The organism is Aquabacterium sp. (genome assembly GCF_034003525.1).
In the GTDB taxonomy this organism is placed as follows: Bacteria; Pseudomonadota; Gammaproteobacteria; order Burkholderiales; family Burkholderiaceae_C; genus Aquabacterium.
This window is the reverse complement of record NZ_JAVEYN010000001.1, coordinates 54,434-285,119: the sequence shown is the minus strand read 5'-3', so window position 1 is coordinate 285,119 and position 230,686 is coordinate 54,434. Positions and strand designations below refer to the sequence as shown.

The 230,686-nt window shown below is 64.5% G+C and carries 191 protein-coding genes, 2 tRNA genes, 2 pseudogenes and 2 riboswitches (2 of these 197 cut by a window edge); of the genes and pseudogenes, 105 read left to right on the top strand and 90 right to left on the bottom strand.

What is annotated here, in order from left to right; translation table 11 throughout:
- The 13 genes from RBT42_RS01265 to trxC all read left to right on the top strand — a co-directional run.
- Positions 1–445, top strand: the final stretch of a protein-coding gene (locus RBT42_RS01265) for a phosphatidate cytidylyltransferase (protein ID WP_320361832.1). 482 nt of this gene lie to the left of the window's left edge; the window shows 445 of its 927 coding nt (coding positions 483–927); the start codon falls outside the window, past its left edge; its stop codon occupies positions 443–445.
- On the top strand, positions 438–1,646 hold the full coding sequence (ispC, locus tag RBT42_RS01260; protein ID WP_320361831.1) for a 1-deoxy-D-xylulose-5-phosphate reductoisomerase: 1,209 nt from the start codon (positions 438–440) through the stop codon (positions 1,644–1,646). The genes RBT42_RS01265 and ispC overlap by 8 nt, the downstream gene beginning before the upstream one ends.
- Positions 1,647–1,695: 49 nt before the next feature.
- Positions 1,696–3,096: an RIP metalloprotease RseP gene (rseP, locus tag RBT42_RS01255; RefSeq protein WP_320361901.1), complete on the top strand. Its 1,401-nt coding sequence runs from the start codon at positions 1,696–1,698 to the stop codon at positions 3,094–3,096.
- A 25-nt stretch (positions 3,097–3,121) separates the two neighbouring features.
- Positions 3,122–5,410, top strand: coding sequence for an outer membrane protein assembly factor BamA (bamA, locus tag RBT42_RS01250; RefSeq protein WP_320361830.1), 2,289 nt, complete (start codon positions 3,122–3,124; stop codon positions 5,408–5,410).
- Between the two features lie 2 nt (positions 5,411–5,412).
- Positions 5,413–5,925 (top strand): OmpH family outer membrane protein, encoded by a 513-nt coding sequence (locus RBT42_RS01245; RefSeq protein ID WP_320361829.1) that lies wholly within the window; start codon positions 5,413–5,415, stop codon positions 5,923–5,925.
- Between the two features lie 11 nt (positions 5,926–5,936).
- Entirely contained in the window at positions 5,937–6,965 is a 1,029-nt protein-coding gene (gene lpxD, locus RBT42_RS01240; RefSeq protein WP_320361900.1) for a UDP-3-O-(3-hydroxymyristoyl)glucosamine N-acyltransferase, read from the top strand.
- Positions 6,962–7,402, top strand: coding sequence for a 3-hydroxyacyl-ACP dehydratase FabZ (gene fabZ / locus RBT42_RS01235; protein WP_320361899.1), 441 nt, complete (start codon positions 6,962–6,964; stop codon positions 7,400–7,402). Before lpxD ends, fabZ begins: the two co-directional genes overlap by 4 nt.
- A 7-nt stretch (positions 7,403–7,409) precedes the next feature.
- Positions 7,410–8,198, top strand: coding sequence for an acyl-ACP--UDP-N-acetylglucosamine O-acyltransferase (gene lpxA, locus RBT42_RS01230; RefSeq protein WP_320361828.1), 789 nt, complete (start codon positions 7,410–7,412; stop codon positions 8,196–8,198).
- Between the two features lie 3 nt (positions 8,199–8,201).
- A complete protein-coding gene (lpxB, locus tag RBT42_RS01225; RefSeq protein ID WP_320361827.1) occupies positions 8,202–9,353 on the top strand; it encodes a lipid-A-disaccharide synthase in 1,152 nt (383 codons plus the stop codon).
- Positions 9,354–9,420: 67 nt separating this feature from the next.
- Positions 9,421–10,008, top strand: coding sequence for a ribonuclease HII (gene rnhB, locus RBT42_RS01220; protein WP_320361896.1), 588 nt, complete (start codon positions 9,421–9,423; stop codon positions 10,006–10,008).
- A gap of 17 nt (positions 10,009–10,025) precedes the next feature.
- Positions 10,026–10,880, top strand: coding sequence for an RNA methyltransferase (locus tag RBT42_RS01215; RefSeq protein WP_320361825.1), 855 nt, complete (start codon positions 10,026–10,028; stop codon positions 10,878–10,880).
- Positions 10,881–11,044: 164 nt separating this feature from the next.
- Entirely contained in the window at positions 11,045–11,740 is a 696-nt protein-coding gene (locus RBT42_RS01210; RefSeq protein WP_320361824.1) for a Bax inhibitor-1/YccA family protein, read from the top strand.
- A gap of 107 nt (positions 11,741–11,847) precedes the next feature.
- Entirely contained in the window at positions 11,848–12,285 is a 438-nt protein-coding gene (gene trxC / locus RBT42_RS01205) for a thioredoxin TrxC (protein WP_320361822.1), read from the top strand.
- 49 nt (positions 12,286–12,334) lie between these two features.
- On the opposite strand, the gene dnaB is transcribed toward trxC, so the two are convergent.
- From dnaB to ppsA, 6 genes are all read right to left on the bottom strand, one after another.
- Positions 12,335–13,771 (bottom strand): replicative DNA helicase, encoded by a 1,437-nt coding sequence (dnaB, locus tag RBT42_RS01200; protein WP_320361821.1) that lies wholly within the window; start codon positions 13,769–13,771, stop codon positions 12,335–12,337.
- Between the two features lie 188 nt (positions 13,772–13,959).
- Positions 13,960–14,412: a 50S ribosomal protein L9 gene (rplI, locus tag RBT42_RS01195; protein ID WP_320361820.1), complete on the bottom strand. Its 453-nt coding sequence runs from the start codon at positions 14,410–14,412 to the stop codon at positions 13,960–13,962.
- 12 nt (positions 14,413–14,424) lie between these two features.
- Positions 14,425–14,718: a 30S ribosomal protein S18 gene (rpsR, locus tag RBT42_RS01190; protein WP_035034561.1), complete on the bottom strand. Its 294-nt coding sequence runs from the start codon at positions 14,716–14,718 to the stop codon at positions 14,425–14,427.
- Between the two features lie 30 nt (positions 14,719–14,748).
- Complete coding sequence (gene priB, locus RBT42_RS01185; protein WP_320361816.1) at positions 14,749–15,039, bottom strand: primosomal replication protein N; 291 nt, start codon at positions 15,037–15,039, stop codon at positions 14,749–14,751.
- Between the two features lie 53 nt (positions 15,040–15,092).
- Positions 15,093–15,458 carry a 30S ribosomal protein S6 gene (gene rpsF / locus RBT42_RS01180; protein WP_320361814.1) on the bottom strand — a complete coding sequence of 122 codons (366 nt, stop codon included), beginning with the start codon at positions 15,456–15,458 and terminating at the stop codon, positions 15,093–15,095.
- A gap of 172 nt (positions 15,459–15,630) precedes the next feature.
- Positions 15,631–18,036: a phosphoenolpyruvate synthase gene (gene ppsA, locus RBT42_RS01175; protein ID WP_320361813.1), complete on the bottom strand. Its 2,406-nt coding sequence runs from the start codon at positions 18,034–18,036 to the stop codon at positions 15,631–15,633.
- Between the two features lie 237 nt (positions 18,037–18,273).
- On the opposite strand from ppsA, the gene RBT42_RS01170 reads away from it, so the two are divergent.
- The 6 genes from RBT42_RS01170 to RBT42_RS01145 all read left to right on the top strand — a co-directional run bounded on the left by RBT42_RS01170 (position 18,274) and on the right by RBT42_RS01145 (position 24,305).
- Complete coding sequence (locus RBT42_RS01170; RefSeq protein ID WP_320361812.1) at positions 18,274–19,092, top strand: pyruvate, water dikinase regulatory protein; 819 nt, start codon at positions 18,274–18,276, stop codon at positions 19,090–19,092.
- Complete coding sequence (locus RBT42_RS01165) at positions 19,092–20,003, top strand: fused MFS/spermidine synthase (protein WP_320361811.1); 912 nt, start codon at positions 19,092–19,094, stop codon at positions 20,001–20,003. The genes RBT42_RS01170 and RBT42_RS01165 overlap by 1 nt, the downstream gene beginning before the upstream one ends.
- Positions 20,004–20,253: 250 nt before the next feature.
- Entirely contained in the window at positions 20,254–20,910 is a 657-nt protein-coding gene (locus RBT42_RS01160; protein WP_320361809.1) for a GNAT family N-acetyltransferase, read from the top strand.
- Positions 20,911–21,118: 208 nt separating this feature from the next.
- Positions 21,119–21,829: a PEP-CTERM/exosortase system-associated acyltransferase gene (locus tag RBT42_RS01155; RefSeq protein WP_320361808.1), complete on the top strand. Its 711-nt coding sequence runs from the start codon at positions 21,119–21,121 to the stop codon at positions 21,827–21,829.
- A 3-nt stretch (positions 21,830–21,832) separates the two neighbouring features.
- Positions 21,833–23,278 carry a hypothetical protein gene (locus RBT42_RS01150; protein WP_320361807.1) on the top strand — a complete coding sequence of 482 codons (1,446 nt, stop codon included), beginning with the start codon at positions 21,833–21,835 and terminating at the stop codon, positions 23,276–23,278.
- Between the two features lie 160 nt (positions 23,279–23,438).
- Positions 23,439–24,305, top strand: coding sequence for a PEP-CTERM sorting domain-containing protein (locus RBT42_RS01145; RefSeq protein WP_320361806.1), 867 nt, complete (start codon positions 23,439–23,441; stop codon positions 24,303–24,305).
- Positions 24,306–24,408: 103 nt separating this feature from the next.
- Here the strand turns inward: RBT42_RS01145 and gcvP are convergent, their stop codons facing one another.
- The 3 genes from gcvP to gcvT all read right to left on the bottom strand — a co-directional run bounded on the left by gcvP (position 24,409) and on the right by gcvT (position 29,004).
- Positions 24,409–27,312, bottom strand: coding sequence for an aminomethyl-transferring glycine dehydrogenase (gene gcvP, locus RBT42_RS01140; protein WP_320361805.1), 2,904 nt, complete (start codon positions 27,310–27,312; stop codon positions 24,409–24,411).
- A 92-nt stretch (positions 27,313–27,404) separates the two neighbouring features.
- Positions 27,405–27,779: a glycine cleavage system protein GcvH gene (gene gcvH, locus RBT42_RS01135; RefSeq protein WP_320361804.1), complete on the bottom strand. Its 375-nt coding sequence runs from the start codon at positions 27,777–27,779 to the stop codon at positions 27,405–27,407.
- Between the two features lie 109 nt (positions 27,780–27,888).
- Complete coding sequence (gcvT, locus tag RBT42_RS01130; protein WP_320361802.1) at positions 27,889–29,004, bottom strand: glycine cleavage system aminomethyltransferase GcvT; 1,116 nt, start codon at positions 29,002–29,004, stop codon at positions 27,889–27,891.
- Positions 29,005–29,093: 89 nt separating this feature from the next.
- A riboswitch (glycine riboswitch) is annotated at positions 29,094–29,231 on the bottom strand.
- Between the two features lie 16 nt (positions 29,232–29,247).
- A riboswitch (glycine riboswitch) is annotated at positions 29,248–29,357 on the bottom strand.
- A 187-nt stretch (positions 29,358–29,544) separates the two neighbouring features.
- Here gcvT and RBT42_RS01125 point away from each other — a divergent pair.
- The 7 genes from RBT42_RS01125 (at position 29,545) to pbpC (ending at position 43,829) form a co-directional block, all read left to right on the top strand.
- Positions 29,545–30,294 (top strand): hypothetical protein, encoded by a 750-nt coding sequence (locus RBT42_RS01125; protein WP_320361800.1) that lies wholly within the window; start codon positions 29,545–29,547, stop codon positions 30,292–30,294.
- Between the two features lie 14 nt (positions 30,295–30,308).
- Positions 30,309–31,994 carry a M48 family metalloprotease gene (locus RBT42_RS01120; protein WP_320361798.1) on the top strand — a complete coding sequence of 562 codons (1,686 nt, stop codon included), beginning with the start codon at positions 30,309–30,311 and terminating at the stop codon, positions 31,992–31,994.
- Entirely contained in the window at positions 31,991–32,647 is a 657-nt protein-coding gene (locus RBT42_RS01115) for a hypothetical protein (RefSeq protein ID WP_320361796.1), read from the top strand. The genes RBT42_RS01120 and RBT42_RS01115 overlap by 4 nt, the downstream gene beginning before the upstream one ends.
- A gap of 79 nt (positions 32,648–32,726) precedes the next feature.
- Positions 32,727–34,136, top strand: coding sequence for a 30S ribosomal protein S12 methylthiotransferase RimO (gene rimO, locus RBT42_RS01110; RefSeq protein ID WP_320361795.1), 1,410 nt, complete (start codon positions 32,727–32,729; stop codon positions 34,134–34,136).
- 121 nt (positions 34,137–34,257) lie between these two features.
- Positions 34,258–35,472, top strand: coding sequence for a PLP-dependent transferase (locus tag RBT42_RS01105; protein WP_320361895.1), 1,215 nt, complete (start codon positions 34,258–34,260; stop codon positions 35,470–35,472).
- A 114-nt stretch (positions 35,473–35,586) separates the two neighbouring features.
- Complete coding sequence (locus tag RBT42_RS01100) at positions 35,587–41,604, top strand: alpha-2-macroglobulin family protein (RefSeq protein ID WP_320361794.1); 6,018 nt, start codon at positions 35,587–35,589, stop codon at positions 41,602–41,604.
- Complete coding sequence (gene pbpC / locus RBT42_RS01095) at positions 41,601–43,829, top strand: penicillin-binding protein 1C (protein WP_320361793.1); 2,229 nt, start codon at positions 41,601–41,603, stop codon at positions 43,827–43,829. The genes RBT42_RS01100 and pbpC overlap by 4 nt, the downstream gene beginning before the upstream one ends.
- 11 nt (positions 43,830–43,840) lie before the next feature.
- Here the strand turns inward: pbpC and smpB are convergent, their stop codons facing one another.
- The gene (gene smpB / locus RBT42_RS01090) at positions 43,841–44,305 is read right to left on the bottom strand and encodes an SsrA-binding protein SmpB (RefSeq protein ID WP_320361792.1); all 465 of its coding nucleotides are present in this window, start codon (positions 44,303–44,305) and stop codon (positions 43,841–43,843) included.
- A 46-nt stretch (positions 44,306–44,351) separates the two neighbouring features.
- Here smpB and RBT42_RS01085 point away from each other — a divergent pair, with 46 nt between their 5' ends.
- On the top strand, positions 44,352–44,831 hold the full coding sequence (locus RBT42_RS01085) for a type II toxin-antitoxin system RatA family toxin (protein ID WP_320361790.1): 480 nt from the start codon (positions 44,352–44,354) through the stop codon (positions 44,829–44,831).
- A gap of 52 nt (positions 44,832–44,883) precedes the next feature.
- Positions 44,884–45,237, top strand: coding sequence for an RnfH family protein (locus RBT42_RS01080; RefSeq protein WP_320361788.1), 354 nt, complete (start codon positions 44,884–44,886; stop codon positions 45,235–45,237).
- Between the two features lie 24 nt (positions 45,238–45,261).
- On the opposite strand, the gene RBT42_RS01075 is transcribed toward RBT42_RS01080, so the two are convergent.
- Positions 45,262–45,789: a DUF4124 domain-containing protein gene (locus RBT42_RS01075; RefSeq protein ID WP_320361786.1), complete on the bottom strand. Its 528-nt coding sequence runs from the start codon at positions 45,787–45,789 to the stop codon at positions 45,262–45,264.
- Between the two features lie 126 nt (positions 45,790–45,915).
- Between RBT42_RS01075 and guaB the strand changes: the two genes are divergently transcribed.
- The 3 genes from guaB to guaA all read left to right on the top strand — a co-directional run bounded on the left by guaB (position 45,916) and on the right by guaA (position 50,335).
- Positions 45,916–47,388: an IMP dehydrogenase gene (gene guaB / locus RBT42_RS01070; protein ID WP_320361783.1), complete on the top strand. Its 1,473-nt coding sequence runs from the start codon at positions 45,916–45,918 to the stop codon at positions 47,386–47,388.
- A gap of 50 nt (positions 47,389–47,438) precedes the next feature.
- Positions 47,439–48,692: an MFS transporter gene (locus RBT42_RS01065; RefSeq protein WP_320361782.1), complete on the top strand. Its 1,254-nt coding sequence runs from the start codon at positions 47,439–47,441 to the stop codon at positions 48,690–48,692.
- Positions 48,693–48,754: 62 nt separating this feature from the next.
- Complete coding sequence (gene guaA, locus RBT42_RS01060) at positions 48,755–50,335, top strand: glutamine-hydrolyzing GMP synthase (RefSeq protein WP_320361781.1); 1,581 nt, start codon at positions 48,755–48,757, stop codon at positions 50,333–50,335.
- 387 nt (positions 50,336–50,722) lie between these two features.
- Here the strand turns inward: guaA and RBT42_RS01055 are convergent, their stop codons facing one another.
- The gene (locus RBT42_RS01055) at positions 50,723–51,097 is read right to left on the bottom strand and encodes a hypothetical protein (protein ID WP_320361779.1); all 375 of its coding nucleotides are present in this window, start codon (positions 51,095–51,097) and stop codon (positions 50,723–50,725) included.
- On the opposite strand from RBT42_RS01055, the gene RBT42_RS01050 reads away from it, so the two are divergent.
- Together RBT42_RS01050 and RBT42_RS01045 are read left to right on the top strand one after the other, a co-directional pair.
- Positions 51,096–51,290, top strand: a complete 195-nt coding sequence (locus RBT42_RS01050) for a hypothetical protein (RefSeq protein WP_320361778.1) — start codon at positions 51,096–51,098, stop codon at positions 51,288–51,290. The genes RBT42_RS01055 and RBT42_RS01050 overlap by 2 nt on opposite strands.
- A 57-nt stretch (positions 51,291–51,347) precedes the next feature.
- Positions 51,348–52,268 carry a DMT family transporter gene (locus RBT42_RS01045; protein WP_320361777.1) on the top strand — a complete coding sequence of 307 codons (921 nt, stop codon included), beginning with the start codon at positions 51,348–51,350 and terminating at the stop codon, positions 52,266–52,268.
- A gap of 15 nt (positions 52,269–52,283) precedes the next feature.
- On the opposite strand, the gene cutA is transcribed toward RBT42_RS01045, so the two are convergent.
- The 4 genes from cutA to RBT42_RS01025 all read right to left on the bottom strand — a co-directional run bounded on the left by cutA (position 52,284) and on the right by RBT42_RS01025 (position 54,014).
- Entirely contained in the window at positions 52,284–52,598 is a 315-nt protein-coding gene (gene cutA, locus RBT42_RS01040) for a divalent-cation tolerance protein CutA (protein ID WP_320361776.1), read from the bottom strand.
- Positions 52,595–52,903 carry a cupin domain-containing protein gene (locus tag RBT42_RS01035; protein ID WP_320361775.1) on the bottom strand — a complete coding sequence of 103 codons (309 nt, stop codon included), beginning with the start codon at positions 52,901–52,903 and terminating at the stop codon, positions 52,595–52,597. The genes cutA and RBT42_RS01035 overlap by 4 nt, the downstream gene beginning before the upstream one ends.
- A gap of 53 nt (positions 52,904–52,956) precedes the next feature.
- The gene (locus RBT42_RS01030; RefSeq protein ID WP_320361774.1) at positions 52,957–53,421 is read right to left on the bottom strand and encodes a hypothetical protein; all 465 of its coding nucleotides are present in this window, start codon (positions 53,419–53,421) and stop codon (positions 52,957–52,959) included.
- Positions 53,422–53,540: 119 nt separating this feature from the next.
- Entirely contained in the window at positions 53,541–54,014 is a 474-nt protein-coding gene (locus tag RBT42_RS01025; RefSeq protein WP_320361773.1) for a ribonuclease HI family protein, read from the bottom strand.
- Between the two features lie 97 nt (positions 54,015–54,111).
- Between RBT42_RS01025 and RBT42_RS01020 the strand changes: the two genes are divergently transcribed.
- Together RBT42_RS01020 and tadA are read left to right on the top strand one after the other, a co-directional pair.
- Positions 54,112–54,363 carry a hypothetical protein gene (locus RBT42_RS01020; RefSeq protein WP_320361771.1) on the top strand — a complete coding sequence of 84 codons (252 nt, stop codon included), beginning with the start codon at positions 54,112–54,114 and terminating at the stop codon, positions 54,361–54,363.
- 72 nt (positions 54,364–54,435) lie between these two features.
- On the top strand, positions 54,436–55,041 hold the full coding sequence (gene tadA / locus RBT42_RS01015; protein ID WP_320361769.1) for a tRNA adenosine(34) deaminase TadA: 606 nt from the start codon (positions 54,436–54,438) through the stop codon (positions 55,039–55,041).
- Positions 55,042–55,077: 36 nt separating this feature from the next.
- On the opposite strand, the gene RBT42_RS01010 is transcribed toward tadA, so the two are convergent.
- The 3 genes from RBT42_RS01010 to RBT42_RS01000 form a co-directional block, all read right to left on the bottom strand.
- On the bottom strand, positions 55,078–55,653 hold the full coding sequence (locus tag RBT42_RS01010; RefSeq protein WP_320361768.1) for an NAD(P)H-dependent oxidoreductase: 576 nt from the start codon (positions 55,651–55,653) through the stop codon (positions 55,078–55,080).
- 54 nt (positions 55,654–55,707) lie between these two features.
- Entirely contained in the window at positions 55,708–56,124 is a 417-nt protein-coding gene (locus tag RBT42_RS01005; RefSeq protein WP_320361766.1) for a MerR family transcriptional regulator, read from the bottom strand.
- A 70-nt stretch (positions 56,125–56,194) separates the two neighbouring features.
- Positions 56,195–57,880 carry an electron transfer flavoprotein-ubiquinone oxidoreductase gene (locus RBT42_RS01000; RefSeq protein WP_320361764.1) on the bottom strand — a complete coding sequence of 562 codons (1,686 nt, stop codon included), beginning with the start codon at positions 57,878–57,880 and terminating at the stop codon, positions 56,195–56,197.
- Positions 57,881–58,108: 228 nt separating this feature from the next.
- Between RBT42_RS01000 and RBT42_RS00995 the strand changes: the two genes are divergently transcribed.
- The 5 genes and pseudogenes from RBT42_RS00995 to rmuC all read left to right on the top strand — a co-directional run bounded on the left by RBT42_RS00995 (position 58,109) and on the right by rmuC (position 62,513).
- Positions 58,109–58,894, top strand: a complete 786-nt coding sequence (locus RBT42_RS00995) for an SDR family oxidoreductase (protein ID WP_320361762.1) — start codon at positions 58,109–58,111, stop codon at positions 58,892–58,894.
- 86 nt (positions 58,895–58,980) lie between these two features.
- Complete coding sequence (locus tag RBT42_RS00990; RefSeq protein WP_320361760.1) at positions 58,981–59,451, top strand: thioesterase family protein; 471 nt, start codon at positions 58,981–58,983, stop codon at positions 59,449–59,451.
- A gap of 118 nt (positions 59,452–59,569) precedes the next feature.
- A pseudogene (locus RBT42_RS00985) lies at positions 59,570–60,277 on the top strand (CoA transferase subunit A).
- A gap of 2 nt (positions 60,278–60,279) precedes the next feature.
- Positions 60,280–60,924 carry a CoA transferase subunit B gene (locus RBT42_RS00980; protein ID WP_320361758.1) on the top strand — a complete coding sequence of 215 codons (645 nt, stop codon included), beginning with the start codon at positions 60,280–60,282 and terminating at the stop codon, positions 60,922–60,924.
- 101 nt (positions 60,925–61,025) lie between these two features.
- Positions 61,026–62,513, top strand: a complete 1,488-nt coding sequence (gene rmuC, locus RBT42_RS00975; protein WP_320361757.1) for a DNA recombination protein RmuC — start codon at positions 61,026–61,028, stop codon at positions 62,511–62,513.
- A gap of 26 nt (positions 62,514–62,539) precedes the next feature.
- On the opposite strand, the gene hemH is transcribed toward rmuC, so the two are convergent.
- The 11 genes from hemH to RBT42_RS00920 all read right to left on the bottom strand — a co-directional run bounded on the left by hemH (position 62,540) and on the right by RBT42_RS00920 (position 75,847).
- Entirely contained in the window at positions 62,540–63,646 is a 1,107-nt protein-coding gene (gene hemH, locus RBT42_RS00970) for a ferrochelatase (RefSeq protein WP_320361756.1), read from the bottom strand.
- Positions 63,643–66,126, bottom strand: a complete 2,484-nt coding sequence (locus RBT42_RS00965) for an ATP-binding protein (RefSeq protein WP_320361755.1) — start codon at positions 66,124–66,126, stop codon at positions 63,643–63,645. Before RBT42_RS00965 ends, hemH begins: the two co-directional genes overlap by 4 nt.
- Before the next feature lie 58 nt (positions 66,127–66,184).
- The gene (locus tag RBT42_RS00960) at positions 66,185–67,120 is read right to left on the bottom strand and encodes an adenylate/guanylate cyclase domain-containing protein (RefSeq protein WP_320361753.1); all 936 of its coding nucleotides are present in this window, start codon (positions 67,118–67,120) and stop codon (positions 66,185–66,187) included.
- A 141-nt stretch (positions 67,121–67,261) separates the two neighbouring features.
- Positions 67,262–69,514, bottom strand: a complete 2,253-nt coding sequence (gene rpoD, locus RBT42_RS00955) for an RNA polymerase sigma factor RpoD (RefSeq protein WP_320361752.1) — start codon at positions 69,512–69,514, stop codon at positions 67,262–67,264.
- A gap of 117 nt (positions 69,515–69,631) precedes the next feature.
- A complete protein-coding gene (gene dnaG / locus RBT42_RS00950) occupies positions 69,632–71,740 on the bottom strand; it encodes a DNA primase (protein WP_320361751.1) in 2,109 nt (702 codons plus the stop codon).
- A gap of 104 nt (positions 71,741–71,844) precedes the next feature.
- A complete protein-coding gene (gene adk, locus RBT42_RS00945) occupies positions 71,845–72,501 on the bottom strand; it encodes an adenylate kinase (protein ID WP_320361749.1) in 657 nt (218 codons plus the stop codon).
- Positions 72,502–72,631: 130 nt separating this feature from the next.
- Entirely contained in the window at positions 72,632–73,387 is a 756-nt protein-coding gene (kdsB, locus tag RBT42_RS00940; RefSeq protein ID WP_320361747.1) for a 3-deoxy-manno-octulosonate cytidylyltransferase, read from the bottom strand.
- A gap of 2 nt (positions 73,388–73,389) precedes the next feature.
- A complete protein-coding gene (locus RBT42_RS00935) occupies positions 73,390–73,596 on the bottom strand; it encodes a Trm112 family protein (protein WP_320361746.1) in 207 nt (68 codons plus the stop codon).
- A gap of 7 nt (positions 73,597–73,603) precedes the next feature.
- Positions 73,604–74,713: a tetraacyldisaccharide 4'-kinase gene (lpxK, locus tag RBT42_RS00930; RefSeq protein WP_320361745.1), complete on the bottom strand. Its 1,110-nt coding sequence runs from the start codon at positions 74,711–74,713 to the stop codon at positions 73,604–73,606.
- A gap of 33 nt (positions 74,714–74,746) precedes the next feature.
- The gene (locus tag RBT42_RS00925) at positions 74,747–75,187 is read right to left on the bottom strand and encodes a biopolymer transporter ExbD (RefSeq protein ID WP_320361894.1); all 441 of its coding nucleotides are present in this window, start codon (positions 75,185–75,187) and stop codon (positions 74,747–74,749) included.
- 18 nt (positions 75,188–75,205) lie between these two features.
- Complete coding sequence (locus RBT42_RS00920; protein ID WP_320361744.1) at positions 75,206–75,847, bottom strand: MotA/TolQ/ExbB proton channel family protein; 642 nt, start codon at positions 75,845–75,847, stop codon at positions 75,206–75,208.
- Positions 75,848–76,209: 362 nt separating this feature from the next.
- Between RBT42_RS00920 and xseA the strand changes: the two genes are divergently transcribed.
- The 7 genes from xseA (at position 76,210) to zapE (ending at position 85,811) form a co-directional block, all read left to right on the top strand.
- Positions 76,210–77,568: an exodeoxyribonuclease VII large subunit gene (gene xseA, locus RBT42_RS00915; RefSeq protein ID WP_413785825.1), complete on the top strand. Its 1,359-nt coding sequence runs from the start codon at positions 76,210–76,212 to the stop codon at positions 77,566–77,568.
- An 89-nt stretch (positions 77,569–77,657) separates the two neighbouring features.
- Complete coding sequence (locus RBT42_RS00910) at positions 77,658–78,239, top strand: superoxide dismutase (RefSeq protein ID WP_320361741.1); 582 nt, start codon at positions 77,658–77,660, stop codon at positions 78,237–78,239.
- A gap of 295 nt (positions 78,240–78,534) precedes the next feature.
- On the top strand, positions 78,535–81,390 hold the full coding sequence (locus RBT42_RS00905) for a 2-oxoglutarate dehydrogenase E1 component (protein ID WP_320361893.1): 2,856 nt from the start codon (positions 78,535–78,537) through the stop codon (positions 81,388–81,390).
- A gap of 108 nt (positions 81,391–81,498) precedes the next feature.
- Entirely contained in the window at positions 81,499–82,770 is a 1,272-nt protein-coding gene (gene odhB / locus RBT42_RS00900) for a 2-oxoglutarate dehydrogenase complex dihydrolipoyllysine-residue succinyltransferase (RefSeq protein WP_320361739.1), read from the top strand.
- A 77-nt stretch (positions 82,771–82,847) separates the two neighbouring features.
- Positions 82,848–83,168: a PspC domain-containing protein gene (locus RBT42_RS00895; RefSeq protein ID WP_320361738.1), complete on the top strand. Its 321-nt coding sequence runs from the start codon at positions 82,848–82,850 to the stop codon at positions 83,166–83,168.
- A 31-nt stretch (positions 83,169–83,199) separates the two neighbouring features.
- Positions 83,200–84,627 (top strand): dihydrolipoyl dehydrogenase, encoded by a 1,428-nt coding sequence (gene lpdA, locus RBT42_RS00890; RefSeq protein WP_320361736.1) that lies wholly within the window; start codon positions 83,200–83,202, stop codon positions 84,625–84,627.
- A 71-nt stretch (positions 84,628–84,698) separates the two neighbouring features.
- Entirely contained in the window at positions 84,699–85,811 is a 1,113-nt protein-coding gene (zapE, locus tag RBT42_RS00885; RefSeq protein WP_320361735.1) for a cell division protein ZapE, read from the top strand.
- A gap of 36 nt (positions 85,812–85,847) precedes the next feature.
- On the opposite strand, the gene RBT42_RS00880 is transcribed toward zapE, so the two are convergent.
- A complete protein-coding gene (locus RBT42_RS00880) occupies positions 85,848–86,609 on the bottom strand; it encodes a PP2C family protein-serine/threonine phosphatase (RefSeq protein ID WP_320361734.1) in 762 nt (253 codons plus the stop codon).
- A 97-nt stretch (positions 86,610–86,706) separates the two neighbouring features.
- On the opposite strand from RBT42_RS00880, the gene RBT42_RS00875 reads away from it, so the two are divergent.
- Positions 86,707–86,910: a YdcH family protein gene (locus RBT42_RS00875; protein ID WP_320361732.1), complete on the top strand. Its 204-nt coding sequence runs from the start codon at positions 86,707–86,709 to the stop codon at positions 86,908–86,910.
- Between the two features lie 13 nt (positions 86,911–86,923).
- On the opposite strand, the gene RBT42_RS00870 is transcribed toward RBT42_RS00875, so the two are convergent.
- Both RBT42_RS00870 and map read right to left on the bottom strand, forming a co-directional pair.
- Entirely contained in the window at positions 86,924–89,515 is a 2,592-nt protein-coding gene (locus RBT42_RS00870) for a [protein-PII] uridylyltransferase (protein WP_320361731.1), read from the bottom strand.
- 85 nt (positions 89,516–89,600) lie between these two features.
- Positions 89,601–90,443, bottom strand: a complete 843-nt coding sequence (gene map / locus RBT42_RS00865; RefSeq protein WP_320361729.1) for a type I methionyl aminopeptidase — start codon at positions 90,441–90,443, stop codon at positions 89,601–89,603.
- A gap of 187 nt (positions 90,444–90,630) precedes the next feature.
- Here map and purL point away from each other — a divergent pair, with 187 nt between their 5' ends.
- Together purL and RBT42_RS00855 are read left to right on the top strand one after the other, a co-directional pair.
- Positions 90,631–94,653 carry a phosphoribosylformylglycinamidine synthase gene (gene purL / locus RBT42_RS00860; RefSeq protein WP_320361892.1) on the top strand — a complete coding sequence of 1,341 codons (4,023 nt, stop codon included), beginning with the start codon at positions 90,631–90,633 and terminating at the stop codon, positions 94,651–94,653.
- A gap of 69 nt (positions 94,654–94,722) precedes the next feature.
- Positions 94,723–95,808, top strand: coding sequence for a calcium/sodium antiporter (locus RBT42_RS00855; RefSeq protein ID WP_320361727.1), 1,086 nt, complete (start codon positions 94,723–94,725; stop codon positions 95,806–95,808).
- Positions 95,809–95,874: 66 nt separating this feature from the next.
- Here RBT42_RS00855 and RBT42_RS00850 read toward each other — a convergent pair whose 3' ends face one another.
- Entirely contained in the window at positions 95,875–97,389 is a 1,515-nt protein-coding gene (locus RBT42_RS00850) for an alpha/beta hydrolase domain-containing protein (protein ID WP_320361725.1), read from the bottom strand.
- Between the two features lie 156 nt (positions 97,390–97,545).
- Here RBT42_RS00850 and RBT42_RS00845 point away from each other — a divergent pair, with 156 nt between their 5' ends.
- Positions 97,546–98,679 carry a DUF898 family protein gene (locus RBT42_RS00845; protein WP_320361724.1) on the top strand — a complete coding sequence of 378 codons (1,134 nt, stop codon included), beginning with the start codon at positions 97,546–97,548 and terminating at the stop codon, positions 98,677–98,679.
- 51 nt (positions 98,680–98,730) lie between these two features.
- Here RBT42_RS00845 and RBT42_RS00840 read toward each other — a convergent pair whose 3' ends face one another.
- The 5 genes from RBT42_RS00840 to RBT42_RS00820 all read right to left on the bottom strand — a co-directional run bounded on the left by RBT42_RS00840 (position 98,731) and on the right by RBT42_RS00820 (position 104,715).
- Entirely contained in the window at positions 98,731–99,639 is a 909-nt protein-coding gene (locus tag RBT42_RS00840) for a ribose-phosphate pyrophosphokinase (RefSeq protein ID WP_320361722.1), read from the bottom strand.
- On the bottom strand, positions 99,639–101,255 hold the full coding sequence (locus RBT42_RS00835; protein ID WP_320361721.1) for a thymidine phosphorylase family protein: 1,617 nt from the start codon (positions 101,253–101,255) through the stop codon (positions 99,639–99,641). The genes RBT42_RS00840 and RBT42_RS00835 overlap by 1 nt, the downstream gene beginning before the upstream one ends.
- A 51-nt stretch (positions 101,256–101,306) precedes the next feature.
- The gene (locus RBT42_RS00830; protein WP_320361718.1) at positions 101,307–101,621 is read right to left on the bottom strand and encodes a DUF2322 family protein; all 315 of its coding nucleotides are present in this window, start codon (positions 101,619–101,621) and stop codon (positions 101,307–101,309) included.
- A 51-nt stretch (positions 101,622–101,672) separates the two neighbouring features.
- On the bottom strand, positions 101,673–102,542 hold the full coding sequence (locus tag RBT42_RS00825) for a UDP-2,3-diacylglucosamine diphosphatase (RefSeq protein WP_320361889.1): 870 nt from the start codon (positions 102,540–102,542) through the stop codon (positions 101,673–101,675).
- A 196-nt stretch (positions 102,543–102,738) separates the two neighbouring features.
- On the bottom strand, positions 102,739–104,715 hold the full coding sequence (locus RBT42_RS00820; RefSeq protein WP_320361717.1) for a U32 family peptidase: 1,977 nt from the start codon (positions 104,713–104,715) through the stop codon (positions 102,739–102,741).
- A 68-nt stretch (positions 104,716–104,783) separates the two neighbouring features.
- On the opposite strand from RBT42_RS00820, the gene RBT42_RS00815 reads away from it, so the two are divergent.
- From RBT42_RS00815 to RBT42_RS00805, 3 genes are all read left to right on the top strand, one after another.
- Entirely contained in the window at positions 104,784–105,590 is an 807-nt protein-coding gene (locus tag RBT42_RS00815; RefSeq protein ID WP_320361715.1) for a heparan-alpha-glucosaminide N-acetyltransferase, read from the top strand.
- An 80-nt stretch (positions 105,591–105,670) separates the two neighbouring features.
- Positions 105,671–106,342, top strand: coding sequence for a ribose-5-phosphate isomerase RpiA (gene rpiA / locus RBT42_RS00810; protein WP_320361713.1), 672 nt, complete (start codon positions 105,671–105,673; stop codon positions 106,340–106,342).
- A gap of 45 nt (positions 106,343–106,387) precedes the next feature.
- Entirely contained in the window at positions 106,388–106,996 is a 609-nt protein-coding gene (locus RBT42_RS00805; RefSeq protein WP_320361711.1) for a rhomboid family intramembrane serine protease, read from the top strand.
- A 9-nt stretch (positions 106,997–107,005) separates the two neighbouring features.
- Here the strand turns inward: RBT42_RS00805 and RBT42_RS00800 are convergent, their stop codons facing one another.
- From RBT42_RS00800 to RBT42_RS00775, 6 genes are all read right to left on the bottom strand, one after another.
- Positions 107,006–108,292, bottom strand: coding sequence for a TIGR03862 family flavoprotein (locus RBT42_RS00800; protein ID WP_320361709.1), 1,287 nt, complete (start codon positions 108,290–108,292; stop codon positions 107,006–107,008).
- A gap of 3 nt (positions 108,293–108,295) precedes the next feature.
- Complete coding sequence (locus RBT42_RS00795) at positions 108,296–108,916, bottom strand: glutaredoxin family protein (protein WP_320361708.1); 621 nt, start codon at positions 108,914–108,916, stop codon at positions 108,296–108,298.
- Between the two features lie 28 nt (positions 108,917–108,944).
- Positions 108,945–110,996, bottom strand: a complete 2,052-nt coding sequence (locus RBT42_RS00790) for a M3 family metallopeptidase (protein WP_320361706.1) — start codon at positions 110,994–110,996, stop codon at positions 108,945–108,947.
- Positions 110,997–111,118: 122 nt separating this feature from the next.
- Positions 111,119–111,979 carry a bifunctional methylenetetrahydrofolate dehydrogenase/methenyltetrahydrofolate cyclohydrolase FolD gene (gene folD, locus RBT42_RS00785; RefSeq protein ID WP_320361705.1) on the bottom strand — a complete coding sequence of 287 codons (861 nt, stop codon included), beginning with the start codon at positions 111,977–111,979 and terminating at the stop codon, positions 111,119–111,121.
- A gap of 111 nt (positions 111,980–112,090) precedes the next feature.
- Complete coding sequence (locus tag RBT42_RS00780; protein ID WP_320361703.1) at positions 112,091–112,732, bottom strand: response regulator transcription factor; 642 nt, start codon at positions 112,730–112,732, stop codon at positions 112,091–112,093.
- A complete protein-coding gene (locus RBT42_RS00775; RefSeq protein ID WP_320361701.1) occupies positions 112,729–115,311 on the bottom strand; it encodes a PAS domain S-box protein in 2,583 nt (860 codons plus the stop codon). The genes RBT42_RS00780 and RBT42_RS00775 overlap by 4 nt, the downstream gene beginning before the upstream one ends.
- A 196-nt stretch (positions 115,312–115,507) precedes the next feature.
- Here RBT42_RS00775 and aceE point away from each other — a divergent pair, with 196 nt between their 5' ends.
- The 3 genes from aceE to lpdA (RBT42_RS00760) all read left to right on the top strand — a co-directional run bounded on the left by aceE (position 115,508) and on the right by lpdA (RBT42_RS00760) (position 121,839).
- Positions 115,508–118,207 (top strand): pyruvate dehydrogenase (acetyl-transferring), homodimeric type, encoded by a 2,700-nt coding sequence (aceE, locus tag RBT42_RS00770; protein WP_320361699.1) that lies wholly within the window; start codon positions 115,508–115,510, stop codon positions 118,205–118,207.
- Between the two features lie 103 nt (positions 118,208–118,310).
- A complete protein-coding gene (aceF, locus tag RBT42_RS00765) occupies positions 118,311–119,996 on the top strand; it encodes a dihydrolipoyllysine-residue acetyltransferase (protein ID WP_320361697.1) in 1,686 nt (561 codons plus the stop codon).
- A gap of 13 nt (positions 119,997–120,009) precedes the next feature.
- Positions 120,010–121,839 (top strand): dihydrolipoyl dehydrogenase, encoded by a 1,830-nt coding sequence (gene lpdA, locus RBT42_RS00760; RefSeq protein ID WP_320361695.1) that lies wholly within the window; start codon positions 120,010–120,012, stop codon positions 121,837–121,839.
- Positions 121,840–121,863: 24 nt separating this feature from the next.
- Here lpdA (RBT42_RS00760) and RBT42_RS00755 read toward each other — a convergent pair whose 3' ends face one another.
- The 6 genes from RBT42_RS00755 to RBT42_RS00730 form a co-directional block, all read right to left on the bottom strand.
- Positions 121,864–125,016 (bottom strand): error-prone DNA polymerase, encoded by a 3,153-nt coding sequence (locus tag RBT42_RS00755; protein ID WP_320361693.1) that lies wholly within the window; start codon positions 125,014–125,016, stop codon positions 121,864–121,866.
- Positions 125,017–125,034: 18 nt separating this feature from the next.
- A complete protein-coding gene (locus tag RBT42_RS00750; RefSeq protein WP_320361691.1) occupies positions 125,035–126,465 on the bottom strand; it encodes a DNA polymerase Y family protein in 1,431 nt (476 codons plus the stop codon).
- The gene (imuA, locus tag RBT42_RS00745) at positions 126,425–127,270 is read right to left on the bottom strand and encodes a translesion DNA synthesis-associated protein ImuA (RefSeq protein WP_320361690.1); all 846 of its coding nucleotides are present in this window, start codon (positions 127,268–127,270) and stop codon (positions 126,425–126,427) included. Before imuA ends, RBT42_RS00750 begins: the two co-directional genes overlap by 41 nt.
- A 124-nt stretch (positions 127,271–127,394) precedes the next feature.
- Positions 127,395–127,790: a DUF2237 domain-containing protein gene (locus RBT42_RS00740; protein WP_320361688.1), complete on the bottom strand. Its 396-nt coding sequence runs from the start codon at positions 127,788–127,790 to the stop codon at positions 127,395–127,397.
- Positions 127,791–127,817: 27 nt separating this feature from the next.
- Positions 127,818–128,729 (bottom strand): stomatin-like protein, encoded by a 912-nt coding sequence (locus RBT42_RS00735; RefSeq protein WP_320361686.1) that lies wholly within the window; start codon positions 128,727–128,729, stop codon positions 127,818–127,820.
- Between the two features lie 4 nt (positions 128,730–128,733).
- Complete coding sequence (locus tag RBT42_RS00730; RefSeq protein ID WP_320361685.1) at positions 128,734–129,180, bottom strand: NfeD family protein; 447 nt, start codon at positions 129,178–129,180, stop codon at positions 128,734–128,736.
- A 145-nt stretch (positions 129,181–129,325) separates the two neighbouring features.
- Between RBT42_RS00730 and RBT42_RS00725 the strand changes: the two genes are divergently transcribed.
- Positions 129,326–131,590, top strand: coding sequence for an arginine/lysine/ornithine decarboxylase (locus RBT42_RS00725; RefSeq protein WP_320361683.1), 2,265 nt, complete (start codon positions 129,326–129,328; stop codon positions 131,588–131,590).
- Here RBT42_RS00725 and RBT42_RS00720 read toward each other — a convergent pair whose 3' ends face one another.
- The 7 genes and pseudogenes from RBT42_RS00720 to RBT42_RS00690 form a co-directional block, all read right to left on the bottom strand.
- Positions 131,591–133,261, bottom strand: a complete 1,671-nt coding sequence (locus RBT42_RS00720) for a response regulator (RefSeq protein ID WP_320361682.1) — start codon at positions 133,259–133,261, stop codon at positions 131,591–131,593.
- Positions 133,262–133,411: 150 nt separating this feature from the next.
- Entirely contained in the window at positions 133,412–134,548 is a 1,137-nt protein-coding gene (dnaJ, locus tag RBT42_RS00715; RefSeq protein ID WP_320361680.1) for a molecular chaperone DnaJ, read from the bottom strand.
- A gap of 115 nt (positions 134,549–134,663) precedes the next feature.
- Entirely contained in the window at positions 134,664–136,595 is a 1,932-nt protein-coding gene (gene dnaK / locus RBT42_RS00710; RefSeq protein ID WP_320361679.1) for a molecular chaperone DnaK, read from the bottom strand.
- A 138-nt stretch (positions 136,596–136,733) separates the two neighbouring features.
- Positions 136,734–137,291, bottom strand: a pseudogene (gene grpE, locus RBT42_RS00705) (nucleotide exchange factor GrpE); the annotation flags it as partial.
- Positions 137,292–137,372: 81 nt separating this feature from the next.
- Complete coding sequence (locus RBT42_RS00700; protein ID WP_320361677.1) at positions 137,373–137,804, bottom strand: RNA-binding S4 domain-containing protein; 432 nt, start codon at positions 137,802–137,804, stop codon at positions 137,373–137,375.
- Between the two features lie 3 nt (positions 137,805–137,807).
- On the bottom strand, positions 137,808–139,886 hold the full coding sequence (gene mnmC, locus RBT42_RS00695) for an FAD-dependent 5-carboxymethylaminomethyl-2-thiouridine(34) oxidoreductase MnmC (RefSeq protein WP_320361675.1): 2,079 nt from the start codon (positions 139,884–139,886) through the stop codon (positions 137,808–137,810).
- A 2-nt stretch (positions 139,887–139,888) separates the two neighbouring features.
- On the bottom strand, positions 139,889–140,671 hold the full coding sequence (locus RBT42_RS00690; RefSeq protein ID WP_320361674.1) for a 3-hydroxybutyrate dehydrogenase: 783 nt from the start codon (positions 140,669–140,671) through the stop codon (positions 139,889–139,891).
- Positions 140,672–140,740: 69 nt separating this feature from the next.
- Here RBT42_RS00690 and RBT42_RS00685 point away from each other — a divergent pair, with 69 nt between their 5' ends.
- The 5 genes from RBT42_RS00685 to phaR all read left to right on the top strand — a co-directional run bounded on the left by RBT42_RS00685 (position 140,741) and on the right by phaR (position 144,918).
- A complete protein-coding gene (locus RBT42_RS00685; protein ID WP_320361672.1) occupies positions 140,741–141,682 on the top strand; it encodes an alpha/beta hydrolase in 942 nt (313 codons plus the stop codon).
- Positions 141,679–143,949, top strand: a complete 2,271-nt coding sequence (locus tag RBT42_RS00680; protein ID WP_413785823.1) for a RelA/SpoT family protein — start codon at positions 141,679–141,681, stop codon at positions 143,947–143,949. Before RBT42_RS00685 ends, RBT42_RS00680 begins: the two co-directional genes overlap by 4 nt.
- Before the next feature lie 26 nt (positions 143,950–143,975).
- Positions 143,976–144,052, top strand: a tRNA-Val gene (locus tag RBT42_RS00675).
- Between the two features lie 41 nt (positions 144,053–144,093).
- Positions 144,094–144,170, top strand: a tRNA-Val gene (locus RBT42_RS00670).
- Between the two features lie 163 nt (positions 144,171–144,333).
- Positions 144,334–144,918, top strand: a complete 585-nt coding sequence (phaR, locus tag RBT42_RS00665; protein WP_320361671.1) for a polyhydroxyalkanoate synthesis repressor PhaR — start codon at positions 144,334–144,336, stop codon at positions 144,916–144,918.
- Here phaR and RBT42_RS00660 read toward each other — a convergent pair.
- A complete protein-coding gene (locus RBT42_RS00660) occupies positions 144,889–145,527 on the bottom strand; it encodes an arylesterase (protein WP_413785822.1) in 639 nt (212 codons plus the stop codon). The genes phaR and RBT42_RS00660 overlap by 30 nt on opposite strands.
- Before the next feature lie 44 nt (positions 145,528–145,571).
- Between RBT42_RS00660 and RBT42_RS00655 the strand changes: the two genes are divergently transcribed.
- Together RBT42_RS00655 and rlmB are read left to right on the top strand one after the other, a co-directional pair.
- Positions 145,572–146,273: an ABC transporter ATP-binding protein gene (locus tag RBT42_RS00655; RefSeq protein WP_320361669.1), complete on the top strand. Its 702-nt coding sequence runs from the start codon at positions 145,572–145,574 to the stop codon at positions 146,271–146,273.
- Positions 146,274–146,282: 9 nt separating this feature from the next.
- A complete protein-coding gene (gene rlmB, locus RBT42_RS00650; protein WP_320361667.1) occupies positions 146,283–147,017 on the top strand; it encodes a 23S rRNA (guanosine(2251)-2'-O)-methyltransferase RlmB in 735 nt (244 codons plus the stop codon).
- Between the two features lie 15 nt (positions 147,018–147,032).
- On the opposite strand, the gene RBT42_RS00645 is transcribed toward rlmB, so the two are convergent.
- From RBT42_RS00645 to bfr, 5 genes are all read right to left on the bottom strand, one after another.
- Entirely contained in the window at positions 147,033–148,235 is a 1,203-nt protein-coding gene (locus RBT42_RS00645) for an MFS transporter (RefSeq protein ID WP_320361665.1), read from the bottom strand.
- Between the two features lie 15 nt (positions 148,236–148,250).
- On the bottom strand, positions 148,251–149,258 hold the full coding sequence (locus RBT42_RS00640; RefSeq protein ID WP_320361663.1) for a D-2-hydroxyacid dehydrogenase family protein: 1,008 nt from the start codon (positions 149,256–149,258) through the stop codon (positions 148,251–148,253).
- A gap of 75 nt (positions 149,259–149,333) precedes the next feature.
- A complete protein-coding gene (locus RBT42_RS00635) occupies positions 149,334–149,807 on the bottom strand; it encodes a hypothetical protein (protein ID WP_320361661.1) in 474 nt (157 codons plus the stop codon).
- A gap of 145 nt (positions 149,808–149,952) precedes the next feature.
- A complete protein-coding gene (locus tag RBT42_RS00630) occupies positions 149,953–150,174 on the bottom strand; it encodes a bacterioferritin-associated ferredoxin (RefSeq protein ID WP_320361660.1) in 222 nt (73 codons plus the stop codon).
- A 90-nt stretch (positions 150,175–150,264) separates the two neighbouring features.
- A complete protein-coding gene (gene bfr, locus RBT42_RS00625; protein ID WP_320361658.1) occupies positions 150,265–150,744 on the bottom strand; it encodes a bacterioferritin in 480 nt (159 codons plus the stop codon).
- Positions 150,745–151,008: 264 nt separating this feature from the next.
- On the opposite strand from bfr, the gene carA reads away from it, so the two are divergent.
- From carA to RBT42_RS00605, 4 genes are all read left to right on the top strand, one after another.
- Positions 151,009–152,187 (top strand): glutamine-hydrolyzing carbamoyl-phosphate synthase small subunit, encoded by a 1,179-nt coding sequence (carA, locus tag RBT42_RS00620; protein WP_320361656.1) that lies wholly within the window; start codon positions 151,009–151,011, stop codon positions 152,185–152,187.
- Positions 152,180–155,455, top strand: coding sequence for a carbamoyl-phosphate synthase large subunit (carB, locus tag RBT42_RS00615; protein WP_320361654.1), 3,276 nt, complete (start codon positions 152,180–152,182; stop codon positions 155,453–155,455). The genes carA and carB overlap by 8 nt, the downstream gene beginning before the upstream one ends.
- A 126-nt stretch (positions 155,456–155,581) precedes the next feature.
- Positions 155,582–156,058, top strand: coding sequence for a transcription elongation factor GreA (gene greA, locus RBT42_RS00610; RefSeq protein WP_320361653.1), 477 nt, complete (start codon positions 155,582–155,584; stop codon positions 156,056–156,058).
- Positions 156,059–156,078: 20 nt separating this feature from the next.
- Positions 156,079–156,525, top strand: a complete 447-nt coding sequence (locus RBT42_RS00605) for a DUF4149 domain-containing protein (RefSeq protein ID WP_320361651.1) — start codon at positions 156,079–156,081, stop codon at positions 156,523–156,525.
- A gap of 76 nt (positions 156,526–156,601) precedes the next feature.
- On the opposite strand, the gene RBT42_RS00600 is transcribed toward RBT42_RS00605, so the two are convergent.
- On the bottom strand, positions 156,602–157,069 hold the full coding sequence (locus RBT42_RS00600) for a YhbY family RNA-binding protein (RefSeq protein ID WP_320361649.1): 468 nt from the start codon (positions 157,067–157,069) through the stop codon (positions 156,602–156,604).
- 17 nt (positions 157,070–157,086) lie between these two features.
- On the opposite strand from RBT42_RS00600, the gene RBT42_RS00595 reads away from it, so the two are divergent.
- From RBT42_RS00595 to phoR, 11 genes are all read left to right on the top strand, one after another.
- Entirely contained in the window at positions 157,087–157,761 is a 675-nt protein-coding gene (locus RBT42_RS00595) for an RlmE family RNA methyltransferase (RefSeq protein WP_320361647.1), read from the top strand.
- Positions 157,762–157,984: 223 nt separating this feature from the next.
- On the top strand, positions 157,985–159,898 hold the full coding sequence (gene ftsH / locus RBT42_RS00590; RefSeq protein ID WP_320361645.1) for an ATP-dependent zinc metalloprotease FtsH: 1,914 nt from the start codon (positions 157,985–157,987) through the stop codon (positions 159,896–159,898).
- 72 nt (positions 159,899–159,970) lie between these two features.
- Entirely contained in the window at positions 159,971–160,813 is an 843-nt protein-coding gene (folP, locus tag RBT42_RS00585) for a dihydropteroate synthase (RefSeq protein ID WP_320361643.1), read from the top strand.
- 54 nt (positions 160,814–160,867) lie between these two features.
- Positions 160,868–162,199 carry a phosphoglucosamine mutase gene (glmM, locus tag RBT42_RS00580; protein WP_320361642.1) on the top strand — a complete coding sequence of 444 codons (1,332 nt, stop codon included), beginning with the start codon at positions 160,868–160,870 and terminating at the stop codon, positions 162,197–162,199.
- Positions 162,200–162,440: 241 nt separating this feature from the next.
- The gene (gene pstS, locus RBT42_RS00575; protein ID WP_320361640.1) at positions 162,441–163,475 is read left to right on the top strand and encodes a phosphate ABC transporter substrate-binding protein PstS; all 1,035 of its coding nucleotides are present in this window, start codon (positions 162,441–162,443) and stop codon (positions 163,473–163,475) included.
- 173 nt (positions 163,476–163,648) lie between these two features.
- The gene (gene pstC, locus RBT42_RS00570) at positions 163,649–164,608 is read left to right on the top strand and encodes a phosphate ABC transporter permease PstC (RefSeq protein WP_320361639.1); all 960 of its coding nucleotides are present in this window, start codon (positions 163,649–163,651) and stop codon (positions 164,606–164,608) included.
- Complete coding sequence (pstA, locus tag RBT42_RS00565; protein WP_320361637.1) at positions 164,605–165,462, top strand: phosphate ABC transporter permease PstA; 858 nt, start codon at positions 164,605–164,607, stop codon at positions 165,460–165,462. Before pstC ends, pstA begins: the two co-directional genes overlap by 4 nt.
- A 36-nt stretch (positions 165,463–165,498) precedes the next feature.
- Complete coding sequence (pstB, locus tag RBT42_RS00560; protein WP_320361635.1) at positions 165,499–166,284, top strand: phosphate ABC transporter ATP-binding protein PstB; 786 nt, start codon at positions 165,499–165,501, stop codon at positions 166,282–166,284.
- A gap of 50 nt (positions 166,285–166,334) precedes the next feature.
- Complete coding sequence (phoU, locus tag RBT42_RS00555; RefSeq protein WP_320361634.1) at positions 166,335–167,042, top strand: phosphate signaling complex protein PhoU; 708 nt, start codon at positions 166,335–166,337, stop codon at positions 167,040–167,042.
- 20 nt (positions 167,043–167,062) lie between these two features.
- Positions 167,063–167,764 carry a phosphate regulon transcriptional regulator PhoB gene (phoB, locus tag RBT42_RS00550; protein ID WP_320361633.1) on the top strand — a complete coding sequence of 234 codons (702 nt, stop codon included), beginning with the start codon at positions 167,063–167,065 and terminating at the stop codon, positions 167,762–167,764.
- Positions 167,765–167,781: 17 nt separating this feature from the next.
- Entirely contained in the window at positions 167,782–169,113 is a 1,332-nt protein-coding gene (gene phoR, locus RBT42_RS00545; RefSeq protein WP_320361631.1) for a phosphate regulon sensor histidine kinase PhoR, read from the top strand.
- 37 nt (positions 169,114–169,150) lie between these two features.
- Here phoR and RBT42_RS00540 read toward each other — a convergent pair whose 3' ends face one another.
- The 4 genes from RBT42_RS00540 to trxA form a co-directional block, all read right to left on the bottom strand.
- On the bottom strand, positions 169,151–170,839 hold the full coding sequence (locus tag RBT42_RS00540; protein WP_320361630.1) for a hypothetical protein: 1,689 nt from the start codon (positions 170,837–170,839) through the stop codon (positions 169,151–169,153).
- Between the two features lie 102 nt (positions 170,840–170,941).
- Positions 170,942–171,199, bottom strand: coding sequence for a type B 50S ribosomal protein L31 (locus RBT42_RS00535; RefSeq protein ID WP_320361629.1), 258 nt, complete (start codon positions 171,197–171,199; stop codon positions 170,942–170,944).
- Between the two features lie 103 nt (positions 171,200–171,302).
- The gene (gene rho / locus RBT42_RS00530; RefSeq protein WP_320361627.1) at positions 171,303–172,568 is read right to left on the bottom strand and encodes a transcription termination factor Rho; all 1,266 of its coding nucleotides are present in this window, start codon (positions 172,566–172,568) and stop codon (positions 171,303–171,305) included.
- A gap of 262 nt (positions 172,569–172,830) precedes the next feature.
- Positions 172,831–173,160: a thioredoxin TrxA gene (gene trxA / locus RBT42_RS00525; protein ID WP_320361625.1), complete on the bottom strand. Its 330-nt coding sequence runs from the start codon at positions 173,158–173,160 to the stop codon at positions 172,831–172,833.
- 289 nt (positions 173,161–173,449) lie between these two features.
- Here trxA and RBT42_RS00520 point away from each other — a divergent pair, with 289 nt between their 5' ends.
- On the top strand, positions 173,450–175,210 hold the full coding sequence (locus RBT42_RS00520; RefSeq protein WP_320361623.1) for an HDOD domain-containing protein: 1,761 nt from the start codon (positions 173,450–173,452) through the stop codon (positions 175,208–175,210).
- Here RBT42_RS00520 and RBT42_RS00515 read toward each other — a convergent pair.
- Positions 175,197–176,234, bottom strand: a complete 1,038-nt coding sequence (locus RBT42_RS00515) for a quinone-dependent dihydroorotate dehydrogenase (RefSeq protein ID WP_320361621.1) — start codon at positions 176,232–176,234, stop codon at positions 175,197–175,199. The genes RBT42_RS00520 and RBT42_RS00515 overlap by 14 nt on opposite strands.
- 215 nt (positions 176,235–176,449) lie before the next feature.
- On the opposite strand from RBT42_RS00515, the gene RBT42_RS00510 reads away from it, so the two are divergent.
- The gene (locus RBT42_RS00510; protein WP_320361619.1) at positions 176,450–178,804 is read left to right on the top strand and encodes a Tex family protein; all 2,355 of its coding nucleotides are present in this window, start codon (positions 176,450–176,452) and stop codon (positions 178,802–178,804) included.
- A 129-nt stretch (positions 178,805–178,933) separates the two neighbouring features.
- Here the strand turns inward: RBT42_RS00510 and RBT42_RS00505 are convergent, their stop codons facing one another.
- Together RBT42_RS00505 and RBT42_RS00500 are read right to left on the bottom strand one after the other, a co-directional pair.
- Complete coding sequence (locus RBT42_RS00505) at positions 178,934–181,246, bottom strand: heavy metal translocating P-type ATPase (RefSeq protein ID WP_320361617.1); 2,313 nt, start codon at positions 181,244–181,246, stop codon at positions 178,934–178,936.
- Between the two features lie 48 nt (positions 181,247–181,294).
- Positions 181,295–182,782: an acetyl-CoA hydrolase/transferase family protein gene (locus RBT42_RS00500; RefSeq protein WP_320361615.1), complete on the bottom strand. Its 1,488-nt coding sequence runs from the start codon at positions 182,780–182,782 to the stop codon at positions 181,295–181,297.
- Between the two features lie 141 nt (positions 182,783–182,923).
- On the opposite strand from RBT42_RS00500, the gene RBT42_RS00495 reads away from it, so the two are divergent.
- Genes RBT42_RS00495 through RBT42_RS00485 form a run of 3 tightly spaced genes read left to right on the top strand, consistent with a single transcriptional unit; the run spans position 182,924 to position 186,312 of the window.
- Positions 182,924–183,820: a LysR family transcriptional regulator gene (locus RBT42_RS00495; protein ID WP_320361613.1), complete on the top strand. Its 897-nt coding sequence runs from the start codon at positions 182,924–182,926 to the stop codon at positions 183,818–183,820.
- A gap of 51 nt (positions 183,821–183,871) precedes the next feature.
- A complete protein-coding gene (locus tag RBT42_RS00490; protein WP_320361612.1) occupies positions 183,872–184,942 on the top strand; it encodes a phospholipase in 1,071 nt (356 codons plus the stop codon).
- A gap of 41 nt (positions 184,943–184,983) precedes the next feature.
- A complete protein-coding gene (locus RBT42_RS00485; RefSeq protein ID WP_320361611.1) occupies positions 184,984–186,312 on the top strand; it encodes a hemolysin family protein in 1,329 nt (442 codons plus the stop codon).
- Here the strand turns inward: RBT42_RS00485 and RBT42_RS00480 are convergent, their stop codons facing one another.
- Positions 186,313–187,449 (bottom strand): iron-containing alcohol dehydrogenase, encoded by a 1,137-nt coding sequence (locus RBT42_RS00480; RefSeq protein ID WP_320361610.1) that lies wholly within the window; start codon positions 187,447–187,449, stop codon positions 186,313–186,315.
- Positions 187,450–187,632: 183 nt separating this feature from the next.
- Between RBT42_RS00480 and RBT42_RS00475 the strand changes: the two genes are divergently transcribed.
- From RBT42_RS00475 to RBT42_RS00450, 6 genes are all read left to right on the top strand, one after another.
- Positions 187,633–188,361, top strand: coding sequence for a TetR/AcrR family transcriptional regulator (locus RBT42_RS00475; protein WP_320361609.1), 729 nt, complete (start codon positions 187,633–187,635; stop codon positions 188,359–188,361).
- A 96-nt stretch (positions 188,362–188,457) separates the two neighbouring features.
- Positions 188,458–189,867 (top strand): 3-oxoacyl-ACP reductase, encoded by a 1,410-nt coding sequence (locus RBT42_RS00470; RefSeq protein ID WP_320361608.1) that lies wholly within the window; start codon positions 188,458–188,460, stop codon positions 189,865–189,867.
- 28 nt (positions 189,868–189,895) lie between these two features.
- Positions 189,896–190,756, top strand: a complete 861-nt coding sequence (locus RBT42_RS00465) for a MaoC/PaaZ C-terminal domain-containing protein (RefSeq protein WP_320361607.1) — start codon at positions 189,896–189,898, stop codon at positions 190,754–190,756.
- Between the two features lie 42 nt (positions 190,757–190,798).
- Complete coding sequence (locus tag RBT42_RS00460) at positions 190,799–192,091, top strand: acetyl-CoA C-acetyltransferase (protein WP_320361606.1); 1,293 nt, start codon at positions 190,799–190,801, stop codon at positions 192,089–192,091.
- Positions 192,092–192,161: 70 nt separating this feature from the next.
- Positions 192,162–193,907, top strand: coding sequence for an AMP-binding protein (locus RBT42_RS00455; protein WP_320361604.1), 1,746 nt, complete (start codon positions 192,162–192,164; stop codon positions 193,905–193,907).
- A gap of 8 nt (positions 193,908–193,915) precedes the next feature.
- Positions 193,916–194,782: a YbgC/FadM family acyl-CoA thioesterase gene (locus RBT42_RS00450; protein WP_320361602.1), complete on the top strand. Its 867-nt coding sequence runs from the start codon at positions 193,916–193,918 to the stop codon at positions 194,780–194,782.
- On the opposite strand, the gene RBT42_RS00445 is transcribed toward RBT42_RS00450, so the two are convergent.
- The 3 genes from RBT42_RS00445 to RBT42_RS00435 all read right to left on the bottom strand — a co-directional run bounded on the left by RBT42_RS00445 (position 194,769) and on the right by RBT42_RS00435 (position 197,251).
- Positions 194,769–195,767, bottom strand: a complete 999-nt coding sequence (locus RBT42_RS00445; protein WP_320361600.1) for an NRDE family protein — start codon at positions 195,765–195,767, stop codon at positions 194,769–194,771. The two genes, RBT42_RS00450 and RBT42_RS00445, sit on opposite strands and share 14 nt — an antisense overlap.
- A 3-nt stretch (positions 195,768–195,770) precedes the next feature.
- Positions 195,771–196,118 carry a DUF4936 family protein gene (locus RBT42_RS00440; RefSeq protein WP_320361598.1) on the bottom strand — a complete coding sequence of 116 codons (348 nt, stop codon included), beginning with the start codon at positions 196,116–196,118 and terminating at the stop codon, positions 195,771–195,773.
- Positions 196,119–196,285: 167 nt separating this feature from the next.
- On the bottom strand, positions 196,286–197,251 hold the full coding sequence (locus RBT42_RS00435; RefSeq protein ID WP_320361595.1) for a folate-binding protein: 966 nt from the start codon (positions 197,249–197,251) through the stop codon (positions 196,286–196,288).
- Positions 197,252–197,275: 24 nt separating this feature from the next.
- Here RBT42_RS00435 and mltG point away from each other — a divergent pair, with 24 nt between their 5' ends.
- The 6 genes from mltG (at position 197,276) to RBT42_RS00405 (ending at position 201,659) form a co-directional block, all read left to right on the top strand.
- Positions 197,276–198,331 carry an endolytic transglycosylase MltG gene (gene mltG, locus RBT42_RS00430; protein ID WP_320361593.1) on the top strand — a complete coding sequence of 352 codons (1,056 nt, stop codon included), beginning with the start codon at positions 197,276–197,278 and terminating at the stop codon, positions 198,329–198,331.
- Complete coding sequence (gene tmk / locus RBT42_RS00425) at positions 198,328–198,945, top strand: dTMP kinase (RefSeq protein WP_320361591.1); 618 nt, start codon at positions 198,328–198,330, stop codon at positions 198,943–198,945. Before mltG ends, tmk begins: the two co-directional genes overlap by 4 nt.
- Positions 198,942–200,012, top strand: a complete 1,071-nt coding sequence (holB, locus tag RBT42_RS00420) for a DNA polymerase III subunit delta' (protein ID WP_320361590.1) — start codon at positions 198,942–198,944, stop codon at positions 200,010–200,012. Before tmk ends, holB begins: the two co-directional genes overlap by 4 nt.
- A 96-nt stretch (positions 200,013–200,108) precedes the next feature.
- Positions 200,109–200,504: a PilZ domain-containing protein gene (locus tag RBT42_RS00415; RefSeq protein ID WP_320361883.1), complete on the top strand. Its 396-nt coding sequence runs from the start codon at positions 200,109–200,111 to the stop codon at positions 200,502–200,504.
- Positions 200,505–200,558: 54 nt separating this feature from the next.
- A complete protein-coding gene (locus RBT42_RS00410) occupies positions 200,559–201,344 on the top strand; it encodes a TatD family hydrolase (protein WP_320361588.1) in 786 nt (261 codons plus the stop codon).
- 102 nt (positions 201,345–201,446) lie between these two features.
- Positions 201,447–201,659, top strand: coding sequence for a hypothetical protein (locus RBT42_RS00405; RefSeq protein ID WP_320361586.1), 213 nt, complete (start codon positions 201,447–201,449; stop codon positions 201,657–201,659).
- Between the two features lie 85 nt (positions 201,660–201,744).
- Here the strand turns inward: RBT42_RS00405 and RBT42_RS00400 are convergent, their stop codons facing one another.
- On the bottom strand, positions 201,745–202,629 hold the full coding sequence (locus RBT42_RS00400; protein ID WP_320361583.1) for a universal stress protein: 885 nt from the start codon (positions 202,627–202,629) through the stop codon (positions 201,745–201,747).
- A gap of 94 nt (positions 202,630–202,723) precedes the next feature.
- Between RBT42_RS00400 and RBT42_RS00395 the strand changes: the two genes are divergently transcribed.
- Both RBT42_RS00395 and RBT42_RS00390 read left to right on the top strand, forming a co-directional pair.
- Positions 202,724–205,462: a cation-transporting P-type ATPase gene (locus tag RBT42_RS00395; protein ID WP_320361581.1), complete on the top strand. Its 2,739-nt coding sequence runs from the start codon at positions 202,724–202,726 to the stop codon at positions 205,460–205,462.
- Between the two features lie 25 nt (positions 205,463–205,487).
- The gene (locus RBT42_RS00390; RefSeq protein WP_320361578.1) at positions 205,488–206,363 is read left to right on the top strand and encodes a universal stress protein; all 876 of its coding nucleotides are present in this window, start codon (positions 205,488–205,490) and stop codon (positions 206,361–206,363) included.
- A 9-nt stretch (positions 206,364–206,372) separates the two neighbouring features.
- Here RBT42_RS00390 and ybaL read toward each other — a convergent pair whose 3' ends face one another.
- The 4 genes from ybaL to RBT42_RS00370 form a co-directional block, all read right to left on the bottom strand.
- Positions 206,373–208,091 (bottom strand): YbaL family putative K(+) efflux transporter, encoded by a 1,719-nt coding sequence (gene ybaL / locus RBT42_RS00385; RefSeq protein ID WP_320361577.1) that lies wholly within the window; start codon positions 208,089–208,091, stop codon positions 206,373–206,375.
- A 78-nt stretch (positions 208,092–208,169) separates the two neighbouring features.
- Complete coding sequence (locus tag RBT42_RS00380) at positions 208,170–209,015, bottom strand: amino acid ABC transporter permease (RefSeq protein WP_320361576.1); 846 nt, start codon at positions 209,013–209,015, stop codon at positions 208,170–208,172.
- Positions 209,012–209,869, bottom strand: coding sequence for an ABC transporter permease subunit (locus RBT42_RS00375; protein ID WP_320361574.1), 858 nt, complete (start codon positions 209,867–209,869; stop codon positions 209,012–209,014). The genes RBT42_RS00380 and RBT42_RS00375 overlap by 4 nt, the downstream gene beginning before the upstream one ends.
- Before the next feature lie 15 nt (positions 209,870–209,884).
- Positions 209,885–210,922 carry an amino acid ABC transporter substrate-binding protein gene (locus RBT42_RS00370; protein ID WP_320361572.1) on the bottom strand — a complete coding sequence of 346 codons (1,038 nt, stop codon included), beginning with the start codon at positions 210,920–210,922 and terminating at the stop codon, positions 209,885–209,887.
- 161 nt (positions 210,923–211,083) lie between these two features.
- On the opposite strand from RBT42_RS00370, the gene RBT42_RS00365 reads away from it, so the two are divergent.
- A complete protein-coding gene (locus tag RBT42_RS00365; RefSeq protein ID WP_320361570.1) occupies positions 211,084–212,373 on the top strand; it encodes a DNA repair exonuclease in 1,290 nt (429 codons plus the stop codon).
- Entirely contained in the window at positions 212,370–215,915 is a 3,546-nt protein-coding gene (locus RBT42_RS00360; RefSeq protein ID WP_320361568.1) for an ATP-binding protein, read from the top strand. The genes RBT42_RS00365 and RBT42_RS00360 overlap by 4 nt, the downstream gene beginning before the upstream one ends.
- Positions 215,916–216,481: 566 nt before the next feature.
- On the opposite strand, the gene RBT42_RS00355 is transcribed toward RBT42_RS00360, so the two are convergent.
- From RBT42_RS00355 to RBT42_RS00345, 3 genes are all read right to left on the bottom strand, one after another.
- The gene (locus RBT42_RS00355) at positions 216,482–217,006 is read right to left on the bottom strand and encodes a hypothetical protein (protein WP_320361567.1); all 525 of its coding nucleotides are present in this window, start codon (positions 217,004–217,006) and stop codon (positions 216,482–216,484) included.
- A complete protein-coding gene (locus RBT42_RS00350) occupies positions 217,003–217,668 on the bottom strand; it encodes a VC1465 family Xer recombination activation factor (protein WP_320361882.1) in 666 nt (221 codons plus the stop codon). The genes RBT42_RS00355 and RBT42_RS00350 overlap by 4 nt, the downstream gene beginning before the upstream one ends.
- A 143-nt stretch (positions 217,669–217,811) precedes the next feature.
- Entirely contained in the window at positions 217,812–218,126 is a 315-nt protein-coding gene (locus tag RBT42_RS00345; RefSeq protein WP_320361566.1) for a hypothetical protein, read from the bottom strand.
- A 67-nt stretch (positions 218,127–218,193) separates the two neighbouring features.
- Here RBT42_RS00345 and RBT42_RS00340 point away from each other — a divergent pair, with 67 nt between their 5' ends.
- A complete protein-coding gene (locus RBT42_RS00340; protein WP_320361565.1) occupies positions 218,194–218,631 on the top strand; it encodes a hypothetical protein in 438 nt (145 codons plus the stop codon).
- 47 nt (positions 218,632–218,678) lie between these two features.
- On the opposite strand, the gene RBT42_RS00335 is transcribed toward RBT42_RS00340, so the two are convergent.
- Positions 218,679–218,900: a hypothetical protein gene (locus tag RBT42_RS00335; protein ID WP_320361563.1), complete on the bottom strand. Its 222-nt coding sequence runs from the start codon at positions 218,898–218,900 to the stop codon at positions 218,679–218,681.
- A gap of 104 nt (positions 218,901–219,004) precedes the next feature.
- Between RBT42_RS00335 and RBT42_RS00330 the strand changes: the two genes are divergently transcribed.
- The 3 genes from RBT42_RS00330 to RBT42_RS00320 all read left to right on the top strand — a co-directional run bounded on the left by RBT42_RS00330 (position 219,005) and on the right by RBT42_RS00320 (position 222,781).
- Positions 219,005–220,102: an NAD(P)-dependent alcohol dehydrogenase gene (locus RBT42_RS00330; RefSeq protein ID WP_320361562.1), complete on the top strand. Its 1,098-nt coding sequence runs from the start codon at positions 219,005–219,007 to the stop codon at positions 220,100–220,102.
- 124 nt (positions 220,103–220,226) lie between these two features.
- On the top strand, positions 220,227–221,513 hold the full coding sequence (locus tag RBT42_RS00325) for a diguanylate cyclase (protein WP_320361560.1): 1,287 nt from the start codon (positions 220,227–220,229) through the stop codon (positions 221,511–221,513).
- Positions 221,510–222,781, top strand: a complete 1,272-nt coding sequence (locus RBT42_RS00320; protein ID WP_320361558.1) for a GGDEF domain-containing protein — start codon at positions 221,510–221,512, stop codon at positions 222,779–222,781. The genes RBT42_RS00325 and RBT42_RS00320 overlap by 4 nt, the downstream gene beginning before the upstream one ends.
- Here the strand turns inward: RBT42_RS00320 and RBT42_RS00315 are convergent.
- The 5 genes from RBT42_RS00315 to smc all read right to left on the bottom strand — a co-directional run.
- On the bottom strand, positions 222,769–223,701 hold the full coding sequence (locus RBT42_RS00315) for a cation diffusion facilitator family transporter (protein WP_320361556.1): 933 nt from the start codon (positions 223,699–223,701) through the stop codon (positions 222,769–222,771). The genes RBT42_RS00320 and RBT42_RS00315 overlap by 13 nt on opposite strands.
- Before the next feature lie 7 nt (positions 223,702–223,708).
- On the bottom strand, positions 223,709–224,359 hold the full coding sequence (ribA, locus tag RBT42_RS00310; RefSeq protein ID WP_320361554.1) for a GTP cyclohydrolase II: 651 nt from the start codon (positions 224,357–224,359) through the stop codon (positions 223,709–223,711).
- Between the two features lie 81 nt (positions 224,360–224,440).
- Entirely contained in the window at positions 224,441–226,567 is a 2,127-nt protein-coding gene (ligA, locus tag RBT42_RS00305) for an NAD-dependent DNA ligase LigA (protein ID WP_320361552.1), read from the bottom strand.
- 12 nt (positions 226,568–226,579) lie between these two features.
- Positions 226,580–227,662, bottom strand: a complete 1,083-nt coding sequence (locus RBT42_RS00300; RefSeq protein ID WP_320361550.1) for a cell division protein FtsZ — start codon at positions 227,660–227,662, stop codon at positions 226,580–226,582.
- Between the two features lie 12 nt (positions 227,663–227,674).
- Positions 227,675–230,686, bottom strand: the 3' portion of a protein-coding gene (smc, locus tag RBT42_RS00295; protein WP_320361549.1) for a chromosome segregation protein SMC. It continues 504 nt past the right edge of the window; 3,012 of the gene's 3,516 nt are visible here — the last part of the coding sequence; the start codon falls outside the window, past its right edge; it ends in the stop codon at positions 227,675–227,677.

The window sequence follows — 230,686 nt, the reverse complement described above, 5'->3', positions numbered from 1 at the left end:
CCTGAATTTCCTGCTGTCCGTGCTGTGCTTGGTCTGGGCTGCAGACATCGGCGCTTACTTTGGTGGCAGGGCCTTTGGCCATCGCAAGTTGGCCCCCAGCATCAGCCCGGGCAAGAGCTGGGAGGGCGTCTGGAGCGGCATGGTGGCGGTGTGTTTGCTGGCCGGTCTGTGGATCTGGGTGGACGGCCATCTTGGTGTCGATTCGCCGAGTTTGTACAGCCGTTTGTGGATGGGGCTGGGCCCCCTTGGCATCTTGCTTGCGCTGGCCTTTCTGGTCGCCATGAGCGTGGTCGGCGATCTCTTCGAGTCTCTCGTCAAGCGTCAGGCCGGGGTGAAGGACAGCAGCCAGCTGTTGCCCGGGCATGGCGGTGTGCTCGATCGCATCGATGCCCTCTTGCCTGCCTTGCCCTTGACCCTGGCTGTGTTGACCTTGTGCCATGCTTGATTCCCAGTTGTCTTCCCGCCGTCAGCGCGTCTGCATTCTCGGTGCCACAGGCTCGATCGGCACCAACACACTTGATGTGTTGTCACGTCACCCCGAGCAATTCGAGGTGTGGGCGCTGACAGGGGCCTCCCGTGTCGACGAGTTGATGGCGCAGTGCCGCCAGTGGCAACCGCGTTTCGCGGTGATGCCCGACGAGGCGGTGGCCCAACGCCTGCGCGCACAGATCGCCGATGCGGGCTTGCGCACCGAGGTACTCAGCGGGGCACAGGCTCTGATCGATGTGGCGTCACACCCGGATGTCGATGTGGTGATGGGCGCCATCGTCGGTGCCGCCGGCTTGCCGCCATGTCTGGCGGCCGCACGGGCCGGCAAGCGTCTGCTGCTGGCCAACAAGGAGGCGCTGGTTGTGGGGGGCGCCTTGTTCATGCGGGCGGTGGAGGAGGGCGGTGCAACGCTTTTGCCCATCGACAGCGAGCATTCGGCCATTTTCCAGTGCCTGCCCGAAGATCCTGCAGCTTGGGCCTCGCGCATCGATCACATCGTGTTGACCGCGTCAGGCGGGCCCTTCCGTCAGCGCGATGTGGCCACGTTTGGTGACATCACGCCCGAGCAGGCCTGCGCCCATCCCAACTGGGTGATGGGCCGCAAAATCTCGGTCGACTCGGCGACGATGATGAACAAGGCGCTTGAGGTCATCGAGGCGCGCTGGTTGTTCAACCTCGCACCCGAGCAGATCCGCGTGGTGCTGCACCCGCAAAGCATCATCCATTCGATGGTGGTGTGCCGTGACCGCTCGGTGCTGGCGCAACTGGGGACACCCGACATGCGGGTGCCGATTGCCTACGGCCTGTCGTGGCCGCAGCGCATCGAGTCGGGTGCGGACCTGCTGGATTTCACGCGCCTGAATGCCCTCACGTTCGAAGAGGCCGATGCACGCCGCTATCCGGGCCTGCAACTGGCCTGGGAGACACTCAAGGGCGAGGCCGGCAGCACCTGTGTGCTCAACGCGGCCAACGAGATCGCCGTGGAGGCCTTTCTGTCCCGCCGCATCCGTTTTGATCAGATCCACCAAGTGGTGGTTCAGTCCCTGTCGGACTGCCGCATTGAACGCTCGGCGACCGAGACGGTCGACGGCTTGCTGGACCTGGATGGTCAGGCGCGCCGTGTGGCCACGTCGGTCGTGGCGGGGCTGGTGGTTTGATCCGGGCACGGTGCAGGCAGACGCGCGGCGGTGACGCAGGAGGATGACGATGTTGATGACGGTGCTTTCCTTTCTGGTGACGATTGGCGTGCTGGTGGTGATCCACGAGTACGGTCACTACCGGGCGGCGGTGGCCTGCAACGTCAAGGTGCTGCGCTTCTCCGTGGGCTTTGGTCAGGTCTTGTGGCGTCGTCAGCGGGGTGAAACCGAGTTCGTGATCTCGGCACTGCCCTTGGGGGGCTACGTCAAGATGCTCGACGGGCGTGAGGGGCCGGTGGATGCGGCCGAACAGCATCGCGCCTTCAACTGCAAGCCCTTGCGGCAGCGGGCTTTCATCGTGGCAGCGGGGCCATTGGCCAACTTGCTGCTGGCGGTGCTGCTGTATGCCGGCGTGAACTGGGCCGGTGTGCAGGAGTTGCGCCCGTGGCTGGCGCAACCCCGTGCCGGCACCCTGGCCGCCGAGGCTGGCTTGCAGTCGCGCGACGAGGTGGTGGCCCTGGAAGTGCTGGATGCCAGCTCGGATGCAGATGCGTCGCGCCAGCATGTAGTGCGCTCCATGACCGATCTGCAGTGGCTGTTCATCCAGTCGGCGCTGGCCGGTCAGGATGTGCGGCTGCAGCTCGAATCGCGTGCGCAGCCGTCGGGGCCTGTGATGGGGCGTCGCAGCGTGGTGCTGCACCTGAGTCGCATACCCGCCGCCGAGGTCGATGGTCGCTTGCTCGACCGTGTGGGCTTGAGCGGCCCTTACGCAGAGCCCTTGATTGCCGAGGTGCTGCCAGGTGGCCCTGCCGAGCAGGCGGGCTTGCGTGCCGGTGACCGCGTTTTGCAGGTCAACGGCGTGGCGCCTGCGGACGCAGGGCAGTTGCGTCAGATGATCCGGGACAGTCAGGCAGGTGGTGAGGCGCGGGCGCTGTCGCTGCAGATCGAACGTGCTGGCCAGACGCTGCCGGTGAATCTGTTGCCGGTGATGACCGAGGTGAGGGGCCAGCGCGTGCCCCGCATCGAGGCCGCTCTGGGCAGCATGCCCGCCACGGTCGAGGTCAGCTATGGCCTGGTGGAGGGGCTGACCAAGGCCGCCGCCAAGACCTGGGATGTTTCGGTGATGAGCCTGAGCATGCTCGGCAAGATGTTGGTGGGCGAGGCTTCGCTGCAAAACCTCAGCGGTCCGCTCACGATCGCCGACTATGCCGGCCGTTCCGCGCAAATGGGGTGGGTTTACTACGTTGGCTTCCTGGCCTTGGTCAGTGTGAGCCTGGGCGTGCTCAACTTGCTGCCGCTGCCCGTCTTGGATGGTGGGCACCTCATGTATTATCTTTTCGAAGGCGTCACGGGCCGGCCGGTTTCCGATATCTGGCTGGAACGATTGCAGCGGGGTGGCGTGGCCATCATGCTCGCGATGATGTCATTGGCCCTCTACAACGACTTGGCGCGCCTGTTTGGCGCGCACTGAGTTTTCCTGCATGCAAAGCCCTTTCATGACTGCTGTGCGGTTCAAACCGACCCTGCTCGCTGCCTTGCTGGCGACCTCTTTGTTTCACTCCGCCTGGGCGGTTGAACCTTTTGTGCTGAAAGACATTCGCGTCGAGGGCCTGCAGCGTGCAGACGCCGGCACGGTGTTCGCCTCGCTGCCGTTCCGCGTCGGCGACACCTACACTGACGACAAGGGCTCCGCAGGTTTGCGCGCCTTGTTTGCCACCGGCCTGTTCAAGGACGTGCGCATCCAGGTCGACGGCAATGTGGTCGTGGTCGTGGTCGAAGAGCGCCCGGTGATCTCGCGCGTCGAGTTCGTCGGCACCAAGGAGTTCGACAAGGACGTGCTGGTCAAGGCACTCAAGGATGTTGGCATCGGCGAGGGCCAGCCCTTTGACCGCGCGCTGGCCGACCGTGCCGAGCAGGAACTCAAGCGCCAGTACCTCACCCGCAGCCTGTATGGCGTGGAAGTGGTCTCCACCATCACGCCCACCGAGCGCAACCGCGTCAACGTGACCTTCACGGTGAACGAGGGCGAGGTCACCAAGATCAAGAGCATCCGGATCACCGGCAATCAGGCTTTCTCGGAAAGCACCCTGATTTCGCAGATGGACCTCACCAAGGGCGGCTGGCTGACCTGGTACACCAAGTCCGACCAGTACGCGCGGGCCAAGCTGAACGCCGACTTGGAAACGATCAAGGCCTACTACCTGAACCGGGGTTACCTGGAGTTCAAGATCGAGTCGGCGCAGGTGACCATTTCGCCCGACAAGCAGGACATTTCGATTGCGATCAGCGTGAGCGAAGGCCCCCGCTATGTGGTGACCGGGGTGCGTCTGGAAGGCGAGTACCTGGGCAAGGAAGACGAGTTCCGCAAGCTGGTGACCATTGAGCCGGGCGAAGCCTACCGGGCCGATGCCGTGGCTGCCACCACCAAGGCCTTCACCGATCGCTTTGCGGCCTTCGGTTACGCCTTTGCCCGCGTGGAGTTCCGTCCGGAGCTGGACCGTGCCAAGGGGCAGGCCGTGGCTGTGCTGGTGGCTCAGCCCCAGCGTCGCGTGTATGTTCGCCGTGTCAATGTGGCGGGCAACTCCCGCACCCGTGACGAGGTGATCCGCCGCGAGTTCCGCCAGTTCGAGGCGGCTTGGTACGACGGGCAGAAGATCAAACTGTCGCGTGACCGGGTGGACCGTCTGGGCTACTTCAAGGCCGTGGACATTGAAACCGTGGAAGTGCCGGGCACGGCCGACCAGGTGGACCTGACCATCTCGGTCGAAGAAAAGCCCACTGGCAACCTGATGCTGGGTGCGGGCTTTTCGAGTGCCGAGAAGTTCACCCTGACCGCATCGGTCAAGCAGGACAACGTGTTCGGCACCGGGAACTATCTCGGCATTGACCTGAACACCAGCAAGTACAACCGCACCATCGTGGTCAGCACGGTCGACCCGTACTTCACCGACGATGGCGTGTCGCGCTCGTATGACCTGTACTACCGCACGTCGCGTCCGCTGAACACTCAGGGTGGGGACTACAAGATCGTGACGCCCGGCGGTGCCGTGCGTTTCGGGGTGCCGTTCACCGAGTACGACACCGTGTTCTTCGGCGCCGGTGTGGAGCAGACCTCGATCAAGGGCGACACCGGTCTGCCGGTGAGCTATCGCCTGTACCGCGACACCTTTGGTGAAACCAGTTTGTCGGTCCCCTTGACCGTGGGCTGGTCGCGAGATGCGCGCGACAGCCTGATTGCGCCGACCCGTGGCCGCTACCAGCGCCTGAACCTGGAGTTGGGTGTGGCGGGTGACACCCGCTATGTGCGCGGCGACTACCAGTTCCAGCAGTTCATCCCGCTGTCCAACCGCTTCACGCTGGGCCTGAACACCGAAATTGGATACGGGAAGGGCTTGTCTGGCAAGCCGTATCCGGTCTTCAAGAACTTCTACGGCGGTGGTCTGGGCACCGTGCGAGGTTTCGAGCAGAACTCTCTGGGCCCTCTCGATATCGAAGGCGCCTACGTGGGCGGTAACCGCCGTGCCAACGTGAACGCCGAGTTGTATGTGCCATTCCCGGGGGCCGGCAACGACCGCACCTTGCGTCTGTTCGGTTACATGGACGCCGGCAACGTCTGGGGTGAGAAGGAGTCGATGAGCTTCAGCGACGTGCGTGCCTCGGTCGGCGTTGGTATCAGTTGGGTCTCTCCGGTGGGCCCGCTCAAGCTGAGTTACGGCAAGCCCTTCCGCTTCCAGGACCAAGATAAAATCCAGCGTCTTCAGTTCCAGATCGGGACGGCATTCTGACCATGACTTCGCAGCTCAAAAAACTTCTGGTGGCCAGCCTGCTGACTGGCGCGGCTTTGCTCGCGCATGGCCAGGAGCTCAAGATTGGCTACGTCAACCTCGACCGGGTGCTGCGTGACGCATCCCCAGCCAAGGCGGCGCAGGCCAAGCTCGAAAGCGAGTTCACCCGGCGCGAGAAGGACCTGAGCGACACGGCAACGCGTCTCAAGAGCGCCACCGAGCGCTTCGAGAAGGACGCGCCCACGCTGGGGGAAACTGAGCGTAGCCGTCGTCAGCGTGACTTGGTGGAGCAGGACCGCGAGCTGCAGCGCAAGCGCCGCGAGTTCCAGGAAGACCTGAACCAGCGCAAGAACGAAGAACTGGCCGCGGTGTTGGACCGTGCGCAGCGCGTCGTCAAGCAGATCTTTGATCAGGAAAAATACGACCTGATCTTGCAGGAAGCGGTGTTCTTCAGTCCCCGCGTCGACATCACCGACAAGGTCATCAAGGCCATGAACAGCGGATCGGGCAAGTGACCACGATGCCTGTGAATGTGACGCTCGGCCAGTTGGTGGCCGAGCTGGGGGGCACCCTGATCGGAGACGCGAACACCGTGATCCGACAGATCGGCCCTTTGGACAGCGACGCACCGGACACCATCGCCTTCCTGTCGAACCCGAAATACCGTGCGCAACTGGCCACGACCAAGGCCACGTGCGTCATTGTCAGTCCGGCGGTTCAGGACGAGGCCACGGCGCGAGGGGCGGCCCTCGTCACCGACGATCCTTACCTGTACTTTGCTCGCCTGACCCAGTGGTGGTCCAAGCAAGTCCGTCCGCGTCCGGCTGCGGGCATCCATCCCTCGGCCGTGGTGGACCCGACCGCCGTGATCGGCCCCGACGTCGTTGTCGGCCCCTTGGCCGTGATCGAGGCCGGGGCCATCGTGGAAGCTGGGGCCCAGATCGGTGCGCAGTGCTTTGTGGGTGCCCGCGCCCGCGTTGGCGAGCACACCCGCTTGGCCCCGCAAGTCACCTTGGGTTTTGACTGCGTGGTCGGTGCACGCTGCATTTTGCACAGCGGTGTGGTGATCGGCGCCGATGGTTTCGGCTTCGCGCCCAAGCAGGGCCGTTGGGAGAAGATCGAGCAGCTGGGCGCCGTGCGCATTGGCGACGATGTGGAGCTGGGCGCCAACACCTGCGTGGACCGCGGCGCCCTGGACGACACAGTGATTGAAGACGGCGTCAAGCTCGACAACCTGGTTCAGATTGCGCACAACGTCCACATTGGCGAGCATTCGGCCATGGCCGGTTGTGTCGGTGTGGCAGGCAGCGCCCGCATCGGCAAGCATTGCACGGTGGGCGGTGCGGGCATGATCCTCGGACACCTCACATTGGCGGACAATGTGCATGTGTCATCCGGCACCCTGATTTCTCGCTCTGTGCTCAAGCCTGGCTTGTACAGTGGCGCCTTCCCTTTTGACGAGAACGCATCTTGGGAGAAAAACGCAGCGACCCTGCGTCAACTCCATGCCTTGCGTGACCGTATCCGAACCCTAGAAAAGCAAGTGAAAAGCTGATGGACATCCATAAGATTCTTCAAAAGCTCCCGCACCGCTACCCCTTCCTGTTGGTGGACCGTGTGCTGGAAGTCGAAAAGAACGTTCGCATTCGTGCCTTGAAGAACGTGACGATCAACGAGCCATTCTTCCAGGGCCACTTCCCCAACCGCCCGGTGATGCCTGGCGTGTTGATGCTGGAAGCACTGGCGCAGACGGCTGCCTTGCTCGCGTTCGAAACCCAGGGTGAAGGCGTGGACGAGAACTCGGTCTACTACTTCGTGGGCATCGACGGTGCGCGTTTCAAGCGCCCGGTCGAGCCGGGTGACCAGCTCTTCCTGGATGTGCAGATGGACCGCAACAAGGGCGGCATCTACAAGTTCAATGCGCAAGCCCTGGTGGGTGAGGAACTGGCGGTGTCGGCACAACTGATGTGCACGGTTCGCAAGGTGTCTTGAGGCGCAGATGGCGAACATCCATCCCAGCGCCATCGTCGACCCCGCAGCGCAACTGGCTGACTCCGTCACGGTGGGCCCCTTCACCACGATCGGGCCAAACGTCCGCATCGGTGAAGGCTGCAGCATCGGCGCGCACTGCGTGATCGAAGGTCACACCACGATTGGCCGCGACAACAAGATCTTCCAGTTTGCCTCTCTGGGGGCCGACCCGCAAGACAAGAAGTACAAGGGCGAGCCCACCCAGTTGATCATTGGCGACCGCAACACCATCCGCGAGTTCACCACGTTCAACACGGGCACTGTTCAGGACAAGGGCGTCACCCAGATCGGTGATGACAACTGGATCATGGCCTATGTGCATGTGGCCCATGACTGCGTGATCGGTGATCACAACGTGATCGCCAATTCGGTGCAGTTTGCCGGCCACGTCACCGTGGGCAGCTACACCCTGATCGGTGGCATCAGCGGTATTCACCAGTTTGTGCGCATTGGCGACTTTGCCATGCTGGGTTTTCAGACCCGCCTGTCGCAAGACCTGCCGCCGTTTGTCGTGGCCGCCGGCAACCCCGCCGAAGCGCAGAACGTGCACCAGGAAGGCCCGCGTCGCCGCGGCTTTTCGGCCGAGCGCCTGACCATGCTCAAGAAGATGTACCGGGCGCTGTATCGCAAGGGCTTGACGCTGGAGGCGGCCAAGGCCGAGATCGAACAGTTGCGCGGCCAGGTGCCGGACGCGGATGCCGACATCGACAAGATGCTGGCTTTCCTGGCGGGTGCCGAGCGCGGCATCGTGCGCTGAAGCATGAGCGCTGCTGAACCGCGCGTGGCCATGGTGGCCGGCGAAACCTCGGGCGATCTGCTGTCGGGCTTGCTGCTCGGCGGCTTGAAGGCACGCTGGTCGGGCCTGTCGTCCTGCGGCATCGGTGGTCCTCGCATGGCCGAGCACGGGTTTGATGCCTGGTGGCCATACCAGAAGCTGGCGGTGCATGGTTTCAACATGGAGGTGCTGCGGCGCTTTCGTGAAATCTGGACCATCCGCCGCGAGCTGGGGGAGCGCTTGCTGGCCGACCGCCCCGATGTGTTTGTCGGGGTCGACGCGCCGGACTTCAATCTGGGCCTGGAGGCCCGTTTGAAGGCTGAAGGCATCAAGACGGTGCACTTCGTCAGCCCCTCCATCTGGGCCTGGCGAGGCGGACGCATCCACAAGATTCACCGCTCGGTGGACCACATGCTGTGCCTGTTCCCGTTTGAGCCCAAGCTGTATCACGATCATGGTATCGCGGCGACCTTCGTCGGGCATCCGCTGGCGGACACCATTCCGCTGGAGGTGCCACGTGCCCAGGCGCGTACCAGCCTGGGCCTGGACGAGCAGACGCCGGTGATCGCCATCCTGCCGGGCAGCCGTCGCGGCGAGGTGCAGCACAACACGCCGGCTTTCTTGCAGACCGTGGCGCTGCTGAGCCGCCAGCGGCCGGATTTGCGCTTTGTGCTGCCGGTGGTGCCAGGCTTGCGCGACATGGTCGAGCCGATGGTGCGCGAGCACGCGCCCGACGCCCCGTTGACGCTGCTCGATGGTCGTTCGCACGAAGCTTTGGCGGCCTGTGATGTCACCTTGATCGCCAGCGGCACGGCCACGTTGGAGGCGGCGCTGTTCAAACGTCCCATGGTGATCGCCTACAAGATCAGTGGCCTGAGCTGGCAGATCATGAAGCGCATGGCCTACCTGCCTTGGGTGGGGCTGCCCAATATCCTGCTGTCGGACTCGGTGGTGCCCGAGCGCCTGCAAGATGAGGCGAACCCCGCCCAGCTCGCGGCCGATGTGCTGGCGTGGCTGGACCAGCCCGCCCGTGCGGCCTCTGTGCAGCAGCGCTTCCTTGAACTTCACCACCAGCTGAAACAGGATACGGCCCGTGCCGCCAGTGATGCCATCGCCCAAGTCCTCGAAACGCGCTGACCCGGCACAGGCCGCCGAAACGCCTTTTCAGCTCGACCTGCTGTGGCCGGTGGACGCTGTGGGCCTGATGGCTGGCGTGGACGAGGCCGGGCGTGGGCCCTTGGCGGGGCCAGTGGTGGCAGCGGCTGTGATCCTGGATGATCAGCAGCCGATTGCGGGCCTGGCAGACTCAAAGAAGCTCACTGCTCGTCGGCGAGACAGCCTGTACGACGAGATCCGTGCCAAGGCGCTGTGTTGCTGCATTGCCGAGGCCAGCGTCGAGGAGATTGACGCGCTCAACATCTTGCAGGCCACGATGCTGGCCATGCGGCGCGCGGTGGAAGGCCTGCGCCTCAAGCCCGCCATGGTGCTGGTGGATGGCAACCGCATCCCTGTGTTGAACGTGCCCGCGCAGGCCATCGTCAAGGGCGATGCGAAGGTGCAGGCCATTTCGGCGGCGTCCATCCTGGCCAAGGTGCACCGTGACCGCCTGTGCACGCAATTGCACGAGGCGTACCCTCAATATGGATTCGAGGTGCACAAGGGCTATCCCACGGCGGCACATCTGACGGCCCTGCGCGAGCATGGCGCCACGCCCGCGCACCGACGCACCTTTGGTCCCGTCAAGCTGGCACTGGCCAGCACCGCCGACCCGTTGGCCGCGGTGGTACGTTGACCTCGATCTTTCCTGACATGAGCGATTCTCTTCTTCAACGTCCCGTCCGCCTGCGCAGCACCCAGTTGGTCACCTCGCGCGACAACCCCTTGGTGCAGCGCTTGCGGCGTCTCAGCCAGGACCCGGTGGCCTACCGCAAGCAGGGTGAGGTCTGGCTGGAGGGCGATCACCTGTGCGATGCCTGCCTGCAGCGCGGCATCGAGGTCGGCCTGGCCGTGGTGGCCGAGAGTGCCTGGCTGGGTGAGCATGGCATCGCAGCCGGTACCGATGCGCAGGCGGTGCGTCTGAGCGCCTTGGCACGACAGGCCGAGAAGGTCGTGGTCGTGCCCGATGCCTTGTGGAAGACCTACACCGGTCTGGAGTCGCCGGCCCGAATCGGCTTTGTGCTGGCCCGCCCGCCCGCCGAGGCCGCAGAGAGCGCACTGCGTGCGGGTGTGCCCACGGTGGTGCTGGACCGGGTACAGGACGCCGGGAATGTGGGCAGCATCTTGCGCAGTGCATCGGCCATGGGTGTGGCGCAGGTGGTGGCGCTCAAAGGCACGGCAGGTTTGTGGTCGCCCAAGGTCCTGCGGGCGGGCATGGGTGCGCATTTCGCCTTGCATCTGGTCGAGCAGGTCTTGCCGGAGGCCCTGGTGGACTTGCAGCTTCCCCTGGTGGCGACCAGCTCGCACACCGAGCACCTGCTGCCGACTGTCGCCTTGCCAGAGCCTTGTGCCTGGGTGATGGGGCACGAGGGGCAGGGAGTGGGCGAGGCCGTGATGCGCCAGTGCGCCTTGAAAGTGGCCATTCCGCAGCCGGGAGGCGAGGAGTCGCTCAACGTGGCCGCCGCCGCGGCCGTTTGTCTGTACGAGTCGATGCGCCGCCGCTTGTGATGCTGGCAGCTTGTCCACATCGACCTTGGCTGACCGATGCCCTGTGGGCGGAATGGATTTCAGGGCCGGGGAAGCCCGGATGAACGCCCTACAATGTTCCGAGGTTTGACACACGCCGTGCGGCCCCGTTGGGTGGGTCGGTGCGGCGAACCTGGAGAGAACACATGGATCGATCAATGAAACCCCTGGACGTGGTCTACGGCTCGGCCGTGGCCGGTGACCGTCAGCGCGTGCTACGCAACACCTACGCCTTGCTGGCCTTGTCGATGCTGCCCACGGTGTTGGGGGCTTGGTTGGGTGTGGCGACGGGCTTCAGCTTCTTCGCAGGCAGCCCCTTCATGGGCTTGATCGTGTTCATGGCCGTGTCCTTCGGCTTCTTCTTCGCCATCGAGAAGTTCAAGAACTCCGGCGTGGGCGTTGTGCTGCTGCTGGGCTTCACCTTCTTCATGGGGTTGATGCTGTCGCGCATGCTGGGCATGGTGCTGGGTCTGTCCAATGGCGCTTCGCTGATTGCCACGGCCTTCGGCGGCACCGCTCTGGTGTTCGCCGGCATGGCCACCCTGGCATCGACCATGAAGCGCGATGTGTCCTCCCTTGGCAAGTGGCTGTTCGTGGGCCTGATGGTCATGATCGTGGCCGCCATCGCCAACATCTGGCTGCAAATGCCGGCGTTGTACCTGGCCCTGTCGGCCATGGGCGTGGTGATCTTCTCTGCTTTCATCCTGTATGACCTCAAGCAGATCATCGATGGCGGTGAAACCAACTACGTGACGGCCACGCTGTCGGTCTACCTGAGCGTGTACAACCTGTTCTCGTCGTTGCTGCACCTGCTGACGGCGCTGGGTGGTGGTGACGACTGAGTCGCGTCATCCTCGCTGGAATAGCCCGCCCTGGCTTGCAGCCCCGGCGGGCTTGTTTTTGGCCGATTGGATACCATCTGGGGTACATCACTTCACGAGGAAGCCCCATGACGTCATCCCTGGAACTGGTTTGCCCCCACTGCCACGCCATCAACCGTGTTCCGGCGCAACGCCTGAGTGATGCGCCGCAGTGCGGTCAGTGTCATCAACCTGTGCTGGTGCCGCAGCCCATTGACTTGAACCAGGCCAGCTTTGAGCGTTTCATCACCCGCAATCAGTTGCCGGTGCTGGTGGACTTCTGGGCGCCCTGGTGTGGGCCGTGCAAGATGTTCGCGCCGGTGTTCGCGCAACTGGCCGCGTCGTATGCCAGTCGTGTGCGTTTCGCCAAAGTCAACACTGAGGTGGAGCAGGGCATTGCATCCACTTACCAGATCCGCAGCATCCCAACCCTGGCCCTGTTCAAGCAGGGCAGGGAAGTGGACCGGGTGTCGGGCGCCTTACAGCCAGCCCAGTTACAGGCCTGGTTGGCGCGGCACGGGCTGTGAGTGCCTCCAAGCCGCCCAGGGCGTCACGTTGAAGCGCGCGGGTACATGATCAGTACTGATCGCCCTCGCCAATATAAGTGCCGGGGGCCAGGTTCTCGAAGCGCGTGTTCGACTTGAGGAAAGCCAGGTGCAGGCTGCCCACCGGGCCGTTACGCTGCTTGCCGATGATGATTTCGGCGGTGCCGGGCACCTTGGATTCCTTGTTGTAATACTCGTCGCGGTAGATGAACATGATCACGTCGGCGTCCTGCTCGATGGCGCCCGATTCTCGCAGGTCGGACATCATCGGACGTTTGTCCGGGCGCGTTTCCACCGAACGGTTGAGCTGGGACAGCGCGATCACCGGGCACTGCAGTTCCTTGGCCAGAGCCTTCAGACCCCGCGAGATCTCACCGATCACGGTGGCGCGGTTCTCTTCGTTGCCGCCCGAGCCGCTCATCAGCTGCAGGTAGTCGATGATGATCAGGCCCAGGGTGCCGCCAAACTGACGGGCCAGACGACGCGCGCGGGCGCGCAACTCGTTGGGCGACAGGCCAGGCGTCTCGTCAATGAAGACGTTGGCCGTGCGCAGCTTCTCCACGGTTTCGCTCAGGCGGCCCCATTCGTCGTCGGTGAGGCGGCCGGTCCGCAGGTTCTGCTGGTTGATGCGCCCGATAGAGCCCACCATACGCAGCGCCAGTTGGGATGCACCCATTTCCATGGAGAACACGGCCACCGGCAGGCCTTCGTTGACGGCGACGTTCTCTCCGATGTTCAGGGCGAACGCGGTTTTCCCCATCGAGGGACGGGCGGCTAGGATGATCAGGTCGCCTTTTTGCAGGCCCGCGGTCATCTTGTCCATGTCGATGAAGCCGGTGCGCACGCCGGTCACGTCCTCGGCGCCGTTGTCGGCCAGTTCGGTGACGCGGTCCAGCAGGTCCACCACCAGGCCATCCATCGCGAAGAAGCCCTGCTTGTTGCGGCTGCCTTCTTCGCCGATCTTCATGATCTTGGCTTCGGCCTCGTCGAGGATGTCGGAAACGCTTTTGCCCTGCGGATTGAAGGCGTTCGTGGCGATCTCGTCGCTCGCAGTGACCAGCTTGCGCAGCACGGCGCGCTCACGCACGATCTCGGCGTAGCGACGCATGTTGGCCGCGCTGGGCACCGACTGGGCCAGGGCGTTGAGGTAAGCGAGGCCACCCACCTCGGCGCCCTTGCCCTGCATCTGTAGTTGCTCGAACACCGTGATCACGTCAGCCGGCTTGGATGCGCCCACCAGTTGTTGGATGGCCAGGAAGATCAGTTGGTGCTCGTGCCGGTAGAAGTCGCCGTCGTGCAGCAGGTCGGCTGCACGATCCCAGGCGCTGTTGTCCAGCAACAAGCCCCCCAGCACACTCTGTTCGGCCTCAATGGAGTGCGGAGGCACGCGGAGTTTGGCGACCTCGTCACTGCTCAGTGAGTCGGTGCCACTGCGGGCGGAGAACGGGGTGGGGAATGCGGCAGCCATGGCTCAATGATAAAAGCGGAGCAGTGCCCCGCCTGTGGACAAGTCTGTGGGCAGCCTTGGGAAATGCTGGGGACTTTGCGGGATAAGTCGGGCCACAAACGACAAAGCCGGCGGTAAGGCCGGCTTTGGTTGAAACCGGCCGAAACCGGTTTCAGGCGATGGTGTGAATCGCAGAGGAAGGAGAAACCTTAAGCGGTTTCGCCGACCACGGCAACGGTCACGTCCACGACCACGTCGGTGTGCAGAGCCACCGACACAGCGTGCTCGCCCGTGGTCTTCAGAGGACCGTTGGGCATGCGGATCTGGTGCTTGGCGACTTCGAAGCCGGCAGCCTTCAGGCCTTCAGCGATGTCGAAGTTGGTCACCGAGCCGAACAGACGGCCGTCAACGCCAGCCTTTTGCGAGATGGACACGGTCTTGCCGTTGAGCTTTTCGCCCACGGCTTGAGCGGCGGCCAGTTTCTCGGCTTGAGCCTTTTCCAGCTCGGCACGACGGGCTTCGAATTCGGCGATGGCCTTTTCGGTGGCACGACGAGCTTGACGGGTCGGGATCAGGAAGTTACGGGCGTAGCCGTCCTTGACCTTGACCACATCACCCAGGTTGCCCAGGTTGGCGACTTTTTCGAGGAGGATGATTTGCATGACGAGGACTCCTTAGACGCGGTGCTGGTCGCTGTAAGGCAGCAGAGCCAGGAAGCGAGCGCGCTTGATGGCGGTGGTCAGCTGACGCTGGTAGATCGCGCGGGTGCCGGTCAGGCGTGCGGGGATGATCTTGCCGTTTTCAGCGATGAAGTCGCGCAGCGTGTCAACGTCCTTGTAGTCGATCTGTTCGACGTTGGCGACGGTGAAGCGGCAGAAGCGCTTGCGGCGGAACAGCAGGGATTGCGTGTTGCGCTTGCCCTTGCGGTCTTTGGAGAACTTGCCGTTCTTGGAGCGGGGAGCAGCCATGAGAACCTCTCAGTATCCGATTGGATGTGTTTAAACGATGTCGTTGAGTTCGGTGATGTGCAGCAGCACGCCACGTCCAGCACGCGGAGCCCCGAGAAAACCAGCCAACCCGAAGGTCACGCCTGTTTCTTGCCGGTTCAGCTTCTCGGCCATCGGGCCAAGCGCGACTGCCTTGATTTCCAGCTTGACCTTGCGGTTTTGCTGGGCCTCGGTCACCTCGGATTCGTGCTGAAGCACGAGGTCGAGGGCGGGCAGGCCGGCGGGGGTGTATCTCAGCGCTTTGCGTTCAATGATCTGTGCAGACAGCAGGACGCGGTTCATGCAGTCAATCAGTGAACGGGTGGACGCAGTGCCTAGACGCCTTGCGGCATCAATCAGGCAGCGGCTTGATCCTGCTGGGCCTTGCGGGCCTCTTCACGCTCAACTTGCTTCATCATCACGGAAGGAGCGGTCTCAGCCTTGTCCTTCAGCACGGTCAGGTGACGCAGCACGGCGTCATTGAACTTGAAGCCGGTTTCGATTTCAGCCAGGGTTTCCTTGCTGATTTCGACGTTCAGGCAGAGGTAGTGAGCCTTGGCCAGCTTGTTGATCTGGTAAGCCAGCTGACGACGGCCCCAGTCTTCAACGCGGTGAACCTGGCCACCGGTGGTGGTGATCAGGGTCTTGTAGCGCTCGAGCATGGCCGGCACTTGTTCGCTTTGATCCGGGTGGATCAGCACGATGATTTCGTAGTGACGCATGGAAACTCCTTGTGGATTCCAGTTGATGGAAGCCGTCGCGAAGCGTCAAACCCGCTGACGGCAAGGGCTGCCCCTGGTTTTAAGTCCCTGGGCAACATTCAGAAAACCCGCGATTATAGCAATGAAAACGCCACCCGTGGGTGGCGTGTCGCTCAAGAAAGCGAAGCGGGCCTTACTTGGCGGCCAGACGCTGCCAGGTTTCGACCACGGTGTCAGGGTTCAGCGAGAGCGAGACGATGCCTTCGGCAGCCAGCCATTCGGCGAAGTCAGGGTGGTCGCTGGGGCCCTGGCCGCAGATGCCGATGTACTTGCCTTGGGCGCGGCAGGCGGCGATGGCCCGCGAGATCATGGCCTTGACGGCAGGATCACGTTCGTCGAAGTCGGCGGCCAGCAACTCTAGGCCGGAGTCGCGGTCCAGGCCCAGGGTCAACTGGGTCAGGTCGTTGGAGCCGATGGACATGCCGTCGAAGTACTCCAGGAACTGTTCGGCCAGGATGGCATTGGAGGGCACTTCGCACATCATGATGACGCGCAGGCCGTCCTTGCCGCCCTTGGAGGCGCGCACCAGGCCGTGGTCGGCCAGCATGTTGGTGACACGCTCGGCTTGCTTCAAGGTGCGCACGAAGGGCACCATGATCTCGACGTTGGTCAGGCCCATGTCGTTGCGCACGCGCTTGAGGGCTTCGCACTCCATGGCAAAGGCTTCGCCGAATTCCTGGCTGATGTAGCGCGAGGCGCCACGGAAGCCCAGCATCGGGTTTTCTTCTTCCGGCTCGTAGCGCGAACCGCCGATCAGCTTCTTGTACTCGTTGGACTTGAAGTCCGACAGACGCACGATGACGGGCTTGGGCCAGAACGCCGCAGCGATCGTGGCGACGCCTTCGGCCAGCTTGTCGACGTAGAAAGCACGGGGCGAGGCATGACCACGGGCCACCGACTCGACGGCCTTCTTCAGGTCGTTGTCGATGTTCGGGTAGTCGAGGATGGCCTTGGGGTGGACGCCGATGTTGTTGTTGATGATGAACTCAAGGCGAGCCAGACCGACGCCGTTGTTGGGCATCTGGGCGAAGTCGAACGCCAGTTGGGGGTTGCCCACGTTCATCATGATCTTCAGACCGATGTGCGGCATCTCGCCACGGGTCACCTCGGTGACTTCGGTTTCCAGCAGACCTTCGTAGATGTAGCCGGTGTCGCCTTCGGAGCAAGCCACGGTCACCAGGGTGCCGTCGGTCAGGCGCTCGGTGGCGTTGCCACAGCCGACCACGGCGGGGATGCCCAGTTCACGCGCAATGATGGCGGCGTGGCAGGTGCGGCCACCGCGGTTCGTCACGATGGCGCTGGCGCGCTTCATGACCGGTTCCCAGTTGGGGTCAGTCATGTCGGTGACGAGCACGTCGCCGGGCTTGACAGTGTCCATCTCGGAGATGTTGTGCACGATGCGCACAGGGCCGGTGCCGATCTTCTGACCAATGGCGCGGCCTTCGGCCAGCACGGTGCCGGTGCCCTTGAGCTTGTAGCGTTGCTCGGCCTTGCCTTGCTGCTGGCTCTTCACGGTTTCGGGACGAGCCTGCAGGATGTAGAGCTTGCCATCGGTGCCGTCCTTGCCCCACTCGATGTCCATCGGGCGGCCATAGTGTTCTTCGATGATGACGGCGTAGCGGCCCAGTTCGGTCACGTCCTCATTGGTCAGGCTGTAGCGGTTGCGGGCTTCGACGGTGGTGTCGACGGTGCGCACCAGCTTGCCGGTCGCAGCCTTTTCTTCGGCCGAGGCGAACTCCATCTTGATCAGCTTGGAGCCCAGGTTGCGGCGGATGACGGCTTGCTTGCCGGCCTTCAGTGCGGGCTTGTGCACGTAGAACTCGTCGGGATTGACGGCGCCTTGCACGACGGTTTCACCCAGGCCGTAGCTGGAGGTGATGAAGACCACGTCCTGGAAGCCGGATTCGGTGTCGATGGTGAACATCACGCCAGCGGCGCCCAGGTCAGAGCGGACCATGCGCTGGACGCCGGCCGACAGGGCCACCACGTCGTGGGCGAAGCCCTTGTGCACGCGGTAGGAAATGGCGCGGTCGTTGTACAGCGAGGCGAACACTTCCTTCATCTTGTGGAGAATGTCTTCGATGCCAACCACGTTCAGGAAGGTTTCCTGCTGACCGGCGAACGAGGCGTCGGGCAGGTCTTCTGCCGTGGCAGACGAGCGCACGGCAAACGAGGCGTCAGGGTTGTCGCCGGCCAGCTTGGCGTAGGCGGTGCGGATGGCCTGCTCCAGGTCGGCGGGGAAGGGCTGGGCTTCGACCCAGCCGCGGATTTCGGCGCCGGCTTCGGCCAACGCACGCACGTCCTCGGTGTCGAGGGCGGCCAGACGCTGGCTGATGCGGTCAGACAGGCCGTCGTGCTTCAGGAACTCGCGGAAGGCGTGGGCCGTGGTGGCGAAACCGGTGGGGACGCGCACGCCATTGGGCAGCTGCGAGATCATCTCGCCGAGGCTGGCGTTCTTGCCGCCGACGACTTCAACGTCCTCGTTGCGCAATTGCTCGAAGGGAACGACCAGGGCGGTCGGCTCAAAGCGGTTGGTCATGTAAAGCTCCAGGATGGTGAAAAAATCTGGCGTTGCCTTGTCCGATGTCGCAAAGAGGCCTGGAGTTCTGTTTGTATGGCCTGGGTGCGGAAGAGCTGGGGCAGGGCATCAATGTGCGACATTGTACGGTCAGGCCTATGATCCGGCTTTGTCTGTTTCCAATTCCAGGGCGCGCAACTGGGAGGTTTCTGCAGGTGTGTCTTGCACCGCTGTCACCGTTCAGTGCCCCACCATTTCATGTCCGATCGCACCGTTTTCTTCATCTCCGATGGCACCGGCATCACCGCCGAAACCATGGGCAACTCCATCCTGGCCCAGTTCGCCATCAAGCCGCGTCACATCCGTCGCCCCTTCATTGACTCGGTGGACAAGGCCTACCAGGTGGTGCGCGAGATCAACGCCACGGGCGTGCGTGAGGGCAAGCGCCCCATCGTCTTCATCACGATGGCCAATGACGACGTGATGCCCATCCTCAAGACCTGCGAAGGCAAGGTGTTCGACGTGATCCAGACCTTCGTGCTTCCGCTCGAAGAGGAATTCAACATGAAGTCCAACCACCGGGTGGGACGTTTCAGTGATCCGAGTCAGGACCGGGGCTACAACGACCGCATCGAGGCGATCAACTTCGCCCTGGAGCACGATGATGGTCAGTCGGCACGCAGTCTGGACACGGCCGACGTGGTGCTGGTGGGGGTGAGCCGTTGCGGCAAGACGCCCACATCGCTCTACCTGGCCATGCAACACGGCATCAAGGCCGCGAACGTGCCCCTGATTCCCGAGGACTTTGACCGCGGCTTTCTGCCAACGATGCTCAAGCCCTACAAGAAGAAGTGCTTCGGCTTGACGATCGACCCGCAGCGCCTGAGCCAGATCCGCAACGAGCGGCGCCCGAACAGCAAATACGCCAGCCTGGAGAACTGCCGCTTCGAGGTGGGGCAGGCCGAGGCGATGATGCGCCGCGAGGGCATCGATTGGCTGTCGTCCACCCACAAGTCCATTGAAGAGATTGCCACCACCATCTTGCGTGACATTCGTCCTGATCGGTTGGTGTACTGATGCACCAAGCCTCCAAACCCCAGGTGCCGGCTGCGACCTTGCCTTCCCCTACCGTCGAGCAAGACGGGGAATCGGTCATCATGAGTTTTGACGAGACAAGCATCCAGAGCCGCATGCGGCTGGACGACCCGACTGCGCTGGACCTGGATTACAGCCGGGTGATGATGGCGTTTTTGCTGCTGCAGCCCCAGCCGGCGTCCATCTTGATGATCGGTCTGGGCGGCGGGTCCTTGGCTAAGTATTGCCATCGGCATCTGCCGCAGGCCCGGATCACCGTGGTGGAGATCAACCCCGAGGTGATTGCCGCCCGTGATGCCTTTCAAGTGCCTGTCGATGGTGAGCTGTTCTCCGTCGTTCAGGGTGACGGCGCCGCGTTTGTGAGCAGCCTCCCGCGAGACAGCTATGACGTCATCCTGGTCGATGGCTTTGGCCCGGGGGGTGAGCAGCCGGCGGACTTGTGCAGCCTGGCCTTTTACAAGGCGTGTCGTGCCGCCTTGCGAGCGTCTGGCGTCCTGATGGTGAATTTGCAGGACAAGGAGCCGCAGTGCAGCCGCCTGATCGGGCGGATCTGGCAGATGTTTGGGGAGCCAGTGGTGCCGCTGGAGGTGGCGTGCGGCGGGAATCTGGTGGTGCTGGCCGGCGATGACGGGGCGTTCAGGGCGTGCGCTGGCAATCTGCGGCGGCGCTGGCGTGCGTTGGATGCGGTGCATCAAGGCACGCTCGATGATGTTTTGCCTGGGCTGGAGGAGGAACTCAAGCCTTGGTGGACGCCGCCTGCGAGGGAGAAGCAACCCGTTGTCGGTGATGGGGCTGCGCCAGTCAAGCCGAAAGTGTCTGCGGCACCTGCTGACGCCAAGGGCACCTCAAAGAAGGCCGCCGTGCAGCGCAAGCGCTCGGGAGGCAGGCGCTGAGTGGCATGGTTGGGCTGTGAAAGCACGTGTAACCGCCATTCGGACAGGCGCCGTCGCCTCTTTTGCTGAGTAATCCGGCTTGTGTCGAGGCGGGAGAGGAGACACGAACCGTTACAGGGGTGCCCCTCTTTGGTGGGAATATCCGTTCAGCAGAACACCATCAGTGCGCTCTTCGCGCTGTCAACCATCGGCCTCAGTGCCAAGCGGTGGGGTGTTCATGGTTGACCTGACCCAACGGACGGAGAGTGTGATGAGCCTGAATGTGATCAAGCGGGAGCCCGGCTTGTCAGGCTTCGTCACTCGCAAAGTGGATCCTTTGCGTGACCTTGCTTTGATGCGCAAGGTGCACGAACTCAGGTTTCAGATTTATTGCCTGGAGCAGGGATTTCTGGATGCCGTCGATTACCCGGAAGGGTGTGAGTCGGACGAGCACGACCCCCACTCGTTTCACTTTGCCAGTTGCGACGATGACGGTGACGTGGCGGGGTATGTGCGCTTGGTTCGCCCTGACCCCATCGGCACATTCCCGTTTCAAAATCACTGCCTGACCCTGGAAGGGGAGGTATCACCTCCGGCGCATTTGTGTGCAGAAATCAGCCGCTTGATGGTGTCGGCCTCATACCGCCGACAGCCCGACCGGTCTCCCACGATTTTGTGCAACCTCTTCATGCAGATGCATGCGTGCAGTGTGCGTCATGGTGTCCGTTATTGGTATGCGGCCATGGAGCGCTCACTTGTTCGCGTGCTGCAGCGCATGCTGGGTATTGAGTTTCGGCAGATTGGGCCGGTCACCGATTACTACGGCCCGGTGGCGCCTTATCTCATTGATTTGCGCGAGGTCGAAGTGCGAATCAGGCAGCGACGTCCGGAGTTGCTGGGTGCCTTGCCCGAGCCAGAGATTTGCTGAGAATGCATTTTTCTGTGTTGTTCGTGAGAAATTTGCTTTACATTGATTCATGAACGTGCCTTGTACATGCTGTTACACTTTTGACGTCCGCCGGATGGCGTGAACATTCGGATGCGCAAGGGTGTCTGGGAATGTGAGAGGCGCTGCCCCAGGATAGCCAGTAACCTGTTGAATTCACTGGCCCACTCCACCAGAAAGCCGTTGTGCCATGAGTGCATCTACTGCAGAGCCTGTGAACTTCGCGCCTTACTTCACTGGCCGAGAGGTGCGCCCCGTGGAGGACGCCACCTTGATGGATCGGGCGTACCAACTTCGCCATCAGGTGTATTGCCTCGAGTGCCACTACCTGGAAGCAGCAGATTACCCCGACGGTCGCGAGCGCGATGACTGTGACATTCACTCATCCCATTTTGTCTCGCTTAACCTGCAGGACGAGATCGCAGGTTATGTGCGGCTGGTGCGTCCTGACGCCATTCAGACGTTTCCATTCCAGACCCATTGCGTTCAACTGCTTGAGGGGGTGTCTTTGCCGCCTGCTGATCAGTCGGCCGAGATCAGTCGCTTGATGGTGTCATCGCGTTACCGCCGTCGTCATGGGGACAAGCTGGCTGGCGTGAACGTGGATGAAGATCACCTGTCTGACCATGAGCGCCGGATCAGCTCTCCGCAGATCTTGCTGTGCATGTATCGTCAGATGTACCAGTACAGCCTGAAGCACGACATTCGCTACTGGTACGCAGCCATGGAGCGCTACCTGGCGAAAGCTCTCAAGGGCATGAACTTTGGGTTCGAGCAGATCGGTCCCTATACCGATTACTACGGGCCGGTGGCGCCGTTCCTGGGGGATCTGCGGCAACTGGAAGATGGCTTGAGCCAGTCGGCCCCCGCCTTGCTGGAGTGGATGCGCAGCGAGGCTTGAAGCATGAGTTGGTTGTCGTTGCTGCCTGAAGGGGCTGTGCGTAGACTGCGTCGGCTCATCCTGAAGATGGGGCGCGGCATGGATCCGCAGAAGATGATGAATCAGTCGCGACTCAAGGCTTCGCGGATGATTCAATATGCCGCCAGGCACAGTGCTGCTTACCGGACTTTGTTGCGTGAGCATGGCATTGATGACCAGGCCTTGCGTGAGCCGGTGGCATGGAACAAGCTGCCCGTTCTGACGAAGCAAAACACATTTGGCCGTTTTGCGCTGAGCGAATTGGCGCGTGATGTGCCGGCGAAGGATTTAGCCGATGTGCTGACCAGTTCCGGTCGTGGCGGTCGCAGTTTCGGCTTTCGACTGACTGAACGAGCACAGCACGAAGAGGGTTGGTTCGATATTGACCTGGGTCTTCAGGATGTCTTCGGTGTAGACCAGCAGTCGACCTTGCTGGTGAACTGCTTGCCCATGGGGGTCGTGTTCCGGTCCCGCGCGGTGGCAGTGGCCAATGTCAGCGTGCGTGAGGACATGGCGTGTTCCATCTTGCGTGACGTCGGACCGAGGTTTCAGCAGACGGTCCTGTGCACCGATCCATTGTTCATACGCGCCTTGCTCGACGAGGCAAAGGCCGCCGACGTGGATTGGCGTGTGCTCAACACCAGTGTGATCATCGGCGAAGAGAGCTTGGTGGAGTCGCAGCGTGACTACATCGCGGCGCGCATGGGCATTGATCTGGATGGTGACGACGCCCGGTTGATTGGGAGTTCGTTTGGTGTCGGCGAGCTGGGGTTGAACTTGCTTTTCGAGACGCGCGAAACGATCCGCATTCGTCGCTCGGCCTTGCGACATGCCGACATGGCGACGATTCTGGGGGTGACAGCTGCGGGTGAGGCCATGCCGTCTCTGTTTTGTTACAACCCCTTGCGCTCCCACATCGAGATCCTCGACCCGGGCCCGGACGGCTACGGGGAGATGTGCGTGACGATGCTGGATACACATGCGGTGATCCCGCTGCCCCGTTACACCACTGGCGACATGGCGCGTTTGCTGACGCCCGAAGAGGTGAAGGCGCTGTCTGAAAAGGCGATGACCGTGTCGCCGTGGTTGCCGATGGTGGCGGTCAGAGGCCGGATCAAGGACCGTCCGGATGGCATGCCATCGGTGGAGGGGGTGAAGGACTGCCTCTATCAGGATCACTCGCTGGCGGATCAGCTGACCGGCGCGTTCAAGATTGTGAAAGATGCGGGTGGTGTGGTTCGCGTGGTTTTTCAGGCGCGCAGTGATGCTGCAGCAGAGCATGGTGAAGTGCGTGGTCGCTTGTTGAGCCTGTTGCAGGCGCGCTGGAGCGCCGAGATTGTCGTTGAAGTGCTGGCGCCCATGGCGTTTCCCTGGCGGCCGGTGCTTGACCACGAGCGGAAGTTTGCATACCTGGATCCGTCGGCATCTTGAGTGTCGATTTACTTGACAGGCTCAGAGGCTTGAACAGGTGGGCGCAGAAAAATCTCTTATGACTCAATGGCTTGAGGTTTGCTTTTGTGGTGGCACGAAGCGTGCTTTTACTTTGGCGTTGAAAGCACAATTGTTAATCGTCCACAATTCAGGAGGTCAAATGACCGGATTCAAACTCAAGCAGACATTGGCTGCCGCAACTGTGGCTCTTGGATCGATCGGCGCTGCCAATGCAGCCATCGTTATTCAAAGTGGCGACTTCAAGATGACGATCGATTTGTATGACTCGGCAACGACGGGTTATACATCTAACTGCGGATCGGTCGCCGCTTGTGATGCTGCTTCTGGCATCGTGGCTGCGCCTGGCAGCGTCGGTTCGGTGAACACCAGCGCTGACACCATGGGTATCTTTTCGATTGCCTCCATCACCAGGTTGTCGAACGACACTCAGTGGTTCACCCGTGGTGTCAATGGCTATTTGACGGGCGTTTTCGGTAATCTGACTGATTACAACGTCACAGTCGGGGCAAATGAAACCACTGCCAATGCAATTGGCGGCACGTTTGACGTTTATTTCAATGCAACCAACTATGACTCGAGCTTGGGGCCTGTGGTGGGCGCAGGCAAGGATCTGAATGGCAATCTGTACCCTGGCATCACCAGTGGCGAGTTGTGGTTGAGCGGCATCTTTGTGCCGGGGGTTCTCTTTGGGGACGAAACCACAACGTTTTCGACCACATACAACAACCTGTCCACCAAAGGTGTCAGCAGTGGCTATTTGGATGTGACGGGGGGCAAGGAATTTGATGCGTTCAACAAAGACTCTGTCGTCGATATGAATGGTGTGAAACGCGACCTGTCGGCCACGTTTACCTACCAGCCACAGCCAATTGCTACGGCCAATGGTTGGACTGTGCAGTCCACCGGTGAGATCATCGGTGAGGTGCCGGAACCTGGCGCATTGGCGTTGATCGCCTTGGCCATGATTGGTGCAGGTGCTGCTACGACTCGTCGCAAGGCTGCTTGATCTGAGCTTTCAATGTGAGATGTTGCTGCTTCTGTGACGAGCAGGTGGTAGTAAAACAAAAGGCCCCATTCGGGGCCTTTTGTGCGTCTGGACGTTCGATGGCTCAGTTGTAGTCGCTGACCGGCACGCACGAGCAGAACAGGTTCCGGTCGCCATAGACGTTGTCCACGCGCCCCACCGGCGACCAGTACTTCTGCTTGCGCAGGCTGGCCACGGGGTAAGCAGCCAGTTCACGGCTGTAGGCATGCGGCCATTCAGCTTTCAACAGGCTGGCTGCGGTGTGCGGTGCGTTCTTCAGCGGGTTGTCGTCCTGCGGCAGCTTGCCTTGCTCGACCAGGCGAATTTCTTCACGGATGGCGATCATGGCGTCGCAGAAGCGGTCCAGCTCGGCCTGCGATTCACTCTCGGTGGGTTCGACCATCAGCGTGCCCGCCACCGGGAAGCTCAGCGTGGGTGCGTGGAAGCCGTAGTCGATCAGGCGCTTGGCCACATCTTCGGCGGAGACGCCGCTGGTTTCCTTCAGGGGGCGCAGGTCCAGGATGCACTCGTGGGCCACGCCGCCACCCTTGATGGTGGTGCTGCCACCACTGAAGTGGATGTCGTAGTGGTCGGCCAGGCGGGCGGCCACGTAGTTGGCGTTGAGGATGGCCACTTCGGTGGCGGTCTTCAGACCTTCGGCGCCCATCATGCGGATGTACATCCAGCTGATGGGCAGCACAGCGGCGTTGCCCAACGGGGCGGCCGACACGGCGCCAACTTGCGCATCGCTGCCGACACCGGCCGAGCGGTGGGCGGGCAGGAAGGGAGCCAGGTCTTCGACCACGCAGACGGGGCCGACGCCGGGGCCGCCACCGCCGTGAGGAATGCAGAAGGTCTTGTGCAGGTTCAGGTGGCTGACATCACCGCCGAATTGACCCGGGGCTGCCAGGCCTACCAATGCGTTCATGTTGGCGCCGTCGACATAGACGCGGCCGCCATGTTCGTGAACCAGCTTGCACAGCTCGGTGACGCGGGTTTCGAACACGCCGTAGGTGGATGGGTAGGTGATCATCACCGCGGCCAGGTTGGCGCTGTGCTGTTCGCACTTGGTCTTCAGGTCGTCGAGGTCGACGTTGCCTTGCGCGTCGCACTTGGTGACCACCACCTTCATGCCGACCATCTGGGCGCTGGCCGGGTTGGTGCCGTGGGCGGATTCAGGGATCAGGCAGATGTCGCGGTGGCCTTCGCCGCGCGACTCGTGGTAGGCCTTGATGACCAGCAGGCCCGCATATTCACCTTGCGAGCCGGCGTTGGGTTGCAGGCTGATGCCGGCGTAGCCGGTGGCTTGCGACAGCCAGGCGCACAGTTGCTCGTTGAGCAGTTCGTAGCCCTTGAGCTGGTCGCGCGGGGCGAAGGGGTGAATGTGGGCGAATTCCGGCCAGGTGATGGGGATCATCTCGCTGGTGGCGTTCAGCTTCATGGTGCACGAGCCCAGCGGGATCATGGTGCGGTCCAGCGCCAGGTCTTTGTCGGACAGGGCGCGGATGTAGCGCAGCATTTCCGTTTCGCTGTGGTGGGTGTTGAACACCGGGTGCGTCAGGTAGGTGCTGGTGCGGCGCAGGGTGGTGGGCAGACCCAAGGGCATGCCGTGCTCGAAGGCGGCGAAAGAGGGCAGGGCCTTGTCGCCAGCCAGCACGGTCCACAGGTCGATGATGTCGTTGCGGGTGGTGGTCTCGTCGAGCGAGATGCTGATGCTGTCGGCGCTCGCATCACGCAGGTTGATGCCCATGGCCACGGCCTTGGCCATCACGGCTTCGCGATCTTCGGCCAACACGTGAATGGTGTCGAAGTAGGTGTCGTGCACCAGCTTACGGCCCAGTGCCTTCAGGCCTTCAGCCAGGATGGCGGTGTAGGTGGCCACGCGCAGGGCGATGCGCTTCAGGCCTGCCGGGCCGTGGTAGACCGCGTACATGCTGGCGATCACGGCGGGCAGCACCTGGGCGGTACAGATGTTCGAGGTGGCCTTTTCGCGGCGGATGTGCTGTTCGCGGGTCTGTAGGGCCAGGCGGTAGGCAATGTCACCGTGGCTGTCGACGCTCACGCCGACCAGGCGGCCGGGCATGGAGCGCTTGAACTCGTCCTTGGTGGCCAGGTAGGCGGCGTGGGGGCCACCGTTGCCCATGGGCATGCCAAAGCGCTGGGTGGTGCCCAGGGCGATGTCGGCGCCGAGTTCACCGGGCGGGGTCAGCAGGGTGAGGGCCAGCAGGTCGGCCGCGACGATGGCCAGCGCGCCCTTGGCGTGCAGGGCATCGATGAGGGGGCGCAGGTCACGGATCTGGCCGTTGACGCCGGGGTATTGCAGCAGCGCGGCAAAGCAGTCGTTGGACTCCAGGTGGGCAGCCAGGTTACTGGCGTGCACCAGGTCCACGGTGATGCCCAGCGGCTTGGCGCGGGTCTGGATCACTTCCAGCGTTTGCGGGAAGACGTCGTGGCAGACGACGAAGCGGGTGGACTTGCTCTTGCCGCCGCGGGCGGCCAGGGTCATGGCTTCGGCTGCGGCCGTGGCTTCGTCCAGCATGGAGGCGTTGGCAATGGTCATGCCGGTGAGGTCGGTCACCATGGTCTGGAAGTTGACCAGGGCTTCCATGCGGCCTTGCGAGATTTCGGCCTGGTAGGGCGTGTAGGCGGTGTACCAGGCGGGGTTCTCGAGGATGTTGCGCAGGATGACGCCGGGGATGTGGGTGCCGTAGTAGCCCTGACCGATGAAGTTGCGCATCACCTTGTTTTGCTGCGCGATGGTCTTGAGCTCGGTCAGTGCCTGGGCCTCGGTAACGGGCGCGGGCAGGTCCATCGGGGCGGTGCGGCGGATGCTGGCCGGCACGATGCCTTCCATCAGCGCTTCACGCGATGCCACGCCAATGGCGCTGAGCATCTGGGCTTGTTCTTCGTCCCAAGGGCCCAGATGGCGGGCCTGGAATTCGTTCGCGTTCTCAAGTTCGGCGAGGGTGGGCAGGGCGGTGTTCGGCATGGTGGGCAACGGCGTCAGGCAGTGAATGCGGCCCCGCACCACTGGTGCGCGGGGCAGAGGCCATCGCAGGGCGCGATGGCGTCAGACGAGGCTCAGGCGTTCTTGAGCAGGTCGTCGTAGGCGGTGGCGTCCATCAGGGCGTCGAGTTCAGCGGGGTTGCTGAGCTTGACCTTGAAGAACCAGCCGGCGCCGGTGGGGTCGCTGTTGGCCAGCGAGGGGTCGTCGCGCAGGGCTTCGTTGACTTCGGTGATTTCGCCGGTGACGGGCATGTAGACGTCGGCGGCGGCCTTCACGGACTCGACCACACCGGCCACGTCCTTGGGGTTGAAGGTGGTGCCCACGGCAGGCAGGTCGACGAACACGACGTCGCCCAGGGCGTCTTGTGCGTGGTGGGTGATGCCGACGATGGCTGTGCCGTCAGCTTCGATTTGCAGCCATTCGTGGTCGGGCGTGTACTTGATGGTCATGGGAGACGTCCTGAAAATGGAAAAAGGTTGTGTTGCCGAACGGGCATGAGTATCTCAGCCCTGCAGCAGGTTTTGACGACAGAAGCGCGAACTTGCGGGGATGCGTCGCTCAACCGCGGTAGTAGCGGTTGGGCACAAAGGGCAGGGTGGTCACGGTCATGGCGACGCGCTTGTCACGCACGACAGCGAACAGTTCGGTGCCGACGGCAGCATGGGCCGGTGGCACGTAGGCCAAGGCAATGGGCTGGCCCAGGCTGGGGCTGGGCGAGCCGCTGGTGACCACGCCGATTTCGATATCGTCTGCGGTGACGACCTTGGCGCCTTCACGCACGGGCATGCGCTCGTTGCTGATGAGGCCGACGCGCTTGCGGGCGGCACCGTTGGCCAGTTGGGCGTCGATGACCTGGGTGCCGGGGTAGCCGCCGGCACGGGCGCCACCGGCGCGACGCACCTTCTGGATGGCCCAGGTGATGCTGCCTTCAACAGGGGTGGTGGCGGTGTCGAGGTCGTGGCCATAGAGGCACAGGCCGGCTTCGAGGCGCAGGGTGTCACGGGCACCCAGGCCGATGGGCTTGACTTCGGGCTGAGCCAGCAGAACGCGGGCCAGTTGCTCGGCCTTGTCGGCAGGCACCGAGATCTCGAAGCCGTCTTCGCCGGTATAGCCGGAGCGGGTGACGAAGCAGTCGATGCCGTCCAGCACGACGTGGGCGCCGGTCATGAACACCAGTTTTTGCACGTCGGCATTGAGGCGCGCCAGGGCAGTGACGGCTTGCGGGCCTTGCAGCGCCAGCAGAGCCTGGTCAGGCAAAGGCTGCACGGTGCAACGAGCGCCGATGTGCTGCTGCATGTGGGCGATGTCCTGGTTCTTGCACGCGGCGTTGACGACCACAAAGAGGTCGTTTTCACGGCGAGTGACCATCAGGTCATCGAGGATGCCGCCTTGCTCGTTGGTGAACAGGGCATAGCGTTGCTTGAACACCGGCAGGTCCACGATATCGACCGGGACCAGCGATTCGAGCGCTACGTCGGCACCGTCGCCTTTGAGCAGGACTTGGCCCATGTGGGATACGTCGAAGAGGCCGGCCGCGGCGCGGGTGTGCTTATGTTCGTTGAGGATGCCGGTGGCGTACTGCACGGGCATGTCGTAGCCCCCGAAGGGAACCATCTTGGCGCCGAGTTCGATGTGCAGGGCGTGCAGGGGCGTTTTGAGCAGGTCAGCGGACATGGCGGTGTCTGGCCTGGAAGCCAGAAGAGGGCAATCTGAGTGGATCCGACATGCGCTGCGCTGGCTGGGCCAGTGTGTTGCCGGTCGGTGCTGCCCTCTCTGTCCGCTTTACCTGAGAGATTGACCCCTCGCCGCAACCGGGTTGCGGCGTTGTGGGCTTGCCCCTTCGGTGGCCTGGCTCGCTGTCACGTGGTGCCAGCCTCCGGACTCTCTCCAGTGAGGATCATGAGGGCCCGAAAGCCGCCATGTCTGCCAGTCCTTTTGCCTGAGCGTTCGGGCCGTCAACTCGCGTTGGTGGGTCCTGCGCCTTCGGCGGCCGCGCTCGGGGCGTGGCTCTCTCCTGACAGCGCTTCATTGTAGCGTGCGCTCCAGAGGTCAAAGTGTGATTTCGGGCCGCCTTTGGCGTGTGGAACTCACCACTTCAGGGGGCTAGGTCGCTGGCGCATTCGGTTACATTTAATTGTTCAAATATGTGGTGCGGTTCAGTGGGCGTGCGCCCGGTGCCGCACTAGGTTGTGCCTTCATGGGGGGATGGCGAAGATGCGTCACGTTGCGGCGGGCAGTTTGGGGCGGTGGGCTTGTGCCTTGCTGGTGGTGGCTTTCCTGGCCGGGTGTGGTTCACGCGGCATCGTTAGGTCTGAGCTGGCCGGAGGTCGCACCGAGGCTGCCAAGCGGGTGCTGGTGGTGCCGGCCGACTTCGTGATCACCGAGGTGACCTTCGGCAAGACGGAGGAGCGCGTGGTGTCCGCAGAGAAGAAGGCCTCCAAAGCCCTGGCGGCGCACGTGCAGGAGCTCGGGCGCGCGCAGCAGAGCTTCGAGCTGATCGATTTCGACACCCTGAGCGAGGAAGACCAGGAGCTGGTTCTTCAGCACCGGGCGCTGTTCGCCACGATGGTCAGCCAAATGTTGCTGGTGAAGGAAGAAGCTGTGGGGGCCTGGTCGACCAAGGCCGACTATTTCGACTACACCCTGGGCAGCGGCATGGCTGACCTGGCTCGCCGTCACCAACTGGACACCGCCCTGTTGGTGGTGGGCAAGGACAAGGTGCGCAGCACCTCGCGCAAGGTGTTCGATGCGATCACCTCGGTGTTGCCGATTGGGGAGTCCCTCAGCGCGCAACCGGCTGCGGTCGTGCTGGGCGTGATCGATGTGTCGACGGGCAATGTGCTGATGTTCGACAGCGACATGGCCAGCCGCAAGGCGCTGACGGATGAGGACGACGTCAAGGCCATGGCGGAGGCCGTGCTGTCGGACTTCCGCGCCTCCTTGAAGTCGCGCGAGGGGCGGTGAGCATGGTGAGCCGTATGGCGCGTGCGTGGGTGTGTGGGGCGGCTTTGGGTCTGAGCACCGTGTCGGCCCATGCCCTGGTGGGCTACGACCCTTTTCCGGATGCCGCCAGCATCCATGCCTCGGACGAGTTGGAAGAGCGTTTGTGGGACGAGGCCGAGCTGTTGCGCGGCCAGTTCGTGCGCGGCAAGCCCTCGCCGGCGGTGGCGACCATGCAGCGCCTGGTGCGCGGTGTGCTGATGAAGCACTGGCCTGAACTGTCGCGCAAGGTCAAGGTGTACGTGATCGACCAGGCCGATGTGCTGGCCTTCACCAGCGCGAATGGGGACATCTTCCTTAGCACCGGGATGCTCTTGCGCCTTGATTCCGAGGAAGAGCTTCAGGTCATTCTGGCGCGGGAGATCGCGCACTTCACGCACCGGCACACGGCGCGCACGGTGCATGCGGCGCGCTTGGGCGCGGGGGCGAAAGTTCTTGCCTCGACCGCGCTGGATGCGGCCGACCTGGCATCCAAGATCACCACCGGGGTGGGCATGATGGACCTGGCCAAGAGTGTGGCCAGCCTGTCTCAGGAAGTGCTGCTGACGAGCGGGCGTGAGATCCTGCAGGACCGATTGAACAAGCTCAAGGAGATCCTGGCCGACAGCTTCTTTCGCAGCATGTCGGTGACCGGCATCGGAATGGTCGTCAAGTCGTCCATCTTTGGTTTCAAGGATTCGCTGGAAGAAGAGTCGGATGAGTACGCGATGGCGTTCATCGAGCAAAAGCAGGGCTCCACCGAGGCCTATCGGCGCGTGATGCAGCGTTTGTATGACGAGGCGGTGCTCGACGAAAAGAAGTTCTCGGTCTTCTATGCCAATGAAGACCGTCTGGCGGATCGTCTCAAGGCCTTGACCGAGTTCGAGGCAGGGTTCGAGTCGCGCCGGGCCGCGCGACCGCCTGAGGTAGCGCCTGCGCCGGAGCTGGGGGGGGCGGTGGCAGAGCAGGCATCGGCCCCACTGGTCGCCGCCGCTTCGGCATCTGTGCCGGCATCCTCTTCTGTGGCAGTTGCGGCTGAAGTTACAGCTGCACCGATGCATGCGGTTGCTGTGGCGGCCTCAGCAGTTGCATCGGCATCTCCATCTGCGTCCGCTGAGACGGGAACCGTCCAGGGTGCGAAGCCCGATGTCGTCGTGGCCCTGCCGTCTTCGGTGGTGGCATCGGTTGTGCCGGACGAGCAGGGTGCGGGGGCGCCCGAGCCCATGCCGGCGCCGGTGACAGCCGTGTCGGGGACCGTGGCGGCCCCCGTGGCCGAGCAGCTCGTATATCACCAGGCCATTGAGCCGCTGGTCATGCCCTTGCTGGAGAGCGAGCTGGAGGCGGGGCGCTACAAGCGCCTGATGCGCAACATTGAGCGCACCCGTTCCACCTTTCGTTTGCCCGATCGCGCGCGCGCGGTGTTGGCGGAAAGCTATGCGGCGACCAGTGAGCCCGCGCTGCAGGAGCGGGGGCAGGCCCTGGCACAGGAGTTGTTGAGCCAGCAACCTGAGGACGCTCGGATGTGGAAGTTGCTGGGCAACCTGTCCTATCGCCGTGGTCAGTGGGCCGAGGCCAAGGACCATTTGAGCAAGGCTTTGAAGTTCGCCCCCGAGGGGGACGAGCGCGGCTTCATTGAGCAACACCTGCGACAGATTGACAAGAAAATGAGTGAGGTCTCGAAATGAGCATCAAGACATGGGTGGCGCTGCTGACGGTGGCGCTGCTGAGCGCCGGGTGTGCGCCCAAATGGCAAAACATCCGCAAGGAAGCGCGCTTTGAGGGCCCCGCGCGGGCCTATGTGGTCACCTTGCCCGAAGGTTGGAAGCGTGCGCCCACCGACAGCGACGTCTTGCTGATCACTCGTGATGGCCTGTTCCTGCAGCAGATCAGCGTGACGCACCACGAGCTGGATGAGGCCTTTGCCGGTGTCCAGCTGAAAGCGGATGCGGCGCCCAGCGAGTTGGCTGCACTGCAGCTGCGCAGCTTCCGTGAGAAGGAGCAGGATCTCGCCCGCTATCAGGATGAAGAGAAGGAAGGCTTGCTGGCGCTGTTCCCGGTGGACCATGGCAAGCCGCTGCCGGGCACGGTGGAGCGCGTCGCGATTCGGCCTTTGACGCTGGATGGCGTGGACGCGTTCAAGCTGGAAACGCGCAGCTTCAACAGCTGGGGCCTGGAGTATGTGAGCCAGTCCGTGGGCTTCATTCATGAAAACGAATACTGGCTGGTGCGTTACCTGGCGCCCAAGCTGCATTACGCCCAGCTGGATCAGGGCACGTTCGACAAGTTTCTGGCCGATTTCAAGCTGAAGCCCAAATGCCGCTTCTTCTGCGGGGACTGACCTCTGCCCGCCTTGGGATGGAGGGGCTTGTGCATGAATTCCTGTCGGGCGCGGCCGATTTGCCGGACAATCTCGCCCCATGAGTTCTGAACACACCACCCCCACGGCTGCCGGCTCGGCCGTGGCGCCCAAAATTGCCTTCGTTTCACTCGGTTGCCCAAAGGCCTTGACCGATTCCGAGTTGATCCTCACCCAACTGCGGGCAGAGGGTTACGAGACCAGCAAGACCTACGACGGGGCCGACATGGTCATCGTCAACACCTGCGGTTTCATCGACGATGCGGTCAAGGAAAGCCTGGACACGATTGGCGAGGCGCTGGCCGAGAACGGCAAGGTGATCGTTACCGGCTGCCTGGGGGCCAAGGCGGGTGCAGATGGCGGCAACCTGATCAAGGAAGTGCACCCCAAGGTGCTGGCCGTGACCGGGCCGCACGCCACCCAGGAAGTGATGGACGCGGTGCACATCCATGTGCCCAAGCCCCACGACCCTTTCATTGACCTGGTGCCCGAGGCGCGTGGTGTGGCGGGCATCAAGCTCACGCCCAAGCACTTCGCTTACCTGAAGATCAGCGAAGGGTGCAACCACCGCTGTGCCTTCTGCATCATCCCCAGCATGCGGGGCGATCTGGTGTCGCGCCCGATCGGCGATGTGCTGAACGAGGCCAAGGCCTTGTTCGAGTCGGGTGTGAAGGAGTTGCTGGTCATCAGCCAGGACACCAGCGCCTATGGCGTGGACGTGAAGTACCGCACCGGCTTCTGGGACGGCAAGCCGGTCAAGACCCGCATGTACGACCTGGCCAAGCAGTTGGGCGAGATGGCACGTGAGCACGGCGCCTGGGTGCGCTTGCACTACGTCTATCCCTATCCGCACGTGGACGAGATCGTGCCGCTGATGGCCGAAGGCCTGATCCTGCCGTACCTGGATGTGCCCTTCCAGCACGCCCACCCCGATGTGCTCAAGCGCATGAAGCGCCCGGCCAACGGTGAGAAGAACCTCGATCGCCTGCGTCGCTGGCGCGAGATCTGCCCGGAAATCGTCGTGCGCTCGACCTTCATCGCCGGTTTCCCCGGTGAGACGGAAGAGGAGTTCCAGTACCTGCTGGACTTCCTGCGCGAGGCCGAGATCGACCGTGCCGGTTGCTTCGCCTACTCGCCGATCGAAGGCGCGCCGGCCAACGAGCTGGAAGGCGCCTTGCCCGACGAGGTGCGCGAGGAGCGTCGTGCGCGCTTCATGGCTGTGGCCGAAGAGGTGTCGATCGCCAAGCTGCAACGCCGCGTTGGCGCCACCATGCAGGTGCTGGTCGACAGCGCGCCCGCGCTGGGCCGCAAGGGCGGCGTGGGGCGCACCTACGCCGATGCGCCCGAGATCGACGGCACCGTGCGGCTGCTGCCGCCCCAGAAGGCCAGCAAGACGCTCAAGGTCGGTGAGTTCACCAAGGCCCGCATCGTGGCCGTGGAAGGGCACGACCTGATCGGTCAGCCGATCTGATCGGCGGGTTCGGTCGGCCAGGCTGGTACGGCTTGCGGCCTCTTTCATGCGGCGGGTGCATTAGCATCCCCGCATGAGCACACCTGCCAACGCTTCCCTGTCATCCCGGCCTACGAGTGACATGGCCAATCTGAACGATATGGCCACTGCCCTGATTCACCACCCTTATCAGCCCCCTGGTGGGTTCGAGACGGTGCAACCGGGGGTGCACAAAGCCTCCACGGTGATCTTCGAGAACACCGCTGCCCTGAAGACGCGGCAGTGGAAGGACAAGAGCGGCTACACCTACGGCCTGCACGGCACGCCCACCACCTTCACGCTGGAAGAGCGTCTGGCCACGCTCGAGGGTGGTTTGCAGGCCTTACTGGCCCCCTCCGGCCTGGCGGCCATTGCGCTGGTGGACATGGCGCTGCTACGCTCGGGTGATGAGGTGCTGATCCCCGACAACGCCTATGGGCCCGGCAAGGACTTTGCGCGCGGTGAGTTGGCTCATTGGGGCATCACGCACCGTGTTTACGATCCGCAGGATCCGGCCTCGCTGGCCGCACAGATCACCGAGCGCACCAAACTGGTCTGGCTGGAAGCCGCCGGCAGCGTGACGCTGGAGTTTCCTGACCTGGTCGGTTTGCTGGCGGTCACCCGTGCGCACCCGAACATCGTGACCGTGCTGGACAACACCTGGGGCGCCGGCTTGGCCTTTGACGCGTTCCGCCTGGGGCAAACACCAGAAGGTGAGGCCTTCGGCGTGGACGTGACGATTCACGCGCTGACGAAGTACCCCTCGGGCGGTGGCGATGTGCTGATGGGGGCCGTGGTCACCCGCGATGCCACCTTGCACCACCGCTTGAAGATGACCCACATGCGCCTGGGCTTGGGCGTGGGGGCGAACGATGCCGAATTGGTGCTGCGCGGCTTGCCCAGTTTGGCCGTGCGTTACGCGGCCCACGATGCGTCCACCCGTCAGATCGCGCATTGGCTCACCGAGCAGCCAGAGATCTCGCAGGTGCTGCATCCTTCTTTGCCACATTCGCCGGGGCACAGCCATTGGCTGCAGACCTGCCGCGCGGCGGGGGGGCTGGTGTCCATGGTGTTCGACGCACAGCGCTTCACTCAAGATCGCGTCGAGGCATTCGTGGATGCACTGAAGCTGTTCAAGATCGGCTATTCCTGGGGCGGGCCACTCAGTCTGGTCATGCCGTATGAACTGCAGGGCATGCGTCAGTTGGGTTCGCTGGCGGGCCAACAGGGCACGCTGGTGCGCCTGGCCGTGGGTCTGGAGAAGGTGGACGATTTGATCGCCGATCTGGCTCAAGCCTTGCGCGTGTTGCGCGACTGAGGCGGTCCGGGCTGCGCTGTCCGGCTTTCCGACGCCCATGATGGGGAGGGCGTCGTCTTGTGTGCTCGTTAGACTTTCGGCCTGATCCCCACCATATGAAACAAGGGCGTGCGCATGACCGTGACAAACCGCTTCAGGCACCTGGGTTGGCGTACCGCCACGTCGCTGCTGCTGGGAGGATTGATGGCGTGGCCGGTGCAGGCGGCCTCGGTTCGGCAGGTGTCGCCGCAGGGGGAGGTTGCCCAGGTTCGCCAGATCCGGATCACCTTCGCGCAAGCGGTCATGCCTTTGGGAGAGCTGCGCCACGATGATCCTTTCACCGTCCGGTGTCAGGGGGCGGTGCCCCCGGGCGGCGGTCGGTGGGCGAACGACAAGGTCTGGGTGTATGACTTCACCGACGATGTGGGCCCCGGCGTGCGCTGCGTGGTGGCACCGCGTGTGGAGTGGTCTCCCAAGCTGAAAGAGGCTGGCGCGCTGCAGGCCAGCGCCTTCCGCTTTCAGACCGGTGGGCCGGCGGTGCGCCGCGTTGAGCCCAGCGGAGGCGAGATCGAAGAGGACGCGTATTTTCTGCTGCGCTTGACCGGGTCGGTGGACGAAGCCAGCGTCGCGCAACATGCCCGTTGCGAGGTCGAGGGGCTGGGCGAGCGCTTGCCCGTGGTGGTGGAGCGGGGCGCGCCGCTGGCCGCCGTCTTGCGAGAGCGGGGCGTCTCGGGCGCTGAAGCGGCGCGCAGCGTGTTGCTGCGCTGTCAGCGTCCCTTGCCCGCGGGGGCGCACATGAAGCTGGTGTGGGGCTCGGGCATCGCGTCGCGAGGTGCGCCTGGCATCGTCACCAGCCGGCCTCAGGTGTTCGACTACCAGGTGCGCAGCGCCTTCGTGGCCGAGTTCAGCTGTGAACGCGAGCGGGCGCAGAGCCCCTGTCTGCCCTTGCGGCCGATGACGGTGAAGTTCTCGGCCCCGGTGGCCCGCAAGCTGGCCGCCGAGATCCGCCTGAAACCGGCCTCGGGCCCGGCCTTGACGCCGTTCTGGAACAAAGAGGACCAGGACGAGACGGTGGACGAGGTGCGTTTTCAGCCTCCGCTGCCCGAGTCCAGTGCGTTCACCTTGGTCTTGCCCCAGGGCTTCCGCGACGAGAGCGGCCGTTCCCTGGCCAATGCCGGTGCCTTTCCCTTGAAGGTGGCCACTTCGAGCATGCCGCCGCTCGCCAAGTTTGCGGCCGCGCCGTTTGGCGTCGTCGAGCTGACTGCCGAGCCTGGGCAGCCCCCCTTGGTGCCGGTGACGGTGCGCCATGTGGAGAAGGCGCTGGCGGTGCAAGGACTCGACACTTCGTTGGGGGTGCGCACCCAGGCGGTCCAAAGTGATGCCGAGATCTTGCGCTGGATGGCCAAGGTGCGCCGCTATCACGAGTCCAGTTTCAGCGCCAAGGAATTGGGGCGCCCGAAGTCCGAATGGCTGGAGTGGGTGAAGGATACCGATGAGGAGGGCGCCACACGCCGCTATCAGCGCGAAAAGCGCATCGGCACCCGGGAGCTGTCGCTGCTCAGTGGGGTGAAAGAGGCCCGCAAGCTGACGGTGCCGGCAGCCAGCGCCGACGACCCTCGGCCCTTCGAGGTGGTGGGCATCCCGCTGCCGGGGCCGGGTTACCACGTCATCGAGCTCAGCTCGGCCCGCCTGGGGGGCAGTTTGTTGGCGCGTCAGGCGCCAATGTATGTGCGCACCGGGGTGCTGGTGAGCAACATGGGGGTGCACGTCAAGCTGGGGCGTGACGGCGCCTCCGTGTGGGTCACCTCGCTCGACAAGGGCAAGCCGGTGGCCGACGCCGACGTGGCGATCAACGACTGTCGCGGTGAAGCGCTGTGGCGTGGTCGGACCAACAGGGATGGCTTGGCCTCGGCGCAACAGGCCTTCGCGGTGTCTCGTGACCAGCGTTGCTTGGTCTCGGATGGCCTGTTTGTCACCGCCCGCAAGGTGCTCAAAGATGGCCCATACCGAGGTCAGACCGATCTGGCCTTCGTGTTCACCGATTGGCAAAAAGGCATCGAGCCCTGGCGTTTCCGGCATCCGACAGCCAGCCCGGAGCACGACTCCGACACCAGCAGCGTGCGTGCGCACACGGTTTTCGACCGTACTTTGCTGCGCGCAGGCGAAACCGTGTCGATGAAGCATGTCATCCGCACCGAGACCGGGCGCGGGCTGGCAGCCGTGCCCCGTGAGCATCTGCCTGACACTGTGAAGATCACGCACGTGGGCAGTGGCACCGAATACAGCTTGCCGCTGGCCTGGTTGCCTCGGCAGCAAGCCTTGTCATCGTGGGTGATTCCCAAAGAGGCCAAGCTGGGTGTCTACGACGTGAGCCTGGAGGGCGATGCCCCGTTTGGCAGGCGCAGCCTCAGCAGTGGCCGTTTTCGGGTGGAAGAGTTCCGCCTGCCCCTGGTGGACGCCCGCTTGAGTGGCCCCAAAGACGTGCAACTGGCCCCGCGTGAGCTGAGCTTGTCGGCACAGTTGCGCTATCTGTCGGGCGGGGGCGTGGCCCAGGCGCCCGCCCAGGTCACGGCGGTATGGCGTGAGCGCACGCCGCGTTTCACCGGCTATGAGGAATACAGCTTCGATCCACCCAGTGAGGCGCAGTCTGACTCTCAGCGCAACGCCTCCGACGAGGGCGATGACGGCGTGAGCAGTGGGGCCGATCGCGTCGTCGCGGACAAACTGTCACTCGTCACCGACCGCGAAGGCGCTGCCAAGGTGGTGTTGAAGGACCTGCCGCAGCAGGCCCATGCGGGGCTGGTGCATGCCGAGATGACCTTCACCGATCCCAATGGCGAAGTCCAGACGGTGGCCACGTCGGTGCCGGTGTGGCCGTCGGCGGTGGTGTTGGGCATCCGCAGCACGCGCTGGGCCGGGACGGGCGGCGACGCGCAGGGCCGCACCCGCTTCCAGGTGGTGGCGCTGGACACCCGGGGCCAGCCCCTGAGGGGGCAGGACGTGAACGTGCAGGCCCGCCTCAGCCAGACCTTCAGCACCCGCAAGCGCATCGTGGGCGGCTTCTACGCCTACGACCACCGCACCGAGGTCAGGAACCTGGGATCGGTGTGCCGCGGTGCCACCGATGAGCGCGGTCTGCTGCTGTGCGAGACCACGCTGGACGAAGCCGGCGAGATCGAGCTGATTGCCCAGGCTCAGGACGGTGCCAAACGCCCTGTGCAGGCGGCCACCACGGTGTGGGTCACGCGACAGGGCGAGCTGTGGTTCAGCCAGGACAACGACGACCGGATGGACGTGCTGCCCGAGAAGCAGCGCTATGAACCCGGTGAGACCGCCCGCTTGCAGGTGCGCATGCCCTTCCGTGAGGCCACGGTGCTGGTGTCGGTGGAGCGCGAAGGCATCATCGAGCAGCGCGTGATGACCCTGACGGGCAAAGACCCGGTCATCGAGTTGCCCATCCCGAAAGCCAAGGTCGGGCCGGACGGCGAGTTGCAAAGCTGGGCGCCCAATGTCTACGTCAGCGTGATGGCGCTGCGCGGGCGCATTCGCCACGTGCCCTGGTACAGCTTCTTCACCTGGGGGTGGCGCTCGCCGATGGAGTGGGCCAAGGCCTTCTGGTACGAAGGGCGCGCATACCAGGCGCCCACGGCGATGGTCGATTTGTCCCGGCCGGCCTACAAACTGGGTGTGGCCGCTCTGCGCATCGGCACGGCCGAGCACGAACTCAAGGTAGAGGTGACGCCCGACAAGGCCCAGTACGCCATCCGCCAGGCTGCCCAGGTGCGCGTGCGCGTCACCCATGAAGGCAAGCCAGTGCAGGGCGATTTTGCGTTCGCTGCGGTGGACGAGTCCTTGCTGGCGCTGTCGGACAACGACTCCTGGCAGTTGCTGGACGCCATGCTGCAGGAGCGACCCTGGGGCGTGGAGACGAGTACGGCCCAGAACGAGATCGTGGGACGGCGCCACTACGGGCGCAAAGCCGTTGCAGCCGGTGGAGGCGGGGGCACAGGGGCCACACGCGAGCTGTTTGACACCCTCTTGCTGTGGCAAGGCAGCGTGAAGCTCGATGCCAAGGGCGAAGCCATGGTGAAGGTCCCGATCAACGATGCCTTGACCAGCTTCCGCTTGGTGGCGGTGGCCGCTTCGGGCCTGTCACGCTTCGGTACCGGCAGTGCCACAATCCGCGTGACCCAGGACCTGCAAATGCTGTCCGGCTTGCCGCCGCTGGTCCGTGAGGGGGACCGTTTTGAAGCCATCTTCACGCTGCGCAACACCACCTCGCAGCCCATGCGCGTTCAGGCGAACTTGGCCGCGCAGGCCGAGCGCGAAGAGGGCACGGCGCTCGCAGCCCAGCTGAACCTGCCGACGCAGGACGTCGAGCTGCCGCCTGACAGTGCCCGCGAGCTGCGCTGGCAGGTGAACGTGCCTGAGGGTGTCCGTCGCCTGAACTGGGAGGCATCGGTGACGGCCACGGGCAAAGCCGGGGTGAGCGACCGACTCAAGCTGAGCCAGCAGGTGATGCCGGCCGTGCCCGTTCGGGTGATGCAGGCCACACTCACCCAGTTGACAGGCCCCTATAGCCTGCAGGTGGCGCCGCCCGCCGATGCGCTGACCGATGTGGTGGGGGCAGGGCGTCAAGCCCGCGGTGGTATCTACGTGGGCCTGCAGTCCACCCTGACGAGTCGATTGCCTGGCCTGCGCCGCTACTTCGAGCAGTACCCCTATGTGTGCCTGGAACAGAAGGTGGCCAAGGCCGTGGGTCTGAACGATGCGACCCTGTGGGCCGACATCAGCCGACAGCTGTCCAGCTACCTCGATGCCGACGGACTGGCCGCCTACTTCCCCCCGATGCCGGGCATGAGCGGGCAGGGCACCGATTACCTGACGGCCCACCTGCTCGCCGTGAGCCATGAGTCCGGCTTCGAGTTGCCCGCGCAAGCGCGTGAGGCCATGCTGCAGGGCCTGAGCGCCTATGTGCAAGGGCAATTGCAGCGAGAGGTCTGGTCGCCCGCCGGCCCTCAGCGAGGCCTGATGAACGATGTCCGGCGTCTGGCGGCCATCGAAGCCTTGTCCCGTTATGGCCGCGCCGAGGCGCGCATGCTCGACACGGTGTCGATCGCGCCCCAGCAGTGGCCCACGGCGGCGGTGATCAACTGGTTCAATATCCTGCAGCGCCTGTCGACTCTGCCTGCGCGCGAGCAGCGTCTGGCCGAGGCCGATCAGATCCTGCGTAGCCGCCTGACTTTCGCGGGCACCACCTTGCGCTTCTCGAGCGAAGCCGATGACTTCTGGTGGTGGCTGATGGACAGCCCCGACGCCAATGCGGCCCGCCTGATCCTTGCGGTGCTGTCTCGCCCCGCCTGGCAGGACGACCTGCCCAGGATGTTGGTGGGCTCGCTGGCGCGACAGCGTCAGGGCGCCTGGTTGAACACCCACGCCAACCTGTGGGCCACCCTGGCGCTGGACAAGTTTGCGCAGCGCTTCGAGAAGGTGCCGGTCAGCGGCGTCACCCGGGCCAGCTTGGGCGCGCAGTCTGCCGCACACACCTGGGCGTCGTCTCCCCAAGGCGGCGGGCTGAACCTGCCGTGGCCCAGCGTGCCGGTGCGCGGCGCGGCACCCACCACCACCCCCTTGCAGGTGCAGCACGAGGGGGCTGGGCGCCCCTGGCTCACCGTTCAGGCGCTGGCAGCTGTGCCCTTGAAGGCACCGTTGCGGGCCGGTTACGCCATCCGCAAGTCGGTCTCAGTGCAAGACGCCGGGCCGCATGCGGCCACGGCCGGGAAAGCGCATGGTCGCGGTGCCGTGCTGCGGGTGCGCCTGGAGATCGACGCCCAGTCCGACATGAGCTGGGTGGCCGTCAACGACCCGGTGCCGGGCGGCGCGACCATCCTGGGCAGCGGCCTGGGGCGCGACAGCGCGCTGGCCACCGGCGGCGAGCAGAGTGACGGCGCTTGGCCCATCTACATCGAGCGTGCGTTCGACGGCTACCGCGCCTACTTCGACTACCTGCCCAAGGGCAAGCATGTGGTCGAGTACACAGTGCGCCTGAACAACCCCGGCCGCTTCCAGATGCCGCCTACACGCGTCGAAGCCATGTACGCGCCGGAGACCTTTGGCGAGACGCCCAACGTTATGGTGGAGGTCGCACCTTGAGGCAGCTCCCGCTGGCGCTGTCGGCCGTCGCGCTGACGGCGAGCCTGCTCGCGCCGGTGTCGCATGGGGCGACCTTGCCCAGCTTCCAGAGCGTGCGCGCCAACCACCACTCCAGCGACCTGACCCTGCTGGACCGGCGTGGCGACGCGCTGCAGACCGTGCGACGGGACATGACGGTGCGCCGCCTGCCCTGGGTTGCCTTGTCCGATGTCTCGCCCGCCATGCGCACGGCCATCGTTCTGTCGGAAGACCAGCGCTTCTGGCAGCACAGCGGCGTGGACTGGCAGGCCGTGGCGGGCAGCGCCTGGGCCAATCTCTGGAACCAGCGTACCCGGGGCGCATCCACCGTCACCATGCAGCTCGCCGGACTGCTCAGCGAGTCAGCACCGTCCGGCGCGTCCCGCCGCAACTGGTCTCAAAAAATGAGCCAGGCATGGCACGCCGGGCAACTGGAGCGCCAATGGCGCAAGAGCGACATCCTGGAGGCCTACCTCAACCTCGTACCTTTCCGGGGCGAGACGGTGGGGCTGGCAGCGATGAGCCAGACCCTGTTTCGCAAGCATCCCAGCGGCTTGGACGCGCAGGAGGCCGCCATCGCCGCTGCGCTGGTGCGTGGCCCCAATGCCCGCGCTGAGGTGGTGGCGCGCCGCGCCTGTCAGGTGCTGACCTTGCAGCAGCGCTCCTGCAAGGGCCTGGATCTGCTCACCTCGGTGGCGCTGGCGCAAAAGGGAAGCGCCATGCTTGGCGAGCAGCTGGCGCCCCATCTGGCCCGGCTCGCCGTGCAACAAACGCCTGCGGGCACGGTGCGGGTCCCCACCACGCTGGACGCCCGGTGGCAACGCCTCGCGCGGGACCTGTTGCGCCAGCACCTGAGCGAGCTGTCTCACCAGGGTGTCGAAGATGGCGCCGTCCTCGTGCTCGACAACGCCACGGGCGAGGTGCTGGCCTGGGTGGGCGGCAGTGGCGAGCTGTCTCAAGCCGCACACGTGGATGCGGTGCTGGCGCGCCGCCAGCCGGGTTCCACCCTGAAACCCTTCGTGTACGCGCTGGCCTTTGAGCGCCGCATCCTGACCCCCGCCAGCCTGCTGCACGACTCGCCGTTGCAGTTGCCCACGGGCGCGGGTCTGTACATCCCGCAGAACTACGACCGGCGCTTCCGGGGCTGGGTGAGCGTGCGAACGGCCCTGGGCAACAGCCTCAACGTGCCGGCCGTGCGAGCAGGCGCCATGCTGGGCCCCGACGTGTTGGCACAACGCCTCAACGACCTGGGGCTGGACTTGCGTGAGTCAGGCGGCTACTACGGCCCGGGGCTGGCGCTGGGCAGCGCCGAAGTCACCCTGCGGGACCTGAGCAATGCCTACCGCACCCTGTCCAATGGCGGGGTCTGGTCGCCCCTGAGATGGCAAGCTGTGCCCACGCCTCGAACCTCATCTGCGAAGCCGCCGCGCCGCGTCATGTCGGCCGACGTCGCCTACCTGGTCAGCGACATCCTGGCCGACAACACCGCCCGGGCGCAGACCTTCGGTCTGGACAGCGTGCTCGCCACGCGTGGCTATGCCGCCGTCAAGACCGGTACCAGCAAGGACATGCGCGACAACTGGTGCGTGGGTTACACGAGTCGCTACACGGTAGGGGTGTGGGTGGGCAACGCCAGTGGCAGTCCCATGCGCAACGTCAGCGGCGTATCCGGCGCGGCGCCCATCTGGGCCAGCCTCGTGCGTGAACTGCATCGTGCCCAGCCCTCCGTGGCACCTTTGCAGCCTGCCACGGTGCTACGCCAGCCCATCACCTTCGAGGCTTCGGCGTCCGCAGAGGCCGCATCGTCGGGTGTCGTGGATGTGCCCAGGCAGGAGGTGTTTCTGGCTGGCACGCAGCAGGCGGTCTGGTCTTTGAGTCAGGCCCGCGGCGGGCAGGGCGCGGAGCGCGCCATTCAGTCGCCGGCGCACGGGGCCATCTTCGCCATCGACCCGGACATGCCGCCCCAGGTGCAGCGCATCGCCTTGCGTACCGCACATCTCGGAGGGCAGTGGTGGCTCAACGGCAAGCGATTGGGCGCCACGTCGCTCCGGCACTGGCAGCCCTGGCCTGGGCGACACGTGCTCAGCCTGCGCAACCCGAAGGGGCAGGTGATCGACGAGGTGCGCTTCGAGGTGCGAGGCGCGGGTGTCAAATCAGGCGTGAAAGCCGGCGCCAATGCCGGCGTTAAATTCGACGCAAACGGCTGAGCTGGTCAGCCTCAGTCCTTCGGACTGGATGAGACCTTATGTCTCATCAATCGGCCTTTTTCACGTTCCCAATCGCGGTCCTTGATGGTGTTGCGCTTGTCGTGCTCGGCCTTGCCCTTGGCCAGGGCGATGTCCGCCTTCACGCGGCCGCCCTTCCAGTGCAGGTTCAGCGGCACAATGGTGTAGCCCTTTTGCTCCGTCTTGCCGATCAAGCGGCGGATCTGCTCGCGGTGCATCAGCAGCTTCTTGATGCGGTCGGCATCGGGCTTGATGTGGGTGGAGGCCGAGCGCAGGGCGTTGATGCGCAGCCCGATCAGGTACAGCTCGCCATCCTTGATCACGACATAGCCGTCGGTCATCTGCACCTGTCCCTCGCGGATGGCTTTCACTTCCCACCCTTCCAGCACCACACCCGCCTCGAAGCGCTCCTCGATGTGGTAGTTGAAATGGGCTTTTCTGTTTTCTGCGATGGACATGTTGTAGCGCGGCAGCTCGCCAGCGTCTTTAAAATACCGACATTCTATGAAGCACGTTCACAAGTCTGTCTTGCTTTGGTACTCACCCCGTGAAATGTATGGGCTGGTGACCGGCGTTCAAGACTACCCTCAATTCCTGCCCTGGTGCGACCGCGCCGAGGTTATCGACACCCACGACGACGGTGTGACCGCCCGCGTGCACATGGCCATTGCCGGCGTGCGACAGGCCTTCACCACGCGCAACGTCAACGACCCGGGGCGCAGCGTGACCATGAACCTGGTGGACGGCCCGTTCTCGAAACTCGAAGGGACCTGGCGCTTCGTGCCCCTGCAAAAGCCCGGACAGGCCGGTGATCCGTCGACGGACCCTGCCGATGCGCCCGCTTGCAAGGTCGAGTTCTCGCTGAGCTACGCTTTTTCCAGCAAGGCCCTGTCCCTCGTGGTCAGCCCGGTCTTCGATCGCATTGCCAACACCTTTGTCGAGTCCTTCGTCAAGCGTGCCGAGCAGGTCTATGGCCCCCGTTGAGTCTACTGTCACAGAGCCTGTCTCTGCCTCCACCGTACCACTCACCGTCGAGGTGGCCGTCAGTGTTGCCCCCCGCGAGGTGCAACGCGTGCGTCTGCAGGTGCCCGCCGGCAGCACCGTGCGTGACGCCTTGCTGGCCTGTGGCCTGATGTCGAACGTGCCCGGTCTGAGCCCGGAAACCTTGAGTGCAGGCCAATGGGCGGTGGGGGTGTGGGGGCGCAAGGAGCGCCTGGGTCATCCCTTGCGCGACCAAGATCGCATCGAACTCGTACGGCCGCTGGTGGTGGACCCCAAAGAGGCCCGTCGCCTGCGTTACCAGGACCACTTGAAGAAGTGGCCCAAGGGCTCGCAGCGCATCAAGCCCAGCGCCAAGGGCAAAAAAATGGCCCCGTCCAGCGGGGCCTGAGGGGGTGAGCCAGGCTGGCTCGCCTCACTTGCAGTTGGCGCGGATGGCGTCCTGCGTGCGCTGCATCTCGTCAGCGCGACCCTTGTCGTCCAGGATCTCGCGCTCGCCCTTGGCATTGGTGCGCGAGATGCGGATGCCGTCATTCAAGGTGCGCTCGTAAGCCCGGGCGCGCTCGCAGTTTTCGGCGCGCGCCTTGGCCAGTTTGGCATCCTCGGCTTGCTGCTTGGCCTTTTCCTCTTCCTCGAGCTTGCGGCGCTTGGCGTCGAGTTCGTTCTCGCCCGCCTTGCTCGCAGCCGGCGCCGTGCGGCCAGCGGCCACCGGGGCCGATGCGGCCTCGACCGGCTGGGTCACGATGCGTGCCGTGCTGGCCCGTGGCTTGGCCAGGATGGCCGACTCCGGCGTGCCTTGGGGTGGGGGCCGGTCGCTGTACTGGATCGAGCCGTTGGCATCGCGCCATTTCCACTGGCCGCTGGCCAGGGCCGGCGTGCAGACGACCGCACTCGCGGACAGAATCAGAGCCAGAACGTGAGGGGCGTAATGCGCGTGTTTCATGACAACCAGTTTAGCCAAGGACGGCCAGATCATCCACGTGAATGAATGTAAATACGCGGACATCTTCACGCTGGCGAACAGGGCATCGCTCCGCGTATAATCGACTTTTGCGTCTGGAGCCTGTTCATGCGCCTGCTTGGTAAAGCCCTCACGTTTGACGACGTGTTGTTGGTGCCCGCGTATTCTGAAGTGTTGCCCCGCGACACATCGCTGGCCACCCGTCTCACCCGCAACATTCAGTTGAATTTGCCGCTCGTGTCCGCCGCGATGGACACCGTCACGGAAGCCCGTCTGGCGATCACCATCGCCCAGGAAGGCGGCATCGGGATCATCCACAAAAACATGACGGCCCGTCAGCAGGCCGCCGAAGTCGCGCGCGTCAAGCGCTACGAATCCGGCATCCTGCGCGATCCGATCACCATCTCCTCGGGCGTCAAGGTCCGCGAAGTGATCGAGCTGTCTCAGCAGCACGGCATCTCCGGCTTCCCCGTCGTCGACGAGGGCAAGGTCGTGGGCATCGTGACTGGTCGCGATCTGCGTTTCGAGACCCGTCTCGACGCCCCGGTGCGTGAGATCATGACCCCGCGTGAGCGTCTGATCACGGTCAAGGAAGGCACCTCACAGGCCGAAGCCAAGGCCCTGATGCACCAGCACAAGCTGGAGCGCGTGTTGATGATCAGCGACAACAACGAGTTGCGCGGCGTCTTCACCGTCAAGGACATCACCAAGCAGAACACCTTCCCCAACGCTGCCCGTGACTCGCATGGCAAGCTGCGTGTGGGCGCTGCAGTGGGCGTGGGTGAGGGCACCGAAGAGCGCGTGGAACTGCTGGTCAAGGCCGGCGTCGACGTGCTGGTGGTCGACACCGCCCACGGCCACAGCCGTGGCGTGATCGAGCGCGTGCGCTGGGTCAAGCAAAACTTCCCGCAGGTCGACGTCATCGGCGGCAACATCGCCACCGGCGCAGCTGCCCTGGCCCTGGTCGAAGCCGGCGCCGATGCGGTCAAGGTCGGCATCGGCCCCGGCTCCATCTGCACCACCCGCATCGTGGCCGGTGTGGGTGTGCCCCAGATCATGGCCATCGACAGTGTGGCCACCGCGCTGCAAGGCACGGGCGTGCCCCTGATCGCCGACGGCGGTATCCGCTACTCCGGTGACATTGCCAAGGCCATCGCCGCCGGCGCCAGCACCGTGATGATGGGCGGCATGTTCGCCGGCACCGAAGAGGCGCCGGGCGAAGTCATCCTGTTTCAGGGCCGCAGCTACAAGAGCTACCGTGGCATGGGCTCGATCGGTGCCATGAAGGACGGCTCCGCTGACCGCTACTTCCAGGAAAACGACGAAGGCGCCAACCCCAACGCCGACAAGCTTGTGCCGGAAGGTATCGAAGGTCGCGTGCCTTACAAGGGTTCGGTCATCACCATCATTTACCAGATGGCTGGTGGCTTGCGTGCGTCCATGGGCTACTGCGGTTGCGGCACCATCGAAGAGATGCGCAACAAGGCCGAGTTCGTCGAGATCACGTCGGCTGGCATCCGCGAAAGCCACGTCCACGACGTGCAGATCACCAAGGAAGCGCCCAACTACCGCATGGAGTGATGGGCTCTGGCCCTTGCCGGCCGCCTTTCTGAACCACTGACAGGATGCCAATGGGTTCGACAAGCGGCCGCCAGGCGGCCATGCCATTCATCATGGTGACGGTCCTGCTCGACATGATGTCGATCGGGATCATTGCACCGGTGCTGCCCAAGCTGATCGGGTCCTTCATGGACTCGGGCGCGGGCACATCGTTCGCCTATGGGGCCGCGCAAGCGGCCTTTGCCATTGCGCAGTTCTTCAGCGCTCCCGTCCTGGGTGCGCTCTCTGACCGCTATGGTCGCCGCCCGGTGCTCTTGCTCGGGCTGGTCGGCATGGCGATCAACTTCTTCGTCACGGCCCTGGCCAACGCCTTCTGGATGCTGCTGGCCGTGCGCATCATGGGCGGCGCCATGTGCGCCAACATTGCCGTGGCCAATGCCTATGTGGCCGACATCACCGAACCCAAAGACCGGGCCAAGAACTACGGTCTGCTGGGTGCCATGTTCGGGCTGGGCTTCATCCTGGGCCCGGTCATGGGCGGCGTGCTTGGCGACATCGACGTCCACTGGCCCTTTTTCCTGGCCGGCTCCCTGACCCTGCTCAACGCGGTCTACGGCTACTTTGTGCTGCCCGAGTCCCTGCCGACCGAACACCGTCGCAGTTTCGAGTTGGTGCGGGCCAACCCCTTCACCTCGCTGGCCCGCCTGCGCCAACTCAAGGGCGTCGAGACCCTGATGTGGATCATGGGCCTGTCGATCCTCGCGCAGTTCTGCCTGCACACCATCTGGTTCCTGTACACCGAGTTCAAGTTCGGCTGGACCCCGAAGGACAACGGGTACTCGCTGTTCGCGGTGGGCGTGATGGCCGTGATCGTGCAGGGTGGCCTGCTGCGCCAGTTCCAGAAGCACATTCCCTTGCGCCGACTGGTGAGCGTGGGCCTGATCTCGTCCACCCTGTGCTACCTGGCCTATGGGCTGGTGCCCCAGGGCTGGATGATGTACATCATCATCTTCGTCAACATCTTTGGCTACATGGTGCAGCCGGGCCTGCAAAGCCTGGTCGCCAATGCCGTGGACCCCAGCCGCCAGGGCGAGAGCATGGGGGCCGTGTCCTCCATCAACAGCGTGGCGGCCATGTTGGGCCCCATTCTGGCCGCCCCCTTGCTGGCCGTGGCGTCCGCCTACCCACAGGGTGACTGGCGCATCGGCATTCCCTTCTACCTGTGTGCGGCCGTCCAAGGGGTGGCGGCCATCATCGGTTTTCGTTATTTCAGCCGGACCCGCCATGCGCATGACGCTGCCCTGGCCGGGCGTGCCAAGGCCTGAAGCCCCGGCCCGCGCACGATCCGCATCCACATCGCGTCAGATTGATTCCCCGAGATTCCACCATGCATGACAAGATCCTGATCCTCGACTTCGGCTCCCAGGTCACCCAGCTGATCGCCCGCCGTGTGCGCGAAGCCCACGTCTACTGCGAGATTCACCCCAACGACGTCTCGGACGAGTTCATCAAGTCCTTCGGCGCCAAGGGCATCATCCTGTCGGGCAGCCACGCCAGCACCTACGAAGACCACCAGCTGCGCGCGCCGCAGGCCGTGTGGGACGCTGGGGTGCCGGTGTTGGGCATCTGCTACGGCATGCAGACCATGGCCGTGCAGCTGGGCGGCGAAGTGTCGTGGAGCGACACCCGTGAGTTCGGTTACGCCGAGGTGCGTGCCCACGGTCATACCAAGCTGCTTGATGGCATCCAGGACTTCGCCACTCCTGAAGGCCACGGCATGCTCAAGGTGTGGATGAGCCACGGTGACAAGGTCACGACCCTGCCGCCCGGTTTCAAGCTGATGGCCTCGACACCCAGCTGCCCGATCGCCGGCATGGCCAACGAAGAGAAGCACTACTACGCCGTGCAGTTCCACCCCGAGGTCACGCACACCGTGCAGGGCCACGCCATGCTGACGCGTTTCGTGCGCGAGATCAGCGGCTGCAAGGGTGACTGGATCATGGGCGACTACATCGAAGAAGCCGTCGCCAAGATCCGCGAGCAGGTGGGTGACGAAGAGGTCATCCTCGGCCTGTCGGGCGGCGTGGACTCGTCGGTGGCTGCGGCCCTGATCCACCGCGCCATTGGCGATCAGCTGACCTGCGTCTTCGTGGACCACGGCCTGTTGCGGCTGAACGAAGGCAAGATGGTGATGGAGATGTTCGCCGGCCGTCTGCATGCCAAGGTCGTGCACATCGACGCCGCCGACCAGTTCCTGGGGCACCTCAAGGGCGTGACCGACCCGGAACAAAAGCGCAAGATCATCGGCCGCGAGTTCGTGGAGGTGTTCCAGGCCGAGGCCAAGAAGCTGAGCAACGCCAAGTGGCTGGCGCAAGGCACCATTTACCCGGACGTGGTGGAATCGGGCGGCACGCACACCAAGAAGGCCACCATCAAGAGCCATCACAACGTGGGCGGTCTGCCCGAAACGCTGGGCCTGAAGCTGCTGGAGCCGTTGCGCGAGCTGTTCAAGGACGAAGTGCGCGAGCTGGGCGTGGCCCTGGGCCTGCCGCACGACATGGTCTACCGTCACCCCTTCCCGGGCCCGGGTCTGGGCGTGCGCATCCTGGGCGAGGTCAAGCCCGAGTTTGCCGACCTGCTCAAGCGCGCCGACGCCATCTTCATCGAAGAGCTGCGCAACTGCATCGACCCCGAAACCGGCAAGAGCTGGTACGACCTGACCAGCCAGGCTTTCACGGTGTTCCTGCCGGTCAAGAGCGTGGGCGTGATGGGTGACGGCCGCACTTACGAGTACGTCGTGTCCCTGCGTGCCGTGCAGACCAGCGACTTCATGACCGCCGACTGGGCCGAACTGCCTTACAGCCTGCTCAAGAAGGTGTCCGGCCGCATCATCAATGAAGTGCGCGGCATCAACCGCGTGGCTTACGACGTGTCGAGCAAGCCGCCTGCCACGATCGAGTGGGAATGAAACAGAATCGGTTCTGCATCGTTCAAGAGTGTTCAGCAGAACCGAGTTTCTCTAATTAAATCGATGACTTGCATGACGATTCGAGTTCGGGATCGTTCAGCTTCAGTCATCAGGGGGAAAACTGGAAAGACGGTAAATCTGGCAGCAAAATTGCGGCGCCGTGCAAACCTTCGCGCCGATACTGTCAAGTGGTTTTGACGGTGTTGGGGGAGGGCGCAAGGACCGGTGAGGCTGCTGGGGGGGCGCGCTACTTGGATGGGATACTTAGAGTTCTCTCATGGAATGGCAAGCCTGAGTCGCAAAAAAAACCCCGCTACGTCAGCAGCGGGGTATTGTTAGCTTGAACCCAATTTCCCGTGCAAGCACAGGTTTTCTGCATTTACCTCGTCAACGCTTGGCGTTGTTAAGGTCGTGGTCACTCACACGATTGTTGTGAAAGAAGACTGTCAGCGTGCGACTTTTAGTGACGGCTTTCTTGGCTGTTGACACGCCGTAAACGGGTATGAAACTGACGGCGGAATCAATCAGGGAGTTGTTCACCTCATCGATTTCGTATACCCAGTGTCGTGGACCGGCGGGGCCCTCACTGGTCATGTCTGGTTTGCCATAAATGCGGCGAACGTCGTCAGGTGTGGCAACGCCGACTTTCAGGTTCTCTTTGAGTGCGGCGGGGCTGTATTTATCCGTTCCTGTGCTTGGCATGGTTTCGCAGGCAGAAAGTGACAGCGTGAGAAGGATCGACAAGAATACTTTTTTAAACATGTTTCATTTGATGCAAAAATGGACGTTTAAAGAAAGGTTCAAGAAAGATTTGGTAGAATGTATTGTTCTGGCGCTGATAGTATCAGAAAATGAGCAACGCGCTGCGTGTCATCTGGCCGAGGCCGAGAGCGAGCGGACTTGGGCGATCGGGCGCGGCGACAGTTTGATCTGGGCCGAGTCGCCCATGCGCTGATGTGTCCTTGATGGAGCGGACATTAGCTTTGATTGGCACCACCTTGAGGATCCTCACTTGACCACGCCACGCGCGCCTGTATCAGACATGGGCAAAGGCCTGCTGGCGGCCTTGGCCGTTGTGTTTTTTTGGTCGGGCTTCAACATCGTGTCGCGATTTGGGGCGACGGCCGCATTCACCCCGTACGACATTGCGGCCATCCGCTTTGGGGTGTCGGGTGCCATCGCTTTGCCTTTGTTCCTGCGCTACGTGCCTCGCGTGGACTGGGCCAAACATGCGGTGCTTTCACTGCTGGGCGGCTTGGGGTATTGCACGCTTGCCTACGTCGGTTTTGCCTACGCGCCGGTCTCTCATGCCGGCGTGTTCGTCAATGGCGGGATCGGCTTTTGGACCATTCTCATCATGGCGTTCATGACGGGCTTTCACATTGCCCGCCAGACCGTGGTGGCCCTGCTTTTGACAACCAGTGGTCTGCTGCTGATCGGTTACGAGAGCCTCTTTGCCAAGAGTGACGGAGACCAGTGGATAGGGGATTTGTTGTTTCTGGCTGCAGCTCTGACCTATGCGGTTTACGGTCTGCTGGTGAGGCGATGGCAGATCCGGCCTCAGCCGGGTGTGTTGGGACTCGCGACCATCTCGGCAATGGTGTACCTGCCGGTATATGCCTGCTTCTTGCCCAGCACCATGGGCGAGGCCACCTGGGGTGCCATCAGCCTGCAAGCGGTGTATCAAGGTGTCGTGATCGCGTTTCTGGGAGTTGGCATGTACAGCTACGCGGTTCAGAAAATCGGCGCGAGCGAGGCTTCCCTGATGCTGGCCTTGGTGCCTGCTGTATCGGCCGTGGGCGGGTTGCTGATCCTGGGCGAGCAACTCGGCTTCGTTGCCGTGATCGGCATCGTCGTGGTGTCCATTGGCGCGGTGCTCGGTGCGTTGCCACCAGGCAAGCTGAAGCTGGTGCCTTGGTTCATGGCTCGGTGAGCCTCATGTCTCACCTCATGGCCCGGTTTGCGCGGTGACCCACTCTGCGTAGGGGGGCAACGCCTGGCTTACCGGTACGGCGTAGACGGCGGGCAGCTCATAAGGGTGGTGTTCGCAGATGGTTGCCTCCAACGCCGGATAGCGCTCTGACGTGGTCTTCAGCATCAGCCGATGCTCCTGATCGTGCTGAATGGCGCCGTCCCAGCGATAAATGCTGTCGACGACGTCGATCTGTGCGCAGGCGACAAGCCCACGCTCCACCAGCATCTGAGCCAACTCACGGGCGGATTCGGCGTTGGGCAGGGTGGTGAAAACGGCCAGCAGGGTCATGGTGTGGGGTGCAGGTGAACCGCCAGCCACAAGGCGCCGTCGGACACCTGCAAAACCGTGTGAGGGGTCTGCGCAGGCAGGAACAGATGGTTGCCGGACTTGAGCGTTACCTCGTGCCCATCGACGTCCAGCACGGCCTGTCCTTGCAGCAGCAGCACCCATTCGTCTTGTGGTTGCACATAGCGTTCGTGCGCAATGCGGGGGGAACTGACGATGCGCTCGATGGTCAGGCCCTTGTGGCGCAAGAGCACATCGAAACGCTCACCTTCCAGCGGTGGGGTGAGGTCTGCAAACAGGTTATCCATGAGGGAGTGGCCCGCCGGGCGTGTGAGCCCAACGGGCGGCCTGGCCAGGTGAATCAGGTGGAGTAACGGGCGTCATCGACCACGACGTCGTGGCCCAGGATCTCGGCACCCAGATGACCTTCGGGGGGGCGCCCGAAGAATGGCGCGCCGGGCTCGTCAAAAAGATAAACGTCGGCCTGCAAAGCGCCGCAATGCCCGCAGTGGTTGGTCAGACGCAACTCGCCATCGGCGTCTGGCTCGTCCACCCGCAGGTTGGGCGCCAGAAGGCGCAGGGACTGGGTCAGGGCTTCGGGCGGGTTCGCAATGCCGTGCACATAGGTACGAGCTTGGCCTGATTCGCCGAGGTCCACCACGTCACTGGCCACCAGGGCATGGACCTGGGTCAGGCTGTGGCACTTCCAGCAAGTGGCCGTGGAGGTGCGCAAGTGGAGGGGGGCCACCAAGCGCATGCCTTGGTCTGCGTCTGTGGTGGGGGCTGCGGCCTGGCCGATGTTCTTCTGACTGTAGGTATGAGGCATGCCAACGTCCTTGGAGGTGGTGGAGAACACACTGACCTGTGCAGCGTAGCGCAGAAGTGGCGTCCGGCAAACCCAGGGAGTTGCGCATCTGCGCCGAATCCGCCTCCGGTGGACCTGTCTCAGCGCTTGTGGCGAGGACGCTTAGGTGGCGGGGAGGGCGTCTTCGGGGGCATGCCCAAGGCCTGTCGCGCGAGCGCGTCGGCCTCCGTATTGCGGTGGCGCGGTAGCCAGCGCACGACGCAGGGGTCAAAGTGGGTCAGCATCTCGCGTGCCTCGTCAAAGAGGGAGGCCAGGCGCGCAATGGGACGGGCGTTGGCTTGCATCAGTTGCTCGACCAGCACACTGTTGTCGCTGTACACCTCCACGCCACAGCCAGTGCCTGGCAGGGAACGCAAGGCGGCCATCACCGCACGCAATTCGGCTTCGTTGTTGCAGCCAATGGTGTGTGTGGCTTGCGTGAGCGTTTGCCGGGTGCCGTCGGGGGCGATCAGCACCGCCCCCAGCCCCATGCGTCCTGGGTTGGGCAGCGCACTGCCGTCGCAGTGGATGACCCAGGAGGCGCCGATCGGGCTGTCAGAGGAGGAGGCAGGCATCGGGGAGTGCAATCAGCAAGGCCACGGGCGCACAATGCAGGTGTCAGGGGTGCGCATGGCGCGCCGTTCGTCTCATTGTCCCCGATCGGAAACACGCATGAGAATTCTCAGCCTCTTGTCTTTGGTGGTGGTCTTGCTCATTGTGGCGGTGGTGGCCAAGAAGCAGTTGGGCATCGTGCAGCCCGCGGCGCCGGCCGCCTCGGTGGCCAGTGATGCGGTGACCGCGCCAAACGTGAGCACGCCGCAACAGGCACGTCAGCTGCCCCAGCAGGTGCAGACCGACGTCAACAACATGATGCAAAACCGCAGTGAGCAGCTTGAGGAAGAGTTGGAGAGCAAGCAGCCCTGAACGGCGCATCGCGGGAAGGCGGGCGTCCACCGTGATAATGTGCCCCCTTGTCTGATTTCACCTGTGCGCTCCATGATCCTGCCGTCCGACGAAGTTGCCATGCGCATCGCTCTTGATCAGGCTCACAACGCCTGGTTGGCGGGGGAGGTGCCGGTAGGGGCGGTCATCATGCGTGAGGGGCAGGTGATTGCCACCGGCTACAACCGCCCGATCACCACGCACGACCCCACGGCACATGCCGAGATCGTGGCCTTGCGTCACGCAGCGCAGTTGCTCGAAAACTATCGCTTGCCAGATTGCGAGTTGTTCGTCACGCTGGAGCCGTGTGCCATGTGCGCGATGGCCCTGATGCACGCGCGTTTCAAGCGCGTGGTGTTTGCGGCCACCGATCCGAAGACCGGCGTGGCGGGCTCGGTGACAGACCTGTTCGCCATGCGCCAACTCAACCACCACACCCAGATCGTGGGCGGTGTGCTGGCCGACGCCAGCAGTCAGCTGCTCAAGCATTTTTTTGCCGAGCGTCGTGCGCAGATCAAGGCCGAGCGCGATGCGCGTCAGGCGGCGGCCTCCCGTCAGGCCATGAATGGGCTGGAGGTCATTGAGCCTGATCCCCAGCACGAGCCGATTCCCCTGCCGCAGGTGATCGACGGCGAGACGGACGGCGAGCTGGGGCGTTGAGCCTGGCGATGTCGCGAGCCCGCGCAGCACGCTGTGTCACAGCTTCGCCAGGCGCCTGACATCGGCAAGCCAGCGTTCACGAAGTGCGGGTGTGGAACTGACCACGGGCGCGTACAGGGTACTGCTCAGCAACTTGAGACCGCAAAATGCCAAGACGGTATGTTTCATCTGACGCCATGCGGGGCGGCCATAAGCCAAGCGGTCGTACCAACCTGGGGTGTCTTGCGTGACGATGATGCGCGTCGTTCGACCTTTGAGCAATCTGTCCCAGCGAAGATGGCCTGGGTGAAACTTGTAGGCGAAGCCAGGCAGAAGCACCCGGTCCAGAAAGCCTTTGAGCAGAGCAGGGAGGCCGCCCCACCACACCGGGTAGATCCAGACGATCTCTTGAGCCCACAGCATAGCGGTCTGTGCCGCTTGCAAATCCGCCTCCAGCGCTTGCTCGCCTCGATAAGCAGCGTGCAAGATGGGATCAAAGCGCAAGGCGTGCAGGTCAAGACGGCGTAGCTCTCTTCCCGCTTGTTGTGCAGCTTCAGCATAAGCATCGGCCAAGGCGGCATTGAAGCTGGCGGGGTTCGGGTGGCCAAGGATAAGCAGCGTGCGGATGGTCATGGGGCCTCCGGAGTTGGCGAGCCTAAATGCTGAACCTTGCCCCCGGAGGAAAGGTCAAGACCTCGTCAGTTCTGTCGTCAACATGGCACAGTCCAACTCGGAGGCGATCAGCCCAGGCAAGGTGGCCTGCAGGTCCGCGAGTTCGGTGTCGAGCTTCTGAAGGCGGGCCATTTCCATCGCCACGGCTTTTCGCTTCAGGTCCAGAGCCTTGACGAAACGGGGCCAATCGGGCGTGCAACCATCGGTGCCCAGTCCTCGCAACTCCGCCAGCGTGAAGCCCAGACTCTGCGCTTTGCGGATCAAGCGAATCGCATCGATGTGTTCTGGGCGATAAAGGCGGTAGGTGCCACGGCGCGGCACAGCGGGAATCAGGCCGAGCGATTCATAGTGGCGGATGGCTTTTGCACTCACGCCCGTGTGCTGCGAAACCTGTCCGATGGTGAGGTAAGGGAGCTTGCCGTGAGCGGACATGGCGCCAAGCATAGCTCAGTGATGGAGCCCATAAAAAAGGAGTCCCGAGGGACTCCTTTTTGCGTCTGGCTTACATGCCAGCGTAGTTCGGACCGCCACCGCCCTCAGGCGTGACCCAGACGATGTTCTGGGTCGGGTCCTTGATGTCGCAGGTCTTGCAGTGAACGCAGTTCTGCGCGTTGATTACCAGGCGATCGCTGTTGTCGTCGTTCTTGACGAACTCGTACACGCCAGCCGGGCAGTAACGCGACTCCGGGCCACCGAACTTGGCCAGGTTCACGTTGACGGGCACCGAGGCGTCCTTGAGCGTGAGGTGAGCCGGTTGGTGCTCTTCGTGGTTCGTGTTCGAGATGAACACCGAGCTCAGGCGATCGAAGGTGATCTTGCCATCAGGCTTCGGATACTCGATCTTGGGCATCGACGCAGCCGGTTGCAGATAGGTGTGATCGGCAGCCGTGCGGTGGATGGTCCAGGGCGGCGACTTGACGCCCAGCTTGGGCAGCAGCCAGTGCTCGATGCCAGTCATCAGCATGCCAACGTACATGCCCTTCTTGAACCACTGCTTGAAGTTCTTGGAGGTGTCCAGCTCTTCCTTGAGCCAGCTCTTCTCGAACGAGGCAGGGTAGGCGCTCAGCTCGTCGTGCTGACGGTCGGCGTTCAGGGCGTCGAAGATGGCGTCGGCGCACAGCATGCCGGTCTTCATCGCGGCGTGCGAGCCCTTGATGCGGGCAGCGTTCAGGTAACCGGCGTCACAACCGACCAGGGCACCGCCCGGGAACACGGTCTTGGGCAGTGACAGGATGCCGCCGGCCGTGATGGCGCGGGCGCCGTAGCTCAGGCGCTTGGCGCCTTCCAGTACGGGCTTGATGCTGGGGTGGGTCTTCCAGCGCTGCATTTCCTCGAAGGGGCTCAGCCAGGGGTTCTTGTAGTCCAGGCCGGTCACAAAGCCGAGGGTGACCTTGTTGTCTTCCAGGTGGTACAGGAAGCCGCCACCATAGGTCTGGGTGTCCATCGGCCAGCCAGCGGTGTGCACCACCAGGCCAGGCTGAGCCTTGGCCGGGTCGATTTCCCACAGTTCCTTGATGCCGATGGCGTAGCTTTGCGGATCCTTGCCTTCGTCCAGCTTGAACTTGGCGATCAGTTGCTTGCCCAGGTGGCCACGTGCACCTTCTGCGAAGATGGTGTATTTGCCCAGCAGTTCCATGCCCAGCTGGAAGTTGTCGGTCGGCTCGCCCGACTTGTCCACGCCCATGTTGCCGGTGGCGACGCCCTTGACTGAGCCATCGTCGTTGTACAGCACTTCGGCAGCAGCGAAGCCAGGGAAGATTTCCACGCCCAGGTTCTCGGCCTGTTGGGCCAGCCAGCGGGTGACGGCACCCAGGCTGATCACGTAGTTGCCGTGGTTGTGGAAGTTGTTGGGGATCAGGGCCTGAGGCGTGGCGATGGCGCCGGTTTCGCTCAGCACCAGCACCTGGTCAGCCGTAACGGGCTGGTTCAGGGGCGCGCCCAGTTCCTTCCAGTTGGGGAACAGCTCGCTCATGGCGATCGGGTCCATCACGGCGCCCGACAGGATGTGTGCGCCAGGTTCGGAGCCCATTTCGAGCACGACGACGTTGACTTCCTTGCCGGCCTTCTCGGCGAGCTGCTTCAGGCGGTTGGCGGTGGACAGGCCAGCAGGGCCAGCGCCCACGATCACGACGTCATATTCCATCGACTCGCGGGGGCCAAACTGCTCAAGGATTTCCTGGGGCGTCATCGTGATTCCTTCTGTTTCTGACAAACAGCGTTCTGTTGTTATCGATCAAAAGCGCGATTCTATTCTGCTGAAGTGCAAAAATTCCTTGCCAGTTAGGCAAGGCACTTTTGCATTGCTGTCGCACAACTCGGGGTAAACCCCTGCATTGTGGGATTCCGTCTTTGACGGGTCAGACCGGCGCAGATGGCGTGCTAAGGTTTCTGCACCCATCACGAAGGATCTGTTCCCATGAGTTACACACTTGATCTGTCTGGCCGCGTGGCCCTGATCACCGGCGCGTCCAGTGGCCTGGGCATGCAGTTTGCGCGCACCCTGGCGGGGGCGGGCGCGGCGGTCGTGCTGGGGGGGCGTCGCCTGGAGCGTCTGAAGGACCTGCGCTCGGAGATCGAGGCGGCTGGCGGCGATGCCCATGTGGTCTCGCTGGACGTGACCAGTCTGGACAGCATCAAGTCAGCCGTGGCCCATGCCGAGACCGAGGTCGGCCCCATCGACATCCTCATCAACAACTCCGGGGTAAGCACCACAGAGCGTCTGGTCGATGTCACCGAGGAGGGCTTCGACCATGTCTTTGGCACCAACACGCGTGGCGCCTTTTTCATGGCTCAGGAAGTGGCCAAGCGCATGCTGGCGCGGGCCAAGGGCGCAGCGCCTGGGGTTTTCGCCGGAGGGCGCATCATCAACATCGCCTCGGCAGCTGGCTTGCGCACCTTGCCTCAAATTGGCGTGTATTGCATGAGCAAGGCAGCGGTCATCCACATGAGCAAGGTGATGGCCGCCGAGTGGGGGCGCTTTGGCATCACCACCAATGCCATCTGCCCGGGCTACATCGACACCGAGATCAACCACCACCATTGGGAAACCGAAGGTGGGCAGAAGCTGATCAAGATGCTGCCGCGCCAGCGCGTGGGGCGCCCTCAAGATCTCGATGCCCTGCTGGTCATGTTGTGTTCGGCGCAAAGTGATTTCATCAACGGCGCGATCATTTCCGCCGACGACGGCATGGCGGCGTCCTGAGCTTGAATCTGCGTGGCGCGCCCGTATCTGGGTAGTTTGCGCAGCCCGTTGGCTGAACCCACTGATTCGATATCTGAACCGACACCATGCGATTGGACATTCCCGAGCACAAGATCCTGGTCCATGAAACCGCGTTGCCCATTTTGTGGGGAGACATGGACAGCCTGGGTCACGTCAACAACACCGTCTACTTCAGGTACATGGAGCAGGCCCGGGTGACCTGGATCGAGGCCATGACCGGCAGCCTCACCGATGCCAAAGAGGGCCCGGTGATCGCCAATGCCTTTTTCAACTTCTACCAGCCGCTGGTTTTCCCCGGTGACCTGGTCGTGAAGTTGTATGTGGCCTCGCCGGGCCGCACGAGCATCGACACCTTCGTGACCATCGAGCGGCGCGACCAGCCGGGGCAGCACTATGCGGCCGGCGGCGCCACCCTCGTGTGGGTGAGCAACGAAGATGGCCGACCGGTGCCTCTGCCCGAACCCATCCGTGCATTGCAGGGCAAGCTGCCTGCGTTGCCGGGGGCGGACAAACCCCCTGCCTTGCCCAATCCTTGACGGTTAACTTCGAAGGTTTGGCTTTTTCGAGGGATGTCTGGTTTTTCATGACATCCCGGTGTACGCTTTCATTGCTGCGGTGCAGCATCAATAACCCCTGTTGCCAAGGAGTGAGTGGATGAACAAGGTCTATCCCGACGCCGCCAGTGCGCTGGCTGGGATCGTCAAAGACGGGCAGTTGCTCGCGGTGGGGGGCTTCGGCCTGTGTGGGATCCCGGAAGCCTTGATCGATGCCTTGCAGGCATCCGGCGTCAAGGACCTGACCGTCATCTCCAACAATGCGGGGGTGGACGGCTTTGGGTTGGGCAAGCTGCTCAACACCCGCCAGATCAAGAAGATGATCTCCAGCTACGTGGGCGAGAACAAGGAGTTCGAGCGCCAGTACCTGGCCGGCGAGCTCGAGCTGGAGTTCACCCCACAAGGCACGTTGGCCGAGAAGCTGCGCGCCGGCGGCGCCGGCATCCCCGCCTTCTTCACCAAGACGGGTGTGGGCACCCTGGTGGCCGAAGGCAAGGAAACGCGCGAGTTCGATGGCGAGGTCTATGTGATGGAGCGCGCCCTGGTGCCCGAGGTGGCCCTGGTCAAGGCGTGGAAGGCCGACAAGTCGGGCAACCTGATTTTTCGCCGCACCGCACGCAACTTCAACCCGGCTGCAGCCATGGCGGGCACGGTCACGATCGTGGAAGAGGAAGAAGTGGTCGAGACCGGCACTATCGATCCGGATGCCGTGCACCAGCCGGGCATCTAAGTGCACCGCATCGTGCTCAACACCACCCCCGAGAAGCGCATCGAAAAGCGCACCCTTCGTGAAACTGCTGGAGCCTGACCATGCCCTGGACCCATGACGAAATGGCGGCGCGTGCCGCACAGGAACTGCAAGACGGCTTCTATGTGAACCTGGGCATCGGCCTGCCGACCCTGGTGGCCAACCATGTGGCCCCCGACATCGACGTGTGGCTGCAGTCGGAAAACGGCATGCTGGGCATCGGCCCCTTCCCGACGGAAGACGAGGTGGACGCCGACCTGATCAACGCGGGCAAGCAGACCGTGACCGTGCTGCCGGGCTCGTCGATCTTCGGCTCGCATGAGAGCTTCGCGATGATCCGTGGCGGCAAGATCAACCTGTCCATCCTGGGCGCCATGCAGGTGTCCGAGAAGGGTGACCTGGCCAACTGGATGATCCCGGGCAAGATGGTCAAGGGCATGGGCGGTGCCATGGACTTGGTGGCCGGCGTCAAGCGCGTGGTCGTGCTGATGGAGCACAGCGCCAAGAATGGCGAGCACAAGCTGCTGCAGCACTGCACGCTGCCGCTGACCGGCGTGGGCGTGGTCGACCGCATCATCACCGAGTTGTGTGTGCTGGACGTGACGCCTGAAGGTTTCAAGTGTGTGGAACTGGCGCCAGGTGTGACCCCGGAAGAGATCCGCACCAAGACCGGGGCACATGTGCACCTGTCGCATCTCGAGGCCTGATGAGAGGCTGAGCGCGCGGCGCCCTGGCGCGCCCGTCGCCCACACCGAGGCTGCCTGCGGGCAGCCTTTTTCATGTGCAGGCCTCTGACACAATCGTGGTCATGAACTGGATCACCCTTGCGCTCTTGCTGCTCAATTTGGCCTTGCTGTTGTGGCTGGCCCTGAAGCCGGCCCGCTCCGATGACGAGGCGCTCGCGAAACTGGGGGCTGATCTGGGGGCGGAGTGGCGGCAGCGCTCGGAACAGCTGAGCCGCGAGGTGCGCGACGAGGTCGCACGCAGTGCTGTCGGCACCCGTCAGGAGTTGGCTGCATCGCTGGCCCTGTTCCAGCAGACCACGCTGGCGCACCATGGCGACACCACGCGCACTCAGAACGAACAGCTCGACAGCTTCCGGGTCCAGCTGGCGGGCTTCCAGCAGTCGCTCGCGGACAGCCAGCGCGACAGCATGCAGCAGCAGTCTCAGCAGGGGCTGGCCTTGCGTGAAGCTCAGTCCCTGAGCCTGGCACGGTTCACCGAAGCCCAGGAGGCCGCGTTGCGCCGACTGGGGGAGGGGGTCGCAGAGCAATTGCGCGTGCTCTCGGACGCCAACGAGCGCCGCCTGGGCGAGGTGCGACTGACGGTAGAGACACGTTTGCAGGCCTTGCAGGCCGACAACGAGAAGAAGCTCGAGCAGATGCGCCAGACGGTGGACGAGAAGCTGCACGCCACGCTGGAGGCCCGCCTGGGCGAAAGCTTCAAGCAGGTTGCCGAGCGCCTGGAGCAGGTGCACCGCGGCCTGGGCGACATGCAGAGACTGGCCAGCGATGTGGGCTCGCTCAACCGCGTGCTCAACAACGTCAAGACCCGCGGCATTTTTGGCGAGGTGCAATTGGCCGGCCTGCTGGAGCAGGTGTTCACGCCCGATCAGTACGCGGTCAACGTCGAGACCGTGCCGGGCAGCGGCGCACGGGTGGAGTTCGCCATTCGCCTGCCGGGCCAGGGCGGGGCCGATGGCGCGCCGGTGTGGTTGCCCATCGACGCCAAGTTCCCGCGCGAAGACTACGAACGCTTGCTGGAGGCGCAAGACAAGGCTGATGTGGCGGGCGTGGAAGCGGCGGCCAAGGCCTTGGAAGTGCGCCTGCGCCAGGAAGCCAAAACCATTCGCGACAAGTACCTGGCCCCGCCGCATACGGCCGACTTCGCCATTCTGTTTGTGCCCACCGAAGGCCTGTACGCGGAGGCCTTGCGCCGCCCGGGGCTGGTCGAGGCCCTGCTGCGCGAATGCCGCGTGATGCTGGCGGGCCCGACCACCTTGCTTGCCACGCTCAACAGCCTGCAGATGGGCTTTCGCACCCTGGCGCTGGAGAAGCGATCGTCCGAGGTCTGGCAGGTGCTGGGCGCGGTCAAGACCGAGTTCGGCAAGTTTGGCGACGTGCTGGCCAAGACTCGCAAGAAGCTGGACGAAGCCAGCAATACGATCTCGTCGGTCGAGACGCGCACCCGCGTCATGGGTCGGGCACTCAAACAGGTCGAAGCCATGCCGGACGCGCAGACGCAGGCCTTGTTGCCGGGCGAGCCCGACCTGACCGACGACTCACCTCAGGGGTGAGGTGACGACGCGCCGGCTGTGCGGGCTCAGTCTTTGGCGCCGGCAGCCAGCGCGCGATCCCGCTGACGGCTGAGGGCATCGGCCGACGGGAGCTGTTCCTTGCGCGTGGGCCAGCCTTGCAGATGCTGCTCGACCAGTTGGCTCAAGGCACGCATCCAGTCCAGCTGGTCGTTGAGGCAGGGAATGTAATGGAAGGTCTTGCCGCCACTGTTGAGGAAGGCCGCCTTGCCCTCCATCGCGATCTCTTCCAGGGTTTCAATGCAGTCTGAGACGAAGCCCGGGCAGACCACATCCACCCGTGCCGTGCCCGCTTTGGCCAGCGCGTGCAGCGTCGGCTCCGTGTAAGGCTCGAGCCACTTGGCCTTGCCAAAACGACTCTGGAACGTGACCACGTACTGCTCTCGGCTCAGCCCCAGGCGCTCGGCCAGCAGGCGTCCGGTCTTGAGACATTCACAGTGGTAAGGGTCACCCAGATCCAGCGTGCGACGTGGCATGCCGTGGAAGCTCATGAGCAGCTTGCCCTGATCGCCCAGTGGGCCGTTCTCCTGCCAGTGGCGGCGCACACTTTGGGCCAGCGCATCCAGATAGCCGGCGTCGTCATGGAAACGGTTGATGTGACGCAGTTCGGGCAGCAGGCGGGTTTGACGGCCCCAGGCAAACACCTCGTCCATCACGCTGGCGGTGGTGGCGCCGGAATACTGCGGGTACAAGGGCACGACCAGGATGCGCGTGGCGCCCTCGGCCTTGAGTTCGCTCAGGGCCTTGCCAATGGCCGGCTCGCCGTAACGCATGGCGTGGCGCACCAGCACCTGGTGACCCAACTCGCCCAGGAAACCCTGCAGCAGCTTCGTTTGCTTTTCGGTCCAGACGCGCAGCGGCGAGCCCTCCGGCGTCCAGATGCTGGCGTACTTCGCCGCCGATTTGCGTGGCCGCACGCGCAAGATGATGCCGTGCAGGATGGGCTTCCACAACAGGCGTGGGATCTCGACGACGCGCGGGTCGCTCAGAAACTGAGCCAGGTAGCGACGCAGAGCAGGGGCTGTGGGGGCCTCGGGTGTGCCGAGATTGACAAGCAAGACGCCGGTGCGGGGTTCTTGCCCGTGGCGAAAAGCAGGTTCTGGCTGGGTGCTCATGGCGGGGACTTCTTGTGATGGGCCAGTTGGGTCAGCTCGGTGGTGATCTGACGGATGTCGATGGGTTTGGTCCAGTACCCGGTGAAGCCGGCGGCCTTGGCGCGGGCAATGTCCTCGGGCATGGCGTCGGCCGAGCACATGTAGGCGGGCACGTCCGTCAGGCCCGGCAAGGCGCGCAGGGCTTTCAGCAGGGCCAGCCCATCCATGTCCGGCAGGTGGGCGTCGAGCACCAGCACCTCTGGTGTACCTTGGGCGACCAGATCGATCGCAGACTGCCCGTCCTCGGCCACCGTCAGCGTCAGTTGCTCGTAGGGGCGCAGCGCTTCCTCGAACAACATGGCATTGATGCGGTTGTCTTCGACATACAGGACCTGCAGCGGGGCCTGATCTGGCAAGTCTGACGTGGGCTGCATGGGCGGTTGGGGTGATCTGTCTGCGGACAGGGGGGCGTCGGCGTCAGAAGCCGGCTCGGACACCTGCGAAGGCACGCCTCGGTTCAAGGTGATGCTCACGCGGGTGCCCACACCCGGGCGGCTGTGGATCTGCAGTTCACCGCCCATGGCCTCGACCAACGACCGGGTGATGATAAGGCCAAGGCCTGACCCCTCGACGTTGGACATTTCTTTGCCCAGTCTTTCAAAGGGTTGAAACAGGCGCGTGAGTTGCGCCTCGCTCATGCCTGGTCCGTTGTCTTCGATGTGCAGCGTCAGACGCCCCGCGTCCAGGGTGTCGACCGTGAAGCGCACCAGGCCACCCGGTGCGTTGTATTTGATGGCGTTGGAGCCGAGGTTCATCACGACCTGGCTGAGGCGCTGGCGGTCGGCGCGCACCCGGCAGCCTGGGGCAATCTCGGGCAGCAAGGTGATGCGGTGACGTTGGGCCAAGGGCCCCAGCATGCTGATGCCCCGCTGGACGATGTCCGACAGATTCAGCTCTTCGCTCAGGCACTGGAGGTAGCCTGTCTCGATTTGCTGAAGGTCCAGCACATCGTTGACCAGGGCTGTCAGGTGCTCGCTGGCATCCAGAATGTGGCGGACATAGCCGAGGTGCCCCGCACTGTCGCCCGAGGGTGCGAGTTGGTGCTGCAGCAACTGGGCGAAGCCGCTGATGGCATTGAGCGGGGTGCGGATCTCGTGACTCATGCGCGAGACAAAGGCGCTCTTGGCCGCGTTGGCGGCTTCTGCGGCTTGCTTGCCGCGCAGCGTTTGCTCAGCCTCCCTGAGGGGCGTGATGTCGCGCGCCACAAACAGGACCTGCTTCTTGCCCATGGGGACCAGGCGGGCTTCGAAATGACGCAGGACCCCGTCGTTGGTCTGTAACTCGTACTCCAGCCGCTGCGGCTGTCCGGTGTTGCGGACACGCTCGATCGCCGCCTGCTGGAGCGATGCGACCTCCTTCGGCAGCTCGTGCCCGATGGCGTGGCTGCGCAGCTCCTCGATGGGGCGGATCAGGAGCGGGTGGGCGTCATGCCCATCTACGTAGTGGTTGGACTCGTCGAGTACAAACCAGATGTCGGGCAGGGCGTGCAGGACCGCACTCAGGCGTGCCTCGCTGTCACGCAGCTCGGCTTGTTGGGCCAGCAATTGCTCTTGAGCGTGGCGCATCTCCATCTCGGTCTGCACCTGCCGGGTGACATCGCGGTTGGAGCCACGGTAGCCCATGAAGGTGCCCTGACGGTCGAAGACCGGTAAACCGCTGATGCTGATGATCACGCGGCCCCTGGGGGTGTTGCGCTGTCCAAGCACATTGCTGAAAGGCTCTCTGCGCGAGCGGGCTTCCTGGAACTGGGCCCATTGTTTCGCGTACTCTTCCCCGGGCAGCGGCTCGTAGAAGTCCACGCCCTTGCAGCCGATCTCGTACTCCGGATCCAGACCCAGGTGCTGCACCATGCTGCTTGAGACCCAGACCAGCCTGCTGTCCCGGTCGGTCTCCCACAGCCAGTCGTGGCCAGCCAGGCTGGCCGTGCGCACCCGGGCATCCATGCGGCGGGCACGCTGCTTGTTCAATTCCGCCGTCAGCAGGGCGCTTGTCGCGCAGGCCACGTCGGCCAGGCCAGCCAGGTGCGTCGCACTCCACGGGCGGGCCTCAGTGTCCATCACGCACAGTGCACCCAGGGTCTGTCCCTCGACGACGAGCGGGTGCCCGGCATAGGCCGCAGGCCAGGCATCGGCCGGCAGGTGAGGGGGGCGCGCCAGCGCACGGGTGTCGGGTGCCTGCCAGGCACCATCGTGGGCCAGAGCTTGTGTGCTCAGAGCGTGCTCACGGCTTTGCCGCCTCGGCAGTGTCCCCACGCCCGCCAGCAGTTGCACGCAGTGGGCGTCGATCAGGTGGATGGCGGCCAGCGGGCTGCCCGTCTGCATGGCCGCCAAGCGCACCAGCGCCGCGAAGGCGGGTGGAGTCTCGGTCGCTTCCAGCAGGCGTGTGGCCTGCAGCAGGGCCACGCGGGTGTGTTCGGGGGTGATGGGGCCAGACCAACTCATGCCAACGGGCTCAGGACAAGGCCGGGGCGTGAGAGTGGGTTGGGCACGGAACGCACGGTCAGTACTGCGGCAGGGTGTCGGAGAAGCTCAGCACATCAAAGCGGATCTGGGTGCTGCTGGGGTCGTGAGGTGGTGCGCCCAGCGCGATCACGCCACTGCCGTGCAGCGTGCAGGTGCCACGTCGCAAGGTCATCACCTGGTCGTCATGGTCGAACTTCACGTGCGTGCCGTTGTAGCTGAGGTCGCTGAGGTAGAGCTGGCCGCTGTGCGATTCGATGCGTGCATGCGAGCGCGACACACGGGCGTCGCTCACACAGAACTGCGCCTGAGGACTGCGCCCCAGGATCACCGGCATGCTGGCGGTGGAAAACACCCGCTCTGCGCCCATCCAGACCAGGCGGATGCCGTCGGGCATGTCAGAGGGCAGGGTGTCGAACACCACGGTGGACATGGTGTCGCCAAAGCGGCTGCGCTCCATGCGCACCACCGAGACGGGCTCCTGACGCCCGCGCAGGTAGAGCTTGTCGATGCTGCGGAAGCGGTCGAGGTGGTCGGAGGGCAGCTGGCGCAACAGCTCGGCCGTGGTGAGGGTTTCGCTTTCACCGGCCAGGTCCAGCAGGCGCGCCGCCACATTGACCGCATCCCCGAAACAATCACCATCGACCTCGATGGTTTCGCCCCAGGCAATGGCCACCTTGAGCTTGACGGCGCCGTCTTTCGAGGCGTGTGCACCTTCGCCCGGCACGATGCGCTCCAGCGATTCGTGTAGCGAGGTCGAGGCCTCGACCGCGCGCTCGGCGTTGTCGAACACCGCCATGAGGCCGTCACCCAGTGTCTTGACCACGCGCCCCCCCGCGCCCTCGATGATCTGACCGAGCAGCGCGAGGCTGTGGGTCACGAGGCGAGCGGCTTCCTTGTTGCCCAGCTTGAGGTAGAGCGCCGTGCTGCTGCGCAGATCGGCAAACAGAATGGCTCTTTCCGTCGTGTTACCCATGAGGTGTGGTCTCGGTCAAGGAGCGTGGCGTCAGGCGTGAAGAAAGCACGTTATCAAGTGTGAATTTAGCAGCAATGCATGAAAAAACCCGGCGCGAGGCCGGGTTTGTGGTGCGAGGGGCACAAGGGCTTTTGCCCGGAATCACAGATTGTCGAGATAGGTCCGCAGTTTGTCCGAGCGCGAGGGGTGCTTGAGCTTGCGGATCGCTTTGGCTTCGATCTGGCGGATGCGCTCGCGGGTCACGTCAAACTGCTTGCCCACTTCTTCCAGCGTGTGGTCGGTGGACATTTCGATGCCGAAGCGCATGCGCAGCACCTTGGCTTCGCGCGGCGTCAGGCTGTCGAGGATGTCCTTGACCACATCACGCAGGCCAGCCTGCATCGCCGCCTCGATCGGGGCGGTGTTGTTGGTGTCCTCGATGAAATCGCCCAGGTGGCTGTCGTCGTCGTCGCCGATCGGGGTTTCCATGGAGATCGGCTCCTTGGCGATCTTCATGATCTTGCGGACCTTGTCCTCCGGCATCTCCATCTTCTCGGCCAGCGTCGGGGCATCGGGCTCGAAGCCGAATTCCTGCAGGTGCTGGCGCGAAATGCGGTTCATCTTGTTGATCGTTTCGATCATGTGAACCGGGATGCGGATGGTGCGGGCCTGGTCGGCGATCGAGCGCGTGATGGCCTGACGGATCCACCATGTCGCGTAGGTCGAGAACTTGTAGCCGCGACGGTATTCGAACTTGTCCACCGCCTTCATCAGGCCGATGTTGCCTTCCTGGATCAGGTCGAGGAACTGCAGGCCACGGTTGGTGTACTTCTTCGCGATCGAGATCACCAGACGCAGGTTGGCCTCGATCATTTCCTTCTTGGCATCGCGCGAGGCCTTTTCGCCTTCGTTCATGCGCTTGTTGATCAGTTTCAGATCTTCAATGGGCACGACGGCCTTGGCCTGCAGGTCAATCAGCTTTTGCTGCAGTTCCTGGATGGCCGGCAGGCTGCGGCCCATCACGGCGCTGTACGGCTTGTTGGCTTGCGATTCCTTGACGGCCCATTCCAGGTTCAGGATGTTGGGCGGGAAGGTCTTGATGAACTGGTCTTGCGCCATGCCGCATTTGTCGACCACGATCTTGCGCAGTTCGCGCTCGGAGCGACGCACGTCGTCCACCTGGCTGCGCAGCAGGCCGCACAGGCGTTCGATGATCTTGACGGTGAAGCGGATGGTCATCAGTTCGTGGCTGATGGCTTCCTGGGCCTTGTTGTAAGCCGCAGACTTGTAGCCGTCCTTCTCGAAGGCCTTGGCCATCTTGTCGAAGTTCACACGCAGGGCGTCGAACTTGACCAGGGCCTGGTTCTTCATTTCTTCGAGCTTCTTGGTCAGCGCCTTGGAGCCGCCATTGCCGTCGTCATCGTCTTCTTCGTCGAACTCGTCGAAGTCTTCTTCGGCCACATAGTCATCGGCCTCGTCGGCAGCGACGAAACCATCGACCACTTCGGTGATGGGCGATTCACCGGCGCGGATCTTGTCGGCCAGCGACAGGATCTCGGCGATGGTGGTGGGCGAAGCGGAGATGGCCAGCATCATGGCCTGCAGGCCACCTTCGATGCGCTTGGCGATTTCGATTTCGCCTTCGCGGGTCAGCAGTTCGACCGTGCCCATTTCGCGCATGTACATGCGCACCGGGTCGGTCGTGCGGCCGAACTCGGAGTCCACCGTGGACAGGGCGGCTTCAGCGGCTTCTTCGGCTTCCTCTTCGGTGGCCGTGGACTGCGCGCTGTTGGAGATCAGCAGCGTGGCCGCGTCAGGGGCCTGCTCGTACACCGCCACGCCCATGTCGTTCAACATGGAGATGATGGCTTCGAGGATTTCGGCTTCGACCAGCTTCTCAGGCAAGTGGTCGTTGATTTCCTGGTGAGTCAGGAAGCCACGGGTCTTGCCCAGCTTGATCAGGGTCTTGAGGTCCTGACGGCGCTTGTTGACTTCTTCTTCGGTCAGCGTGGTGTCGTCGATGCCGAACTCGCGCATCAGCGCGCGCTCTTTGGCGCGCGAGACCTTCATGCGCAGGGGCTTGGCCTTGGGCTTGTCGTCGCCCGCGGGTGCCTCGGCAGCCGCTTCGGCCTCGGTGGCGTCGAGTTCGCCTTCGAGTTCGGCTTCGATGTCACCAACATCATCCTCGTCAAACGAGGCGGCCTTCTTGGCCGATTTCTTGGCGGCTGGCGCGTCGGCACCTGCCGCAGCCTTGGGCTTGCGACCACGCTTTTTGGGTTCAGCGGCGGCGGATTCAGCGGTGGCGGCGTCCACGGCCTTGGCGACACGCGCGACTTTGGAGACTTTCTTCTCTGGCACGTCGGTGTCGGGGGTGGCTGTCGTCACGGCGGATTTCGCGGCTTTTTTCGCGGTCATGCGCTTCCTCGGGAGAGATTGCAGGGGCTTGTCCAACCCTCCATTATCGCGCAAGCGATGGAGAGCGTCAAAAATTGGGGGCAAGAACGAGGGGCGTCAGGCGGCGTCCGGCGGTCCTCACCCAGATATGGGGCGGTGCTGGCTGATTTCAAGCTTCATCTGGTTGGTCAGGCGGATCAACTCCATTTTTCGAGCTTCGGCGGCCTCCGAGAGTTCCTCTCCGGATTGCAGCAGCATCTTCAGCTCTTCACTCAGGGCGACCAGTTCCAGGGGGCGGATCAGGTTGATCAGGCTGGTCACGGTGTCCTGATCGTCCGGCAGTTCGTGGAAATGGGCGATGCGACGCGCCAGGGCCTTGAAGTGGGCCGCTTCGGCGTGATGTCCGGCTTCACCCGGCTCGGCTGTCATCTGGCGCGTCAGCTCGTCGCGGGGCTGAGGGCCGTGGTTGAGCACGGTGTGATCCAGCCAACGGAAAAACTCGCCGTAGGGGGCGGCCTGGTCGCACAGCAGGTCCTGGGTGGCGCTGGGCAGTTGTTCCCAGAAGTCGCTGTGCGAGATCAGGGCCCACACGATGCGGTCGAGCGGGGTGGCGGCCTGGGGCACGGGCCGTTGCACCACTGGGCTGCCCCGGCTTTGCCAACGGGAGCTGCCGCCATTCTTCCAGGGCTTCCAGGCCTGGCCGTCGCGGCGCCGGGTGGGCTCCGGCGGGGTGTAAGCGACCTCGACCTGCTCGGCGTAGACGTCGGCCCAGGCCTCGTTGCCGCCATCGGGCTCGAAGGTGGGGATGTGCCGGTCGTCCATGGGGCCGGCGGGTGCGCCTTCGTCCTGTTCGAACGGGGGCGGGCCACCGTCGACGCTGCGCGTGCGCTCGCCACCGGCGCGGGGCGGCTGCCCAGCGTTGCGGGTCGTGGGTGGCTGGTGCTCGGCAATGCGGCGGCGAACCTCTTCGGGCGCGGTGCGGGCCATCTGGGCAAGGTCGTCGGCGATCAGGCCTTTGAGCGCCCCATCGGGGAACTGCGCGATCAGCGGAATGGCCTGCACCAGCAAGCGGGCGCGGCCTTCGGCGCTGTCGAGGTCGCAGTCGGCGCTGGCGTGCTCCAGCACCTGACGCGACAGCGGCACCGCCTTCTTGATGCAGGCCTCGAAGGCGTCGGGCCCGAACTCGCGGATGTAGCTGTCCGGATCGTGCTCGGCCGGCAGGAAGAGAAAGCTGATGCGGCGCGTGTCGGTGGCGTGGGGCAGCACGGCTTCCAGCGCGCGTCCGGCCGCACGCCGTCCGGCGCTGTCACCGTCGAAGCTGAACACCACCTGGTCGGTGAAGCGGAACAGTTTTTGCGCGTGCTCGGCCGTACAGGCGGTACCCAGGGTGGCGACGGCATTGCCATAACCCCACTGCGCCAGCGCCACCACGTCCATATAGCCTTCGGTGACGATGGCGTAGCCCTTGTTGCGCAGGGCCGCGCGTCCTTCGAACAGGCCGTACAGCTCGCGACCCTTGACGAACACCGGGGTCTCGGGCGAGTTCAGGTACTTGGGCTCACCCTTGTCGAGCACGCGCCCGCCAAAGCCGATGACCTGGCCTTGCGGGTTGCGGATCGGGAACATGATCCGGTCGCGGAAGCGGTCGTAGCGCTTGCCTTCGGTCTCGCCCTCCTGCGGGTCGTGGCTGATGACCAGGCCGGACTCGACCAGCAGCGGGTCGTCGTACTTCGGGAAGGCGCTGGCCAGGCCGCGCCAGCTGTCGGGGGCGTAGCCCAGGGCAAAGCGGGCGGCAATCTGGCCGCTCAGGCCGCGGGCCTTCAGGTAGTCGATGGCGCGCTGGCTTTTCTTGAGCTGCTGTTTCCAGTGCTGGGCCGCGGTGGCCATCACATCGGTCAGCGAGGTCTGCTTTTCCTTGACCTGTTTCTGGCGCTCACGCTCTTGCGGGCTGATGTCTTCGTCGGGGACCTGCATGCCCTGCATCTGGGCCAGGTCCTTGACGGCGTCGACGAAGCCCAGGCCACCGTATTCCATCAGGAAGCCCAGTGCGTTGCCATGCACCCCACAGCCGAAGCAGTGGTAGGTCTGGCGCGAAGGGCTGACGATGAAGCTGGGCGTTTTCTCGCCGTGGAAGGGGCACAGGCCCTTGTAGTTGATGCCGGCCTTCTTCAAAGTGACGTAGCGGCCTACGATGTCGGCGACATCGGTGCGGGCGAGCAGGTCTTGGATGAAGGACTGGGGAATCACGACAGCGGCAGGTGGGGGAGATCAGGAGTCCAGAACGCAACGGCCCCGACGCGACAGGGCGGCGGGGCCGTTGCGGTCAGCCTGAGAACAGGCTGAAGGGAAGCTTACTTGCTCAGGGCTTCGAGGGCACGCGCCGTGATCTCGTCGACCGAACCCAGACCGGCAATCTTGCGGTACTGGGGGGCCTCGGCGTCGCCGGTGGCGGCCCACTGACCATAGTAGTCCACCAGGGGGCGGGTCTGCTGATGGTACACGTCCAGGCGCTTGCGCACGGTTTCTTCCTGGTCGTCGTCACGCTGGATGAGGTCTTCACCGGTGACGTCGTCCTTGCCTGCCACCTTGGGCGGGTTGAACACGACGTGGTAGGTGCGACCGGAAGACACGTGGACACGGCGACCGCTCATGCGCTCGATGATCGAGCTGTCGGGTACGTCGATTTCGAGCACGAAATCGATCTTCACGCCGGCGGCCTTCATGGCTTCGGCTTGAGGAATGGTGCGGGGGAAGCCATCGAACAGGAAGCCGTTGGCGCAGTCGGCTTGCTGGATGCGTTCCTTGACCAGGCCGATGATGATGTCATCGCTGACCAGGCCGCCAGCGTCCATCACCTTTTTGGCGGCGAGGCCCATCTCGGTGCCAGCCTTGACGGCGGCACGCAGCATGTCACCCGTCGAGATCTGCGGAATGCCAAATTTCTGGCACAGAAAGGCCGCTTGCGTGCCTTTGCCGGCGCCGGGCGCGCCCAACAGAATCAGTCTCATGTAAGTCCTCGGTGTCCGATGAAGCTGCGGCCCGAGGGGGATCGGGCTGCGTTAACAGCCTTGAAGGATATCACGCATGCCCCCTCGCTCAGGTGGGGCATGCGCACAGTCTTGTACAAGACCTCGTCGTTCATGCACCAAAAAGGGCACGTACGCGGGCGAGGTCTTCAGGCGTGTCGACGCCTGCGCCAGGGGCTTGTGGGGTGACGTGCACCGCGATGCGTTCACCGTGCCAGAGCACACGCAGCTGTTCCAGCGACTCCAGGCGTTCCAGCGGACTCACCGGCAGTTGCGGAAAGCGGCGCAGGAAACCGGCGCGGTAGCCGTAGATGCCGATGTGGCGCAGGGGGGTGTCGGCGCCAGCAGCCGGTTGGCCCGCGACGGGGGCATCGCGCCACCAGGGGATCGGCGCGCGCGAAAAGTACAGCGCCCGGCCCTGCGCATCGGTGACAACCTTGACCACATTCGGGTTGCTGAAGTGGGCCGGGTCTTCGATGGGGTGAGCCGCCGTGCTGACCACGCAATCCGGACGCAGGGCCAGTTGCGAGGCACAGGCGTTGATCAGGTCCGGGTCGATCAGGGGCTCGTCGCCCTGGACGTTGACCACGGCGTCGTCACCGTCCAGGCCGAGCAACTCGCAGGCCTCGGCCAGGCGGTCGCTGCCGGTGGGGTGGTCGGCGCGGGTCATGACGCAGCGGATGCCGTGGGCCTCACAGGCCGCCTGGATGCGGTCGTTGTCGGTGGCCACCACGACCTGGTGAGCCTGGCTCTGCGCGGCGCGCTGGGCCACGCGCACCACCATGGGCAGCCCGGCGATGTCAGCCAAGGGCTTGTCTGGCAGGCGGGTGGAGGCCAGTCGGGCGGGGATCAGGACGGTGAAGCCCATGCTCAGGCCTCCGGCGTGGCGCTCGGCACGACTGGCATGTCCTGGTCGTCCAGGGGCAGGGCTTCGTTTTCGAGCATCACGGGGATGCCGTCATGGATGGGGAAGGCCAGACGGTCGGCGCGGCAGATCAGGTAGTCGGTCTGCAGCGGGCGATGCAGGGGGCCTTTGCAGATGGGGCAGACCAGCAGTTCGATGAGGCGTGTGTCCATGACAGGGTCAGTCAGGTGAGGGCGCTGCGGGAGGGCAGGCGCGCGTGGAATGGAGGGGGAGGCGGTTCAGGACCGCATCCAGTTGGGCCCAGAAGGCTTGCTCAGGGTGGAAGTCTAGCCCCGCGACCCAGACCCGTGTGAGGGGGCGCTCGCGCTGCAGTCGGGTCGGGTCGAGCTTGATGGCGTCTTTTTCGGTGACGATCAGGTCCACGGCGGCATCCATCCAGGGCAGCTGCGTGAAGTCGGCGTGGTCGGCCAGCGCGATGCCTTGCACGATGTAGCCGAGCTCTTGCAGTGCGTGGAAAAACCGCTGGGGTTGGGCAATGCCAGCCAGGGCCAGCACGGTGTCGCCGGCTTGTGGTGGGCGGGCAGCGGGGGAGCTATCGGCATCGGGTGATTGCCACCATTGCGCCAGGCTGCGCAACGAGGCCATGCGGCGTTCGGCAAGGAAGCCGGGCAGGGGGGTGCTGGCGTGTGCGGCGTTGTAGAGCACCAACGGCGGGGCCTGCAGACCAGGCGTGTCAGGGCTGTCGATGGGCTCGCGCAGGGGGCCGGCGGGCAGCAGCCAGCCGTTGCCCTGGCCCCGTTCGTCGAACACGATGACTTCGATGTCGCGCTGCAACTTCAGGTGCTGCAAGCCGTCGTCACACACCAGGATGTCGAGCTCGGGGTGGGCGGCCAGCAGGGCCAGTCCACCTTGCGCGCGGTCGCGGCCGATCGCCATGGGCACGCGCGTGCGGCGCCAGATCAGCAGGGGCTCGTCGCCGGTTTCGGTGGCGCTCAGCGAGGCTTCGGTGGACGCATCGAGCAGGCGATGGGCCGGGGCATCTGGGCTGGCCTTGTAGCCACGGGTCAGCACACCCGGGCGCAGGTCCCGTGCTTGCAGGTGTTGCAAGATGGCCAGGGTGGTGGGGGTTTTGCCGGCGCCCCCGACGATGCGGTTGCCCACCACCAGAACCGGCACCGGCAGGCGTACCGAGGGCCACCACCCACGCCGAAATCCGAAGCGGCGCAGGCGCACGAGTGCCGACATCAGCAAGGAGGCTGGCCACAGCGCACAGGCCAGAAGGCCGCGGTGCAACCAGGCGCGGTTGAGGTGCTCTGCGAGGCGACTCATGGGCAAAAGGCGCCCGATGAGGGCGCCATGGGGTCAGGGGGCAGCGGTGGCTGCGCCGTCGTGCTGGCCTTGCGTCGCGAAGGTCAATTGCGTCAGGCCCACGCGCCGGGCCGCGTCCATCACGTTGATCACGCTCTGGTGCGAAGCCTGGGCGTCGGCGTTGATGATGATCACGGTGTCCTTGGCGTTGCCGGCGGCCTGGGCCAAGCTGGCGGCCAGTGTTTCGATGCCGCGGCCCGCCAGCATGCGCTGGTTGACCATGTAGCGGCCATCGGCGGCCACCAGCACCACGATTTCTGCGGGCCGCGATTTGCTGGCTTGCGCATTGGCCGTGGGCAGGTTGATCTTGAGTTCACTGATCTTCGAGTAAGTGGTGGTCAACATCAGGAAGATGAGGATGACCAACAGCACGTCGATGAAGGGGATCAGGTTGATCTCGGGGTCTTCGGGCGGGCGCCGCCTGCGGAAGTTCATCGCCATGGCTGCGGGGCCTCAGGCGCCGTTGCGCTTGCCAGGCAGGCGCATCAGGTGTTGCAGCATGCGCTCGGCGGCCTCTTCCATGGCCATGGTGTAGCCATCGATGCGCGTGCGGAAGTGGCGGTGGCAAATCAGGGCCGGAATGGCCACGATCAGGCCGAAGGCGGTGTTGTACAGCGCGACGGAAATGCCGTGTGCCAGCGCGGTGGGGTCTGCCCCCACGCCGTTGGCGCCGCCTGTGGAGCCGAAAATCTCGATCATGCCGATCAGGGTGCCCAGCAGGCCCAGCAGCGGGGCAGCGCTGGCGATCGTGCCCAGGGCGTTGAGGTACCGCTCCATCTGGTGCACCGCCTTGCGGCCGCCGGCTTCGAAGGCCAGGCGCAGTTTGTCTTCGCTGATGCGTGGGTCGGCGACGGCCGCGCTCAGGCCTTCGGCCAGCAGTTGCCCCATCACGGAGTTGTCGGCCAGCTTGTCGAGGGTGTCGGCCGAAGGCAGGCTGCCGCGCGTGACGGTGATTACTTCATCGACGAGGTTGGGGGGGGTGACGCGACTGGCCCTCAGGCTCAGGAAGCGTTCGACGATCAGGGCGAGGCCCAGGATGGAGCAGAGGAGCAGCGGGATGATGGGCCAGCCGGCAGCTTGTAAGATCGACAACAACGAAAGACTCCCTGTGAACGCGTTCGTGGGCGGACATGGTGAAGCGCTGATTATGGGCTGGAAAATCCGCCTCTCGGGCCACGGTGACGCGCTGTTTCATCCCCTGGATTTCCCCGTGTCGCCCGCCGGAGTCATCCACTGATCCTGTGGATAACTTTGTGGGTAAGCCGTGGGTCGTGGCGCCATTGCCCCGAAAACACGTGCCAATCCTTAGGTTGCTTCATTTTTAAGCACCATAAAACATATATGAATCAACAACTTACGACATTGCTGGGGCGGCCTTTCCTGGGTGAAGGGTGCCTGTGGGGGTATGTGCCCCTCTGTGGACTTGTCTCGCTGTGGCAAGACGCTGGGAGCCGACGGTGAGCCGCTGGGGTGAGCCGGCCGAACGGCCTCTGGCAAGGGTCTGGGGGGTGGCGGCCTTGGTGCAGGCCATCGGCGACACGCTGACGACGCGTTTTGCTGGGTGTGTGGTGCGCGGCGAGATCAGTGGCTTCACGCGCGCGGCCAGTGGGCATGGTTACTTCACGCTCAAGGACGAGCGCGGTCAGGCCTCCTTGCGGTGTGCGATGTTCCGGCGCGCGCTGTCGCAGGTGGACTTTCAGCCCGCGGAGGGCATGCTGGTGGAGGCGCGCGGCAACCTGGCGGTGTACGAGGCGCGCGGCGAGTTGCAACTGGTGGTGGAAGGCTTGCAGCGGGCGGGTGCGGGCGCCTTGTACGAGCAGTTTCTGCGTTTGAAGGCCAAACTGGAGGTCGAGGGGCTGTTTGATGCGGCCCGCAAGCGCGCGATTTCGAGCTACCCGCGTCGCATCGGTGTGGTGACCTCCCTGGCGGCGGCCGCTTTGCACGATGTTTTGACGGCCCTGGCGCGGCGTGTGCCGCACGTCGAGGTGGTGGTGGCGCCGGCAGCGGTGCAGGGGGCTGAGGCGCCCGCGCAGTTGGTGCAGGCGCTGGCAGCCTTGACTTTGGCGCACCATGGCGGCACGCCCTTGGATGCGATCATCGTGTGTCGCGGTGGCGGCTCCATGGAAGACCTGTGGTCGTTCAACGACGAGCGGGTGGTGCGCGCTGTGGCGGGGTGTCCGGTGCCGGTGATCAGTGGGGTGGGCCACGAGACCGACGTCACGCTGGTGGACTTTGCTGCTGACCTGCGTGCGCCCACGCCGACGGCAGCGGCGGAGATGGTGGCGCGCGATCGCGGCGACGCACTGGCACAACTGGATGCCCTGGCGCAACACCTGTCACACCGGGTGGGGCGACGCCTGGACGGCCAGGCGCAGCGTCTGGACCAGACTGCGTTTCGCCTGACGCGCCCCTCCCAACTGCTGGGGCAGCATGGGCAGCGCCTGCACATGGCCGAGCACCGCATGCTGGCCGCCTGCCAGCGGCGCGTGCAGGGGGAGGGGCAGGCTTTGCCGGTGTTGCAGGCCCGCCTGATGCGTGCGGCGGCCAGTCAGCTGGCCCAGGCACAGGTGCGCCTGGAGGCGCGTGGCGATCGGCTTGAGGCCTTGAGCCCCCAGCGCGTGCTGGAGCGCGGCTATGCCTGGCTGGCGGACGCGGACGGCCACGCCGTCACCGGCGTCGAGCAAGTGCAGGTGGGGCAGGCGGTGTCGGCAACGCTGGCGGACGGCCTGTTGCAACTGCGCGTCACGAGCGCCGAGACCCGTGTCGAGAACCACGCACCTGCAGCCACGAAAACGCGCATAAGCCCTGCGCCGTGACGGGCCATGCTTCCACATGCTGGAGTCTGTTTCAGCTGTGCCTACAATCGTGATCGATTTCACCACCCATCCATCAGAGGAACAGCACCATGGCACATACGCTTCCCCCACTGCCGTACGCTCAAGACGCTCTGGCTCCGCACATCAGCGCCGAGACCTTCGAGTACCACTACGGCAAGCACCATCAGGCTTACGTCACCAACCTGAACAACCTGATCCCCGGCACCGAGTTTGAAGCTCTGTCGCTGGAAGAGATCGTCAAGAAGTCCAGCGGTGGCATCTACAACAACGCCGCCCAGGTCTGGAACCACACCTTCTTCTGGAACTGCATGAAGCCCAATGGCGGCGGCGCACCGACCGGCAAGCTGGCTGACGCCATCAATGCCAAGTTCGGCAGCTACGACGCTTTCAAGGAAGCCTTCACCAAGTCGGCCGTGGGCAACTTCGGCTCCGGTTGGACCTTCCTGGTCAAGAAGGCCGACGGTTCGGTCGACATCGCCAACTTCGGCCCGGCCGGCACGCCGCTGACCACCGGCGACACCGCCCTGATGACCATCGACGTGTGGGAGCATGCCTACTACATCGACTACCGCAATGCCCGTCCGAAGTTCGTGGAAACTTTCCTGAACAATCTGGTGAACTGGGACTTCGCCGCCAAGAACTTCGGTTGATTCTCGACGTTTTTCGCATCAAAGCCGGGCTTGTCCCGGCTTTTTCATTGGTTCAATGTGTGGAGTGTTTGCCCCTTTGGACGAGGGTTGAAAAGTTTTGCCCGACGTGGCAGCACGGAATCGTCATCGGTGCTACATTGACCACTTCTTTACGGCCCTTCCCGTCGCCCTTGCTCGATTTGGTCTCCAAGCAGTCAGCAAGGCGGGTCGCAATCCGCCAACCGGTCAAGCCGTGTCGCGGAAGGTTTTATCAACCAGCCAATGTCTCAGGAAACCTGAGAGTGAGGTGAGCGAAATGATGCAGCAGTTCAGGTCGAACTCGTACCTGTTCGGGGGTAACGCCCCCTATGTCGAAGAGTTGTACGAGGCGTATCTCGACAACCCCGGTTCCGTGCCAGACAACTGGCGCTCCTACTTCGACGCCCTCCAGAACGTCCCCGCCAGCGACGGTACCGACCAGCGCGATGTGGCCCATGCCCCCGTGGTCGAGTCCTTCGCTCAGCGCGCCAAGGCCAACGCCTTCATGGTCAAGACCAGCTCTGCTGACTTGGCCGTGGCCCGCAAGCAGGTGCACGTTCAGTCCCTGATTGCTGCCTATCGCTTCCTCGGTTCCCGCTGGGCGGACCTCGATCCGCTCAAGCGTCAGGAACGCCCGAACATCCCCGAACTCGACCCGACCTTCTACGGCTTCGTCGAGTCCGACAAGGAAATCTCTTTCAGCGCCACCAACACGTATTTCACCAAGGCCGAGCACATGACCTTGCGCGAGATCGTGCAGGCCCTGCGCGAAACCTACTGCGGCAGCATTGGTGCTGAATTCATGCACATCACTGACCCCGGCGAAAAGCGCTGGTGGCAGGAAAAGCTGGAAAGCGTGCGCTCCAAGCCCACGTACTCGGCTGAGAAGAAGAAGCACATCCTCGATCGCCTGACGGCCGCCGAAGGTCTGGAGCGTTTCCTACACACCAAGTACGTCGGTCAGAAGCGTTTCTCGCTGGAAGGTGGCGAAAGCTTCATCGCTGCCATGGACGAACTGATCCAGAGCGCTGGCGAGAAGGGCGTGCAGGAGATCGTGATCGGCATGGCCCACCGCGGCCGCCTGAACGTGCTGGTCAACACCCTGGGCAAGCAGCCCAAGGAACTGTTCTCCGAGTTCGAACACACCGCGCCGGAAGACCTGCCTGCCGGTGACGTGAAGTACCACCAAGGCTTCAGCTCCGACGTCTCCACCCGTGGCGGCCCGGTTCACCTGTCGCTGGCCTTCAACCCGTCTCACCTGGAAATTGTGAACCCGGTGGTCGAAGGCTCGGTGCGCGCCCGCATGGACCGCCGTGGTGACCATCGCGCGGATCAGGTGCTGCCGATCTTGGTGCACGGCGACGCGGCCTTCGCCGGTCAAGGCGTGAACCAGGAAACCCTGGCCCTGGCTCAGACCCGTGGTTACACCACCGGTGGCACGGTCCACCTGATCATCAACAACCAGATCGGTTTCACCACCTCTGACCCGCGCGACCTGCGCTCCACCCTGTATTGCACGGACATCGTCAAGGGTGTGGAGTCGCCGGTGCTGCACGTCAACGGTGATGATCCGGAAGCCGTGGTCTTTGCGACCGAGTTGGCTCTGGAATATCGCATGGCCTTCCGCAAGGACGTGGTCGTCGACATCATCTGCTTCCGCAAGCTGGGCCACAACGAGCAGGACACCCCGAGCCTGACCCAGCCCTTGATGTACAAGAAGATCGCGGCTCACCCTGGCACGCGCAAGCTGTATGCCGACAAGCTGTCTGCCCAAGGCATGGGTGCGACGCTGGGTGATGACATGGCCAAGGCCTACCGCGCTGCCATGGACGAAGGCCGTCACACCATTGACCCGGTGCTGACCAACTACCAACGCAAGCACGCGGTGGACTGGTCGCCTTACCTGGGCAAGAAGTGGACCGACGGTGGCGACACCGCGATCCCGCTCGCCGAGTGGAAGCGTCTGTCCGAGCGTCTGACCACGCTGCCGGAAAGCGTGTCGCCACACCAACTGGTGAAGAAGGTGTACGCCGATCGCGCTGCGATGGGCCGTGGCGAGGTCAATGTGGACTGGGGCATGGGCGAGCACATGGCGTTCGCTTCTCTGGTGGCCTCGGGCTACCCGGTGCGTCTGTCGGGTGAAGACTGCGGTCGCGGGACCTTCACCCACCGTCACGCCGTGATCCACGATCAGAACCGCGAGAAGTGGGACGAAGGCATCTATGTGCCCCTGCAGAACGTGGCCGACAACCAGGCACCGTTCGTTGTCATCGACTCCATCCTGTCGGAAGAGGCCGTGCTGGCCTTCGAATACGGCTATGCCGGTTCGGACCCCAACAGCCTGGTGATCTGGGAAGCCCAGTTCGGCGACTTCGCCAACGGCGCCCAGGTGGTGATCGACCAGTTCATCGCCTCGGGTGAAGTGAAGTGGGGCCGTGCCAACGGCTTGGTGATGATGCTGCCGCACGGCTACGAAGGCCAAGGCCCCGAGCACAGCTCAGCCCGCCTGGAGCGCTTCATGCAGTTGGCCGCCGACAACAACATGCAGATCGTGCAGCCGACCACGGCCAGCCAGATCTTCCACGTGTTGCGTCGTCAGATGGTGCGCATGTTCCGCAAGCCGCTGGTCATCATGACGCCCAAGTCGCTGCTGCGTAACAAGGACGCCACGTCGCCGCTGATCGAGTTCACACGTGGCGAGTTCCGCACCGTGATCGGTGAGGTCGATGAAGCCATCGACGCAAGCAAGGTCAAGCGCGTGATCTGCTGCTCGGGCAAGGTCTACTACGACCTGGTCAAGAAGCGTGCCGACAAGAAGGCGTTCGACACGGCCATCGTCCGTGTGGAGCAGCTCTATCCCTTCCCGCACAAGGCTTTCGCCGCAGAACTGAAGAAGTATCCCAACCTGAGCGAGTTGGTGTGGTGTCAGGACGAGCCGCAGAACCAGGGTGCCTGGTTCTTCGTGCAGCACTACATCCACGAGAACATGGCCGAAGGTCAGAAGCTGGGTTATGCAGGTCGTCCTGCATCCGCTTCGCCCGCAGTGGGTTACGCCCACCTGCACCAGGAACAGCAAAAGGCTTTGCTGGACCAGGCATTCGCCAAGCTCAAGGGCTTCGTTCTCACCAAGTAAGGTTTTGGCGGTCCAGGCGTGCCTGTGACCCGGTCCAAGCGGTTGGCCCACGAAGGGCGCCGGACGGGCAGGGCACGCCAGCAGTGACCGCAACAGGAGATACACATCATGGCAATCATTGAAGTCAAGGTTCCTCAGTTGTCCGAGTCGGTGGCAGAAGCCACCCTGTTGCAGTGGAAGAAAAAGGCCGGCGAAGCTGTCGCCGCCGATGAAATCCTGATCGAGATCGAGACCGACAAGGTCGTGCTGGAAGTGCCGGCTCCCGGCGCCGGCGTCCTGGTCGAGCTGGTCCGCAACGACGGTGACTCGGTGGTGAGCGAAGAAATCATCGCCCGCATCGATACCGAAGCCAGCGCTGGCGTCGTGGCGGCTCCGGCCGCTGCTGCACCCGCCGCCGCTGCACCGGCTGCTGCCCCCGCAGCCGCTGCTGCCACCGGTGGCAACAAGGGCGACGTGGCCATGCCCGCCGCTGCCAAGCTGTTGGCTGAAGCCGGCCTGAGCGCGTCTCAGGTGGCTGGCTCGGGCAAGGATGGTCGCGTGACCAAGGGTGACGCGCTGGCCGCTGTGGCCGGTGGTGCCAAGGCTGCCGCTGTGTCGCCGACGGCCGGCATCCCGACCGGTGTGCCCACCAAGGCGCTGCCTGCTGTGCAGGCCCCGTCCGCCGGTCCGAGCCTGGGCGAGCGTCCTGAGCAGCGCGTGCCGATGAGCCGTCTGCGTGCTCGCGTGGCCGAGCGTCTGCTGCAGTCGCAAGCCACCAACGCCATCCTGACCACCTTCAACGAAGTGAACATGGCTCCGGTCATGGCGCTGCGCAAGAAGTTCCAGGAGAAGTTCGAGAAGGAACATGGCGTCAAGCTGGGCTTCATGAGCTTCTTCGTCAAGGCGGCCGTGCACGCCCTGAAGAAGTACCCGGTGATCAACGCCTCGGTGGACGGCAACGACATCGTCTATCACGGTTACTTCGACATCGGCGTGGCCGTGGGCTCGCCCCGTGGCTTGGTGGTGCCGGTGCTGCGCAACGCCGACCAGATGACCTTCGCGGAAATCGAGAAGAAGATTGCCGAGTTCGGTCAAAAGGCGCGTGACGGCAAGCTGGGTCTGGAAGAGCTGACCGGCGGTACGTTCTCGATCTCGAACGGCGGCACCTTCGGCTCCATGCTGTCGACCCCGATCATCAACCCGCCGCAATCGGCCATCCTGGGCGTGCACGCGACCAAGGACCGCGCCGTGGTGGAAGATGGTCAGGTCGTGGTTCGCCCGATCAACTATCTGGCCATGTCCTATGACCACCGCATCATCGACGGCCGCGAAGCCGTGCTGGGTCTGGTGGCCATGAAGGAAGCGCTGGAAGATCCGTCGCGCCTGCTGTTCGACATCTGATTTTGAGTTTTGCGGCCGGGCGGGCCTCACAAGGGCTCGCTCGGGATCTGCATCTACCCACACAGAGAGAGCACGCCATGTCCCACGCTGATGAACTGGAACGACTGGCCACGCTGCGCGATCGCGGCGTGATCAGTGAGGACGAGTTTCAGCAGTTGAAGGCGCGCGTCATCCAGGGCGGCGTGACGCCGCCCGTGGGCGCGCCGGTGCTGGCGACCGTGAACCGCCTGCGGCGCTCGCGTGATGACCGCTGGCTTGGCGGCGTGTGCGGCGGCGTGGCGCGTCTGACCGGGATGGAGTCCTGGGTCTGGCGCATGGCCTTTGCCTTGCTGTTTCTGTTCTGGGGAGCAGGTCTGCTGCTCTACATCCTGCTGTGGATCTTCGTTCCGGACGAATGATCCCGACTCAACCTGCTGAACACCACACACCATGTCCAATCAATTCGACGTCATCGTCATCGGCGGTGGCCCTGGCGGCTACATTGCGGCCATCCGCGCCGCTCAACTGGGCAACAAGGTTGCCTGTATCGACGAGTGGAAGAATGCCAAGGGCGGCGCTGCCCCCGGCGGCACCTGCACGAACGTGGGTTGCATCCCCTCCAAGGCCCTGCTGCAATCGTCCGAGCATTTTGATCATGCGGCTCACCACTTCGCTGACCACGGCATCTCCGTGGGTGAGCTGAAGATGGACGTGGCCAAGATGATTGCCCGCAAGGACCACGTCGTCAAACAGAACAACGACGGCATCCTGTACCTGTTCAAGAAGAACAAGGTCAGCTTTTTCCATGGCCGCGGCTCCTTCGTGAAGGCCGTGGAAGGTGGTTACGAAATCGCCGTCGCTGGCGAGAAGGCCGAGACCCTGGTCGGCAAGCACATCATCGTGGCCACCGGTTCGAACGCCCGCGCACTGCCTGGTACGCCTTTCGATGAAAAGCAGATCCTGTCGAACGACGGCGCGCTGGCCATCGGCGACGTGCCCAAGAAGCTGGGCGTGATCGGCTCCGGCGTGATCGGCCTGGAAATGGGCTCGGTCTGGCGCCGTCTGGGCGCGGAAGTCACCGTGCTGGAAGCCATGCCGACCTTCCTGGCGGCCGTGGATGAGCAAGTGGCCAAGGAAGCCCAGAAGGTCTTCACCAAGCAGGGTCTGAACCTGCAACTGGGCGTGAAGATCGGCGAGATCAAGGCTGCCAAGAAGGGTGTGACGGTGGCCTACACAGACGCCAAGGGCGCCGAGCAAAAGCTGGAATGCGACAAGCTGATCATCTCGATCGGTCGCGTGCCCAACACCATCGGCTTGAACACCGAAGCCGTGGGCCTGCAACTCGATGAGCGTGGCGCCATCGTGGTCAACGACGACTGCCAGACCAACCTGCCCAATGTGTGGGCGGTGGGTGACGTGGTACGTGGCCCGATGCTGGCCCACAAGGCTGAAGAAGAAGGTGTGGCCGTGGCCGAGCGCATTGCCGGTCAACATGGCCACGTCAACTTCAACACGATTCCCTGGGTGATTTACACCAGCCCGGAGATCGCCTGGGTCGGCAAGACCGAACAGGCGCTGAAAGCGGAGGGCCGTGCCTACAAGGCCGGTTCCTTCCCCTTCTTGGCGAACGGCCGTGCCCGTGCGCTGGGGGACACCACCGGTTTCGTGAAGTTCCTGGCCGATGCCGCCACCGATGAAATCCTGGGTGTGCACATCATTGGCCCGATGGCCAGTGAGCTGATTTCCGAGGCCGTGGTGGCCATGGAGTTCAAGGCCAGCGCCGAAGACATCGCGCGCATCTGCCACGCTCACCCGAGCCTGAGCGAAGCGACCAAGGAAGCGGCCCTGGCCGTGGACAAGCGGACGCTGAACTTCTGATCTTGCCTTCGCAATATCATCGGAGGGGCGGCTTGGCTGCCCCTTTTTCTTGTCTCTTGACGTGTTGATCCATGACGAAGCCTGCCATTTCTGTCACCAAGCTGTACGAGCAAAGCCTGGTGGAGCGAGGTTACAAAGCCGATGCCGCGCAGCTCAAGGGCATCGCGGCGCTGCAGCGTTGTCAGGACGAATGGTCTGTCTACAAAGGCCAGCGTTCCAACGCCCTGACCAAGATGCTGCGTTACCCGCCTTTGCCCAAGGGGGTGTACATGTACGGCGGGGTGGGGCGCGGCAAGAGCTTCATCATGGATTGCTTCTTCAATGCCGTGCCGCTGCAGCGCAAGACGCGTTTGCACTTTCACGAGTTCATGCGTGAGGTGCACCGCCAGTTGCATGAGTTGAAGGGCGTGCAAGACCCCCTGGAGGTGCTGGCCAAGCGCATGGCGCGCAAACACCGCCTGATCTGTTTTGACGAGTTCCACGTGGCCGATGTGACGGACGCGATGATTCTGCACCGCCTGCTGGATGCGATGTTCCGCCACCGCATGAGCATCGTCACCACGTCGAATTTCCATCCGGACGAGCTCTACCCGAACGGCTTGCACCGCGACCGCATTCTGCCGGCCATCGAACTGCTCAAGAGTCAGCTGGAGGTGGTGAATGTGGACAGCGGTACCGACTATCGCCGCCGCACGCTGGAGCTGGCGAACCTGTACCTCACCCCGCTCAACGCCGACACCGATCGCGAGATGAACGAGGTGTTCGACAAGCTGGCCGAGTCGGCCGACGAAGACACGAAGCTGCACATCGAGCACCGCGTGCTGCAGGCGCGTCGCAAGGCGGGTGGCGTGGTCTGGTTTGACTTCCACACCCTGTGTGGCGGCCCGCGCTCGCAGAACGACTATCTGGAGCTGGCCAACCAGTTCCACACGATCATGCTCAGCGATGTGCCGCACATGCCCGTGCGCCTGGCGTCGGAAGCGCGGCGTTTTACCTGGTTGGTCGACGTGCTGTACGACCGTCGGGTCAAGCTGGTGATCTCGGCGGCCGTGCCGCCGGAAGAGCTGTACACCGAAGGCCCGATGTCGCACGAGTTCCCGCGCACGGTCTCGCGCCTCAACGAGATGCAGTCGAAGGAATACCTGAGCGAAGAGCGTCGCTTGGTGGACACCTCGCTGACCTGAGTCAGGCCTGAGCGAGGGCGTCGTCGTCGAGGGGGCTTATTCCTCGATGCGCACCAGGGCGAGCGACAGGTTGTCGCCGCCGCCTCGGGCGCGATGGCGCGCCTTGGAGACCAACATCTCGGCGGCTTCACGCGGGGGCAGGGTGTGCACGATGGCGCCCAGCTCCTTGGGGGTGAAGTAGTGCCACAGGCCATCGGAGCATGCCAGCAGCGTGTCACCCGGGTGCAGGCAGGTGATGTGTTTCATGCCCAGCGGCGGCTCGGTCGGGCTGCCCAGGCACCCTGTCAGCAGGTTCGACTGCGGGTGGGTGTTGGCTTCCTCTTCCGTGATCTGCCCTTCGTTGATCAGGCGTTGCACGTAGGAGTGGTCGGTGGTGCGAAACACCATGTCGGCACCACTGAAGTGGTAGACGCGGCTGTCACCGATGTGGGCGATGCAGGCCGAGCGGTCCGGGTTGATGATGAAGGCCGCGAGGGTGCTGTGCGGCTCCTCCTCGGCCGAGATGGCCGTGAGCTTGATCATCAGGTGGGCCTCTTCGGCCAGTTGCTTGAGGAACTGCTCGGGCAGGTCGTGGGTGGCCGAGTAGCGCTCGAACAGCTGTTTGGCGGTCAGGATGACCTGGTCGGCGGCTTTGCGGCCACCACTTTTGCCGCCCATGCCATCGGCCACGACGGCCAGCAGGCAGCCGGTCGTGCGGGCATGGGGCAGGAGCGCCACCTGATCATGCTGATAGGCCCGGTCTCCGCGGTGGGTGCCTGTGGTGGCGACAAGGCGGAAACTGGTCGAGGAGGTCATCATGGGGGAAAACTATAATGCCTAAAAGCCCCGCTTCCGGTCACCCAGAGGCAGGATCATCCCTCGGACATGCCCCCTGATCGGGGTCTTCGGCGCTTTCATGCAATCCAATCTGCATTCCCCGCAACGCCAGCTCATCGAGCTGCGCATGGAACATGCGGATCTGAACAACCTGATCGATCGGGCTGCCGACCAGGTGCCGTTCGATGAGCTGAGCTTGCGCCGGCTGAAAAAGCGCAGCCTGATGCTGCGCGACGAGATCAGCCGGCTGGAGCTGTCGCTCGAGCCCAAAGAACCGGCCTGAGGTCCAAGGACGCTCAGGCGCTCAGCGCTGCGAGCAGCTCGGTTTCCAGCGCGAGTTGGGCCTTGTCGCGTTTCAAGGGCTCGCCCGTGACCAGGAAGGTGTCTTCCACCCGTTCGCCCAGGGTGCTGACCTTGGCCAGTTGCACATTGACCTCGTGTTTGGCCAGCGTGCGGGCGATGACATAGAGCAGCCCTGAGCGGTCGCTGGCGGACACGCTGAGCAGCCAGCGCTGACCACGTTCGTCGGGCCGCAGGCTCACGCGCGGTGGCACGGGGAAGGATTTGACACGACGCGATAGGCGCCCCCGGACCGGCTGATGCAGGGGCGCCTCGGAGGCGACGGCCTCGGCGAGTTGGTTCTCGACCAGGGCGATCAGGTCGCGGTAGCGTACGCCCTCGAACTTGAGCGGATCGCTCGCCATGATCTGGAAGGTGTCGAGCACGTAGCCGCTGGCGGTGGTGTGGATGCGCGCGTCCTGAATGTTGAAGCTGGCGCGGTCGAAATAGCCGCAGATGCGGGCGAAGACGTCGGGGCGGTCGGGCGCATAGACCAGCACCTGCAAGCCCTCGCCGACGGAGGAAATGCGCGCGGCCACCACCGGTTTGTCATCGTGGAGGTGGCGGTAGAGCATGCGCGCGTGCCAGGCGATGTCGCCGGCCTCGTGGCGTGCGAAGTAGCTCATGTCGAGCGATTTCCACAGCGGGGTTTCGATGCCGGTGGGAAGGTAGTACAGCGCCAGGGCCTGGCGGGCCTGCTGCTTGCGGGCCTCGATCTCGGCATCCATGTGCGGGCGGGCACCGCCCAGGGCGCGCAGCGCGAGGCGATACAGGTCTTCGAGCAGCTTGCCCTTCCAGGCGTTCCACACCTTGGGGCTGGTGCCACGGATGTCTGCCACGCTGAGCAGGTACATGCCCGTGAGGCGGCGTTCATTGCCCATGCGCTGCGCGAAGGCCTGGATGACATCGGGGTCGGACAAGTCTTCCTTCTGGGCCACGCGCGACATGGTGAGGTGCTCCGCGACAAGGAACTCGACCAGTTCGGCGTCTTCGCCCGTGATGTCGTGGTCCTTGCAGAAGCGGCGCACTTCGATGGCGCCCAGCTCGGAGTGGTCGCCGCCGCGCCCTTTGGCCACGTCATGGAAGAGGGCGGCCACGTAGAGCAGCCAGGGCTTGTCCCATTCAGCGGCCAATTGGGTGCAGAAGGGGTATTCGTGCGCGTGCTCGGGAATGAAGAAACGGCGCATGTTGCGCACGACCATGAGGATGTGCTGGTCGACTGTGTAAACGTGGAACAGGTCGTGCTGCATCTGGCCGACGATACGGCGGAACACCCACAGGTAGCGGCCCAGTACCGAGGTCTGGTTGAGCAGGCGCAGCACATGGGTCTGGCCCTGGCTTTCGCGCAGCATGGCCATGAAGGTGGCGCGGTTGACCGGGTCGCGGCGGAAGGCGCCGTCCATCAGCTTGCGGCCGTTGTAGAGCGCGCGCAGCGTGCGGGCCGACAGGCCTTTGAGGCTCTTGTCCTGCTGCAGCGTCAGGAAGGTGGCCAGGATGGCGTGGCGGTCGCGCTGATAGAGGTCGTCGCTGACGATTTCGAGGAAGCCACCGCGGTCAAGGAAGCGCTCGTTGATGACGCGCATCGGTGCATCCTGCGAGCCCAGCACGCGCTCTTCGATGTTGAGGATGAGGATCTGGTTGAGCTGGGTGACCGCCTTGGCGGCCCAGTAGTAGCGGCGCATCAGCACTTCGCTGGCACGCAAGGCTTTGGTGTTCTCGTAGCCGAAGGACTCGGCCACCGCCGCTTGCAGGTCGAACACCAGCCGGTCTTCGCGGCGACCGGCAATCTGGTGCAAGCGGCTGCGGATGAGCTTGAGCACGCCCTCGTTGTGTGCCAATTGACGGGCTTCAAAGGGCGTGAGCAGGCCGTTGCGGGCCAGGTCCTGCCAGTTGTTGCCCAAGCCCGCCGCGCGCGCCAGCCAGATCACCACCTGCAAGTCGCGCAGGCCGCCAGGGCTTTCCTTGCAGTTGGGCTCCAGCGAGTAGGGCGTGTCCTCGTACTTGGTGTGCCGCTGGCGCATCTCCAGGATCTTGGCCGTCATGAAGGCGCGCACGTCCATGTGGGCCATCGCGTCTTGCTGCAGGGTCTCGAAGTGGCTGCGGTCGCCACACAGGTAGCGCGCTTCGAGCAAGGAGGTCTGCACCGTCACGTCACGTTGAGCCTCTTCGATGCACTCGGCCACCGTGCGCACGCTCGAGCCAATCTCCAGTCCGGTGTCCCAGCAGGCGCTGATGAAGCCTTCGATGGCGCAGGTCAGGGCATCGTTGCAGCCCGCTTGCGGGGTGACGGGCAACAGCAAGAGCACGTCGATGTCGGAGTGCGGGAAGAGCTCGGCGCGGCCGTAGCCGCCCACGGCCACCAGCGCCGCCTCGGCGGGCAGGGCGTGGGCCTGCCACAGAGTCGTGAGCGTGTCATCGACCAGTTGGGCCATGCGCTTCAAAAAGAGGCTGGCCGAAGCGCTGGTCGGGCGGCTGTGCTGGAACTGGGTGAGCAGTTCGGATTTGGCGGTGCGAAATTGCTGACGCAGGGCGGCGATGTCCAGGGGCATGGTGTGCAAGGGGTCAGGGGATCAAGGCCTGTGACGCAAGCAAGAAAAAGGCCCTGACGAGAAGTATCGTCAGGGCCAGGGTGCATCAGGCGGCGGTGCCTTTGTCCGCCGGGATGAAATCAGGCGGTGGAGGGCTGCCGGCTGAGAGGGTGAGCACCTCGTAGCCGGTCTCGGTGACGAGCACGGTGTGCTCCCACTGCGCCGACAGGGAGCGGTCCTTGGTCACGATGGTCCAGCCGTCGTAGGGCGCCTTGCCTTTGCGGCCTTCTTTGATCTCGCGCTTGCCCATGTTGATCATGGGCTCGATGGTGAAGATCATGCCGGGCACGAGCTCGACGCCCGTGTTCGGGCGGCCGTAGTGCAGCACTTGCGGGTCTTCGTGGAATTTGCGGCCGATTCCGTGGCCGCAGTATTCACGCACCACCGAGTAGCCGGCGTTCTCTGCAAAAGTCTGGATGGCGTGGCCGATGTCGCCCAGGCGTGCGCCAGGTTTGACCTTTTCGATGCCCTTCCACATGGCCTCGAAGGTGATCGAGCACAGGCGCTTGGCGGCAATCTTGCCTTCCCCGATCACGAACATGCGGCTGTTGTCGCCGTACCAGCCCTCCGGCGTGATGATGGTGACATCGAGGTTGATGATGTCGCCGTCTTTGAGCGGGATGTCGTTGGGGATGCCGTGGCAGACCACCTCGTTGACCGAGGTGCACAGCGAGGCAGGGTAGGGGATGTGTCCCGGAGGAGCGTAGCCAATGGTGGCCGACTTCGTGCCTTGCACGTTCACCATGTAGTCGAGCGAGAGTTTGTCGATCTCGTTGGTGGTGATGCCGGGCTTGATGAAGGGGGTCAGGTAGTCGAGGACCTCGGAGGCCAGACGGCAAGCCTTGCGCATGGCGTCAATCTCGGCGCCTGTCTTGATGGTGATGCTCATGGATACGAATTATCCGCAATTCCTGAGCTGCTTGCCGCGTCAGGGGCATCAGATTGAAGGCCTCGGGGCGGCATGGGCGGCGTGAGGCCGGTAAAATTGCGGTTTTTCCTCACGACAGCTTGCGCGCACACGATGCGTGCAAGTCAACCCAGGCCCCCACGCCGTGACCGAACGCACCACCCCCGTGATGTCCACCCTGATGCACTTTGAGGGCGGCAACGCCCTGGCTCCGCACCAAGTCCAGGCCCTGCTGCCCAAGCTGCAAGCCATCAACCCCCGCATTGCCGGCGTTCACGCGCGCTTTGTGCACTGGGTCGCCTTGGACCAGTCGCACGACCATGCCGAGCTGGACAAGCTCACGGCCTTGCTGACCTATGGCGACGCCTATGAAGGCCCGGTCGACGGTGACCTGATCGTGGTGGCTCCGCGCCTGGGCACCGTGTCGCCCTGGGCTTCGAAGGCCACCGACATTGCCCACAACTGCGGTTTGCCCGTTCGCCGTGTCGAGCGCGTGACCGAGTATCGCCTGACCGTGAAGGCCGGCGTGATTGGTGCCCTGATGGGCGGTGCCAAGGGCCTGGCCGCCCAAGATCTGCAAGCCTGCGCCGCCTTGTTGCATGACCGCATGACCGAGAGCGTGCTGGCCAGCCGCGAGGAGGCCCGCCACCTGTTCGACGAGAAGCAGGGCGCCCCGATGGCGCACGTGGACGTGCTGGGCCAGGGCCGCAAGGCGTTGGAAGAGGCCAACGTGACCTTCGGTCTGGCCCTGTCGGACGACGAAATCGACTATCTGGTGACGGCGTTCACCGGCCTGAAGCGCAACCCGACCGACGTCGAGTTGACGATGTTTGCGCAGGCCAACAGCGAACACTGCCGCCACAAGATCTTCAACGCCGAGTTCACGATCGACGGCCAGGCACAAGACCTGTCGATGTTCGGCATGATCCGCAACACCGAAAAACTCAACCCCCAGCACACCGTGATCGCGTACAGCGACAACGCGTCGGTGATGGAGGGTCATCAGATTGAGCGCTGGATGCCCGCTGGCTACACCAATGCGCCCCAGTACCAGGCCCGCGAAGAGCTGGCCCATGTGCTGATGAAGGTGGAAACCCACAACCACCCGACCGCGATTTCGCCGTACCCCGGTGCCTCGACGGGCGCAGGTGGTGAAATCCGTGACGAAGGTGCCACCGGCCGTGGCTCGCGTCCGAAGTCGGGTCTGACGGGCTTTTCGGTGTCCAACCTGAACCTGCCGGGCACCAGCGAGCCTTGGGAAGCCGAGCAGTTCGGCAAGCCCGAGCACATCGCCAGCCCGCTGCAGATCATGATCGAAGGCCCGCTGGGCGGCGCCGCGTTCAACAACGAGTTTGGCCGCGCCAACCTGGGTGGCTACTTCCGTGTGTTCGAGCAGACCGTGGGTGAGGGTGCTGACGCGATCCGTCGGGGCTATCACAAGCCCATCATGATTGCCGGTGGCATCGGCACCATCAGCAGCGATCAGACCAAGAAGATCAAGTTCGATGCGGGCACGCTGCTGATTCAGCTGGGTGGCCCGGGCATGCGCATCGGCATGGCCGGTGCGGCCGCTTCGTCGATGGCTGCAGGCACCAACTCGGCGGCACTGGACTTTGACTCGGTGCAGCGTGGCAACCCCGAAATCGAGCGCCGTGCGCAAGAGGTGATCAACCACTGCTGGGGTCTGGGGGCGAACAACCCGATTCTGGCGATCCACGACGTGGGTGCCGGTGGCATCTCCAACGCCTTCCCGGAACTGGTGGACGGTGCCGAGAAGGGCGCCCGCTTCGACCTGAGCAAGGTGCCGCTGGAAGAGACTGGCATGGCGCCGAAGGAAATCTGGTGCAACGAAAGCCAGGAGCGCTATGTGCTGGCGATTGCGCCCGAGTCGCTGCCGATCTTCACCGAGATGGCCAACCGTGAGCGCTGCCCCTTTGGCGTGATCGGCGTGGCCACCGAGGCCTGCGAGCTGATCCTGGAAGACACGACCCAGCCTGAGGCCGACAAGCCTGTCGACATGCCGATGGACGTGCTGCTGGGCAAGCCGCCCAAGATGCATCGCGATGTGAAGCGCGTGCAGTGGGATGGCGGCCAGATCGACCTGACCGGCGTGAGCCTGGACCAGGTGGCCGTGGACGTGCTGCGTCACCCCACCGTGGCGAGCAAGCGTTTCCTGATCACCATCGGTGACCGCACCGTGGGTGGCCTGAATCACCGTGACCAGATGGTCGGCCCGTGGCAGGTACCCGTGGCCGACGTGGCCGTGACCCTGGCCGACTTCAAGGGCTTTGCCGGTGAAGCCATGGCCATGGGCGAGCGCACGCCGCTGGCCTCGGTCAACGCCCCTGCATCGGGCCGCATGGCGGTGGCCGAAGCCATCACCAACCTGCTGGCTGCACCCATCGAGCTGCCGCGCGTGAAGCTGTCGGCCAACTGGATGGCCGCCTGCGGCGAGCCTGGCGAAGACGCTGCCCTGTATGACACGGTGAAGGCCGTGGGCATGGAGCTGTGCCCGGCACTGGGCGTGTCCATCCCCGTGGGCAAGGATTCGCTGTCCATGCGCACCAAGTGGTCGGACAACGGTGCCACCAAGCAGGTGACCGCGCCGGTGTCGCTGATCGTGACGGCGTTTGCCTCGATCGCCGATGTGCGTCCGACCCTGACGCCCCAACTGGTGACGTCGGAGAATGGCCAGGCGCTGGACACCAGCCTGATCCTGATCGACCTGGGCGAGGGCAAGAAGCGCATGGGCGGCTCGATGCTGGCCCAGGTGCTGGGCCAGTTCGGCAACGAGGTGCCCGATTGCGACAACCCCGAGATGCTCAAGGCCACGGTGAACGCCGTGAACGCGCTGCGCGCCCAAGGCAAGCTGCTGGCCTACCACGACCGTGGTGACGGTGGCCTGTGGGCCACGGTCGCCGAAATGTCCTTTGCCGGCAACACCGGTGTGAGCCTGAACGTGGACATGCTGGTGACCGAGAGCACCGGCGTGGAAGACAGCCGCGCCGACTTCGGCGACTCGAAGAACTGGGCCGGTCAGGTGGGTGAGCGTCGCAACGAGTTGACCCTCAAGGCGCTGTTCAACGAAGAGCTGGGCGTGGTGCTGCAAGTGCGCACCGCCGACCGCGATGCGGCCCTGCAGACCCTGCGCGAGCACGGCCTGAGCCAGCACAGCCACGTCATCGGCAAGCCCAACACCAAGCACACGCTGGAAGTGTGGCGCGATGCCAAGCCGGTGTTTGCCGCCCCGGTGGAACAGCTGCACAAGACCTGGGACGAAGTGAGCTGGCGCATTGCCCAGCTGCGCGACAACCCCGCTTGCGCGAACAGCGAGCACGAGGCCATTGGCAAGGCGGCCGACCCCGGCATGCACGTGAGCCTGACCTTCGATCCGACCGACGATGTGGCCGCGCCCTTCATCCAGAAGGCACGTCCCAAGGTGGCCATCCTGCGCGAGCAGGGCGTGAACTCGCATGTCGAGATGTCGTATGCCGTGGCGCAAGGTGGCTTTGACACCTTCGACGTGCACATGAGCGACCTGCAGGCCGGCCGTGCCCGTCTGGACCAGTTCCAGGGCTTCATTGCCTGCGGCGGCTTCAGCTACGGCGACACCCTGGGTGCTGGCGAAGGCTGGGCCCGTTCGATCATGTTCAACCCGAAGCTGGCCGACCAGTTCGCTGCCTTCTTCGGCCGCGACGACACCTTTGCGCTGGGTGTGTGCAATGGCTGCCAGATGCTGGCAGCGCTGAGCCCGATCATCCCGGGTGCGCACGACTGGCCCAAGTTCACGCACAACCAGAGTACCCGCTTTGAAGCACGCCTGAGCCTGGTCGAAGTGCTGGAGAGCCCCTCGCTGTTCTTCCAGGGCATGGCCGGCAGCCGCATGCCGATCGCCGTGTCGCACGGGGAAGGTTTTGCCAACTTCTCGCAGCGCGGTGACCTGGCCAAGGTGCAGCAGGCGTTGCGTTACGTGGACAACACCGGTGCGCCCACCGAGGTGTATCCGTTCAACCCGAACGGCTCGCCCGGCGGCTTGACTGGCGTGACCACGGCCGATGGCCGCTTCACGGCCATGATGCCGCACCCGGAACGCGTGTTCCGCAACATCCAGATGAGCTGGACCAGCGGCGACAAGAGCGAGGCCAGCCCCTGGCTGCGCATGTTCCGCAACGCCCGCAAGTGGGTGGGTTGATGGCAAACTGATACGCCCGCGCGCCCCCTCTTGGGGGCGTTTCTTTGTCCAGAACCTTTCTGAAAATTCATGTCGCTCTCCATCGTTGTGATGTTCGTCGGCGGGTTGGTGGCCCTCGTGCTGGGGGCGGGTTGGCTGGTGCGAGGCGCCGCCAAACTTGCCTTGTCGTTTGGCATTTCTCCGCTGGTCGTGGGGCTCACGGTCGTGGCGTTTGGCACCAGTGCGCCGGAGCTGGCGGTGTCGGCGGGGGCCGTGCTCGACGGCAAAGTCGACATCGCCATCGGCAATGTCGTGGGCAGCAACATCTTGAACGTGCTGTTCATCCTGGGCGCCTCGGCCCTGATTGCGCCCCTGGTGGTGCACCTTCAGCTGATCCGCCAGGAAGTCCCGATCATGATCGCGGCCACCGTGGCCCTGTTGCTCATGATGCTGGACGGTGTCTTGGCCACCTGGGAGGCGGCCGTGCTGCTGGGTGCCATGGTGATCTACACCGTCTTCCTGGTGTGGCAGTCGCGCCGTCAGGGCGCCTCAGCCGATACCGAGTTCGAGGACGAGGTGGATCTGAGCAGCACCTGGGATCGCCATTGGGCGGTTCAGGTTGGGTTGATTGTGGCGGGGCTGGCGGCCCTGGTGGGCGGCAGCCACTTTCTGGTTGAGGCAGCTGTGACCACGGCCAAGCAGCTGGGCGTCAGCGATGTGGTCATTGCCTTGACCATCGTGGCACTGGGGACCTCGCTGCCCGAGGTGGCCACCTCGATCACGGCGGCGCTGAAGGGCCAGCGCGACATGGCCGTGGGCAATGTGGTGGGCAGCAACACCTTCAACATCCTGGGCTGTCTCGGCGTCTCGGGCATCTTGTCGAGCTCGGGCCTGGCCGTGGCCGAGTCGGTGATCCACTTCGATGCCTGGGTGATGCTGGCCGTGGCACTGGCCTGCCTGCCCATCTTCATCACCGGTCGCGAGATTGCGCGCTGGGAAGGCGTGGTGTTCTTGCTCTACTACGCGGCGTACACCGCTTACCTGATCCTGGCCTCGCAGGCGCACGACGTGTTGCCGCAGTTCAGTGCCGTGATGCTGTACTTCGTGGTGCCGCTGACGGTCATCACGATGGCGGTGTCCTTGTTCCAGCACCGCCGAGCTGGGCGGGCGAGTTGACCGGGTCTGCCCTGATCGGGCCTGTGTGGCGGCAGCCCTGCGGTGTGCGGCCCGCCTGACGTGGCGTCAGTGTGGTGCGTGGCTGGTGGGTGTGCCGGGCCACAGCGTGGCTGCGGCGGCTTGTGAGCGATCAAGCAAGGCCTGGTGATCGCGGGGCCGCAGGAAACCCTGGCTCAGCAAGGCATCGGCAGCGGCCTGGTAGGCCTGCACATAGTCTGCACGGCTGGCGTAGCGTGTCTGCAGGTCCGAGGCCTCCATGGGCACGGTGCTGCCGCCCGCGATGCAGGCGTACTGGCTGCGCACGGACAGGGAACGGGTGCTGAAATTGCTGTACTGACCGTGGTGTGCTACGGGGGCCTGGACGTCTGGCAGGCGCAGCCCGCCTTGCGCGTGCCCGGCCTCGTCGGTGCGAACGAACCCCAGCGCGTTGCGTGCCATGCGCGGTGCGATGGTGGGCGCGACGCCTGCGGTGACCCAGCGCGTGAGGGCGTGCAGCGCCGCATGGTCGACCATGTAGGCCGGCAGGGCGTTGAGCGGGCGCAGGCAACCGGGTGGGGTGTGGGGTGCGTTCTCGGGGGTGATGGGCGGCAGCTCGGCCTGCAGGTGGGCGTCGAGGTGGGCGGCGCCGCTGATCTCCCAGTAACGGATTCGGTCCGTGTCTGGGGTGCGCGATAGCGGCCAGCTGACCATGGCCTCCGCCTCGGTCTGCACCTGCATGATGTGCGTCTTCAGGTCACTGCGAAAGACCGGGGCCCAGACATCGTCGCCATCCTGCTCGACCGCAGGTGCCAGGGGGGCCGGCCCGCGCAGGTAGAAGCCATCGAACACCTGGTGAGTCGGGTGGAAGGTGTTGATGTAGGTGTAGAGGAACAAGCCGGACTGGGAGTAGCCCATGGCCAGCAAGCGAGGGCTTCCCTCCGCAGCAGAAGGCGTGAGGGGGGCCGGCAGGCCCAGCAGCTGGGGCCAGTGCGTGCGAATGGCTTGCCCCGCCTGCCCGAAAATGGCGTGGGCACCCTCGTTGCTGGCCAGACGCAGGGCGGCATAGCGGGGCGACTGGCCCTGCAGTGCCTGCAATCCCTCGGTCTGGTTGCTGACGCCGACCCAGGCATAGCCTTGGGCCATCAGCTCTTCGCGGGTGAGCACCCAGCCGCCGTCCAGGTCGAAGCCCGGCGTGGTGTTGAGCCACTCGACCACGATCATGCCGTTGAAGCGGGCCGGGTCAGCAGGGCGTCGCACCAGCAAGCGGGTGACATAGGGGTGGGCTTCGCCGTGAGGCTGGACGCCCCATTGGCCTGCCTGGCCCCAGCCGGGCAAGGGGCGGTAGTGCTGGGCCCGGCCTTGCAGGAACACCTCTTGCTCGACATAGCTGTGGGCGCGCAGTTGCTGCGCACGTGAGGTGGCCGGGGCGCCGGGGGGGGCGGCCAGCAATTGCGTGTCCGACAGCTGGGCGGCAGCGGCCTGAGCGGTGGTGCTGGGTGCAGCGGTCGGCGCCAGTGGCGTCTGCGCCGGGACGGCTTGCAGTGTGAGCAGTGGCAGGCACAGCAGGCCGCGCCACCAGAGGGCTCGCAGGCGGGGCGTCATGTCAGGAAAAGGGCCTGGAGGGCATGGGGCACATCGGGGGACTGCGTGAGTCGTCATTGTGGCGTGCGCCGTGCATGGCCCGGCACCGGGTTTGACGGGGGTTGTTTCGCGACGAATTGCATGCTGGCCCCGGAGTTGGGCGCTGAGAATGAGCTCATGCAGTCTGTCCGTCATCCCGTCGTGTTCACGGGCGAAGCCCACACCTACCGCCCGCTGTGGCGACGCAATGTGCTGCTGCTGTGCCTCACGCTGGGCCTGTCCTTTCCCTGGGCACTGACCAGCAAGCTGCGCTATCTGTATGGGCACACCCAGGTGGCGGGCCACGCGCTGGGCTATCACGCCAAGCCCCTGCCGATGTTCCTGGGCAATCTGGTGGGCATGGTGCTGCTCAATGCGCTGTACTACGGCATTGCGCAGATGGGCGCCTATGCCTGGATGGGCGTGGCCGCCTTGCAATTGCTGATGGCGGCGGCGCTGCCTTTCATGCTGCACGGCTTCCTGTCGTTTCAGTTGATGCACACGAGTTGGCGAGGGCAACGTCTGCACCTGGCGGCGGGGCACGGTGATGCCTGGCGGGCCATGGCGTTGCCCACGTTGCTCTACATCGCTTCCGGGGTGATGGCGGTGTGGGCCGTGGTGATGCTGCAGGCCAATCACCGTGAACTGGCCTGGCTGTATGGCAGCTTGGCTGTGACCGGCTTTTGTGTGGGTCTGCCGCTGCTGTATGTGCAGTTCAAGCGCTATCAGCACCGACATGCCGCGTGGGGCAGTGTGCGCAACCAGCGCGAACTGGACTTGAGCCATGGGCAGTCTCTCGGGCTGAGCGTGAAGGTGGGGCTGCTGGCCTGGCTGGCCTGTGTGTTGCTGGTCTTGCCTCTGACCTGGCTGTTGGTGGATTGGACTGGCTGGGAGCTGCGTGATCTGCTGGGCCGGACCGGGACGGACGGCGTCGCGGGCTTGAACATGGCGCTGGTGCTGTTGCCCGGTGTGTTCATGGGCCTGGCCTGGATGATGGCCCTACCGTATCCCTACCTGGGGGCGAGCTTGCAGAACCGCCTGTGGTCCAGCACCGCGCACGAGGCCCTGCGCTTTGAGAGCGAGGTGCCCATGCGTGCGTTGATGCGCCTGAGTGCGCGCAATTGGCTGTGGGTGGTGCTGACGTTGGGCTGGTATTACCCGGTGGCGGCCATCGCCGAGGCCCGACTGCGGCTGCAGTCGGTGGCGGTGTGGGTGCGGCCGGATCTGCTGGGCGATGACAGTGCGACGGACGCGACCAAATCCCCAGCCTGACCGCGCGCCGGGCCACTCAGCGAGGCCCCTCGGAAGCCTAGGGGCGGGGGTTCAGGCGCTGGCCTTGAGAAACTGCTGAACGCTGTTGGCCATCATGGGGGCCAGGGCCACGGCGTTGCTGGCGTGGATCACGCTGTCGGTGCTCCAGATGTGCTCGATGCCGGCGGCGCGGATGACATCCATGGCATCGGCTGCAAACAGGGCGTGGGTGACGGCCACGTCCACAGAGCCGGCGCCGGCAGCCTTCAACAGTTTGCTGGCTTCCACCAAAGTGCGGCCGGAGCTCGCCATATCGTCAAGCAGGACCACGTGGCGGTTTTGCACTACCACATCGGCGGGCAGGGTGATGCGCACATCGTGGTCACCGTGGCGCACCTTGGTGCACACGCCGTGGTCGAACCCACAGACGGCCGCAGCCGAGGCAATCCACTGCGCTGACTCGCCATCCGGGCCCATCAGCATGGCATCGGGTCGTTCTTTGGCAATGAGCTCAGCCAGCATGGGGGCACCGGACAGGCTGACGGCGAAGGGGCCCGGGAAGGCTTCGTCGAGGCGGCTGATGCGGTGCAGGTGCGGATCAACCGTGATCAGCCCATCTACAAGCTCGGACAGGAAACGGCCGATGATCTTCTGGCTGACGATCTCGCCGGGGTGAAAGGCAATGTCCTGGCGCATGTAGGCCAGGTAGGGCGCCACCAGCAGAATCTTCTGCGCACCCAGCTTGCGAGCTTCCTGGCTCACCAGCAGCAGCTCGACCAGCTTGTCATTGGGCTTGTCCAGACTGCGGTAGATGACCAGCTGTGCAGGCAGTTGCCCGCTGGCATCGACGGGCAGCTTGAGGCGCATCTCAGCATCGGGGAAGCGGTGGCGTTCGACACAGGCGGCTGGCAGACCACAGGCTTCGGCCAGACGCAGGGCAGGCGTCTGCTCGTCTTCAAAATACAGCAGCAAGGCAGACATCAGAACTCCACGAACTGTCGGGTTTCGGCACCTGCCTCGCCCAGGTAGTAGCCGGCGTTGCGTTCACTGGCCTGGCGGGCAAACTCCAGGTCGGACGAGTAGGCTGCGTAGACGCGGTACAGCGGCTGGCCCTCCTTGACGGTGTCGCCCAGCTTGCACAGCAAATCAACCCCTGCGCCTTGCACCTTGGGGGCGCCGGCCAGGCGCGCCAGGCGCGCCACCTGCTGGTTGTCGATGCCCGAGACGATGCCACCGCGCTTGGCCAGCACTTCGAAGCTCAGCGGCGCCAAGGCCGGGTGCTCGGGGTCGAAAGGCTTGTGGCCTTGTGCGTCGATGATCGCCTGCATCTTGGCCATCGCGCGGCCCGATTCCAGAATGTCGCGGGCGATGGCGTAACCATCGCCACCGCGCACATCGGGATCGAATTCCAGGATGCGGCCGGCCAGGCGCAGCGACTTTTGGCGCAGGTCATGCGGCGCGCGCGGATCGTTCGCCAGCACCCACATCACGTCGCGCGCTTCCAGCACGGGGCCAATGCCGTTGCCGATGGGCTGGCGTCCGTCGGTGATCACCACGTCGATGGTCAGGCCCATGCGCTTGGCCACGAACTCGAACAGCTTGCGCAGGCGCTGTGCATCCGGGATGGTGTGGACCTTGGCGGTGGCACCCACGGGGATGTCGAGCAGCAGGTGGGTGGAGCCGGCTGCCACCTTCTTCGACAGGATGGAGGCGACCATCTGACCAGGGGAGTCAATGGACAGCGGGCGCTCGACCGAGATCAGCACGTCGTCGGCGGGAGACAGGTCGGAGGTGCCGCCCCAGGCCAGGCAACCGCGGTGCTCGCGCACGATCTCGCTGAGCCGGTCGAAACTGGGCTCGACGTTGGCCAATACCTCCATGGTGTCGGCGGTGCCGGCGGGCGAGGTGATCGCGCGCGACGAGGTTTTGGGGCACAGCATGCCGTGAGCGGCCACGATGGGCACGACCAGCATCGACGTGCGGTTGCCGGGGATCCCGCCGATGCAGTGCTTGTCAACCACGGGGTGGGCGTGCCAGTCGAGGCGGCGACCCATGGACGCCATGGCGTCGGTGAGGCTGTAGACCTCTTCGCGATCAAGTTCGCCCTGGTTGCATGCCACCACGAAGGCCGTCAACTCGATCTTGGAGTAACGGTGCTCGGTGATGTCACGCACGATGTCGTGATAGTCCTCGTGGCTCAGGCGCTCGCCAGCGATCTTGCGGTGGAGCGCAGGGATGGAGGAGGGCGGCTCGGCCTGGTTGACGCGGGTCGGATGCCCTTCGCTCAGCCCCAGTTGGGCAAAGGCGTCTTCGGACAGACCCAACTGGTCACGGTCAACGATGCAGGTGTCGTCCACCACGTTGAGCGTGGCCAGGATGCGGTGGCCATTGGCCGTGATTTCGACCTTGGACAGGGCCTGAAAACCTTCGGCCCGGTAGACCGCGCAGTCGCGGTGCATGTAGGCGACGTTTTCACGGTAGGTGTCGATGGCCACCCGCTTGAGGCTCAGCAGGGCTGGTGCAGTCTCGGTGGGCCGGGCAGCAGGCGCAGCGGGAGAGGTGAGAGGGGCGGTGACAGGAACTTCGTCAGTCGTCATGGGAGTCAGCGATGTCGTTTATGACATCGTACTCCCACGGGCCCCGGGGTTTCAGGCAGCGATCAGCTTGCAGGTGAAACCCTGACCCGAGGCGATGACGTCCAGCAGGCGATCGATGTTGGGGTGCTTGCCGGGGTTGGCGCGGGCGTCGTCGGTGTGCTCGGCGAAGATGACCAGGCCTTCTTCGGCTGCGGCGGCATTGATGCCACCATGCTTGCCCGCCAGGGCCGCGTACACAGCCAGCGAGCCAGCCTTGCCCGGCTTGTTCTCGATGGTGGCGGCCACGTTGCCGGCGCCATCGATCAGTTCGAGGGCGGCCAGGTGGCTGATGGCGGGGAGTTGTTTGAGGTTGTCGGCGAAGGCCATGATGTGCTCCAGCAAGGCGGCCGCCCGGTGGTGGGCGGCGCAAAACGGGCGCTATTGTGCCGCAGTCAGGGCGGGGGCCGGTGCGGCAGGGGCTTCGGCTGCCTCGGGGACCCGGCATGTCGCCAAGATGGCGTCATCGCCGGCCATCACCTGGCCCCAGTGCACGATGTCGAGTTGGCCGTCTGGGAATTCGACGAGGGCGGTGAGGCTTTCCACCCAGTCGCCGTCATTGCAGTAGAGGATGCCGTCAATGGGCCGGATTTCGGCATGGTGGATGTGGCCGCACACCACACCCTGCGCGCCGCGCTTGTGCGCCTCGCGGGCGAGGGCTTCTTCAAAGTCGGCCACATAGCTGACCGCACGCTTGACCTTGAGCTTGAGGTACTTGGACAGCGACCAGTAGGGCAGGCCACGCCGCGCGCGCCACGAGTTCAGGTAGCGGTTCAGCTTGAGGGTGAATTCATAGAGCGAGTCGCCCAACAGCGCCAGCCAACGGGCGCACTGGATCACGCCGTCGTACAGGTCGCCGTGGGTGATCCAGAGCTTGCGGCCATCGGCCGTGGTGTGCAGGCATTCCTCGGCCAGCTCGACGCCGCCAAAGGCGTGGTCGAGGTAGGTGCGGGCAAACTCGTCGTGGTTGCCGGGGATGTAGACCACTCGGGTGCCTTTGCGGGCCTTGCGCAGGATCTTCTGGATCACATCGTTGTGCGACTGCGGCCAGTACCAGGTACGACGCAGTTGCCAGCCGTCAATGATGTCGCCCACGAGGTAGAGCGTGTCGCAGTCGACGCGGCGCAGGAAGTCGAGCAGGGCATGGGCCTGGCAGCCTGGGGTGCCCAGGTGAACGTCTGAGATCCAGACGGATCGGACGCGGTAGCGCCTGTCGGGGCGCGTTGGGGCCGAGGGACGCGGAACCCCCATTGAACCAGCGTTCAGGCCGGTGGCGGTGAGTTCTCGCAGCAGAGGGGCGTGGATCCAGGCGCGCATGCGAGCCATGGTGGTCGCCCTCTGTGACAGCGCCGCGACGCCTCAGTGACGTCTGGGTGACGACGTAAAGACTTCAATCCAGGCCTGATCCGTTGTCGTCTGATGGCCTCTCCGAAACCATCCCCTTGGCTCAGGCGGTGGGCCGAGCCTTGTAGAACTGCATGGGCGACTCCGGAATCTGGTTGAGCACCGATTTCTTGATCTTGCCGACCACATGCATCTCGCAGGGCTTGCAGTCAAAGCGCAGGGTGAGCTTTTCCTTGCCGTTGATGAGTTGCAGCGGCTCGGCGCGCACCGTGCCCTGCACGCCTTGCACGCCCTTGGCCTGCTTGGGGCACAGGCTCAGCGAGTAGCGCACGCAGTGCTTGGTGATCATCAGGCTGACCTCGCCCAGCTCTTCCTGGCTCTCGTAGGCGGCTTCGATCACCTTCACGCCGTGCTTGGCGTAGAAGTCGCGGGCCTTGTGGTTGTAGACGTTGGCCAGGTAGCTCAGCGTGTCTTCCGGGTAGGCCACGGGGGGCTCGACCGCTGCGGCGCGCTGCGGGCGCTCGTAAGCGGCAGCGCGGGCGGCTTCCAGCGATTCGATGGCCTCGCGGCGCAGGTGCTTGATCACCGAGGCGGGCACGAACCAGGGCTGGGCCGTGGCCAAAGTGACGTCGTGCACCGAGAAGATGGTGTTGCCCAGCTTGCCCAGGTTGTCGCGCAGGCTGGCTTCGGACTGAGCCGCGTCTTGCGGGGCCTGCTTGTCGCAGACCACCGTGGCGCTGCCCACGCAGCCGTCTTCGTCGGTCACGGTCAGCGTCAGGCCGTCCGGGGTGTCGCTCAGGGCCAGCCAGGTGCCAATGCGGCGCTCGGCCGACTTCTTGGACATCTGGTTGTCCCACGCGCGGTCGCGGTTGCGGTTGATGGCCACGCCGGGTTTCAGGTCGGCCAAGGTGGCGATGTCTTCGTTCGGGAAGACGCGCCACAGTCGGCCGGCCTTGCCCACGGGCTCGGCGGTGTTCACCTGCACGCCCACGATGTCCTTGGTCAGCGTCAGGTAGTTCAGGCCGTCGCCGTTGTGGATGCCGCCCGCTTCGCGCACCGCTTCGTCGTCGATGGCGACGTCAAACCACTTGTCGCCCACCTTGGCGACCTCGCCCACGGGCAGGCCCAGGTGCTTGGGGCTCTCGAAGGCGCCGATGTCTTCCTTGCGGCCGGTGACGAAGTAGTCGGTGCTGCCACGGTTGAAGTTGCGCTCGGGGTCGGGCTGGAAGAAGAAGGTGTTTTCGCCAGACGAAGCGCGAGACAGTTCCGGGCGCGCCTCCAGGATCTCGTCGAGCAGCATGCGGTAGTGGGCGGTGATGTTCTTCACATAGCCCATGTCCTTGTAGCGACCTTCGATCTTGAAGGAGCTCACGCCCGCGTCGATCAGGGCTTCCAGGTTGGCGCTCTGGTCGTTGTCCTTCATGGACAGCACGTGCTGCTCGAAGGCCACGACCTGACCGCTGTTGTCGGTCACGTTGTAGGGCAGGCGGCAGGCCTGCGAGCAGTCACCCCGGTTGGCGCTGCGGCCGGTGTGGGCGTGGCTGATGAAGCACTGGCCGCTGTAGGCCACGCACAGGGCGCCGTGGATGAAAAACTCGATGGCGCAGTGCGTGTTGACCGCGATCGTGCGGATCTGCTTGAGGTTCAGCTCGCGCGCCAGCACGATCTGGCTGAAACCCACGTCCTGCAAAAACTTGGCTTTTTCGACGGTGCGGATGTCGGTCTGGGTGGAGGCGTGCAACTGGATCGGGGGCAGGTCGAGCTCCAGCAGGCCCATGTCCTGCACGATCAGTGCGTCCACGCCGGCGTCGTACAGCTCCCAGATCTGCTTGCGGGCGCCTTCCAGCTCGTCGTCGCGCAAGATGGTGTTGAGGGTGGCGAACACCTTGGCGTGGTAGCGGTGGGCGTGTTGCACCAGGCGCGCAATGTCCTGCACCGAGTTGCTGGCATTGGCGCGCGCACCGAACGACGGCCCACCGATGTAGATGGCATCGGCGCCGTGGTTGACGGCCTCGATGCCGATGTCGGCAGTCTTGGCGGGCGCGAGCAATTCAAGGGGGTGGCGGGCGGCGAGGAGCATGGGTGGCGCGATCCAAAGAGCAAACCGCCGATACTATCGCCATGCGCCCCCAAAAAGCACATATCCCCATGCCAGCCCCCCCTCACAGTCGGGATTCTGGCGCCCCTTCGGGCTCTGTGGCAGGCCGCTTTGACCGGCTGGATGCCTTGCGCGGTTTTGCCCTGGTGTGGATGGCGGTGTTTCACTTCTGTTTCGACCTCAGCACCTACCGCCTGCTGGACGCCAATTTCTACCAGGACGCGCTCTGGACCACCCAGCGCACCCTGATCCTGTCGCTGTTCTTGCTGTGTGCGGGCGCCGGGCAGGCGGTGGCCACGGCGCAGGGCCAAAGCTGGGCGCGCTTCTGGCGCCGGTGGGCCCAGGTGCTGGGCTGTGCGCTGCTGGTGAGCCTGGGCAGCTGGTTCATGTTCCCGCGCAGCTACATCTCGTTCGGCGTGCTGCATGGCATGGCGGTGATGCTGATCGTGGCCCGCCTGAGCGCGCCGCTGCGTGGCTGGCTGTGGCCCCTGGGCTTGCTGGCGGTGTGTCTGCCGCAGTTCATCCAGCACCCGTTTTTCGACTCGCGTCTGACCAACTGGGTGGGCCTGGTCACCCACAAGCCCATCACCGAAGACTATGTGCCGGTGCTGCCCTGGCTGGGGGTGATGTGGTGGGGCATGGCCGCCACACAGTGGATCTTGTCACGCCGCCCCGAATGGATGACGTCGCCTGCGGCGGCTTCGGGCGACAATATTGGTTTCGTGCTCGCGTGGCCGCGCATCAGACAGGGTTTGAGCCTGCTGGGCCGCTGGAGCCTGACTTTTTACATGGTGCATCAGCCCGTGATGATTGGCGGTTTGTTGGCGTGGATGACGCTGACAGGCCGTGCGTTCTGATCGATGCGTGACCTGCTGAACATACCGCCGAACACGCCGCAGTGCACCCGCAAGCCTCTCAAGAGAACACCGACATGGCCATGACCCAAGACGAACTGAAAACCCTGGTGGGCCGCGCGGCCCTGGACTACGTGAAGCCCGGCAGCATCGTGGGCGTGGGCACGGGTTCGACGGTGGACAAGTTCATCGACGCCCTGGGCGAGGCGCTGAAGGCCGACCCGAAGCGCGTGGCCGGTGCCGTCTCCAGCTCCGTGCGCAGCACCCAACGCCTCGAAGCCTTGGGCATTCAGGTCTTGCCGGCCGAGTCTGTCACGTCCTTGGGGGTGTACGTGGACGGTGCTGACGAGATCGACCATGGCGGCCACATGATCAAGGGCGGCGGTGCGGCCCTGACCCGCGAAAAGATCGTGGCCGACCTGGCCGAGCAGTTTGTCTGCATCGCCGACGAGTCCAAGCTGGTCAACGCCCTGGGCAAGTTCCCGCTGCCGGTCGAGGTGATCCCGATGGCCGCCGCGCAGGTCATCCGTGCGTTTTCCAAGCTGGGCGGCACGGGCAAGGTGCGTGAAGGCGTGACCACCGACAACGGCAACGTCATCGTGGACGTGACCGGTTTGCAGATCACTGCTCCGGCGCAGTTCGAGTCCGACATCAACCAGATTCCGGGCGTGGTGACCGTGGGCGTGTTCGCCCGCAACAAGGCCAGCGTGTGTCTGCTGGGCACGGCGCAAGGCGTCAAGACGCTGACGTTCTGAGCGTGACTCAGACCTCGGCGCGAGTCACCCTTGGGAGCGGCCGGCATGCTTGAGCTCGACGCGCCGGCGGCGGCGCTCATCCTCGTCATCAACGTGTGCGCCAGCCTGTTCGGGCTGTATCGCTCGCCCCAGATGATCGAGCGCCACCTGTTTCGACCGTATTGGTTTTTCAGGCAACGCCAGTACGTGACGGTGATCAGCAGCGGCTTTCTGCATGCCGATCTGCCGCACCTGCTGTTCAACATGTTCACGCTGTGGGCGTTCGCGTTTCCGCTGGAGCCCGTGATGGGCACCGCGAGCTTCGTGGCGCTGTATGCCTTCGGCTTGCTGGTGAGCGGTGCGGGCACCTATGTGCAGCACCGCCATGAACCCGGCTACCGCTGCCTGGGGGCGTCGGGGGCGGTACTGGCGGTGCTGTTCGCGTCCATCGTGTACTTCCCCAGCGCGTCGCTCTTCATCATGCCCATCCCGGTGCCGATCCCGGCGCCGCTGTTCGCCGTGGGCTACATCGCCTACAGCTGGTACGCGTCGAAGCAGAACCAGGGGCGCATCAACCACGACGCCCATCTGGCGGGCGCCGTGGCGGGGCTGGTGTTCGTGGCGCTCACCGAGCCCGGTTTGTTCGGGTCGGTGTGGGAGCGATTTGCAATGTAAGCCAGGTCGTCAAGCCGACAGGTAGGCCAGCACGCCTTGCGCGGCCTGGCGACCGGTGGCCATGGACGCCGTCAGCAGATAGCCGCCAGTGGGCGCTTCCCAGTCCAGCATCTCGCCCGCGCAGAACACGCCGGGTAGCTGCTTGAGCATCAGGTGCGCGTTCATGCCTTCGAAGCGCACGCCGCCCGCGGTGCTGATGGCCTCGTCCAGCGGGCGGGGCGCCTTCAGCGTGATCGGCAGGGACTTGAGCGCTTGCGCGAGCTGGGCCGGTTCGGCCAGTTGCGCCGGGCTGAGCACCTCGTGCAGCAGTGCCATCTTCAAGCCCTGGATGCCCAGTCGGCTCTTCAGGTGGGTCGAGAGGCTGCGTGGCCCCTTGGGGCGTGAGGTTTCGGCGAGCACCTGCTCGGGCGTGTGCGAAGGCAGCAGGTCCAGGTAGACCGTGGCCTGGCCTTGCACGGCGATCTGGTCGCGGATGGCGGCCGAGAACGCATAGATCAGACTGCCTTCCACCCCGGTGTCGGTCAGCACGAACTCGCCCTGTTGGCGGTGGGTGTGGCCGTGCTGGTCGGTGAACTGCAGGGCAACGGGCTTGATCGGCTGTCCGGCAAACTTCTGGCGCAGGAAGCCGCTCCAGCCGGTGCGGTCGGGGCCGGTCGAGGCCACGTCGAAGCCGCAGTTGGCGGGCTGCAAGGGGGCTACGTCGACACCCTGCGCCTGCAGCCACGGCCACCAGGCCCCGTCGGAGCCTAGGCGCGACCAGCTGCCGCCGCCCAGCGCCAGCACGGTGGCCCGGGGCCTGGGCAAGGTCATCTCGCCGTTGGGGGTGTGAAAGCGCAGCGCCCCAGCTTCATCCCACCCCAGCCAGCGGTGGCGCATATGAAAGCGCACGCCTGCTTCCCGCAGGCGGTGCAACCAGGCACGCAGCAGCGGCGCCGCCTTCATGTCGGTTGGAAAGACCCGCTGGGAGGTGCCCACGAAGGTGTCGATGCCCAGGCCTTGGGCCCAGGCGCGCAGATCGTCCGGCGTGAACGCGTGGATCAGGGGCGCGAGTTGGGCCTCGCGTTCGGCAAAGCGGGTGACAAAGCGTGACAACGCCTCGGCGTGCGTCAGGTTCAGGCCGCCACGGCCGGCCAGCAGGAACTTGCGGCCCACCGAGGGCATGCTGTCGTACAGGTCGACCTGAATGCCGTGCGCAGACAGGACTTCGGCGGCCATGAGGCCGGCCGGGCCGCCGCCCACGATGGCAACGGCAGGCTGGACGGCGGTGCCGTCAGCCGGAGAGTCAGGAGAGGTCAAGGGTCAGAAGCGGAAACCAGGAGGGGCATTGCCGGCAGGGCTGCCAGGCGCGGTGTTGAACTGAGGGGGCGGGAGTGTGCCGGCGGCCTCGGGTTCGGGTTGGGGTGCTGCGGCCGGTGCCAGCGGCGTGGCCGCCGGGTGGCGATAGGTGGGGGGCAGGGCAGACTGGCTGGGGTAGCCGGCGGCGTCCAGGTAAGACGTCCACTCGCCCTGCTCAAAGCCGGCAATCTGCTTGCTGCCAATGCGGATCACGGGCACCTGGTTGGTACCTTCACGGCTTTGCAGCGCGCGGGCGTCGTCCGAGGTGTTCACCGTTTTCTCGGTGAAGGGGATGCCGCGGCTCTTGAGCAGGTTGCGGCCGGCATCACAGGGGGCGCAGTTCGAGCCGGTGTAGAGCGTGACCGGGTAGCTGGCCACGACCTTGCCCAGCGCATAGGGCAGAGCGGCATTGCTGCCTGCCGACCCGGAAGACTTGACCGGCTGCGCCGGACGGTCCACCGGGGGGCGGTCGGTGTAGGTGATACGGCCATCCGGCCCCACCACCTTGTACTGCGCCCAGGCTGGCGACGACACGCCTGCCCAGGCCAGGCCGCTGATCAATGCACTCACGACAATGCGGTTCATCTTCAACTCCCTCACAAGCCCTGGGGGCTCAACTCATGCCTTGGTGACGCAGCAAGGCGTCGATGCGCGGCTCGCGGCCCCGGAAGGCCTTGAAGTTTTCCATGGCCGAACGGCTGCCGCCCGCTTCGAGAATGGCCTCGCGGTAGCGACGACCGACCTCGGTGTTCAACACCCCGGATTCGGCAGTCGCGGCCTCCTCGAAAGCGGCATACGCATCCGCGGAGAGTACCTCAGCCCACTTGTAGCTGTAATACCCTGCCGCATAGCCGCCCGCAAAGATGTGTGAAAAGCTGTGCTGGAAGCGGTTGAACGCAGGCGGAATGTTGACGGCCACTTCCTGGCGCACCTCGTCGACCACCTTTTGCACATTGGCCTCGGAGCCGGGCTCGGCGTGCAGGCGCATGTCGAACAGCGAGAACTCGATCTGGCGCACGGTCTGCATGCCGCTCTGGAAGTTCTTGGCGGCCACCATCTTGTCGAACAGCTCGCGCGGCAGGTGCGCGCCGGTGTCGACATGGCTGGTGAGCTGCTGGACCACGTCCCACTCCCAGCAGAAGTTTTCCATGAACTGGCTGGGCAGCTCGACGGCATCCCACTCGACGCCGCTGATGCCGGAGACGCCAATGTCGTTCACCTGGGTCAGCATGTGATGCAGGCCGTGGCCGAACTCATGGAACAGCGTGGTGACATCGTCGTGGGTCAGCAGAGCAGGCTTGTCGCCCACGCCCTTGGCGAAGTTGCACACCAGGTGCGCGACCGGGGTCTGGGTGCCCTGGGTGTCGGGGCGCGTCCAACGGCCACGCACGTCGTCCATCCAGGCGCCGGGGCGCTTGCCGACGCGGGCGTAGGGGTCGAGGTAGAACTGCCCGATCAGCTGGCCCGCTCGCTCGATGCGGAAAAAGCGCACCGACTCGTGCCACACGGGCGCGGTGTCGGGCTGAATCTGCACATCGAACAGCTTTTCGATCAGGCCGAACAGGCCCTTGAGCACGGTGGGCTCGGTGAAGTACTGTTTGACCTCCTGGTCGCTGAAGGCGTAGCGGGCTTCCTTGAGCTTTTCGCTCACGTAGGCCAAATCCCAGGCTTGCAGGTCACTCAAACCACATTCGGTGCGGGCGAACTCGCGCAGCTCGGCCATGTCCTTCTCGGCGAAGGGGCGGGCGCGCTGGGCGAGGTCACGCAGGAAGTGCATCACCTGGGCCGGGTTGTCGGCCATCTTGGGCACCAGCGAGACCTCGGCGTAGTTGGCATAGCCCAGCAGGCGGGCTTCTTCCTGGCGCAGCGCCAGCAGGTCGCTCATCAGCTGGGTGTTGTCGCGCTCGGCGGCGCCCAATTCGCTGGCACGGGTCGCGTAGGCGCGGTACAGCGTCTCGCGCAGGGTTCGGTTGCTGGCGTACTGCATGACCGGCAGGTAGCAAGGCATGTGCAGGGTCAGCTTGTGACCTTCCTTGCCTTCCGCCTCGGCCGCGGCGCGGGTGGCATGCAGCACGTCTTCGGGCACGCCCGCCAGTTCATCGGGCTGCGCGTAGTGGCTGAACGCATCGGTGGCGTCCATCACGTGTTCGGAGAAGGCCTGCGACTTGGCCGCATGCTCTTCCTGGATGGCCGCAAAGCGTACCTTGGCCTCGCCCTGCAGCTCGGCCCCGCCCAGCACGAACCCGCGCAGCGCCAGGTCGAGGGCACGTTGGCGTGCCGGGCTCAGGCGGCGGTCGGGGTCGAGCCCCTTTTGCGCTTCGTTGAGGGCCTTGTACTTGGCGTACAGGCGCTCGTCTGAGCCCAGGCGGGTGTAGAACTCGGTGACGCGCGGCAGGTTCTCGTTGTACGCGGCGCGGATCTCGGGTGTGTCGGCCACGCTGTTGAGGTGGCCCACGGCGCCCCAGGCACGGCCCAGGCGCTCGGTGCTCACATCGAGCAGCAGCGAGAGGGCGTCATAGTCGGGCGGCACGTCCGGGCCGGTGACCTTGGTCAGCGCCGCTTCGGCATCGGCCAGCAGCACGTCCAGGGCGGGTGTCACGTGTTCAGGCTTGATCTGATCAAACAGAGGCAGGCCGGAGGTGTCAAGCAGTGGGTTGGTGCTCATGGGGGAGGCGCGATGAAACGAAGTGAAGGCTGTGCAACAGATGAGGCGTCAACCCGGAAATGCAAGGCGGACGCCGGGCCGATGCGGGGGAGGGCATCGGCCGTGAGCAGGGCGGTGGCCGGTCAGGCCAGGCCTGCAGCGCGCTCGGCCGCTTCCATGGTGTTGACCAGCAACATGGTAATGGTCATCGGGCCGACCCCACCCGGCACGGGGGTGATGTAGCCCGCCACGTCGGCGCAGCCGGCGAAGTCCACGTCGCCGCAGAGCTTGCCTTCGTCGTTGCGGTTCATGCCCACATCGATCACGACGGCGCCGGGCTTGAGCATGTCGGCGGTCAGCACATTGCGCTTGCCCACGGCGGCGACCACGATGTCGGCCTGGCGGGTCATGGCAGCCAGATCGGCGGTGCCGCTGTGCGTGACGGTGACGGTGGCATTGGCTGCCAGCAGCATCATGGCCATGGGCTTGCCGACGATGTTGGAGCGGCCGATCACCACGGCGTGCTTGCCGCGCAGGTCGGTCATGCCGATGGATTCGAGCATCTTCATGCAGCCGTAGGGCGTGCAGGCCTTGAAGCCGACTTCACCGACCATCAGGGCGCCGGCGCTGGCGACGTGGAAGCCGTCCACGTCCTTCAAGGGCGAGATGGCTTCGATGACCTTGTGGTCGTCGATGTGCTTGGGCAGGGGCAACTGCACCAGAATGCCGTGGATGCTGGGGTCGTTGTTCAGGGCTTCGACGCGGGCCAGCAGTTCGGCCTCGGTCATGCTGGCCGGGTACTGCTCCAGCACGGAGTGCAGGCCGCTTTCGTGGCAGGCCTTGACCTTGTTGCGCACGTAGACCTGGGAGGCGGGGTTGTCACCTACCAGAATCACAGCCAGGCCAGGGGTGTGGCCCTTCTCACGCAGCGCGGCCGCGCGCTGGGCCACTTGCTGGCGAAGTTGTTTAGAGAGGGCGTTGCCGTCGATGAGTTGGGCGGTCATGGGCTGCTCCGGTAGGTAGGCAATGAAGAGGGCAATTGAAAAAGGCCGCCACAGCGGGTGGGCGGCCTTTCAGCGGGAGGCGGCGGTCAAGCCGGACTCCGAGAGTTGGGCTTACTTGGCGTTGGCTGCGTTGGCGGGGGCATTCGCACCCAGCGCAATCTTCAGCAGGTCGGCCACGGTGTTGGCGTTGAGCTTTTCCATCACGTTGGCACGGTGGGCTTCCACCGTCTTGATGCTGATGCCCAGGTCGTCGGCGATCTGCTTGTTCAGGCGGCCGGCGACGATGCGCTCCAGCACCTGCGCTTCACGGGTGGTCAGGCGCGACAGCAGGGCTTCGCGGCTGGCGGCTTCTTGCGACTGCGAGAAGGCTGTGCGGGCTTCGTCGAGCATGCGCTCGACCAGGGCGACCAGCGCGTCTTCCTTGAAGGGCTTCTCGATGAAGTCCATCGCGCCCTTCTTCATGGTGTTCACGGCCATGGGCACGTCGCCGTGACCAGTGATGAACACGATGGGCAGGGGCGACTTGCGCTCGAGCAGCTTGTCTTGCAGCTCCAGACCGCTCATGCCATCCATGCGGATGTCGGCGATCAGGCAGGCGACTTCACGGGGGTCGAAGCGAGCCAGAAAAGATTCGGCCGAGTCGAAACAGCGGACGCGGTAGTCCTTGCCTTCCAACAGCCATTGCAACGAGTCGCGCACGGCTTCATCGTCGTCAACCACATACACAGTGCCTTTTTTCGGGATCAAGCTCATGGTTCTTCGGCAAGTAAATCGGTGGGAAAAGGAAGACCTGTGTCGGCCTCGTCGCTGTTGTCGATCGGAAGGGTGAACGTGAAACGACACCCCGTGACCGTCTGGCCATTGTAGATGTTCTCTGCCTTGATCCGGCCGTGGTGCGACTCGATGATCGATCGGCACAGGCTCAGGCCGATGCCCAGGCCCTCGGCCTTGGTGGAATGGAAGGCTTCAAACAGGCGGGCGAGCATGTCCTCGCGCATGCCCGGGCCGCCGTCGCTGACCGAGAACTCGATCACCTCGCCCTGATCCTCGAAGAAGCGCTGCTGCACGCGCAGGTCGATGTGGCGGCGCGATTGCGGCGTTTGCGCGGAGTCGATGGCTTCGGCGGCGTTCTTGAGCAGGTTGAGCAGCACCTGTTCGATCAGGATGGGGTCGGCCATGATCGTGGGCAGGCGGCTGGCGATCGTCGAATTGAGGGTGACGCGACGACGCTTCATCTCGAACACGGCCAGTTCCAGCACGGCATCGGTGATGTCTCGCACGCGGGCCGGCTGGCGTTGCGGCTCGCTGCGCTTCACGAACTGGCGGATGCGGTGGATGATCTGGCCGGCGCGCTGGGCTTGGCGCGAAGTCTTTTCCAGAGCGCCCACCAGCTGCTCGTTGTCGATGTTGCCGGACTGCACGCGGCTGATCATGCCGCTGCAGTAATTGGAGATGGCGGCCAGCGGCTGGTTCAGCTCGTGTGCCACGGTCGAGGCCATCTCGCCCATGGTGATGAGGCGGCTGGTGAACTGCGACTTCTCGGCCTGGCGGGCCGCGGCGTCCTCGGCCTGCTTGCGCGCGGTGATGTCGGTGGCGATCAGCATCTGGGCCAGGTTGCCGTCGGTCCATTGCACGTAGCGGGCGCGCACGTCGAACCACTTTTGCACGTTGTCCATGTAGACCTCGTGCGTGTCGCTGCCGGCATCGGTGAGGTTGTGGGTGGGCAGACCACCGAAGTGGTCCACCGATTCGTCCCCGTCGATGACCTCGTCAGGCATGACCTGGCCGCCGGTGAGCTGGACGTGGGCCTCGGGGTTGCCGCCAAACCAGAGGCGGTAGGAGCGGTTGGCGAACAGCATCTCGCCCCGCTGCACCGACATCACGGACACGGCGGCATCCAGCCCTTCCAGCACGGTGGTGAAGCGCTCGTGGGCGGCGGTGAGCTGGTCGCGCACGCGCTTGGCTTCTGTGATGTTGGTGACCGAGGTCATCCAGCCGGTCTGGTTGCCCTCGGCGTCGATCAGGGGTGAGACGTACATGCGCGCGTCGAACTGGCTGCCGTCTCGGCGTTCCATGTTGAGCTCGACGCCGCCCATGGGACTGCGGCCCATCAGCTCCTGCTGGAACATGCGGTGGAACTCGTCGAGGCGGTCGCGCGGCCAGTAGGGGTAGGGCGGGCGGGCTCCGATCAGCTCTTGCTCTGAAAAGCCTGTCATCGCGCAGAAGGCCGGGTTGACGTAGGTGATCTTGCCTTCAAGGTCGATGGTGCGCATGCCGGTCAGCATGGAGTTTTCCATCGCGCGGCGGAAATTGGTCTCCTGCACGAGGGCTTTCTGGATGTCGGCACGACGGCGCATGTGGCGCAGTGTCCCGACCAAGGTCCAGACGGTGAGCAGCGACAGGGCGACCACCATCCAGAACAGCGTGCTGCCGACCAGGCTGGAGGAGGTCTTGAAGCCCATGCCGCGCAGCAGCAGGCCATTGCCAATGGGTGTGACGACGACGTCGTGGACGAAGCTGGGCTTGGCCGAGCGAGAGGTGACCGCCCCGACCGAGCTGGTGAGCAGGTCGCCATCGGCGCGCACCAGGCTCATGGCGTGACGCTGCAGGATCTCCTGCGGCACCTGGTGGCGCATGAGGGCCTCAAGGGAGTATTCGGCGACGATGGCGCCCGCGTAACCCTGGCGATCCATCATGGGCAGGTGCAGCTGGATGACCTTGCTGCCGGAGCTGTTGAGGAAGGGATGGGAGTAAGCGGGTTGGTTGCGCTCCCGCGCCTGCGCGAGAGCCTGACGGGGCGCGGGGCTTGCATCCAGGGGGGTGTAGAGGTCGGACTGGTTCTCCAGCGGGTCGCGGTCCACCGACTGGCCGGCCTCCAGTGACAGGGTCAGCGTGGTGCGCGCGGCCTTGACCTTGCCGTCCGCATGCAGCCACGACACGCTCAGTATTTCGGGGCGGGGCCGCACGAAGTCGCTGGCCTGCAGCATGAACTGCTCGACCGAGATGGCCTTGAAATTGACGTCGCGCGCGAGGCGCTGCAGGTGCTCCTGGTTTTCGATCAGGCGCAGGCGCAGTTGTTGCTGAACGACCTCGGTGTCGCGTTTGACCGACTCCTGCTCGCGCTCCAGTTCTTCGTTGCGCAGGTACCAGAAGGCCGCAATGATCACCACCAGAAAGAGCAGCACCGACACCAGCGGGCCCAGCGTCGCATAGCGGTCTTGCTGACTGGGGGTTTGCTTGCGCCACCAGCGCCAGAACAGGCGATTGGGCGTGTCGGCCTTCGTTGGGCTGGTTGGTGAGGTCGGGACGTGATGAGGTGACGGAAATGCCATGGTGTGGATTATCTGTCGACCTGGCCCACCCAAAGGGAAGGCAGTTATCGCTTATATTTTCGCAAGTTTCGCAATGCCACCCTGTTGCGCAAACGATTCGTAGTGTCGGGGCTTTGCCGTTTACCCACGGACCGAAGCCCTGGTGACCACCCTTAAATGGATGGTCGCCGCTATCAACAATCTGGAGACTCAACCCATGTCTGCTCAAGATCCCATGGCGTCCGCCCCTCAGGACCAGGATCCCCAAGAAACCCGTGAGTGGCTGGACGCCCTGTCCGCCGTCATCGACACCGAGGGCCGCGATCGCGCCCACCACCTCCTTGAAAACGTGCTCGACCATGCCCGCCAGGCAGGGATCGACATGCCTTTCTCGGCCAACACGGCGTATGTCAACACCATTCCGGTGGAAGACGAAGCCCGCTGTCCTGGCAATATCGAGATTGAGGAGCGCCTGCGCTCTTACATGCGCTGGAACGCGATGGCGATGGTGGTCAAAGCCAACCGCCATAACCCCGAAGACGGTGGGGATCTGGGTGGTCACATCGGCTCTTTCGCCTCCTTGGCCAGCCTGTTTGGCGCCGGTTTCAATCATTTCTGGCATGCGGAAAATGAATACCACGGCGGCGACTGCATTTATTTCCAGGGCCACGTCTCGCCCGGTGTGTACGCCCGCGCCTTCCTGGAAGGTCGCCTGACCGAAGAGCAGTTGCTGAATTTCCGCCAGGAAGTGGACGGCAAGGGCTTGTCGAGCTATCCGCACCCCAAGCTGATGCCGTCGTTCTGGCAGTTCCCGACGGTGTCGATGGGCCTGGGCCCCTTGATGGCGATCTACCAGGCGCGTTTCCTGAAGTACCTGCACGCCCGTGGTCTGGCCGACACCAGCAAGCGCAAGGTGTGGGTGTTCTGCGGTGACGGCGAGATGGACGAGCCCGAATCGCTCGGCGCCATTGGTCTGGCTGCGCGCGAAAAGCTCGACAACCTGATCTTCGTGGTGAACTGCAACCTGCAGCGCCTGGACGGCCCGGTGCGTGGCAACGGCAAGATCGTGCAGGAGCTGGAAAGCGAGTTCCGCGGCTCCGGCTGGAATGTGATCAAGCTGCTGTGGGGCAGTGACTGGGATGCGCTGCTGGCCAAGGACAAGGATGGCCTCATGCGCAAGATCATGATGGAGATCCTGGACGGTGACTACCAGGCCATGAAGGCCAACGATGGCGCCTTTGTCCGCAAGAACTTCTTCGAGCGTGATCCGCGTGTGGCGGCCCTGGTGGCCGACATGACCGACGAGCAGATTTTCGCGCTGCGCCGTGGTGGCCACGATCCGCAGAAGGTGTACGCCGCTTTCCACCGCGCTGTGAACCACCAGGGTCAACCGACCGTGTTGCTGGTCAAGACGGTCAAGGGCTATGGCATGGGCAAGGCCGGTGAGGGCAAGAACACCGTTCACCAGACCAAGAAGCTGACGGACGAGGACATCCGCCACTTCCGCGACCGCTTCAACCTGCCGATTCCGGACAGTGAGCTGCCGAAGATCCCGTTCTTCAAGCCTTCGGAAGATTCGCCGGAGATGAAGTACCTGCACGAGCGTCGCAAGGCACTGGGTGGCTACCTGCCGCACCGCCGTGTGAAAGCCGACGAGCAGTTCACCATTCCGCCACTGGAGACCTTCAAGGCAGTGATGGAGCCGACGGCCGAAGGCCGCGAGATTTCCACCACCCAGGCTTATGTGCGTTTCCTGACACAGTTGCTGCGTGACCAGGCGCTGGGCCCCCGCGTGGTGCCCATCCTGGTGGACGAGGCACGCACCTTCGGCATGGAAGGCCTGTTCCGTCAGGTCGGCATCTACAACCCCGCTGGTCAGCAGTACACCCCGGTCGACAAGGACCAGGTGATGTACTACCGCGAGGACAAGGCCGGTCAGATCCTGCAAGAAGGCATCAACGAAGCCGGCGGCATGTCGAGCTGGATTGCGGCCGCGACGAGCTACAGCACGAGCAACCGGATCATGATCCCGTTCTACGTGTACTACTCGATGTTCGGCTTCCAGCGCATCGGTGACCTGGCCTGGGCGGCAGGTGACATGCAGGCGCGCGGCTTCCTGCTGGGCGGCACCTCGGGCCGGACCACGCTGAACGGCGAAGGTCTGCAGCACGAAGACGGCCACAGCCACATCCTGGCGGGCACCATCCCGAACTGCGTGTCGTACGACCCGTCGTTCGCGCATGAAGTGGGCGTGATCCTGCACCATGGCCTCAAGCGCATGGTCGAGAACCAGGAGAACGTGTTCTTCTACCTGACGCTGCTCAACGAGAACTACGCGATGCCGGGCCTCAAGCAGGGCACGGAAGAGCAGATCCTCAAGGGCATGTACCTGCTGCAGGAAGGCGACGCCGGCAAGACCTGCGTGAACCTGCTGGGTTCGGGCACGATCTTGCGCGAGTCGATCGCGGCCAAGGCGCTGCTGGAGTCCGACTGGGGTCTGTCGGCCAACGTGTGGAGCTGCCCGAGCTTCAACGAACTGGCCCGTGATGGCCAGGACGCCGAGCGCTACAACCTACTGCACCCGCTGGAAACGCCCAAGGCATCGTTCGTCGCGCAGCAACTGCAGCCGTTCGACGGCCCGGTGGTCGCTTCGACCGACTACATGAAGGCCTACGCCGAGCAGATCCGTCCCTTCATCCCGAAGGGCCGCAGCTACAAGGTGCTGGGCACGGACGGCTTCGGTCGCAGCGACTTCCGCAGCAAGTTGCGCGAGCACTTCGAAATCAATCGCCATTACATCGTGGTTGCCGCCCTCAAGGCGCTGGCCGACGATGGCAAGTTGCCGCTGGCCAAGGTGGCCGAGGCCATTCAGAAGTACGGGATCAAGGCCGACAAGGTCAATCCGCTGTACGCCTGAGGCTCTCAGACACCGAACCGAGGCCCCAGCCCTGCGCCACCGATGTGCGCGGGCGGGGGGCTGTCGAACCAACGTATGACGTCGTCCTGAATGGAGACACAAAATGGCATTGATTGAAGTGAAGGTCCCTGACATTGGGGACATTGATGAAGTGGCGATCATCGAGGTGCTGGTGAAAGCTGGTGATGCCGTGAAGGCCGAGCAGAGCTTGATCACGGTGGAGTCGGACAAGGCTTCGATGGAGATCCCGTCTTCCCACGCTGGCGTGGTGAAGGAATTGAAGGTCGCCTTGGGCGACAAGGTGAGCGAAGGCTCGGTGGTGCTGATGCTGGAGACGGCCGAAGGCGCTGCGGTGGCATCGGCGCCGGCTGCGGCGACCGCTGCCGTGGCGGCACCGGTTGCGGCACCTGCAGCGGCTGCACCCGCGGCCGTGGCCGCGCCTGTGGTGGCTACAGCATCCGCGTCTGGCCCGATCGAGGTCGTGGTGCCGGACATTGGCGACTTCGATGAAGTGGCCGTGATCGAGTTGCTGGTCAAGGTGGGCGACACCGTGACGGCCGAGCAAAGCCTGATCACCGTGGAGTCGGACAAGGCGTCGATGGAGATTCCGTCTTCGCACGCTGGCGTGGTCAAGAGCCTGCTGGTGAAGCTGGGCGACAAGGTGGCCAAGGGCACACCGATCGTGGTGCTGGAAGGCGCTGCTGGCGCGGTGGCTGCACCGGCTGCTGCCCCGACTGCTCCTGCGGCCAGTGCGCCTGTGGCAGCGGTAGCACCTGCTGCCTTGGCTGCGCCTGCTGTGGCCGCTTCGGCTGTGGCGACGCTGCCGGCCCACCAGCCAGGCACACCATCGGCCGCGCTGCCGCACGCATCCCCCAGCATCCGCAAGTTTGCGCGCGAGTTGGGTGTGCCGCTGGCCGAGGTCAAGGGCTCCGGCTTCAAGGGTCGTATCACCCAGTCTGACGTGCAGAGCTTTGTTCGCAACGTGATGACGGGTGGTTTGCAGACCTCGGCCCAACAAGCCAAGGCTCCGGCCGCCGCAGCATCGGAAGGCGCTTTCCCTGGGCTGCTGCCTTGGCCGAAGGTGGACTTTGCCAAGTTCGGCCCGATCGAGCGCAAGGACCTGTCGCGCATCAAGAAGATCTCGGGTGCCAACCTGCATCGCAACTGGGTGGTGATCCCGCACGTGACGAACCACGACGATGCGGACATCACCGAGCTGGAAGCCTTCCGTGTTCAGTTGAACAAGGAAAACGAGAAGTCGGGCGTGAAGGTCACGATGTTGGCTTTCATGATCAAGGCGGCCGTGGCGGCTTTGAAGAAGTTCCCCGAGTTCAATGCCTCGCTGGACGGCGATCAACTGGTGCTGAAGAACTACTTCCACATCGGCTTTGCGGCGGACACGCCCAATGGCCTGGTGGTCCCGGTGATCAAGGATGCCGACAAGAAGGGCATCTTCCAGATCAGCCAGGAAATGTCGGAGCTGGCCAAGAAGGCCCGCGACGGCAAGCTGGGTCCGGCCGACATGACCGGTGGCTGCTTCTCGATCTCGTCGCTGGGCGGCATCGGCGGCAAGTACTTCACACCCATCATCAATGCGCCTGAAGTGGCCATTATGGGCGTGTGCAAGAGCACCATCGAGCCGAAGTGGGATGGCAAGGCCTTCCAGCCGCGCCTGATGTTGCCGCTGTCGCTGTCGTGGGACCACCGCGTCATCGACGGCGCATCGGCCGCCCGCTTCAATGTGTACTTTGCGTCGCTGCTGGCGGATTTCCGCCGCATCGTGCTGTGATCGGGAGAACGACATGGCATTGATTGACGTACAAGTTCCCGACATCGGCGACTTCAAGGACGTGGCCATCATCGAGCTGCTGGTCAAACCCGGCGACACGGTGAAGGCCGAGCAGAGCCTGATCACGGTCGAGTCTGACAAAGCCTCGATGGAGATCCCTTCGTCGCACGCCGGTGTGGTGAAGGAGCTCAAGGTGGCCTTGGGTGACAAGATCAACCAGGGCACGCTGATCCTGACGCTGGACAGCGCCGAGGCAGGGGCCGCTGCTGCGCCGGTGGCGGCTCCTGTGGTGGCGCCGGCCGCTCAGGCCACACCTGCTGCGCCTGTGGTGGTGGCACCTGCACCGGCCGGCAGCTACGGCGGTCCGGTGGACGTGGAATGCGATGTGGTCGTGCTGGGCGGTGGCCCGGGCGGCTACTCGGCCGCGTTCCGTTCGGCCGACTTGGGCCTGAACACCGTGATCGTCGAGCGCTACGCGACCCTGGGCGGCGTGTGCCTGAACGTGGGTTGCATCCCATCGAAGGCGCTGCTGCACGTGGCCGCTGTGATGGACGAGGTCCGCCACCTGGCCGATGCCGGCGTGGAGTTCGCCGAGCCCAGCGTGAACATCGACAAGCTGCGTGGCCACAAGGAAAAGGTCATCGGCAAGCTGACCGGCGGCCTGGCGGCCATGGCCAAGATGCGCAAGGTCACGACCGTGCGCGGCTATGGCGTCTTCCTCGACCCGTATCACCTCAAGGTCGAAGAGACCACGGGTGCGGGCCAGGAGAAGACCGGTGCGGCCAAGGTGGTGCGTTTCAAGCGCGCCATCATCGCGGCGGGTTCGCAGGCGGTGCGTCTGCCGTTCTTCCCGCAAGACGAGCGCATCGTGGACTCGACCGGTGCGCTCGCGCTTCAGGGCGTGCCCAAGAAGATGCTGATTGTGGGCGGCGGCATCATCGGCCTGGAAATGGGCACGGTGTATTCCACGCTGGGTGCGCGTCTGGACGTGGTCGAGATGATGGACGGCCTGATGCAGGGCGCTGACCGGGATCTGGTCAAGGTCTGGCAGAAGATGAACGCGCCGCGCTTTGACAACATCATGTTGAAGACCAAGACGGTGGGGGCCGAGGCCACGCCCGAAGGCATCAAGGTGAAGTTCGAGGCGGCCGATGGCACGCTGAGCGAGCAGACCTATGACCTGGTGCTGCAAGCGGTGGGTCGCACGCCCAACGGCAAGAAGATCGACGCGGACAAGGCCGGTGTGGCCGTGTCCGACCGTGGCTTCATTCCGGTGGACGTTCAGATGCGCACCAACGTGCCGCACATTTTCGCCATTGGCGACCTGGTGGGGCAGCCCATGCTGGCTCACAAGGCGGTGCACGAGGCGCATGTGGCCGCCGAAGTGGTGGCGGGTGAACTGCTGGGCGATGAGAAGCTGGCCAAGGCCCAGTTCGACGCCCGTGTGATCCCGAGCGTGGCCTACACCGATCCGGAAGTGGCGTGGGTGGGTTTGACCGAGGATCAGGCCAAGGCCCAGGGCATCAAGGTCAAGAAGGGGCTGTTCCCGTGGTCGGCTTCGGGCCGCGCCATTGCGAACGGTCGCGACGAAGGCTTCACCAAGCTGCTGTTCGATGACAGCCCCGAGGCCAACGGCCATGGTCGCATCCTGGGGGGCGGCATCGTCGGCACCCATGCGGGCGACATGATCGGTGAAATCGCGCTGGCCATCGAGATGGGGGCCGACGAGGTCGACATCGGCAAGACGATCCACCCGCACCCGACCTTGGGTGAAAGCATTGGCCTGTGTGCCGAAGCAGCCCACGGCAGTTGCACCGACTTGCCGCCGGCCCGCAAGCGCTGATGCGCTGACACTGACGCGCCCGCGTCAGTGAAAGTCCCGGCTGTGGGTGCTCAGGCGCCCCAGCAGGGGCGTCAGGTCGCGAAGGCGATGTGCCACCAAGTGGCGTACTTCGCCTTCGCGCTGCCACACCCCATAGACCGCCAGCAGCCGCGAGTGCACCAACTCGCGCCGCTGGCGTTCTTTCAGGGCCGGCCACACGATCACGTTGACGGTGCCGGTTTCATCTTCCAGCGTCACGAAGACCACGCCCGAGGCGGTGCCCGGTTGTTGCCGCACGGTGACGATGCCGCAGGCGCGCGCCAGTCTCCCGTTCGGAAAATCATGCAACTCGGCGGCACTGAGCAGGCGCTGGGCACTCAACTGTGGGCGGAGTAAAGCCAAAGGGTGTCGGCGCAGCGTCAGGCCCTGCGAGGCGTAGTCGAACACGATCTCTTCGCCTTCGGGGGCGGCAGGCAGTGCCAATGGGGCTTCGGCCACCGGGGCCTCGAGCAACAGCGGAGGCGCACGGTGCAGGGCCGAAGCCTCCCAGACTTGCTGGCGGCGGTGGCCGGAGAGGCTCATCAACGCATCGCCAGCGGCCAGGGCGCGCAAGGTTCGCTGATCGAGGTCGGCGCGGCGGGCCAGATCGTCCACGTCGGTGAAGGGCGCTTGTGCTCGTGCCGCCACGATGCGTTGCGCCACGTCGGGCGACAGCCCGGCGAGCAAGCACAAGCCGAGTCGAACCGCCGGCTCGCTGGGCGGAGTGCCCGGCTCCAGGCTGCAATCCCAGGTCGAACACTTCACATCGGGCGGACGCACCTCCACGCCATGTCGGCGGGCGTCCTGCACCAACTGGCTGGGTGAGTAAAACCCCAGCGGCTGCGCATTGAGCAGGCCGGCCAGGAAGGCTGCGGGTTCATGGCATTTGATCCAGGCGCTGGCGTACACCAGCAAGGCAAAGCTGGCCGCGTGCGACTCGGGGAAGCCGTAGGAGCCAAAGCCTTCGATCTGCTGGCAGATCTGCTCGGCAAACTCGGGGCTGTACTGGTTGGCGCGCATGCCGGCCTTGATGCGCTCCTTGAACTTGTGCACATCGCCCTTGCGTCGCCAGGCGGCCATGGAGCGCCTCAGGTCATCGGCTTCGCCCGCGGTGAAGCCCGCCGCGATCATCGCGATCTGCATGACCTGTTCCTGAAAAATCGGCACACCCAGGGTGCGTTTCAAGGCCGCTTGCAGGCCGCGCGGGTAGTCGATGGGCTCCAGCCCTTGACGCCGCCGCAGATAGGGGTGGACCATGCCGCCCTGGATCGGTCCCGGGCGCACCAGGGCCACTTCCACCACAAGGTCGTAAAACTGGCGGGGTTTGAGGCGCGGCAGCATGCTCATCTGCGCCCGGCTTTCGATCTGGAAGACGCCGATGGTGTCGGCCCGGCACATCATCTCGTAGCACGCGGGGTCTTCACGAGGGATGTCGGGCAGGTCAAAGGGCTGGCCCCGCCATTGACCGATGAAGTCCATGGCCTTGCGCAGCGCGGTGAGCATCCCCAGCGCCAGGACGTCCACCTTGAGCAGGCCCAGCGCGTCCAGGTCATCCTTGTCCCACTGGATGACGCTGCGGTCGGGCATGTTGGCGTTTTCGATCGGCACCATGCGGCACAGCGCCCCGCGTGAGAGCACGAAGCCCCCGGTGTGCTGGCTCAGGTGGCGTGGAAAACCCACCAGGGTGCGCGTGAGTTCCAGCCACTGCTGCACGCGGCGTGTGCTGGGGTCCAGTCCGACCTCTTGCAGGCGTTCGGCCAGGGCGGCGTGGCTGTCCCACCATTGCAGGTTGCCGCTGGTGCGCTCAATCTCGTCCAGGCTGAAGCCGAGGGCCTTGCCCACGTCGCGCAGGGCGCTGCGCGTGCGGTAGGTGATGACGGTGGCGGTGAGCGCGGCCCGGTCGCGCCCATAGCGGCGGTAAAGATACTGGATGACCTCTTCGCGGCGCTCGTGCTCGAAGTCCACGTCGATGTCTGGCGGCTCGTTGCGCTCGCGTGAGATGAAGCGCTCGAACAGCAAGGTGCTCTGCTCGGGGTCGACCTCGGTGATGCCCAGGGCGTAGCACACCACCGAATTGGCCGCGCTGCCTCGGCCCTGGCAGAGGATGTGGCGCGAGCGGGCAAAGCACACGATGTCGTACACCGTCAGGAAGTACTTTTCATAGCCGAGTTCTGTGATCAAGGCCAGCTCGGCGTCCAACTGGGCACGTACCCGAGGCGGCACGCCCTGGGGATAGCGCCTGTTCAAGCCAGCTTCACTGCTTTGACGCAGGTAACTGCCGGGCGTTTCCCCCTCGGGCACGACTTCGTCCGGGTATTCGTAGCGCAGTTCGTCCAGGCTGAAGGCACAGCGTGCGGCCACGTCCTGTGTCGCTTGCAGCAGGTCGGCGGGATAGCGCTGGGCGAGTCGCAGTCGGCTGCGCAGGTGGCGTTCGGCGTGGCGCTCCAGTTGCAGGCCGCAGTCGCTCAGCGGACGCCCCAGGCGGGTGGCGGTGAGCACATCCTGCAAGGGCTTGCGAGAGCGCAGGTGCATGTGCACGTCGCCCGTGGCCACCAGGGGTACTTGCTCGGCCTCGCCAATGCCACGCAGCGTGCGCAACCACACGGCATCGTCCAGATGGTGGTGGAGCGCCACGCCCAGCCAGCATCGGTCGGCAAAAAGGCGGCGCAACCAGCGTGCCTGCTCGGCCACGACTTCGGGGGCGCTGTGTCGTTGTGGGATCAGCAGCACCAGACAGTCGCCCCAGGCCGAAGGCCGGATGTCCTCACGGGACAAAGGGGCGAGGCCTTTGCCTTGGCCGGCGCGACGCAGTCGGGTGATGAACTCGCAGAGCAGGCCGTAGCCAATGCGATGGCAGGCCAGCACCACCAGTTTGAAAGGCGTTGCGTCCGCCACGTCGAACTCGCTGCCCAGCAGCAACTGGAAGGTGTCGGCCCCGGGCACGCAGGCCTCCCGTGCCTTGCGCAAGGCCAGATGGGCGCGCACCACGCCGGCCAGACTGGCCTCGTCGGTCAAGGCCAGGCCGCGATAGCCCAGGGCCAGGGCCCGTTCGATCAGTTCTTCCGGGTGCGAGCCACCGCGCAAGAAGGAGTAGTTCGAGACCGCATGCAACTCGACGTAGTCAGGCAGGGGTGTCGCGCGAAGGAGGGCGCGGTTCATGGCAGGCCTCACCATACGTCAGGCAAACAGGCCATGTAGAAACCACGCCGGGGTGGATGTGTTGCCGGTGTGTCTGGCACGGAACACCCACAGCAGACCGGCACCTGGGCTGCTGGCCAGGTAATAGTCGCGTGCGCAGGCACCGTCTGGCAAGGCAGCATCCCACCAGCCGGCTTCGACCCGGTGAGGGCCGGCCAGCCAGTGCAGTCGCCCTTGGTAGTGCGGGTGCTCGCGCAGCCCCTGGGCATCGGCCACCATGGTCAAGGGCAAAGGAGGCTCCAGCATCCAACTGGGCTGAGGCCAGGGAGACAGGGCTTGGTGCTGGGCGACGGACGGGGCCTGTGCGCCCGGTGAGGGTGGTAAGGCCGCTTGCCAACGCTGGGCATGTTCCAGCCGGTGGTCGGCGTGGAGTTGCCCCGTCTGCACACGTTCGGCCCCCAGGCGGGCGCCCAGGCGATCGAGCAGTGCCCACAGGGTCTCGCGCTGGGCCCGTTGTGCGGCCGGGGTGAGCAGGCTGCCGGGCTGGGCGGTGAGTTGCTCGCCACCTTGCTCGGGGAACAGGCTGTGGCTGTGCGTCACCAGCGGGGCGATCTGCTCGGCCCGCAGGCTGAGCTCTTCCACCGGGGCGTCCAGGCGGAGGTGTTGCAGGTGCTCGCTGAGCAATGATGCGAGCCGTTGCACATCGCGCGACGGACTGGACAAGCGCACGGTGTGTTGCCCTGAATGGGCTTGATGCCGCTGCTGGCCGTGGTGCCAGCGCAGGGTGAACGACTCGACCCCTGCGTGCTGCCCCGCCAGCCAGGCGCACAGCCGATGCAGCAACACGCGCGCACCATGCAGCAAGGCCATCGCCGATTCCACCCGACCGGGCAACTCCAGCCGCTCGTTGAACACCTCGGGCAGCGTCAACCAGGACAAGGGCAGGGGGCTGAGCCCATAAGCCTGGTCCAGCGCCCGCAGCGTGGCCGCATCGAAACGCCGGCTGACCCCGCCACGGGGCAGCGCCCGGATATCGCCCAGCGTGCGACACCCCAGGCGCGCCAGGGTGCTGGCGTGGGGGCGCAGCGCGCTCAAGGTGTCGAAGGGCAGGGCGTCCAGCGTCTGCGCCACCGCATCAGGGACGGTGTTCTCCGCAGGTGCCTGGCCCGTGTTCAGGCGATGCCGCGCCAGGCACAGCGCAGCCAAAGCATGGGGCGCAAACGCCCAGGCTGCCGCGCCTTGTCGTTGAGCCCCATCGGTCAAACGAGTGCGTAAGGTGCGCGCGCCTCCAAACAGACGCTCGGACGCGCGGTATTCCAGCACCACCGCCTCTTCCAGTTGCGCCACGCGGGGGGTGAACTGCAAGGCCCACCAACCCAGGTGCTGTGCGCCCAGCATGGGGGCAGGTGGTGAGGCGCTGTCCTGCGCGTCATGCCGAGAGGCGGGCAACAAGGCCATCCAGTGCTGCATGAGATCTCTGTGTCAACGTGGACGCTTCGCCACGGCGGTTGGGCTGGGTGGCCGGGAGGGCGGCGGGCATGTCTGCCGCCAGGGGCCGCGCCGAGGGGATGGCCCCTATTGGCACGGACCACAATTCGGCCAAGCCGCGGGGCCAATGCGACAACACAATCGGCTCCGCCAACAAAGGCCCACGGCGTTTGATCACATGCACCTCCAGGGGATGGGGGCAGGGCCCCAAGGACAGATGCAGGCGCAAGGGCGCGGCCGACGACTCCTGGGCCGCACGCACCGGGCGGAAGGCAAAAAACAAACCGGGGTGCTGAGCCGCACAAGCCTGCAAGCGCCGGATCTGCTCCGGCCGGGCCTGCGGCAACCAACTCAGCACCGCCGTCACACACTGCGCTTTCAAGGCCTGCTCGGTGGCCCACAGACGCTCCGCAGGGGCATCGGCGTAGATGCGGATCACCCGCTCAGGCTGGATGCCCTCACGCGCCAAACCTGGCAGATAAGGCAAACGTGGCGCCCCAATCAACAACACCGATCCGCCTTGCGCCGTCAGGCGTGCCAGGGCCGGGGTCAGCAGGCGCCACTCTCCCAGGCCGGCCTGCGCCTGCAGGATCTCCGTGAGGCTGTGACAGGGCCAGCCTTCATCAGGCAAAACCGCATCCAGGGCCGCATGTCCGCTGCTCAACACCGACGCCTGGTGGTGCCCCATGACTTCGCCGCGCCACACCAGGGCCGCCAGATGCGGCGGTAGCGCCGCAGGCGTGAGGGCGCTGCGGTCGGCATGAACCAGGGATTTCAGGGCAGACATGATGCGACACTGTGTATTTGTACAGTATCTTACTGTGCGCTGCAGCCCACGTCCAGAGACCGACCGTCACAAATGGAAACGGCAGCTCACATGGCTGCCGTTCTTCCAAAATGCGCTCAGTGGATCAGAACGCCGGTTTGCCCGACTCCAAGCCCGCCGACTTGAGCATCTCCAGCGTCACCACGTCCAGTGCCTGTTCGTGCGTGGCCTCCAGGGACACGGGTGGGGCCACGCCCGCCTCCCAGGCCTCTCGCCAGCGGTGCGCGCACAGACACCAGCGGTCACCGGCCTTCAAGCCCGGAAAGCGCCACTCCGGTCGTGGGGTGACCAGGTCATTGCCCCGGCTGCGCGAAAAGTCCAGAAACGCCTGCGTCATGCGGGCACACACCACGTGCAGGCCGGCATCATCGCCTCGCGTGCGGCAGCACCCATCCCGGAAGTAGCCGGTCACCGGGTCATACGAGCAGGCCCGTAGGGGCCCGCCCAGCACATTGCGACCAGGGGTCAACGCCACGCTCATCAGTTGCTCCTGCGCATCCGATCCGGATCAGGCCTGCCCGGGCTTCTTCAGCAAGGTCATGGCCGTGCCAATCAAGGCCGACACCTCGCTCATATTGCCCGGCACGATCATCGTGTTGTTCTTCTGGGCCAACTGCCCATAGGCTTCCACCGCCTTCTCGGCGACCTTCAAATTCACGGCGTCCTGGCCGCCCGGTTGGCGGATGGCGGCGGCAATCTTGGCAATCGCATCGGCCGTGGCGTCGGCCACCGCGGTGATGGCCGCAGCTTCACCCTGGGCCTTGTTGATCTCGGCCTGCTTTTCACCCTCGGAGCGGGCAATGAAGGCCTCGCGCTCACCCGTCGCGATGTTGATCTGCTCTTGGCGACGGCCTTCCGACGCCGCAATCAGCGCGCGCTTCTCACGCTCGGCCGTGATCTGCGCCTGCATCGCGCGCAGGATCTCTGTCGGAGGGGTCAGATCCTTGATTTCGTAGCGCAGCACCTTCACGCCCCAGTTCAGCGCCGCTTCGTCCAGCGCATTGACCACGGCTGCGTTGATCAGATCGCGTTCCTCGAAGGTTCGGTCCAGCTCCATCTTGCCCACCACCGAACGCAAGGTGGTTTGCGCCAACTGCGTGATCGCGACGATGTAGTTCGACGAGCCATAGCTCGCCCGCATCGCATCGGTCACCTGGAAGTACAGGATGCCGTCCACCTGCAGCTGCGTGTTGTCCTTGGTGATACAGACCTGGCTGGGCACATCCAGCGGCACTTCCTTGAGCGAGTGCTTGTAGGCCACCCGGTCAATGAAAGGCAGGACCACGTTCAGTCCGGCGGTCAGCGTGCCGTGGTACTTGCCCAGGCGTTCCAGCACCCAGGCGCTTTGCTGTGGCACGACCTTGACGGACTGCACCACGAACACCACGGCGATGATGAGAAAGAGGATGGCGATTTCCATGTTGTCAGACCTTTTCAAGTAGAAGGAGATTGCCCTGCATGGCGCAGATGCGATAGGCGCCCGGTTCGGGCAAGGTGCCCGAAGGCTGCTTCAAACGGGCGCGCCAGGGGGCGCCACGGTAAGACACCTGGGTTGTGCCATCGGCTTCCCAGGCGCCAACCTGCACCACCTGGCCCAAGTCCAGTTCCAGGTCCGGGGCTGACTGGGCGCCCAAAGGGTGGTCGCCCTGGCGCTGCTGGCGGTGACGTTTCCAGGCATACCAGCCCCCGGCGGTCAGGGCCGCCACCACGGCAGCGGCAGTCAACTGCAGCTCGGTGTCCAGTCCGGCGTGTGCGGCCAAGGCGCCTGCCGCAGCCCCCAGCGCAATCATCAGCAGGTAGAACGTGCCGGTTGCCAATTCGGCCACCACCAGCACGCCTGCCATCAGCCACCACTGCGTACTTTCGTCCACAAAACACTCCTTCAATTCTTGTTCTGTCCTCTGCATCCAGGCAGAGGCCGACCAAATTCATCATATCGCGCGCACAGGGTAGGCAGATGACATGCAAGACGCCTACACTTCGCATTTTTCTGCACTTCTTGTTGGTGGGTGGCCCATGCTGCGATTTCACTTTCCCATCGTCATCATTGACGAGGACTTCCGCTCCGAGAACACCTCGGGCCTGGGCATCCGCGCGTTGGCCGATGCCATCACGAAAGAGGGATTTGAAGTCCTGGGCGTGACCGGCTACGGCGATCTTTCGCAGTTCGCCCAGCAGCAAAGCCGCGCCAGCGCCTTCATCCTGTCCATCGACGACGAAGAGTTCACCCAAGGTCCTGATCTGGACCCGGCCGTGCTGAACCTGCGCAAGTTCATTGAAGAAATCCGCTTCAAGAACAACGACATCCCCATCTACCTGTACGGCGAGACGCGCACCTCCGAGCACATCCCCAACGACATCCTGCGCGAGCTGCACGGCTTCATCCACATGTTCGAGGACACGCCCGAGTTCGTGGCGCGTCACATCATCCGTGAAGCCAAGAGCTACCTCGACGGTCTGGCCCCCCCGTTCTTCAAGGCACTGATGGACTACGCCCAGGACGGCTCCTACTCCTGGCACTGCCCTGGGCACTCCGGTGGCGTCGCCTTCCTCAAGAGCCCCGTGGGCCAGATGTTCCACCAGTTCTACGGTGAGAACATGCTGCGCGCCGACGTCTGCAACGCCGTGGAAGAACTCGGCCAGCTGCTCGACCACACCGGCCCGGTCTACGAGTCCGAGAAGAACGCCGCGCGCATCTTCAACGCCGACCACTGCTTCTTCGTCACCAACGGCACGTCCACTTCCAACAAGATGGTGTGGCACCACACTGTGGCCCCCGACGACATCGTCATCGTGGACCGAAACTGCCACAAGTCCATCCTGCACAGCATCATCATGACCGGGGCCATCCCCGTCTTCATGACGCCCACTCGCAACCACTTCGGCATCATCGGCCCCATCCCCAAGAGCGAGTTCGAGCCGGCGGCCATCCGCAAGAAGATCGCCAACAACCCGCTGCTCAAGGGTGTCGACCCCAAGACCGCCAAGCCGCGCATCATGACGCTGACCCAGAGCACCTACGACGGCGTGCTCTACAACACCGAAACCATCAAGGGCATGCTCGACGGCTGGGTTGACACCCTGCATTTCGACGAAGCCTGGCTGCCCCACGCCGCCTTCCACAAGTTCTATGGCGCCTACCACGCCATGGGCAAGAACCGCGCTCGCCCCAAAGAGGCCGTGGTCTACGCCACCCAGTCGATCCACAAGTTGCTGGCCGGCATCAGCCAGGCCTCGCAGGTGCTGGTGCAGGACTCGCAGCAGGTCAAGCTCGACCGCAACCTCTTCAACGAGGCCTACCTGATGCACACCTCCACCTCGCCGCAGTACGCCATCATCGCCTCGTGCGATGTGGCCGCGGCCATGATGGACCGCCCGGGCGGCACCGCCCTGGTGGAAGAAAGCATCAAGGAAGCGCTGGACTTTCGCCGTGCCATGCGCAAGGTGGCCAAGGAATACGGCAAGGACTGGTGGTTCAAGGTCTGGGGCCCGGACAAGATCACGGCCGACGACATCGGCAAGCCCTCTGACTGGGTGCTCAAGGCCAACGAGAAGTGGCACGGCTTCGGCAACTTGGCCGATGGCTTCAACATGCTCGACCCCATCAAGTCGACCATCATCACCCCGGGCCTGGACGTGTCGGGCAAGTTCGCCAAGACCGGCATCCCGGCATCCATCGTCACCAAGTACCTGGCCGAGCACGGCGTGGTCGTTGAAAAGACGGGCCTCTACAGCTTCTTCATCATGTTCACCATCGGCATCACCAAGGGCCGCTGGAACACCATGCTGACCGCGCTGCAGCAGTTCAAGGACGACTACGACAAGAACCAGCCGCTGTGGCGTGTTGTGCCGGACTTCTGCAAGAAGTACCCGCGCTACGAGCGCATGGGCCTGCGCGACCTCTGCCAGAGCGTGCACGAAGCCTACGCCAGCGGCGACATCGCCCGCCTGACCACCGACGTGTACCTGTCGGGCCTGGAGCCGGCCATGAAGCCGTCGGACGCCTACGCCTGCATCGCCCGTCGCCAGACCGAGCGCGTGGACATCGACCAGTTGGAAGGCCGCATCACCACCGCGCTGCTGACCCCGTATCCTCCGGGCATCCCGCTGTTGATCCCGGGCGAGCGCTTCAACAAGAAGATCGTCGACTTCCTGAAGTTCACCCGCGATTTCAACGACGCCTTCCCCGGCTTCGCCACCGATGTGCACGGCCTCGTCGCCGAGGACCTGCCGGGTGGCGGCAAGCGCTACTACGTGGACTGCGTCAAGAACGACGCCTGATCACTTGCGCAGGTTCAGACCACCCGCCTGACGGCCGGTGGTCGAGCCGAGCTGTACGTGCAGCACGTGGCGGCAGTACTGCTCACGCAAGGCCGTGATCTGCTCGGCCAGTGCCTCCGCCTCGGGGATGTCCGCCCGGTAGCGGTTCATCATCATGTCGCTCAGGTCCAGCAGCTTGGCGTTGCCGGTCTGGCTCCCCGAGGCCAGCAGAGAGCGGATGGCCTCTTCAGCTGACACCGATTTGGCATGGGTCAGCGCCTTTTCGGCCGTGTCGGTGATGGTTTGATAGGTCTGGGCGATCAGCCTGGCATGTTCTTCGGCCGCTTGCACCGTGATGGCCAGCATGTCGCTGGATGCCTTGGAAGTGCAGAAGCGCAGGGCGATGATGCGGATCCATTCGTCGGCTTCCGGCAGGGCCATGCCCATATCGTGCAAGCGGGCGAGCAGGCTCAAGACATTGCTGGCCGCCTCGAAATCGAAGTCGGGCCAGGTGAACTCACGCGACATGCCACCCAGGATCCGGGTTACCTCGTCCGGCCTCTGGTTCAGGGCCATGTCCATGGCCTCCACCAACAGTTTCATGCGCTGCAGGCGCGGCTCATAGGGGCGCTTCATCACCGCATGACCAAGGTCGTTCAGGCAGCGCAGCAAGCCCCTGGAGTCCCGCTCGGCCAGTCTGAGCATGGCCAGCATCACCAGGCTCTGGTGGTCGTACATCTTGGAACTCAGGCCCAGGCTGGTGGCTTTCTCCAGCACCCGGTTGGCCTCTTCGGTGTGCCCGAGATAGAACGCCAGCATGCCCGCCTTCTGAAGGCGACTGATCGAGGCCGGCGTCAGGGCCACGGCTTGCTTGTACGTTTCCAAGGCGCTTTCAAAGTCGCCAGACTGGAGCTGGGCACGCCCCATCACATCCCAGGCGTCGGCAAAGCCCGGGTTCTCCGACAGCAGACTCTCCAGCGTGTTGCGAGCAGGTTTGGGGTGGCCGCCGTCCAGTTGCGCCCGCGCGATCCCCAGCTTGGCCCAGGGCAGGGCCTTCGTCTCGCTGAGCGCCTCGAACAGCTTGCGGGCATCGTCATGTCGCTCCAGTCGCAGCAGCAACTCGCCCCCCAGGCGCGCGGCATAGACCCAGTACTCGCCCCGGTCGTGAAAGCGCTGCAGGCAGCGCTGCATGGCCAGTTCGTACTGCTCCTGCTCAATGGCCTCAAAAATGGGGCCAAGCACCACCTTGCGATGGCGCGCCAGATGCAGTCGCTCGGCCAGCGCGTTGGCTGTGTGAGGTTTGATCAGGTAGGAGTCCAGCGCCGATTCCGCCGCTTCGGCCACCTTCACGTACGAAGCCTCGGCCGTGACCATCACGAACACGGTCGACAGGGGCAGCAGCTGGGCCCGACGCATGTCGTCGAGCAGATCGGCGCCCGTCATGTCGCTGCCATCAAAGTGGTAGTCGCAGATGACCACATCGAAGGTGCGCGTCTCCAGGGCACGGCGGGCATCCGAGATCTTGGCTGCTTGCACGATGTTCTGCAGCCCCAGGTCGCTCAGCATGGAGCGCAGCAGGCTGCGTGACGCCTGATTGGTGTCGATGATCAGGGCCTGGCAGTGACGCAGATCACTGTCCGGCAGGTTGGGGCGCGCCTGGCCCAGTGTGAGGCTGATCGGATGTTTGCTCATGGCTCACGCGACGCAGAACGGACCCGATTTCAGCATGTTGACCTCAATGTGAACTGGAAATGATGTACAGCCTCACATTGTCATTTCCGAAAACACCAAATGAAAAGCGCCCCGGAGGGCGCTTGATGGTTCACGTGTGATGAAAGTCGCTTATTTGAAGATGTTCTTCACGCGATCCGTCCAACTCTTGGACGTGGGCGAGTGTTTCTCGCCGCCTTTGCGGAAGGACTCGTCCAGCTCCTTGAGCAGCTTGCGCTGGTGCTCGGTGAGCTTGACCGGCGTCTCGACCACGATGTGGCAGTACAGGTCGCCCGGATAGCTGGAGCGGATGCCCTTGATGCCCTTGCCACGCAGACGGAAGGTCTTGCCATGCTGCGTGCCTTCGGGGATGTCGATCTCGGCCTTGCCTCCCAGGGTCGGCACCTCGATGCTGCCACCCAGCGCCGCCGTGGTCAGCGGCACCGGCACGTTGCAGTGCAAGTCGTCCCCATCGCGCTCGAAAATGTCGTGCTGCTTGATGCGGATCTCGATGTACAGATCGCCAGGAGGGCCGCCATTGGTGCCTGGCTCGCCGTTGCCAGCCGAGCGAATGCGCATGCCCTCGTTGATGCCTGCCGGGATCTTGACTTCCAGCGTCTTGGTCTTCTTGACCTTGCCTTGGCCGTGGCACGAGGTGCAGGGCTCGGGGATGATCTTGCCGGTGCCCTGGCAGTGCGGGCAGCTTTGTTGCACGCTGAAGAAGCCCTGGCGCATGTGGACGGTGCCCGAGCCGTTACAGGTCGGGCAGGTCTTGGCGCTGGTGCCGGGCTTGGCGCCGCTGCCATGGCACACATCGCACTCATCCCATGAGGGGATGCGGATCTGTGTGTCCTTGCCGGCCGCCGCTTCTTCCAGCGTGATCTCCATGGCGTACGACAGGTCGCTGCCGCGGTAGACCTGTGGTCCACCGCCACGGCGCCCACCGCCCTGGCCGAAGATGTCGCCAAAGATGTCGCCAAAGGCGTCAGCGAAACCGCCGCCACCGAAACCGCCGCCCGGGCCGCCACCCATGTTCGGGTCCACACCGGCGTGGCCGTATTGATCGTAGGCCGCGCGCTTCTTGGGGTCGGAGAGCATCTCGTAGGCCTCTTTGACCTCCTTGAACTTCTCTTCGGCTTCCTTGGCCTTGTCACCCTGATTGCGGTCAGGGTGGTACTTCATGGCCAGCTTGCGGTAGGCCTTCTTGATGTCATCGTCAGAGGCGCCTTTGGCGACCCCGAGGATCTCGTAAAAATCGCGTTTTGCCATGATCTTGTCAGACTGAGCGAAGGGCTTCGCGGATCGGGCTAGATCCGACAAAGGCACAGGGCCTGAGCGCGGGGCTCACGCAACCTGTGCCTTGTCGGCGAGAAGTCAGACTGGATCAGTCTTTCTTGACTTCCTTGAACTCGGCATCGACCACGTTGTCGTCCGCGGGCTTGGCCTGTTCGGCGCCACCGGCAGCCTGGGCGCCTTCAGCACCCTGAGCAGCCTGCATGTCGGCGTACATCTTCTCGCCCAGCTTCTGCGAAGCGGTCATCAGCGCGGTGGTCTTGGCCTCAATGTCGTCTTTGTCGTCGCCCTTGATGGCTTCTTCAACGTCCTTGATCGCGGCTTCGATCTTGTCCTTTTCTTCGGCTTCCAGCTTGTCGCCGTATTCCGTCAGGGACTTGCGCACGCTGTGGACCATGCCGTCACCCTGGTTCTTGGCTTGCACCAGTTCCAGCTTCTTCTTGTCTTCGGCGGCGTTCAGCTCGGCGTCCTTTACCATCTTCTGGATTTCCTCCTCGGACAGACCCGAGTTGGCCTTGATGGTGATCTTGTTTTCCTTGCCGGTGCCCTTGTCCTTGGCGCTCACGTGCAGGATGCCGTTGGCGTCGATGTCGAAGCCGACTTCGATCTGGGGCACGCCACGTGGTGCGGGCGGGATGCCTTCGAGGTTGAACTCACCCAGCAGCTTGTTGCCAGCGGCCATTTCGCGCTCACCCTGGAAGACCTTGATGGTCACGGCCGGCTGGTTGTCGTCAGCAGTGGAGAAGGTCTGGGCAAACTTCGTCGGGATCGTCGTGTTCTTCGAGATCATCTTGGTCATGACGCCGCCCATGGTCTCAATGCCCAGAGACAGCGGGGTCACGTCCAGCAGCAGCACGTCGGTGCGGTCACCGGCCAGCACCTGACCTTGCACGGCAGCGCCCACGGCCACGGCTTCGTCAGGGTTCACGTCCTTGCGCGGCTCCTTGCCGAAGAACTCCTTGACCTTCTCCTGCACCTTGGGCATGCGGGTCATGCCGCCGACCAGGATCACGTCGTCGATGTCACCCACAGCCACGCCAGCATCCTTGATGGCGGTGCGGCAAGGGGCGATGGTGCGCTCGATCAGCTCGTCGACCAGGCTTTCCAGCTTGGCGCGGGTCAGCTTGACGTTCAGGTGTTTCGGGCCGGAGGCGTCAGCGGTGATGTAGGGCAGGTTGACGTCGGTCTGGGCCGAGTTCGACAGCTCGATCTTGGCCTTTTCAGCGGCTTCCTTCAGGCGCTGCAGGGCCAGCACGTCCTTGGTCAGGTCCACGCCGGAGTCCTTCTTGAACTCGGCAATGATGTAGTCGATGACGCGTTGGTCGAAGTCTTCGCCGCCCAGGAAGGTGTCGCCGTTGGTCGACAGCACTTCGAACTGCTTTTCGCCGTCCACGTCGGCGATTTCGATGATGGACACGTCGAACGTGCCGCCACCCAGGTCATACACAGCGATCTTGCGGTCGCCCTTGCCGGATTTGTCCAGGCCGAAGGCCAGGGCCGCGGCGGTGGGCTCGTTGATGATGCGCTTGACGTCCAGACCGGCGATGCGGCCAGCGTCCTTGGTGGCTTGACGCTGGGCGTCGTTGAAGTAGGCAGGCACCGTGATGACGGCCTCGGTGACTTCTTCACCCAGGTAGTCTTCGGCGGTCTTCTTCATCTTGCGCAGGATCTCAGCGGAGACCTGCTGGGGTGCCAGCTTCTTGCCGCGGATCTCCACCCAGGCGTCGCCGTTGTCGGCGGCCGTGATGGTGTAGGGCATCAGGTCGATGTCCTTTTGCACTTCCTTTTCCGTGAACTTGCGACCGATCAGGCGCTTGACGGCGTACACGGTGTTCTTGGGGTTGGTGACAGCCTGGCGCTTGGCCGAGGCACCCACCAGGATCTCGCCGTCTTCTTGGTAGGCGATGATGGAAGGGGTGGTGCGAGCGCCTTCGCTGTTCTCGATCACCTTGGTGGTGTTGCCTTCCATGATGGACACGCACGAGTTGGTGGTGCCCAGGTCGATGCCAATGATCTTGCCCATGTTGGTGTGCTCCTAGAGGATTTTGGTGTGGAGGCCGGTGGCTTCCGATTGTTTGTGTATCTGTGCGCGAACGCCGGGTTTTCAAGGGCTGGAATCAAAAAATCCAGCAATCTTGGGTGGCGGCGTTGCGATGCCGATTTACTTGGGGGCCGCCACGGTCACCAGAGCCGGGCGCAGAATGCGGTCGGCGATGACGTAGCCCTTTTGCAGCACGCCCACCACGGTGTTGGCTTCCTGGTCGGCCGGCACCATGCTGATGGCCTGGTGGCGATTCGGGTCGAACTTCTCGCCAGCGGCAGGGTTGATCTCCAGCACCTTGTTGCGCTCCAGCGCAGAGGTCAACTGGCGCAGGGTGATCTGCACGCCTTCCAGCACGGTCTCAATGGGGGTGTCGGGTTTGGCAGCGTGGGACGCCAGGGCTGCCTCCAGGCTGTCGCGCACGGGCAGCATGCTGTCGGCAAACGATTCCACCGCAAACTTGCGTGCCTTGGCGATCTCATCTTCGCTGCGGCGGCGGATGTTCTCGACCTCGGCCTTGGCGCGCAGGTAGGCGTCAGACACTTCGGCGTGCTTGGCCAGCAACTCCGTCATGTCCTGGGCCACCGACTCGTTGGGCAGGGCTTCGGTCTCGGGGGCGGGGCTGGCTGCCTGTTCAGGCGTGTTGCTCGTGTCGCTCATCTCTGATTCGGTGTGTTGATTGCGAAAACCCTCCCTATATCAGGGTGGGTGGGCAGGCTTCAAGGGCCTGCTTTGAAAATATTTGCGCCCTGGGGCAGGTCACTCGTCCACGCTGGCCGACCAGCGCTGCCAGTCCACCAGCTGGCGACGGTCGCGCTTGGTAGGGCGTCCCTGCTCGATGCTGTCGGCCGGTTCGGCCGCCAGGCGTCGCGTTTCGGCGTGCTGGGCGCGACGCAGGATACTGTCTGGTGTCTCTTCGTACAACTGCTGAGCCTGGGGGGCGGGGCCGCGCACGGTACTCAGAGCCTTCACCGTCACGGTGCGGGTCAGGGGACCTTGGCGAATGTCCACGCGGTCGCCGGCCTTGAGCTCGCGTGAGGCCTTGGCCACCTGCTCGTTGACCTGGATGCGGCCCTTGTCGATGTCGTCGGCAGCCAGGCCGCGGGTCTTGTAGAAGCGGGCGGCCCAGAGCCATTTGTCCAGGCGCAGGCGGTCGGTCAGTCCGGGCAGGGGGCGATCTTCGGTGGACATGGGTCAGTGTCGGTGTGCGCGAGACAGGAAACGGGCCGGATCCAGGGCGTCGCGCAGATCGCTCTCGATGGGGCAGGGGCTACCCGTCACCCAATGGGCCAGCAGGGCGCCCGCCAAGGCGGTCCAGGTGATGCCCCGCGAGCCCAGCCCCGACACCACGTACAGACCGCCACGATCGGTGCGCTCGCGAGGAATCAGGCGCACCTGGTCCAGTCTTGTCCTGGCCGGTGCCTGTGTCAAGCGCTCGGCCGACCAGGGCAGGGCGCCGATCAGGGGCAGGCGATCGGGGGTGGTGGCACGCCAGCCGGTGCGGCCTTGCAAGGCCGTCGGCAAAGGTGCATCGTCGGGGACGTCGGCGCAGGCGCCGAGGCGGGCGGCCTGCCTCAGGTTGTGGCGGTGGTCGGCTTCGCGGACCGTCGGGTCTTCGTCGTGGTGCTGGGTGGTGGCGCCAAACAGCAGGCAGTCCGGCCGCAAGGGCAGGACGTAGCCACTGCCGGCCACCGGTAGGCGTGGCATCCGAATGTCAGCATCTTGAGCGTCGACGAGGGGCCATGCCGAGATCTGGCCGCGCACGCGTGACAAGGGCAGGGCGGGTACTGCGTGCTCTGGGGGGAGGGTGGCCAGGAGGTCGGTGGCCTGATGGGCGCTGGCAAGCACCAGGCTTGGCGCCTGTGCCATGTGCTGGCCTGAGGCATCCAGTAGCGTCCAGCCTCCCTCGCTGGGGGCAATGCGTGCCACGGCTGCGTGCCACAAGCAGGTCAGCGGTGCGCCATTGTGCGCGGCCCACGCCTGGGCCTCCTGCAGCAGGCGGGCGGCATAGCCAGCCGGGTGCAACCAGCCCCCTTGCTGGAACAACCATCCGCCGCTTGGCACATCCATGCCGGCTGCCGTGCGTGCCGCGCCCAACTCCAGCCACTGCACATGATCCCCAGGCAGGCCCAGACGGCTCAGCAGTTGCCGCGCATCGGCGTCGGCCACCTTGCCATCCAGGCGCAGCAGGCCCTCGCACTGGCCGGCGAAGGCGCCGGCTCCGATCCAGGGTTGCACCTGTCGCCAGGTGGCCAGGGCAGCGGCACGGTGAGCGCGGGCGTGTATGCCATCGTCACCATGCAGGATGCTGTGGAACAGCCCCCCAGGGTTGCCCGAACCTCCCTGGGCTGGTCCACCATGCTGGTCCACCAAAGTGACGCGCCAACCCTCTCGGCACAGGGCCCAGGAGGCCACGCATCCAGCTAGGCCGGCTCCCACCACGATGGCGTGGCGGTCTGTCGCCAGGGGCTGAGGCCACAGCCCACCTGCCTGGGGTGGGGCAGTGTAGCGGGGGGCGTACCGCGCCTGGGTGAAGTGAAACTTGCCGTCCACACCAAGGCGGCGCGTTACCTCAAAGCCCGCCTGACTCAGACTGTCTCGCACCACCCGGGCCGACGACCAGGTCGCGGCGGTCGCCTGTGGGGCGGCCAGGCGATGGAGGCGCGTCAACCACTTCGGGTCCCACATGTCCGGGTTCTTGGCGGGCGCGAACCCGTCCAGGTAGAAGGCGTCCACCTCGGCCATCAAGGTGGGCATGAACTCGGCCACATCGCCCAGGCACAGCATCAGCGTCACCCCTTGCGGTGGACCTTGATGTGGATCTTGAGAGGACAGGGGTTCGTCGAAATGCAGGGTGTGGATGCCCGGTGTCAGCGTGGGCCACGCCTCCACCACTTTCTGGGCCAGCGCGGTCTCGGGCGAAGTGGGGACGGGCGCGGCGCCCAGGCCATGCACCTCACTCAGGGTCTCGGCCGTGAGCGGGTGCTTCTCGATCGAGATGAACACCAGGCGGTTGCAGCGTTGTGCATCGGCGCGCCAGGCCGCCCAGGTGCCCAGAAAGTTATTGCCCAGCCCGAAGCCGGTTTCTAGGATGACAAACCGGGTGCGAGTCTGCCAGCGTTCTGGCAACCCGTTGCCGACCATGAACACCTGCCGCGTCTGGTTATGCGAACCAGACGGCGGATGGTAGAAGTCGTCGTACACCGGGGAGTAGGGCACCCCCGGTGCCTTGCCCGAGGGGCTCTCCCCCAGGGCTGCAGGCGTGAGCGACATGCTTACTGGGCCACCCACCCGCCGTCGACGTTCCAGGCGGCGCCGCGCACATTGTCGGCACCCGGCGAGCACAGGAACACCGCCAGGTCGCCCAGTTGGGCGGGCGTGACGAACTGCAAGGACGGTTGCTTCTCGCCCAGCAGGTCTTTTTGCGCCTGTTCAACCGAAATGCCGCCTTGTGCTGCCTTGGCATCAATCTGCTTTTGCACCAGCGGGGTCAGCACCCAGCCCGGACAAATCGCATTGACGGTGACGCCCGTGGTCGCCGTCTCCAGTGCCACGGACTTGGTCAGGCCGACCAGGCCGTGCTTGGCTGCCACATAGGCCGACTTGCCGGCTGAGGCCACCAGGCCATGGGCCGACGCCAGGTTGATGATGCGGCCCCAGTTCTTCGCGCGCATGCCCGGCACGGCCAGGCGCATGGTGTGGAAGGCCGAGCTCAGGTTGATGGCGATGACGGCATCCCACTTCTCGACGGGGAAGTCCTCGACCTGGGCCACGTGCTGGATGCCAGCGTTGTTCACCAGGATGTCGACCCCGCCAAACTCGGCTTGTGCGTAGGCCATCATGGCCTCGATCTCGGCGGGCTTGGTCATGTCGGCGCCGTGATAGCCCACCTTGATGCCCAAAGCCTGTCCCGCCGCCGCCACAGCCGCTTTGGGGGCGTCGACATCGCCAAATCCGTTCAGAATGACGTTGGCGCCTTGAGCGGCCAGCTTTTCGGCGATCCCCAGACCGATCCCACTGGTGGAACCGGTGACCAGGGCAGTCTTTCCTTTCAACATCTCGGGCCTCCTGACGGCAAGAAGAAACACAATGTGCAGTGGCCCATTATCTGATGTCGTTTTGCCAATATGAGCAGCATCCCTTCCTCTTTTGACCCGGTGCAGCCGGTTCTGCACCACGTCACCTGCCCCGGCGCCAGCCAGACCGACGCGGCGACCCACCGCATGGCCTATTGGGCCTGGGGCAACCCGACGAACGAGCGCATCCTCGTCTGCGTGCACGGGCTGAGCCGCCAAGGGCGCGACTTCGACACCCTGGCGCGCCGCCTCAGCGCCCACTACTACGTGGTCTGCCCCGATGTGGTGGGGCGTGGTGAGTCCGATCGCCTGGCCGACCCCAAGGGTTACCAGGTGTTCGGCTATGTGGCGGACATGGTCGCGCTGTTGCAACAGCTGCGCGCCCAACGTCAGGCCAATGCCCCGCTGGACATCGACTGGGTCGGCACCTCCATGGGCGGCCTGATTGGTCTGGCCCTGTCCACCTTGCCGCCCGAGGCCTCGGGTGCCCGCCTGCGCAAGTTCGTGCTCAACGACGTCGGTCCGCGGCTGCACCACGACGCGCTGGTGCGCATCGGCGAATACCTGGGCGTGCCGCGCCGTTTCAGCACCGAGCAGGAAGCCGCCGACTACCTCTGGAGCATCTCGCCGGGATTTGGTCCGCACACGCCCGAGCAATGGCTGGAGCTGTCGCGCCCCTTGCTGCGCCCGGCCCCGGATGGCCAGGGCCTGGTCCTGCACTACGACCCCGCCATTGCCGAGCCCTTCCGCGCCGTGTCGGCCGACAGCACCGCCAGTGGGGAAGCCGCCCTCTGGCAGATTTACGATGCCCTGCGCTGCGAGGTGTTGCTGCTGCGCGGCCAGGATTCCGATCTGCTCGACCATGAAACCGCTCAGGACATGACCCAGCGTGGCCCCAAGGCTCGCCTGGTTGAGTTTGCGGGCGTGGGCCACGCACCCACCCTGATCGCGCCTGATCAAATCGCTGCCGTTGAGAATTTCCTGCTGGCATGAAGACTGGACTGCTCAATCCGACGCCGTTGACACCCGACGCCATGGGGCATGCCCCCATCGTCGACCTGGTGGACATGGCGCCGGGCCACGCCGAATCGGCCGCGCTGCTGGCCAAGGCCCGTGCTTTCGCCGAGCCGCTGCTGCTGACCGAGCGTTTCGAAACCGGGGAAGAGGCGCTGGCCCATGCAGACGGTGTCAGTCTCATCCTCCATGGCATTGGCGCACCGCCTTCCTTGCGGGGCGTGGCCTACCTCGTCTACGCCAGCCAGTATCTGACTCAGCCTGAAGAAATCATCGGGCGCGCCTTTGGTGCCGACGAGGCGGCGCTGGTGGCCTACACGCGCAAACTCGTGCAGGTGCAGCGCAGCACCCGAGACACCCTGGGTGACGACGCCGAAGGTCCGCTGGCGGCCGAGCAGATCGAGCGCATCCGCAAGATGCTGCTGGCCTTCTCGCGCGACCTGCGGGTGGTGCTGTTGCGCCTGGCTTCGCGGCTCCAGACCTTGCGCTACTACGCTGAGAGCAAACAACCATGCCCTCGTGCGCTGGCACGCGAGTCCATGCAGGTGTTCGCGCCGCTGGCCAACCGCCTGGGCATCTGGCAGATCAAGTGGGAGCTGGAAGACCTGTCCTTCCGTTTCCTGCAGCCTGATGTGTACCGCTCCATCGCCAAGGGCCTGGACGAAAAGCGTCTGGAGCGCGAACTGCACATCGAGCGCGTTCGCCAGCAACTGGCGCAGGCGCTGGGTGACGTGGGCCTGCATGCTCAGGTGCAGGGGCGCCCCAAGCACCTCTATAGCATCTGGAAAAAGATGAAGGGCAAGCAGTTGACACTGGACAAGGTGTTCGACGTGCGGGCCCTGCGGGTCATCGTGGAGGATGTGCCGGCCTGCTATGCCGCCTTGAGTCGCGTGCATGAAGTCTGGCAGCCCATGCCGGAGGAGTTCTCCGACTACATCGCCAAGCCCAAGCCCAACGGCTACCAGTCTCTGCACACCATCGTGCGCGACGAACAGGGTCGCGCCATCGAGATCCAGATCCGCACCCAGGCCATGCACGAGCACGCCGAAAGCGGCGTGGCTGCGCACTGGGCCTACAAGGAAGCCGGCACCAAGGGCTATGGTGGCGTGCAAGCCGCGGGCGATTTCGAAAGCCGCGTGGCCGAAGCTCGCAAGACCGTGCTCAGGCAGTTGCTGGCCTGGGAGCGCGACCTTGCCGCCGCCGATGATGCCGCATCCGGCGAAGCCCACCGGGGCCTGTTCGACGACCGCATCTACGTGTTCACGCCCGGCGGCGAGATCATCGACCTTCCGGCTGGCGCCTCGCCCATCGACTTTGCCTACACCCTGCACACCAACCTGGGCCACCGCTGCCGTGGCGCCCGGGTGGACGGCGCCATGGTGCCGCTCAACACGCCCTTGCAGAGCGGGCAAACGGTCGAGATCGTTTCCGTCAAGGAGGGCGGTCCGTCGATGGACTGGCTCAATGCCGAGCTCGGCTACCTGCGCAGTCCACGGGCCCGCGCCAAGGTGCGCGCCTGGTTCAACGCGCTGGCACAGCAAGCCACCATCGCCCGCGGCCGTGACGCCGTGGAAAAGCTGCTCCAGCGCGAAGGCAAGACCGCCATCAAGCTGGAGGATCTGGCCAGCAACCTGGGCTTTCGCAACGCCGAGGCGCTGTTCGACGTCGTGGGCAAGGACGAGTACTCCCTGCGCAACATCGAGCAGTACCTCCGCCCGGCCGTACCCGAGCAGGACCCGGACGAACTGATTGCCCAGAAACTCGCCCGTGGCGACACCAGCCACCTCGGCGGCGAAGGCAAGGGCGTGCTGGTGGTGGGCATGGACTCCCTGCTGACCCAGTTGGCACGCTGCTGCAAGCCGGCGCCACCCGACGCCATCGGCGGCTACGTCACGCGTGGCAAGGGCGTGGCCGTACACCGCCTCGACTGCGTGAACTTCCGCCAGATGTCGGCCAAAAGCCCCGAGCGCGTCATCCCGGTGGCCTGGGGGCGCCAGGCCATGGCCGAGTCCGCGCACTACGCCGTCGATGTGCTCATCGAAGCCCACGATCGCTCTGGCCTGCTGCGCGACGTCTGCGACGTGCTGGCCCAGGGCAAGAGCCATGTGGTGTCCATGCACAGCCAGGCCGTGCGCGACAAGGTCACCATTACCCTGACCGTGCAGACCTCCGACTCGTCGCGCCTGCAGTCACTGTTGGCCAAGGTGTTGCAAATCAGCGGAGTTTTGCGAGCGCGCCGGAAATGATGCTATAGTGGCGGTCTTGCATTTGCAGGCGCGTAGCTCAGTTGGTTAGAGCACCACCTTGACATGGTGGGGGTCGTTGGTTCGAATCCAATCGCGCCTACCACGCTTTTCGGCGTGGCCTTGGCAAATCTGCAAAACGACTTCAGGCGCGTAGCTCAGTTGGTTAGAGCACCACCTTGACATGGTGGGGGTCGTTGGTTCGAATCCAATCGCGCCTACCAAATTTGGTAGACATCAAAGCCGGCCCGTCTTGCGACGCGTCGGCTTTGTTCATTTCCGCACACCAAGCGTGTTACCGTGTTCGCCGATCCGTCCGCAGCGCCCGTGCGATCTGCCTGAGCCGCCTTGTGCTCCTACAATGGGGCGATCCAACCGGAGTCGGACATGAGTGCAGCCCCCAAACAAAAACGAACCGAATCACAGCCTTCACCTCAGTCCAATGAGGCGGCCGATCCCGTGGCGGGCGTTGCTGCAGATTCCACCGCAGGCGTGCGCACCATCAAGAAATACCCCAACCGCCGACTGTACGACACCCAGACCAGCAGCTACATCACGCTGTCTGACGTCAAGGAAATGGTGATGGGCTGCGAACAGTTCGTCATCGTTGACGCCAAGAGCGGCGAAGACCTCACGCGCAGCATCCTGCTCCAGATCATTCTGGAAGAGGAGTCTGCCGGCATGCCGATGTTCTCGACCCAGGCCCTGGCCCAGATCATCCGCCTGTATGGCAACACCATGCAGGGCCTGATGGGCAACTACCTCGAGAAGAACATCCAGTCCTTCATCGATCTGCAGTCCCGCCTCACCGAAAACTCGGTCAAGAGCCTGCAGAACCCGCTGATGCAGACCTTCATGGGCGGCTACATTGAGCAATCGCGCCAGATGTTTGCCCAGATGCAGGAGCAGATGGGCAAACAGGCCGAGTCCCTGATCGGCAACCTAGGTGCGGGCCTGACGCCCAAGAAGTAAAGGCTTGAGGGCGCCCCAGACGTTGTCCAGCATGACCGGGTGCGCCTTCTCCAGCGGATGGATGCCGTCATGCTGGAACCAGTCGCGCGCGTCCTCGCGGTCGGCCACGCCCCTCAGGAAGAAGGGCACCAAGGCGCACTTCCGAGCCTTCGCGACGTCCTGGAACAGCTGCGCAAAATCTTCCGCATAGCGCTTGCCGTAGTTCGGCGGCATCTGCATGCCCACCAGCACCACCTGAGCCCCTTGGGCCTGCGCCGCGCTCACCATGGCGCTCAGGTTCTCGCGGCTGCTGCGCAAGGGCAGCCCGCGCAAGGCATCGTTGGCCCCCAACTCGATCACCACATGGCTTGGCCGATGCCGTTGCAGCAAGGCCGGCAACCGGGCGCGGCCGCCCGATGTGGTTTCTCCGCTGATGCTGGCATTGACCACCTGCGCGGCGATGCGCTCGCGCGCCAGGCGCTGCGTCAACAAAGCCACCCAGCCGCTGCCCCGCTGCAGGCCATACTCGGCTGACAGGCTGTCGCCCAGGATCAGGATGGCGGGCGGCGGCTCTGCCCCAGCAGCCTGGACTGCGCCCAGCCATGACCCCAGGCCGGCGAACATCAGCATCCGTCGCTTACAGTTGAACCGCATTTCAGCTTCGCCTTTCCTTCATGACCGACACCACACCCAGCCCGACCACGGATGCCAGCCTGGCGATTCGGGTGCGGGCCTTGAGCAAGACCGTTGAGGACTCCTCCGGGCCGTTGACCATTTTGCACAACATCGACCTTGATGTGCCGCGTGGGGCTTCCCTGGCCATCGTGGGGGCCTCGGGCTCGGGCAAAAGCACCTTGCTGTCCCTGTTGGCGGGCCTGGATGTGCCCAGCACAGGCCAGGTCTGGCTGTCGGGTCAAGCGCTGTTCGACCTCAACGAAGACCAGCGCGCCGCGCACCGCGCGCGGCATGTGGGCTTCGTGTTCCAGAGCTTCCAGCTCATCGGTCACCTCACCGCGCTCGAAAACGTCATGCTGCCGATGGAGCTGCGCGGCGACCGGCAGGCCCGCAGCAAGGCCATCGCCATGCTGCAGCGCGTGGGGCTGGGTGAGCGCCTGCAGCACAAGCCGGCCATCCTGTCGGGTGGCGAGCAGCAGCGTGTCGCCCTGGCGCGCGCCTTCGTGATGCAGCCCGACATCCTCATGGCCGACGAGCCCACCGGCAGCCTCGACCACGCCACCGGCCAGGCCATCATGGACCTGATGTTCGCGCTCAACAGCGAATCGGGCACCACCCTGATCCTGGTCACGCACGACAACCAGATCGCCGAGCGCTGCCAGCAGCGCATTCGCATCAGCGCGGGGCGCCTGAGCGGTTAGGATGCCGGCATGAGTCTGAAACTGCTATTTGGCTTCCATGCCGTGACCGTGCGCCTGAAGGTGGCGCCCAAATCCATCCGTGAATTGCATGTGGACGCGACCCGTCGCGACCAACGCATGAAGCAGTTTCTCGCCAAGGTCGAAGAGGCGGGCCTGAAGGTCATCGAGAGCGACGACGACAAGCTGCAAAAGATGTGTGGCACCCACCGACATCAAGGCGTGGTAGCCCGTGTGGAGGTGATCCAGCAGAGCAACTCGCTGGACGACCTGCTCGACGGTCTGACCGAGCCGGCGCTCCTGCTGGTGCTCGACGGCATCACCGACCCCCACAACCTGGGCGCCTGCTTGCGGGTGGCCGATGGCGCCGGCGTCCATGCCGTGATCGCCCCCAAAGACCACGCCGTGGGCATCAACGCCACGGTGGCCAAGGTGGCCAGCGGCGCGGCCGAGACCGTGCCGTACTTCATGGTGACCAACCTGGCGCGCACCCTGGCCGAGCTCAAGGAGCGCGACATCTGGATCATCGGCACCTCCGACGATGCGCCCGCCAGCCTCTACCAGACCGACCTGCGCGGCCCGACCGCCCTGGTGCTCGGCGCCGAAGGCGAGGGCATGCGCCAGCTCACCCGCAAGAACTGCGATGCCCTGGTCAGCATCCCGATGATGGGCTCGGTCGACAGCCTCAACGTGTCGGTGGCCAGTGGCGTGTGCCTCTACGAAGCGCGCCGCCAGCGCCTCGGCTGAACTTTGGGCTGATCCTCAGTCTTCGCCCTGAAAGCGCGCCGCGTCACGGCGGCGTTGCGCGCGCTGCGCCCAGGCGCTCAAGGCCCAGGCCACCAGCATCCAAGCCAGGCCCAGCCAGTGCAGCTGGCTGTAGCCCTGGTGGGTCAGCACCCAGCCACCGCCTGAGGCGCCCACGGCATGGCCCAGGTAAATGGCAGAGGTGTTCAGGGCCATCAAGGCCGGCGCCAGTCGCGGCGAGAGACCGCCCAGGCGCGCCTGCTGGCCCGAATTGGTGGCGAACCCGCTCAAGGCCCAGGGCAGCATCACCAAGGCGAGTCCGACCAGGGTGGTGGCCACCGGCCAGATCAGCAGGCTGAAGGCCATCATCCCCAAGGTCATGGTCACGGCTGGCGCAGCGCCAAAGCGGTCCACCGTGCGGTTCAGCACCAGGTTGCCGGCCAGTGCCAGGCCACCAAACCAGGCAAACAGCAGGCTGATCTGCTCCGGGCTGGCGCCAAAATCGTGCTTGTAGTAGGGGGCCGCATAGGCCAACACCGTGAACTGTCCGGCGCTCTGGGTGGCGGTCACCAGTACCACCGCCATCAACAGGGGTGACTTGAACACCTTGCGCCACGCGCGCCACGACAGGGCAGGGGGGCGAATGCCCTTGGGCAGCGCCCGGTGCACCATCCAGGCTGCCGCCAGTGCGCCCACGGCCACGATCATCATCACCACGCGCCACCCCACGCGCTCGCCAATCCAGGCAGCCAGCGGCATACCCGCCACCGAGGCCACAGACCAGCCCATGAACACGAAGGTGATGTGCTTCCCACGGTGCGCCGGCGTGCTCATGAAGCCCATCACGGCTGCAGCCTGAGGCGTGAACACCGCCGCCGACAAGACTGTGAGCGCACGAACCGGCCACAGCCATTCGTACGAGGGCGCCACCGCGCACAGCGCAAAGCCCAGCGCGTACCAGGCCATGGCCCAGCTGAGCAAGCGACGCCGATCCACCCGGGTGACGGCCCCGGCCAGCAAAGGCGCCCCTACGCCCATCATCACGGCGCCAATGGCAATCAGCTCCCCACCTTTGCTGACTGTGATGTTCAGGTCTCGGGTGAGGTCATTGAGCACACCGCCAATGGCCATCACGCCACAGCCGATGATGAAGTTGCCAAACAGCAAAGCCCATAAGGCTCGGCTCATGGCCTTGCGGGGCAAGGCGCGTTCCAGTTCCACTACAACAGCTCAGTTTCAATGTGGAACGCGCAAGGCTTCCGGGTTGACGATGTTCGTCGGCTGGCCCGCCATGAAGTTCAGCAGATTGTCGAACGCAGCACTGAACAGGTACTCGTAGTTGCTTTGCTCGACGAAACCGATGTGGGGCGTGCAGATGGCATTCTCCAGGCGCAGCAGCGGGTGCCCTTGCAAGATGGGCTCACTGTCGAACACGTCCACGGCGGCCATGCCGGGACGACCGCGGTTCAAGGCGGACACCAGTGCGCCTTCCTGAATCAGCTCGGCCCGCGCGGTGTTGACCAGCAAGGCGGTTGGTTTCATGTGCCCCAGGTCCTCTGCGGTGATCACGCCCTGGGTGGACTCACCCAGGCGCAAATGCAGACTCAGCACGTCGCAGGCGGCAAAGAAGGCTTCGCGGCTGGGGGCCGGGATGTAGCCGTCGGCCACCGCGCGGGCCCGGGCCTCGTTGCTGCCCCACACCGTCACCTGCATGCCAAAGGCCTCGCCATAGCCCGCCACCAGGCGACCCACGCGCCCATAGCCCCAGATTCCGAGCGTCTTGCCCTTCAAGGACATGCCCAGGCTGAAGTTGGTCGGCATCGACGCCGCCTTCAGTCCGGACTGCTGCCACGCGCCGTGCTTGAGGTTGCCGATGTACTGAGGCAGGCGGCGCATCGCCGACATGATGTGTGCCCAGTTGAGCTCGGCGGTGGAGACTGGGTCGCTCGGGGTTTCGGCCACGGCAATGCCCAGGCGGGTGCAGGCTTCCAGGTCGATGTGGGGGCCAACGGGGCCGGTCTGGCTGATCAGCCGCAACTTGGGCAGCTTTTCCAGCAAGGCTTTGGGGAAGTGTGTGCGTTCGCGAATCAGCACCAGGGCTTCCGCGTCGCGCAGTCGCACGGCCAACTGGCCCACGCCCTTGACGGTGTTGGTGAAAACCTTGGCCGAAAGGCCGTCCAGCTTGGACGCGCAGGGAAGCTTGCGGACGGCGTCCTGATAGTCGTCCAGAATGATGATGTTCATGGGGGCGTGTGCGATGCAGCCGCCCATTTTGCAACGCCTGAGGCGCTGCCGACACGGATCACAATGAAAAGTTCGTTACCACGTGGTCACTTTGGCCGAGCGAACTGACTCGCGGGGGCTGCGCGCCGGGCCATCCGGGAAATGGTGGTTCAGTGCGGCCACGCGGGACTTGGCCTCTCCCTCGCCCCGGGCCTCGGCCACGATCTCGAACACATCGGCGCGCAGGTGCCACAGCTCGCGCAAAGAGCGCGAGGCCTCGATCTGGTAGCGGACCTGATAGGCCTTGGCCGACTGCATGTCCAACAGGGCGGCATGGAACTCTGCCCGAATCTTGCGAATTTCACCGATAGGCGCGGGCTTGGGCGCGGGCGCCTCAAGGTCCCACAGCCAGCGCCAGGCCTGACCCAGCCAGCGCAGCGGGCCCGGGGCTTGGGCGGCAAATCGAGAGGGCGGGGCGACCTCGGCCCGAGCCGGGCCGGCACTCAAAGACTGGGCGGTCTGCGTGGTTTGCGTCGCCGTACGCGAATGGGGGTACAGAAAGAACGCCATCTTGTCCTCTTACTTCCTGCCGGGAGAGGGGCTCTCCAGCGTCAGGTACAGGCTAAAGGAGTTGGGGCAAGACGGGGTGGCCCGTGTGGGCCATGTCTGCGCACTAGTTGGCGCAATGCCGGTAAAACTCTCCGGCCGTGACGCCTCAGGCGGGCATCGGCATGGCGGTTTGCACCATGCGGGCGAAATCGACACGGTGAGTCTTGCTGCGGGCTTCGTGAAACACCTCGCGGGCGCACGATTCGCAGCAGCCACAGCAGGTGGCCACGCCCGTGTCCATCTGCAGGTCGTCGAAAGACATGCAACCTTGCTGGACGTGGCGGTTGATTTCCCGGTCGGAGATCCGGTTGCAGACACAAACGATCATGGGGTGACTCGGCAGCGTTGATGCGATCATTCTAAATAAGAATGATTCGTATGCAAGCTATTTTTGAGTCACCCTGATCCTGTCCCGGGTTCAGCCGGCCACGTCGCCCATGATGGACTGCAGGTAGTTTTGCACGCCGACCTTGTCGATCAGCTCCATCTGGGTCTCCAGGAAGTCGATGTGCTCCTCGGTGTCGTCCAGGATCATCTGCAACAGGTCGCGGGAGACGTAGTCACGCACTGATTCGCAGTAGGCGATGCCGTCCTTGACCGTGCCTTGGGCAAACGACTCTAGCTTGTGGTCACACGACAGAATCTCCGACACGTCTTCGCCAATCAGGATCTTGCCCAGGTCCTGAAGGTTGGGCAGGCCGTCAAGCGTGAAAATGCGCTCCATGAGCTTGTCGGCGTGCCTCATCTCGCCGATCGACTCTTCGTATTCCTTCTTGGCCAGCTTGTCGAAGCCCCAGTGTTTCAGCATGCGGTAATGCAGAAAGTACTGGTTGGTGGCTGTCAGCTCATTCTTGAGTTGAGCGTTGAGGAACTCGATGACTTTGGGGTCGCCCTTCATGGTGAACCTTTCTGGTGAGCTGTGGGGGAGGGTGCCAAGATTGTGTCTCAGATGACAGAGCCAACGGGCTGCGAAGGGGCTGTCGCGCCCCTGGCACACGGATCGGTTATACTCCTAAGGTTTACCCGCAACCATCCCCGCCTAGCGAAACCCCCTTCGTTTCCCTCACCGGACTCGTTTTGTCACGTCTGTACCAGGCGGCGCAAGCCGCACAGAAGTCACAAGGGCTGAGCTGGGCGCGCACAACAAACGGAGAATGAACCCGTGCTGCCCGTACTGCCCCAAGCTCTTCTGGCCCTCGCAGACGGCACGGTCTTTCTAGGCACTTCGATCGGCGCTGCCGGTCACACAGTTGGTGAAGTGGTGTTCAACACCTCCATCACCGGCTATCAGGAAATCCTCACCGACCCCAGCTATTGCCGCCAGATCGTCACCCTGACGTATCCGCACATCGGCAACTACGGCGTCAACGGTGAAGACATCGAAGCCTCGAAAGTCCATGCCGCTGGTCTGATCATCAAAGACCTGCCCATCCGCGCTTCCAACTTCCGCCAGACCCAGACGCTCTCGCAGTACCTGCAGTCTGAAGGCACGGTCGGGATCGCCAACATCGACACCCGCAAGCTGACCCGCATCTTGCGCGCCAAGGGCGCCCAGAACGGCGCCATCGTGGCCCTGCCCGTGGGTCAGGCTGTCACCGACGCGGTCATTGCCGACGCCGTGGCCAAAGCCCAAGCTGCGCCCAGCATGAACGGCCAAGACCTGGCCAAGGTCGTCAGCCAGACCAGCGTGACGGTGTGGGACGAAACCGAGTGGAAGCTCTCCAACCCGCAACTGGGCGGCAAGCCTGGTTTCGGCAAGCAGACCGCCCCCAAGTTCCACGTGGTTGCCTACGACTTCGGTGTCAAGCGCAACATCCTGCGCATGCTGGCCGAGCGTGGCTGCAAGGTCACCGTGCTGCCGGCTCAAACGCCCGCTGCCGAGGCCCTGAAGCACAAGCCTGACGGCATCTTCCTGTCCAACGGCCCAGGCGACCCCGAGGCCTGCGACTACGCGATTGCCGCGGTCAAGGAACTGGTCGCCACTGGCATCCCCACCTTCGGGATCTGCCTGGGTCACCAGATCATGGCCCTCGCTGCCGGCGCCAAGACCTTCAAGATGAACCACGGCCACCACGGCGGCAACCACCCCGTGAAGGACCTGGACACCGGTCGCGTCAGCATCACCAGCCAGAACCACGGTTTTGCGGCCGACATCGACTCGCTGCCGGCCAACCTGCGCGCCACGCACGTCTCGTTGTTCGATGGCACGCTCCAAGGCTTGGCCTTCACCGACAAACCCGCTTTCAGCTTCCAGGGTCACCCGGAAGCCTCGCCCGGACCGCATGACATCGGCTACCTGTTCGACCGCTTCGTGGCATTGATGGAGAAGAAGAATGCCTAAGCGCACAGACATCAAGAGCATCCTCATCATCGGCGCCGGCCCGATCATCATTGGTCAGGCCTGCGAATTCGACTACTCCGGCGCCCAGGCCTGCAAGGCCCTGCGCGAAGAGGGCTACAAGGTCATCTTGGTCAACAGCAACCCTGCGACCATCATGACCGACCCGGCCACGGCCGACGTCACCTACATCGAGCCCATCACCTGGCAGGTGGTCGAGCGCATCATCGCCAAGGAACGTCCTGACGCGATCCTGCCGACCATGGGGGGGCAGACCGCGCTGAACTGCGCGCTCGACCTGCACAAGCATGGCGTGCTGGACAAGTACAAGGTCGAGATGATCGGTGCCAACGAGCACGCGATCGAAAAGGCCGAAGACCGCCAGAAGTTCAAGGAAGCCATGACCAGCATCGGTCTGGACTCCGCCAAGTCGGGCATTGCCCACTCGATGGAAGAAGCCTGGGCGGTGCAAAAGCGCATCCAGGCCGACATCGGCGGCGCCGGTTTCCCCATGGTGATCCGTCCCAGCTTCACGCTGGGTGGCACCGGCGGCGGCATTGCCTACAACCCTGAAGAATTCGAAGAGATCTGCAAGCGTGGTCTGGACCTGTCCCCGACCAAGGAACTGCTGATCGAAGAGTCCCTGATCGGCTGGAAAGAGTACGAAATGGAAGTGGTCCGCGACAAGGCGGACAACTGCATCATCGTGTGCTCGATCGAAAACCTGGACCCCATGGGCATCCACACCGGTGACTCCATCACCGTGGCCCCGGCTCAGACCCTGACCGATCGCGAATACCAGCTGCTGCGCAACGCGTCTATCGCCATCCTGCGCGAAATCGGCGTGGAAACCGGCGGCTCGAACGTGCAGTTCTCGATCAACCCGGACAACGGCCGGATGATCGTGATTGAGATGAACCCGCGTGTGTCGCGTTCGTCGGCTCTGGCCTCCAAGGCCACCGGCTTCCCGATCGCCAAGATCGCGGCCAAGCTGTCGGTCGGCTACACGCTCGACGAGCTCAAGAACGACATCACCGGTGGCGCCACCCCGGCTTCGTTCGAACCCTCGATCGACTACGTCGTCACCAAGATCCCGCGTTTTGCCTTCGAGAAGTTCCCCGCAGCCGACTCGCGTCTGACGACGCAGATGAAGTCGGTGGGCGAGGTGATGGCCATGGGCCGTACCTTCCAGGAATCGTTCCAGAAGGCCCTGCGTGGCCTGGAAACCGGCATTGACGGCCTGAGCGAGATCAGCACCGACCGCGAGGAAATCGTCGAAGAAATCGGCACCCCCGGTCCGGATCGCATCCTGTTCCTGGGTGACGCTTTCCGTCTGGGCATGAGCCTGGACGAGGTCTTCGAAGAAACGAAGATCGACCCGTGGTTCCTGGCGCAGATCGAAGACATCATCAAGACCGAAGGTCAGGTCAAGGGTCGCACGCTCGAGAGCCTGTCGGCTGCTGAACTGCGTTACCTGAAGCAAAAGGGCTTCTCGGACCGCCGTCTGGCCAAGCTGATGGGCACCAACCAGCACGAGGTCCGCAAGGTCCGTCATGCGCTCAACGTCCGTCCGGTCTACAAGCGCGTCGACACCTGCGCGGCCGAGTTCGAAACGCAAACCGCCTACATGTACTCGTGCTACGAGTCCGAAGGTGGCGAGTGCGAAGCTGCGCCGACCGACAAGAAGAAGATCATGGTGCTGGGCGGTGGCCCGAACCGCATTGGTCAGGGCATCGAGTTCGACTACTGCTGCGTCCACGCCTCGCTCGCCATGCGCGAAGACGGCTACGAGACCATCATGGTCAACTGCAACCCCGAAACGGTTTCGACCGACTACGACACTTCCGACCGCCTGTACTTCGAGCCGGTGACGCTGGAAGACGTGCTGGAAATCGTCGAGAAGGAAAAGCCGGTTGGCGTGATCGTGCAATACGGTGGTCAGACCCCGTTGAAGCTCGCGCTGGACCTGGAGCGTGCAGGCGTGCCCATCATCGGCACCTCGCCCGACAGCATCGACATCGCGGAAGACCGCGAGCGCTTCCAGGCTCTGCTGCACAAGCTCGGCCTCAAGCAGCCGCCCAACCGCACCGCGCGCACCGAAGAAGCCGCGCTGCAGCTGGCGCAAGAGATCGGCTACCCCTTGGTGGTTCGCCCGTCTTATGTGCTGGGCGGCCGTGCGATGGAAATCGTGCACGGTGACAAGGACCTGGAGCGCTACATGCGCGAAGCCGTCCGCGTCTCCGAGAAGTCGCCTGTGCTGCTGGACCGCTTCCTGAACGACGCGGTCGAAGTGGATGTGGACTGCATCTCAGATGGCACCGAAGTCATGATCGGCGGCATCATGGAGCACATCGAACAAGCGGGCGTGCACTCCGGTGACTCGGCCTGTTCGCTGCCTCCGTACACGCTGTCGGCCGCGATCCAGGACGAACTCCGTCGCCAGACTGCCCTGATGGCCAAGGCCCTCAATGTGGTCGGCCTGATGAACGTGCAGTTCGCCATCCAGGGCAATGTGACCCAGGGCCTCGATGCCGTCACGGTCTATGTGCTGGAAGTGAACCCGCGCGCCTCGCGCACGGTGCCTTACGTGTCCAAGGCCACCGGTCAGCAACTGGCCAAGATCGCCGCGCGCTGCATGGCCGGTCAGAAGCTGTCGACGCAAAAGAGCGCCGACGGCAAGGCCCCGCGCGAAGTGGTCCCCTCGTACTACACCGTCAAGGAAGCCGTCTTCCCGTTCAACAAGTTCCCAGGCGTGGACCCGGTCCTTGGCCCTGAAATGCGTTCGACCGGCGAAGTCATGGGCGTGGGCGCCACCTTCGGTGAAGCCATGCTCAAGAGCCAGCTGGGTGCCGGTTCGCGTCTGCCCGAGAAGGGCACCGTCTGCATCTCGGTGAAGGACGGTGACAAGGCGCGTGCGGTCAAGGTCGCCAAGGATCTGGTCGAACTGGGCTTCAACGTGGTGGCCACCAAGGGCACCGCTGCGGCCATCGCCGCGGCCGGCGTTCCGGTCAAGCCGGTGAACAAGGTCAAGGATGGCCGCCCGCACATCTCCGACGCCATCAAGGCTGGCGAGATCCAGCTGGTGTTCACCACCGTCGACGAAACGCGTACGGCGATTGCCGACTCGCGCAGCATCCGCCAGGCTGCTTTGGCCAACCGTGTGACCTACTACACGACCATGGCCGGCTGCGAAGCGGTGGTGCAGGCGCTCAAGCACCACGACGATCTGGTCGTGTACTCGCTGCAAGAGCTGCACGCCAAATTGCACTAAACTGTGCGCTCAGCCGCAGGTGCTTGTCGCCTGCGGCACACCAATTCAACACCTCTGGGCCGCGCCCTTCCACCACCTTCGGGTGGGTCTGGGCCGCGGCTCAGTTCTTTTTTGCGAGACAAAGCCATGTCCACCATTCCAATCACGAAGCGCGGCGCCGAGCTGCTCAAGGAAGAGCTGCATCGCCTCAAGCATGTGGAGCGTCCTGCTGTGGTGCAGGCGATTGCCGAAGCGCGCGCCCAGGGTGACTTGTCTGAAAACGCCGAGTACGACGCCGCCAAGGACAAGCAAGGCTTCATTGAAGGTCGCATTGCCGAGATCGAAGGCAAGCTGTCGGCCGCGCAGATCATCAACCCGGCCGAGCTCGATGCCGGTGGCCGCGTGGTGTTTGGCTCGACCGTCGAAATGGAAATCGAAGCCACGGGTGACGTGGTGACCTACCAGATCGTGGGCGACGACGAGGCCGATCTCAAGAAGGGCCTGATCTCCATCAGCTCGCCCATTGCACGCGCCCTGATCGGCAAGGAGGCCGGCGATGTGGCGTCTGTCCAGGCGCCCGGTGGTGTGCGCGATTACGAGATCATCGAAGTCCGCTACATCTGACCGCGTCAGGAGAGAAGGCGATGAAACTGCTGCGCTTTCAGTCCTGGCTGGCTGGCATCTGGGCCGGTGTCATCATCGCGGTGGGAGCGGTCGCGGCGCCCACGCTGTTCGCCACCTTCGAGCGTCAGGTGGCCGGGCAGGGCGCAGGCCGCATTTTTGGCGTCGAGGCGCGCTTGAGCCTGGCGTTTGCGGTGATCCTGTTCGTCATCGAGCGGCGCCGGGTGCGCGACCTGCTGGAAGGCGGCGCCCAGATCAGTGTGGTGAGCCCCAATTTGCTGCTCACGCTGGGGGCCTTGTTCCTGACGATCTTTGGTGAGTTCGCCTTGCACCCGATGATTGAGGCGGCCAAGGCGGGGCAGGCGACGCTGCTGTCGTTTGGCGCGCTGCACGGTGTGTCGGCCACAATGTACTGGTTCAAGGCCGTGCTGGTGGCCATTCTGGCCTGGCGTCTGACGGGCCTGCGCTGAGCCGATGCCACCGCGTGCGCGGTGGCGATGGCTGGCAGGGCGGTCGCCCCTCCCGGGGCGGCGCCGCCGTGCTGTCTCAGGCGGGCTTCTTGCTGGCCGTGCGCTTCTTGGCGCGCTTGATCAGGCCGCCGGCCGTGACGCGCTGGTTGCCCATCACGGTGACCTTCTTGATCTCGGGGCGGCGCAGGCCGCTCTTGGAGAACTTCAAAATCTTGACTTCGCGCGGGCCGGGGCCGCGGCCTTCGCGTTCTGCCTCGCTGACCTTTTCAGGCATCGGGCGCCACAAGACCAGCAACTTGCCGATATGCTGGATGGGTGCGGCGTTCAGCTTGTCGCACATCTGGGCGTAGATGTCTTCGCGCACGGCGCGGTCGTCGCCCAACACACGCACTTTGATCAGGCCGTGTGCCTTGAGGGCACCATCGGCTTCTTTGAGGACGGCAGGCGTGAGCCCGTCGCCGCCGATCATCACGACGGGGTCCAGGTGGTGTGCGTCGGCCCGCAGGGCACGACGTTCGGCGGTGGTCAATTCAATTGCAGGCATATCGCTATTATCAAGCCATGAAAGTCCAAACCAAAAGCAAAAAGGTCAACAAGGCCTGGTTGAATGACCATATCCACGATCCATACGTGAGATTGGCGCAAAAAGAGGGCTTCCGATCGCGCGCGGCCTACAAGCTCAAGGAAATCGACGAGACACTCGGGCTGATCAGGCCGGGGCAACTGGTCGTCGATCTGGGGGCCTCTCCGGGGGCCTGGAGCCAGTATGTGCGACGCAAGTTTGCCCCGAAGGATGCCGGAACGGGTGGGGCGGCTGTGGGTGAACTCAACGGCACCATCATCGCGCTCGACCTGCTGGAGTTCGAGCCCATTGAGGGTGTGCAGTTCATCCAGGGCGACTTCCGTGAGGAAGAGGTGCTGCAGCAGTTGCAGGCCTGTGTGGGTGACCGCCCTGTCGACGTGGTGATCTCGGACATGGCGCCGAACCTGAGCGGCATCGGTGCCCACGACGCTGCACGCATCGAAAACCTGATCGAGCTGGCCATCGACTTTGCCCAGCACCATCTCAAGAAAGACGGCGCGCTGGTGTGCAAGGTCTTCCACGGTTCGGGGTACACGCAGTTGGTGGACATGTTCAAAGCCAATTTCCGCGTGGTGAAACCGATCAAGCCCAAAGCCTCGCGAGACAAGTCTTCCGAGACGTTTCTGGTCGGCATCGGGCTCAAGAGCCGATGAATTTTCTTCATCGGGTCGATCAGAGGGCCTAAAACCGTGGCTGCGCTGTGGGTAGCACGCTGCAGGGGCTCTCTTGACTCGTCTAGAATCATCCTCATATAGCTCAAACGTCCTGCGGTGCTTTGTCAAGAACATGACAGGTGCGACAGGACGGAGCCCTGAACAGGTGTGGTGATGCATCCAGCGTCAGCCGGTTCAGGTTGAATGGGAACAAGGAGCCTCGGTGAACAATCAATGGTTCTCGAAGATTGCAGTCTGGTTGGTGGTGGCACTGGTGTTGTTCACCGTGTTCAAGCAGTTCGACCGTGTGAGCACGGGCGGCAGTCAGATCGCCTATTCGGATTTCCTGGAGGAAGTCCGGGCCAAGCGCATCAAGAGCGTGGTGCTGCAAGAGAGTGGCAGCGGTGCCACCGAGATCATTGCCATCACCACCGATGACAAGCGTCTGCGCAGCACGGCCACGTACCTCGATCGCGGTCTGGTGGGCGACCTGCTGGCCAGCGGCGTCAAGTTCGACGTGAAGGCCCGTGAAGAGCCCTCGCTGATCATGAGCCTGCTGGTGTCCTGGGGCCCGATGCTCCTGCTGATTGGCGTGTGGGTGTACTTCATGCGCCAGATGCAAGGCGGCGGTGGCAAGGGTGGGGCGTTCAGCTTCGGCAAGAGCCGCGCCCGCATGCTCGACGAGAGCAACAACACCGTGACCTTCGCCGACGTCGCCGGCTGCGACGAGGCCAAGGAAGAAGTGAAGGAGTTGGTAGATTTTCTGCGCGACCCGCAGAAGTTCCAGAAGCTGGGTGGTCGCATTCCGCGCGGTGTGCTGCTGGTTGGCCCTCCGGGTACCGGTAAGACACTGCTGGCCAAGTCCATCGCGGGTGAAGCCAAGGTCCCGTTCTTCACCATCTCGGGTTCGGACTTCGTGGAAATGTTCGTCGGTGTGGGTGCGTCTCGTGTGCGTGACATGTTCGAGCAGGCCAAGAAGAATGCCCCTTGCATCATCTTCATCGACGAAATCGATGCAGTCGGTCGTCACCGTGGCGCAGGTCTGGGTGGTGGCAATGACGAGCGCGAGCAGACCCTCAACCAGATGCTGGTCGAGATGGACGGCTTCGACACCAACGCCGGTGTGATCGTGGTGGCCGCCACCAACCGGCCTGACATCCTGGACCCGGCCCTGCTGCGCCCTGGTCGTTTCGACCGTCAGGTGTATGTGACCCTGCCGGACGTGCGCGGTCGCGAGCAGATCCTGAACGTGCACGTGCGCAAAGTGCCGGTCGGTCAGGACGTGCGTGCCGACATCCTGGCGCGCGGCACCCCGGGTTTTTCGGGTGCGGATCTGGCCAACCTGGTCAATGAAGCTGCCTTGTTCGCCGCTCGCCGCAATGGCCGTGTGGTCGAGATGCAGGACTTCGAGAAGGCCAAGGACAAGATCATGATGGGCCCCGAGCGCAAGTCCATGATCATGCCCGAGGAGGAACGTCGCAACACGGCCTACCACGAGGCCGGTCACGCCCTGGTGGCACGCCTGCTGCCCAAGACCGACCCGGTGCACAAGGTCACCATCATCCCGCGCGGCCGTGCGCTGGGTGTGACCATGCAGTTGCCCGAAGGTGACCGTTACAGCATGGACAAGAACCGCATGCTGGACACCATCTCGGTGCTGTTTGGTGGCCGCATTGCCGAAGAGGTCTTCATGAACCAGATGACGACCGGTGCGAGCAACGACTTCGAGCGTGCCACCGCCATCGCCCGCGACATGGTGACCCGCTACGGCATGACCGACGAACTCGGCCCGGTGGTGTACGCCGAGAACGAGGGCGAGGTCTTCCTGGGCCGCTCGATCACCAAGACCACGCACATGTCTGAAGAGACCATGCAGAAGGTCGACAAGCAGATCCGCAAGATCATCGACGAGCAGTACGCCCTGGCGCGCAAGCTCATCGAAGACAACAAGGACAAGATGCACGCGATGGCCAAGGCTTTGCTCGAGTGGGAAACCATCGATGCCGAGCAGATCGACGAGATCATGGCCGGCAAGGAGCCGAGTCCGCCCAAGGACTGGACGCCTTCGGTCAACCGCTCAGGTGGTAACGATCCGAAGCCGCCCGTCAAGCCGGACGGTGCACCGGCAGCCGTCTGACCTGCAGGCACTTCGTACATCCATCAACGGGGCTTCGGCCCCGTTGTGTATTTCAGCTTTCCCCCTTGCATCATGTTCACCTGGCACACCACCCGTTTTCAGATCGACCTCAGCCGTCCGCAGGTCATGGGCATCGTCAACGTCACTCCGGATTCGTTTTCGGACGGAGGGCAGCACGCGAACACGAGTCAGGCGCTGGCGCATTGCGAGCAGCTCATCAAGGACGGGGTCGACATCCTCGATCTGGGTGGGGAGTCCACCCGTCCGGGCGCGCCCACCTTGACGGTCGAGGAGGAGTGGGCGCGTCTGGAGGGGGTGATCCGTGGCGCGCTGTCGCTGGGGGTGCCCCTGTCGATCGACACTTGCAAGGCCGAGGTGATGCGCCGTGCGCTGGACCTGGGCGTGGACATCATCAACGACATCCGCGGGCTGGAGGATGAGGGCGCGGTGGACGCGGTGGCCCGTCATGGTGCGTGTGGCGTCTGCCTGATGCACATGCAGGGCGATCCGGCCACGATGCAGATGCGTCCAAGCTATCCAGATGTGGTCGATGAGGTCAAAGCCTATCTGAGCCAGCGCGCTCAGGTGGTGCAGGTCGCCGGCGTGGCGCAGGCGCGCATCACCCTGGACCCAGGCATCGGTTTTGGCAAGACGCCTGAGCACAACTTCCGCTTGCTGCGCGAGCAGGCCTCGCTGCTGGAGCTGGGCTACCCCCTGCTGATTGGCTGGTCGCGCAAGTCCAGCCTGGGCGCCCTGACGGGGCGCCCCGTAGGCGAGCGCCTGGCGGCCAGCCTGAGTGCGGCCCTGGCCGGTGTGCAGCGGGGCGCGCACATCGTGCGTGTGCACGATGTCGCGGAAACTGTTGACGCCTTGAAGGTGTGGGCTGCGGCCGGCTTGCCGGAGGCGTTGGCGTGAGGGTGGTTCCCGCTATCATTCCGCATCGATAAGTCAGCAGGGTTGTCTTCATTCATGTCACGTCAATATTTCGGCACCGACGGTATTCGCGGTACGGTCGGTCAAGCCCCCATCACCCCCGATTTCGTCTTGCGTCTGGGGCACGCGGTGGGGCAGGTCTTGCGTCGCGCCGAAGCGCGCCCCACCGTGTTGATCGGCAAGGACACCCGCATTTCGGGTTACATGCTGGAATCTGCTCTCGAAGCGGGGTTTGCCTCGGCTGGCGTCGATGTGCTGTTGACCGGCCCGCTGCCCACGCCGGGTGTGGCCTACCTGACCCGTGCCTTGCGCCAGAGCCTGGGCGTGGTGATCAGCGCCTCGCACAACCCCTTCCAGGACAACGGCATCAAGTTCTTCTCGGCCAACGGCGAAAAGCTGACGGATGAGTGGGAACTGGACGTGGAGGCCGCCTTGTCGCAGGCGCCGCAATGGGTGGACTCCAAGAGTCTGGGCAAGGCCCGCCGCATTGAGGATGCCCGCGGTCGCTACATCGAGTTTTGCAAGGCCACGTTCGACTCGAACCTGTCTTTGAAGGGCCTGAAGCTGGTGGTGGACGGCGCCCACGGGGCCGCTTACCAGATCGCACCGGCCGTGCTGCACGAACTGGGCGCCGAGGTCATCGCGATCGGGTGCGCGCCCGATGGCTTGAACATCAATGACGGCGTGGGGGCCACGCACCCCGAGGCCCTGGTGGCCGCGGTCAAGCAGCACAGCGCCGACTACGGCATCGCGCTGGACGGTGATGCGGATCGGCTGCAATTGGTGGATGCCGACGGGCGCCTCTACAACGGCGATGAGTTGCTTTATGTGCTGGTGGCCGACCGTCTGGCACAGGGCGAAAAGGTGCCCGGTGCCGTGGGAACGCTCATGACCAATATGGCGGTCGAGTTGGCGCTGCAGGGCCGTGGTGTGGATTTCGTTCGCGCCAAGGTGGGCGACCGCTACGTGCTGGAGGACCTGATCGCCCGTGGCTGGCAACTGGGCGGGGAGGGCTCCGGCCATCTGCTGGCACTGGATCGCCACACGACCGGGGATGGCATGGTCAGCGCCTTGCAGGTCTTGCAGGCCGTGGTGCGCAGCGGGCGCTCTCTGGCGCAGTGGCTGGAGGGCGTGAGCCTGTTCCCCCAGCGCCTGATCAACGTCCATTTGCAGCCTGGTCAGGATTGGCGCCACAACACCCGCCTGGCTGCCGTGCAGCAAGAGGTGGATGGCATGCTGGTGGGGCAGGGGCGGGTGCTCATTCGCCCTTCGGGCACCGAGCCGCTCTTGCGCGTGATGGTGGAGGCGCGCGACCAGGCGCTGGCCGACCGATGCGCGCAGATGTTGGCCGATGCGGTCGCGGGCTGACGAGGCCCGTTGCCCAGATCAAGCCGGCCCCGGTGGGCCGGCTTTTTTGTGTCTGGACGCCGCCCTGAGGTGGCATGACAATATGACGTCCGGATTGTGACAATTCGCCCCTTGTCCCCTAGGTGTTGTCGGTGCGGTGCTGTGTGACAGAGACGCTTTTGCTGTCACAGACGCGTCATATTGCGTGCTTAAAGTTGCTGATGTCGATATTCAACTGTCCCAAGACAGGAAAGGCGTACACATGAGCTTCAAACTGATTCGCACTGCCGCCGCTGTGGCACTGACCGTGGCTTCTTTTGGCGTGATGGCCAATGACGTGACTGGCGCTGGCGCCAGCTTCCCCGCCCCCGTCTATGCCAAGTGGGCCGCTGCCTACAACACGGCTACCGGCGTGCGCATCAACTACCAATCGGTGGGTTCGGGTGCCGGCATTCGTCAGATCAAGGCCAAGACCGTGGACTTCGGCGCATCCGACATGCCTTTGACGGACGAAGAGCTGGCCAAGGAAGGCCTGATGCAGTTCCCCACCGTGATCGGTGGCGTGGTGCCGGTGGTCAACATCCAGGGTGTGAAGCCCGGTGAACTGAAGCTGACCGGTGAAGTGCTGGGCAACATCTACCTGGGCAAAATCGCCAAGTGGAACGACCCCGCCATCGTCGCGCTGAACCCCGGCGTCAAGCTGCCCGACGCTGCCATCGCACCGGTGCGCCGTGCTGACGGCTCGGGCACCACCTTCGTGTTCACCAACTACCTGTCGAAGGTGAGTCCTGAGTGGAAGCAAACGGTGGGCGAAGGCGCTGCCGTGAAGTGGCCCACCGGTGCCGGTGGCAAGGGTAACGAAGGCGTGTCGGCTTTTGTCGGTCGCCTGCCCAACTCGATTGGCTACGTCGAATACGCCTACGCCAAGACCAACAAGCTGTCGCACGTCGCCATGAAGAACGTGTCGGGTGCCTTCGTGCAGCCGGACGATTCGGCTTTCAAGGCTTCGGCAGCCGGTGCTGACTGGAACAAGTCGTTCTACCAAGTGCTGACCAACCAGCCTGGCAAGGATGCTTGGCCGATGAGCAGCGCCACCTTCATCCTGATGCACAAGTCGGCTGACAAGCCCCAGCAAGCTGGCGGGGCCCTGAAGTTCTTCGACTGGGCTTACAGCGCCGGTGACAAGACCGCTGTCGAGCTCGACTACGTGCCGCTGCCCGCTACCGTGAAGGACATCGTGCGCAAATCGTGGGCTCAGATCAAGGATGCCTCTGGCAAGCCGGTGTCTTATAAGTAAATCACTGCACATGCAGTTCTGGCCGGTCACCTGGGATGGGGTGATCGGCCTCTTGTCGTATCCCGCTGACCCATGCCGATTGATTCTCTCCACGGAGGCTGTCGATGACTGCCATTCTTCCTGCTGACAGACTTCCTGGCGCCCAGGCCTCCCAGAGAGCCAAGCGTGAACCCATGACCACTCCTCCTCAACGACGCATCAGTGCCCCCTGGGCCGATGCCTTGTTCGCCAATCTGGCCCGACTGGCCGCCTTGATCACCCTGTCCCTGCTGATGGGCATCATGGTGTCGCTGATCATCGGCGCCTGGCCCGCCATCAAGGAATACGGGCTGAGCTTCCTGTGGCGCTCCGATTGGGACCCCGTGCAGGACTCCTACGGCGGTCTGGTGATGATCTACGGCACCTTGATGACTTCGTTCATCGCGCTGCTGATTGCGGTGCCCGTGAGTTTCGGGATCGCGATGTTCCTGACCGAGTTGTCGCCCAACTGGCTTAAGCGCCCCCTGGGCATCGCGGTGGAATTGCTGGCTGCTGTGCCCTCCATCGTGTATGGCATGTGGGGCTTGCTGGTGTTCGGCCCGATTCTGTCGACCTACGTGCAGCAGCCCCTGCAGTCGTGGACGACAGGCATTCCCTATCTGGGTGCGTTCTTCTCTGGCCCTCCGGTCGGCATCGGCATCCTGTCGGCTGGCATCATCCTGGCCATCATGATCATCCCCTTCATCGCTTCGGTGATGCGGGACGTGTTCGAGGTGACCCCGCCGCTGCTCAAGGAGTCGGCCTACGGCCTGGGTTCGACCACCTGGGAGGTGGTCTCCAAGGTAGTGCTGCCTTACACCAAGACCGGTGTGGTGGGTGGCATCATGCTGGGGCTGGGCCGTGCCCTGGGTGAAACGATGGCCGTGACCTTCGTGATCGGCAACATGAATCAGCTGGATTCGCTGTCCTTGTTCGAGGCGGCCAACAGCATCACCTCGGCACTGGCCAACGAGTTTGCCGAAGCCGGTGAAGGCCTGCACCAGGCTTCGCTGATCTACCTGGGCCTGGTCCTGTTCTTCATCACCTTCGTGGTGCTGGCGTTCTCGCGGATCCTGTTGTCCCGTCTCAAGCGTAACGAAGGAGCTGCAGCATGAGTGCAGACATGAAAGCCCTGCGCATGCAGCGCTACAAATCGCGCAAGCTGGTGAACATCGTCGCCCTGATGCTGTCGCTGGCCGCCATGGCCTTCGGCCTGGTCTGGCTGATCTGGATCCTGGCCGAGACGATTCGCCTCGGCGTCGGTGGCCTGAGCTGGAGCATTCTGACCGAGATGACTCCGGCTCCGGGTGATGAGGGCGGGCTGGCGAATGCCATCATGGGCTCGCTGCTGATGGTGGGTCTGGCGACGCTGATCGGCACGCCGGTGGGTGTAATGTCTGGGATCTACCTCGCCGAGTATGGTCAGCGCGGCGCCCTGGGCAGCATCACGCGCTTCATCAACGACATCCTGCTGTCGGCCCCCTCCATCGTCGTGGGGCTGTTCATCTATTCGGTGGTGGTCACCCGCATGCAGTCCTTCTCTGCCTGGGCCGGTGTGCTTGCCCTGGCGCTGATCGTGGTGCCGGTGGTGATCCGCACCACCGAGAACATGCTGACGCTGGTGCCGCAGGCTCTGCGTGAGGCGGCTTACGCCCTGGGCACGCCAAAGTGGCGCGTCATCCTGACGATCACTCTGAAATCGGCCCGTGCCGGTGTGGTGACCGGGGTGCTGCTGGCGGTGGCGCGCATTGCCGGTGAAACGGCACCGCTGCTGTTCACGGCTCTGTCCAACCAGTTCTGGTCGGCCGACATGTCGGCACCGATGGCCAGCCTGCCGGTGACGATCTTCAAGTTTGCGATGAGCCCGTACGAGAACTGGCAGAAACTGGCGTGGGCAGGCGTGTTCCTGATCACACTGGGTGTGCTGGCCCTCAACATCATCGCCCGCGTCCTTTTCCGTCAGCGCTGATGCGCCTGGCCCCCTGATTTGATGGAGTTCCAGACCATGGATACCAAGGTAAACACTGCACAGACGGAGCGCATCAAGCTGGCCGTCAACAACCTGAACTTCTACTACGGCAAGTTCCACGCCCTCAAGAACATCAACCTGACCTTGCCAGAAAACAAGGTGACGGCCTTCATCGGCCCCTCGGGTTGTGGCAAGTCCACGCTGCTGCGCACCTTCAACCGCATGTTCGAGTTGTACCCGGAGCAGCGCGCCGAGGGCGAGATCCTGCTCGACGGGGAGAACATCCTCAAGAGCAAGGAAGACGTGGCCCTGATCCGCGCTCGCGTGGGCATGGTGTTCCAGAAGCCGACACCGTTTCCGATGTCGATTTACGAGAACATCGCCTACGGCGTGCGTCTGTTTGAGAAGCTGTCTCGTACCGAGATGGACGAGCGCGTGGAGTGGGCCTTGAAGAAGGCCGCGTTGTGGAACGAAGTCAAGGACAAGCTCAACCAGAGCGGTTCGGGCCTGTCGGGTGGTCAGCAGCAGCGTCTGTGCATTGCCCGTGGCATCGCGATCAAGCCCGAGGTGCTGCTGCTCGACGAGCCATGCTCGGCGCTGGACCCGATCTCGACTGGCAAGATCGAAGAGCTGATCCATGAGCTCAAGAACGACTACACCGTGCTGATCGTGACCCACAACATGCAGCAGGCCGCGCGCTGCTCGGACTACACCGCCTACATGTACCTGGGCGAGCTGATCGAGGTGGGCGCGACCACCGACATCTTCATGAAGCCCAAGCGCAATGAGACCGAGGATTACATCACTGGCCGTTTCGGCTGATGACGCAGCCCCTGAAAACGCACAACAACCAACATTGAAGGAGTTGCCTCATGACCGATAAGCACATGTCCAGCCAGTTCGATTCGGAGCTGGGCAGTATTTCCACCCGCGTTCTGGAGATGGGGGGGCTGGTGGAGTCACAGGTGGCGCAGGCCGTGGCCGCGCTGACCACGTTCAATGGTGAAGAAGCCACGCGCGTGTTGACCCAGGAAACCCTGGTCAACCAGATGGAAGTCAACATCGACGCCGACCTGTCCTTGATCATTGCACGCCGTCAACCGACCGCACGGGACCTGCGCCTGCTGATCGCGATTTCCAAGACCATCGGGAATCTGGAGCGCGTGGGGGACGAGGCGGCACGCGTGGCCCGAACAGTGCAACGTCTGATCAACACGGGTGTGTCCACCCGCCTGCGCCTGCCGGTGGGCGATCTGCAGTTCGCGGCCGAGTTGGCCACGGCCTCGCTGCGCCGTGCCCTGGACGCCTTTGCGCGCCTGGACACCCAGACCGCCATCGAGGTCATCCGCGCCGACAACGAAATCGACTCCGAGTTCGATGGCCTGATGCGCAAGCTGATCACCTACATGATGGAAGACCCGCGTACGATCTCGGCCTCCATCGATCTGGTGTTCGTGGCCAAGGCCATTGAACGGGTGGGGGATCACGCCAAGAACCTGGCTGAGCAGGTCATCTACATCGTCAAGGGTGCCGACGTGCGTCACAACACGCCGGATGCGGTCGAGTCCATCATCAAGTAAGCGCAATTCAGGAGCTGCCCATGAGCCGTGTGCTGGTGGTTGAAGACGAAATGGCGATCGCCGAGTTGATCGCCCTGAACCTGCGTCATGCCGGGTTCGAGGTGACGGTGGTCGACAACGGCGAGGATGCCCAGACCCAGATCGACAAGGTCATGCCTGACTTGGTCTTGCTCGATTGGATGTTGCCGGGCCAATCGGGCCTGACGCTGGCCAAGCGCTGGCGCGGGGCTACGCGCACCCGTGACATCCCCATCATCATGCTGACCGCCCGTGCCGAGGAGGCCGACAAGGTGGCCGGACTCGACGCCGGGGCCGACGACTACCTGACCAAGCCCTTCTCTCCCCACGAGCTGATGGCGCGGGTGCGTGCGGTGTTGCGCCGCAAGGCCCCTCAGGCACTCGACTCTGCCGTGGAGATTGCCGGGCTGCGCCTGGATCCGTCCACCCGCCGCGTTTCGCGGGGCGAGCAGGAGGTCAAGATCGGCCCGACCGAGTTCAAGTTGCTGCACTTCTTCATGACCCACCCGGAGCGCGTGCACAGCCGTGCGCAGTTGCTCGACCGTGTCTGGGGTGACCACGTGTTCATCGAGGAGCGCACGGTGGACGTGCATGTGAAGCGCCTGCGCGAGGCCTTGGCCCCTGTGCAACGCTCACAGCTGATTGAAACGGTGCGGGGAGCGGGCTACCGTCTCACTCAGCAGTTGGCCGAGGCTGCGGCCTGATCTGAACAAGGCGAGCGGTGGATTCAAACCAATCGTGGTTTCTGGCGCGGATCACCTCCCGTGTGGGGTATGCCGGCGTCGGGGCATTGGGGGGCTGGTTGCTGGGGACGTATACGGCTTACCCCTTGACCATGGCGTTGATGGGCTGTGCCTCAGCCTTGATCATCCAGTCCGCCATCGACACCTGGCGCGGGCAGAGCCTGCTTGACTGGTTGCGTACGCCCGAGGCCGAACCACCGGCCATCTCCAGCATCTGGGGGGAAATCGGCTACCGCGTGCAGCGCTTGCTCCAGTTGCGCGAGCAGGCCATCGAACGGGAGCGCGCCCGCCTGGCGGACTTCCTGTCAGCCATCGAGGTCTCGCCCAATGGCGTGATGCTGCTGGATGCCGCCGAACACATCACCTGGATCAGCACCAGCGCGGCCAACCACTTTGGCCTCGATCCGCAGCGCGACCTGCAGCAGCGCGTGACGAACCTTGTCCGTCAGCCCGCGTTCGTCCAGTACCTCAATGCCGGCGACTACCGCGAAGGGGTCAAATGCCCGATGGCGACGGGCGCCCACCACTGGCTGCAAATTCATGTGAAAGAGTACGGCGATGGGCTCAAACTGGTGTTGTCGCAGGACATCACTGAGCGTGAGCGCGCTGACCACATGCGGCGCGACTTCGTGGCCAACGTGTCGCACGAAATCCGCACGCCGCTGACCGTGCTCAGCGGCTTCATCGAAACCATGGGCTCTTTGCCTCTGACCGAGGTGGAGCGGCAGCGGGTCATCAGCTTGATGTCGCAACAGGCGGCGCGCATGCAGACCTTGGTCTCTGACCTCTTGACCCTGGCTCAGATCGAAGGCAGCCCGCGCCCTGCGGCCGACACCTGGCTGAAAGTCGATGACTTGATGCAGCGCATCGACAACGACGTGCAGGGCCTGTCTCGTGGACGCCATCCCGTGACCGTGACCACGAACACGGACGGCAAGTTGTGCGAGATCGCGGCGGTGGAGAGCGAGTGGCTGAGCGCGATGGGCAACCTCGTCTCCAACGCGGTGCGCTACACGCCCGATGGCCAGCCCATCGACATTGGGTGGCGGGTGTTGCCCGATGGGCGTGCCGAGTTCAGCGTGAAGGATGGCGGAGTGGGCATTGCACCGGAGCACCTGCCACGCCTGTCAGAGCGCTTCTATCGCGCCGACAGCAGCCGTTCACGCAACACCGGCGGCACAGGCTTGGGCCTGTCGATCGTCAAGCATGTGGTGCAGCGCCACGGTGGCGAATTGAAGGTGACGAGCGAGTTGGGCAAGGGTTCCACCTTCACGATCTGGCTGCCTGCGGTGCGGGTTCGCCTGGTGTGAGCTGCCAGGGGCCTTCAGTGGCCAGTGCCCCGGCGTCTCACCGACGGTAAATCGCAATCTGCTCGGAGTTGCGAGTGCGCTGGTTGTGCCGCACGACGAAGGTCCAGCCTTCGATCTGAGGTGCCTGGGCGCGTCCCGGCAGTTGCATGACCAGCACCTCGCAGTGACGGGCGGCATCGCCTGAGGTGGACGCCAGACCGTCGACGCGGTACTGCCCGAAGTACTCCATGCCCGTCAGCAAGGCGACCGAGGCCCGCGGGGCGCATACCAGGGTGTGGGCCGGCACCTCCACGCGCATGCGCTCGATCAGGGAGCGGTAGCTGCGTGCCTGGTCCAGGATGGGGAGCCACAGCGTCATGAACAGCAGCCAGCACAAGGCCACCCCGCCCGCGGGCAGCACCAGGCTCTTCCACAAGGCGTGCGACACACGGGCGGTACGCCAGCGCACCAGGCCCAGCCAGAGCACGGTGCCGATCACGGCCGCGACCAGGGCCAGCCACGAAAACTCGGCCTCCGTGCCAGGCACGAGCTTGGCGATGCGCTCGGCGGTGCGGGCCGGCGCCCCGGTGTGCAGCGCCACATAGCCCAGCCAGATCAGGCTGGCGAAGATGGTGAAGAAGAAGACCGAGAACCAGTCGATGGCCGAACCCAGGCTGCGTTGCAGGATGGGCAGGGCGAAGGCTGCCAGCACCGCCAGCGAGGGCAGGGCGGTGAGCAAGGCCCGCTCATTGGCGCTCATGGCCAGCGAGGCCAGCACGCCCACCAGGGTGGTGAACAGAGGCACGGCAATGTGGCGGTGCGTGATTTGGCGGCGCCAGTGCCAGATGGTGAGCGCGGCCAGCGGCAAGGTGGGCCAGGTGAACCACACCAGCAGACGCAGCACCTCGCCTGCGCCATCGGGCCAGGCCAGGCGCCACGACCAGCCCGGCAGGTTCAGGGCCGACAAGGAAGTGGCCAGCAGCAGCGCCAGCACGGTGGCGGCCAGCACCCAACGCAGGTGCCGCCGCATCTCATCCTGGCGGGACAGCAGGCAGATCACGCTGCCCACCAGGCCCAGCAGGACGGCGACGGCAGGGCTGCCGCTCGCCGCCATCACGGGCAGGCTCAGCAGTGCTGCCCAGCGGGCTTTGACCGGGTGCACCTGCGCGACCGCCAGGCTGAACAGAAAGAGGGTGCTGCCCGCCAGTTGCAGCAACTCGGGCGTGGTTTCGTGCCCCAGTTGCAGCAGACCGAGTGAGGCGATGAGGGCCAGCAGCCCGCCATCGGCCACGGCGCGGGCGTAATCGGCCGGCGCGGCTTCACCGCCGAAGGCCAGCGGCAAAGGCTGGGCTGCGTCCGTGCGGGCCAGATGGTAAGTGGTGTACCAGGTCAGGGCCAGGGTGGCGGCCAGCAGCAAGGCAAAGGGCAAGCGAGCCGCCACGGCGGGGTCCACCCAGGGGCTCAGCAGGTCGATGAAGGCGGCCCCCAGCCAATAGGGCAGCACGCCGCCCGAGGTGGGCAGCACGCCACCCACATTCGGGTGCAGCCAGGAGGCTTGCCCCAGGGCCAGGCTCCACATGTGCCCGAAGGAGGCGATGTCTTCGTTCTTCCAGGGGTCGCGCCCGAACAGGCCCGGGATGACATAAGCCGCGCAAAACAGCAGCAAGGCCCAGCGCGGCAGGCGCTGAACGGCCTTCTGGGTGACCAGGGCAGGGGAGACGCGGGATTCCTGAAGGCGAGCGTTCATGCGAGGTGGCGACAAGCGAGGCAGAAATGAAAAAGGGCAGCCGGAGCCACCCCTTTGAGTATCGCGGAAACGGGCGCTGCAAACACAGGCCCGAGAGCCGGATTACTTGCGGAACTGCGCAAACTTGTTGCGGAACTTCTCGACGCGGCCACCCAGGGTGTCCACGCTCTTTTGCTGGCCCGTGTAGAAGGCGTGCGATTCGGAAGAGGTTTCCAGCTTGAACAGGGGCAGTTCACGGCCGTCGTCCAGCTTGATGCTTTCCTTGGTGGGAGCGCACGAGCGGGTGATGAACTGGAAGCCGTTGGACTGGTCAACGAAGACGACGTCGCGGTAGTTGGGGTGAATACCTTGCTTAGGCATAGGGGAACCTCTTGCTGTTTGCATCATCGGTAGCCACCAGGCACCATGCCTGGCACTTTCCGACAGCCGGAAAACCCGAGATTATAACGGGTTTCGGGGTGGATTAGCCACCACGCCTCATCATGTCGAAGAAGTCGTGGTTGTTCTTGGTTGAGCGCATCTTGTCGAGCACGAACTCCATCGCCTCGATCTCGTCCATCGGGTAGAGCAGCTTGCGCAAAATCCAGCTCTTTTGCAGGATTTCAGCCTTGAGCAGCAACTCTTCGCGGCGGGTGCCCGACTTGTTGATCAGGATGGAAGGGTAGACACGCTTTTCGGCCATGCGGCGATCCAGGTGGATTTCGCAGTTACCGGTGCCCTTGAACTCTTCGTAGATCACTTCGTCCATGCGGCTGCCAGTGTCGACCAGCGCGGTGCCGATGATGGTGAGCGAGCCACCTTCTTCGATGTTGCGGGCAGCGCCGAAGAAGCGCTTGGGACGTTGCAGGGCGTTGGAGTCCACACCGCCCGACAGCACCTTGCCCGACGAGGGCAGGACGTTGTTGTAGGCGCGGGCCAGACGGGTGATCGAGTCCAGCAGGATGACCACGTCCTTGCCCAGTTCGACCAGGCGCTTGGCGCGCTCGATCACCATTTCGGCGACCTGAACGTGACGCTGGGCGGGTTCGTCAAACGTGGAGCTGATCACTTCGCCGCGCACGGTGCGCTGCATTTCGGTCACTTCTTCCGGGCGCTCGTCCACCAGCAGCACGATCAGGTGCACGTCGGGGTGGTTGGCGACCAAGGCGTGAGCCAGGTTCTTCATCAGCACCGTCTTGCCGCTCTTGGGCGGGGCGACGATCAGGGCGCGTTGACCTTTGCCGATGGGGGCAATCAGGTCAATGATGCGGCTGCTGATGTTGTCGTCGCTGCGCAGGCCGTCGCTCTCAAGCTTGAACTGCTCGGTCGGGAACAGCGGCGTGAGGTTCTCGAACATCAGCTTGTTCTTGTTGACCTCAGGCGACAGACCGTTGACGCGGTCAACCTTGACCAGGGCAAAGTAGCGCTCGCCGTCCTTGGGGACGCGCACTTCGCCTTCGATCAGGTCGCCGGTGTGCAGGTTGAAGCGGCGCACCTGGCTGGGCGACAGGTAGATGTCGTCGGTGCTGGCCAGGAAGCTCATGTCGAGCGCGCGCAGGAAGCCGAACCCGTCGGGCAGCACTTCGAGGACGCCGTCGCCGAAGACCTGCTCGCCAGCCTTGGCGCGCTTCTTCATGATGGCAAACATCAACTCCTGCTTGCGCATGCGAGAGACGTTTTCAATTTCAAGAGTCTCTGCCATCTCGACCAGTTTCGAGATGTGCAGGGCCTTCAGTTCTGACAGATGCATGTAGGGGTACCCTGAACGAAACCCGCAGGCACCACAACGTTGCAGCAACGTTTGGCCGAGCAGGTGAAAAACGCGTGGGTGAAAGGATGGATTGAGGCGAACGCCTCGGCTCGCTCGGGTGACTGGATTCGGGCCGGTGAGGGTGACTCACGCTGCGGGATCTGCACCCAGACTGCCGGTCGGGCGACCGGGCAGGCAAACGAACACCGACTGCGGTCAGGCAATCGGTGAACGCATTATAGGGACGAAATGCCCCCAGGTATCACAGGTTGCCGTCGATGAAGGCGGTCAGTTGAGCCTTGGACAGGGCGCCAACCTTGGTGGCAGCCAGTTGGCCGCCCTTGAAGATCATCAGCGTGGGGATGCCGCGGATGCCGAACTTGGCGGGCACGTCACGGTTCTGGTCGACGTTCATCTTGGCCACGTTCAGGCGACCGGCGTAATCCTTGGCGACTTCGTCCAGGATGGGGGCGATCATCTTGCAGGGGCCGCACCACTCGGCCCAGTAGTCCACCAGCACGGGCTGGGCCGACTGCAGCACGTCTGCGTCGAAGGATGCGTCGGAAATGTGTTTGATCAGGTCGCTGCTCATGAAACTGTCCTTGGGGGTGCAAGGAAAGGAGCGATCTTTGGCTTAGATGTCGCTCATTTCCACTTATGTGAAGATTTTGACACAGAAGAGCTCCGTATCAGGGTCACACCTGAGAGACCTTGTTGATGGTGTCCATAGTCGAAAACTGTTGCTTCGGCGATGCACCATCGCCTGAAATGGGCCGCTTGTCACCCCTAGGCTAAAGTATCGACTGATTTGAATATGTCGTGAAATGGAGAGGCTGCGGTCTTTCTTGCGCGGCTGCTCCTTTGTTTCCATTGCGCACTTCATGACGCGAGCCTCGTCCACATCGTCCACCTCGCCCCGCTACTTCGGGCGGTTCGAGTTGCGTGAGCAATTGGGGCGCTCCAGTGCGACGCAGTCGTGGCTCGTGATGGACAGCCATTTGAAGCACGAGGTGCTCCTGTGTGTGCCGCGCGTGCAGCCGCTGAACGAGGCTGAGCGCGATGTCTGGATGCAGGACGTGCAGCTCGGCGCACGGCTCAAACATCCGCACCTGGCGCAGGTGCTGGAGGTGGGTGTTCACGAGGGCTGGCCTTTTGCCATTGTGGAGCTGGGTGAGCAGGTCACCCTGGCGGAGCGCCTCACCGATGGAGCGCCGCTGACGCCGACCGAGGTCGCGGGCATCGTGGTGGATGTGCTGGACGGGTTGGCCTATGCCCACGAGGCCGGCCTGGTGCACCAGGACATCGGGCTGCACAGCGTGCTGCTGGACCGCGCCGGGCGAGCCCGCCTGGCCGCACTGGGTGTGGGCTTGCGTGCGGGGCCTGTGGGTGTGCCACGTCGGCCCAGGCTGGACCTGTTCAGTTTGCGCCAGGCCTGTGAGCGCGATGTGCTGATGGTGGGCCTTTTGCTGCATCACCTGCTGGCGAACCAAGCGCCGCTGGACGAGGCAGACATCGGACTGGCCGTGGCACGTGTCGGCACCGAGATTGTGCGTTTGCCCTGGAGCACGCCGCACAGCGTGCCCGACCCCTTGCGCGCGATCGCCAACCGCGCCACCGATCGGCAGCAGCGTCAGCGCTACCTGAATGCCCGTACGCTCTTGAGCGCCTTGCAGCGCTGGATCAAGACGCACACCGAAGATGCCGGCGGGCCGCTGGTGCTCTTGCTCGACCGTCTCAACTCCGTGGGCACCCTGCCTGGGCGCCCGGGTACGGAGCGGGCGCTGGTGTCGGCCTTGTCGGTCGAAACCTTGCGCGTGGACGATCTGGTCGAGGTGGTGTTGAAGAACCCGGCGATGGCCTGGGAGATGCTGCGCTCGGTCAACACCGCATCGTTCCAGAGCCCGGGCGACGGTGAGGGGGTGACCACCTTGTCGCGGGCCTTGGTGATGCTGGGGCAAGAGGGGATTCGCCGGGTGGCTTCGAGCGTCCGCGCCTGGCCGGGCGCCGTGGGTGCGCAGGCCAGCCTGAATGCGGATGACGGGGCCGCGGCGGTGGCCGGGCTGGCCGCTGCCTTGCGGCGCCATTGCATTGCCGGGCACGTTGCGCGCCTGTTGGCGCCGTTCTCCATTCACGATGAAGAGGCGGCTTTGGCGGCGATGGCGCAGTCGCTGGGGCCGACGCTGATCGCCTATCACTTCCCTGAAGAGGCGGCTCAGATCATGCGCCTGACGCAGGATGTGCCGCCCACCGAGCCCGAGGGGCGGCCCACGCCGGGCATGCAACCCGAGGCCGCCGTGAGTGCCGTGCTGGGTGTCGAGATGGACGAGTTGACGGCCGCGGTGCTGCGCCACTGGGGCTTGCATGAGCGCCTGCTGTCGGCGGCGCGGCCCTTGAGTCGGACCAATCCGGTGCGCAAGCCGGCCACGCGCGAGGAAATCTTGCGCACGGTGGCCAGCCTGGCCAATGAACTGGCCCTGTCGGTGATGTTGGACGCAGAGAAGCAGCCTGCGGCCGTGCACCAGGTGTACATGCGCTACGCACGCGCCCTGGACCTGACGCCGAAAGAGTGCATCCAGACCCTGGAGTTGGCCACCCGCCTGGTGGACGGCGGGCGGCGACCGGAGCCGGTCAGCCCAGCTTGAGGGCTTGGGCGCAGGCCTTGACCAGTTCAGGGCCTTCGTAGATGAGGCCGGTGTAGATCTGGACGAGGTCGGCACCAGCATCGCGTTTCGAGCGTGCATCGGCGGCGCTCATGATGCCGCCCACCCCGATGATGGGATAGCGCGGGCCCAAAGCGGCACGCAGTTGGCGGATCACCTGGTTGCTGGCTTCCAGCACAGGCGCACCGCTGAGACCACCGGTTTCTTCGGCGTGCGGCAGGCCCTTGACCGCTTCACGGGAGATGGTGGTGTTGGTGGCGATCACGCCGTCGATCTCGTTCTTTTGCAGCGTGGCTGCGATGACGCCCACCTGGGTTTCGTCCAGATCCGGTGCGATCTTCACGAACATGGGCACGGTGCGGCCATGGCGCTTGATGAGGTCCTGACGACGTTCTTGAAGTTGGGCGAGCAGGGCGTCGAGGGCCTCGTCGCTTTGCAGGGCGCGCAGGTTCTTGGTGTTGGGCGAGGAGATGTTGACCGTGACGTAGTCGGCGTGCGGGTACACGCCTTCCAGGCAGATCAGGTAATCGTCAACCGCGTTTTCAATGGGGGTGACGGCGTTCTTGCCGATGTTCAGGCCCAGGATGCCGCCGTTCTCGCGAAAGCGCGCGCGTTTGACGTTGGCGAGGAAGGCGTCCAGGCCTTCGTTGTTGAAGCCCAGGCGGTTGATGAGCGCGTTGGCCTCGGGCAGGCGGAACATGCGGGGCTTGGGGTTGCCCGGCTGCGCCTTGGGCGTGACGGTGCCCACTTCCACAAAGCCGAATCCCATGGCGCCCAGACCGTCGATGACGCGGCCGTTCTTGTCCAGGCCGGCGGCCATGCCGACCCGGTTGGGGAAGGTGATGCCGGCGATTTCAACGGGGTCGTTCACCCGTTCGGCACCCCAGAGGCAGGCCAGCGGGGTGTTCTGGAAACGGGCCAGACCGGCCATGGTCAGCTCGTGCGCGGCCTCCGGGTCCATCTTGAACAACACGGATTTCGGCAGGGAGTAGGGAAGTAAGGCCATGAGGTGGCAGAAACGGCTCACGTGTGAAACAAGCCGCTATTGTCCCCGATCTCGCGCAGGAGGCTGGCCGTGGCTTTTCGAGTGGCGGGAGGTCCGGCCGGGCCGGCGTTCGGAAGTGTCGGTATGGCAAACTGCGCCCCCTGTAGCTGGGTTGGGCGTGCCTGTGGTCACTGGCAAAGTCCCACCCGTGTGAACGTTTCTGAACGAGGCCGAGCTTGGACAAGATCCTGATGCAACTGGCGGCGGAACTCAATGTCCGCCCCGCGCAAGTCAATGCTGCCGTGCAACTGCTGGATGGCGGTGCGACGGTGCCTTTCATTGCCCGTTATCGCAAGGAGGCCACCGATGGCCTTGACGACACGCAGTTGCGTGACCTGGAAGCCCGCCTGGGCTATCTGCGTGAACTGGAAGACCGCCGTGCCGCGGTGCTCAAGAGCATCGAGGAGCAGGGCAAGCTGACGCCCGAGTTGCGTGCCGCGATCGAAACCGTGCCGACCAAGCAGGAGCTGGAAGACCTGTACCTGCCTTACAAGCCCAAGCGCCGCACCAAGGGCATGATCGCCCGCGAGGCGGGTATTGAGCCCCTGGCGGACAAGCTGTTTGCCGACCCGACGCTGGACCCGCAGGCCGAGGCCGCTGGGTTCGTCAACGCCGATGCAGGCTTTGCAGACACCTTTGCGGTGCTGGACGGTGTGCGCGACATCCTGTCGGAGCGCTGGGCCGAAGACGCCACCCTGATCGGCAAGATGCGCGACTGGCTGTGGTCGGAAGGGCTGTTCCAGTCGAAGCTGATGGCCGGCAAGGACGAGAACAATCCGGACGTGGCCAAGTTCCGCGATTACTTCGACTACGACGAGCCGATCCGCACCGTGCCTTCGCACCGCGCGTTGGCGGTGTTCCGTGGTCGGACGCAAGAGATCCTCGACGCCAAGCTGGTGTTGGACGAAGAAGTGGTGCCCGGCAAGCCTTCTCTGGCCGAGGGTCGCATTGCCGTTCACTTGGGCTGGAGCCACAGCAAGCGTCCCAGCGACGACCTGATCCGCAAGTGCATTGCCTGGACGTGGAAGGTGAAGCTGTCGCTGAGCCTGGAGCGAGACCTGTTTGCGCGCCTGCGTGAGGCGGCCGAAGCCACGGCCATCAAGGTGTTTGCCGAGAACCTGCGCGACCTGTTGTTGGCCGCACCGGCTGGCAAGCGCGTGGTGATGGGCCTGGACCCCGGCATCCGCACCGGTGTGAAGGTGGCGGTGCTGAGCGACACCGGCAAGGTGCTGGACACCTCGACCGTGTACCCGCATGAGCCGCGCAAGGACTGGGAAGGCTCGATCCACACGCTGGCGCGTTTGTGCGCCGCCCATGGCGTGAACCTGATCGCCATTGGCAATGGCACGGCCAGCCGTGAGACCGACAAGCTGGCCGCCGACTTGATCAAGCGCATCCAGCAACTGGCGCCGGGCACGCACATCGAGAAGGTCGTGGTGTCGGAAGCGGGTGCGTCGGTGTATTCGGCGTCGGAGTTCGCGTCGAAAGAATTGCCAGATCTCGACGTGAGCCTGCGCGGCGCGGTGTCGATTGCCCGCCGCCTGCAAGACCCGCTGGCCGAGCTGGTGAAGATCGACCCCAAGAGCATTGGCGTGGGGCAGTACCAGCACGACGTCAACCAGAGCGAGCTGGCGCGCACGCTGGACGCGGTGGTCGAAGACTGCGTGAACTCGGTGGGGGTGGACCTGAACACGGCTTCGGCGCCTTTGCTGGCCCAGGTGTCGGGTTTGAGCACCGCGGTGGCCAACAGCATCGTGCGCTGGCGCGATGCCAATGGCGCGTTCCGCAACCGCAAGCAGTTGATGGACGTGGCGGGCTTGGGGGCCAAGACCTTCGAGCAGGCCGCTGGTTTCTTGCGCATTCGCGATGGCGACAACCCGCTGGATGTGACCGGGGTGCACCCGGAAACCTATCCGGTGGTGGAGAAGATGCTGGCGACGACCGGTAAGCCCATTGGCGAGCTGATGGGCAAGAGCGATGTGCTGCGCAGCCTCAAGCCGGAACTGTTTGCCGACGACAAGTTCGGTGTCATCACCGTGAAGGACATTCTGGGTGAGCTGGAGAAGCCCGGCCGTGACCCGCGCCCGGACTTCAAGGTGGCCCGCTTCAACGATGGCGTCGAAGACATCAAGGATCTGAAGGAAGGCATGGTGTTGGAGGGCACGGTCAGCAACGTGGCGCAGTTTGGCGCCTTCGTGGACCTGGGCGTGCACCAGGACGGCCTGGTCCACGTGAGCCAGTTGTCAAACAAGTTCGTCACCGACGCACGTGAGGTGGTCAAGACCGGCGACATCGTGAAGGTGAAGGTGCTGGAAGTGGACCTGTCACGCCAGCGCATTTCACTGACGATGAAGCTGGATGCGGCCACGGGGCCGAAGGCGGCTGGGACCGGGCGCGACAGCGGTTTCCGCCCAGCAGCGCGCAACGAGCGTGTGCAAGGCGGCGGCCGCGGGGCGGGCGCTGCTGGCGGGGCTGCTCCGGGTCAGTCGGCCATGGCCGCAGCGTTTGCCAAGTTGCAAACCAAGCGCTGATGAACAATAACCCACGGTGGCACGACAAGGCTGCAATGGGTGGATGGTGAAACGACAAACGCCCGGTGGAAGCCAGGCGTTTTGCTGTGTGCGCTTGTCTGAGTGAGACGTTGAGGTCGTAAGACCTGCTCAGTCCTTGAAGCGCAGCAGTCGCAGGCCGTTGAACACCACGATCAGGCTGGCGCCCATGTCTGCAAAGACGGCCATCCACAAGGTGGCGTGACCGGTCAGCGCCAGGGCAAAGAAGACCAGCTTGATGCCCAGCGCCAGCGCGATGTTCTGCTTCAGCACGGCCGAGGTGCGGTGGCTGAGGCGCACGAAGGTGGCGATCTTGCGTGGGTCATCGTCCATGATGGCGACGTCAGCGGCTTCGAGGGCCGTGGCGGTGCCGGCGGCGCCCATGGCCAAGCCGATGTGCGCCCGCGCCAGGGCGGGGCCGTCGTTGACACCGTCGCCCACCATGCCGACGTGGCCGTGTTCGCGGATGAGGTCTTCGATGGCCTTCAGCTTGTCATCGGGGAGCAGGTTGCCGCGTGCATCGTCGATGCCGGCCTGCTGGGCCATGTGGCGGGCGGCCAGGGCGTTGTCGCCGCTGAGCATGACGGGGTGAATGCCCAGTTCCTGGAGTTGACGCACGGCGTCGGCCGATTCCGGTCGCAGGGTGTCGGAGACGGCCAGCAAGGCCTGTGGGCCGGCGCGGTTGATGAGGATGAGGGCGGTCTGGCCGGTTTGCTCGATCTCGGCCAGTTGGGCTTCGAGGGCGGGGGAGCACAGGCCGAGGTCTTCGAGCAGACGGTGGTTACCGAGGTGCCAGGTTTGCTGGTCGATGTCACCCCGCACTCCCAGGCCGTGCATGCTGTGGAAGGCAGTGACGTCGGACAGGGGCGGTTGCCCGGCGGCGCGCGCCTGCCAGGCTTGGACCACGGCTTGTGCGACCGGGTGCGCGCTGTGGTGATCCAGGCTGGCGGCCAGGCGCAGGGCTTCGGTGTCGCTCAAGGTGCCCAGTGAGCGCACCAGAGTCAGGGCAGGTTTGCCGTGGGTGAGGGTGCCGGTCTTGTCCAGGGCGATGGCCTTGAGCAGGCGACCGCCTTCCAGGTGTGCGCCGCCTTTGACCAGGATGCCGCGACGTGCCGCCGCGGCCAGGCCACTGACGACAGTCACCGGGGTGGACACCACCAGCGCACAAGGGCAGGCAATGACCAGCATCACCAGGGCCTGATAGACCCAGTGCAGCCAGCCTTGCGTGGTGAGCAGGGGGCCGAGCACGGCGGTGGCCAACGCCAGCAGCACGACGATGGGGGTGTAGTAGCGCGCGAACTGATCGACAAAGCGCTGCATGGGGGCGCGTTGCGACTGCGCTTCCTGGATGGCACGTGCCACGCGGGCCAGGGTGCTGTCGCTGGCGGCGGCCGTGACCAGGGCTTCGAGCACGCCGTTGGTGACGATGGTGCCGGCATAGAGGGTGTCGCCTTCTTGCTTGTCGACGGGCAGGCTCTCACCCGTGATCGGGGCTTCATTGAGCGCAGCCTGCCCCTGTGTGACGCGGGCGTCGAGCGGCACGCGCTCGCCGGCGCGCACACGGATGCGGGCGCCGATGCGGACCTGCTCGACCGGTTGGCTGACCCAATTGCTGCCGAGCCAGACCTGGGCAGTGTCGGGCGCGAGGGCCGAGAGGGACTGGATGGCGTGGCGGGCGCGTTCCAGCGACAGGGCTTCGATGGCTTCGGCCAGGGCGAAGAGGAAGACCACCATCGCGGCTTCCGACCAGCGACCGATGATCAGGGCGCCGCCGACCGCCAGCGTCATCAGGAAGTAGATGTTGAGCGTGAAGTGGCGCAGCGCGATCCAGCCCCTTTTCAGGGTGGGTAGGCCGCTGGTGAGGATGGCGACCACGGCCAGCACGGCACCCAGAGGGTGATGCTCGTTGCCGGTGATCCAGGCGGTGGCTTCGGCTGCGACGGCGGCCACCCCGGAGACGGCCAGCCACAGGCGCGCCCGCATGGGCAGGGCAGGGGGCAAGGCCGTCTGGCGTTGGCCTGCTTCGATCAGGTGAGGGCCCATGCCGATGGCGATCAGCGCTTCCTCGACCGGATGCAGATCGTTCAGCCGGTGATAGACCGTGAGCTCGCGCCCGATGAGGTTGAAGTCCAGCCGTACGATGCCGGGCATGGGCTCGAGCTTGTTGCGGATCAGGCGCTCTTCGGTGGGGCAGTCCATCTGCTCGATGCGGTAGCGCACTTGGGCGGCATCGGGCGGGGCTTCCTGAGAGGCGGGGGAGACAAGCTGTGCGGCCTGGGTGGCAGGACCGCCGCAGCTGTCAGTGTGCCCGTGGTCGTCACCGTGATCGGTGGGCGAAGAGGGGGCACAACATGGCGCTTGTGGCGCAATGTGAATGGGGATGATGGTGCGCTTAGGAGGCGTCTGAGTCGACTGCTGGCTCATGCCTCATTCTGGCACGCAGGCATCACCCCTGCTGTCAGGCGGGGCCTGTCAGCGCATGCTGCCGGTCTTCTGGAAGCGCGTGTGCCAGGCAAAGGCTTCTTCCAGCAGGTGCGGCGTGTGGCCGCCGCGCTGGGTGGCGGCCTTGAAGTAGTCCTGCAGCATGCCGCGGTAGCTCGGGTCCACGCAGTTCGCGATGATGACGGCGGCGCGTTCGCGCGGCGCCAGGCCACGCAGATCTGCCAGGCCGTGCTCGGTGACGATCACGTCCACATCGTGCTCGGTGTGGTCCACGTGGGTGACCATGGGCACGATGGACGAGATGGCGCCGTGCTTGGCCATCGACTTGGTCACGAAGACCGACAGGTGGGCGTTGCGGGCAAAGTCGCCCGAGCCGCCGATGCCGTTCATCATGTGCGTGCCGTTGACGTGCGTGGAGTTGATGTTGCCGTAGATGTCGCACTCCAGCGCCGTGTTGATGGCAATCAGGCCCAGGCGACGGATCACCTCGGGGTGGTTGGACACCTCTTGCGGGCGCAGCACCAGACGCGACTTGTAGTTCTGGATGTTGCCCAGCACGCGCTCGTAGGTCGGCTTGGTCAGGGTGATGGACGAGGCCGAGGCGAAGCTCAGGCGGCCGCTGTCCAGCAACTCGATGGCGCTGTCTTGCAGGACCTCGGAGTACATCTTGAGGTCGTGGAAAGGCGACTCGATCAGGCCGGTCAGCACGGCGTTCGAGATGGTGCCGATGCCCGATTGCAGGGGCTGCAGCGAGGCCGACAGGCGGCCCATCTTCACCTCATGGCGCAGGAACTGGTCCAGGTGGCCGGCGATGGCGTTGGTTTCCTCATCGGGCGGCAGGATGTTGGATGGGCTGTCGTCCTTCTCCGTGATGACGATGGCCGCGATCTTGGCCGGGTCAATGGGGATGAAGGGCACGCCGATGCGCTGTTCGGGATTGATCAGCGGGATGGGCTGGCGGTACGGACGGTAGGTGGGGATGAAGATGTCGTGCAGGCCTTCGAGCTCGACCGGCATCTTCAGGTTGATTTCGATGATGACCTTCTTGGCCAGGATGGCGAAGCTGGCCGAGTTGCCCACCGAGGTGGTCGGCACGATGGCGCCGGTTTCGGTGATGGACGAGGCTTCGATCACGGCAATGTCCACCGGCGCCAACTGGCCCGAGCGCAGCTGCTCGACGGTTTCGGACAAGTGCTGGTCAAGGAACATCACCTCGCCGTTGTTGATCTTCTTGCGCAGCGTGGCGTCGACCTGGAAGGGCAGACGGCGCGAGATGGCGTTGGCTTCGGCCAGGATCTTGTCGGTGTCGTTGCCCAGCGAGGCGCCCGTCATCAGGGTGATCTGCAGGTGTTCCTGGCGGGAGCGGTCGGCCAGCGCCAGCGGCACGGCCTTGCAGTCGCCGGCGCGGGTGAACCCGCTCATGCCCACGGTCATGCCGTTTTCGAACAGGGTGGCGGCGTCGTGCGCGGACATGATCTTGTCGCGCAGGCGAGCCAGACGGATGCGGTCTTCGTACATGGTGTCTCCAGTGGGGCGTACACGCCGATGCCTTGCCGGCGTGCAATGTGGAAATCAGTATAAAAACGGACATATAGTCGCGGGGCGACTTATATTCATGAGATCCAGTCGAAAAACGAATGTCATTGAGCGTCGAGCATCATGGACCTGCGAGCCCTGCGTTACTTTGTTGAAACCGTGCGTCACAGCAGCTTCACCCACGCGGCGGAGCACCTGTGTGTGACCCAGTCCACGGTGAGCAAGATGGTGCGCCAACTGGAAGAGGAGATCGGCCAGCCCCTGTTGATCCGCGAGGGGCGAGGGGTGCGCCTGACCGACGCCGGCAAGATCGTCTTCGAGCGGGGGCAGGAGGCACTGGGGGTGGTCAGGAGCCTGACACAGGATGTGGCCGACCTGAGTGGCCTGGTCCGTGGGGAGGTGACGGTGGGCATCCCGCCCATGGTCAATCTGTTCTTCCCGCCCTTGATCAAGCGTTTCAAAGAGCGCTATCCGCAGATCAAGTTTCACGCCCAGGAGGCCGGGGGGCAGGTGATCGAGCAGCGGGTGCTGGCGGGCGAGTTAGAGGTGGGCGTCACGGTGTTGCCGGTGCCCGCCGACAGTGGCTTGACCAGCACGGAGCTGGGCCGCTTCCCCATCTGCCTGGTCGGCACACCTGCATCGTCGTGGTTTCGGGTGGAGCAGCCGACGCTGGCGACGCTGGATCAGGAGCCGCTGTTGATGTTCAGTGAAGACTACGCCCTGACCAAGCGCTTGCGCACGGGCTTCATCCAGGCCGGGGTCGAGCCCGTGATCGTGGCGCAGAGCGGACAGTGGGACTTTCTGTTGTCGATGGCAATGGCCGGTCTGGGCACGGCCCTGATGCCGGAGCCCTTGCTCAAACGGCTGCGATTGCCGGCCGACGTGGTGATCCGTCCCTTGTGCGAACCCGAGGTGAGTTGGCGTGTGGGGCAGGTGTGGGTGCCAGAGCGGCACATGTCGCATGCGGCGAGGGCGTGGCTGGCGGTGTGCGCCGAGGGCAGTGCCTTGCCCTTGTTCTGACGCGGTGCGCCTCACGGATCGGCGCAGGTCGCTGCGCTATCCTTGCCGCCCATGAAAGCCTTGCACATCCACGTGGGCGAACGCGCCCGGCGACACATTGAGGCGAACGGGCTGCAGCCCAGCGACATCCGCGTCGTTCCGGCGGCGGCCGGTGGCCCCAAGGGCCTCATCCTCAATCACCTGGACCGGCATCTGTTCGGGCACTGGTTGCCGCAAGGGAGCCACACGGTTCACCTGGTGGGTGCCTCCATTGGCGCCTGGCGCATGGCCACGGCGGGCATGGCCGATCCGGTGCGCTCGTTTGCCGACCTGGCCCATGGCTACATTGCGCAGCACATCGAGCCGGAGGCGGGTCGCAAGATGCCGTCGCCTCGCCGCGTGACGCAGGGCTTCACCGACACCTTGAACGGCTTCTTCGGTGAGGAAGTGCCGGGCATCCTGAGTCACCCTCGTTATCGCCTGCATGTGCTGACGTCGCGCGGCCGGCAGGTGCTGCGTCAGGCCACCCCGTCACGCACCATGCTGGGCTTTACCGGTCTGGCCTTGGGCAATGCGGTGTCGCGCAAGGCGGTGGGCCTGTTTCTGGAGCGCACGGTGTTCTCGACGCCGGGCGAGGCTTTGCCCGTGCCATTGCGCGACCTGCCCACAGGGCGCGTTGAGCTGAATACGGGTAACTTCATCCCGGCCATGCTGGCGTCTTGCTCGATCCCCTTCATGCTGGAGGCCGTGCGGGACATTCCCGGCGCGGTGTCGGGCTCGCACTGGGACGGCGGCATCGTGGATTACCACTTCCACTGGCATTACGCGGCCATGCAGCCTGGCTTGGTGCTGTATCCGCATTTCCAGAAGCAGGTGGTGCCGGGCTGGCTGGACAAGGCCTGGAAATGGCGGCATGGCGCCACGCCCTGGCTGGACAACATGGTGCTGCTGGCGCCCAACCCGGCCTGGGTGGAGACCCTTCCGGGCCGCAAGCTGCCCGATCGCAAGGACTTCACGGGCTTGGACCGCGAGGCCCGTGTGCGCGCCTGGACGCAGGCCGTGGCGCAGGCCGCGCAACTGGCCGATGAGTGGCAGGACTGGTTGCGGCGGGGCAGCCCTGTTGGCGAGGTGTTGCCGCTGTGATGTCATGACGTGAGCCAGGCAGGCTCGCTACACTTGAACGCATGGACACCCTTAGCAGCCTGTTGCTCATTGCCGCCCTGATTTCCGCCAGTGCTTTCTTTGCGATTGCCGAGTTGTCGGTCGCGGCCTCCCGCCGCCTGCGGCTGCGCCAGATGCTGGAGCAAGGCGAGGCGCGTGCGGCCAAGGTGTTGGCGGTGCAGGACGAGCCCGGTGACTTTTTCACCGCCATCCAGATCGGCGTGAACACCGTCGCCATCCTCGGTGGCGTCGTGGGGGAGGGGGCTTTTGCGCCGCTGTTGCACCCGCTGCTGGCTGCACTGCCTTTGAGCGAGAGCCAGGCCAGCACGGTTGCCGCGGTGGTGTCCTTCGTGGTCGTCACCAGCTTGTTCATCTTGCTGGCCGACCTGTTTCCCAAGCGTCTGGGCATGTCGGCCCCCGAGCAGGTGGCCCTGCGGGTGGTCGGACCCATGCACCTGTTTCAGCGCGTGGTGCGCCCGCTGGTCTGGCTGTTCAAGGGCATGTCGGAAGGGCTGTTCCGTCTTTTGGGCTTGCCCGATCGCCGCGACGAGGGCGTGACCTCGGACGACATCCTGGCCATGGCGGCCGCAGGCGCGGAAGCCGGTGTGCTCGCGGCGCAAGAGCACCAGGTCATCGAAAACGTGATCGAGCTGGACACCCGCCTGGTCACCAGCTCCATGACCGCGCGCGACAGCATCGTGCACCTGATGCTGGACGACAGCGAGGCGCTGATCCGGGCCCGCATCGACCAGTACCCACACTCCACCTACCTGGTCTGCGATGGCGACATCGACCATGTGGTCGGTTATGTGGACTCGAAAGACCTGCTGAGTCTGGCCTTCAAGGGCCTGCCCATCAGCCTGCGTGACAACGACGGCCTGGTCAAGAAGGTGCTGACGGTGCCCGACCGTCTGACCTTGTCCGAGGTGCTGATGCAGTTCCGCCAGGCCTATGTGGACTTCGCGGTCATCATCAACGAGTACAGCCTGGTCGTGGGCATCATCACCATCAACGACGTGATGAGCACGGTGATGGGTGGCCTGGTGGGCCCGCAGGACGAAGAGCAGATCGTGCGTCGCGATGCCAACTCCTGGCTGATCGACGGCGTCACGCCGATCGAGGATGTGCTGCGTGCGCTGGATCTGGACAGCCTGCCCAGCCAGGAGGAATACGAAACCTTGGCCGGCTTCATCATGGTGATGCTGCGCCGCGTGCCCCGTCGCACCGACAAGGTCGTGTGCGAGGGCTACCAGTTCGAGGTGCTGGACGTGGACAGCTACCGGATCGACCAGGTGATGGTCAGCCGCATGGAGCCGGTGGCGTCTACCACTTCGCTCGATACGGCCACCTGATCACATCGACGCTTCGAGGATGGCGCGGTATTCCTCGGCCGTGGCCACGCGGGGATTGGTCTTGTGGCAGTGGTCGGCCATGGCGCCGCTGATGATGCGATCGAACCACTCGCGCTGAACGCCCATGGCGGCCAGGCCGCTGGGCAGACCCAGGCGGGCGTTCATGTCGCGGATGGCCTGGGGAATGTCGGCCTCGGAGGCCAAGCCCATGGCGTGCGCCATGCGGGCCAGACGGCGCTCCTTCTGAATCGACTCGGCGCCGGCGTTGAACTGGATGACCGCCGGCAGGAACATGGCGTTGAGCGTGCCGTGGTGCAGCTTGGGGTTCACGCCACCCAGGCTGTGGCTGAGGCTGTGCACGGCGCCCAGGCCCTTCTGAAACGCCATCGCGCCTTGCATGGACGCGCTCATCATGTTCAGACGGGCCTCGCGGTCGCTGCCGTCGCGCGTGGCGCGTTCGATGTGGGCCCAGGCGCGCTCCAGGCCGTCCAGCGCGATGCCGTCGGCGGGCGGGTTGAACGCGGGCGCCATGAAGGTTTCCATGCAGTGCGCGATCGCATCCATGCCGGTGGCCGCCGTCAGGGCTGGGGGCAGGCCCAGGGTCAGTTCCGGGTCGCAGATGGCGGCCTTGGGCATCAAGTTCCAGGAGTGGAAACCCAGCTTGCGGCCGTCGTCCACGATGACGATGGCGCCTCGCGCAACCTCGCTGCCCGTGCCGGCGGTGGTCGGGACCGCGATCAGGGGCGCGGCGGCCGCGGTGATCTTGGGTGAGCCGCCTTCGATGGTGGCGTAGGTGGTCAGGGGGCCGGGGTGGGTGGCCATGATGGCCAGGCCCTTGGCCAGGTCGATGCTGGAGCCACCGCCCACGGCGATCAGGCCGTCACAGCCCGCCGCTTGCCAGACTTCGTGCGCCGCGCGCACGGCCGCCTCGGTCGGGTTGGGCGGGGTCTGGTCGAACACGGTCACCGGCAGGTCGGCCAGTGCGTCCAGTGCCTTCTGCAGCACGCCCGCTGCCCGCACACCTGCGTCGGTCACAACGAGGGGACGACGGATGCCGATGCGTTCGCACTCGGCAGCGAGCTGGCGGATGGCGCCGAACTCGAACTGGATCTGGGTGAGGTACAGGATGGTGGCCATGGCGCTGTAGGGGATGAAGAGGGTGGCGGGATCAAAAGCCGACGGACGATTCTCCCCTCAAAGCAGGGGGTTCCCACTAAAAAGTACCTGCTGGTTTGCCCCATGGTCAAAGCTGTGTCATACGATACGCTTCATGCATGAAACGGGCGTTTGAAACGTCTGTATCTCGGAGACCTTTCGCACATGACCGCGGCCACCCCACGCCTGACCCCTGCCGACACCAAGTCCCGCATCCTCGATGCGGCCGAGGCGCTGTTCGTGGCCGGTGGCTTCGATGCCATGTCGATGCGCCAGATCACGACCACGGCCAGCGTCAACCTGGCGGCGGTCAACTACCACTTCGGCAGCAAGGATGCGTTGATCCAGGCCGTGCTGGCCCGTCAGCTCGATCCGCTCAACGACGCCCGTGTGGCCTTGCTCGGCGCCCTGGAGACCGATCTCGGGGAGCGCATGACCTGCGAGCACGTGCTGGTGGCCATGTTCCTGCCGGCCGTGCGCATGTCGCGCAGCGGTGCACCGAATGCCGAGCGCTTCCTGCACTTCCTGGGGCGCGCCTACACCGACCCATCCCCCGTGGTGCGCGAGTTCATCGACACGCATTACCTCGAAACCCTGGGCCGCTTCTTCCTGGCCTTCCAGCGCACGCTGCCCGAACTGAGCCGCGAAGACCTGGGTTTCCGCCTCAATTTCGCCATGGGCGCGCTGTCCGGCATCCTGGCCGGTGGCAACACCCAGCGGCTGATCCGTGACTTCACCCAAGGGCAGGGCGACCAGGAGGTCACGCTGCTCTCCCGCCTGATTTCCCTGATGGTGGCAGCGCTGAAGGCGCCCCTGCCTGGGCCCGGTGACACCACGGTGCTGGACGCGATCGTCCGGATGCCAGCGGTGGCCCGCCTGACGCCTGAAGCTTGATCCAACTGTGAATGCGGCTCGCAAGGCCGCGATGTTTTTCAACCGGTCTGATGCCTGGGAATACAGGCGCAGACCCCTTTCTCTGCGAGTGTTCTGATGAGTGACGGATACCTTGACTTCGCCAATTCGGGCCTGGGCGCCAAGCTGGTCAACATGCTGGGCCTGCCCAAGCCGCTGCCGCTGGAACGCTATCAGCCTGGTCAGCCGGTGATCCAGGGCACGGTGCTGGTGGGCGGCGGTGAACAAGCGCCGCTGTTGCCCGCCCTGGCCAAGGTGTTCAAGGCCATTGGTGCCCAAACGCTGGCGCACGAGCGTCTGCCCCAGTGGGTGAGCATTGGCAACCAGGCCGGCTTGACGACTGGCCGGTGGGGCGGTGCCGGCAAGGGCGGCGAAAAGGTCAAGGCGCTGGTGTTCGACGCCACCGGTTTGACCGACAGCACCCAGTCGGACGCGCTGTACTGGTTCTTCCACGACACCGCTCGCTCGCTGCTGCCTTGCGGGCGCGTGGTGGTGTTGGGCCGTCCGCCTGAAGGCTGTGCCTCGCCGCGCCAGGCCACCGTGCAGCGTTCGCTCGAAGGCCTGACCCGTTCGCTGGGCAAGGAATTGAAGAAGGGCAGCAACGCCCAGCTGGTGTACGTGGCCGAAGGCGCCGAAGACCAGATCGAGTCCACGCTGCGTTTCCTGCTGTCGCCGCGTTCGGCCTATGTGTCGGCCCAGGTGATCCGCATCGGTCAGGTCGTGGGTGCCTCGCAGTCGCCCGCTGACTGGCAGCAGCCCCTGGCCGGCAAGAAGGTGCTGGTGACCGGGGCGTCCCGCGGCATTGGCGCGTCGATTGCCGAGGTGATGGCCCGCGACGGCGCCCAGGTGATCTGCCTGGACGTGCCGCAGGCACAGGCCGGTCTCGATGAAGTGGCCAAGAAGATTGGCGGCACCGCACTGGCCCTGGACATCGGTTCGACCGAAGCCCCGCAAAAGCTGGTGGATGCTGCCAAGGCCCAGGGTGGCTGGGATGTGGTCGTGCACAACGCCGGCATCACCCGCGACAAGACGATCGCCAACATGAAGCCCGAAATCTGGCAGCTGGTGGTCAACGTCAACCTGTCCACGCAGGAGCGCATCAACGAGGCCCTGGTCGAATCCGGTGCGCTCAAGGCCGGTGGCCGCATCGTCTGCGTGTCGTCCATCTCGGGCATCGCCGGTAACATGGGCCAGACCAACTACGCCGTCTCCAAGGCGGGCGTGATCGGCATGGTGCAAAGCAGCGCCCCGATCTTCGCCAAGCAGGGCATCACCATCAACGCGGTGGCCCCCGGCTTCATCGAAACCCAGATGACGGCCGCCATCCCGTTCGCCATCCGCGAAGCCGGGCGCCGCATGAACTCCATGAGCCAGGGCGGTCAGCCCGTGGACGTGGCTGAGGCCATTGGCTGGTTCGCCAACCCCGCTTCCAGCGGCATCACGGGCAATGTGGTCCGTGTGTGTGGCCAGAGCCTGATCGGCGCCTGATCTTCACAGCACCCCGAGGCGCACGGCCATGAAGATCATCGAAGTCAACAAGCTGCCCAGCCCCTTGAGTCTGAACCTGGGGGCCTTGCGCTCCAGCACCAAGCGCCCCGGGGTGGTCGAGTCCCTGCCGCAGGTCACCTATGTGCGCCCGCATGTGGTGGTGGACGGCAAGAAGGCCCAGGCCTATGCCAAGGTGTGCGGCTTCCAGAAAGCGCATGGCGTGCCCATGCTCTTCCTGCACATGGAGGCCTTCCCGCTGGCCATGATGCTGTTTGGCAGCAAGCGCTTCCCGTGGCCGGCCATGGGCATCGTGCATCTGGCCAACAGTGCCACCTTGCACCAGCGTGTGCAGCCCGGTGATGCACTGCGCATTGAAGTGCAGACGGGGGAGCTGTTCAAGCACGAGAAGGGGCAGGTCTTCACCTTGCACGCCCGCGCCCTGCGCGACGGGCAACTGGTGTGGGACAGCGCCTGGACCCTGCTGCGCATGGGCGTGAGGCAGCCTCAGGGCGCGCCCTATGTCAGCGCGCTCGGCGAGCTGCCGCCACTGGCGCGCCAGGCGGACTTCTATGCCGACTCCGGCATCGGCCGTCGCTACGGCTTGGTGTCGGGCGACATCAACCCCATCCACCTGTCAGCCATCACGGCCAAGTTCCTGGGCTTTCGCCGTGCCGTGGCGCACGGCATGTGGACCAAGGCCAAGGCCCTGAGCACCTTGCTGCCACGTGAAGACGTGGCCTATGCCTCGGTGCAGGTCGAGTTCAAAACGCCGCTGTTCCTGCCGGCACGCGCCTCGCTGTGGGCCGTGCGCGACGAGCACGGCGCGATCTTCGAGGTGCGCAACGCCCGTGGCGACAAACCTCATTTGCGCGGCCGGGTCACGTACTGACGCCTGCTGACCCCCCTTCATCAGTTTCAAGGACTTTCACCCATGAGCAACACCATCCGTCGCGTCGCCATCCTGGGCGGCAACCGCATCCCCTTCGCCCGCTCCAACACGGTCTACTCCAACGTGTCCAACCAGGAGATGCTGACCGCCACGCTGCAAGGCCTGGTCGACCGCTTCCACCTGCATGGCGAACGCCTGGGTGACGTGGCCGCCGGCGCCGTGATGAAGCACAGCCGCGACTTCAACCTGGTGCGCGAGTCGGTGCTGTCCACCACGCTGGCCCCTGAAACTCCGGCCTACGACCTGCAACAGGCCTGCGGCACCGGCCTGGAAGCGGCCATGCTGGTGGCCAACAAGATCGCACTGGGTCACATCGAATCCGGCATTGCCGGCGGCGTGGACACCACCTCCGACGCCCCCATCGGCATCAACGAAAAGATGCGCAAGATCCTGATGGAGGCCAACCGTGCCAAGGGCACCGTGGCGCAGTTGAAGGTGCTCTCCAAGATCCGCCCCAGCATGCTGGTCAAGCCGGCCATTCCCCGCAATGGTGAGCCCCGTACCGGCTATTCCATGGGTGAGCACGCCGAGCTGATGGCGCGCGAATGGAACATCCCGCGCGAAGAGCAGGACCAACTGGCCTGCGCCAGCCACGCCAACCTGGCGCGTGCCTACAAGGAAGGCTTCATGGCTGACCTCATCACCCCCTTCAAGGGTGTGAGCCAGGACAACAACCTGCGTGAAGGCCTGACCATCGAAAAGCTGCGCTCGCTCAAGCCCTGCTTTGACAAGAAGGTGGCGCCGGGCCAGGGCACCTTGACCCCCGGCAACTCCACGCCTTTGACCGACGGCGCCTCGGCCGTGCTGCTGGCCAGCGAAGAATGGGCCGCAGCACGCAAGCTGCCTGTGCAGGCCTACATCACGCACAGCGAAGTGGCCGCGGTGGACTTCTTCAACAAGAAGGAAGGCCTGTTGATGGCGCCAGCCTACGCCGTGCCACGCATGCTGCAACGCGCCGGCCTGACCCTGCAGGATTTCGACTTCTACGAAATTCACGAAGCCTTTGCCGCCCAGGTGCTGTGCACCCTGAAGGCTTGGGAAGATCCGAAGTACTGCAAGGAGCGTCTGGGTCTGGACAAGCCGCTGGGTGCCATCGATCGCAGCAAGCTCAACGTCAATGGCAGCTCGCTGGCTGCCGGCCATCCCTTCGCGGCCACCGGTGGGCGCATCGTGGCCTCGCTGGCCAAGATGCTGGCGCAAAAGGGGTCGGGCCGCGGCTTGATTTCCATCTGCGCCGCAGGGGGGCAGGGCGTGGTCGCCATCCTGGAGCGCTGAGCCAAGCTCCTCGTCGCCACTCGCATCACCGCCATTCGTACCGTCCGCCGCAGTACCCGAGGAGATTCGCATGAACGCCAGCGTTGCCGCCGCCGTCCGCCCAGCAGGCCAGTCCATCGTCAACCCTGATGGGTCGACCAACCGCATCTGGTTGTCGTCTTACGTGAAGGGGGTGGCGCACGACATCGATGTCAACAAGTACCGCTCGCTGGGGCATTACTTCGACGAGTGCATCGAGAAGTTCCGCCACCGTCCGGGCTTTGTCAGCATTGGCACCGAGATGAGCAACGACCGGCTGGATCGGCTGGTCACGGCCTTTGCCGGTTGGCTGCAGAGCCAGGGCGTCAAGAAGGGCGATCGGGTGGCCATCATGCTGCCCAACACCTTCCAGTACCCGGTGGCCCTGTTCGCGGTGCTCAAGCTGGGGGCCGTGGTGGTCAACATCAACCCGCTCTACACCTCGCGGGAGCTGGCCCACGCGCTCAACGACAGCGGCGCGGAAACCATCATCGTGATGGAGACCTTTGCCAAGACCTTGCAGGACGCCATGCCCGGCACGAAGCTCAAGCGCATCGTGCTGACGCAGATTGGCGACTTGCTGTCCGACGGCTTCATCAACGCCAAGGGGCGTTTGCTGAACTTCGTGCTGCGCCGCGTGCAGAAGATGGTGCCCGAGTACAGCCTGCCGGGTGCCCGCTGGATGCGCGATGTGCTCAAGGAAGGAGCCAAGGCCAAGTTCAAGCCGGCGGACGTGCAGGCCGATGACCTGGGCTTCTTGCAGTACACCGGCGGCACGACTGGCGTCTCGAAAGGCGCGATGCTGACGCACCGCAATGTGCTGGCCAACTGTCAGCAGGCGCTGGCGTTTGCCGAAGGGCAACTGACGGACGAGACCGAGACCGTGGTCACGCTCATCCCGATGTACCACATCTTCTCGCTGACGGTGAACGGCCTGATCTTCATGGCCCTGGGCGGTCGCAACATCCTGGTGGCCAACCCGCGCGACACCAAGCGGGTGATGATGATCCTCAAGAACGAGAAGTTTTCGGGCATCACGGGCGTGAACACCTTGTTCGCTTCCTTCCTGGAAGACCCGGCTTTCGCCAAGCTCGACTTCTCCAAACTCAAGCTGCCCATCGCCGGCGGCATGGCCCTGATGCGCAGCACCGCCGAGCGCTGGGCCCAGGTCACCCAGTGCCCCATCGTGGAGGGCTATGGCCTGACCGAGTGTTCGCCCATCGTGACCCAGGCGCCCGTGGACCTGAGTCAGCCGCGCCCGGTGTTCACCGGTTCGATCGGTGTGCCCGTGCCCTCGACCGAAGTGCGCTGCCGCCGTGACGACGGCACGTGGGCCGACATCGGCGAGCCCGGCGAGCTGTGCGTGCGCGGCCCACAGGTGATGAAGGGCTACTGGAACCGCCCCGAAGAGACCGAGAAAGTCATCGACAGCGAAGGCTGGCTGGCCACTGGCGACGTGGCGGTGATGGACGAGAGGGGCTTCCTCAAGATCGTGGACCGGAAGAAGGACATGATCCTGGTCTCGGGCTTCAACGTGTACCCGAACGAGATCGAAGACGTCATCGCCATGCACCCGGATGTCAAGGAAGTGGCGGCGGTGGGCGTGCCCGACGAGGTTGCCGGCGAGCGCGTCAAGGTCATCATCGTGCCCCGCACCCCCACGCTGACCAAGGAAGCCATCATCGAGCACTGCCGTCAGAACCTGACGGGCTACAAGATCCCGCGGGTGGTGGAATTCCGCGACACCGAATTGCCCAAGACCCCTGTGGGTAAGATCTTGCGACGAGAACTTCGCTGATCCACCCCATGACCACCCCAGCTGACTTCACCTTCATCCATCGTTTGCGCGTTCGTTGGGCCGAGGTGGATGGGCAGCAGGTGGTCTTCAATGGCCACTACCTGACCTACCTGGATGTGGCCATCACGGAGTTCTGGCGCCATGCCGGTCTGCCTTTTCCCGATGCGTTGGCCTTCCACCAGGGCGACATGTTCGTGCGTCGCAACCTGATCGAGTACCACGCGCCCGCGCGCATGGACGACTGGCTCGACATTGGCCTGCGTTGCGAGCGCATCGGGCATTCGTCCATCACGGTCGTCTGGGCCATCTGGACGCAAGGGCGCCTGCTGGTCACGGGGGAGGTGGTCAACGTCTATGTGGACCGCCAGACCCGTGTGCCCGCCGCTGTCCCGCAGGCCATGCGCGACCAGTTGGCGGCTTTCGCTGCCCGTGAGCCGGTCTACCGCGTCGAGGTGGGTGACTGGGCCACCTTGCAGCCAGGTGCTGCGTCCGTGCGCCAGGCGGTGTTCATCGGCGAGCAAGGCATTCCCGAAGCCGAGGAGTGGGACACGGACGATGCCACGTCGGTGCACGCGGTGGTCAGCAACCTCGCGGGCCTGCCACTGGCCACTGGGCGGCTGATCCATGCGGGGCTGCCTGCCGGGCACGCCAAGATCGGTCGGATGGCGGTGCTGCGCTGCAGTCGGGGCGCCGGCCTGGGTGAGCGTGTCCTGCGCGTTCTGATGGAGGAGGCGCGTCGGCGCGACCTGCACCATCTGGCTCTGCATGCGCAGGCCAACGCCCGGGGCTTTTACGAGAAGCTGGGTTTCGTGCCCGAAGGGCCGGTGTTTGATGAGGTGGGCATTCCCCACCAGCGCATGGTCATTCGCCTGTGAGGGCACCCGGGTTGCGCTTGATCAGGCTGCGGGCCCGTGGCTTGCGCACCGGCGTGTCGGTAGACAGCACATGGTTGTCCTGCTCCTGCACCTCACTGCTCTCGAAGCTGTCTTCCTTGCGGACCGACGGTGGCGGCAAGCTGGCACTGAGGCGTGCCACCTCGGCGCTGTCCATGGTGTGACGCGGCGGCCAGTTCTTGAGCGTGACGCGGCGCATCAGCGCCACCGATGAGTGAGGGCTGAAGGTGCGCTCCATCACATGGGTCACCAACCGCTTGTTCACCCGCTCGGTGATGATGACGGTGGACGCACGCGTGCCGTAGCGCCACTCGGGCGCCTTGATGAAGGCCGATGACAGCATTTTTTCCCACTCGGGCGTGACACCGGTGTGAGGCAGGTCTGCGTCAGCGGCCTGCGTGGGGTCGGACAAGGCGCCAAAGAGTCGGTTGGCCAGATCATCGGCATCCACCGCGGCGGGGATCGCCGCCTTGAGGCGGGCTTTGAGCGCCGTCACCTTGGGCCAGGGCGTGTTCAATTCGGCGTTCGACAGGCCGAACACGCCCTTGTGCAGGCGCTCCGGATACAGCCGCTCGTTGTTCAGCCAGAAGCACTCGCCGTCGGCAAAGTCCAGCGCCACCATGTTGAAGCCGTTGTAGCCGGTCATGGCCATGCGCGGCCACAGATGGCTCATCATCATGTCGCCCTGCAGCCATTGGGTGACGAGGTGGCCACGTGAGGGGGCCGAAGGGTCCAGCTTGGCCGGGTTGCGCACATTGGTCACCAGGCCGAGGCGGCCGGAAGCCGTCAGGCCCAGCCAGGTACCCCCTTCGGACAGGTCACGTCCCCCCAGGATGGCCGGGCCGCCGCTTTCAGGCTGCCACCAGGCCAGACGGGCCGCGGGCCGGTCGTAGAACTCGTCGCGGTTGCTGGCGAGCACGAAGGGGTAGCGACTGCTTTGATCGAGCGCGAAGGCCACCAGACACATGGTTCAGGCCTCCGAGGTGCAGTTGGGCGCGACAGCGCTGCCCATGGGGACAAAGGATTCCACGTGACGCGGGCCGATCAGCCCGGCAGGCAGCGCCTGCACCAGGCTCAGCAACACCTGCTCGCACAGCGCGTCGACGCCTTCCGAGTGCTCGTAGACCTCCATCCACGTCTGCTCGGGCGCATCGGCGGCGTGCTCATCCGACCTGCACCACAGGCGGGCCTGCACACCGGGCAGGCGACGCATCAGGGTCTGTTGCAGGGCCGTGATGGCCGCGTAGGCCTCGGCACGGCGTGTCTGGGACACACGGTAGTAAATGAAGAGGGCGCGCGGGCCTGCAGGCGAAGGCATCAATCCGATCGAGAAACAACAATGCCTTGCAGACTAGCGCAAGGCCCCGGTTTTCCGCGTCGGTGATGTGCACGCGCACCATCGCCGTGCGCACTCTCGTTAACTATTTGACACAACTTCTGGTTGCGGCAGCCGTCGGCATCGTCAGCCCGAGGCTGCGGGACATGTCACTCGCTGGCGTCGTCGGTCGGCAAGCTGTAAGGAAGGGCGCCCAACTGCACGGGCATGCCCTCGGCACTGCCGGCGCGCAAAGCGGTGCCACGCGCAGCCAGCTTGAGTTCGACCAGCGCGCTGCTGTGAGGCGCTACCCCCGGGATGGGCGCCGCATTGATGACCACGCCAGCGGGTTGTCCGGGGTCGGCCTCGCTGAACAGCTCCTGCCCGGGTGCGAGTGCCTCGCTGGCATGGACGATGAAGGCGCGGCGTTTGGTGGTGCCGCGGTACTGGCTGCGTGCCACGACCTCCTGGCCGGGGTAGCAGCCCTTTTGGAAATTCACCCCGCCGATCAGTTCGAAGTTGATCATTTGCGGCACGAACTGATCGACCGTGGCCTGCTGCACGCGCGGAATGCCGCTCATCACATCCAGCCATTGCCATTGTTCGAGGGGCAGGGCGGGCACCTTGGCCGCGCAGGCCTGTGCGGCCGCTGCCTCACCCACCCACAGCCAGCGCGGCACACCCAGCACATCAGGCAGGCGCACCAGTTGGCCGTCTGCCACGCTCTGTACCGACCAGGGGGCCGTGTCCAGGGCCGCACCCAAGGCGCTGCTGGCCGAGGTACCCACGATGCCCAGCACCGACACGCTGTCCGAGACGTCCGTCAGCTTGGCTTTGGCGCGCAACACGAACATCGACAGGCGCTTGACCAGAGCGGGCACGGTGTCGCGATCGGCCAGCAGCCACAGCCGATCAGGCTGCGGACGCAGGTTCAGCAAGCTGCCCAGCATGCGGCCCTTGGCCGAGCAATAGGCGGCCAGGCGGGCCTGGGTGGCCGTCTGGCTGTTGACGTCCTGACTGAGTTGGCCATGCAGAAACGCGGCAGCCTCGTCGCCTTGGGCCTGGATGACGCCCAGATCAGACACCAGCACGGCGCCAGACCAGGAAGTTGGGTCGGGAAGATGGATCTCGCTCATGGCCTCATTATCATCACGGTCGCCATGAATCATTCCACCGCTTTGCCCTATCCCCCACGCTTTGTGCGCCAACACGGCGGCATCCTCGCCCGTTTGCTGGCCCTGCTGCTTGTGCTCACGGCGTTGGTCGCTGGAGGGGCCTGGTGGTGGTTGAGCCAGCCCTTGCCTCTGAGCTCGGCCACGGTGGAGTATTCGGTGGAGGCGGGCAGCAGCCCCCGCGAGGTGGCTCGCGGCTGGAACGAAGCCGGGGTGCGGACCTCGCCCGAGCTGTTGTACCAGTGGTTTCGCTGGTCGGGGCAGTCGCGGCAGATTCGCGCCGGCAGCTACGAAATCCAGCAAGGCGCCAGCGCCCGCGACCTTTTGCGCATGATGGTGCAGGGCGATGAAAGCCTGGCGCGCGTCAAGCTGATCGAGGGCTGGACCTTCGAGCGCTGGCGCGAAGAGCTGGCCAAGGCCGAGGGATTGCAGCCCACGACGCGCAACTGGACCTCGCAGGAGATCATGGAGGCGCTGGGCATGCCCGGCGTGCCTGCTGAAGGCCGCTTCTTCCCCGACACCTATGCCTATGCCAAGGGCAACACCGACCTGGCCGTGATGCGCCGAGCCCAGCACGCCATGCAAAAACACCTGGAAGCCGCGTGGGCGCAACGCGACAGCCAGACGCCCTTGAAGAACGCCGACGAGGCGCTGATCCTGGCCTCGATCGTTGAAAAGGAAACCGGCCAGGACGCCGACCGCCCCCTGATTGCCGGGGTGTTTGCCAACCGCCTGCGCATCGGCATGCCCTTGCAGACCGACCCGACCGTGATCTATGGCCTGGGCGAGCGCTTTGACGGCAACCTGCGCCGCACCGACCTGCGCACCGACACGCCCTTCAACACCTACACGCGTCGCGGCCTGCCGCCGTCGCCCATTGCGATGCCCGGCAAGGCCGCCTTGATGGCCGCGGTGCGTCCGGCCCAGACCAAGGCCCTGTATTTCGTGGCGCGCGGGGATGGCAGCAGCGCCTTCAGCGCCACACTGGACGAACATAATCGTGCGGTGAATCAATATCAACGCACGCCCAGGAAGAACCCATGAGCACAGGTCGTTTCATCACGTTCGAGGGCATTGACGGCGCGGGCAAGACAACCCACCTCGACGCCTTGGAGCGCGCCTGGCGCGAAGCCGGACATGAAGTGGTGCGCACACGCGAGCCCGGCGGTACGCCGTTGGCCGAGCAACTGCGCGGCCTGTTCCTGCACGAACCCATGGACTCGCTCACCGAGGCGCTGCTCGTGTTCGCCGCGCGCCGCGACCACCTGACCCAGGTCATCGAACCGGCGCTGGCGCGTGGCGCCTGGGTGCTGTGCGACCGTTTCACCGATGCCACCTTTGCCTACCAGGGTGGTGGTCGTGGGTTCGACCTGAAGGTGCTGACGACGCTGGAGAACTGGGTGCAAGGCAGCCGCCAGCCCGACCTGACCTTCCTGTTCGATCTGCCGCCTGCCGTGGCGGCCGCCCGACTGGCCGGTGCGCGCCAGCCCGACCGCTTCGAGGCGCAGGACCATGCCTTCTTCGAGCGCGTGCGCGAGATGTACCTGAGTCGCATGGCCCAGCACCCCGAGCGCTTCGTGCTGATTCAGGCTGACCAGCCACAAGACATCGTGGCGCGCGCCATCGGCCAGGCCTTGGCCGCCCGAGGTGTGGCATGAGTGAGGGATCGCGCGCGCCGCTGTGGCCCTGGTTGCAGGAGCCACTGCAGGCCGCCTTGCAGCAGCTCAGCGGCCACCATGCGGTGCTGCTGCACGGCCCGCAGGGCGTCGGCCAGTTCGAATTCGCGCTGGCACTGGCGCGCAGCTGGTTGTGCGAGGCACAGCCGGAGGGCTCGGCCCCGCACGTCGCGTGCGGCCAGTGCCCGAGCTGCCGTCTGATCGAGGCCGGCTCTCACCCCGATCTGCAGGTCATCCTGCCCGAAGCGCTGCAGGCCTCGCTGGGCTGGCAGTCCAGCGGCGCAGACGAGGGCGGCGACAAGGCGACCGAGAAGAGCGAGGGCAAGAGCAAGAAGCTCAGCCAGGAAATCAAGGTCGATGCCATTCGGGCGGTGGTGCAGTTTTCGCAGCACACGGCCTCGCGTGGGCGGGCCAAGGTGGTGTTGATTCACCCGGCCGAGCGCATGAACCTGATCGCGTCCAACACCCTGCTCAAGACCCTGGAAGAGCCGCCGGGGCAGGTGCGCTTCGTGCTTAGCGGTGCCACGCTCGACCAGCTGTTGCCCACCATCCGCAGCCGCTGCCAGGCCTGGCGTCTGCCCATGCCCGATGCGGCGCCGGCCGCCCAATGGCTGCAGGCCCAGACCGAGGGCATGAGCCTGGACGACGCCAAGGTGTTGCTGGCCGCCGCCGGTGGACAGCCCTTGACCGCCCGCGACCGCCAGCAACTGGGCCTGGACGCGCGTGCCTGGCCTCAGCTGCCTCAGGCCCTGCTGCATGGCACGGCCACCGCCTTGAACCAATGGCCTTTGCCGCTGGTGGTCGAGACCCTGCAAAAGCTCTGTCACGACCTGGCCTGTGCCGCCCAGGGCGCAGCGCCGCGGTATTTCCCGGCCGCCAGCCTGCCTGCGCCGCCCGAGCTGAGCCTGCTCACCACCTGGTCGCAAGAGCTGGGCAAGGTGGCCCGCCACGCTGAGCACCCCTGGAACCAGAACCTCAAGATCGAGACCTTGCTGCTGCAGGCGCGCGCCATCATGCGTCCGCGCCCCGCACGGGCAACGCTACGGTGAAATACGTGGTTGTGATCGCAACGGTAGCGTTACACTTATTGAATCATGAGTGAGTTTCAAAGCACCAGCATGCCTTCCGCCTTCGCGCCCAGCGCGATGGGTAAACTCGGTCCCACCACGGGGCCGGCAGCTGGTGCAGCGGGCTCGGCGCCAGGCCGCCCCAGCGTCATCCAGCTGGTCTTCCGTGAAAAGGGTGCGCTGTATGCCGCCTACATTCCGGCCTTCACCGATGGCGGGCTGTTCGTGCCCACCACGCGCGAGTACGTGCTCGGCGATGACGTCTACCTGCTACTCAGCCTGCCCGACGACAACCAGCGTTACCCCGTGGCCGGCAAAGTGGCCTGGATCACGCCGGCCAACGCGTCGGGTGGTCGCACGCAAGGCGTCGGTGTCCGCTTCCCCGCTGACGAGAAGACTCGCCTGCTGCGCCTGAAGATCGAAGAGATCCTCGGCACCAACATCTCGTCGAGCAAGCCCACGCAAACACTGTGACCGGCTTTGAGGCAAGATCACGGGTTTGCTGACCCGTTTTTGCCCTCGCGCACCATGTTTGTCGATTCGCACTGCCACCTGAACTTTCCGCAATACGCTGACACGCTCGACGCCCTGCGCGCCGAAATGAGCGAGGCGGGCGTGGACCGCGCCCTGTGCATCAGCACCACGCTGGAAGAGTTTCCGCAGGTGCATGACCTCGCCACCCGCTACGACAATTTCTGGGCCACCGTGGGCGTGCACCCCGACAACGAAGGCGTGCAGGAGCCCACGCTCGAAGACCTGGTGAGCCGTGCAGCGCTGCCGCGCGTGGTGGGCATCGGCGAGACCGGGCTCGACTACTACCGCCTGGGCGAGCGCAGCGTCGACGAAATGGAATGGCAACGTGAGCGCTTTCGCGTGCACATCCGCGCCGCGCGCCAGACCGGTTTGCCGTTGGTGATCCACACCCGCATGGCCAGCGACGACACGCTCGCCATCCTCAAGGAAGAAGGGCAGGGCGAGGTGCGTGGCGTGTTCCACTGCTTCACCGAAAACGAAGCCGTGGCCCGCGCCGCACTGGACCTGGGCTTCATGATTTCCTTCTCCGGCATCCTCACCTTCAAGAACGCGGCCGACCTGCGCGAGGTGGCGCGCTTCGTGCCCATCGAGCGTTGCCTGATCGAGACCGACAGCCCGTACCTGGCGCCCGCACCGCATCGCGGCAAAACCAACTCGCCGGCTTACGTGCCCTTTGTGGCGCGTCAACTCGCTGAGTTGAAGGGTCTTGACGTCAACGACGTAGGCCGCATCACTTCGGCCAACTTTGAGGATTTGTTCTCACTCGTGCGTGCACACTGAGGGTTAGCCCACGTCCGCATTACAGCGATTGGCAGAGAATTTCCTACAGGCGGAACGCTTTGTGAAGCGACCTCCGCCCTGGTTCACCACACAGGAGGTTCCATGCAAAAGATCAGTCTTCACGCCAATCCCTTCGCCTTGATGATGGATCCCGAGGCAGTGCTGGCGGCCATGGAGCGCTCCGAGCGCCTCAATCACCTGCAAAGCCGTGTGTGCCGTCCGTTGGACAAGCAGGAAGAGGCCGCCGACAAGACATCGCCGCTCTCACACATGAGAGACGATGTGTTCGAGCGCGAAGAGGCGCTGAGCAGTTGAACGAGTTTGTGTTGCTTGCCGCGAGAGCGTTTGATGCCCGTCCTCGAGACGGGCTTTTTTTGCGCTGACGACGGGCGTTGCAGGCTCAGACGGACACCAGCACGTCGGCCTGGGACTCGACCAGCACCTGCTTGGTGACGCTGCCCAGGATCAGGTGCTCGACAGCGTTCTCGCCGTGCTTGCCCTGCACGATGAGGTCACAGTCTTGCTCCACCTCCTGCTCGAGGATGCGGGTGGCCGGGTCGCCCTGGATGACGACCTGTCGGCTGTCCGCCGCACTCAGGCCCGCGTCATGGCACAGCACCTGCAGACGCTGGGAGGCCTCCTGCAAGGCCGCCACGCGATAGTGGTTGATGGTGTCTTCGTCGACGTTGGCGTATCGCAGGTGACCTTCGAAGGGCACTTCGAACACATGCAGCACGATCAGTTGGGCCTGCGGCGCCAGCATGCGGGCCTGCCGCAGGGCTCGCACCGATGAGGCCGAGAAGTCGACCGGCACCAGCACGGTCTTGTAAGCCTGATGGGGCGCCTGCTTGACCACCAGCAAGGGCCGGGTGGTGTTGCTGAGCATGCGCTCGGCCGTGGAGCCCAGCAGCAGGTGTCGCAGCAGGCTTTCGCCGCGGGCGCCACACACCAGCAGGCCCGAGGCCAGTTCATCGGCGACGGTGCGGATTTCGGTGATCAGGGAACCCACCACCAGACGGTCATCCACACCGACGCCGTATTGCGCGTGCAAGGCATCGGCCTGGGCTTGCAGGCGTTCGCGGGCGGTGGCCAGCACTTTTTGCTCGACCGACTCATGGCTGCTGGTGAGCATTTGGCGCAAGCGCTGCAAGGGGGCCAGGTTGGCCACGTGCAGCAGGCACAAGGGAGCGCCATGCTGTTGACTGATCTGCGCCGCGCGTTCGGCCGCATGGCGGGCGGGCGTGGACAGGTCGGTGGCGGCGAGGATGCTGTGGATCTTGCTCATGCTTCAGTGTAGTGCCGTGGGGGTGAATGGCCCCCGTCATCGTTATAGCCATTATGATTTGTTTGAACAAATGTAATAGCGAGGTAGCGACAAGATGACGGAGCAGTCCCGCGGTGGCACCCCACCTGAAGCCCAGCAGGTGGATTGGCACACGATGACACAGGCCGAGGTGGAGCAGGCCTTGTCAACGCAGGCCAAGGGCCTGAGCACCGCCGAGGCCGCGCAGCGCCTGACGCAGTACGGCCCCAACCGCCTGGCGGTGGCAAAGAAGCGTTCGGCCTGGATGCGGCTGCTCATGCAGTTCCACAACATCTTGCTGTACGTGATGATGGGCTCGGCGGTCATCACCGCCTTCCTGGGCCATTGGGTGGACACGGGGGTCTTGATGACCGCCGTGATCATCAACGCCATCCTCGGATTCATCCAGGAAGGCAAGGCCGAATCGGCGCTGGATGCGATCCGTGGGATGCTGTCGCCGCACGCGATCGTGGTGCGCGACGGGCGGGCTCAGGAGATCGATGCCGCCAACCTGGTGCCGGGCGATGTCGTGCAACTGGTGTCGGGCGATCGTGTGCCGGCCGATTTGCGTCTCATCCAGGTCAAGGAGTTGCGGGTTGAAGAGGCAGTACTGACCGGTGAGTCTTTGCCGGTGGAAAAGGGCACCGAGGCCGTGGCCGCCGATGCGCCCCTGGGAGATCGGCATGGCATGGCCTATTCGGGCACTGTGGTGGTGTTTGGGCAGGCCACCGGCGTGGTGGTGCACACGGGGGCTCGCACCGAGCTGGGCAAGATCAACCAGATGCTCTCGGGCATCGAGCACATGCAGACGCCCTTGCTGCGCCAGGTCGACAGCTTTGCCCGTTTGCTGGCCTTGGTGATCCTGGGCCTGTCGGCCGCCACCTTCGTGCTGGGGGTGTGGTTGCGCGGCCATCCGCCGTCTGAGATGTTCATGATGGTGGTGGCACTGGCCGCCTCGGCCATTCCGGAGGGGCTGCCGGCCATCATGACGGTGACACTGGCCTTGGGCGTGCAGCGCATGGCGCGCCGCCACGCTATCGTGCGACGCCTGCCCGCGGTGGAAACGCTGGGCTCGGTCACGGTGGTGTGCTCTGACAAGACCGGCACCCTGACGCGCAACGAGATGACGGTGCAGCGCGTGGTGTGCGCGGGGCACGCCTTCAACGTCGGTGGCGTGGGCTATGCCCCGGTGGGTGATGTGAGCATCGACGGGCGGATCATCGATGTGGCGCACTACCCGGCACTGGCCCTGGCGGTGCGCACGGGTGTGCTGTGCAACGACGCCCGCTTGCGGGTGGAAGACGACCTGTGGCGGGTAGAAGGCGACCCGACGGAAGGTGCGCTGCTGGTGCTGGGGGGCAAGACGGGTTTCACGCAAGAGGCCGGTGAGCTCGCCTGGCCGCGCATCGACTCGATCCCCTTCGAGTCGGAACACCGCTTCATGGCGACCTATCACCGAGATGCCGATGGTGCGCCGTGGATTTTCGTCAAAGGCGCCCCCGAGGTCGTGCTGGGCATGTGCGCGCGGCAGTTGAACCACGACGGCGAGCATCCGCTGGACGTGGACTACTGGCGTCGCATGGCCACCGACACGGCCGCACAGGGTTTGCGTTTGCTGGCCCTGGCCTGCAAGCGCGAGGCCCCGGCCGACGAGCGCCTGCGCTTTGGCGACGTGGCCGAGGGCTACACCTTGCTGGCCCTGGTCGGCATCATCGATCCGCCACGTGAAGAGGCCATTGCGGCGGTGGGCGAGTGCCACCATGCCGGCATCCGCGTGAAGATGATCACCGGTGACCATGTGGAGACCGCGCGCGCCATCGGGGCGCAGCTGGCCATCGGGGTGGGCAAGCCGGCCATGACCGGCGCCGAGGTATCCTTGATCAGCGACGCCGACCTGCGCCGCGTGGTGATGGAGGTGGACGTGTTCGCGCGTGCCAGCCCCGAGCACAAGCTGCGTCTGGTGCAGGCCCTGCAGGACGATGGCCAGGTGGTGGCCATGACCGGTGACGGTGTGAACGATGCGCCGGCGCTCAAGCGCGCCGATGTGGGCGTGGCGATGGGGATGAAGGGCACCGAGGCGGCCAAGGAGGCTTCCGACGTGGTGCTGGCCAACGACAACTTCGCGACCATTGCAGCGGCCGTGCGCGAGGGCCGCGTGGTCTACGACAACCTCAAGAAGTTCATCCTCTTCATGCTGCCGACCAATGGCGGCGAAGCCCTGGTGGTGATCGCTGCCATCTTGTTCGAGCTGGCCTTGCCCTTGACGGCCGCGCAGGTGCTGTGGATCAACCTGGCGACCTCCAGCACGCTGGGCCTGGCGCTGGCCTTCGAGCCGGCCGAGCAGGGCATCATGCGTCGCCGGCCGCGGCCGCCCGGTGAACCCTTGCTGTCGGGCTTCTTCGTCTGGCGCGTGCTGATGGTGTCGGTGTTGATGATGACGGGCGCGCTGGGCCTGTTCCTGTGGGAGATGCAACAGGGCAGCAGCGTGGAAACCGCCCGCACCATGGCCGTGAACGCGGTGGTGATGGCCGAAATGTTCTACCTGTTCAACAGCCGCTTCATCCTGGCGCCGGTCACCAGCTGGCGAGGGCTGTTCGGCAATCGCTATGTGCTGTGGGCGGTGGGCGTGACCGTGCTGCTGCAACTGGCGTTCACGCACACGGCGGTCATGCACGGCATCTTCGAGTCCACCCATCTGACGTTGCTGGAGTGGTTCAAGGTGCTGGGCGCCGGTTTGCTGGTGTTCCTTGTGGCAGAGTTGGAGAAGTTCGTGATCCGGCGCACCCCGCTGGCATCGCGTGTGGCGCAGGCCTGAGCCGGCCGATAAGGAGCAAGGACCCATGAACGAATCTGCCCAAGGGGCGAGCTTGCCCAAGTGCCTGTTGCTGGCGACCGATCTGAGCGCACGCTGCGACCGGGCGCTGGACCGGGCCGCGCAACTGGCCGAGGCCTGGCAGGCAGAGATCGTGGGGGTCAATGTGCTGGACCTGGGCAGCACGCCCGACCAGATCCTGGCCTGGGCCTCGGGTGCAACCGAGCAGGACCTGCGCCAGATCGCCTTGCACGAGTTGCGTCGCAACACGGCCGGTGTGAACGCGCCGATCTCCTTGCGGGTCGAGCGGGGCAGCGACGCCGCCAGCGTCATCTGCAAGGTGAGCGAGGAGGTGCAGGCGGACCTGGTGGTGTCGAGCGTGGCGCGCAACGAGGTGCTGGGCCGCTTCCTGCTGGGCTCCACCGTGGAGCAACTGGCCCGCTCGCTGGCGCAGCCCTTGCTGGTGGTGCGCCAGCGCGCCCGTCAGCCGTATCGGCGCATTGTGGTGGCCACGGACCTGTCACCGGGTGCGCATGGTGGGCTGCAGGTCGCCGCGCGCCTGTTCCCGGGGCAGGCGCTGCAGCTGTATCACGCCCATGAGGCGCCGCTGGCAGGGTTGGCGGGCCGGATGGACACGGCGCAATCGGCCAGCGTGGCAGCGCAGCAAGCCTGTGAAGTCCTCTTGGACAAGACCCCCTTGCCAGCCGGCACCGAGGTGAACATCCAGTGCGAGCGCGGGACGGTCACGTCCACGCTGCCGGCGTTCGTGCGTCGGCACGATGTGGACCTCGTGGTGCTGGGCATCCAGGCCGAGCCCAGCGTGGTCAGCACCCTGTTGGGCAGCACCGCCCTGCGTTTGCTGCAGTGGCTGCCCTGCGACGTGCTGCTGGTGCGCTCGGCCTGAGGGCGCCGCTCAGTGGCGTGTGTTGCCGGTTTGGGGGCCGAAGCGCTCAACCACATGGTGCGTCATGCCCTTGGCGAGTTCTTCTTCACCAAAGAACACCATGCCCAGGTTCTCCTTGCGCAGGAGCCGTGATTCCTCGTCGCTGTGGGTGCGCAAGACGACTTCGATGCCGGGGTTGAGCGTGCGCGCGGTGTCCACCATCTGGCGCACATTGAGCGGGTCAGGCGTGGCCACGACGAGCAGGGCAGCCTCGGCGATGTGGGCCTGGATCAGCACTGCCGGGTCGGTGGCATTGCCGTAGACGGCGGCCTTGCCCTGCTTGCGCAGGTCTTCGACCAGCTCGCGGTTCTGTTCGGCCACGACATAAGGGATGCCGTTGTCTTCGAGTGCCTGGGCAATGCGTCGGCCGACGCGGCCGTAGCCCACCAGCACCACCTGGCCGGCCAGGTAACGCCGCTCGGTGCTCATGGGCAGTTCGGCATAGGGGTCATCGCGGCTTTCCAGGCGGCGCGCAAACTCGGAGCGGGCCAGCACCCACCGCTGCAATGGTTCGGAGATGGCGAAAATAAGCGGATTGAGCGCGATGGAGATCAGCGCGGCGGCCAGCACCAGGCTCATGCCCTCGGCCGGCATCAGGCCCAGGCTCACCCCCAGCCCGGCGAGGATGAAGGAGAACTCACCGATCTGCGCCAGGCTGGCGGCCACCGTGATGGCGGTGTTGAGCGGGTAGCGAAAGGCCAGCACCAGCAGCAACGCGGCCAGCGATTTGCCCAGAATGATGATGGCCACGGCCACCGCCACATGCGTTGGTTGTTCAAGCAGGATGGCCGGCTGAAACAGCATGCCGACCGAGACAAAGAAAAGCACCGAAAAGGCATCGCGCAAGGGCAGGGATTCTTCGGCGGCGCGGTGGCTGAACTCGGACTCGCGCATCACCATGCCGGCGAAGAAGGCGCCCAGCGCAAACGAGACATGGAACAGCACGGAGGCGCCATAGGCAATGCTGATGGCCATGGCGACGACCGACAGCGTGAACAGCTCACGCGAGCCGGTGCGGGCGACCTGCCACAGCAGCCAAGGCAGCACCTTGCGCCCGGCGACCAGCATCACCACGATGAAGGCGACCACCTGCAACAGGGTTTGACCAATGGTCCACCACAGGCCGGCGCTGTCACCACTCGCCTGGTGCAGCACGGTGCCACCGAGCACCCCGGCCAAGGGCGGCAGGAGCACCAGCACCAGCACGGTGGCCAGGTCTTCCACCACCAGCCAGCCCACGGCGATGCGGCCATTCATGGTGTCGAGCAAGCCGCGCGATTCCAGCGCCTTGAGCAAGACCACCGTGCTCGCGCACGACAGCGACAGGCCAAACACCAGGCCTGCGCCCCAACTCCAGCCCCAGAACCAGGCGGCGGCCATGCCCAGCAAGGTCGCCAGGGACATTTGCACCACCGCGCCGGGCACGGCAATGCGCTTGACGGCCAGCAGGTCCTTCAAGGAGAAGTGCAGCCCCACGCCGAACATCAGCAACATCACCCCGATCTCGGACAGTTGCGAGGCAATGCCGATGTCGGCCACAAAGCCCGGCGTGCCCGGCCCCAGCACGATGCCGGCCAGCAGGTAGCCGACCAAGGCAGGCAGCTTGAGCCGCTCGGCAATGAAGCCGAGGACCAAGGCCATGCCGAAGCCGGCGGCAATGGTGGAGATGAGGGTGACGTTATGGTCCATGCAGGCGGGGCCAATCGGGGAGAGGAGGGGGGCGATTCATTATCTATGACGACCGATCGTGCCGGTAGCCGAGGGCGCTCATTGCGGTGCGGTGAGCCAGTGGCGCTCCAGCCATCGTCCCAGGTAGGACAGGCCCCAGCACATCAGCGCGTAGACCAGGCCGACAAAGAGATAGGCCTCGAAGTAATAGGGGCGCCAGACGGGATCGCCGCCCAGACTGAGTGAAAGTCCGCCGGTGAGTTCGTGCAGGCCGATCACCATGACCAGGGAGCTGTCCTTGAGCAGGCCGATGGCGTGGCCGGTGAGGGCGGGCAAGACGGCGCGCACGGCCTGAGGCAGTACGATGCGTCGCTGGATGCCCGGCCAGGACAGACCCAAGGTGGCAGCGGCTTCGCGCTGTTCGGTGGGCACGGTCTGTAAACCGCCGCGCAGCACCTCGGCCAGGTAGACGGCCGAGAACAGGGTAAGGGCCACACCTGCCCGCCAGCCCAGGCTCGCTTGCCAGGACTCGGGCAGCACCAGGGGCAGGATGAAGGCGGCCACAAACAGCAAGGTGACCAGCGGCACGCCCCGGATCAGTTCAATGAAGGCCACCGCAGGCACTTTGAGCCAGGCCGGGCCGTTGTGGCGGGCCAAGGCCAGCGCCAGGCCCAGGGGCCAGGAGGCCAGCAGGCTACCGCCAAACAGCACCAGCGTCAGTGGCAGTCCACTCAGGCCAGTGTCGGCGGGGTGCCCCGTCAGCATGGGCCAGCCTTTCTCGGCGATCACACCCCAGCAGGCCCCTTCGTGGGCGAGGGCACGACAGGCATCGGCATCGGGCGCCCACACCGCATCGCGGATGCCCCAGGCATACAGGTGCCACAGCACGGTGGCAGCCAGCAGCAGCCCCAGGAGCGCAAGAAGGCGCTGCAACAAGCCGGTCATGCCACGCCTTTCAGCCCCTGGCGGGCGTTGAACCAGTTCATCAGCACCGACACCAGCAGGGACAGGCTCAGGTACACGGCCATCATCACCGCCAGGCATTCGATGGCGCGGCCGGTCTGGTTCAACGCCGTGTTGCTGACCGACACCAGGTCCGGGTAGCCGATGGCCACGGCCAGCGAGGAGTTCTTGATGAGGTTGAGGTACTGGTTGGTGGTGGCGGGGATGATGGTGCGCAGCGCCTGCGGGATCAGCACCAGGCGGACTTGCTGCCAGCGCGTGGCGCCCAGGGTGCTGGCCGCTTCCATCAGGCTGTGCGGCACCGCCTCCAGACCGCTGCGGATGACCTCGGACAGAAACGCACTGGTATAGACACTCAGCGCCAGGGTCAGGGCGAGAAACTCCGGTGTGACCGCTGCACCACCGTGCACATTGAACACGTCCTGAACGGGCACCTCCCAGTGCCAGGCGCCCAGCTCGTCTGGCATCAGCCAGGGAAATGCCAGGCCGCCCTTGCTCAGCCAGACACCGGGCAGCAACGACAGCGCCTCGTTGGAGTCTGGCAGCCATTCCACCAGCAGGAAGTACCAGATCAGCACCTGCAGCAACAGCGGCACGTTGCGGATCAGCTCCACATAGCCGGTGGCCAGTTGGGCCCAGCCTGGCGCACGCGAGCGCCGCAGCAGCGCCATGGTCAAGGCGAGGGCGGTGGCCAGCAGCAGGGCCGGTAGGCTCACCCGCAGCGTGTTGCCCAGCCCGACCACGATGGCCCACCACAGAGGCTGGCTGGCATCAAAGGCCAGCAGCCCGGTCTCACCGATGTCGAAACCGGCGGGTTGCGAGAAGAAAGACAGCATCGCCCCGCGCCCGCCTCAGCGCACCGGTGGCGGGTAGATCAGGCCACCCTGGTTCCACAGCCGGTTGGGCCCGCGTGGCAGCTTGAGCACGGACTGGGCGCCCACGTTGCGCTCGAAGATTTCTCCGTAGTTGCCCACGGCCTGGATGGCGCGGTAGGCCCAGTCCTTCTTCAGACCCAGCATGGCGCCCGTGTCTTCACCCGTGCCCAGCAGGCGCTGGATGGCCGGGTCGGTCGAGGTCTTGCGCAATTGCTCGATGTTGGCCCGGGTGATGCCCAGCTCTTCGGCTTCCTGCAGCGCAAACACCGTCCACTTCACGATGGCGAACCATTCATCGTCCCCCCGGCGCACCAGCGGGCCGAGGGGCTCCTTCGAGATCAGGTCCGGCAGGATCAGGTAGTCGTCGGGGCGGGGCGCTTCCTTGTTGCGGACGCTGGACAGGCCGGACGCGTCGGCCGTGTAGGCCTGGCAGCGGCCACTGAACAGCGCCTTGAAGGCGGCCTCGAAGCTGTCGAACACCACGGGCTTGATGTTGAGCTTGTGGGTGCGCGAGAAGTCAGCCAGATTCTTCTCGTTGGTGGTGCCGGCTTGCACGCACACCTGGGCATTCTTGAGTTGCTTGGCCTGCGTCACCTTGTATTTCTTGTTGACCAAAAAGCCCTGGCCGTCGAAGAAGGTGATGGCGGTGAAGTGGAAGCCCAGCGAGGCATCGCGGCTCAGCGTCCACGAGGTGTTGCGCGACAGCAGGTCGACCTGGCTGGATTTCAGCGCGGCGAAACGTTGCTGGGCGTTGAGCGGCACGTAGCGCACCTTGTTGGCATCGCCCAGGGTGGCAGCGGCCACGGCCCGGCAGATGTCCACGTCCAGTCCTTGCCATTGGCCTTTGGCATCAGGCGCAGAAAAACCGGCCACGCCGGTGCTGACCCCACACAGGATCTGGCCGCGTTGCTGGAGGGTGCTCAGGGTCTTGCCCGCGCTGGCGAGTCCGGGCCACAGGGCGGCACACAGGAGCAGGGCAGGCGCGAGCCATTGGCGAGAGAGGGGATGTGTCATGGCTTGAGCATAAAGGATGAGGCCAATTCCCCACAGCAAGATGCGGGCCGAGGGGCGCCAGAATCTGCATCAAGACGCGAGGCGGGCTCATCCCGTGAGCCGATCCCTTGTTAGAGTGCCGTTCAGCCGTACGGTCACCACCCATCGACACGAAAGTTGGCATGCGCTTCCTTCACGCCGCAGATCTGCACATTGACAGCCCCTTGCGCGGGCTCAACCGCTTTGAGGGCGCCCCTGTGGCCCGCCTGCGCGGCGCCACCCGACAAGCCTTGATTCGGCTGGTGGATCTGGCCATCGACGAAACGGTGGACTTTGTGCTGATTGCCGGCGACCTGTACGACCGCGACTGGCAGGATTTTCACACCGGGCTGTTCGTGCGCGAACAGATGGTGCGCCTGGGGCGTGCGGGGGTGAAAGTCTTCATCGTGCAGGGCAACCACGATGCGCAGGGCGTGATCTCACGCCAGTTGCCCTGGCCCGACAATGTCAAGGTGTTTTCCAGCCGCGCGGCCGAGACCGTGCGGCTCGACGACCTGCGCGTGGCCATCCACGGCCACAGCTTTCCCGACCGCGAGGTGCCGGAGGACCTGGTGCCCGGCTACCCGATGGCGGTGCCGGGCTACCTCAACATCGGCTTGCTGCACACCAGCCTGACCGGCGCCGAAGGCCACGACACCTACGCACCCACCTCGCTGGACACGCTGCGCAGCAAGGGCTACGACTACTGGGCGCTGGGCCATGTGCACGCCCGCCAGGTGGTGTGTGACGAGCCGCGGGTGGTGTACCCCGGCAATCTGCAAGGGCGCCACGCCCGGGAGACCGGCCCCAAGGGCTGCGAGTTGGTGAGCGTGGCTGGCGGCAAGCTGGACACCACCTTCGTGCCGCTGGACGTGGTGCGCTGGCACCAGATCGACGTGGCGCTGAACCCTTCGCACACCCTGGACGCCTTGCCGCAGTTGGTGGGCGAGGCCTTGCGGGTTGCGGTGGCCTCGGCGAGCGGTGAACGGCTGCACGCCGTGCGCGTCCTTTTGATGGGCGAATCGCCCTTGCACCTGCACGAGGCACGTCAACCGGGTACCCTGGCTGCCGCCGTACAGGCCGCAGCCCAGGACCTGATCGAGGCCGACGTGTGGATCGAGAAGGTGCAACTGGCCTTGCGCTCACCGGTCGACCGGGGGCAGTTGGCGCAGCGCAGCGATGCCCTGGGAGAACTCGTGCGTTGGGTGGACGACCTCGCTGCTGAGCCGCAGGTCCTGACGTCTTTCGCCCAACCCGTGCTCGCCGACGTGCTGGACAAGCTGCCCGCCGAGTTGCGGCAGGCCTTGGCGCTCAAGCGCGAGTCGGCCGACGATGTGCCCCAGTGGGACGATGCCGACGCCATGCTGGCCCTGCTGAAAGATGCTGAAGCGACGCTGCTGGCCCACCTGAATGTTGGCGAGGAACTGCCATGAAAATCCGTCAACTGTTCCTGAAGGCGTTCGGTCCCTTCACCGATGCCACCCTGGACTTCTCCGGCCCGGCGCGCATCCACTTGATTTACGGCCCCAACGAGGCAGGCAAGTCTTCGGCCCTGCGTGCACTGGGCGATCTGCGCTACGGCATCCACGCTCGCAGCACCGATGATTTCATCCACCCCTTCAAAGACATGCTCCTGGCCGGAACCTTTGAAGACGCCGCCGGGCAGGTGCATGCACTGGCCCGACGCAAGGGCACGAAGAACACGCTGATGCTGGCCGACCCGGCCACCGGCGTGCCGATTCCGAACAGCACCGTACCGCCCGATGTGCAACTGGCCCTGACCGGCGGCGTGCAGCGCGAGCAGTTCGAGACGATGTACGGGCTGAACTCGGCGCATCTGCGCGAGGGTGGTCAGCAACTGATCCGAGGGGAGGGCGAACTGGGCGCGGCGCTGTTCGAGGCCAGCACGGGCTCGGCGGGCATCAAGGCCCTGCAGACTTTGCTGGACACCGAGGCGAGGCGCTACTTCATGCCCCGAGGGCGCAATGCCTTGCTCAACCAGGCCGCCGATGAACTGGACGAGGCCCGCAAGCGCCACAAGCAGGCCATCACCAAGCCCGACCAGTGGAAAGCGCTCAAGCGCACCCACGATGAGGCCCGCCAGCAGGTACAGATGCTGCGCGAGCAACTGGCCCATCATCGCCGCCGCCAGAACGAGCTGACCGAGTTACGGGCCGTGGCCCCTCTGATCCGCGAGCTGGACCGGCTGGAAGCCGAGTGGGCCACGGTGGAAGGGGATGTGCAACTGCCATCTGACGCTCGCGAGCGTCGTCTGACCGCACAGCAAACGCAGGCCCAGGCCCGCCGCGACCTGACGGACTCCCTGGAGCGAGAGGCCCAGTGTCAGCAGGCGCTGTCGGCGTTGACGGTGGAACAAGCCTTGTTGAGGGAAGGTGCGGCCATCGAGCGCCTGCAGACCAACTTGGCCCAGGTGCGCCGCGATCGAGACCGCCTCGCCCGACTGCGCGCCGCGGTGGAGGAGGGCGCACACAGCCTGTTGGGCCAGATGCGACGCCTGCTGCCCGAAGCGCTGCACACCTTGAGCGTCGACGAAGGTGTGGCGCACATGCCCTCCCTGGCCGACCAGACCGCGTGGCGGGCCGCTGCGGCCGAGAGCCTGGACCAGGCGCGAGACCTGATCGGGGCACGCCAGCAATTGGACACCGCCCGCCGCAAGCTGGCGCAGCTGAACGAGCAGTGGCGTGCGCAGTCGCTCGAAGCGCCGGATACGGCTTTGCAGGCCGCACTCAGCGAGCGCCTGCAGCGGGCGCTCGCTTTGGGCGACATCGGCCAGAGCATCTCAAAGTTGGAGCAGCAGCACCGCAGCGCCCAGCGTCAGCTCGAGCGCGATCTGGAGGCGCTGGGGCTGAGCACGGTCGCGCAACTGGCCGCCAGCCGGGGGCTGAGCCTGGTGGACATCGACGCCCACGAGCACGCCCATGCCAAGCTGCGCCAGGAGCTGGCGACCTTGGTGGCCCGGCGCGAGAGCACAGAGGGTGACCTGCGCCTGCAAACAGCCAGGCACCATAAGCTCGGCGCCGTGGGCGAGGTCGTGAGTGCCGATACCCTGCGTCAAGCCCGAGCCCAGCGCGACACACTTTGGCAGAGCGTGCGCGCCGTGCTGGAAGAGGGCGCGCCAGCCGCCACTGACAAGGCCACGCTGTCGCAGGACTGCGCCCAGGCCATCTTGGAGGCCGACCGCCAGGCCGATCTGCTGCGCGAAGGCGCCCAGCGCGCCGCCGAAATGGCCGAGTGTGCCCAGCGCATCGCCGACATGCAGCACACCTTGACCGAGCTGCGGACCGCCGAGGCCAGCTTGCAGGCCTCCATCGCCGACCTGGAGGCCCGCTGGCAAGCGCGCCTGAGCGAACAAGGCCTCCCAGTGATGGGCACCGGCGCGGCGCGTGAATGGCTGGCGCTGCGTCAAAGCGCCCTCGCACAGCGCGACCGCGTGGCTGAATTGGCCGACGAGCTGAACCAATGCCGTACTCAGGAGCGAGAGGCCGACGCCGAACTGGCCGCCGCCATCCAGGCCTTGGTGCCGCCGGCCCATCACCTTCATCAAGCGGGGCAGGGCCTCGCAGCCCGGATCAGCCAGGCACAGCAGTTGGAACGCGACCTGATGGCCCGCCGCGTCGCTGCCGAGCAACATGCCCAGGCCACGCAGACCTGGCAACGCGAGATTGCAGAGGCGGAGCACGCTGAGCGCGCACTGCAGTCGGCTGCTCAACCCGTGCGGGAGCGCCTGCATGTCGCCTGCGCGCGCCTGCACCTGCCGCCGGACGCCTCGCCCGAGGTGATCAACACCCGTCTGGCAGAGTGGCAAGACTGGGGTGACGCACACCGTCGTCACGCCGATCAGGCCTTGCAACTCAAGCAAGGCGAAGCCGCCGAGCAAGCGGTCGTGGCCGAGGCGCAGGCCCTGGCGCAACTCCTTGCCGAGCCGCTGGGCGCTCACCTGGAGGCCTGGGTCGATGCCCTTGTGGCGCGCCTGCAAACCAGTCGCGAAGCCCATCGGCAGCAAGCCGAATTCGCACGCCAACTGCAGGACGAGGCCCGTCGCCGCACGCGGGTCCAGGCTGAGCTGGACGCGGCCGCTGCCGAACTTGCGGCCCTGGTTCAACTGGCCGGCGTGAGTGCCGCCGACGAGCTGACTGAGGCCGAAACCCGCTCTGAACATCGCCGAACCATGGCAGAGCGCCTGCAGCACCAACGAGCGCAACTGGCGGGGGCCAGCGAAAAAGACCTGAACACCTTGCGCCACCTCTTGGAGGATCAGGACAGCCTGGCCCTCGACATGGAGCGCCAAGCCTTGACCGACGAGATCCAGCGCTTGGAGGGACAGGAACAAGCCGCCATCAACACCGAGCACCTCGCCGCGTCGAACCTGGCTGCCATCGACACGTCCGACGAGGCAGCCCGTGCGCGGGAAGAAATGGAGTCCTCACTGGCGCGCTATCGCTCCGGTGTGCGGCCCTGGGCCCAACTCAAACTGGCCGAGGCGATGTTAAGCGAGGTGCTCAGGCGTCACCGCGAAAAGGCCCAGGGCCCCGTGGTGGCCTTGGCCGGTCGCTATTTCGAGACGATGACGGCCGGCCGCTTTGTGCGCTTGCTGGTGGACGCCGACGGCGACAAGCCTGTGCTGCTGGCCCAGCCTGCACAGGGTCAGCCGGTGGGCATAGGCGGCCTGAGCGAAGGCACGGCCGACCAGCTCTACCTGGCTTTGCGCTTGGCCGCACTGGAAGTGCAACGCACGCCAGACCGGCTCATGCCGCTGGTGCTGGACGACGTGCTGATGACGGCCGACGATCAACGCGCCGCATGCATGCTTCAAGCACTGGAGACGTTTTCGGTTGGGGGTCAGGTGCTGCTGTTCAGCCACCACCAACACCTGACCGACATCGCGCGCCGCGTGCTGAGCAGCGACGTGCTGCAGGTTCACAGCTTGCCGACCAGCCCGTTCGCAGTTGGCTAGCCCGGAACTTATCCCCGCATCTTGTGGATAAGCTTGTTGGCAAGGTCGGGGTAAGCCGGTTTGGCCCAGGGAAGCCCCTTGGATTGCATCAAAAACAGGCAGCATCCAGGAATCGCAGCCTGACGCTTCAGATTTGTATACTGTCTACGATGTGTACATATTCGACATGATAATCGGAGTGAAATATCTTCACAAATGAATTAAAAAAATAGATATTCGATAAATACATGGTCTTGATGTCGCGAAACCCAACCAGGGACGCCTCGTTTTTCTCCGCGTAATTCAACCAGGAACGCCACCGCCTTGAGTTTGTGTGACCGTCACGCTAACTCTCAGATCCGGCTCCTGCGTCGCCACCATGCGACCAGTACCCCAATAATCGTGACCGTCACGGAATCCCCTCGACCCCACCGGAGTTGCGGCGTACAAAGTTGATGGCCAAGGGACGAGTTAGCGCGAAGTCAAACGGCCAGAGTAGGGCGCGCAAGGCGAGCCGCCGTACCCAATGCGAGCGAATCTTCACAACACGGTCAGTGGTGCTTGACCAGGCCAAATACAGCGATCGTTCAATGCTCATTGATCTCTCCTTGGGGCGATCGGGCCAACTTCGTCCAGCGAACAGCACCACCAGCTGACGACTCAAGCTCGGTGACAGACGCAACCGACGGGGCCTGGACTGAGACGACGCCATCAACCAGCAGCCCATGACGCAGCAGAAACGCCTTGAGCGTTTGCCGCGAGGCTGTGAAGCCCAGACGCCTCTCCAGCTCGTTTTGAAGCCATACAAGGCCGCTTGTGCGCCTCGGTGCGCACCATGCCCGGATCAGGTCAACATGCTCCGAGCCCAGCTCGCCATACACACGCTCAGCCTTGACCTGTGACCATGCGGGCAGCACTCGAACGAACCCACGCACGCTGATGAAGCGCTGCAAGGTGGCCTCGTTCATCGAAGGAAGCCCACAGGCTTCCTGGACCAGGGGGCAGAGCTTGCGCAATGACAAGCCGGGGTTGGCTTCAAGCACAGCCCGCACAAGGCCCACGTGATGAGTCTGCAGCAGCACGGCCGGGGACTGACCAGGACGGCGGCTCATCGCACATCTCCTTGGGCGTACGAGCCGCCCAGACTGCCATCGGGACGCAGGGTCCAGGCGAACCGACCACGGTCCAGGCCCCACGAAACGTAGTCGTTTGCCTCTGTCCGAAGACCCCTGTTCTTTGCCTCAGAAATCTCATCGGTGAGACAAACGGGACGTGTTACAAGATCGCTCCCGTCCTGGCGAGCCACGGCCGAATTGACTAGAAGATTCCCATTTTTGGGACAAACGGGACGTGTTACAAGACCGTCCCGCCGATCCGCGCCCGGACCTGGGTGCGCCGGCGCGGCCGTCTCCCCCCGTTCCGGGCTCGTCACCGACAGGTGACTGCCATGCATCACTGCGCTCAGCTCCTTGAGCTTGGCCTGGGAAGCCTGCCACTTGTTGTAGACCTCGGTGAACAGGGCTGCCTTGCGTACGGTGAGAGACAACCAGGACAGGTCCTTGGCAGCGAAGCCGTGACCCTCTGGGGACCACAAGACGCCTCGACTGAAGGACCAGCCATCCCACTTGCCGGGCAGCTCATCGCGAGCCATGACTCGCAGCAACTTGTACGTGGCAAACGGGATGGGGGTAGAGCCCGACTCCCAGTAATAGATCGTCCTGGTAGAGACCTGAAGAAACTTCGCAATGGACGCGCGGTTGAAGCCCAGCGTCATGTACAAGACACGCAGCCGATAGCCTTGCTCACGTAGCTGAGCACGCCGATCCAGCTGTCCTGACTTCGCTTTAGTTACTTGCGACGATGTGTATTATGTAAACTATGGTGTGGACGCCGATTTTCACAGAGATCTGATCTCGCTCATCTACGGTTCTGGGGGGCAATCTTCATACAAGGACCGGATGCGACGAAGTCGCAATCCTTCAGGTCCATCAACCGCCGCTCAAGTGCCTGCATTGCCTTACGGTCGGTGATGAAGCGGTCTGCGATGAATCCAGCAAACGCAAAAATGCTCAGCCAGATCAAAACCACTGCCCAGGTTGGCCATTGGTGAGGCTCGGGCGGAGACGAACGATCACGACGGAATGTGCGCGGCGCATATGACGCCCGCTTCACAGCATCAGCGTCTTTGGCTTTCCGGTCATCCTTGTACCAATCGCGGTCTTGATATCCCATGCGAGCACTGTAAACGGTGCGAAGGGCGCTATAGCAGGTATAACAATCCAAAACATCAGAGGACCGCATGCCATTTGAAAGAAAGCCCTCCCCCATCACTTTCTGGACCATCGTGGGGGCCGTCACGCTCGGCATCCTGATGGCCGATGCCATCAAAACTGTGGTGGTCGCGGTATATGCGCGCATTGAACTGAACAACGTGATCAAAGAGTTGAACGCGCAAACGCGAAAACAACAAGCAGAGGCACATGCACGCGCCATGGCGGCCAAAATTCAAGCTGAAGCCGACGCGAAGGCAGCCCAGGCACGCATCAACGCGCAAAGACAAGCTGAAGCAATGGCACACCAACGAGCCATTGACAAAGAGCTCGCATGGAAAAGCTACTACACGGCACCAAAGGTCTGCCAGAGCCCACCGGATTCAGCCGCATTCACGAAATGTGCAAACGACCACATCAAGGCGCGAGAGGCTTTTGAACAGTCCTATCGGCACTCGCAACCTTGATATTGCCTATGGTGGGCGATTCAATCACGCTCCCCTGTGCCAACAACTCAAGTGCACTTGGCCCCTGCCGAACAAAACAGCTCAATCGCTGGCTGTAGAGCCCGTCTGGCCGCCCGCTCCGCCACGATGGGTTCGAAGAACAGCGTCAGGCCCAGGGCCACCAACATCCAGAACACCGCGATCTTCCAGGCCGACGCGGACAGGATGCGCGCCCACCAGCCCATCGGCTTGCCACCATCGCTGTGTCCCTCACGATCCTGATTTCTCATGCCGGAGACTATAAGCCCCGCCACGCACTGCGCCATGTCACGACCGTCTTCACGCTGCTGTGCTAGAAAGCAAGACTACCCACACTTCACCCAGGAGACTCGCCATGGCAGCGATGATGAAAGCCGCAGTGTTTGTCGAACCCGGTCGCATCGAGGTGGTCGACAAGCGCATCCCCGACGTCGGCCCCAATGACGCCCTGATCCGCATCACCACCACGACCATCTGCGGCACCGACGTTCACATCCTCAAGGGTGAGTACCCTGTGGCCAAGGGCCTGACGGTCGGGCACGAACCCGTGGGCGTGATTGAAAAGCTCGGCAGCGCCGTCCAGGGCTACACCGAAGGCCAGCGCGTCATTGCCGGCGCCATCTGCCCCAATTTCAACTCCTATGCGGCGCAAGATGGCGCAGCCTCGCAAGACGGCAGCTACCTCGTCCCGCAAGGCTTGTGCGGTTGCCACGGCTACAAGGCCACGGCTGGCTGGCGCTTCGGCAACCTGATCGATGGCACCCAGGCCGAGTACGTGCTGGTGCCCGACGCCCAAGCCAACCTCGCGCCCATCCCCGATGGGCTTACCGACGAACAGGTGCTGATGTGCCCGGACATCATGTCCACCGGCTTCAAGGGTGCCGAAAACGCCAACATCCGCATCGGTGACACCGTTGTCGTCTTTGCCCAAGGCCCCATCGGTCTGTGCGCCACCGCTGGTGCGCGCCTGCTGGGCGCCTCCACCATCATCGCCGTGGACGGCAACGACCACCGCCTGGGCATCGCCAAAAAGCTGGGCGCCGACCTCACGCTGAACTTCAAGAACTGCGATGTGGTCGACGAGATCATGAAGATCACCGGCGGGCGCGGCGCCGACTCGTCCATCGAGGCCCTGGGCACCCAGCAGACCTTCGAGTCGGCCCTGCGCGTGCTCAAGCCGGGCGGCACCCTGTCCAGCCTGGGCGTGTACTCCAGCGACCTGACCATCCCCCTGTCGGCCTTCGCCGCCGGCCTGGGCGATCACAAGATCAACACCGCCCTGTGCCCCGGTGGCAAGGAACGCATGCGCCGCCTCATGAACGTGGTGGCATCGGGCCGCATCGACCTGGGCGTGATGGTGACCCACCAGTACAAGCTCGAAGACATCGTCGCGGCCTACGATCTGTTCGCCCACCAGCGTGACGGCGTGCTGAAGATCGCCATCAAGCCGTGAATTTGACACGCACCGGCCGAGGGGGCGCCCTGCTCTAAGGGAAAGCCACCACGGCCTTGGCGGCGAGCGCGGACCGGCCCCAGTTACGATCAGACGCAATGACCGATGTCTTGTGTCAGTTGTCATGACTGCCCTCTCTGCCTACAACTTCCAGTCGACCGAGTTCACGCCCTCCGGCTTCGGGGTGACTGTGCCCGGACCGGTGGCGGATGAGCCGATCGAAGCGGCTGAGGTCGAGCGTCTCCTGAACAAGGGCAAGTCTTCCCTGCGTTTGCCTGAGCCCCTGGAGAACGCGTTCATTGCCGATGCCGGGCCACAGCGCCTGCGCACCATGGTCATCAGCGGCGTGCTGGTGGCGTTCGTCTTCAACTGGTTGCTGGTGTCTGACTGGCTGCTGATTCCCGACCAGTTTGACCAGGCCCTGCGCCTGCGTCTGTTCCTGTTCACGCCCGCCGTGATCGTCGGCGTGTTCTTGCTGCCGCGCTGGAGCTCCCCCGCCACGCGGGAATGGTTCGTCCTGATCCCTGGTGTCGGTGCCGCGGCCATCAACGCCTGGCTCATCGTCTCCAGCAACGATCCGTTCGCGTCGACCTACTTGGTCAGCCTCGCGACCATCGCGATGTACACCAACAGCGTGGTCCGCATGCGTTTCGTCCCTGCCGCGGTGCTGGACGCCCTCATCATGAGCATCTTCATTGCCGCCGCCGTTCACCTGCCGGCCGAGCAGGCGCGCGTCCTGATTCCCGGGGGCCTGCTGCTCGCCTGCACCATCACCTTCACCTTGTACGGCTGCTATTGCCAGGAGCGTGATGACCGCCTGAACTGGCTGCTGCACCTGCGCGAGCGCCTGCTTCTGAAGGACCTGGAAGACGCCAATCAGGAACTGCATGACGCCTCCCGCAGCGACATCCTGACCGAGGTGGCCAATCGCCGTCATTTCGACGAGCACCTTGCCGAAGTCTGGGAGCGGGTCAAGCGCGACGGCGGTGAGGTGGCCCTCATGATGATCGACGTCGATCACTTCAAGGCCTACAACGATCGCTACGGCCACCCGGTGGGCGATGCCTGTCTGAAAGCCGTGGCAACCGCCCTCAAGCGCCGCCTGCGCGAACCCGGTGACCTGATCGCCCGCTATGGTGGTGAGGAGTTCATCGCGGTGCTCGCAGGCACCTCCTTGCAGACAGCACGTGGGGCGGCAGAGCGCATCCGCCGTGGCATCGAAGGCCTCAACCTGCTGCATGCGACCTCCAGCACCCATGCCGTGGTCACGGTCAGCATCGGGGTGGCCACGCTGACGCCCGCCGATGAGGGGGCCACAACCACGCGACTGATTTCGGCCGCGGACGAGGCTCTGTACCAGGCCAAGCAAGGCGGCCGCAACCGCGTCGTGGCATTGGGGTGGGATGAATGAGCGCCTTGGCTGAGACCCTGCCCGCCAGCCCTGAATCCATATTCGATCCCGAGCTTGACGCCGCCCGCACCACGGTGATCGACGGCTTGCTGAAGCGCGGCTTTCCGCTGATGCAGTTCCCGCCCGAGTTGGAGCGCGAGTTCCGGCAGGCCGGGCTCGAGGCGCGCCGCGTGCACATCCTCAAGAGCGGCTTCATCTCGCTGCTGGTCTTCAACGTCTTCCTGGTGGCCGACTACCTGATGCTGCCGGATGTGTTCGCGCTGGCCCTGGTCCTGCGGCTGCTGGTGTTCACACCCCTCGCCTTGCTGTTTTTGTGGGCCTTTGCGGGGGGGCGCATCCGGCTGTTCCAGCAGGTGTCGCCATCGGGGTTGGAACTCATCTCCATGGGCAGCGGTCTGGCCGCGGCGGCACTGCTCACCTTCATCCTGTGCATTAGCAGCAGTCCCCTGGCCTACCTGTATCACATCGGCTTCATGGTGGTGATCACCTACGGCAACATCGTGCAGCGCCTGCGTTTCTGGTATGCCGTTGCCTTCTCGCTGATCTTGCTTGCCCTGCACGTGGTCGGCATCTACGCCCTGCCCTCCTTCCCCGACCGCATGGTGCTGCCGCTGGTGTCGATGGTGCTGTCCAGCGCGGCGTTCACGCTCACCGCCAATTACGCGCTGGAGAACGACGACCGGCGCCGGTTCCTGTTGACGGAGCGCGAACGGGGCCTGATCCGCTCACTCACCCAGACCCAGGTCCGGCTTCGTGAGCTGTCACGGGTGGACGAACTCACAGGGCTGTACAACCGACGCCATTTCGAGACCTCGGTGCAGCAGTTGTGGCAGCGAGCCAGCTTCGGACGCACCCCGCTGGCCATCTTCATGATCGACGTCGATCACTTCAAGATGTTCAACGATCACTATGGCCACCCCGCCGGCGATGCCTGCCTCAAGCAGGTGTGCCAGGTGTTCAAGCAGACCTTGAATGGCCAGGGTGTGATCGTGGCACGCTATGGCGGCGAAGAGTTCATCGCCGCCATTCCCAACCTCGACGAAGCCGCCACGCTCGCACTGGCCGAGCAGGTGCGCGCGCAGGTCGAACGCTGCCAGATTCCCCACGCGCGCTCCACCACGTCCAGCGTGGTGACGGCCAGTCTGGGCGTGGCCTGGTGTGAAGCCCGCCCGGGCATGAAGGTCGAGCACCTCATGTCGCTGGCCGATGGGGCGCTGTACGACGCCAAGCACCAGGGCCGCAACCGCGTCTGCAGTCAGTCGACCTGATGGGGCGCCGCATCGTGCGGCACCGGGTCGAGGTGGGTCATCACGTTCAGCACTGGCAAAGCCGCCATCACGCGCTCGCGGGCAGCCAGGGCAATGTCGTGCCCTTCTCGCACGGTCAGCGTGCCGTCGACTTCGAGGTGTGCGTCCACCATGATCATGTCGCCCATCTTGCGGGTGCGCAGATCGTGCACGCCGGCTATACCGGGTGTTGCGCGCAGCAGCGAGTGAATCTGATCGATCTGCTCCTGCGTGGCCGAACGGTCCATCAGGTCGCTCAGGGCGTTCCAGGCAAACTCCCAGCCCATCTTGCCCACCATGAAGCCCACGATGAGCGCCGCCACGGGGTCGAGCAGCGGGTAGCCCATCAGGTTGCCCACAATGCCCAGCGCCACCACCAGGGATGACGCCGCATCCGAGCGCGCATGCCAGGCATTGGCCACCAGCATGCTCGATCGCACCCGTTCGGCCGCCTTGAGCATGTACCGGAACAGCAGCTCTTTCGACAGCAGCGTGAACAAAGCCACGTACAGCGCAATCGGCTTGACAGCCGGGATGCTCTCCGGTGTGCTCAGTTTGCCCACCGCGCTCCACAACATGCCCACGCCCACACTGAGCAGCAGCAGGCCGAGGACCATGGAGGCCGCGGTTTCATAGCGGTGGTGCCCGTAATGGTGGTCGGCGTCCGGTCCCTTGCGGCTGTGCCGGCTGGCCAGCAACACCACAAAGTCGGCCACCAGGTCCGACAGGGAGTGGATGCCGTCGGCGACCAAGGCCTGGGAATGGGCGAAAAAGCCCACCCCCACCTGCAGCGTCGTCAGGATCAGGTTGACGACCACGCTGACCCAGGTGGTGCGCTGGGCCACCCGATGCCGTTCGGGGGAGTCCTCTTCCTCGCTGTCGATCAGGTCTGGCGCCGCCATGGCTGGATCACCCCAGCCAGTCGATGTGATGGCCCAGCTTGCGGGCCTTGGTGCCCAGGTAACGTTCGTTCTCGGCCTGCACTTCACTGCGCACCGGCACGCGCTCTTCGACCTTGACGCCATGCTTGGACAGGGTGTCCACCTTGCGCGGGTTGTTCGTCATCAGCTTGACCGACGACACCCCCAGGAAATCCAGGATCTGTGCGGCCACGTCGAAATTGCGCAGGTCGGCGGCAAAGCCCAGGTGCTCGTTGGCCTCGACCGTGTCCATTCCCTGGTCTTGCAATTGGTAGGCGCGCAGCTTGTTGGCCAGGCCAATGCCGCGCCCTTCCTGGCGCAGGTACACCACCACCCCACTGCCCTTCTTGCCAATTTCGCTCATCGCAAACTGCAGCTGGGGGCCGCAATCGCAGCGCAGCGAGCCAAACACGTCACCGGTCATGCACTCGGAGTGCACGCGCACCAGGGCGCTGCCTTTCACGTCGCCCATCACCATGGCGATGTGCTCCCGGCCAGTGCCTTCTTCGCGGAACAGCTTCATTGTGAAGCTGCCATGCTCGGTGGGCACGCGGGCTTCCGCCTGAAACTCGACCAGGGCAGCGCTCACCGGGGTCAGGGCGTCAATCGGGGACTTCTTGTCGGTATCAGGGGTGGACATTCATTTTCCTCAGGGGCCTGCCATTCTGCCAAATGCCAGCAGGGCTCTGGGTTCGAGTCGCAAAAAGACCCGAATCCCGCCTCAATCTTGCGGTGGCTCCTCTGGCAAGGTGGGGCTGGGCGAGGCCAAAAGCGCCTGCAAACCCGCTTCATCCAGGATCGGCACGCCCAGGGACTGCGCCTTCTCCAGCTTGGAGCCGGCTTCCTCGCCGGCCACCACATAGTGGGTTTTCTTGGACACCGAGCCCGCCACCTTGCCGCCGGCCTCTTCGATCAAGGCCTTGGCCTCCTCGCGCGACAGGGTCGGCAGCGTGCCGGTGAGTACCAGCGTCTTGCCAAACAAAGGCAGGCTCGCCGCATCGGCCGCGGCCGAAGGCTCGTGCTCGGTCCAGGTGACGCCAGCGGCGCGCAACTGCTCCACCACCTCGCGGTTGTGGGGCTGGTCAAAAAAGGTGCGGATGCTGCGGGCGACCACCGGCCCCACGTCTCGCACGGCCAGCAGTTGTTCTTCGGGAGCGTCCATGATGCGGTCGATCTGACCAAAGTGACGGGCCAGGTCTTTCGCGGTGGCTTCGCCCACATGGCGAATGCCCAGGCCGAACAGGAAGCGCGGCAAGGTCGTCTGCTTGCTCTTTTCCAACGCGGCCACGATGTTCTGGGCGCTCTTGTCGGCCATGCGGTCGAGAGCGGCCAGCTTCATCACACCCAGTTTGTACAGGTCAGGCAAGGTGCGCACCAAACCACCGTCCACCAACTGGTCGACCAGCTTGTCCCCCAGGCCTTCGATCTCCACGGCGCGGCGTTGGGCAAAGTGCAGCAGCGCCTGTTTGCGCTGGGCGGCGCAGTACAGTCCGCCGGTGCAGCGGTGGTCCACTTCGCCACGTTCGCGCACCACGGTGCTGCCGCACACCGGGCAATGAGCGGGCATGCGGAAGTTGGGCACGTAGGCCGGGCGTTCGCCCGCCACCACGCCCACGACCTCGGGGATCACGTCGCCAGCGCGGCGCACGATGACGGTGTCGCCAATGCGGACACGCTTGCGCCGCAACTCGAACAGGTTGTGCAGGGTGGCATTCGTCACGGTCACGCCACCCACGAAGACGGGCTTGAGGCGCGCCACCGGGGTCAGCTTGCCGGTGCGGCCGACCTGGATGTCGATGCCGTCGACCTGAGTGAGCTGCTCTTGTGCCGGGTATTTGTGCGCCACGGCCCAACGCGGCTCACGGCTGACGAAGCCCAGGCGCTCCTGCAAGGCGCGGCTGTCGACCTTGTAGACGATGCCGTCGATGTCAAATGGCAGGCTGTCACGCAGGGCGCCCATGCGCTGGTGAAAGGCCACCAGACCGTCGGGGCCGGTAGCGCCCAAGGCCACGGTGCGGTGTTCACACACGGGCATGCCCATCGCCTGCAGGGCGTCCAGCATGGCGCTGTGTGTGGCGGGCACCTCCCAGCCTTGAACTTCTCCCAGGCCATAGGCGAAAAAGCTCAAGGGCCGTTGAGCGGCAATGGCCGGGTCCAGCTGACGCACGGCGCCGGCCGCGGCATTGCGCGGGTTCACGAAGGTCTTCTCGCCCCTCGCACGCTGGCGTTCGTTGAGCGCCTCGAAGTCGTCGCGGCGCATGTAGACCTCGCCGCGCACCTCCAGCACCTCGGGGGCCGCGCCTTGTAACTTCAGCGGGATCTGGCCCACGGTGCGGATGTTCTGGGTCACGTCCTCGCCCTGCTCGCCGTCGCCCCGTGTGGCGGCCGTCACCAACACGCCGTGCTCGTAGCGCAAGTTGATGGCGAGGCCGTCGAACTTCAACTCGGCGGCATAGGCCACCGGCGGGTCGGTTTCGGTCAGGCCCAGTTCGCGGCGAATGCGCGCGTCAAACGCTTCAGCGCCCGAGGCTTCGGTGTCGGTCTCGGTACGGATCGACAGCATGGGCACGGCGTGGCGCACCGGGGTGAAGCCGTCCAGCACCTTGCCCAGCACGCGTTGCGTGGGCGAATCGGGCGTCAGCAGCTCAGGGTGGGCGGCTTCGATGGCTTGCAACTCGGCAAACAGTTTGTCGTACTCGGCGTCCGGGATGCTCGGGTCGTCCAGCACGTAGTAACGGTGTGCATGGGCGTGCAGCAACTCACGCAACACCGCTGCGCGTTCCGCCTCTGGCGAGGGCGCGCCGGCGGGCGCCGACTCGGCCCCGCCAAACAGATCAGATTGCGACATGGCCGTGACGCGTCAGCTGAACAGGCGTCGCGTGGACGGGGCGCCGGCGGCCAGATCACGTGCTGCAAGGGACTCGTACAGGCGCCTCAGCTCGGCCTCGATCGAGGCAAAGGCGGCGGCGTTGAACGGCTGCCCCTGGTCGTCGGCCATCAGGCCATCCATGCTCAGCGCCAAGGCCTCACCGGCCGCACACCAGGCTTTGAATGGTTCATGCTGGGCGGCAGTTTGCGGCACATCGAACGAGAGCATCAGCTCGCGCAAAGTGGCTTGATCCGGGTCTTCGGCAAAGGCGGCTTGCGCGTCGTACTGCAGCGTCAACATGGGCGGAGCGCCCTCTTCCGCACCTGGCAACACCATGCGGCCAGGCAAGGCGCCTTGCACAAAGCCGTGGCGAGCGGCCTGCTGCTGCACATAGCCAATCGACCAGGCGCTGCCACGCGCGTGCAGACGCATGGCCAGTTGCGCATCGTGGGCACCCGCAAAAGCGTCCAATTCTTTGGCGCGCGCGACCACGTCGAGCATGTCCGGGAACTCAACCGAAGCGCCGAGGGTGTCGGCCATGGTCTGGATCTTTTGCACGAACTCGGAATACTCGATTTCGTTGAGACCGCCGGTGCGGTTGGCCAGCAGCACGCCGGCCTGCAACTCCTTGTAGAGCACGCCGGCTTGTGGGGTCTCCCACTCGTCGCAGTCCATGCGCAGACCCTCGATCAGCACGGGCTTGCTGCCCGCACGGCGGGTGGGCGGCAGGTGCATCAGGATGTTGTCGCCGCTGAGCAGGCCCTCGGGCGTCAAGGTGGCGATGGCGTCCACCAGGGCATCCAGGCGCGGACCGGTGCGCTTGACGGGCGGAGGCACCACGGCCGAGGCAGCCAGCGCCGCCGCGTCGGCGATCATCGGGCGGGTGGGCTCGTGCTCCATCGTGGAGGTGGCACTGAACGGGTCGTGCTGGCTGTCGCCATCGACGGGCTCGACCTCGGCCCGTTTGGGGTGACGGGCCTGCGCCTTGCGGGCGCTCCAGGCGCCATGGGCCAGCACCCCGATCAGCACCACGCCGCCCAGGATGACCAGATAGGAAGTCAGCGAATCGTTCATGTTTGTCTGTCCTCAAGCTGCGTGGGCCATGCCCAACGCCGCCTCCATGTCCACCGCCACAATGCGGGAGACACCTTGTTCTTGCATCGTCACGCCCACCAGTTGCTCGGCCATCTCCATCGCAATCTTGTTGTGCGAGATGAACAGGAACTGGGTGCCGCTGGACATGCTCTTGACCAGGCGTGCATAGCGCTCGGTGTTGGCGTCGTCCAGGGGCGCGTCCACCTCGTCGAGCAGGCAAAACGGTGCGGGGTTCAATTGGAAAATCGCGAACACCAGTGCGATGGCGGTCAGGGCCTTCTCGCCACCTGACAAGAGGTGGATGGTGCTGTTTTTCTTGCCGGGCGGGTGCGCCATCACCTGCACGCCGGCGTCCAGGATTTCGTCACCCGTCATCACCAGGCGCGCGCTGCCGCCGCCAAACAGGCTCGGGAACATGCGTCCGAAATGCTCGTTGACGGTGTCAAACGTGGCGCCCAGCAGTTCGCGCGTTTCCAGGTCGATCTTGTGGATCGCGTCTTCGAGGGTCTGGATCGCGTCGCTCAGGTCGGCCATTTGCGAGTCGAGGAAGCCCTTGCGTTCGCGTGCCGCGGTCAATTCTTCGAGGGCGGCCAGGTTCACGGCACCCAGGGCGTTGATCTCGCGCTGGATGCGGTCGATCTCGGTCTGCAGGCCGTAGAGCTTGACGCCATCGCGCTCGATGGCCTCGGCCAGCGCGGCCAGGTCCACTTCGGCTGCGGTGAGCTGCTCCAGGAACTGGGCGCCGCCCAGCGTGGCGGCCTGCTGCTCCAGCTGCAGCTTGGTGATCTCGTCACGCAAGGGCTGCAGGCTGCGCTCAAAGCCCATGCGCTGCTCGTCGGCTCGGCGCAACTGGGCGGACAGGTCGTCGTACTTCGTACGGGCCTCGGCCAGCAGGCCTTCCTTTTCCACGCGCACCGCCAAGGCCTCGTCCAGACCGGTGTGGGCAGAGGCATCGCTCAAGCGGGCCTGCTCTTCATGTAGCTGGGCCACCGTGGTCTCGTTGAGCTGAATCTGCTGGGCCGAGGTTTCGATGCTGCGCTGCAATTCGCCCCGGCGCGAGGCCATGGCGCGGGCGCTGAACTGCGCCTCTTGCGCCTGGCGCTCCTGGGCGCGCAGCTGTTCGCGGGCCTGATTGAGCTTGCGCTCCGCCTCCATCACCGCCTCTTCCAGCTGGGCGTGGCGCTCCTGGGCTTCTGCCAGGCTCAGGTCCAGCTCTTCAAAGCGGGCTTCACCGGTGGCGCGGCGCTCTTGCAGCTCGTCGAGTTGGGCATCGATCTCGGCCAACTCTTCGGCGATCTGACCATGTCGAGCCTGAGCTTGCTCGGCCTGTTGCGTCAGGCGCAGGACTTCCACCTGCAACTGGTGGGCGCGTTGCTGCACCTCGCTGGTCTGGCGGCGGGCAGCGGCCAGGCGCTGCGAGGCGTCGGTGTAATGGGCCTCGGCACGGATCAGGCTGGCACGGGCGTCTTCGGCCAGGAGGATCTGCGCCCTCACCTGTTTGTCCAGGCTCTCGATCTCCTGAGCACGGGCCAGCATGCCGGCCTGTTCCGAATCGGGCGCGTAGAAACTCACTGCAAACTGGCTGACCGTGTGCCCCGCGCGGGTCATGATGACCTCGCCGTGGGTCAGGCGTTGCCGGTTGGTCAGGGCCTCTTCCAGTGTGGCGGCGGTGTACACGCCTTCCAGCCAGTCGTTGAGCAGCGCTTTCAGGCCGTCGTCTTGCAGCCGCAACTGATCCGACAGGCGCGGCAGCGTGGTGTGGGTGTTCTGGATGCCGCTGGCCGGTACGCTGTAGAAGGCCAGCTTGGCCGGCGGCGCGTCCTGCTCGAAAGCGCGCACCGTCTCCACCCGCCCGACTTCCAGGGCGGACAAGCGCTCGCGCAGCGCCGATTCCAGCGCGACTTCCCAACCCGGCTCGATGTGCACCTTGCGCCACAGGCCCTGCAGGCTGTCCAGCCCATGCTTGGCGAGCCAAGGTTTCAGCTTGCCTTCGGTCTGCACCTTCTCTTGCAGGGTGCGCAGCGCTTCCAGGCGGGCGGTCAGTTCGGCCTGCTTGGCCGCCTGGGTCTGGCTTTCTTGCTGCTGCGCTTTGCGGGCCTCGTCCAGTTCGGGCACCTGCTCGGTCAGCTCACCCAGTTGGGCCTCTGACATGGTGAGTTCTTCCTGCACGGCTTCCAGCTGCTGCTTCAGGTCGGCCAAACGCGCTGTATCGGGCGAGCCCAGAGCGTGCTTCTCGCCGCTCAGACGCTCACGCCGCAGCGTGAGCTGGCGCGACTGATCGTCGATGTTGCGCGACTCGGCCGCCAGCAGCTGAATCTGCTGCTGCACTTGGCTTGCCACGCCACGTTGGGTGTTGGCCTGCTGGGTGGCGCTGCGCACCGCATCTTCAAAGCTGGGCAGGTTGCCGGCCAGCTCTTCCGATTGGGCGGCGAGGATCTCGGCCTGCTCTTCGGCGGCCAGCATCTTCTCGGCCAGCTCTTCCTGCTCGAACTCGGCGGCCGCGCGGCGCTCTACCCACTGCTGGGTCTGTTCCTTCAGCTCGGCCAGGCGCTGCTCGACCTTCTGGCGGCCTTCCACCACATAGCGAATCCGCTCTTCCAGTCGGCTCACGGCCAGATTGGCCTCGGCCAACTCACCTTGCGCCACGTGCAGCGCATCGCTGGCGGCATAGTGATCTTGTCGCACCTGCTCCAGCTGGGCCTCCACGCTGCGCAGTTCGGCCAATCGGGCCTCCAGCGCGTTGGTGGCCTCAGCCACAGCCAGCTTGATGCGTGTCTCTTCCGACGCCGCATCGCGGTGCTTCAAGAACCACAGCTGATGCAGCTTGAGCGTGCCCTGTTCCTGCAGCGCGTGATAGCGGCTGGCCACCTCGGCCTGCTTCTCCAGCTTGTCGAGGTTGTTGTTCAGCTCGCGCAGGATGTCTTCCACGCGCGTCAGGTTCTCGCGGGTGTCCTTGAGACGGTTCTCCGTCTCGCGACGGCGCTCCTTGTACTTCGACACCCC

Bases quoted from the DNA above. Each gene is read 5' to 3' on its own strand.
- ispC (WP_320361831.1), top strand. From the start codon at position 438: ATGCTTGATTCCCAGTTGTCTTCCCGCCGTCAGCGCGTCTGCATTCTC.
- rseP (WP_320361901.1), top strand. From the start codon at position 1,696: ATGTTGATGACGGTGCTTTCCTTTCTGGTGACGATTGGCGTGCTGGTG.
- bamA (WP_320361830.1), top strand. From the start codon at position 3,122: ATGACTGCTGTGCGGTTCAAACCGACCCTGCTCGCTGCCTTGCTGGCG.
- RBT42_RS01245 (WP_320361829.1), top strand. From the start codon at position 5,413: ATGACTTCGCAGCTCAAAAAACTTCTGGTGGCCAGCCTGCTGACTGGC.
- lpxA (WP_320361828.1), top strand. From the start codon at position 7,410: ATGGCGAACATCCATCCCAGCGCCATCGTCGACCCCGCAGCGCAACTG.
- lpxB (WP_320361827.1), top strand. From the start codon at position 8,202: ATGAGCGCTGCTGAACCGCGCGTGGCCATGGTGGCCGGCGAAACCTCG.
- rnhB (WP_320361896.1), top strand. From the start codon at position 9,421: ATGGCTGGCGTGGACGAGGCCGGGCGTGGGCCCTTGGCGGGGCCAGTG.
- RBT42_RS01215 (WP_320361825.1), top strand. From the start codon at position 10,026: ATGAGCGATTCTCTTCTTCAACGTCCCGTCCGCCTGCGCAGCACCCAG.
- RBT42_RS01210 (WP_320361824.1), top strand. From the start codon at position 11,045: ATGGATCGATCAATGAAACCCCTGGACGTGGTCTACGGCTCGGCCGTG.
- trxC (WP_320361822.1), top strand. From the start codon at position 11,848: ATGACGTCATCCCTGGAACTGGTTTGCCCCCACTGCCACGCCATCAAC.
- dnaB (WP_320361821.1), bottom strand. From the start codon at position 13,771: ATGGCTGCCGCATTCCCCACCCCGTTCTCCGCCCGCAGTGGCACCGAC.
- rplI (WP_320361820.1), bottom strand. From the start codon at position 14,412: ATGCAAATCATCCTCCTCGAAAAAGTCGCCAACCTGGGCAACCTGGGT.
- rpsR (WP_035034561.1), bottom strand. From the start codon at position 14,718: ATGGCTGCTCCCCGCTCCAAGAACGGCAAGTTCTCCAAAGACCGCAAG.
- priB (WP_320361816.1), bottom strand. From the start codon at position 15,039: ATGAACCGCGTCCTGCTGTCTGCACAGATCATTGAACGCAAAGCGCTG.
- rpsF (WP_320361814.1), bottom strand. From the start codon at position 15,458: ATGCGTCACTACGAAATCATCGTGCTGATCCACCCGGATCAAAGCGAA.
- ppsA (WP_320361813.1), bottom strand. From the start codon at position 18,036: ATGACCAACCGCTTTGAGCCGACCGCCCTGGTCGTTCCCTTCGAGCAA.
- RBT42_RS01170 (WP_320361812.1), top strand. From the start codon at position 18,274: ATGTCCGATCGCACCGTTTTCTTCATCTCCGATGGCACCGGCATCACC.
- RBT42_RS01165 (WP_320361811.1), top strand. From the start codon at position 19,092: ATGCACCAAGCCTCCAAACCCCAGGTGCCGGCTGCGACCTTGCCTTCC.
- RBT42_RS01160 (WP_320361809.1), top strand. From the start codon at position 20,254: ATGAGCCTGAATGTGATCAAGCGGGAGCCCGGCTTGTCAGGCTTCGTC.
- RBT42_RS01155 (WP_320361808.1), top strand. From the start codon at position 21,119: ATGAGTGCATCTACTGCAGAGCCTGTGAACTTCGCGCCTTACTTCACT.
- RBT42_RS01150 (WP_320361807.1), top strand. From the start codon at position 21,833: ATGAGTTGGTTGTCGTTGCTGCCTGAAGGGGCTGTGCGTAGACTGCGT.
- RBT42_RS01145 (WP_320361806.1), top strand. From the start codon at position 23,439: ATGACCGGATTCAAACTCAAGCAGACATTGGCTGCCGCAACTGTGGCT.
- gcvP (WP_320361805.1), bottom strand. From the start codon at position 27,312: ATGCCGAACACCGCCCTGCCCACCCTCGCCGAACTTGAGAACGCGAAC.
- gcvH (WP_320361804.1), bottom strand. From the start codon at position 27,779: ATGACCATCAAGTACACGCCCGACCACGAATGGCTGCAAATCGAAGCT.
- gcvT (WP_320361802.1), bottom strand. From the start codon at position 29,004: ATGTCCGCTGACCTGCTCAAAACGCCCCTGCACGCCCTGCACATCGAA.
- RBT42_RS01125 (WP_320361800.1), top strand. From the start codon at position 29,545: ATGCGTCACGTTGCGGCGGGCAGTTTGGGGCGGTGGGCTTGTGCCTTG.
- RBT42_RS01120 (WP_320361798.1), top strand. From the start codon at position 30,309: ATGGCGCGTGCGTGGGTGTGTGGGGCGGCTTTGGGTCTGAGCACCGTG.
- RBT42_RS01115 (WP_320361796.1), top strand. From the start codon at position 31,991: ATGAGCATCAAGACATGGGTGGCGCTGCTGACGGTGGCGCTGCTGAGC.
- rimO (WP_320361795.1), top strand. From the start codon at position 32,727: ATGAGTTCTGAACACACCACCCCCACGGCTGCCGGCTCGGCCGTGGCG.
- RBT42_RS01105 (WP_320361895.1), top strand. From the start codon at position 34,258: ATGGCCAATCTGAACGATATGGCCACTGCCCTGATTCACCACCCTTAT.
- RBT42_RS01100 (WP_320361794.1), top strand. From the start codon at position 35,587: ATGACCGTGACAAACCGCTTCAGGCACCTGGGTTGGCGTACCGCCACG.
- smpB (WP_320361792.1), bottom strand. From the start codon at position 44,305: ATGTCCATCGCAGAAAACAGAAAAGCCCATTTCAACTACCACATCGAG.
- RBT42_RS01085 (WP_320361790.1), top strand. From the start codon at position 44,352: ATGAAGCACGTTCACAAGTCTGTCTTGCTTTGGTACTCACCCCGTGAA.
- RBT42_RS01075 (WP_320361786.1), bottom strand. From the start codon at position 45,789: ATGAAACACGCGCATTACGCCCCTCACGTTCTGGCTCTGATTCTGTCC.
- guaB (WP_320361783.1), top strand. From the start codon at position 45,916: ATGCGCCTGCTTGGTAAAGCCCTCACGTTTGACGACGTGTTGTTGGTG.
- RBT42_RS01065 (WP_320361782.1), top strand. From the start codon at position 47,439: ATGGGTTCGACAAGCGGCCGCCAGGCGGCCATGCCATTCATCATGGTG.
- guaA (WP_320361781.1), top strand. From the start codon at position 48,755: ATGCATGACAAGATCCTGATCCTCGACTTCGGCTCCCAGGTCACCCAG.
- RBT42_RS01050 (WP_320361778.1), top strand. From the start codon at position 51,096: ATGTTTCATTTGATGCAAAAATGGACGTTTAAAGAAAGGTTCAAGAAA.
- RBT42_RS01055 (WP_320361779.1), bottom strand. From the start codon at position 51,097: ATGTTTAAAAAAGTATTCTTGTCGATCCTTCTCACGCTGTCACTTTCT.
- cutA (WP_320361776.1), bottom strand. From the start codon at position 52,598: ATGACCCTGCTGGCCGTTTTCACCACCCTGCCCAACGCCGAATCCGCC.
- RBT42_RS01035 (WP_320361775.1), bottom strand. From the start codon at position 52,903: ATGGATAACCTGTTTGCAGACCTCACCCCACCGCTGGAAGGTGAGCGT.
- RBT42_RS01030 (WP_320361774.1), bottom strand. From the start codon at position 53,421: ATGCCTCATACCTACAGTCAGAAGAACATCGGCCAGGCCGCAGCCCCC.
- RBT42_RS01025 (WP_320361773.1), bottom strand. From the start codon at position 54,014: ATGCCTGCCTCCTCCTCTGACAGCCCGATCGGCGCCTCCTGGGTCATC.
- RBT42_RS01020 (WP_320361771.1), top strand. From the start codon at position 54,112: ATGAGAATTCTCAGCCTCTTGTCTTTGGTGGTGGTCTTGCTCATTGTG.
- tadA (WP_320361769.1), top strand. From the start codon at position 54,436: ATGATCCTGCCGTCCGACGAAGTTGCCATGCGCATCGCTCTTGATCAG.
- RBT42_RS01010 (WP_320361768.1), bottom strand. From the start codon at position 55,653: ATGACCATCCGCACGCTGCTTATCCTTGGCCACCCGAACCCCGCCAGC.
- RBT42_RS01005 (WP_320361766.1), bottom strand. From the start codon at position 56,124: ATGTCCGCTCACGGCAAGCTCCCTTACCTCACCATCGGACAGGTTTCG.
- RBT42_RS01000 (WP_320361764.1), bottom strand. From the start codon at position 57,880: ATGACGCCCCAGGAAATCCTTGAGCAGTTTGGCCCCCGCGAGTCGATG.
- RBT42_RS00995 (WP_320361762.1), top strand. From the start codon at position 58,109: ATGAGTTACACACTTGATCTGTCTGGCCGCGTGGCCCTGATCACCGGC.
- RBT42_RS00990 (WP_320361760.1), top strand. From the start codon at position 58,981: ATGCGATTGGACATTCCCGAGCACAAGATCCTGGTCCATGAAACCGCG.
- RBT42_RS00980 (WP_320361758.1), top strand. From the start codon at position 60,280: ATGCCCTGGACCCATGACGAAATGGCGGCGCGTGCCGCACAGGAACTG.
- rmuC (WP_320361757.1), top strand. From the start codon at position 61,026: ATGAACTGGATCACCCTTGCGCTCTTGCTGCTCAATTTGGCCTTGCTG.
- hemH (WP_320361756.1), bottom strand. From the start codon at position 63,646: ATGAGCACCCAGCCAGAACCTGCTTTTCGCCACGGGCAAGAACCCCGC.
- RBT42_RS00965 (WP_320361755.1), bottom strand. From the start codon at position 66,126: ATGAGTTGGTCTGGCCCCATCACCCCCGAACACACCCGCGTGGCCCTG.
- RBT42_RS00960 (WP_320361753.1), bottom strand. From the start codon at position 67,120: ATGGGTAACACGACGGAAAGAGCCATTCTGTTTGCCGATCTGCGCAGC.
- rpoD (WP_320361752.1), bottom strand. From the start codon at position 69,514: ATGACCGCGAAAAAAGCCGCGAAATCCGCCGTGACGACAGCCACCCCC.
- adk (WP_320361749.1), bottom strand. From the start codon at position 72,501: ATGAGACTGATTCTGTTGGGCGCGCCCGGCGCCGGCAAAGGCACGCAA.
- kdsB (WP_320361747.1), bottom strand. From the start codon at position 73,387: ATGGGCTTCACCGTCCTGATCCCCGCCCGACTGGCCTCCACCCGCCTG.
- RBT42_RS00935 (WP_320361746.1), bottom strand. From the start codon at position 73,596: ATGGACACACGCCTCATCGAACTGCTGGTCTGCCCCATCTGCAAAGGC.
- lpxK (WP_320361745.1), bottom strand. From the start codon at position 74,713: ATGAGTCGCCTCGCAGAGCACCTCAACCGCGCCTGGTTGCACCGCGGC.
- RBT42_RS00925 (WP_320361894.1), bottom strand. From the start codon at position 75,187: ATGAACTTCCGCAGGCGGCGCCCGCCCGAAGACCCCGAGATCAACCTG.
- RBT42_RS00910 (WP_320361741.1), top strand. From the start codon at position 77,658: ATGGCACATACGCTTCCCCCACTGCCGTACGCTCAAGACGCTCTGGCT.
- RBT42_RS00905 (WP_320361893.1), top strand. From the start codon at position 78,535: ATGATGCAGCAGTTCAGGTCGAACTCGTACCTGTTCGGGGGTAACGCC.
- odhB (WP_320361739.1), top strand. From the start codon at position 81,499: ATGGCAATCATTGAAGTCAAGGTTCCTCAGTTGTCCGAGTCGGTGGCA.
- RBT42_RS00895 (WP_320361738.1), top strand. From the start codon at position 82,848: ATGTCCCACGCTGATGAACTGGAACGACTGGCCACGCTGCGCGATCGC.
- lpdA (WP_320361736.1), top strand. From the start codon at position 83,200: ATGTCCAATCAATTCGACGTCATCGTCATCGGCGGTGGCCCTGGCGGC.
- zapE (WP_320361735.1), top strand. From the start codon at position 84,699: ATGACGAAGCCTGCCATTTCTGTCACCAAGCTGTACGAGCAAAGCCTG.
- RBT42_RS00880 (WP_320361734.1), bottom strand. From the start codon at position 86,609: ATGATGACCTCCTCGACCAGTTTCCGCCTTGTCGCCACCACAGGCACC.
- RBT42_RS00875 (WP_320361732.1), top strand. From the start codon at position 86,707: ATGCAATCCAATCTGCATTCCCCGCAACGCCAGCTCATCGAGCTGCGC.
- RBT42_RS00870 (WP_320361731.1), bottom strand. From the start codon at position 89,515: ATGCCCCTGGACATCGCCGCCCTGCGTCAGCAATTTCGCACCGCCAAA.
- map (WP_320361729.1), bottom strand. From the start codon at position 90,443: ATGAGCATCACCATCAAGACAGGCGCCGAGATTGACGCCATGCGCAAG.
- purL (WP_320361892.1), top strand. From the start codon at position 90,631: ATGTCCACCCTGATGCACTTTGAGGGCGGCAACGCCCTGGCTCCGCAC.
- RBT42_RS00855 (WP_320361727.1), top strand. From the start codon at position 94,723: ATGTCGCTCTCCATCGTTGTGATGTTCGTCGGCGGGTTGGTGGCCCTC.
- RBT42_RS00850 (WP_320361725.1), bottom strand. From the start codon at position 97,389: ATGACGCCCCGCCTGCGAGCCCTCTGGTGGCGCGGCCTGCTGTGCCTG.
- RBT42_RS00845 (WP_320361724.1), top strand. From the start codon at position 97,546: ATGCAGTCTGTCCGTCATCCCGTCGTGTTCACGGGCGAAGCCCACACC.
- RBT42_RS00840 (WP_320361722.1), bottom strand. From the start codon at position 99,639: ATGTCTGCCTTGCTGCTGTATTTTGAAGACGAGCAGACGCCTGCCCTG.
- RBT42_RS00835 (WP_320361721.1), bottom strand. From the start codon at position 101,255: ATGACGACTGACGAAGTTCCTGTCACCGCCCCTCTCACCTCTCCCGCT.
- RBT42_RS00830 (WP_320361718.1), bottom strand. From the start codon at position 101,621: ATGGCCTTCGCCGACAACCTCAAACAACTCCCCGCCATCAGCCACCTG.
- RBT42_RS00825 (WP_320361889.1), bottom strand. From the start codon at position 102,542: ATGGGGGTTCCGCGTCCCTCGGCCCCAACGCGCCCCGACAGGCGCTAC.
- RBT42_RS00820 (WP_320361717.1), bottom strand. From the start codon at position 104,715: ATGCTCCTCGCCGCCCGCCACCCCCTTGAATTGCTCGCGCCCGCCAAG.
- RBT42_RS00815 (WP_320361715.1), top strand. From the start codon at position 104,784: ATGCCAGCCCCCCCTCACAGTCGGGATTCTGGCGCCCCTTCGGGCTCT.
- rpiA (WP_320361713.1), top strand. From the start codon at position 105,671: ATGACCCAAGACGAACTGAAAACCCTGGTGGGCCGCGCGGCCCTGGAC.
- RBT42_RS00805 (WP_320361711.1), top strand. From the start codon at position 106,388: ATGCTTGAGCTCGACGCGCCGGCGGCGGCGCTCATCCTCGTCATCAAC.
- RBT42_RS00795 (WP_320361708.1), bottom strand. From the start codon at position 108,916: ATGAACCGCATTGTCGTGAGTGCATTGATCAGCGGCCTGGCCTGGGCA.
- RBT42_RS00790 (WP_320361706.1), bottom strand. From the start codon at position 110,996: ATGAGCACCAACCCACTGCTTGACACCTCCGGCCTGCCTCTGTTTGAT.
- folD (WP_320361705.1), bottom strand. From the start codon at position 111,979: ATGACCGCCCAACTCATCGACGGCAACGCCCTCTCTAAACAACTTCGC.
- RBT42_RS00780 (WP_320361703.1), bottom strand. From the start codon at position 112,732: ATGAGCTTGATCCCGAAAAAAGGCACTGTGTATGTGGTTGACGACGAT.
- RBT42_RS00775 (WP_320361701.1), bottom strand. From the start codon at position 115,311: ATGGCATTTCCGTCACCTCATCACGTCCCGACCTCACCAACCAGCCCA.
- aceE (WP_320361699.1), top strand. From the start codon at position 115,508: ATGTCTGCTCAAGATCCCATGGCGTCCGCCCCTCAGGACCAGGATCCC.
- aceF (WP_320361697.1), top strand. From the start codon at position 118,311: ATGGCATTGATTGAAGTGAAGGTCCCTGACATTGGGGACATTGATGAA.
- lpdA (WP_320361695.1), top strand. From the start codon at position 120,010: ATGGCATTGATTGACGTACAAGTTCCCGACATCGGCGACTTCAAGGAC.
- RBT42_RS00755 (WP_320361693.1), bottom strand. From the start codon at position 125,016: ATGAACCGCGCCCTCCTTCGCGCGACACCCCTGCCTGACTACGTCGAG.
- RBT42_RS00750 (WP_320361691.1), bottom strand. From the start codon at position 126,465: ATGCAGCACTGGATGGCCTTGTTGCCCGCCTCTCGGCATGACGCGCAG.
- imuA (WP_320361690.1), bottom strand. From the start codon at position 127,270: ATGTCTGCCCTGAAATCCCTGGTTCATGCCGACCGCAGCGCCCTCACG.
- RBT42_RS00740 (WP_320361688.1), bottom strand. From the start codon at position 127,790: ATGAGCGTGGCGTTGACCCCTGGTCGCAATGTGCTGGGCGGGCCCCTA.
- RBT42_RS00735 (WP_320361686.1), bottom strand. From the start codon at position 128,729: ATGGAAATCGCCATCCTCTTTCTCATCATCGCCGTGGTGTTCGTGGTG.
- RBT42_RS00725 (WP_320361683.1), top strand. From the start codon at position 129,326: ATGCTGCGATTTCACTTTCCCATCGTCATCATTGACGAGGACTTCCGC.
- RBT42_RS00720 (WP_320361682.1), bottom strand. From the start codon at position 133,261: ATGAGCAAACATCCGATCAGCCTCACACTGGGCCAGGCGCGCCCCAAC.
- dnaJ (WP_320361680.1), bottom strand. From the start codon at position 134,548: ATGGCAAAACGCGATTTTTACGAGATCCTCGGGGTCGCCAAAGGCGCC.
- dnaK (WP_320361679.1), bottom strand. From the start codon at position 136,595: ATGGGCAAGATCATTGGCATCGACCTGGGCACCACCAACTCGTGCGTG.
- RBT42_RS00700 (WP_320361677.1), bottom strand. From the start codon at position 137,804: ATGTCCACCGAAGATCGCCCCCTGCCCGGACTGACCGACCGCCTGCGC.
- mnmC (WP_320361675.1), bottom strand. From the start codon at position 139,886: ATGTCGCTCACGCCTGCAGCCCTGGGGGAGAGCCCCTCGGGCAAGGCA.
- RBT42_RS00690 (WP_320361674.1), bottom strand. From the start codon at position 140,671: ATGTTGAAAGGAAAGACTGCCCTGGTCACCGGTTCCACCAGTGGGATC.
- RBT42_RS00685 (WP_320361672.1), top strand. From the start codon at position 140,741: ATGAGCAGCATCCCTTCCTCTTTTGACCCGGTGCAGCCGGTTCTGCAC.
- RBT42_RS00680 (WP_413785823.1), top strand. From the start codon at position 141,679: ATGAAGACTGGACTGCTCAATCCGACGCCGTTGACACCCGACGCCATG.
- phaR (WP_320361671.1), top strand. From the start codon at position 144,334: ATGAGTGCAGCCCCCAAACAAAAACGAACCGAATCACAGCCTTCACCT.
- RBT42_RS00660 (WP_413785822.1), bottom strand. From the start codon at position 145,527: ATGCTGATGTTCGCCGGCCTGGGGTCATGGCTGGGCGCAGTCCAGGCT.
- RBT42_RS00655 (WP_320361669.1), top strand. From the start codon at position 145,572: ATGACCGACACCACACCCAGCCCGACCACGGATGCCAGCCTGGCGATT.
- rlmB (WP_320361667.1), top strand. From the start codon at position 146,283: ATGAGTCTGAAACTGCTATTTGGCTTCCATGCCGTGACCGTGCGCCTG.
- RBT42_RS00640 (WP_320361663.1), bottom strand. From the start codon at position 149,258: ATGAACATCATCATTCTGGACGACTATCAGGACGCCGTCCGCAAGCTT.
- RBT42_RS00635 (WP_320361661.1), bottom strand. From the start codon at position 149,807: ATGGCGTTCTTTCTGTACCCCCATTCGCGTACGGCGACGCAAACCACG.
- RBT42_RS00630 (WP_320361660.1), bottom strand. From the start codon at position 150,174: ATGATCGTTTGTGTCTGCAACCGGATCTCCGACCGGGAAATCAACCGC.
- bfr (WP_320361658.1), bottom strand. From the start codon at position 150,744: ATGAAGGGCGACCCCAAAGTCATCGAGTTCCTCAACGCTCAACTCAAG.
- carB (WP_320361654.1), top strand. From the start codon at position 152,180: ATGCCTAAGCGCACAGACATCAAGAGCATCCTCATCATCGGCGCCGGC.
- greA (WP_320361653.1), top strand. From the start codon at position 155,582: ATGTCCACCATTCCAATCACGAAGCGCGGCGCCGAGCTGCTCAAGGAA.
- RBT42_RS00605 (WP_320361651.1), top strand. From the start codon at position 156,079: ATGAAACTGCTGCGCTTTCAGTCCTGGCTGGCTGGCATCTGGGCCGGT.
- RBT42_RS00600 (WP_320361649.1), bottom strand. From the start codon at position 157,069: ATGCCTGCAATTGAATTGACCACCGCCGAACGTCGTGCCCTGCGGGCC.
- RBT42_RS00595 (WP_320361647.1), top strand. From the start codon at position 157,087: ATGAAAGTCCAAACCAAAAGCAAAAAGGTCAACAAGGCCTGGTTGAAT.
- folP (WP_320361643.1), top strand. From the start codon at position 159,971: ATGTTCACCTGGCACACCACCCGTTTTCAGATCGACCTCAGCCGTCCG.
- glmM (WP_320361642.1), top strand. From the start codon at position 160,868: ATGTCACGTCAATATTTCGGCACCGACGGTATTCGCGGTACGGTCGGT.
- pstS (WP_320361640.1), top strand. From the start codon at position 162,441: ATGAGCTTCAAACTGATTCGCACTGCCGCCGCTGTGGCACTGACCGTG.
- pstC (WP_320361639.1), top strand. From the start codon at position 163,649: ATGACCACTCCTCCTCAACGACGCATCAGTGCCCCCTGGGCCGATGCC.
- pstA (WP_320361637.1), top strand. From the start codon at position 164,605: ATGAGTGCAGACATGAAAGCCCTGCGCATGCAGCGCTACAAATCGCGC.
- pstB (WP_320361635.1), top strand. From the start codon at position 165,499: ATGGATACCAAGGTAAACACTGCACAGACGGAGCGCATCAAGCTGGCC.
- phoU (WP_320361634.1), top strand. From the start codon at position 166,335: ATGACCGATAAGCACATGTCCAGCCAGTTCGATTCGGAGCTGGGCAGT.
- phoB (WP_320361633.1), top strand. From the start codon at position 167,063: ATGAGCCGTGTGCTGGTGGTTGAAGACGAAATGGCGATCGCCGAGTTG.
- RBT42_RS00540 (WP_320361630.1), bottom strand. From the start codon at position 170,839: ATGAACGCTCGCCTTCAGGAATCCCGCGTCTCCCCTGCCCTGGTCACC.
- RBT42_RS00535 (WP_320361629.1), bottom strand. From the start codon at position 171,199: ATGCCTAAGCAAGGTATTCACCCCAACTACCGCGACGTCGTCTTCGTT.
- rho (WP_320361627.1), bottom strand. From the start codon at position 172,568: ATGCATCTGTCAGAACTGAAGGCCCTGCACATCTCGAAACTGGTCGAG.
- trxA (WP_320361625.1), bottom strand. From the start codon at position 173,160: ATGAGCAGCGACCTGATCAAACACATTTCCGACGCATCCTTCGACGCA.
- RBT42_RS00520 (WP_320361623.1), top strand. From the start codon at position 173,450: ATGACGCGAGCCTCGTCCACATCGTCCACCTCGCCCCGCTACTTCGGG.
- RBT42_RS00515 (WP_320361621.1), bottom strand. From the start codon at position 176,234: ATGGCCTTACTTCCCTACTCCCTGCCGAAATCCGTGTTGTTCAAGATG.
- RBT42_RS00505 (WP_320361617.1), bottom strand. From the start codon at position 181,246: ATGAGCCAGCAGTCGACTCAGACGCCTCCTAAGCGCACCATCATCCCC.
- RBT42_RS00500 (WP_320361615.1), bottom strand. From the start codon at position 182,782: ATGTACGAAGACCGCATCCGTCTGGCTCGCCTGCGCGACAAGATCATG.
- RBT42_RS00495 (WP_320361613.1), top strand. From the start codon at position 182,924: ATGGACCTGCGAGCCCTGCGTTACTTTGTTGAAACCGTGCGTCACAGC.
- RBT42_RS00490 (WP_320361612.1), top strand. From the start codon at position 183,872: ATGAAAGCCTTGCACATCCACGTGGGCGAACGCGCCCGGCGACACATT.
- RBT42_RS00485 (WP_320361611.1), top strand. From the start codon at position 184,984: ATGGACACCCTTAGCAGCCTGTTGCTCATTGCCGCCCTGATTTCCGCC.
- RBT42_RS00480 (WP_320361610.1), bottom strand. From the start codon at position 187,449: ATGGCCACCATCCTGTACCTCACCCAGATCCAGTTCGAGTTCGGCGCC.
- RBT42_RS00475 (WP_320361609.1), top strand. From the start codon at position 187,633: ATGACCGCGGCCACCCCACGCCTGACCCCTGCCGACACCAAGTCCCGC.
- RBT42_RS00470 (WP_320361608.1), top strand. From the start codon at position 188,458: ATGAGTGACGGATACCTTGACTTCGCCAATTCGGGCCTGGGCGCCAAG.
- RBT42_RS00465 (WP_320361607.1), top strand. From the start codon at position 189,896: ATGAAGATCATCGAAGTCAACAAGCTGCCCAGCCCCTTGAGTCTGAAC.
- RBT42_RS00460 (WP_320361606.1), top strand. From the start codon at position 190,799: ATGAGCAACACCATCCGTCGCGTCGCCATCCTGGGCGGCAACCGCATC.
- RBT42_RS00455 (WP_320361604.1), top strand. From the start codon at position 192,162: ATGAACGCCAGCGTTGCCGCCGCCGTCCGCCCAGCAGGCCAGTCCATC.
- RBT42_RS00450 (WP_320361602.1), top strand. From the start codon at position 193,916: ATGACCACCCCAGCTGACTTCACCTTCATCCATCGTTTGCGCGTTCGT.
- RBT42_RS00445 (WP_320361600.1), bottom strand. From the start codon at position 195,767: ATGTGTCTGGTGGCCTTCGCGCTCGATCAAAGCAGTCGCTACCCCTTC.
- RBT42_RS00440 (WP_320361598.1), bottom strand. From the start codon at position 196,118: ATGCCTTCGCCTGCAGGCCCGCGCGCCCTCTTCATTTACTACCGTGTG.
- RBT42_RS00435 (WP_320361595.1), bottom strand. From the start codon at position 197,251: ATGAGCGAGATCCATCTTCCCGACCCAACTTCCTGGTCTGGCGCCGTG.
- mltG (WP_320361593.1), top strand. From the start codon at position 197,276: ATGAATCATTCCACCGCTTTGCCCTATCCCCCACGCTTTGTGCGCCAA.
- tmk (WP_320361591.1), top strand. From the start codon at position 198,328: ATGAGCACAGGTCGTTTCATCACGTTCGAGGGCATTGACGGCGCGGGC.
- holB (WP_320361590.1), top strand. From the start codon at position 198,942: ATGAGTGAGGGATCGCGCGCGCCGCTGTGGCCCTGGTTGCAGGAGCCA.
- RBT42_RS00415 (WP_320361883.1), top strand. From the start codon at position 200,109: ATGGGTAAACTCGGTCCCACCACGGGGCCGGCAGCTGGTGCAGCGGGC.
- RBT42_RS00410 (WP_320361588.1), top strand. From the start codon at position 200,559: ATGTTTGTCGATTCGCACTGCCACCTGAACTTTCCGCAATACGCTGAC.
- RBT42_RS00405 (WP_320361586.1), top strand. From the start codon at position 201,447: ATGCAAAAGATCAGTCTTCACGCCAATCCCTTCGCCTTGATGATGGAT.
- RBT42_RS00400 (WP_320361583.1), bottom strand. From the start codon at position 202,629: ATGAGCAAGATCCACAGCATCCTCGCCGCCACCGACCTGTCCACGCCC.
- RBT42_RS00395 (WP_320361581.1), top strand. From the start codon at position 202,724: ATGACGGAGCAGTCCCGCGGTGGCACCCCACCTGAAGCCCAGCAGGTG.
- RBT42_RS00390 (WP_320361578.1), top strand. From the start codon at position 205,488: ATGAACGAATCTGCCCAAGGGGCGAGCTTGCCCAAGTGCCTGTTGCTG.
- ybaL (WP_320361577.1), bottom strand. From the start codon at position 208,091: ATGGACCATAACGTCACCCTCATCTCCACCATTGCCGCCGGCTTCGGC.
- RBT42_RS00380 (WP_320361576.1), bottom strand. From the start codon at position 209,015: ATGACCGGCTTGTTGCAGCGCCTTCTTGCGCTCCTGGGGCTGCTGCTG.
- RBT42_RS00375 (WP_320361574.1), bottom strand. From the start codon at position 209,869: ATGCTGTCTTTCTTCTCGCAACCCGCCGGTTTCGACATCGGTGAGACC.
- RBT42_RS00370 (WP_320361572.1), bottom strand. From the start codon at position 210,922: ATGACACATCCCCTCTCTCGCCAATGGCTCGCGCCTGCCCTGCTCCTG.
- RBT42_RS00365 (WP_320361570.1), top strand. From the start codon at position 211,084: ATGCGCTTCCTTCACGCCGCAGATCTGCACATTGACAGCCCCTTGCGC.
- RBT42_RS00360 (WP_320361568.1), top strand. From the start codon at position 212,370: ATGAAAATCCGTCAACTGTTCCTGAAGGCGTTCGGTCCCTTCACCGAT.
- RBT42_RS00355 (WP_320361567.1), bottom strand. From the start codon at position 217,006: ATGAGCCGCCGTCCTGGTCAGTCCCCGGCCGTGCTGCTGCAGACTCAT.
- RBT42_RS00350 (WP_320361882.1), bottom strand. From the start codon at position 217,668: ATGACGCTGGGCTTCAACCGCGCGTCCATTGCGAAGTTTCTTCAGGTC.
- RBT42_RS00345 (WP_320361566.1), bottom strand. From the start codon at position 218,126: ATGGGATATCAAGACCGCGATTGGTACAAGGATGACCGGAAAGCCAAA.
- RBT42_RS00340 (WP_320361565.1), top strand. From the start codon at position 218,194: ATGCCATTTGAAAGAAAGCCCTCCCCCATCACTTTCTGGACCATCGTG.
- RBT42_RS00335 (WP_320361563.1), bottom strand. From the start codon at position 218,900: ATGAGAAATCAGGATCGTGAGGGACACAGCGATGGTGGCAAGCCGATG.
- RBT42_RS00330 (WP_320361562.1), top strand. From the start codon at position 219,005: ATGGCAGCGATGATGAAAGCCGCAGTGTTTGTCGAACCCGGTCGCATC.
- RBT42_RS00325 (WP_320361560.1), top strand. From the start codon at position 220,227: ATGACTGCCCTCTCTGCCTACAACTTCCAGTCGACCGAGTTCACGCCC.
- RBT42_RS00320 (WP_320361558.1), top strand. From the start codon at position 221,510: ATGAGCGCCTTGGCTGAGACCCTGCCCGCCAGCCCTGAATCCATATTC.
- RBT42_RS00315 (WP_320361556.1), bottom strand. From the start codon at position 223,701: ATGGCGGCGCCAGACCTGATCGACAGCGAGGAAGAGGACTCCCCCGAA.
- ribA (WP_320361554.1), bottom strand. From the start codon at position 224,359: ATGTCCACCCCTGATACCGACAAGAAGTCCCCGATTGACGCCCTGACC.
- ligA (WP_320361552.1), bottom strand. From the start codon at position 226,567: ATGTCGCAATCTGATCTGTTTGGCGGGGCCGAGTCGGCGCCCGCCGGC.
- RBT42_RS00300 (WP_320361550.1), bottom strand. From the start codon at position 227,662: ATGAACGATTCGCTGACTTCCTATCTGGTCATCCTGGGCGGCGTGGTG.